The organism is Brevibacterium linens, from assembly GCF_003999335.1.
GTDB lineage: Bacteria > Actinomycetota > Actinomycetes > Actinomycetales > Brevibacteriaceae > Brevibacterium > Brevibacterium linens.
Genome location: NZ_CP026734.1, coordinates 1719646 through 1950331, shown reverse-complemented (window position 1 = coordinate 1950331; position 230686 = coordinate 1719646). Strand labels below are relative to the sequence as shown.

Annotated in this window: 219 protein-coding genes, 9 tRNA genes, 1 other RNA gene, 7 pseudogenes and 1 other annotated feature (1 of these 237 cut by a window edge); of the genes and pseudogenes, 101 read left to right on the top strand and 135 right to left on the bottom strand. The window is 64.8% G+C overall.

The features are described from left to right. A protein-coding gene (locus CXR29_RS08895; protein ID WP_101555199.1) for a DEAD/DEAH box helicase crosses the window boundary here: on the top strand, positions 1–1192 show its 3' portion. 1529 nt of this gene lie to the left of the window's left edge; 1192 of the gene's 2721 nt are visible here — the last part of the coding sequence; the start codon falls outside the window, past its left edge; it ends in the stop codon at positions 1190–1192. An 11-nt stretch (positions 1193–1203) separates the two neighbouring features. Here CXR29_RS08895 and secA2 read toward each other — a convergent pair whose 3' ends face one another. Continuing rightward, positions 1204–3465 carry an accessory Sec system translocase SecA2 gene (gene secA2 / locus CXR29_RS08890; protein WP_127364348.1) on the bottom strand — a complete coding sequence of 754 codons (2262 nt, stop codon included), beginning with the start codon at positions 3463–3465 and terminating at the stop codon, positions 1204–1206. 42 nt (positions 3466–3507) lie between these two features. Continuing rightward, the gene (locus CXR29_RS08885; RefSeq protein WP_241241388.1) at positions 3508–5217 is read right to left on the bottom strand and encodes a 5'-3' exonuclease H3TH domain-containing protein; all 1710 of its coding nucleotides are present in this window, start codon (positions 5215–5217) and stop codon (positions 3508–3510) included. 76 nt (positions 5218–5293) lie between these two features. On the opposite strand from CXR29_RS08885, the gene CXR29_RS08880 reads away from it, so the two are divergent. Further along, positions 5294–6220: an amidohydrolase family protein gene (locus CXR29_RS08880; RefSeq protein ID WP_101555202.1), complete on the top strand. Its 927-nt coding sequence runs from the start codon at positions 5294–5296 to the stop codon at positions 6218–6220. A gap of 308 nt (positions 6221–6528) precedes the next feature. Further along, a complete protein-coding gene (locus tag CXR29_RS08875; protein ID WP_241241387.1) occupies positions 6529–7278 on the top strand; it encodes a polyprenol monophosphomannose synthase in 750 nt (249 codons plus the stop codon). Positions 7279–7404: 126 nt separating this feature from the next. Here the strand turns inward: CXR29_RS08875 and CXR29_RS08870 are convergent, their stop codons facing one another. Together CXR29_RS08870 and CXR29_RS08865 are read right to left on the bottom strand one after the other, a co-directional pair. Then, positions 7405–7746, bottom strand: coding sequence for an RNA polymerase-binding protein RbpA (locus CXR29_RS08870; protein WP_025778355.1), 342 nt, complete (start codon positions 7744–7746; stop codon positions 7405–7407). A gap of 122 nt (positions 7747–7868) precedes the next feature. Next, positions 7869–8633 (bottom strand): glycerophosphodiester phosphodiesterase family protein, encoded by a 765-nt coding sequence (locus CXR29_RS08865; RefSeq protein ID WP_127364346.1) that lies wholly within the window; start codon positions 8631–8633, stop codon positions 7869–7871. A gap of 56 nt (positions 8634–8689) precedes the next feature. Between CXR29_RS08865 and CXR29_RS08860 the strand changes: the two genes are divergently transcribed. From CXR29_RS08860 to CXR29_RS08815, 10 genes and pseudogenes are all read left to right on the top strand, one after another. Then, positions 8690–9019, top strand: coding sequence for a hypothetical protein (locus CXR29_RS08860; RefSeq protein ID WP_025778353.1), 330 nt, complete (start codon positions 8690–8692; stop codon positions 9017–9019). Between the two features lie 238 nt (positions 9020–9257). Then, positions 9258–9740, top strand: coding sequence for a hypothetical protein (locus CXR29_RS17660; RefSeq protein WP_127364345.1), 483 nt, complete (start codon positions 9258–9260; stop codon positions 9738–9740). Between the two features lie 81 nt (positions 9741–9821). Further along, positions 9822–10097, top strand: coding sequence for a septal ring lytic transglycosylase RlpA family protein (locus tag CXR29_RS17655; RefSeq protein WP_127364344.1), 276 nt, complete (start codon positions 9822–9824; stop codon positions 10095–10097). Between the two features lie 200 nt (positions 10098–10297). Then, positions 10298–11683, top strand: a complete 1386-nt coding sequence (locus CXR29_RS08845) for a flavin monoamine oxidase family protein (RefSeq protein ID WP_338142544.1) — start codon at positions 10298–10300, stop codon at positions 11681–11683. A 2-nt stretch (positions 11684–11685) separates the two neighbouring features. Beyond that, on the top strand, positions 11686–13209 hold the full coding sequence (locus CXR29_RS08840) for an APC family permease (RefSeq protein ID WP_101555207.1): 1524 nt from the start codon (positions 11686–11688) through the stop codon (positions 13207–13209). After that, entirely contained in the window at positions 13206–13613 is a 408-nt protein-coding gene (locus CXR29_RS08835) for a helix-turn-helix transcriptional regulator (protein ID WP_101555208.1), read from the top strand. Before CXR29_RS08840 ends, CXR29_RS08835 begins: the two co-directional genes overlap by 4 nt. Before the next feature lie 19 nt (positions 13614–13632). After that, positions 13633–14043 carry a VOC family protein gene (locus CXR29_RS08830; RefSeq protein ID WP_127364342.1) on the top strand — a complete coding sequence of 137 codons (411 nt, stop codon included), beginning with the start codon at positions 13633–13635 and terminating at the stop codon, positions 14041–14043. Next, positions 14040–16416 (top strand): annotated as a pseudogene (locus CXR29_RS08825) (ATP-binding cassette domain-containing protein). Before CXR29_RS08830 ends, CXR29_RS08825 begins: the two are co-directional and overlap by 4 nt. A 179-nt stretch (positions 16417–16595) precedes the next feature. Further along, entirely contained in the window at positions 16596–17048 is a 453-nt protein-coding gene (locus tag CXR29_RS08820; protein WP_276608158.1) for a transglycosylase family protein, read from the top strand. A gap of 592 nt (positions 17049–17640) precedes the next feature. Beyond that, positions 17641–18159 carry a hotdog fold domain-containing protein gene (locus tag CXR29_RS08815; protein ID WP_101555211.1) on the top strand — a complete coding sequence of 173 codons (519 nt, stop codon included), beginning with the start codon at positions 17641–17643 and terminating at the stop codon, positions 18157–18159. A 37-nt stretch (positions 18160–18196) separates the two neighbouring features. On the opposite strand, the gene CXR29_RS08810 is transcribed toward CXR29_RS08815, so the two are convergent. After that, complete coding sequence (locus CXR29_RS08810; protein ID WP_127364341.1) at positions 18197–18712, bottom strand: DinB family protein; 516 nt, start codon at positions 18710–18712, stop codon at positions 18197–18199. 133 nt (positions 18713–18845) lie between these two features. On the opposite strand from CXR29_RS08810, the gene CXR29_RS08805 reads away from it, so the two are divergent. The 5 genes from CXR29_RS08805 (at position 18846) to CXR29_RS08785 (ending at position 23790) form a co-directional block, all read left to right on the top strand. Next, positions 18846–19592, top strand: a complete 747-nt coding sequence (locus CXR29_RS08805) for a DUF5058 family protein (protein ID WP_025778344.1) — start codon at positions 18846–18848, stop codon at positions 19590–19592. 9 nt (positions 19593–19601) lie between these two features. Continuing rightward, positions 19602–20339, top strand: coding sequence for a hypothetical protein (locus CXR29_RS08800; RefSeq protein WP_101555213.1), 738 nt, complete (start codon positions 19602–19604; stop codon positions 20337–20339). 94 nt (positions 20340–20433) lie between these two features. After that, positions 20434–21675 carry an amidohydrolase gene (locus CXR29_RS08795; RefSeq protein ID WP_127364340.1) on the top strand — a complete coding sequence of 414 codons (1242 nt, stop codon included), beginning with the start codon at positions 20434–20436 and terminating at the stop codon, positions 21673–21675. Beyond that, entirely contained in the window at positions 21672–23105 is a 1434-nt protein-coding gene (locus CXR29_RS08790; RefSeq protein ID WP_025778341.1) for an amidase, read from the top strand. The genes CXR29_RS08795 and CXR29_RS08790 overlap by 4 nt, the downstream gene beginning before the upstream one ends. A 169-nt stretch (positions 23106–23274) precedes the next feature. Next, positions 23275–23790: a ferritin gene (locus CXR29_RS08785; RefSeq protein ID WP_025778340.1), complete on the top strand. Its 516-nt coding sequence runs from the start codon at positions 23275–23277 to the stop codon at positions 23788–23790. A 149-nt stretch (positions 23791–23939) separates the two neighbouring features. Here the strand turns inward: CXR29_RS08785 and CXR29_RS08780 are convergent, their stop codons facing one another. Next, positions 23940–24872, bottom strand: coding sequence for an AEC family transporter (locus tag CXR29_RS08780; protein WP_025778339.1), 933 nt, complete (start codon positions 24870–24872; stop codon positions 23940–23942). Positions 24873–24954: 82 nt separating this feature from the next. Between CXR29_RS08780 and CXR29_RS08775 the strand changes: the two genes are divergently transcribed. Continuing rightward, the gene (locus CXR29_RS08775; protein WP_025778338.1) at positions 24955–25425 is read left to right on the top strand and encodes an Hsp20/alpha crystallin family protein; all 471 of its coding nucleotides are present in this window, start codon (positions 24955–24957) and stop codon (positions 25423–25425) included. Between the two features lie 51 nt (positions 25426–25476). Here the strand turns inward: CXR29_RS08775 and CXR29_RS08770 are convergent, their stop codons facing one another. Then, a complete protein-coding gene (locus tag CXR29_RS08770; RefSeq protein WP_025778337.1) occupies positions 25477–26211 on the bottom strand; it encodes a class I SAM-dependent methyltransferase in 735 nt (244 codons plus the stop codon). Positions 26212–26340: 129 nt separating this feature from the next. On the opposite strand from CXR29_RS08770, the gene CXR29_RS08765 reads away from it, so the two are divergent. Next, complete coding sequence (locus tag CXR29_RS08765; protein WP_101555216.1) at positions 26341–27600, top strand: aspartate aminotransferase type Ic; 1260 nt, start codon at positions 26341–26343, stop codon at positions 27598–27600. 86 nt (positions 27601–27686) lie between these two features. Here CXR29_RS08765 and CXR29_RS08760 read toward each other — a convergent pair whose 3' ends face one another. From CXR29_RS08760 to CXR29_RS08750, 3 genes are read right to left on the bottom strand one after another with little or no spacing between them, the layout of a single operon-like run. Further along, entirely contained in the window at positions 27687–28541 is an 855-nt protein-coding gene (locus CXR29_RS08760; protein ID WP_101555217.1) for a 3-hydroxybutyryl-CoA dehydrogenase, read from the bottom strand. A gap of 51 nt (positions 28542–28592) precedes the next feature. After that, the gene (locus tag CXR29_RS08755) at positions 28593–29099 is read right to left on the bottom strand and encodes a peptide deformylase (RefSeq protein ID WP_101555218.1); all 507 of its coding nucleotides are present in this window, start codon (positions 29097–29099) and stop codon (positions 28593–28595) included. Further along, complete coding sequence (locus CXR29_RS08750) at positions 29092–32493, bottom strand: pyruvate carboxylase (RefSeq protein ID WP_127364339.1); 3402 nt, start codon at positions 32491–32493, stop codon at positions 29092–29094. Before CXR29_RS08750 ends, CXR29_RS08755 begins: the two co-directional genes overlap by 8 nt. 175 nt (positions 32494–32668) lie before the next feature. On the opposite strand from CXR29_RS08750, the gene CXR29_RS08745 reads away from it, so the two are divergent. Beyond that, positions 32669–33514, top strand: coding sequence for a ParA family protein (locus CXR29_RS08745; RefSeq protein ID WP_025778332.1), 846 nt, complete (start codon positions 32669–32671; stop codon positions 33512–33514). 198 nt (positions 33515–33712) lie between these two features. Here the strand turns inward: CXR29_RS08745 and CXR29_RS08740 are convergent, their stop codons facing one another. Then, entirely contained in the window at positions 33713–34294 is a 582-nt protein-coding gene (locus CXR29_RS08740; protein ID WP_101593527.1) for a MerR family transcriptional regulator, read from the bottom strand. A 249-nt stretch (positions 34295–34543) separates the two neighbouring features. Then, on the bottom strand, positions 34544–35380 hold the full coding sequence (locus CXR29_RS08735) for a lysophospholipid acyltransferase family protein (RefSeq protein ID WP_240812062.1): 837 nt from the start codon (positions 35378–35380) through the stop codon (positions 34544–34546). Positions 35381–35485: 105 nt separating this feature from the next. On the opposite strand from CXR29_RS08735, the gene CXR29_RS08730 reads away from it, so the two are divergent. The 3 genes from CXR29_RS08730 to CXR29_RS08720 are packed head-to-tail and all read left to right on the top strand — an operon-like array spanning position 35486 to position 38560. Further along, positions 35486–36274 (top strand): alpha/beta hydrolase, encoded by a 789-nt coding sequence (locus tag CXR29_RS08730; protein WP_101555220.1) that lies wholly within the window; start codon positions 35486–35488, stop codon positions 36272–36274. A 28-nt stretch (positions 36275–36302) separates the two neighbouring features. After that, positions 36303–36755, top strand: coding sequence for a YiaA/YiaB family inner membrane protein (locus tag CXR29_RS08725; protein ID WP_101593529.1), 453 nt, complete (start codon positions 36303–36305; stop codon positions 36753–36755). Positions 36756–36802: 47 nt separating this feature from the next. After that, a complete protein-coding gene (locus tag CXR29_RS08720; protein WP_127364338.1) occupies positions 36803–38560 on the top strand; it encodes a DEDD exonuclease domain-containing protein in 1758 nt (585 codons plus the stop codon). Here the strand turns inward: CXR29_RS08720 and trpD are convergent. Continuing rightward, positions 38528–39649, bottom strand: a complete 1122-nt coding sequence (trpD, locus tag CXR29_RS08715) for an anthranilate phosphoribosyltransferase (RefSeq protein ID WP_101555223.1) — start codon at positions 39647–39649, stop codon at positions 38528–38530. The genes CXR29_RS08720 and trpD overlap by 33 nt on opposite strands. A gap of 215 nt (positions 39650–39864) precedes the next feature. Here trpD and ctaE point away from each other — a divergent pair, with 215 nt between their 5' ends. From ctaE to qcrB, 4 genes are read left to right on the top strand one after another with little or no spacing between them, the layout of a single operon-like run. Continuing rightward, positions 39865–40503, top strand: a complete 639-nt coding sequence (gene ctaE / locus CXR29_RS08710) for an aa3-type cytochrome oxidase subunit III (RefSeq protein ID WP_432791662.1) — start codon at positions 39865–39867, stop codon at positions 40501–40503. 57 nt (positions 40504–40560) lie between these two features. Beyond that, on the top strand, positions 40561–41346 hold the full coding sequence (gene qcrC, locus CXR29_RS08705; protein ID WP_025778324.1) for a cytochrome bc1 complex diheme cytochrome c subunit: 786 nt from the start codon (positions 40561–40563) through the stop codon (positions 41344–41346). 49 nt (positions 41347–41395) lie between these two features. Next, entirely contained in the window at positions 41396–42439 is a 1044-nt protein-coding gene (qcrA, locus tag CXR29_RS08700) for a cytochrome bc1 complex Rieske iron-sulfur subunit (RefSeq protein ID WP_127364337.1), read from the top strand. Then, a complete protein-coding gene (qcrB, locus tag CXR29_RS08695; protein WP_127364336.1) occupies positions 42436–44061 on the top strand; it encodes a cytochrome bc1 complex cytochrome b subunit in 1626 nt (541 codons plus the stop codon). The genes qcrA and qcrB overlap by 4 nt, the downstream gene beginning before the upstream one ends. Positions 44062–45236: 1175 nt before the next feature. On the opposite strand, the gene CXR29_RS08690 is transcribed toward qcrB, so the two are convergent. The 6 genes from CXR29_RS08690 to CXR29_RS08665 form a co-directional block, all read right to left on the bottom strand. After that, on the bottom strand, positions 45237–45638 hold the full coding sequence (locus CXR29_RS08690; RefSeq protein WP_127364335.1) for a cytochrome c oxidase subunit 4: 402 nt from the start codon (positions 45636–45638) through the stop codon (positions 45237–45239). Further along, positions 45635–47332: an aa3-type cytochrome oxidase subunit I gene (gene ctaD / locus CXR29_RS08685; RefSeq protein WP_101555229.1), complete on the bottom strand. Its 1698-nt coding sequence runs from the start codon at positions 47330–47332 to the stop codon at positions 45635–45637. Before ctaD ends, CXR29_RS08690 begins: the two co-directional genes overlap by 4 nt. Then, a complete protein-coding gene (gene ctaC / locus CXR29_RS08680) occupies positions 47329–48201 on the bottom strand; it encodes an aa3-type cytochrome oxidase subunit II (protein ID WP_101555230.1) in 873 nt (290 codons plus the stop codon). Before ctaC ends, ctaD begins: the two co-directional genes overlap by 4 nt. A gap of 110 nt (positions 48202–48311) precedes the next feature. Continuing rightward, a complete protein-coding gene (gene aat / locus CXR29_RS08675; protein WP_127364334.1) occupies positions 48312–48989 on the bottom strand; it encodes a leucyl/phenylalanyl-tRNA--protein transferase in 678 nt (225 codons plus the stop codon). A gap of 29 nt (positions 48990–49018) precedes the next feature. Further along, the gene (locus CXR29_RS08670) at positions 49019–49372 is read right to left on the bottom strand and encodes a HesB/IscA family protein (protein ID WP_127364333.1); all 354 of its coding nucleotides are present in this window, start codon (positions 49370–49372) and stop codon (positions 49019–49021) included. Positions 49373–49451: 79 nt separating this feature from the next. After that, the gene (locus CXR29_RS08665; protein WP_127364332.1) at positions 49452–50828 is read right to left on the bottom strand and encodes a dipeptidase; all 1377 of its coding nucleotides are present in this window, start codon (positions 50826–50828) and stop codon (positions 49452–49454) included. Between the two features lie 23 nt (positions 50829–50851). Here CXR29_RS08665 and CXR29_RS08660 point away from each other — a divergent pair, with 23 nt between their 5' ends. After that, positions 50852–51463: a DUF3043 domain-containing protein gene (locus tag CXR29_RS08660; RefSeq protein ID WP_127364331.1), complete on the top strand. Its 612-nt coding sequence runs from the start codon at positions 50852–50854 to the stop codon at positions 51461–51463. Here the strand turns inward: CXR29_RS08660 and CXR29_RS08655 are convergent. Beyond that, complete coding sequence (locus CXR29_RS08655) at positions 51438–52544, bottom strand: quinone-dependent dihydroorotate dehydrogenase (RefSeq protein WP_101593539.1); 1107 nt, start codon at positions 52542–52544, stop codon at positions 51438–51440. The genes CXR29_RS08660 and CXR29_RS08655 overlap by 26 nt on opposite strands. Positions 52545–52666: 122 nt before the next feature. On the opposite strand from CXR29_RS08655, the gene CXR29_RS08650 reads away from it, so the two are divergent. From CXR29_RS08650 to sucB, 3 genes are all read left to right on the top strand, one after another. Further along, the gene (locus tag CXR29_RS08650; protein WP_101555234.1) at positions 52667–54142 is read left to right on the top strand and encodes a leucyl aminopeptidase; all 1476 of its coding nucleotides are present in this window, start codon (positions 52667–52669) and stop codon (positions 54140–54142) included. A gap of 153 nt (positions 54143–54295) precedes the next feature. After that, a complete protein-coding gene (gene lpdA, locus CXR29_RS08645; RefSeq protein ID WP_101555235.1) occupies positions 54296–55684 on the top strand; it encodes a dihydrolipoyl dehydrogenase in 1389 nt (462 codons plus the stop codon). 21 nt (positions 55685–55705) lie between these two features. Next, positions 55706–57514 carry a 2-oxoglutarate dehydrogenase, E2 component, dihydrolipoamide succinyltransferase gene (sucB, locus tag CXR29_RS08640; RefSeq protein ID WP_127364330.1) on the top strand — a complete coding sequence of 603 codons (1809 nt, stop codon included), beginning with the start codon at positions 55706–55708 and terminating at the stop codon, positions 57512–57514. A gap of 61 nt (positions 57515–57575) precedes the next feature. Here the strand turns inward: sucB and CXR29_RS08635 are convergent, their stop codons facing one another. Then, positions 57576–58985: a hypothetical protein gene (locus tag CXR29_RS08635; RefSeq protein ID WP_101555237.1), complete on the bottom strand. Its 1410-nt coding sequence runs from the start codon at positions 58983–58985 to the stop codon at positions 57576–57578. A 158-nt stretch (positions 58986–59143) separates the two neighbouring features. On the opposite strand from CXR29_RS08635, the gene lipB reads away from it, so the two are divergent. The 3 genes from lipB to CXR29_RS08620 all read left to right on the top strand — a co-directional run bounded on the left by lipB (position 59144) and on the right by CXR29_RS08620 (position 61646). Beyond that, positions 59144–59782 carry a lipoyl(octanoyl) transferase LipB gene (lipB, locus tag CXR29_RS08630; protein WP_127364329.1) on the top strand — a complete coding sequence of 213 codons (639 nt, stop codon included), beginning with the start codon at positions 59144–59146 and terminating at the stop codon, positions 59780–59782. A gap of 10 nt (positions 59783–59792) precedes the next feature. Beyond that, positions 59793–60845: a lipoyl synthase gene (gene lipA, locus CXR29_RS08625; RefSeq protein WP_101555239.1), complete on the top strand. Its 1053-nt coding sequence runs from the start codon at positions 59793–59795 to the stop codon at positions 60843–60845. Between the two features lie 63 nt (positions 60846–60908). Next, positions 60909–61646 (top strand): DUF4191 domain-containing protein, encoded by a 738-nt coding sequence (locus CXR29_RS08620; RefSeq protein ID WP_101555240.1) that lies wholly within the window; start codon positions 60909–60911, stop codon positions 61644–61646. 149 nt (positions 61647–61795) lie between these two features. Here CXR29_RS08620 and CXR29_RS08615 read toward each other — a convergent pair whose 3' ends face one another. After that, entirely contained in the window at positions 61796–62236 is a 441-nt protein-coding gene (locus tag CXR29_RS08615; protein ID WP_101555241.1) for an RDD family protein, read from the bottom strand. Positions 62237–62379: 143 nt separating this feature from the next. On the opposite strand from CXR29_RS08615, the gene glnA (CXR29_RS08610) reads away from it, so the two are divergent. Beyond that, complete coding sequence (gene glnA, locus CXR29_RS08610) at positions 62380–63804, top strand: type I glutamate--ammonia ligase (RefSeq protein ID WP_101555242.1); 1425 nt, start codon at positions 62380–62382, stop codon at positions 63802–63804. A gap of 150 nt (positions 63805–63954) precedes the next feature. After that, positions 63955–65421, top strand: coding sequence for a mycothione reductase (locus CXR29_RS08605; protein ID WP_101593544.1), 1467 nt, complete (start codon positions 63955–63957; stop codon positions 65419–65421). A gap of 93 nt (positions 65422–65514) precedes the next feature. Here the strand turns inward: CXR29_RS08605 and CXR29_RS08600 are convergent, their stop codons facing one another. From CXR29_RS08600 to CXR29_RS08590, 3 genes are read right to left on the bottom strand one after another with little or no spacing between them, the layout of a single operon-like run. Beyond that, positions 65515–68556, bottom strand: coding sequence for a bifunctional [glutamine synthetase] adenylyltransferase/[glutamine synthetase]-adenylyl-L-tyrosine phosphorylase (locus tag CXR29_RS08600; protein ID WP_101593546.1), 3042 nt, complete (start codon positions 68554–68556; stop codon positions 65515–65517). Further along, the gene (gene glnA / locus CXR29_RS08595; RefSeq protein WP_025778301.1) at positions 68556–69914 is read right to left on the bottom strand and encodes a type I glutamate--ammonia ligase; all 1359 of its coding nucleotides are present in this window, start codon (positions 69912–69914) and stop codon (positions 68556–68558) included. The genes CXR29_RS08600 and glnA (CXR29_RS08595) overlap by 1 nt, the downstream gene beginning before the upstream one ends. A gap of 4 nt (positions 69915–69918) precedes the next feature. Further along, positions 69919–70122 carry a hypothetical protein gene (locus CXR29_RS08590; RefSeq protein ID WP_035320335.1) on the bottom strand — a complete coding sequence of 68 codons (204 nt, stop codon included), beginning with the start codon at positions 70120–70122 and terminating at the stop codon, positions 69919–69921. 320 nt (positions 70123–70442) lie between these two features. Here CXR29_RS08590 and ald point away from each other — a divergent pair, with 320 nt between their 5' ends. Then, positions 70443–71561, top strand: a complete 1119-nt coding sequence (gene ald / locus CXR29_RS08585) for an alanine dehydrogenase (protein ID WP_101555245.1) — start codon at positions 70443–70445, stop codon at positions 71559–71561. Positions 71562–71642: 81 nt separating this feature from the next. Here the strand turns inward: ald and CXR29_RS08580 are convergent, their stop codons facing one another. Next, positions 71643–72368 (bottom strand): FadR/GntR family transcriptional regulator, encoded by a 726-nt coding sequence (locus CXR29_RS08580; protein WP_101554032.1) that lies wholly within the window; start codon positions 72366–72368, stop codon positions 71643–71645. A 125-nt stretch (positions 72369–72493) separates the two neighbouring features. On the opposite strand from CXR29_RS08580, the gene map reads away from it, so the two are divergent. Together map and ppgK are read left to right on the top strand one after the other, a co-directional pair. Next, positions 72494–73402 (top strand): type I methionyl aminopeptidase, encoded by a 909-nt coding sequence (gene map, locus CXR29_RS08575; protein ID WP_127364328.1) that lies wholly within the window; start codon positions 72494–72496, stop codon positions 73400–73402. Position 73403: 1 nt separating this feature from the next. Further along, positions 73404–74237 (top strand): polyphosphate--glucose phosphotransferase, encoded by an 834-nt coding sequence (ppgK, locus tag CXR29_RS08570; protein WP_127364327.1) that lies wholly within the window; start codon positions 73404–73406, stop codon positions 74235–74237. A 28-nt stretch (positions 74238–74265) separates the two neighbouring features. Here the strand turns inward: ppgK and rnpB are convergent. After that, positions 74266–74634, bottom strand: an RNA gene (gene rnpB / locus CXR29_RS08565) — RNase P RNA component class A. Between the two features lie 141 nt (positions 74635–74775). On the opposite strand from rnpB, the gene CXR29_RS08560 reads away from it, so the two are divergent. Next, the gene (locus tag CXR29_RS08560; protein WP_101554029.1) at positions 74776–75552 is read left to right on the top strand and encodes a YaaA family protein; all 777 of its coding nucleotides are present in this window, start codon (positions 74776–74778) and stop codon (positions 75550–75552) included. Positions 75553–75609: 57 nt separating this feature from the next. On the opposite strand, the gene CXR29_RS08555 is transcribed toward CXR29_RS08560, so the two are convergent. Then, a complete protein-coding gene (locus CXR29_RS08555) occupies positions 75610–76338 on the bottom strand; it encodes a zinc ribbon domain-containing protein (RefSeq protein WP_025780320.1) in 729 nt (242 codons plus the stop codon). A 14-nt stretch (positions 76339–76352) separates the two neighbouring features. Next, a complete protein-coding gene (locus tag CXR29_RS08550; protein ID WP_101554028.1) occupies positions 76353–77207 on the bottom strand; it encodes a Nif3-like dinuclear metal center hexameric protein in 855 nt (284 codons plus the stop codon). Positions 77208–77335: 128 nt separating this feature from the next. On the opposite strand from CXR29_RS08550, the gene CXR29_RS08545 reads away from it, so the two are divergent. Beyond that, positions 77336–78877 carry a fatty acyl-CoA synthetase gene (locus CXR29_RS08545; RefSeq protein ID WP_127364326.1) on the top strand — a complete coding sequence of 514 codons (1542 nt, stop codon included), beginning with the start codon at positions 77336–77338 and terminating at the stop codon, positions 78875–78877. A 14-nt stretch (positions 78878–78891) separates the two neighbouring features. Here CXR29_RS08545 and bioB read toward each other — a convergent pair whose 3' ends face one another. Then, positions 78892–80109, bottom strand: a complete 1218-nt coding sequence (gene bioB / locus CXR29_RS08540; RefSeq protein WP_127364325.1) for a biotin synthase BioB — start codon at positions 80107–80109, stop codon at positions 78892–78894. Positions 80110–80314: 205 nt separating this feature from the next. Between bioB and CXR29_RS08535 the strand changes: the two genes are divergently transcribed. After that, the gene (locus tag CXR29_RS08535; RefSeq protein ID WP_241241651.1) at positions 80315–81772 is read left to right on the top strand and encodes a uracil-xanthine permease family protein; all 1458 of its coding nucleotides are present in this window, start codon (positions 80315–80317) and stop codon (positions 81770–81772) included. A gap of 166 nt (positions 81773–81938) precedes the next feature. Here the strand turns inward: CXR29_RS08535 and CXR29_RS08530 are convergent. Beyond that, positions 81939–82015 (bottom strand) — tRNA-Pro (locus CXR29_RS08530). A gap of 82 nt (positions 82016–82097) precedes the next feature. Here CXR29_RS08530 and CXR29_RS08525 point away from each other — a divergent pair. Both CXR29_RS08525 and CXR29_RS08520 read left to right on the top strand, forming a co-directional pair. Then, the gene (locus tag CXR29_RS08525; protein WP_025780313.1) at positions 82098–82586 is read left to right on the top strand and encodes a TetR family transcriptional regulator; all 489 of its coding nucleotides are present in this window, start codon (positions 82098–82100) and stop codon (positions 82584–82586) included. A gap of 103 nt (positions 82587–82689) precedes the next feature. Next, positions 82690–82763: transfer RNA gene (locus CXR29_RS08520), tRNA-Val, on the top strand. Between the two features lie 133 nt (positions 82764–82896). Here CXR29_RS08520 and CXR29_RS08515 read toward each other — a convergent pair. Continuing rightward, positions 82897–83244 (bottom strand): cupin domain-containing protein, encoded by a 348-nt coding sequence (locus CXR29_RS08515; RefSeq protein ID WP_127364324.1) that lies wholly within the window; start codon positions 83242–83244, stop codon positions 82897–82899. A 123-nt stretch (positions 83245–83367) separates the two neighbouring features. Between CXR29_RS08515 and CXR29_RS08510 the strand changes: the two genes are divergently transcribed. After that, positions 83368–83958, top strand: coding sequence for a DUF2249 domain-containing protein (locus CXR29_RS08510; RefSeq protein WP_241241650.1), 591 nt, complete (start codon positions 83368–83370; stop codon positions 83956–83958). Between the two features lie 59 nt (positions 83959–84017). Here CXR29_RS08510 and CXR29_RS08505 read toward each other — a convergent pair whose 3' ends face one another. Together CXR29_RS08505 and CXR29_RS08500 are read right to left on the bottom strand one after the other, a co-directional pair. Continuing rightward, a complete protein-coding gene (locus CXR29_RS08505) occupies positions 84018–84446 on the bottom strand; it encodes a DUF1801 domain-containing protein (RefSeq protein ID WP_127364323.1) in 429 nt (142 codons plus the stop codon). Between the two features lie 17 nt (positions 84447–84463). Continuing rightward, entirely contained in the window at positions 84464–84940 is a 477-nt protein-coding gene (locus CXR29_RS08500) for an Lrp/AsnC family transcriptional regulator (RefSeq protein ID WP_127364322.1), read from the bottom strand. Positions 84941–85050: 110 nt separating this feature from the next. Here CXR29_RS08500 and CXR29_RS08495 point away from each other — a divergent pair, with 110 nt between their 5' ends. Both CXR29_RS08495 and CXR29_RS08490 read left to right on the top strand, forming a co-directional pair. Beyond that, positions 85051–86232, top strand: coding sequence for a trans-sulfuration enzyme family protein (locus CXR29_RS08495; protein ID WP_101593561.1), 1182 nt, complete (start codon positions 85051–85053; stop codon positions 86230–86232). Between the two features lie 71 nt (positions 86233–86303). Further along, positions 86304–87065 (top strand): MerR family transcriptional regulator, encoded by a 762-nt coding sequence (locus CXR29_RS08490; RefSeq protein WP_127364321.1) that lies wholly within the window; start codon positions 86304–86306, stop codon positions 87063–87065. A 26-nt stretch (positions 87066–87091) separates the two neighbouring features. Here CXR29_RS08490 and CXR29_RS08485 read toward each other — a convergent pair whose 3' ends face one another. The 3 genes from CXR29_RS08485 to CXR29_RS08475 form a co-directional block, all read right to left on the bottom strand. Then, positions 87092–87496: an HIT family protein gene (locus CXR29_RS08485; protein ID WP_127364320.1), complete on the bottom strand. Its 405-nt coding sequence runs from the start codon at positions 87494–87496 to the stop codon at positions 87092–87094. A 64-nt stretch (positions 87497–87560) separates the two neighbouring features. Beyond that, entirely contained in the window at positions 87561–88028 is a 468-nt protein-coding gene (locus tag CXR29_RS08480) for a redoxin domain-containing protein (protein ID WP_127364319.1), read from the bottom strand. Continuing rightward, positions 88025–88468, bottom strand: coding sequence for a DUF3052 domain-containing protein (locus CXR29_RS08475; RefSeq protein ID WP_127364318.1), 444 nt, complete (start codon positions 88466–88468; stop codon positions 88025–88027). Before CXR29_RS08475 ends, CXR29_RS08480 begins: the two co-directional genes overlap by 4 nt. A gap of 293 nt (positions 88469–88761) precedes the next feature. Between CXR29_RS08475 and aceE the strand changes: the two genes are divergently transcribed. The 6 genes from aceE (at position 88762) to CXR29_RS08445 (ending at position 96514) form a co-directional block, all read left to right on the top strand. Further along, the gene (aceE, locus tag CXR29_RS08470) at positions 88762–91524 is read left to right on the top strand and encodes a pyruvate dehydrogenase (acetyl-transferring), homodimeric type (protein ID WP_127364317.1); all 2763 of its coding nucleotides are present in this window, start codon (positions 88762–88764) and stop codon (positions 91522–91524) included. 126 nt (positions 91525–91650) lie between these two features. Beyond that, complete coding sequence (locus CXR29_RS08465) at positions 91651–92850, top strand: PucR family transcriptional regulator (protein WP_035319603.1); 1200 nt, start codon at positions 91651–91653, stop codon at positions 92848–92850. A gap of 55 nt (positions 92851–92905) precedes the next feature. After that, positions 92906–93811 carry an ACP S-malonyltransferase gene (locus CXR29_RS08460; RefSeq protein WP_101593566.1) on the top strand — a complete coding sequence of 302 codons (906 nt, stop codon included), beginning with the start codon at positions 92906–92908 and terminating at the stop codon, positions 93809–93811. Between the two features lie 18 nt (positions 93812–93829). Further along, on the top strand, positions 93830–94831 hold the full coding sequence (locus CXR29_RS08455; protein WP_101593568.1) for a beta-ketoacyl-ACP synthase III: 1002 nt from the start codon (positions 93830–93832) through the stop codon (positions 94829–94831). Between the two features lie 119 nt (positions 94832–94950). Then, entirely contained in the window at positions 94951–95202 is a 252-nt protein-coding gene (locus tag CXR29_RS08450) for an acyl carrier protein (protein ID WP_025776743.1), read from the top strand. 67 nt (positions 95203–95269) lie between these two features. Then, positions 95270–96514 carry a beta-ketoacyl-[acyl-carrier-protein] synthase family protein gene (locus CXR29_RS08445; RefSeq protein WP_101593569.1) on the top strand — a complete coding sequence of 415 codons (1245 nt, stop codon included), beginning with the start codon at positions 95270–95272 and terminating at the stop codon, positions 96512–96514. 331 nt (positions 96515–96845) lie between these two features. Here the strand turns inward: CXR29_RS08445 and CXR29_RS08440 are convergent, their stop codons facing one another. Beyond that, positions 96846–97337 (bottom strand): DUF3145 domain-containing protein, encoded by a 492-nt coding sequence (locus CXR29_RS08440; RefSeq protein WP_039211244.1) that lies wholly within the window; start codon positions 97335–97337, stop codon positions 96846–96848. Between the two features lie 158 nt (positions 97338–97495). Between CXR29_RS08440 and CXR29_RS08435 the strand changes: the two genes are divergently transcribed. Further along, positions 97496–98029, top strand: a complete 534-nt coding sequence (locus tag CXR29_RS08435) for a hypothetical protein (RefSeq protein ID WP_127364316.1) — start codon at positions 97496–97498, stop codon at positions 98027–98029. 56 nt (positions 98030–98085) lie between these two features. On the opposite strand, the gene CXR29_RS08430 is transcribed toward CXR29_RS08435, so the two are convergent. The 5 genes from CXR29_RS08430 to CXR29_RS08410 form a co-directional block, all read right to left on the bottom strand. Further along, positions 98086–98162 (bottom strand) — tRNA-Ile (locus CXR29_RS08430). 92 nt (positions 98163–98254) lie between these two features. Further along, positions 98255–99523 carry an EAL domain-containing protein gene (locus CXR29_RS08425; RefSeq protein WP_241241649.1) on the bottom strand — a complete coding sequence of 423 codons (1269 nt, stop codon included), beginning with the start codon at positions 99521–99523 and terminating at the stop codon, positions 98255–98257. Between the two features lie 135 nt (positions 99524–99658). After that, positions 99659–101098 carry an MFS transporter gene (locus CXR29_RS08420; RefSeq protein ID WP_241241648.1) on the bottom strand — a complete coding sequence of 480 codons (1440 nt, stop codon included), beginning with the start codon at positions 101096–101098 and terminating at the stop codon, positions 99659–99661. Between the two features lie 92 nt (positions 101099–101190). Further along, positions 101191–101979, bottom strand: coding sequence for an LLM class flavin-dependent oxidoreductase (locus tag CXR29_RS08415; RefSeq protein ID WP_101593572.1), 789 nt, complete (start codon positions 101977–101979; stop codon positions 101191–101193). Positions 101980–102017: 38 nt separating this feature from the next. Beyond that, entirely contained in the window at positions 102018–102407 is a 390-nt protein-coding gene (locus CXR29_RS08410; RefSeq protein ID WP_006215441.1) for a heavy metal-responsive transcriptional regulator, read from the bottom strand. A gap of 105 nt (positions 102408–102512) precedes the next feature. On the opposite strand from CXR29_RS08410, the gene merA reads away from it, so the two are divergent. Continuing rightward, positions 102513–103934 carry a mercury(II) reductase gene (gene merA, locus CXR29_RS08405; RefSeq protein WP_127364315.1) on the top strand — a complete coding sequence of 474 codons (1422 nt, stop codon included), beginning with the start codon at positions 102513–102515 and terminating at the stop codon, positions 103932–103934. Positions 103935–103983: 49 nt separating this feature from the next. Then, positions 103984–104286 (top strand): hypothetical protein, encoded by a 303-nt coding sequence (locus CXR29_RS08400; protein WP_206516268.1) that lies wholly within the window; start codon positions 103984–103986, stop codon positions 104284–104286. An 18-nt stretch (positions 104287–104304) separates the two neighbouring features. On the opposite strand, the gene CXR29_RS17920 is transcribed toward CXR29_RS08400, so the two are convergent. The 3 genes and pseudogenes from CXR29_RS17920 to CXR29_RS08385 form a co-directional block, all read right to left on the bottom strand. Beyond that, complete coding sequence (locus CXR29_RS17920; protein ID WP_306609693.1) at positions 104305–105204, bottom strand: hypothetical protein; 900 nt, start codon at positions 105202–105204, stop codon at positions 104305–104307. 412 nt (positions 105205–105616) lie between these two features. Beyond that, positions 105617–106078, bottom strand: a pseudogene (locus CXR29_RS17915) (relaxase/mobilization nuclease domain-containing protein); the annotation flags it as partial. Beyond that, positions 106075–106302 carry a hypothetical protein gene (locus CXR29_RS08385; RefSeq protein WP_241241646.1) on the bottom strand — a complete coding sequence of 76 codons (228 nt, stop codon included), beginning with the start codon at positions 106300–106302 and terminating at the stop codon, positions 106075–106077. The pseudogene CXR29_RS17915 and the gene CXR29_RS08385, both read right to left, overlap by 4 nt. 117 nt (positions 106303–106419) lie before the next feature. Between CXR29_RS08385 and CXR29_RS08380 the strand changes: the two genes are divergently transcribed. The 6 genes and pseudogenes from CXR29_RS08380 (at position 106420) to CXR29_RS08355 (ending at position 111171) form a co-directional block, all read left to right on the top strand. Beyond that, positions 106420–106749, top strand: coding sequence for a plasmid mobilization protein (locus CXR29_RS08380; protein ID WP_206516267.1), 330 nt, complete (start codon positions 106420–106422; stop codon positions 106747–106749). Next, positions 106746–107213 (top strand): annotated as a pseudogene (locus CXR29_RS18105) (relaxase/mobilization nuclease domain-containing protein); the annotation flags it as partial. The gene CXR29_RS08380 and the pseudogene CXR29_RS18105, both read left to right, overlap by 4 nt. Positions 107214–107565: 352 nt before the next feature. Continuing rightward, complete coding sequence (locus CXR29_RS18100; RefSeq protein ID WP_476695661.1) at positions 107566–108438, top strand: AAA family ATPase; 873 nt, start codon at positions 107566–107568, stop codon at positions 108436–108438. Positions 108439–108526: 88 nt separating this feature from the next. Next, on the top strand, positions 108527–108895 hold the full coding sequence (gene cmtR / locus CXR29_RS08365; RefSeq protein ID WP_094454062.1) for a Cd(II)/Pb(II)-sensing metalloregulatory transcriptional regulator CmtR: 369 nt from the start codon (positions 108527–108529) through the stop codon (positions 108893–108895). Next, complete coding sequence (locus tag CXR29_RS08360) at positions 108892–110856, top strand: heavy metal translocating P-type ATPase (protein ID WP_127362084.1); 1965 nt, start codon at positions 108892–108894, stop codon at positions 110854–110856. Before cmtR ends, CXR29_RS08360 begins: the two co-directional genes overlap by 4 nt. A 12-nt stretch (positions 110857–110868) precedes the next feature. Next, positions 110869–111171 carry a thioredoxin family protein gene (locus CXR29_RS08355; RefSeq protein WP_127364313.1) on the top strand — a complete coding sequence of 101 codons (303 nt, stop codon included), beginning with the start codon at positions 110869–110871 and terminating at the stop codon, positions 111169–111171. Between the two features lie 148 nt (positions 111172–111319). Here CXR29_RS08355 and CXR29_RS08350 read toward each other — a convergent pair whose 3' ends face one another. Then, positions 111320–111562: an LLM class flavin-dependent oxidoreductase gene (locus CXR29_RS08350; RefSeq protein WP_127364312.1), complete on the bottom strand. Its 243-nt coding sequence runs from the start codon at positions 111560–111562 to the stop codon at positions 111320–111322. A gap of 198 nt (positions 111563–111760) precedes the next feature. Here CXR29_RS08350 and CXR29_RS08345 point away from each other — a divergent pair, with 198 nt between their 5' ends. Together CXR29_RS08345 and CXR29_RS08340 are read left to right on the top strand one after the other, a co-directional pair. Then, complete coding sequence (locus tag CXR29_RS08345) at positions 111761–112207, top strand: hypothetical protein (RefSeq protein WP_101596966.1); 447 nt, start codon at positions 111761–111763, stop codon at positions 112205–112207. Positions 112208–112209: 2 nt separating this feature from the next. Then, positions 112210–113226 carry a DDE-type integrase/transposase/recombinase gene (locus CXR29_RS08340; protein WP_127364311.1) on the top strand — a complete coding sequence of 339 codons (1017 nt, stop codon included), beginning with the start codon at positions 112210–112212 and terminating at the stop codon, positions 113224–113226. Between the two features lie 131 nt (positions 113227–113357). On the opposite strand, the gene CXR29_RS08335 is transcribed toward CXR29_RS08340, so the two are convergent. Further along, positions 113358–113430, bottom strand: a tRNA-Asn gene (locus tag CXR29_RS08335). Positions 113431–113686: 256 nt separating this feature from the next. On the opposite strand from CXR29_RS08335, the gene CXR29_RS08330 reads away from it, so the two are divergent. Further along, complete coding sequence (locus CXR29_RS08330; protein ID WP_240812193.1) at positions 113687–114598, top strand: DMT family transporter; 912 nt, start codon at positions 113687–113689, stop codon at positions 114596–114598. Beyond that, positions 114599–115810 (top strand): glycosyltransferase, encoded by a 1212-nt coding sequence (locus CXR29_RS08325; RefSeq protein ID WP_338142543.1) that lies wholly within the window; start codon positions 114599–114601, stop codon positions 115808–115810. Between the two features lie 43 nt (positions 115811–115853). Here CXR29_RS08325 and gluQRS read toward each other — a convergent pair whose 3' ends face one another. The 9 genes from gluQRS to CXR29_RS08280 all read right to left on the bottom strand — a co-directional run bounded on the left by gluQRS (position 115854) and on the right by CXR29_RS08280 (position 124004). After that, complete coding sequence (gluQRS, locus tag CXR29_RS08320) at positions 115854–116792, bottom strand: tRNA glutamyl-Q(34) synthetase GluQRS (protein ID WP_101554008.1); 939 nt, start codon at positions 116790–116792, stop codon at positions 115854–115856. Continuing rightward, positions 116789–117109 (bottom strand): GNAT family N-acetyltransferase, encoded by a 321-nt coding sequence (locus CXR29_RS08315; RefSeq protein WP_101554007.1) that lies wholly within the window; start codon positions 117107–117109, stop codon positions 116789–116791. The genes gluQRS and CXR29_RS08315 overlap by 4 nt, the downstream gene beginning before the upstream one ends. A 99-nt stretch (positions 117110–117208) precedes the next feature. After that, a complete protein-coding gene (locus tag CXR29_RS08310) occupies positions 117209–118900 on the bottom strand; it encodes an AMP-binding protein (RefSeq protein ID WP_127364310.1) in 1692 nt (563 codons plus the stop codon). Between the two features lie 28 nt (positions 118901–118928). Further along, positions 118929–120626 carry an ABC transporter permease gene (locus tag CXR29_RS08305; RefSeq protein ID WP_127364309.1) on the bottom strand — a complete coding sequence of 566 codons (1698 nt, stop codon included), beginning with the start codon at positions 120624–120626 and terminating at the stop codon, positions 118929–118931. 20 nt (positions 120627–120646) lie between these two features. Next, complete coding sequence (gene modA / locus CXR29_RS08300) at positions 120647–121411, bottom strand: molybdate ABC transporter substrate-binding protein (RefSeq protein ID WP_206516266.1); 765 nt, start codon at positions 121409–121411, stop codon at positions 120647–120649. 91 nt (positions 121412–121502) lie between these two features. Further along, complete coding sequence (locus CXR29_RS08295) at positions 121503–121904, bottom strand: TOBE domain-containing protein (RefSeq protein WP_101554004.1); 402 nt, start codon at positions 121902–121904, stop codon at positions 121503–121505. After that, positions 121901–122332: a molybdenum cofactor biosynthesis protein MoaE gene (locus tag CXR29_RS08290; RefSeq protein WP_101554003.1), complete on the bottom strand. Its 432-nt coding sequence runs from the start codon at positions 122330–122332 to the stop codon at positions 121901–121903. The genes CXR29_RS08295 and CXR29_RS08290 overlap by 4 nt, the downstream gene beginning before the upstream one ends. After that, positions 122329–122799, bottom strand: a complete 471-nt coding sequence (gene moaC, locus CXR29_RS08285; protein WP_101554002.1) for a cyclic pyranopterin monophosphate synthase MoaC — start codon at positions 122797–122799, stop codon at positions 122329–122331. The genes CXR29_RS08290 and moaC overlap by 4 nt, the downstream gene beginning before the upstream one ends. Continuing rightward, positions 122796–124004, bottom strand: a complete 1209-nt coding sequence (locus CXR29_RS08280; protein WP_241241644.1) for a molybdopterin molybdotransferase MoeA — start codon at positions 124002–124004, stop codon at positions 122796–122798. The genes moaC and CXR29_RS08280 overlap by 4 nt, the downstream gene beginning before the upstream one ends. Positions 124005–124045: 41 nt before the next feature. On the opposite strand from CXR29_RS08280, the gene moaA (CXR29_RS08275) reads away from it, so the two are divergent. Together moaA (CXR29_RS08275) and CXR29_RS08270 are read left to right on the top strand one after the other, a co-directional pair. Further along, complete coding sequence (gene moaA, locus CXR29_RS08275) at positions 124046–125134, top strand: GTP 3',8-cyclase MoaA (RefSeq protein WP_101554000.1); 1089 nt, start codon at positions 124046–124048, stop codon at positions 125132–125134. Next, positions 125135–125380 carry a MoaD/ThiS family protein gene (locus CXR29_RS08270; protein WP_127364305.1) on the top strand — a complete coding sequence of 82 codons (246 nt, stop codon included), beginning with the start codon at positions 125135–125137 and terminating at the stop codon, positions 125378–125380. A gap of 32 nt (positions 125381–125412) precedes the next feature. Here CXR29_RS08270 and CXR29_RS08265 read toward each other — a convergent pair whose 3' ends face one another. Together CXR29_RS08265 and CXR29_RS08260 are read right to left on the bottom strand one after the other, a co-directional pair. Next, on the bottom strand, positions 125413–126585 hold the full coding sequence (locus CXR29_RS08265; protein ID WP_101553998.1) for a ThiF family adenylyltransferase: 1173 nt from the start codon (positions 126583–126585) through the stop codon (positions 125413–125415). Between the two features lie 55 nt (positions 126586–126640). Next, entirely contained in the window at positions 126641–127858 is a 1218-nt protein-coding gene (locus CXR29_RS08260) for a molybdopterin molybdotransferase MoeA (RefSeq protein WP_101553997.1), read from the bottom strand. 145 nt (positions 127859–128003) lie between these two features. Here CXR29_RS08260 and CXR29_RS08255 point away from each other — a divergent pair, with 145 nt between their 5' ends. Beyond that, on the top strand, positions 128004–128852 hold the full coding sequence (locus CXR29_RS08255) for a CPBP family intramembrane glutamic endopeptidase (RefSeq protein ID WP_240811980.1): 849 nt from the start codon (positions 128004–128006) through the stop codon (positions 128850–128852). 169 nt (positions 128853–129021) lie between these two features. On the opposite strand, the gene CXR29_RS08250 is transcribed toward CXR29_RS08255, so the two are convergent. Beyond that, positions 129022–130491: a peptide MFS transporter gene (locus tag CXR29_RS08250; RefSeq protein ID WP_127364302.1), complete on the bottom strand. Its 1470-nt coding sequence runs from the start codon at positions 130489–130491 to the stop codon at positions 129022–129024. A gap of 138 nt (positions 130492–130629) precedes the next feature. Further along, the gene (locus CXR29_RS08245) at positions 130630–131940 is read right to left on the bottom strand and encodes an MFS transporter (protein WP_101593592.1); all 1311 of its coding nucleotides are present in this window, start codon (positions 131938–131940) and stop codon (positions 130630–130632) included. Positions 131941–132200: 260 nt separating this feature from the next. Here CXR29_RS08245 and CXR29_RS08240 point away from each other — a divergent pair, with 260 nt between their 5' ends. Next, the gene (locus tag CXR29_RS08240; RefSeq protein ID WP_025780928.1) at positions 132201–132620 is read left to right on the top strand and encodes a phage holin family protein; all 420 of its coding nucleotides are present in this window, start codon (positions 132201–132203) and stop codon (positions 132618–132620) included. Between the two features lie 72 nt (positions 132621–132692). Beyond that, positions 132693–132923: a hypothetical protein gene (locus CXR29_RS08235; protein WP_127364301.1), complete on the top strand. Its 231-nt coding sequence runs from the start codon at positions 132693–132695 to the stop codon at positions 132921–132923. A 92-nt stretch (positions 132924–133015) separates the two neighbouring features. Here the strand turns inward: CXR29_RS08235 and CXR29_RS08230 are convergent, their stop codons facing one another. Both CXR29_RS08230 and CXR29_RS08225 read right to left on the bottom strand, forming a co-directional pair. Further along, complete coding sequence (locus tag CXR29_RS08230; protein ID WP_241241640.1) at positions 133016–133759, bottom strand: alpha/beta fold hydrolase; 744 nt, start codon at positions 133757–133759, stop codon at positions 133016–133018. Between the two features lie 133 nt (positions 133760–133892). Beyond that, positions 133893–134798, bottom strand: a complete 906-nt coding sequence (locus CXR29_RS08225; RefSeq protein ID WP_101593594.1) for a universal stress protein — start codon at positions 134796–134798, stop codon at positions 133893–133895. Positions 134799–135656: 858 nt separating this feature from the next. On the opposite strand from CXR29_RS08225, the gene CXR29_RS08220 reads away from it, so the two are divergent. From CXR29_RS08220 to CXR29_RS08210, 3 genes are all read left to right on the top strand, one after another. Then, positions 135657–136958 (top strand): ISL3 family transposase, encoded by a 1302-nt coding sequence (locus CXR29_RS08220; protein ID WP_009881950.1) that lies wholly within the window; start codon positions 135657–135659, stop codon positions 136956–136958. Positions 136959–137093: 135 nt separating this feature from the next. Beyond that, a complete protein-coding gene (locus tag CXR29_RS08215; RefSeq protein WP_101553991.1) occupies positions 137094–137321 on the top strand; it encodes a hypothetical protein in 228 nt (75 codons plus the stop codon). Positions 137322–137530: 209 nt separating this feature from the next. Next, positions 137531–137603, top strand: a tRNA-Ala gene (locus CXR29_RS08210). Positions 137604–137717: 114 nt separating this feature from the next. On the opposite strand, the gene CXR29_RS08205 is transcribed toward CXR29_RS08210, so the two are convergent. The 9 genes and pseudogenes from CXR29_RS08205 to CXR29_RS17630 form a co-directional block, all read right to left on the bottom strand. Next, a complete protein-coding gene (locus tag CXR29_RS08205; protein ID WP_101593596.1) occupies positions 137718–138296 on the bottom strand; it encodes a methylated-DNA--[protein]-cysteine S-methyltransferase in 579 nt (192 codons plus the stop codon). A gap of 1 nt (position 138297) precedes the next feature. Then, positions 138298–138705: a DNA-3-methyladenine glycosylase family protein gene (locus CXR29_RS17650; protein ID WP_241241643.1), complete on the bottom strand. Its 408-nt coding sequence runs from the start codon at positions 138703–138705 to the stop codon at positions 138298–138300. 44 nt (positions 138706–138749) lie between these two features. Beyond that, complete coding sequence (locus CXR29_RS17645; protein ID WP_241241669.1) at positions 138750–139508, bottom strand: AlkA N-terminal domain-containing protein; 759 nt, start codon at positions 139506–139508, stop codon at positions 138750–138752. 102 nt (positions 139509–139610) lie between these two features. Beyond that, positions 139611–139699 (bottom strand): annotated as a pseudogene (locus CXR29_RS17640) (Ada metal-binding domain-containing protein); the annotation flags it as partial. Positions 139700–139791: 92 nt separating this feature from the next. Further along, positions 139792–140421: a hypothetical protein gene (locus CXR29_RS08195; protein ID WP_127364308.1), complete on the bottom strand. Its 630-nt coding sequence runs from the start codon at positions 140419–140421 to the stop codon at positions 139792–139794. Beyond that, positions 140378–140752, bottom strand: coding sequence for a bile acid:sodium symporter (locus CXR29_RS08190; protein ID WP_127364307.1), 375 nt, complete (start codon positions 140750–140752; stop codon positions 140378–140380). Before CXR29_RS08190 ends, CXR29_RS08195 begins: the two co-directional genes overlap by 44 nt. A 260-nt stretch (positions 140753–141012) precedes the next feature. Next, positions 141013–141225 carry a hypothetical protein gene (locus CXR29_RS17465; RefSeq protein ID WP_206516265.1) on the bottom strand — a complete coding sequence of 71 codons (213 nt, stop codon included), beginning with the start codon at positions 141223–141225 and terminating at the stop codon, positions 141013–141015. Positions 141226–141810: 585 nt separating this feature from the next. After that, positions 141811–142113, bottom strand: coding sequence for an extracellular solute-binding protein (locus CXR29_RS17635; protein WP_241241642.1), 303 nt, complete (start codon positions 142111–142113; stop codon positions 141811–141813). A 182-nt stretch (positions 142114–142295) separates the two neighbouring features. Next, a complete protein-coding gene (locus CXR29_RS17630; RefSeq protein WP_241241641.1) occupies positions 142296–142559 on the bottom strand; it encodes a molybdate ABC transporter substrate-binding protein in 264 nt (87 codons plus the stop codon). Positions 142560–142620: 61 nt separating this feature from the next. On the opposite strand from CXR29_RS17630, the gene CXR29_RS17910 reads away from it, so the two are divergent. Continuing rightward, on the top strand, positions 142621–142866 hold the full coding sequence (locus CXR29_RS17910; protein ID WP_164742799.1) for a hypothetical protein: 246 nt from the start codon (positions 142621–142623) through the stop codon (positions 142864–142866). Positions 142867–143055: 189 nt separating this feature from the next. Here CXR29_RS17910 and CXR29_RS08165 read toward each other — a convergent pair. From CXR29_RS08165 to CXR29_RS17290, 3 genes and pseudogenes are all read right to left on the bottom strand, one after another. Beyond that, positions 143056–143464, bottom strand: a pseudogene (locus tag CXR29_RS08165) (molybdenum cofactor biosynthesis protein MoaE). 85 nt (positions 143465–143549) lie between these two features. Further along, positions 143550–143740: pseudogene (locus CXR29_RS17905) on the bottom strand (cyclic pyranopterin monophosphate synthase MoaC). Between the two features lie 175 nt (positions 143741–143915). Beyond that, the gene (locus tag CXR29_RS17290) at positions 143916–144092 is read right to left on the bottom strand and encodes a hypothetical protein (RefSeq protein ID WP_164742798.1); all 177 of its coding nucleotides are present in this window, start codon (positions 144090–144092) and stop codon (positions 143916–143918) included. Between the two features lie 74 nt (positions 144093–144166). Between CXR29_RS17290 and CXR29_RS17285 the strand changes: the two genes are divergently transcribed. Then, positions 144167–144676, top strand: a complete 510-nt coding sequence (locus CXR29_RS17285) for a hypothetical protein (RefSeq protein ID WP_164742797.1) — start codon at positions 144167–144169, stop codon at positions 144674–144676. Here CXR29_RS17285 and CXR29_RS08150 read toward each other — a convergent pair. Next, complete coding sequence (locus CXR29_RS08150; protein ID WP_164742796.1) at positions 144663–145055, bottom strand: MoeA family protein; 393 nt, start codon at positions 145053–145055, stop codon at positions 144663–144665. The two genes, CXR29_RS17285 and CXR29_RS08150, sit on opposite strands and share 14 nt — an antisense overlap. 103 nt (positions 145056–145158) lie before the next feature. Between CXR29_RS08150 and moaA (CXR29_RS08145) the strand changes: the two are divergent. Next, positions 145159–146243 (top strand): annotated as a pseudogene (gene moaA, locus CXR29_RS08145) (GTP 3',8-cyclase MoaA). After that, positions 146244–146489: a MoaD/ThiS family protein gene (locus CXR29_RS08140; protein ID WP_127364305.1), complete on the top strand. Its 246-nt coding sequence runs from the start codon at positions 146244–146246 to the stop codon at positions 146487–146489. Positions 146490–146521: 32 nt separating this feature from the next. On the opposite strand, the gene CXR29_RS08135 is transcribed toward CXR29_RS08140, so the two are convergent. From CXR29_RS08135 to CXR29_RS08125, 3 genes are read right to left on the bottom strand one after another with little or no spacing between them, the layout of a single operon-like run. Continuing rightward, a complete protein-coding gene (locus CXR29_RS08135) occupies positions 146522–147694 on the bottom strand; it encodes a ThiF family adenylyltransferase (RefSeq protein ID WP_101553998.1) in 1173 nt (390 codons plus the stop codon). A gap of 55 nt (positions 147695–147749) precedes the next feature. Beyond that, positions 147750–148466, bottom strand: coding sequence for a molybdopterin-binding protein (locus tag CXR29_RS08130; RefSeq protein ID WP_127364304.1), 717 nt, complete (start codon positions 148464–148466; stop codon positions 147750–147752). A gap of 44 nt (positions 148467–148510) precedes the next feature. Then, entirely contained in the window at positions 148511–148966 is a 456-nt protein-coding gene (locus CXR29_RS08125) for a molybdopterin-binding domain-containing protein (RefSeq protein WP_127364303.1), read from the bottom strand. A 145-nt stretch (positions 148967–149111) separates the two neighbouring features. Here CXR29_RS08125 and CXR29_RS08120 point away from each other — a divergent pair, with 145 nt between their 5' ends. Beyond that, a complete protein-coding gene (locus tag CXR29_RS08120) occupies positions 149112–149960 on the top strand; it encodes a CPBP family intramembrane glutamic endopeptidase (protein WP_240811980.1) in 849 nt (282 codons plus the stop codon). Positions 149961–150129: 169 nt separating this feature from the next. On the opposite strand, the gene CXR29_RS08115 is transcribed toward CXR29_RS08120, so the two are convergent. After that, positions 150130–151599 carry a peptide MFS transporter gene (locus CXR29_RS08115; protein WP_127364302.1) on the bottom strand — a complete coding sequence of 490 codons (1470 nt, stop codon included), beginning with the start codon at positions 151597–151599 and terminating at the stop codon, positions 150130–150132. Positions 151600–151737: 138 nt separating this feature from the next. After that, positions 151738–153048 carry an MFS transporter gene (locus tag CXR29_RS08110; protein WP_101593592.1) on the bottom strand — a complete coding sequence of 437 codons (1311 nt, stop codon included), beginning with the start codon at positions 153046–153048 and terminating at the stop codon, positions 151738–151740. 260 nt (positions 153049–153308) lie between these two features. On the opposite strand from CXR29_RS08110, the gene CXR29_RS08105 reads away from it, so the two are divergent. After that, complete coding sequence (locus CXR29_RS08105; protein WP_025780928.1) at positions 153309–153728, top strand: phage holin family protein; 420 nt, start codon at positions 153309–153311, stop codon at positions 153726–153728. 72 nt (positions 153729–153800) lie between these two features. Further along, positions 153801–154031: a hypothetical protein gene (locus CXR29_RS08100; protein WP_127364301.1), complete on the top strand. Its 231-nt coding sequence runs from the start codon at positions 153801–153803 to the stop codon at positions 154029–154031. A gap of 92 nt (positions 154032–154123) precedes the next feature. On the opposite strand, the gene CXR29_RS08095 is transcribed toward CXR29_RS08100, so the two are convergent. Together CXR29_RS08095 and CXR29_RS08090 are read right to left on the bottom strand one after the other, a co-directional pair. Next, a complete protein-coding gene (locus CXR29_RS08095) occupies positions 154124–154867 on the bottom strand; it encodes an alpha/beta fold hydrolase (protein WP_241241640.1) in 744 nt (247 codons plus the stop codon). A 133-nt stretch (positions 154868–155000) separates the two neighbouring features. Beyond that, positions 155001–155906, bottom strand: a complete 906-nt coding sequence (locus tag CXR29_RS08090) for a universal stress protein (protein WP_101593594.1) — start codon at positions 155904–155906, stop codon at positions 155001–155003. 865 nt (positions 155907–156771) lie between these two features. Between CXR29_RS08090 and CXR29_RS08085 the strand changes: the two genes are divergently transcribed. Together CXR29_RS08085 and CXR29_RS08080 are read left to right on the top strand one after the other, a co-directional pair. Then, positions 156772–156999, top strand: a complete 228-nt coding sequence (locus CXR29_RS08085) for a hypothetical protein (protein WP_101553991.1) — start codon at positions 156772–156774, stop codon at positions 156997–156999. A gap of 209 nt (positions 157000–157208) precedes the next feature. After that, positions 157209–157281, top strand: a tRNA-Ala gene (locus CXR29_RS08080). A 114-nt stretch (positions 157282–157395) separates the two neighbouring features. On the opposite strand, the gene CXR29_RS08075 is transcribed toward CXR29_RS08080, so the two are convergent. The 5 genes from CXR29_RS08075 to yczR are packed head-to-tail and all read right to left on the bottom strand — an operon-like array spanning position 157396 to position 162759. Continuing rightward, a complete protein-coding gene (locus tag CXR29_RS08075; RefSeq protein WP_101593596.1) occupies positions 157396–157974 on the bottom strand; it encodes a methylated-DNA--[protein]-cysteine S-methyltransferase in 579 nt (192 codons plus the stop codon). A 1-nt stretch (position 157975) separates the two neighbouring features. Beyond that, positions 157976–159439, bottom strand: a complete 1464-nt coding sequence (locus CXR29_RS08070; protein ID WP_101593597.1) for an AlkA N-terminal domain-containing protein — start codon at positions 159437–159439, stop codon at positions 157976–157978. Positions 159440–159471: 32 nt separating this feature from the next. After that, positions 159472–160434: an arsenic resistance protein gene (locus CXR29_RS08065; RefSeq protein ID WP_127364299.1), complete on the bottom strand. Its 963-nt coding sequence runs from the start codon at positions 160432–160434 to the stop codon at positions 159472–159474. Positions 160435–160451: 17 nt separating this feature from the next. Then, positions 160452–161231 (bottom strand): YggS family pyridoxal phosphate-dependent enzyme, encoded by a 780-nt coding sequence (locus tag CXR29_RS08060; protein WP_127364298.1) that lies wholly within the window; start codon positions 161229–161231, stop codon positions 160452–160454. A 37-nt stretch (positions 161232–161268) separates the two neighbouring features. After that, on the bottom strand, positions 161269–162759 hold the full coding sequence (gene yczR, locus CXR29_RS08055; RefSeq protein WP_240811978.1) for a MocR-like transcription factor YczR: 1491 nt from the start codon (positions 162757–162759) through the stop codon (positions 161269–161271). A gap of 105 nt (positions 162760–162864) precedes the next feature. Between yczR and yczE the strand changes: the two genes are divergently transcribed. Next, positions 162865–163560, top strand: a complete 696-nt coding sequence (gene yczE, locus CXR29_RS08050) for a membrane protein YczE (RefSeq protein WP_101593600.1) — start codon at positions 162865–162867, stop codon at positions 163558–163560. Positions 163561–163618: 58 nt separating this feature from the next. Here yczE and CXR29_RS08045 read toward each other — a convergent pair whose 3' ends face one another. After that, positions 163619–164992 (bottom strand): pyridoxal phosphate-dependent decarboxylase family protein, encoded by a 1374-nt coding sequence (locus CXR29_RS08045; protein WP_127364297.1) that lies wholly within the window; start codon positions 164990–164992, stop codon positions 163619–163621. A 193-nt stretch (positions 164993–165185) separates the two neighbouring features. Here CXR29_RS08045 and CXR29_RS08040 point away from each other — a divergent pair, with 193 nt between their 5' ends. From CXR29_RS08040 to CXR29_RS08025, 4 genes are all read left to right on the top strand, one after another. After that, a complete protein-coding gene (locus CXR29_RS08040; RefSeq protein ID WP_101553984.1) occupies positions 165186–166199 on the top strand; it encodes a TetR family transcriptional regulator C-terminal domain-containing protein in 1014 nt (337 codons plus the stop codon). After that, positions 166196–167107 carry a beta-keto acid cleavage family enzyme gene (locus tag CXR29_RS08035; protein ID WP_127364296.1) on the top strand — a complete coding sequence of 304 codons (912 nt, stop codon included), beginning with the start codon at positions 166196–166198 and terminating at the stop codon, positions 167105–167107. Before CXR29_RS08040 ends, CXR29_RS08035 begins: the two co-directional genes overlap by 4 nt. Beyond that, a complete protein-coding gene (locus tag CXR29_RS08030; RefSeq protein WP_127364295.1) occupies positions 167104–168639 on the top strand; it encodes a 3-hydroxyacyl-CoA dehydrogenase NAD-binding domain-containing protein in 1536 nt (511 codons plus the stop codon). The genes CXR29_RS08035 and CXR29_RS08030 overlap by 4 nt, the downstream gene beginning before the upstream one ends. Before the next feature lie 108 nt (positions 168640–168747). Then, the gene (locus CXR29_RS08025) at positions 168748–169290 is read left to right on the top strand and encodes a YdeI/OmpD-associated family protein (protein WP_101545638.1); all 543 of its coding nucleotides are present in this window, start codon (positions 168748–168750) and stop codon (positions 169288–169290) included. Between the two features lie 54 nt (positions 169291–169344). Here the strand turns inward: CXR29_RS08025 and CXR29_RS08020 are convergent, their stop codons facing one another. Then, entirely contained in the window at positions 169345–169701 is a 357-nt protein-coding gene (locus tag CXR29_RS08020) for a DoxX family protein (protein WP_308297784.1), read from the bottom strand. Positions 169702–169717: 16 nt separating this feature from the next. Then, positions 169718–169790: transfer RNA gene (locus CXR29_RS08015), tRNA-Ala, on the bottom strand. 163 nt (positions 169791–169953) lie between these two features. Here CXR29_RS08015 and CXR29_RS08010 point away from each other — a divergent pair. Then, positions 169954–171165 carry an NAD(P)/FAD-dependent oxidoreductase gene (locus CXR29_RS08010; protein WP_101545635.1) on the top strand — a complete coding sequence of 404 codons (1212 nt, stop codon included), beginning with the start codon at positions 169954–169956 and terminating at the stop codon, positions 171163–171165. Positions 171166–171295: 130 nt separating this feature from the next. Beyond that, a complete protein-coding gene (locus tag CXR29_RS08005; RefSeq protein ID WP_101553980.1) occupies positions 171296–172018 on the top strand; it encodes an alpha-ketoglutarate-dependent dioxygenase AlkB family protein in 723 nt (240 codons plus the stop codon). Positions 172019–172055: 37 nt separating this feature from the next. Here the strand turns inward: CXR29_RS08005 and CXR29_RS08000 are convergent, their stop codons facing one another. The 6 genes from CXR29_RS08000 to CXR29_RS07975 are packed head-to-tail and all read right to left on the bottom strand — an operon-like array spanning position 172056 to position 177957. Further along, a complete protein-coding gene (locus CXR29_RS08000; protein ID WP_101553979.1) occupies positions 172056–172445 on the bottom strand; it encodes a cation:proton antiporter in 390 nt (129 codons plus the stop codon). Next, positions 172445–172705 carry a monovalent cation/H+ antiporter complex subunit F gene (locus tag CXR29_RS07995; protein WP_101593609.1) on the bottom strand — a complete coding sequence of 87 codons (261 nt, stop codon included), beginning with the start codon at positions 172703–172705 and terminating at the stop codon, positions 172445–172447. Before CXR29_RS07995 ends, CXR29_RS08000 begins: the two co-directional genes overlap by 1 nt. Continuing rightward, on the bottom strand, positions 172702–173076 hold the full coding sequence (locus CXR29_RS07990; protein WP_101553977.1) for a Na+/H+ antiporter subunit E: 375 nt from the start codon (positions 173074–173076) through the stop codon (positions 172702–172704). Before CXR29_RS07990 ends, CXR29_RS07995 begins: the two co-directional genes overlap by 4 nt. After that, positions 173076–174593, bottom strand: coding sequence for a monovalent cation/H+ antiporter subunit D family protein (locus tag CXR29_RS07985; RefSeq protein ID WP_101553976.1), 1518 nt, complete (start codon positions 174591–174593; stop codon positions 173076–173078). Before CXR29_RS07985 ends, CXR29_RS07990 begins: the two co-directional genes overlap by 1 nt. Further along, entirely contained in the window at positions 174590–174922 is a 333-nt protein-coding gene (locus CXR29_RS07980) for a sodium:proton antiporter (protein WP_025776778.1), read from the bottom strand. Before CXR29_RS07980 ends, CXR29_RS07985 begins: the two co-directional genes overlap by 4 nt. Then, complete coding sequence (locus CXR29_RS07975; RefSeq protein WP_127364294.1) at positions 174919–177957, bottom strand: DUF4040 family protein; 3039 nt, start codon at positions 177955–177957, stop codon at positions 174919–174921. The genes CXR29_RS07980 and CXR29_RS07975 overlap by 4 nt, the downstream gene beginning before the upstream one ends. Before the next feature lie 122 nt (positions 177958–178079). Here CXR29_RS07975 and CXR29_RS07970 point away from each other — a divergent pair, with 122 nt between their 5' ends. Continuing rightward, positions 178080–179219 carry a glycosyltransferase family 4 protein gene (locus CXR29_RS07970; protein ID WP_206516264.1) on the top strand — a complete coding sequence of 380 codons (1140 nt, stop codon included), beginning with the start codon at positions 178080–178082 and terminating at the stop codon, positions 179217–179219. 65 nt (positions 179220–179284) lie between these two features. On the opposite strand, the gene CXR29_RS07965 is transcribed toward CXR29_RS07970, so the two are convergent. The 12 genes from CXR29_RS07965 to CXR29_RS07915 form a co-directional block, all read right to left on the bottom strand. Further along, complete coding sequence (locus CXR29_RS07965; protein WP_101553974.1) at positions 179285–179881, bottom strand: histidine phosphatase family protein; 597 nt, start codon at positions 179879–179881, stop codon at positions 179285–179287. Beyond that, positions 179878–180255: a ribosome silencing factor gene (gene rsfS / locus CXR29_RS07960; RefSeq protein WP_025776782.1), complete on the bottom strand. Its 378-nt coding sequence runs from the start codon at positions 180253–180255 to the stop codon at positions 179878–179880. Before rsfS ends, CXR29_RS07965 begins: the two co-directional genes overlap by 4 nt. A gap of 53 nt (positions 180256–180308) precedes the next feature. Further along, positions 180309–181796 carry a hypothetical protein gene (locus tag CXR29_RS07955; protein WP_127364293.1) on the bottom strand — a complete coding sequence of 496 codons (1488 nt, stop codon included), beginning with the start codon at positions 181794–181796 and terminating at the stop codon, positions 180309–180311. Next, a complete protein-coding gene (gene nadD / locus CXR29_RS07950) occupies positions 181789–182394 on the bottom strand; it encodes a nicotinate-nucleotide adenylyltransferase (protein WP_035319614.1) in 606 nt (201 codons plus the stop codon). The genes CXR29_RS07955 and nadD overlap by 8 nt, the downstream gene beginning before the upstream one ends. Position 182395: 1 nt before the next feature. Beyond that, positions 182396–182557 carry a hypothetical protein gene (locus CXR29_RS17280; RefSeq protein WP_155807341.1) on the bottom strand — a complete coding sequence of 54 codons (162 nt, stop codon included), beginning with the start codon at positions 182555–182557 and terminating at the stop codon, positions 182396–182398. A 173-nt stretch (positions 182558–182730) separates the two neighbouring features. Further along, complete coding sequence (locus CXR29_RS07945) at positions 182731–184020, bottom strand: glutamate-5-semialdehyde dehydrogenase (protein ID WP_127364292.1); 1290 nt, start codon at positions 184018–184020, stop codon at positions 182731–182733. A gap of 3 nt (positions 184021–184023) precedes the next feature. Continuing rightward, entirely contained in the window at positions 184024–185187 is a 1164-nt protein-coding gene (proB, locus tag CXR29_RS07940) for a glutamate 5-kinase (RefSeq protein WP_127364291.1), read from the bottom strand. Next, positions 185184–186749 carry a GTPase ObgE gene (obgE, locus tag CXR29_RS07935; protein WP_101553970.1) on the bottom strand — a complete coding sequence of 522 codons (1566 nt, stop codon included), beginning with the start codon at positions 186747–186749 and terminating at the stop codon, positions 185184–185186. The genes proB and obgE overlap by 4 nt, the downstream gene beginning before the upstream one ends. A gap of 102 nt (positions 186750–186851) precedes the next feature. Further along, a complete protein-coding gene (gene rpmA, locus CXR29_RS07930; protein ID WP_025776788.1) occupies positions 186852–187103 on the bottom strand; it encodes a 50S ribosomal protein L27 in 252 nt (83 codons plus the stop codon). Between the two features lie 15 nt (positions 187104–187118). Continuing rightward, on the bottom strand, positions 187119–187427 hold the full coding sequence (gene rplU / locus CXR29_RS07925) for a 50S ribosomal protein L21 (RefSeq protein ID WP_025776790.1): 309 nt from the start codon (positions 187425–187427) through the stop codon (positions 187119–187121). Between the two features lie 247 nt (positions 187428–187674). Beyond that, positions 187675–187992: a chorismate mutase gene (locus CXR29_RS07920; protein ID WP_025776791.1), complete on the bottom strand. Its 318-nt coding sequence runs from the start codon at positions 187990–187992 to the stop codon at positions 187675–187677. A 125-nt stretch (positions 187993–188117) separates the two neighbouring features. Beyond that, entirely contained in the window at positions 188118–189647 is a 1530-nt protein-coding gene (locus CXR29_RS07915) for an alanine/glycine:cation symporter family protein (protein ID WP_127364290.1), read from the bottom strand. Positions 189648–189933: 286 nt separating this feature from the next. On the opposite strand from CXR29_RS07915, the gene CXR29_RS07910 reads away from it, so the two are divergent. Further along, on the top strand, positions 189934–191184 hold the full coding sequence (locus tag CXR29_RS07910; RefSeq protein ID WP_241241639.1) for an SPFH domain-containing protein: 1251 nt from the start codon (positions 189934–189936) through the stop codon (positions 191182–191184). 89 nt (positions 191185–191273) lie between these two features. Here CXR29_RS07910 and CXR29_RS07905 read toward each other — a convergent pair whose 3' ends face one another. Continuing rightward, positions 191274–194246, bottom strand: a complete 2973-nt coding sequence (locus CXR29_RS07905) for an Rne/Rng family ribonuclease (RefSeq protein ID WP_241241638.1) — start codon at positions 194244–194246, stop codon at positions 191274–191276. 301 nt (positions 194247–194547) lie between these two features. Here CXR29_RS07905 and CXR29_RS07900 point away from each other — a divergent pair, with 301 nt between their 5' ends. Next, a complete protein-coding gene (locus CXR29_RS07900) occupies positions 194548–195195 on the top strand; it encodes a vitamin K epoxide reductase family protein (protein WP_101593623.1) in 648 nt (215 codons plus the stop codon). Positions 195196–195348: 153 nt separating this feature from the next. Here CXR29_RS07900 and ndk read toward each other — a convergent pair whose 3' ends face one another. From ndk to CXR29_RS07870, 6 genes are all read right to left on the bottom strand, one after another. Beyond that, complete coding sequence (gene ndk, locus CXR29_RS07895) at positions 195349–195768, bottom strand: nucleoside-diphosphate kinase (protein WP_101553966.1); 420 nt, start codon at positions 195766–195768, stop codon at positions 195349–195351. Between the two features lie 83 nt (positions 195769–195851). Beyond that, positions 195852–196217: a DUF4233 domain-containing protein gene (locus CXR29_RS07890; protein ID WP_025776799.1), complete on the bottom strand. Its 366-nt coding sequence runs from the start codon at positions 196215–196217 to the stop codon at positions 195852–195854. Continuing rightward, entirely contained in the window at positions 196214–197713 is a 1500-nt protein-coding gene (locus tag CXR29_RS07885) for a bifunctional folylpolyglutamate synthase/dihydrofolate synthase (protein WP_127364288.1), read from the bottom strand. Before CXR29_RS07885 ends, CXR29_RS07890 begins: the two co-directional genes overlap by 4 nt. Beyond that, positions 197710–200973, bottom strand: coding sequence for an isoleucine--tRNA ligase (ileS, locus tag CXR29_RS07880; RefSeq protein ID WP_101593626.1), 3264 nt, complete (start codon positions 200971–200973; stop codon positions 197710–197712). Before ileS ends, CXR29_RS07885 begins: the two co-directional genes overlap by 4 nt. 313 nt (positions 200974–201286) lie before the next feature. Beyond that, positions 201287–202042, bottom strand: coding sequence for an SDR family oxidoreductase (locus tag CXR29_RS07875; RefSeq protein WP_025776802.1), 756 nt, complete (start codon positions 202040–202042; stop codon positions 201287–201289). 79 nt (positions 202043–202121) lie between these two features. After that, positions 202122–203255, bottom strand: coding sequence for an acyltransferase (locus tag CXR29_RS07870; RefSeq protein WP_241241637.1), 1134 nt, complete (start codon positions 203253–203255; stop codon positions 202122–202124). 244 nt (positions 203256–203499) lie between these two features. Here CXR29_RS07870 and valS point away from each other — a divergent pair, with 244 nt between their 5' ends. After that, positions 203500–206145 (top strand): valine--tRNA ligase, encoded by a 2646-nt coding sequence (gene valS, locus CXR29_RS07865; RefSeq protein WP_127364286.1) that lies wholly within the window; start codon positions 203500–203502, stop codon positions 206143–206145. Between the two features lie 228 nt (positions 206146–206373). Continuing rightward, positions 206374–207066, top strand: a complete 693-nt coding sequence (locus tag CXR29_RS07860) for an AIM24 family protein (protein ID WP_127364285.1) — start codon at positions 206374–206376, stop codon at positions 207064–207066. 297 nt (positions 207067–207363) lie between these two features. Here CXR29_RS07860 and CXR29_RS07855 read toward each other — a convergent pair whose 3' ends face one another. The 9 genes from CXR29_RS07855 to CXR29_RS07815 form a co-directional block, all read right to left on the bottom strand. Then, a complete protein-coding gene (locus CXR29_RS07855) occupies positions 207364–208650 on the bottom strand; it encodes an MFS transporter (RefSeq protein ID WP_127364284.1) in 1287 nt (428 codons plus the stop codon). Positions 208651–208661: 11 nt separating this feature from the next. Beyond that, positions 208662–209945 carry an ATP-dependent Clp protease ATP-binding subunit ClpX gene (clpX, locus tag CXR29_RS07850; RefSeq protein WP_025776808.1) on the bottom strand — a complete coding sequence of 428 codons (1284 nt, stop codon included), beginning with the start codon at positions 209943–209945 and terminating at the stop codon, positions 208662–208664. A gap of 196 nt (positions 209946–210141) precedes the next feature. Next, positions 210142–210786 (bottom strand): ATP-dependent Clp protease proteolytic subunit, encoded by a 645-nt coding sequence (locus CXR29_RS07845; RefSeq protein WP_025776809.1) that lies wholly within the window; start codon positions 210784–210786, stop codon positions 210142–210144. Between the two features lie 26 nt (positions 210787–210812). Further along, positions 210813–211373, bottom strand: coding sequence for an ATP-dependent Clp protease proteolytic subunit (locus CXR29_RS07840; protein WP_051504969.1), 561 nt, complete (start codon positions 211371–211373; stop codon positions 210813–210815). A gap of 238 nt (positions 211374–211611) precedes the next feature. Then, positions 211612–212988 (bottom strand): trigger factor, encoded by a 1377-nt coding sequence (gene tig, locus CXR29_RS07835; protein ID WP_127364283.1) that lies wholly within the window; start codon positions 212986–212988, stop codon positions 211612–211614. A gap of 212 nt (positions 212989–213200) precedes the next feature. After that, entirely contained in the window at positions 213201–214607 is a 1407-nt protein-coding gene (locus tag CXR29_RS07830) for a glycoside hydrolase family 15 protein (protein ID WP_127364282.1), read from the bottom strand. Positions 214608–214856: 249 nt separating this feature from the next. Next, complete coding sequence (locus tag CXR29_RS07825) at positions 214857–215174, bottom strand: hypothetical protein (RefSeq protein ID WP_127364281.1); 318 nt, start codon at positions 215172–215174, stop codon at positions 214857–214859. 27 nt (positions 215175–215201) lie between these two features. After that, positions 215202–215501, bottom strand: coding sequence for a hypothetical protein (locus CXR29_RS07820; protein WP_127364280.1), 300 nt, complete (start codon positions 215499–215501; stop codon positions 215202–215204). A 37-nt stretch (positions 215502–215538) separates the two neighbouring features. Next, complete coding sequence (locus tag CXR29_RS07815; protein ID WP_241241636.1) at positions 215539–217005, bottom strand: tyrosine-type recombinase/integrase; 1467 nt, start codon at positions 217003–217005, stop codon at positions 215539–215541. Between the two features lie 762 nt (positions 217006–217767). Here CXR29_RS07815 and CXR29_RS07810 point away from each other — a divergent pair. Together CXR29_RS07810 and CXR29_RS07805 are read left to right on the top strand one after the other, a co-directional pair. Next, a complete protein-coding gene (locus CXR29_RS07810) occupies positions 217768–218073 on the top strand; it encodes a transposase (RefSeq protein ID WP_164742795.1) in 306 nt (101 codons plus the stop codon). Continuing rightward, positions 218034–218162 (top strand) — a sequence feature (AL1L pseudoknot). It overlaps the preceding gene by 40 nt. Continuing rightward, positions 218070–218993, top strand: coding sequence for an IS3 family transposase (locus tag CXR29_RS07805; protein WP_164742794.1), 924 nt, complete (start codon positions 218070–218072; stop codon positions 218991–218993). (Overlaps the previous feature by 93 nt.) Before CXR29_RS07810 ends, CXR29_RS07805 begins: the two co-directional genes overlap by 4 nt. Positions 218994–219146: 153 nt before the next feature. On the opposite strand, the gene CXR29_RS07800 is transcribed toward CXR29_RS07805, so the two are convergent. From CXR29_RS07800 to CXR29_RS07770, 7 genes are all read right to left on the bottom strand, one after another. Beyond that, on the bottom strand, positions 219147–219563 hold the full coding sequence (locus CXR29_RS07800) for a hypothetical protein (protein WP_127364277.1): 417 nt from the start codon (positions 219561–219563) through the stop codon (positions 219147–219149). Positions 219564–219594: 31 nt separating this feature from the next. Beyond that, positions 219595–220056: a helix-turn-helix domain-containing protein gene (locus tag CXR29_RS07795; protein WP_127364276.1), complete on the bottom strand. Its 462-nt coding sequence runs from the start codon at positions 220054–220056 to the stop codon at positions 219595–219597. Positions 220057–220137: 81 nt separating this feature from the next. Then, on the bottom strand, positions 220138–220908 hold the full coding sequence (locus CXR29_RS07790; RefSeq protein ID WP_127364275.1) for a hypothetical protein: 771 nt from the start codon (positions 220906–220908) through the stop codon (positions 220138–220140). A gap of 188 nt (positions 220909–221096) precedes the next feature. After that, positions 221097–221822 carry a DUF3558 domain-containing protein gene (locus CXR29_RS07785; RefSeq protein ID WP_127364274.1) on the bottom strand — a complete coding sequence of 242 codons (726 nt, stop codon included), beginning with the start codon at positions 221820–221822 and terminating at the stop codon, positions 221097–221099. A gap of 54 nt (positions 221823–221876) precedes the next feature. Further along, positions 221877–223307 (bottom strand): tyrosine-type recombinase/integrase, encoded by a 1431-nt coding sequence (locus CXR29_RS07780; RefSeq protein WP_241241635.1) that lies wholly within the window; start codon positions 223305–223307, stop codon positions 221877–221879. 11 nt (positions 223308–223318) lie between these two features. Further along, positions 223319–223567: a hypothetical protein gene (locus CXR29_RS07775; protein WP_127364272.1), complete on the bottom strand. Its 249-nt coding sequence runs from the start codon at positions 223565–223567 to the stop codon at positions 223319–223321. A gap of 123 nt (positions 223568–223690) precedes the next feature. Next, positions 223691–223764 (bottom strand) — tRNA-Gly (locus CXR29_RS07770). Positions 223765–223929: 165 nt separating this feature from the next. Here CXR29_RS07770 and CXR29_RS07765 point away from each other — a divergent pair. Together CXR29_RS07765 and CXR29_RS07760 are read left to right on the top strand one after the other, a co-directional pair. Continuing rightward, positions 223930–224003, top strand: a tRNA-Pro gene (locus tag CXR29_RS07765). A gap of 210 nt (positions 224004–224213) precedes the next feature. After that, positions 224214–225431: a hypothetical protein gene (locus tag CXR29_RS07760; protein WP_127364271.1), complete on the top strand. Its 1218-nt coding sequence runs from the start codon at positions 224214–224216 to the stop codon at positions 225429–225431. Positions 225432–225514: 83 nt separating this feature from the next. On the opposite strand, the gene CXR29_RS07755 is transcribed toward CXR29_RS07760, so the two are convergent. From CXR29_RS07755 to CXR29_RS07745, 3 genes are all read right to left on the bottom strand, one after another. Then, the gene (locus CXR29_RS07755) at positions 225515–226627 is read right to left on the bottom strand and encodes an alcohol dehydrogenase catalytic domain-containing protein (RefSeq protein ID WP_127364270.1); all 1113 of its coding nucleotides are present in this window, start codon (positions 226625–226627) and stop codon (positions 225515–225517) included. A gap of 13 nt (positions 226628–226640) precedes the next feature. Continuing rightward, positions 226641–227114, bottom strand: coding sequence for a ribose-5-phosphate isomerase (locus tag CXR29_RS07750; protein WP_127364269.1), 474 nt, complete (start codon positions 227112–227114; stop codon positions 226641–226643). A gap of 90 nt (positions 227115–227204) precedes the next feature. Next, positions 227205–227810, bottom strand: a complete 606-nt coding sequence (locus CXR29_RS07745; RefSeq protein WP_127364268.1) for a mycothiol-dependent nitroreductase Rv2466c family protein — start codon at positions 227808–227810, stop codon at positions 227205–227207. Between the two features lie 193 nt (positions 227811–228003). Here CXR29_RS07745 and pepN point away from each other — a divergent pair, with 193 nt between their 5' ends. After that, positions 228004–230682, top strand: a complete 2679-nt coding sequence (pepN, locus tag CXR29_RS07740; protein ID WP_127364267.1) for an aminopeptidase N — start codon at positions 228004–228006, stop codon at positions 230680–230682. Positions 230683–230686 lie beyond the last annotated feature (4 nt).

Genomic DNA, 230686 nt, shown 5'->3' with positions numbered 1-230686 from the left:
AAAGGTGCGCAAGAACGAAGCCACGATCGAGGCGTATGAGAAGTCGATGCACTGCGACCTGGGTGACTTCTCGGAATACGCCGGGCTGCGTCGGGCGATCTCGGACACGCAGAAGCAGGAGACCAGGACGAAATCGCGGAACAGGCAGCGCGATATCGTCGAGTCCCTCACCGCGCTCAAGATCGGCGATGTGGTGACGATGCCGGCCAAGCGGGTCGGTGGTCGCGCGGTCATCATCGCTCCGATGAGCAACAAAGACGGTGTCTCCCGACTTCCCACCGTCCTCACCGAACAGGGCAAGGTGTGGCACCTGCGCCCGCACGAGGTGACCGAACCCGTCGCCTCGCAGGGGCGAGTCCGGGTGCCGAAGAAATTCAACCATCGGCAGGCAGGCGACCGCAGGCAGCTGCTGTCCATCCTCGAGGCCGCCATTCACGATGGCCGAGTGGATTCCGAAGCCCACTGGGAATCGAGCCGACAGCATCAGGGCGAGAGCACCACAGTGGCCGAGCTCCAGGCGCAGATGCGGGCACACCCGTGCCACGACTGCCCGGATCGGGAGCTCCACGCCCGTTGGGCCAACCGCGCGGACAAGCTCATCCGGGAGAACGAATCGCTCATCGCCCGCATCGAAGGACGCACCACCTCGATCGCTCTGGTCTTCGACCGGGTCCAGGACGTGCTGCGGGGACTCGGGTTCGACCCCGAGCATTCGACGATGCTGCGTCGGATCTACGGCGAACGGGATCTTCTGGTGGCGCTGACGATCCGGGCCGGGCTGTGGGACAGACTCAATGAGCCGGAGCTCGCAGCGTTCGCATCGATCTTCGTCTTCCAATCGCGCAGAGACACCCTGACCGCGCATCGGGCGCCGAGCGCCGATCTCAAGGCCGTCTGCGATGAGTCCGAGACGATCTGGCGTCGACTCTTCCACCTGGAAGAGCAGCACGCACTGAATACGACGGACGAACCGGATCGCGGGCTGATCAGACCGATGTACCGGTGGACCGAAGGCAAAACGCTGTCGGAGTCACTGCGGGGCAGCGATATCGCCGCCGGAGACTTCGTCAGATGGGCCAAGCAGAGTCTCGATCTCCTCGGTCAGGTCGCTGAGGTCATCGACCCGCAGACCGCGGTGCGCGTGCGTCGTACGGTCGAAGCGATCCGGCGCGGAGTCGTCGCCGACTCCTGAGCGTCATCGTCTCAGCGACGGACCTTCTTGACGATGTTCTCGATATCGGAGCCGAAGGCGTTCTCCGTCGTCAGGTAGGTCCACGTCGACGACGGACGCTTCAGCCCGTGCGATTCGAGGTCGATTCCCTCCTCGGTGATCGTCGCCTCCTTGATCGTCGCCGTCGAATCGTCGATGACATCGGACCAGAAGGATGAGAAGACGCGGATCGATTCGGTGTTGAACGCTTCGTGCGGCTTCTCTCTGGCGAAGGTGCGCAGGTGGATGCCCTCTCGCAGGTCGTTGAGGAAGGCGAGGTGATCGACCCAGCGTGCGTCGAGGTGGAAGAGCATGACCTCGCGGAGAACCGAGTCGAGCAGCTCCTCCGAGTGCTCCTGCGCGATCTCATCGGCACGGTCGCCGAGTTCCTTGCGCAGCTGTTCGACGGGTTCGTCGGCCTTGCGGATCTCGGCTCGGCGTTCGAGGACGAGCTCACGCTGTTTGGCCATGAGCTCATTGAAGCGCCAGGTGTCACGATGCAGAGCGGTGTTCTGGCCTTCGGCGATGCGCTGAGCGTGTTCGACGAGGCCGAGTGCGCGCTTGGATTCGATGAGCCCGGTCTCATCACCCTCGGAGACGAAGCGTTGGATCTCGGGAACCCTGGTGACCAGTTCGTCTTCGAGGCTGGTGAAGAACACAGACGTGCCGGGATCGCCCTGACGACCCGCGCGTCCGCGCAGCTGGTCATCGAGTCGGGATGACGGATAGCGACCGGCACCGATGACGAGGAGGCCCCCGGCCTCGGCGACGTCGTCATCGGCCAGTCGGATATCCGTGCCGCGACCGGCCATCTGCGTCGACACCGTCACGGCGCCCGGCGCGCCGGCCTTCGCGATGATCTCGGCTTCCCGGGAATCGTCCTTCGCATTGAGGACGGCGACGTCGATTCCGCGTTCGGTGAGCCGTTCGGCCAGGGACTCGCTCTCTGCCACCGATGAGGTGCCGATGAGTACGGGACGTCTGCGGGCGTGATTGTCGACGACTTCCTCGACGATCGCGCGTTCCTTCGACTCCTGATAAGTGAACAGGCGATCGGGTTCGTCGCTGCGGATCACTGGCAGATGTGTGTCGATGGGGACGATCTCCAGCCCATAGAATTCGCGCAGATCGTCACCGACGGCCAGCGCGGTGCCGGTCATACCGCACACGGTCTCATAGCCGTGGATGAGCTCTTCGACCGTCATCTGGTCGAGGATCTCCCCGCTGTCGGTGGCGTCGAGGCTCTCCTTGGCTTCGACTGCGGCCTGGAGCCCGTCGGGCCAGCGCTGGAGTTCGGCCACGCGGCCTCGGGAGGAGGAGATGAGTTTGACGCGTCCGTCGACGACGAGGTAATCGACATCGCGTTTGACCAGCGCCCGGGCGTGGAGAGCGAGATTGACGGCGGCGAGCGTCTCGGAATCCTCTTTGAAGAGTTCGACGTCGAGTTCGTCCTCGACCCTGTCGACTCCGGCATCGGTGAGTGAGACGGCATGTCGGTCGGCACTGACTTCGAAGTCGGTGTCCGGACTGAGTCGGGACACGAGCGCTGCGATCGCGGTATCGGTGTCCTGGACGCTGGCCGAACCGGCGAGGACCAGCGGCACACGTGCCTCATCGATGAGCACGGAATCGGCCTCGTCGACGATGACGACGTCGCGTTCGGGCACCCGCTGATCGGCATCCTCGGTGACGAACCGGTCGCGGAGGACATCGAAACCGACCTCGGTCACCGACGCATAGACGACTTCGGCACGGTAGGCCCCACGTCGTTCATCGTCGGCCTGTGCGCCCGAGATCGAAGCGGATTTCACACCGAGGAGGTCGAACAGCGGTTTCATCCAATTGCGGTCTCGAACGGCGAGGTAGTCGTTGACGCTGACGACGTGCACGCGTCGTCCCTGCAGTGCGTAGCCGGCTGCCGCCAGCGCGCCGACGAGGGTCTTGCCCTCACCGGTGGCCATCTGCACGATGCTGCCCTGCAGGAGTCCGACGAGCCCTCGCAGCTGAGTGTCGTAGGCTCGTTCGTCGAGGACCCGCTTACCGGCTTCGCGTGCCAGAGCACAGTAGCGGATGAGCGTCTGCTGCTGGCTGCCCGATGCGAAGACCTCACCGGCGGCCTCCGTGAGTTCGGAATCGCTGAGTTCGGAGAATTCGCGCCCGGCCGCGTCCAGATCGTCGGCGGCGCGCTCGAACCAACCTGTCGTCTTCTCCGCATGAGAGCCGGGTCGGTTGAGCAGGCGAGAAAAGAATCCCATTGTCGTCCTTCGTCGTTGGTGCGTCGGTGTCGAGTCTAGCGTTCAGGACATGGGCCACGAACCGTCGACGACGGCCTCGGCGTTGCCCTTCTTCCGCAGCCAGGCCTGCAGTCCTGCCGCCTGTGAGCGCTTCCAATCGGCCTGTGCGGCCATGATCTCATCGTTGCTCAGCGCGGAGATTTCCGTGGACTTTTCGGCCAATGCTCGGGAAATGTCCAGAGCGGCCAGGGCGTCGGCGGCGGCATCGTGGGCGTCGAGGAGTTCGATGCGGTAGGTCTTCGCCGTCTCGATGAGCGTTCGTTTTCCCCTGCGATAGGGGTCGATCTGTTTGTCGACGACGAATGTGTCGACGATCGTCGGGATGATCGAGGCGAAATCGATGTCCGGTCGATGGCGGGCGACTTCCGCTGCCATCACACTGAGGTCGTAGACGACGTTGTGCCCGACGACGACGGCGCCTTCTTCTCGGAGTGCGGCGAATTCTGCGCACAGTTCACTGACGACCTGGGCGGCGGCCGAACCGTTGGCGCGTGCGAATTCGGTGGTGATGCCGTGGACGGCACGCGCCGATTCCGGGATCTCGATGCCCGGATCCGCCAGCCATGTGCGCACCTGAGCAGGCGAGTCGACGAAGGCGGCGGTGACGATGCGGGCGGTGGCCGGTTCGACTCCGGTGGTCTCGAGGTCGAAGCCGACGAGCCGTGACTGCACCCATGAATCGGCCCCGGCCGACCGCGGCGCCGATTCGGCGGACTCGGTCGACTTGGGCTGCGCGACCGCGTCGGACTGTGCGGCCGCCTGGGAGGCGGCCACGTGCGAGGCTGCGGCAGCGTCGGCTCCCGACACGGATTCGAGCGCACTGGTGAGGTTGTCGACGGAACGGCGGATGTTCTGCCCGTCAGCGGCGTCCTCGACCGCGGCGCGGTCAAGGCCGTTCGGGACGCTGTCGAGGTCGATGCCGTGGTCGACGTCGGTCAGACAGCGCATCACCTCGAGCGTCTTGTGCAGGGTCTCTTCGACCTCAATGATCGTTGCGGCCCGCTTCGGGCTGAGGCCACCGGTCTTCACGCCGGCTTTGGCGGCCTTGATGATCGATTCGATGGAACCGAAGTTCTCCAGTAGGGTCGCCGCAGTCTTCTCCCCGATCCCGGGGGCTCCGGGCAGCCCGTCGGACGGGTCGCCGCGCAGAGCTGCCAGCTCACGGTAGCGGGTGCCGTCGGGCACTCCGTAGGCGTTCGGCAGATCCGCCTGGGTCAGGGCCTCCCACTCGCCGCCCTTGCGGGGGCGCAGAACACTGACATCGGCGGACGAGTCGAGCAGCGCCAGCAGGTCCCGATCGGGGGAGACGATGATCACGGGGGTCGTCGATTGTGCGGCCATCGTGGCGATGACGTCATCGGCTTCGGTTCCGGCCACCTCGGCGATGGGGATTCCGGCAGCGCTGAGGACGCGATTCATGATCGGCAGCTGCACTGCCAGCTCGGGAGGGATCTCCGTGCCGGCCTCCTCATCTTTGACGCGTGCGGCCTTGTATTCGGGCATGATCGCGGTACGGAAGGCCGGACGCCAATCGGCGTCCATCGTCGCAATGACACGATCGGTGTCGAAGCGGCGCACCATCTGGGCAACGGTGTCGAGCACCCCGCGCACGGCGTTGACCGGATGACCGTCGGCATTGACGATCGAATCCGGCACCGAATAGAAGGCGCGATAGTACAGAGCTGGCGTATCGAGCAGAACCAAGGGCTTCACATCAGGTGACGATACCCGACCCTCCTGACACAGGTGTAGCCGCCACGGCCGACGGTGTAGCCTGTCGGCTGTGACTATGTACTTTGGTGGAGATGTTTACAGCAGTGCCGACCCTTTCGCGACGGCACTGGGGCATGCGGACGGAAAGGTCTCGTTCATCGGTTCCGATGAAGCGGCCAAGGCCCTGGACCCGGAGGCGATCGACCTCGGTGAGGACTTCCTCACACCCGGATTCGTTCACGCCGGTCTGATCGTCGACGAATCAGTCCCGACGGCGGCCGATCTGTTCGCGCAGGGGTTCACGCATGTGCACGCGATCGGCAGCGCCGAGCAGATTGCGCAGTTCGCTGCCGACGCCCCGGACGGTCTGTCGATCGTCGACTACCCGCAGCTGGGCTCCGGTTCCGTCGAAGCCGGACGTGCTTCGATCTCCGCGGCCGATCTCCTCACGCTCGAGGATCTTCCGGCGCTGAGCCTGTTCATCCTCGTCGATTCGAACGACCAGCTCACCGCCGTGCTCGAGGTCCTGCGTGCCGATGCCGCTCATGCCCAGCGTCACGGTTACCGTCTGCGGTTGGATTTCGCCGTTTCGGACGAGCAGGTGCAGTCCCTCGGCCGCAGCGGAATCGCCATCACGCTCGACCCCGCGCAGCCGCAGCCCCTGGCTCAGCTGCTCTCGGCCGGGGCACAGGTGTCCTTCAGCCATTCCGAGACCTCACCCTGGGCAGGAGTGCGCAGCGCCGTCGTCGGCGACGGGGGCATCGGTGCCCGCGCTGCGTTCAACGCGGCGACCCGCTTCGCTCATCGCGCGGCCGGACACCCGGAAGGGGGAGTGCTCGCGCCCGGAGCCGATGCCGATATCGTGCGGTGGAAGGTCGACCGTCTCGTCGTCCAGGTCGCCGACCCGCGCGTCGCCGCCTGGAGCACCGATCCGCGGTCCGGGACTCCGGGACTGCCCGAGCTGTCTCCGGACGTGGCTCTGCCCACCCGGGTGGAACTCTGATCCGGACCTGCAGATGCGGGAGGGCCCGCTGACGCCTCAGCCGGGTCAGGCGTGTCCAGCCGACACGCCGATAACTCGAAATTTTCGTTCTTCCGGTTGGGCCTGTGACCTGCGGTTTCAGGTATCAGCCCAGGTCACGGCGATTTTGCGAAGTCTCGATGGGCCACTAGATTCGACGTGAGCATTCCGCTTGATGCGGGATGGAGTCGGCACTCCCGTCAATAGATAACTCGCTGCCACGGCAGCGTGGTCCGAAGGCGGGGGTGTCGACTCATTGTCTGAGGCGACGACCGCGTATCGTGGAGTGCGTGCTTTCCAAGATTCTTGTCGTCATCCCCACCTTCAACGAACGTCTCGCCCTCCCCGCGACTCTGGCCGGACTGTTCGATCAGCAGCCTGATATCGACGTTCTCATCGTCGATGACAGCTCCCCGGACGGAACGGGGGAGTGGGCCGATGAGCAGGCTGCGGCAGATCCCCGGATCAACGTCCTCCACCGCACCGAGAAGTCCGGACTCGGCATGGCCTATATCGCCGGATTCCAATGGGCGCTGGAACGCGACTACGAGATCATCTGCGAGTTCGACGCCGACGGCTCGCACCGTTCCCTCGACCTGGGGCAGCTGCTCGACGCTGCCGCGGAGGGGCGAGGAGACCTCATCATCGGATCCCGGTGGGTTCCGGGCGGAGAGATCGTCGACTGGCCCAGATCCCGGTTCTTCCTCTCCCGCGGGGCGAACGTCTATGTCAACGCGGTCATGGGATTGGGAGTCAAGGACGCAACGGCAGGATTCCGTGCCTACAGACGTCCCGTGCTCGAGGCGCTCGATCTCTCCGACGTCCAGTCGCAGGGATACTGCTTCCAGATCGACATGACCTACCGCACCGTCGAGGCCGGGTTCCGGGTCGCCGAGGTGCCCATCGTCTTCGTCGAACGCGAGCTCGGCGAATCGAAGATGAGCGGCTCGATCATCACCGAAGCGTTCACGAAGGTCGCCGGTTGGGGCCTGACTCGCCGTCGCAATCAGCTGCGTCGTCTCCTCACCCGCACCCCCTAACCCCCTCAATTACTACCTGACGGCGGCCTAGCAACCTCGCGCGAGGTTGCTAGGCCGCCGTCAGGTAGTAAGAAGGGGTGCAGGTCCGTTGACCTGCACCCCTTATGGCTCCCTGTTGCGGCTGGTTCAGCTTTGGGCCGGTACCTCACCGCGACGGATCGCGAGGCGTTCGTCGAGGAGCACCTGGAGTTCGTCGAAAGACCGGCGTTCCAGAAGCATGTCCCAGTGGGAACGCACATGCTTGACGGGATCGCCGTCGGGCTCGTTGACTCCGACGCGGACGCCGATGCCGTGCATTCCGGAATCCCAGGTCGAAGGGACTTCGGCTTCGATCGAGAACGGCACCTTGAAACGGGTCCCGTCTTCGCATTCGAATTCGACCATCTGGCGGGGTGCCGGCTCGACGCCCTCTTCGGTTTCGAGGCTGCGCGAGCCCAACTGTGTTCCGCGGAGACTGCGTTCGCTCATATCTAAGACCTTCCGACTCGACTGCACACCTTGGACGCAATGCAACAGTCTACCGTGCCCGGATATTCCTCGCCGACAGCCCCGGGGCGGCACGCGCGAATCGACGGGGAGGAAGGGGGCAGTCAACCCCGCCGATGCGCCAGAACCTCGAGGCCGAGTTCGACATCATCGGTGACGATTCCGTCGACTCCGAGGTCGAGCAGCGACTGCATCGTCGGCGCATCATTGATCGTCCAGACATGAACGAGCAGGCCCGTCCGGTGAGCTCGGGCGACGAAATCGGCAGTGACCACGGGAATCTTCTTGAACGACGCCGGCACTTGCAGCGCGTCGACTCCCGGAGGCAGGGCAGCGGCCCCGTGATCGGGGAGACCCGGCAGTCGACCGAGGGCGAACAACGCTGTCTCTGTCGTGCCTGTCGACGTGCGCACCCCAGGCAGGGCGGTGCGCAGCCGTCGCAGGGTTCCCGAGTCGAAGGACGCGAGGCGGATCCTGTCAGCGGCATGGAGATTATGCACCAACCGGATCATCGGACCGATGCTGTGAGCGGCCTTGACATCGATATTCCACTGCACCTCGGGCAGCGCGGCCAACAGAGCCTCGAGACGAGGGAGTCGGCCGCCTGCGAGTAGGTCGACCTCGTCGAGTTCGTCAGCAGGGAGTTCGCAGATGGAACTGGACATCCCGGCGATGCGGTTGAGGTCGGCGTCATGAGCGGCGAAGAGGATGCCGTCCGCGGAGGCGTGGACGTCGGTCTCCATCCACCGCACCCCGGCAGCGGCGGCCGCGGCGAATGCCTCGAGGGTGTTTTCGCTCATCCCGGGCCACAGTCCGCCTCGGTGCGCGATGATCTCTGGGTCTGCGATGACCTCCCGCTGGGAATTCATACTCCAATCTTAGTCAGGGTGTTGATTTCACCGAGGCGCTGTTCAAGGATGGAGTCATGAGCTCACACCGCGAACCCCTCGAACCCGACGATGTCATCGACGCAACCGCGAAGACTCCGACCGAACGCGCACGCCGGGTCGCCGGACGCGCGTACAGTGCAGCGAGCACCGGTGTGAGGAATGTGCGTGAAGCGACATCGACCTCTCGCCTCATCGAAGTCGGCGAGAACGGCGTCAACCGCGCATTGGGAAGTATTTCGCACGCCATCGATGACGCTGTGCGCAGCGGCAAGGTCGAACGGGCCTTCGACCGAGCACAGGAGACCGTGACGACCGGAGCCGACGGTGTCCGGAAACTGGTGACGCGCAAACCTCGTCGTCCCTGATCGGTTCCGTCCGCGAACCGGCTCGACGGATCAGCGAATCGGCAGTGGGCCGACGCTGCCCGTGAACAGAGTCTCAGCAATGTGGCACACCGAAACGGTGTGCCACATTGCTTTTGTAACAGTTCCTTAACTAGAATCTGTGGAGATAACGATCAGATAACTTGGAGCCAATCCTCAAGCGCACGGCTGCGAGAGGTCTTCCCCCTGCATCTCCGAGTTGCCGAGACACTCTGTGACGATGACGAGGAACACGACTGTGGGCAGACACTCAGCTCCGAACACCAAGAAGACCGGCTCGATCTTCTCCGCGCTGTCAGCGAAGAAGAAGACCGGACGCCACGCACCCGCCGACCGGCAGAACACCGCCGGGGGAGTGCTGGCAGCGGTCCGCACCCGCCCGGTGCTCTCCGCGTTCATCGTGCCGACCGCCGCAACGGCAGCCGTCGTCGCCTCGAGCCTCGCAATGGTTCCCAACGACTCTTCCACGAGCGGCCAGGTCGTGGCCGAAGCGCCGGCCGTCGCCGTCTCCGAGCCGACGCAGGCCACCGACGAATTCCTCGCCAAAGCGAAGAAACAGGCCAAGGAGAAGCCGGCAGAGGTCACGATCGACACTCATATCGAGACGCCGAGCCCCAAGCCGTCGAAGACTGCCGAGACGAAGGACGAAGGATCGCCCGGTGGCGGAGAGACGTCCGGCGGCGGAGAATCCTCTGGCGACTAGGGATCGTCCGGCGGAGCCGCGGACGAGAACGACGGACCGTCGAATTCCGGGAAGTCGACCGGCGTATCGGGCAGCTGCCCGATGTCCTACTACGGCGGCGGTGACGGATTCGACGGCAGGCAGACTGCCAACGGCGAGATCTTCGATGCCAATAAGCTCACCGCCGCCCACAAGACTCTGCCGTTCGGCTCCAAGGTGAAGATCACGAACGCCGCCAATGGCAAGTCCGTGACCGTGCGCGTCAATGATCGCGGTCCCTACCACGGCAGCCGCTGCTTCGACCTGTCGAAGGCCGCCATGGAGGCAGTCGGCGGCGTCGGCGCCGGACAGATCAACGGCAAGTACGAAGTGCAGTGACGCCGTCTGCGGCAGCCGCTGATTACGGAATCCGCAGGTTCAGCGACGCAAATGCGAGTTTCGAACTTTTCGACCCTATTGGCAAAGGTAATCAGTCGCTGATTCGAGCCTAGGGCTACGGATTGCTCTGTCGCTGCGAAATTCGTATTCGTCTCTTCGACCTTGGTTTTCGACTGTGGGGTAGCTAACCTGAAGCCACCATCACACAGTCTGTCGAGGAGTTCCACGTGTCCGAAGTAGCTCGTGTCGTCGTCATCATCGGAGCAGGTCCATCGGGCCTGAGCGCGGCCCGTCGGCTGCGGAAGTCCGGACGCAGCGTCATCGTCCTCGAAGCTCGTGATCGTGTGGGCGGACGTACCTGGACCGAACACATCGACGGGCAGATGTTCGAACTCGGCGGACAGTGGGTCTCTCCAGATCAGACCGCGCTGCTGGCTCTCCTCGACGAACTCGGCAAAGAGACCTACCCCCGCTACCGCGACGGCGACAGCGTCTACATCGCACCCGACGGAGCCCGCACCGTCTACTCGGGCGAGATGTTCCCCGTGGGGGAGTCGACCCAGGCCGAGATGGAACGTCTCATCGGCCTCCTCGACGAGCTCGCCGCCCGAATCGGACCGAAGACCCCCTGGGATGCCGAGGACGCTGCCGAACTCGACTCGATCTCCTTCCACCACTGGCTGCGAGAGCAGTCCGAGGACGAACTCGCCTGCGAGAACATCGGACTGTTCGTCGCCGGCGGCATGCTGACCAAGCCCGCCACCACCTTCTCAACGCTCCAGGCCATCCTCATGGCCGCCTCGGCGGGATCATTCTCGAACCTCGTCGACGATCATTTCATCCTCGATCGTCGCGTCGTCGGCGGAATGCAGTCGGTCTCCGTGCAGATGGCCGAGCAACTCGGCGGGGACATCGTGCGCTTGCAGCAGCCGGTCCGCCGGATCGAATGGTCGGAGACCGGAGTCCACGTCTCGACCGACGATCTGAGCGTCAGCGCAGACCAGGCGATCGTCGCCGTTCCGCCGAACCTCTACTCGCGGATCAGCTACGACCCACCTCTGCCGCGGCTCCAGCAGATCTTCCACCAACACCAGTCCATGGGGCTCGTCATCAAGGTCCATGCCACCTACGACACTCCGTTCTGGCGCGAGGACGGACTGTGCGGAACCGGGTTCGGTGCCTTCCGTCTCGTGCAGGAGGTCTACGACAACACGAACCACGGCGAAGAGCAGGGCACCCTCGTCGGGTTCATCTCCGATGTCAACGCCGACGCCATGTGGGCCCTGGACGAGGAGACCCGCCGGGCGACGATCCTCGAGGCGCTGGCCGAATTCCTCGGCCCGAAGGCTCTCGACCCGCGCGTGTTCTACCTCTCCGACTTCGGTGCGGAGGAATGGACCCGCGGTGCTTATGCGACCAGCTACGACCTCGGCGGTCTGCACCGGTGGGGGCCGTTCCAGAACGACCCGGTCGGACCGATCCACTTCGCCAGCTCCGATATCGCCGCCGAAGGCTACCAGCACGTCGACGGAGCCGTGCGCATCGGCACCGCCACCGCCGAGAGGATCCTCGGCGAGATCTCCTGACCATGAGCAGCACACAGCCGTCACCGTCGACGAACACGAGCGGACTGAGCGCCAAGGGACTCTCCGCCGGCAAGATCGGAGCCATCGGGGGAGCCGTCATCGGCATCTCCTGCATCGCCCCGGCCTATACGCTGACCTCCGGATTGGGCCCGACGATCTCCGAAGTCGGGGTGCACACCCCGGCCGTGCTGCTCATCGGCTTCGTGCCGATGCTCCTGGTCGTCTTCGGCTACCGGGAACTGAACACGGCGATGCCGGACTCGGGAACCACCTTCACCTGGGCGACCAGAGCATTCGGGCCCTGGCTCGGATGGATGGGCGGCTGGGGACTCGTCGCTGCCACCGTCCTCGTGCTGTCCAATCTCGCGGCCGTGGCCGTCGACTTCCTCTTCCTCCTCCTGTCGCAGGTGTTCTCCGATCCGTCCATCGCCGAACTCACACGGGTTCTGTGGATCAACATCCCCGTCACGATCATTCTCACCGCCGCCGCAGCCTGGGTGTCGTATCGGGGAGTCGAAGCCACGGAGAAGCTGCAGGTGTGGCTGGTCGCCTTCCAAGTCCTGGCGCTGGGATGGTTCGTCATCGCCGCGATTGTGCAGGTGGCGAACGGCACCGCCTTCGACCCGACCCCGGTCTCACTCGATTGGTTCAACCCGCTGTCGGCCGGCGACTTCTCCACCGTCGCGGCAGCGGTGTCACTGTCGATCTTCCTCTTCTGGGGCTGGGACACGGTGATCACGATGAACGAGGAGGCGAAGGATCCGGAGAAGACCCCGGGCCGGGCCGCCATGCTCACGATCATCGCGATCGTCATCATCTACATCGCCTGCACGATCGCGGTCATCTCGTTCGCCGGCATCGGCACCGAGGGGCTCGGGGCAGGCAATCCGGACAACCAGGAATCGATCTTCGCCTCACTCGCCGGCCCTGTCATGGGTCCCTTCGCGGTTCTCGTATCCATTGCGGTGCTCTCCTCGTCTCTGTCGTCGCTGCAGGCGACGATGGTCTCGCCCTCTCGGACGATCCTGGCGATGGGCCACTACGGAGCGCTGCCGGAGAAGTACGGCCGCGTCTCCCCGCGGTACAAATCGCCGTCCGTGGCCACCGTCACCTCGGCGGGAGCGGCGATCATCTTCTACGTCGTCATGCGTCTGCTGTCGGAGAACGCCCTGTGGGACACGATCACCGCTCTGGGACTCATGGTCTGCTTCTACTACGGCATCACGGGTCTGGCCTGCATCTGGTATTTCCGCCGCAGCCTGTTCGCCTCGACCCGCACGTTCTTCTTCCGGTTCCTGTTCCCGCTCATCGGCGGAGTGACCCTGCTGGTCATCTTCGTCACCACCGCGATCGACTCCCTCGATCCCGACTACGGATCGGGGTCGTCCGTCTTCGGCATCGGACTCGTCTTCGTCCTCGGCATCGGAGTGCTGGCCCTGGGCGTGGTCATCATGATCATCCAATCTCTCCGCCATCCCGACTTCTTCCGCGGACGCACCCTGAAACAGGGAGTCGACGAGGGGTGAATGAGCAACTGGTGGCTCTGCGCCGAGTCCGGGACCGCATCGACCGCGAGTTCGACCAGCCCTTGAGTGTGGAGGCCCTGGCCGCAGGCGTGCACATGTCCGCCGGGCACCTCAGCCGTCAGTTCAGAGCGGCCTTCGGCGAATCGCCGTATTCGTATCTCATGACGCGCAGGATCGAACGCGCCATGGCCCTCATCCGTCGCGGTGATCTCACGATCACCGAGATCTGCTTCACCGTCGGCTTCTCCTCCCTGGGCACCTTCAGCACCCGCTTCAGTGAACTCGTCGGACTCTCACCGACGCGCTACCGCGACGGTGTCGCCGCAGGCGAGCACCGGCTTCCGACGATCGTGGTGAAGAATGCCCTGCGACCGGTCAGGAATCGAGAAGTCCCACCTGACTGAGCAGTCTACGATTGCTGACATGGACATCTCGATCAACGCCAGCTTCCTGCCGCACATCGATGCGGACGAATCCCTGACCTTCTACCGTGACATCCTCGGCTTCGAGCTGCGCCTCGACGTCGGTGCCGGACGCATGCGCTGGCTGACGGTGGGACCGGTCGGCCAGCCCGACACATCGATCGTGCTCACCCCGCCCGTGACCGACCCGACGATCAGCGACACCGAACGGGAGAGCATCGAAGGTCTCATCGCCAAGGGCAGCTATGCCGCGATCGTGCTGGCGAGCCCGAACGTCGATGAGGCCTTCGCCGAGGTGGAGGCCAAGGGTGGCGATATCGTGCAGGAACCGATGGACCAGCCCTATGGTCTGCGCGACTGTGCCCTGCGGGATCCCGCCGGAAACATGATCCGCATCCAGCAGAGAGGCTGAGACCTGTGCACACCGCAGACAGCCATGACCTCATCCGCGTCAGCGGAGCCCGGGAGAACAATCTCAAGAACTTAAGCGTCGAGATCCCCAAACGTCGCCTGACGGTCTTCACCGGCGTTTCCGGTTCCGGCAAGAGTTCGCTGGTCTTCCACACCATCGCCGCCGAGTCCCAGCGGATGATCAATGAGACCTATTCCGCGTTCGTCCAAGGCTTCATGCCTGCGATGGCCCGACCCGAAGTCGATGTCCTCGAAGGACTGACGACGGCCATCCTCGTCGATCAGGAGCGGATCGGAGCGAACCCGCGATCCACCGTGGGTACGGTCTCGGACATCAATGCGAAGCTGCGCACCCTCTTCGCTCGTCTGGCAGAACCGAACCTCGGGTCGACCAACGCCTACTCCTTCAACGTGGCCACGCTGAGCGGGAAAGGCGCGGTGAGTATCGACAAGGGCGAGGGCGAGCAGGTCGAACGCAGGTCCTTCTCCGTCAACGGCGGAATGTGCCCGCAATGCGAGGGAATGGGCACCGCGACGGACATCTCCATCGCCGAGGTGGTCGATGAGTCGAAATCCTTGAACGACGGAGCCATCACGGTCCCCGGGTACAAACCCGGCGGTTGGTCCGTGCGCATGTTCTCCGAATCCGGCTACTTCGACCCGGACAAACCCATCGCCGACTTCGATGAGAAGGAGCGACACTACCTTCTCTACGCCGAAGGCGAGAAGGTCAGGATCAACGGCACGAACATCACCTTCGACGGGCTGATCCCGCGGATCCAACGGTCGTTCCTGTCCAAGGATCGTGACTCGATGCAGAAGCACATCCGGGAATTCGTGAACCGGGCCGTCGTCTTCACCACCTGTCCCGACTGCGAGGGCACTCGTCTCAATGCGGCCGCGCGGTCCTCCCTGATCGCCGGTCGGTCCATCGCCGATGTGTGTGCCCTGCAGATCTCGGACATCACGAAATGGCTCGATCAGATCACGCCGGGGGCCGCCTCGGCGCTGCTGAAGTCACTGCGTGCGGACGTGCGCGCCTTCAACGACATCGGCCTCGGATATCTGTCCCTGGACCGATCGGCGGGATCGCTGTCCGGGGGAGAGGCGCAGCGGATCAAACTGGTCCGCCACCTGGGCTCGTCGCTCACGGACGTCACCTATGTCTTCGACGAACCGACGATCGGCCTGCATCCGCACGACATCCGAGCGATGAACGACCTGCTGCTGGCGCTGCGGGACAAAGGCAACACGGTCCTCGTCGTCGAACACAAGCCCGAGACGATCCTCATCGCCGACCACATCGTCGACCTCGGTCCCGGCGCGGGCAGCACCGGGGGAGAGGTCACCTTCACCGGCACCGTCGACGGTCTCCGGGAATCGGATACTCTCACCGGTCGCCACCTCGGATACCGCACTCAAGGACACGGTGCGGGAGTCGGCGGGGGCACTGGAGATCCGGGGTGCCGGATCGCACAATCTGCGCGACGTCGATGTCGATGTGCCCCTCGGCGTGCTCACCGTCGTCACCGGAGTCGCCGGTTCGGGCAAGAGCAGCCTCATCGAAGGGTCCCTGCGGGGGCGCGATGGAGTCGTGATGATCGATCAGGCGCCGATCAAGGGATCCCGGCGCAGCAACCCGGCCACGTATACGGGGATGCTCGAGCCCATCCGGAAGGCGTTCGCGAAGGCCAATGGGGTCAGACCCGCCCTGTTCAGCGCGAATTCCGAAGGCGCGTGCCCGGTGTGCAACGGCGCCGGGATCATCTATTCGGATATGGCGCTCATGGGCGGTGTGTCGGCACCGTGCGACGAGTGTGAGGGCAAGGGGTTCCAAGCCGAGGTGCTCGAATTCACCTTGGGCGGACTGAATATCCGTGAGGTCCTCGACCTGCCGGTGGATTCGGCTATCGCGCATTTCGGTGCGGGGGAGTCGCGCATTCCGGCGGTCGTGAAGATTCTGAAGATCCTCGCCGAGGTGCGACTCGGCTATGTCAGTCTCGGCCAGCCGCTGACGACGCTGTCCGGGGGAGAGCGTCAGAGACTGAAACTGGCGGTGCACTTGTCGGCGAAGGTCGCCGAGGCGGCGCAGGTGATCATCCTCGATGAACCGACGACCGGACTGCACCTGGCAGATGTCGAGAACCTGCTGCGTCTGCTCGACGGACTTGTCGACTCAGGTCGGACCGTCATCGTCATCGAACACCACCAGGCCGTGATGGCTCATGCCGATCACATCATCGACCTCGGACCCGGTGCCGGACACGACGGAGGTTCCATCGTGTTCGAAGGCAGCCCAGCCGACCTGGTCGCAGGAGAGAAGACGAACGGTTCGCTGACCGCCGAACATCTGGCCGCATATGTGAATGCCTGACCGGCCTGACCGGGGGAGCCGCTGCTTTTCACACTTCGCTCAGAGAGCGCGGAGGCGATTCGGATGCTGATTTCACGGTCTCGGGTTCAAATGCGGCAGTTGATTCGTTACGGTGTATAACGGCTTGGTAACGACCGGGTTACAGAGCCGAAATGCAGTCGTACTTTGGAGAAGACACAGTGAACCTCTACAGCACAAGCCTCCGCAAGGCCGCCCTGCTCGTCGGCGCCGGCGCTGTCGCAGCCGCCGGGCTGACCGGAATGAGCGCAACGCAGCCGGCACAGGCATCTGAGAAGGGCGTCTGGGACAAGGTCGCCGAATGCGAATCCGGCGGTGACTGGCACATCAACACCGGAAACGGATACTACGGCGGACTGCAGTTCTCCAAGCAGACCTGGAATGCCTTCGGCGGTTCGGGCACTGCGGACGAGCACAGCAAGGAGTGGCAGATCCACATCGCTCAGAAGGTGCTCGAGGAACAGGGTCCGGGCGCATGGCCGGTCTGCGGCGAGAAGGCCGGACTGACGAAGTCCAACGGTGCCGCCGATGACGGCGACGGGTCCGGCGACGACGGCGGTTCGAGCGACAGCGGCAAGGTCGGACTCGGCGGAAATGTCATCGTCGGCAGCTGATCCCGCGCAATGATCTGACGATCAACGATCTGCAGGCGCGAACACGTGCGCTGTGATCGTGATCAGAAAATGCCCCTGAGTGACCCACGCGTCGCTCACGGGCATTTTCTGTCGGTGATCCGGCTCTGGATATAACGCCGATAATATACATTATGTTAAGTACAGACATGGAGCCGCTCCCCGGGGTGCCCGGATACAGTTGAATTCGACGGTTCGCGTTGGGATCCGTCAGTCCGACACGAGGAGGCGGAATGGCGACGAGGCAGCCGGCGATGTGACCGACCGGTGAAGGCGTTGGCGAGGTTCTCGACCGTGCCCGCGGTCCCAGGCGCGCCGAGGCCGATCGCCTGTGCGAGATCTTCGCAGGGATCTCCGGCGAAGTGCCTGTGGTGTGGGCTTCGCGCATCATCGGGTTCGGTGAGGTCGAGCATCGCTATGAGTCTGGACATGGCGGCACAGTGCCGGTGCTCGCCTACTCCCCTGTTGCGCGCCAACACGATCTATCTCACCGCGACTATGAAGAGCGCGGGCCGAATGGGGCGAATGCTAGTCTGTACTGAACAGTAACTCAGCTCACAGCAGAGGTGCACCCATGAACGCAGACACTACAGCCGCGCAGATCGCCGACTCGGCACCCACCTTCAAGCTCTGGAAGAAGATGCAGGAGATGCCGCTGGGCGGTCGCGTGGGCTCCTGGCTGTTCTCTCAGGCCATCTCCTTCAAGGCACCCTATTTCCGCACCGTGCGACCGCAGATCAGAGAGCTGCGCCCGGGGCTGTGCCGCGTCACTGCACCGAATCGTCGCGGAATGCACAACCACATCGGCACCTATCATGCGATCGCATCGTGCAATATGGCCGAGGTCGCCGCCGGTGTCATGACCGAAGCGACCGTGCCGCCCACACACCGCTGGATCCCTGCGGGAATGACCGTGGAGTACAACGCCAAGGCCAGCAAGGGAGAGATCACGGCCGTCACCCGCCTTGAGGCGATCCCTGAATTCGGCGACGAGAAGTTCGACATGGTCGTCCCCGTCGACGTCATCGACGCTGAGGGCACCGCATTCGTCACGGCACGCATCACCATGTACATCTCACCGAAGAAGCGCTGAGCCATCCCGTCTCCATCCGGTGACGGGTTTGAACCGGTCACCAACCCGACAGCAGCAGCACCCGCTGAGCGGCCGAGGCGCCCTTGTCGAGCGGGCGCGGCGGCCTGTATCCGCCCTCGGCACCGAGGGCGATGATGAGATCGCCGAGTTCCTCCGCGATGAACGCGGCCAGGCTCTCGTCGACCGGCCAATCGTGACCGGTGCCGCGTGAGAGATCCGCGGCATGGAGGGCTAGCTCGAGGATGCGCATCTGCACCAGCTGCGCGCCGGGAATGCTCCCGATCCGATGTGCGACCGGCACCTGCAGAACGCACTCCTCAGCGAGCGTTCTGAATGCTGTCTCGTGAGCCCAGAATGATTCGAGCCTGTCATTGCCGAGGTGATCGACTCCCCTGGTGGCTTCGACCTTCGCAGTGCTCGCCTGCCCCAGCAGCAGCGTGTAGCGGACTCCCCCGCCGATCAGGTGATTGATGAGCTCGGCATTCGTCCACTCTCCGGCACCGCTCGTTCGATTCAGATCGGAAGCACGGACTCGCCGCAGCGTCTCGGACAACGAGATCTTCCGGCCAAACGGTGGCCCTGACCGTTCGGTCAGTATATGTTGTCCCTGCGTCCCGCGTGATGGTATACCAATGTGACCTGCCATTCGGGCCCCTGCTGCTCGACAATGAAGTGAGGAGCTGACCATGACAGTGGCCAGCGGTTCGGCCGACTACATCGGCCTCGCAAATGCACCGATTCTCTGGATACTCGCGTTGGCGGTGATGGCTGTCGTCGTCGTCCAATCGCTCATCTACATGACCGCCGTGAAGAAGAACGCCGAGTCGGCGGGAATGAGCCAACAGGAGGTCAGGTCGGCCTTCCGCGCCGGTGGTGTCGCCGCAATCGGACCGTCACTGTCGGTGGTCCTCGTCGCCATCGCCCTGCTGCCGCTCTTCGGCACTCCCCCGGTCATCGTCAGGGTCGGGCTCATCGGCTCCGCCGCCACCGAGGTGGCCTCTGCGTCGCTGGCTGCAGGCACCATGGGCGCCAACCTCGGTGATGAGACCTTCACCCGCGGGGTCTTCATCGTGGCTCTCATGGCGATGAGCCTCTCGGGAGCCGGCTGGATGATCTCCACTCTCATCCTCACCCCGATCTTCAAGCGCAGCTCCCACAAACTCGAGAAGGTCAATCCGGCGCTCATGTCGATCATCCCGGGCGCGGCACTGCTCGCGGCCTTCGCGGCCCTGACCTTCCGTGAGCTGCCGAAATCGCCGGCGCACGTCATCGCCGTCATCGTCTCGGCAGTCGTGATGAGCATCTGCCTGCTGCTGGCCAAGACACTCAAACAGAACTGGCTGAAGGAATGGGGACTGGGATTCTCCCTGCTCATCGGCCTCGTCGCCGCGTATTTCGCCCACTATGCCGGTCTCGGACTGCCCGAAGCCTGAGGAGAGAACATGTCATCGATCATCACATCACCCTCGCACGCGGCGTTCGAGCGCACCACCAGCCGGTGGGGCTCGATCACGCTGTTCATCGGATTCCTCATCGCCACCTCGGTGCCGTTCTATCTGATCTTCGTCGCAGACGCGAACATCGACTTCGGTGAGATCCTCACGGGGTTCCTCGCCGTGTTCGCCGTCTACGGCGTCTTCTACATCGTCGAACCTCTCACCTACTTCCCGATCCTCGGACCCGCCGGAATGTACCAGGCCTTCATGATCGGCAACGTCTCGAACAAGCTGCTGCCCTCGGCCATCGTCGCTCAGGACGCGATCGGGGCGAAGCCCGGCACCCGCAAGGGCGAATATGCGGCGACGATGGCCATCTGCGGGGCGGCGATCATCCACGTCACCTCGATGGTCATCTTCGTCGGCATCCTCGGCACGTGGCTCGTCACCCTCATCCCCGAGTCGGCCACCCTCGTCGCGAAGCTCTACATCCTCCCGGCCATCCTCGGCGGTGTCACCGTCCAGCTCATCGCGTCCCTCAAGCAGCTCAAGTCGACGCTCATCGCCCTCGGTATGGCGGCTCTGGTCATCCTCGTCCTCGTCCGACTGGTTCCCGTGCTCGCGCCCGGCGACGTCGCGATCGTCGTGTTCCTGACCATCCTCATCACCTGGTTCACCCGCAACAAATCGGTCACGGACAAGAGGTCGGGCGGCGACGGCACCGATACCGTCGGCATCAACTGACGACACCATGCCCCTGTCGCTCAGTCTCCGAGACTGACCCCCGCATTCGAGAATTCCTGCCAAGATGGCACCACACCACTGCCGAAAGGACATCATGTCGCTCAAGCCCGCTCTCCGCGCGTCGATCAGCGCCGATCTCGACCAGACGATTGCCGACTACAAACACTTCCACCGCACTCCCGAGCTGTCGATGCAGGAGACGAACACCGCCGCCGAGATCGCCTCCCGCCTCCACGCCCTCGGACTGACCACCCGCACCTTCGGCGGAACCGGCGTCGTCGCCGTGATCGACAACGGCGACGGGCCCGTCATCGGCTACCGCGCCGACATCGACGGCCTGCCGATCAGCGAGGACACCGGACTCGACTACGCCTCCGCCGCAGAGGGCACTCTGCCCGACGGGGAGACCACGAAGGTCATGCACGGCTGCGGCCACGACACGCACATCACCGTCGGGCTCTACCTCGCCAAGCACCTCGTCACGCACAGGGATCTGTGGTCGGGGACCGTCGTCATGATCTTCCAACCCGGTGAGGAGACCGGCCAAGGTGCGCGCGCAATGCTCGACGACGGACTGTGGGATCACATCGTGCGTCCCGAGGTCATCTTCGGCCAGCACGTGTGGCCCGGAGCAGCGGGGCACCTCTACGTCAGCAGCGGCACCGCCATGGCGATGTCCGACTGCCTGCGTGTGACCGTCAAGGGCAAACAGGCGCACGGATCCCAACCGGAGAATGCGATCGACCCGATCGTCCTCGGCGCCTATATGATCACCCGGCTCCAGTCGGTCGTGTCCCGTGAGATCTCCGGCCGCGACATGTCCGTCGTCACCGTCGGCACCTTCCACGGCGGGCTCAAGGAGAACATCATCCCGGACTCCGCCGAGTTCAAACTCAATATCCGCACCTTCACCGAGGAGGTCCGCGCAGTCGTCCTCGACCGGGTCCGCCGCATCATTCTCGCCGAGGCGCAGGCTTCCGGCGCCCCGGAACCGGAGATCGAGGAGATGTATCGGTTCCCGCGCTGCTTCAACGACCCCGACGAAACCGAGTCGTTCCTCACTCACGTCGGAGCCGAGCTCGGTGCCGAGCAGGTCCACCTGACCGAGCCTGCCACCGGCAGCGAGGATGTCGGAGCGTTCGGAGATGACATCGGTGTGCCGTACGTCTACTGGTTCTTCGGCGGCTACTCCCCCGCGAAGTTCGCCGACGGGCAGACTCCGCCCGGGAACCACTCCCCGTATTTCGCCCCCGACGATGTTGAGACCACGCTCGAGACCGGCATCAGAGCCGCCCTTTCTGCAGTGCTGAGCAAGGTCGGAAAGGACCGCGCATGAGTGAGGAGATGCTGTGGTGGTCGACCCGTGAACTGGCCGCCCGGATCGCCGCCAAAGAGGTCTCCGCCCGTGAAGCACTGCAGGTCCACCTCGACCGCATCGACGCAGTCAACCCCGTCCTCAATGCCGTCGTCACCCGTGACGACGAGGCCGCGTTCGCCCAGGCCGAGGCGGCGGACTCAGCGACCGCTCGCGGTGAGAGCTTCGGGCCCCTGCACGGGGTGCCGATGACGCACAAGGACACTCACGACACTGCGGGAATGCGCACGACTTGGGGATCGCCGCTCATGGCCGATCGGGTTCCCGAATCGGATGCGCTCATCATCGCCCGACTCAAAGCCGCCGGGATCACGACGACGGGCAAGACGAATGTCCCCGAGTTCGCCGCCGGTTCGCACACCTTCAACGAGGTGTTCGGCACGACGGTGAACCCCTACGACCGAACGAAATCGGCATCGGGGTCCTCCGGCGGAGTGGGGGCGGTGCTCGCGGCCGGGATCCAAGCCTCCGGGGACGGATCGGACATGGGCGGATCACTGCGTTCGCCCGCATCGTTCAACAACGTCGTCGGGCTGCGACCGAGCAACGGCCGCATCCCGCACACTGCCCCGGGCAACCCCTATGCGTGGCTTGGGCAGAGCGGGTTCATGGCACGCACGGTCTCGGATGTCGCACTGCTGATGTCGGTGGCCTCAGGGCCGCACCCCTCGGCGCCGGCATCGATCCTGGAATCGGGCAGAGTCTTCGACCTCCCGGAATTCGCTCGTGCCGCCGACCACTCCCCCGACCTCACCGGTCTTCGGGTCGGATTCAGCCCCGACCTGGACGGACTGCTGCCTGTCGAGGCCGAGGTGAAGGACATCGTCGCCTCCACGGCTCAGGTGTTCAGCGGTCTCGGCGCGCAGGTGGACGCGGAGATTCCGAATCTCACGGACGCCGATGAGGTATTCAATGTGCGCCGTGCCCTCGACTTCGTCGGGTCCTGGGGCGGGCTGTATGAAGCGCACCCGGAGCACATCAAGGAATCGGTCAGGTGGAATATCCGCATGGGCCTCGATCTCACCGGCGCCGAGGTGGTTGCGGCCGAATCCGCACGCACCCGCCTCCACGGTGAGATCGACCGATACTTCGCCGGACACGATGTCCTCGTGCTCACTACCTGCCAGGTCCTGCCGTTCGATGCCGACATCGAATATCCGACGCAGATCAACGGTGTGCAGTTGGAGAACTACCTCGATTGGATGCGGGCCCTGTGCCTGATCTCGGCGACCGGGTGCCCCGCGATCTCGGTGCCGGCAGGATTCTCGGCCTCCGGCCTGCCGGTGGGTGTGCAGATCGTGGCGAAACCGGGCGCTGACGTCGAACTGCTCCGAGTCGCTCATGCCTTCGAATCGGCGACCGGTCACCACCGTCGGCGGCCGGAGCTCTGAGCGGAACGTCGCGCCGGAGTCGGCGCAGCGCGGGACGGACGGGGACAGGTATGGCAAACCTGGGCAGAGTTTGCCGAGCCTTTCCACACTGGAACGGTTCTAGAAAAGGTGTCAGGATATTCTCTAAGCAGGCGGAATGGATCCGCCTCGAACAGCAAAGGAGTAACAGATGCACCTGAGCCCCGCTATGCAGAAGGTCCTCAACGAGCAGGTCACCCTCGAACTCGAAGCCTCGTTGGTCTACCTCCAGCTCTCCATCCAGCTCGACGATCAGGATCTGCCCGGAATGACGCGCTGGATGCGCGCCCAGTCCGAAGAAGAGCAGGTGCACGCCGCGAAGTTCACCCAGCACTGCCTCGACCGCGGATTCGCCCCTCAGATCGGTGATATCGCCGCTCCGAAGGTCTCCGGCTCGCAGCCGATCGACTTCTTCAAGGCCGCTCTGGCGCACGAGGAGAAGGTCTCGGAATCCATCCGCAATCTCTACCGCACCGCCCAGGACGAAGCCGACCTCGACGTGCTGCCGCTGCTCCACTGGTTCATCGACGAGCAGGTCGAGGAGGAGTCGAGCATCTCGGAGATCATCGGTCGCCTCGAGCGTGTCGGCACCGACGGTGCCGGTGTCCTGCGCATCGATTCCGAACTCGGCTCACGCCACCCCGATATCACCGCCGACGGCGAGTGATATCTGCAGACCGACCACTTGAGGCTCAGCGCTCATCTCGAGTCGCGTGAGTCGAGGGTGGACTCGAATCGAGTACTCAGCGGCCGATCCCAGTGCGGGGTCGGCCGCTGTGCTGTCGGCCCCTGTGACGTCGGCACCGGACTCCGTACTCAGCCGAGCACCGACTGGCCGATGAGGAGTACGACCGGCAGAGTGACGAGCATGATGACGGTCTGTCCGGCGATGAGTGCGGCCATGAGCTTCGCGTCTCCCCCGAGCTGCCTCGCCATGACGTAGCCCGAGCTCGCCGTCGCAATCGACTGGAAGACCAATCCGACCAGTGCAGGCACCGTCGGGACGCCGAAGAGGGCCAGGGCTGCCAGCGACAGGCCCGGCAGCAGAAGCAGCTTGATCGCCGTGGAGGCGATGATGGCCCGGGTATGGGAGCGCAGCGAGAATGTCTGCAAGCCGGCACCGACGCACAGCAGACCGATGGGCAGCGAGGCCGACGCCAGGGGATCGAGAACCGTGGACGCCACGTCGGGCAGGCCCAGCCCGCTGACGTTGGCAGCTGCTCCGGCGACGCAGCCGAGCACGAGAGGATTCGTCACGATCGCCCTCAGCAGCGCGAACAGCGAGCTCGGCCCGGTGCGGAGGAACTCGAAACCGAGACTCGAGACGACGTTGACCGTGGGGACGAGGATCGCTGCGACGATCGCGGCAACGGCGCTGCCCTCGGAGCCGAACAGGCTGCCCGCCAAGGACAGCCCGATATAGGTGTTGAAGCGGATGCCTCCCTGCAGAACAGAGGTGAAGGCGGGAAGATCACGAGCGATGACCCGACGGGTCACAATGATGCCCACGGAGACGACCGCGGTGGGAACGACGAGCGCCGCCGCCAACCGCACGAGCGGGACATGGGCCACATCCACCTCGGCGACGGAGGTGAAGAGCAGCACCGGAAGCAGACAGTAGTACGCGAGCTTCTCCGCGCCCGACCAGAACTCGGGACTCCGAAAACCCGGCAGTCTCTTCAGCACCAGGCCGAAGGCGATGAGCACCGTGACGGGAAGGAGGGCGAGGAGTATGGGAACCAGGCTCACAGACTGAGAATTTCATGAGTTCGGAATCAATTCAAAGTTGAGTGTGTTTGACTCAATGTAGGACCCGAACGAAAGGAAGCACATGGCTACACGTTTCGACCCCATCCGCGACCTCGACCGATTCTTCTCCGAGGTCACCCGCACCCCGAATGCCACCACTCTGCCGATGGACCTCTACCGTGACGGCGAAGTCTTCATCGCCCGCATCGACATGCCCGGAGTCGATCCGAGCAGCATCGACGTCGACGTCGAAGACCGCACGCTCACGGTCCGCGCCCGCCGCGAATCCGAGGTCGCCGACAAGGACGTGAAGTGGCTGACCAGGGAACGCACCAACGGCACCTACGCCCGCCAGCTCACGCTCGGCAACCGGGTGGCCCTGGATCGCATCCGCGCCGACTACAGCGACGGCGTCCTCACACTGACGATCCCCGTCGCCGAGGAGGCCCGTCCGCGGAAGATCTCCGTTTCGCACGCTTCCGGACAGACCGCCCCCGAAGTGGTCGAATCGTCCTCGGCGGACGAACCCCGCTCCCCCGGCGCCGGCAGCTGACTCCGTGAGCGCGGGCCCCACCCGAACGCGGGTGGGGCCCGCTTCGTGCATTCAGCGGCGCTGAAGGAGGTAGGCCAGACACATGTACGGCAGCTCCGCCCTGTCCGGGATCGGATGTTCGACACGGAGATATTCGCGCAGATTCGATTCGACTCTGTTCCGGGTCTTCTCGTCCGAGCGCAGCCAATAGGAGCGTGTGCGAGCGAGGTCGACGATTCCATCGACGGAGACCTCCGTTGCGAATTCGACGAGTCTGTTCTCGTTGAGAGTCAGACCGCTGCCGGGCTGAGGCCGGTACTGGGGCCGGTACACGTCTCCTGCGTGCATGATCCGGCTCAGGCGCAGCACCCAGTCGACACGGACATCGAGCTGGTTGATGAGGATGAGCAGTCGGCCTCCCGGACGGAGGATGCGGGCCACCTCGGCGGCGGCTCTCGACTCGTCGAACCAATGCCAGGCCTGTGCGACCGTGACGAGGTCGAAGCTCTCGGCTTCCAGGCCCGTGGCCTCGGCCGTGCCGACCATGGTGGGCGCAGGATTGCGCTCGAGCGCGGCCGTGTCGGGATCGACGGCGATGAGATCGGTGCCGAGGGCAAGCAGCCGACGGCTGAGGATCCCGGTGCCCGCACCGAGGTCGCAGACCTGCAGATCGGACCAACTCCGGTCCCAGCCGGTCAGCGCCAGATCCAGAGCCGTCTGCGGATAGCCGGGGCGCACCTCGTCATAGACTCCGGCCTGAGCACCGAAACGGCGCCCGTGTGCGGCCTGCGCGCGTGGTCGCACCATCTGCCCCTGCCTTTCACCGAACTTATGTCGGTCGTCCTGGCGACCGCTGCAGACCACTCTAGCGTCGTTGTCAGCCAGCGAGTCGATAGGATGGAGTCAACGGCCCGTTCCCAGCCCTGAGGAGTCAGCATGTCCGCACCGTCCGATCTCCAGTCCCGACTGGATGAGGCCTCCGCTGCCTATGAGGAATTCGCCTCACGCGGCCTCGACCTCGACATCACCCGCGGCAAGCCCGCACCCGAGCAGCTCGACCTCGCCGCCGATCTGCTCACCGCGGTCAGCGGTGACGACGTGTTCACCCCAGGTGGTGTCGACGCTCGCAACTACGGTGGGCTCGACGGGCTCATCGAACTGCGTGAGATCTTCGCCCCGCTGCTCAAGGTGCCGGCGAATCAGCTGCTGGCCGGAGGCAATGCGTCGCTGACCTTCATGGCCCAGGCCCTGACCTTCGCGCTCATGCACGGCACAGCAGTCGACGACCGCCCGTGGGGTCGGGGACCGCACAAACTGCTGTGCCCCGTGCCCGGCTACGACCGTCATTTCACCCTGGCCGAATCCCTCGGATTCGAGCTTCTGACCATCCCGATGGACAACGAGGGACCGGTCATCTCCGAGGCGCAGCGTCTGGCCGAGGACCCGGCGGTCAAAGGCATGTGGTTGGTGCCGATGTATTCCAATCCGACCGGAATCACCATTACCGAGGCGCGGGCACGGGAGCTCGCGGCCATGCCGACCGCGGCGGACGATTTCGCTCTGCTGTGGGACAACGCCTATGGGGTGCACCATCTGCGTGAGGACCATCCGGACAATCTCGACATCCTCTCTCTGTGCGCCGAGGCAGGCAATCCCGAACGAGCATGGATCTTCGCTTCGACATCGAAGATCACGCATGCCGGTGCCGGTGTGTCGTTCTTCGCAGGCGGCCCGGCCACGGTCGACTGGATGCGAGCGAACCTCGGGAAGGTCGCGATCGGCCCCGACAAGATCAACCAGCTGCGCCATGTCCGGTTCTTCTCCGAACCCGCCGGGGTCGAAGAGCATATGCGCAGGCATGCCGAAATCGTCGCCCCGAAGTTCGACGCCGTACTTGCGGCGCTGGAAGACGGCCTCGGATCAGATGAACTGGCACAGTGGACCTCACCGGACGGGGGCTACTTCATCACTCTGACGACGATGGAGGGCATCGCGGATCGAGTGGTCAAACTCGCCGGGGAGGCGGGTGTGAAACTGACGCCGGCCGGAGCCACTCACCCGTACGGACTCGACCCGCACAACAACACCATCCGCATCGCCCCGACGATGCCGACACTCGATGAGGTCGAACTCGCGGCCCAGGGTCTCGTAGCATGCGTGCGACTGGCCAGCTATGAGAAGCTGCTGGCCGGCTGAAAGACCTACGCTGCCTGCAGACTTAAAACAGGTCCGCCCCGAACCGAATGGTTCGGGGCGGACCTGTCTGGTCCATGGTCGCCGGCTCAGTAGTCGTAGAAGCCGCGTCCGGACTTCACACCGAGCAGACCGGCATCGACCATACGCGACAGCAGGATCGGCGGTTTCGCGGCCGGATCACCGGTCTCCTCATACATGCTCTGGGCAGCGTAGAGGCAGGTGTCGAGACCGACGAGGTCGGCGAGCTTGATCGGGCCCATCGGGTGGGCACAGCCGCCGACCATGCCTGCGTCGATGTCCTCCTTCGTCGCGAACCCGGATTCGAGCATCCTCACCGCGCTGAGCAGGTATGGGATGAGCAGGGCATTGACGATGAACCCGGGGCGGTCATCAGCCTGGATCGGGTTCTTCCCGAGCACCTCGGCGACGAACGAGGTCACGGTGTCACGGACGTCGTCGGCGGTGAGGACCGAGGAGACGATCTCCACCAGCGGCTGCACGGGTGCCGGGTTGAAGAAGTGGACGCCGAGTACGCGTTCGGGACGCGAGGTCGACTGCGCGAAGCGGATGATCGGCATCGACGAGGTGTTCGACGCGAGAATGGCCTCCGGGTCGGTGACGACCTGGTCGAGTTCGGCGAAGATCGACTTCTTGATGTCTTCGTTCTCGCTGGCTGCTTCGATGACAAGCTGACGGTCGGCGAGATCGCCGATGTCGGTGGTGAACCGCAGGCGGCCGAGGGTCTCGTCGCGGGCAGCGGCATCGAGCTTTCCCTTGTCCACGGCGCGGGCCAGGGACTTCTCGATGCGGGCCCGACCGGCGGCCGATGCCTCCTCGTTGATCTCACGGACGATGACGTCGAGACCGGACTTCGCCAGCACCTCGGCGATTCCGGCTCCCATGAGTCCGCTGCCGATGACGGCTGTGCGCTGAATGCTCAAGAACTTCTCCTTCTCAGGTCATTGTGGTCGATGGTGTGCGTATCGATGTGCTCAGGACATCCGCGCGAGGAACCAGTCGGCCGAGCGGATGGCCTTCATAGCTTCCCGCCGGCGCTCTCCGGGCAGAGTCTGGATGTAGACCTGCCCGTCGAGGTGACCCACCTCGTGCTGGAGCATCTGGGCGAAGACCTCCGTGCCCTCGATCTCGATCGGCTGATTCTGCGCATCCACCCCGCGCACCCGAGCGAACTCGTAGCGCGGGGTGGGGAAGAACAGTCCGGGCACGGACAGGCAGCCTTCTTCGATGTCACGCAGCTGCCCGCCGAGCTCGACGATCTCCGGGTTGATGACATAGCCGGTGCGACCGTCGAGGTCGTAGCCGAAAGCCCGCAGGCCGACCCCGATCTGCGGGGCGGCCACGGCCGCACGGCCCTCGGGCCGTGCGGTGTCGACGAGGTCGGCGGCCAGGGCTTCGACGTGATCGTCGAAGACGGTCACCGTCTCACACCTGCTGCGCAGCACGGGGTCGCCCCATAGCCGGATCTCGCGTTCAGGCATCGATTACCACGACGAGGTCTCCGCCTTCGAGCTGCTGGACATCAGCGATGGCCACGCGGGAGACGGTTCCGGCCGTCTGCGTGGTGATCGTCGCTTCCATCTTCATGGCTTCGATCGTGGCAATGGTGTCTCCGACAGCGACCGTGTCACCCTCGTGGACCTGCATGGTCACGACGCCGGCGAACGGGCTGCCGACATGACCGCGGTTGTTCGGGTCGGCCTTCTCCGCCGTCTTGACTTCGCTTTCGACGGACCGGTCGCGCACCTGCAGCGGACGCAGCTGTCCGTTGAGGGTGAACATGACCGAACGCATTCCGCGTTCGTCGGTTCCGCCGATGGCCTGGACGCCGATGAGCAGGTTCTTGCCCTTCGCCAGTTCGACGGCGTGTTCTTCGCCGCCGGTGAGGCCGTAGAGGTATTCGGAGGTCTCGACGACGGACAGGTCCCCGTAGTTCGAGCGCATCGTCCGGAATTCCTTCGTCGGTCCGGGGAACAGCAGCTCGTTGAGCTTGTCCTTCCGCTCCCGGCCCGGTGACTGCAGGGCTTGGGCATCCGCGGGTTCGAGGTGTTCGACGAGCGGCTTGGCGGAGCGGCCGGCGAGAGCCTTCGTGCGGAACGGCTCGGGCCATCCGCCCGGAGGGTCACCGAGGTCGCCGCTGAGGAAGCCGATCACCGAATCCGGGATATCGAACTTGTCCGGGTTCTCAGCGAATTCCTCCGGTGAGACGCCGGCACCGACGAGATGGAGCGCCAGATCGCCGACGACCTTCGACGACGGGGTGACCTTGACGAGGTGGCCGAGGATAGAATCGGCGGCCGCGTACATGTGTTCGATGTCTTCGAACCGCTCCCCCAGCCCGAGGGCCACGGCCTGCTGCCGCAGGTTCGACAGCTGACCGCCGGGGATCTCGTGGCGGTAGACGCGACCGGTCGGTCCGGCGAGACCGGATTCGAAGGGTGCGTAGAGTTTGCGCACCGACTCCCAGTAGGGCTCGAGATCGCTGACGGCGTCGAGACTGATGCCTGTGTCGCGGTCGGTGTTCTCGAACGCGGCGACGAGGGCGGAGAGACTCGGCTGGCTGGTCGTTCCGGCCATGGCCGCCGAAGCGGCATCGACGGCATCGGCCCCGGCAGCGGCCGCAGCATAGAGGGTGGCCAGCTGGCCACCGGCGGTGTCGTGGGTGTGGACGTGGACGGGCAGATCGAAGTTCTCCCGCAGAGCCGTCACCAGCTTGGCCGTGGCAGCAGGGCGCAGCAGACCGGCCATGTCCTTGATGGCGAGAACATGGGCTCCGGCCTCGACGATCTGCTCGGCGAGGCGCAGGTAGTAGTCGAGCGTGTAGAGCTCTTCGGTCGGGTCGAGGATGTCCGAGGTGTAGCACAGAGCCACCTCGGCCAGCGCCGAGTTCGTTCCGCGCACGGCTTCGATCGCCGGGCGCATCTGCTCGACGTCGTTGAGCGCATCGAAGATGCGGAAGATGTCGATGCCCGTGCGAGCGGCCTCGTCGACGAAGGCGTCGGTGACCTCGGTCGGGTACGGGGTGTAGCCGACGGTGTTGCGGCCGCGCAGCAGCATCTGCAGATTGATGTTGGGCACCGCGGCGCGCAGAGCCTCGAGGCGTTCCCAGGGATCCTCACCGAGGAAGCGCAGAGCCACATCATAGGTGGCACCGCCCCAGGCCTCGATGCTCAGCAGCTCGGGCGTCATCCGGGACACGTGTGAGGCCACGGCCAGCAGATCGCGGGTGCGCACGCGGGTGGCGAGCAGTGACTGGTGAGCGTCACGGAACGTCGTATCGGTGACGCCCAGCGCGGTCTGCTCGCGCAGGGCACGCGCGAAGCCCTCCGGACCGAGCTCGGCGAGGCGGTCGCGGCTGCCGGGGGCGGGAGCCTGCGAGAGGTCGATGTTCGGGAGCTTGTCGCCCGGGCGGATGCGCAGCCCCGGTTCGCCATGGGGCCGATTGACGGTGACGTCGGCGAGGTAGTCGAGCAGCTTCGACCCGCGGTCGGCGCTCACGCGTGCGTCGAAGAGCTGCGGGCGCTCTTCGATGAAGGACGTGGAGAGGTCGCCGGCGACGAATGCGGGATCGTCGAGAACGGCCTGCAGGAAGCCGATGTTCGACGACACCCCGCGGATGCGGAACTCCGCCAGCGCCCGCTTGGCCCGGCCGACGGCCTGAGCGAAGTCCCGGCCGCGGCAGGAGAGCTTCACGAGCATCGAGTCGAAATGGGGGCTGACGGCGGCACCGGCGTGGACGGTTCCACCGTCGAGGCGCACGCCGGCACCGCCGGCCGAGCGGTAGGCAGTGATCGTTCCGGTGTCGGGACGGAACGAGTTGGCAGGATCCTCGGTGGTGATGCGGCACTGGAGGGCGGCACCCTTGATGCGCATCTCGTCCTGTCGCAGGCCGATCTCTTCGAGGCCGGCTCCGGCGGCGATGCGAATCTGAGATGCGACGATGTCGACATCGGTGATCTCTTCGGTCACGGTGTGTTCGACCTGAACGCGCGGGTTCATCTCGATGAACACATGCTTGCCTGCGCGCGGTCCGTCGGTCTCGAGGAGGAACTCCACGGTGCCGGCGTTCTGATAGCCCAGCGCCTTTGCGAACTTCAGGGCATCGGCGTGCAGGGCGGCCGCGATCTCGGGGTCGAGGTTCGGCGCCGGAGCGATCTCGACGACCTTCTGGTGGCGGCGCTGCACGGAGCAGTCGCGTTCGAAGAGGTGGATGGCGTTCGAATCGTTGTCGGCCAGCACCTGGACCTCGATGTGTCGGGGGCGCTGCACGGCCTGCTCGATGAAGACCGTGGGGTCGCCGAAGGCGCCTTCGGCCTCGCGCATGGCGGCCTTCAACGCATCCTCGAGCTCGGTCGCCTGAGCCACGCGACGCATTCCGCGGCCGCCGCCGCCTGCGACGGCCTTGACGAAGAGCGGGTATTCCATCGATTCGGCATCGGCCAGCAGCTGCGCGATATCGGCCGAGGGTCGTGTCGAGTCGAGCACCGGAATGCCCGCATTGCGTGCGGCCGCCAGCGCCTGGACCTTGTTTCCCGCCAGTTCGAGCACATCGGCCTTGGGCCCGATGAAGGTGATGCCCGCGTCAGCGCAGGCACGTGCCAGATCGGGGTTCTCGGAGAGGAATCCGTACCCGGGGTAGATGGCGTCGGCGCCGCTCTCCTTCGCCACCCTCAGCATCTCTTCGACACTGAGGTACGCGCGGACGGGGTGGCCCTCCTCGCCGATCATGTAGGCTTCGTCGGCCTTCATCCGGTGTTCGGAGTTGCGATCCTCATACGGGAAGACTGCGACGGTGGAGGCTCCGAGCTCATAGGCGGCACGGAAAGCGCGGACGGCGATCTCTCCGCGGTTGGCCACGAGGACTTTGGAGAACATAGGTGTCTCTCACTTCTGTATCGGCCGCACTGGGCGACTGGTCGACAAGCTGTCGGAAACACACTCTACAAGTGACCTGGAACACCCCTGCGCCCGGGGGTCGACTTTGGACTGAGACGTGAGTCTCGGCGTGGTCGGCACGGCTCGGCAGCCGCCGATACGTTAACGTAGGAGCGTGCTTGTCCTCAGTATCAGCAGCCTCAAAGGCGGAGTCGGTAAGACATCCGTGACGCTCGGTCTGGCCTCGGCGGCCTACAACAGAGGAATTCCCACTCTGGTCGTCGACATGGACCCGCAGGCGGACTCGTCGACCGGCCTCGATGTGCCGACCTCGACGCGTGTCGACATCGCCGATGTGCTCGCTGCTCCGAAGTCCCAGAAGATCCTGTCCGAGGCGATCATCCCCTCCGGGTGGGTCGGAGACCGGCTCGGCCACCTCGACGTGATCTCCGGTTCTCCGCGCGCTGCGGAATTCGATCGGCCTTCACTGTCCGAGCGCTATCTGCGCCGACTCGAAGACGCCCTGACGCGGATCGCCAAAGGCTACCGGCTCGTCCTCATCGACTGTCCGCCCAGCCTCAACGGCCTGACCCGCACGGCGTGGACGGCGAGCAATCGCGTCGCGGTCGTGACCGAGCCCAGTCTGTTCTCCGTCGCGGCCGCCGATCGGGCCCTGCGCGCGACCGATGAGCTGCGGCAGCGCGGTGCCTCCGACCTGCAGCCTCTCGGACTCGTCGTCAACCGGGTGCGGGCCGGTTCGACCGAACACGACTATCGCATCCAGGAGATGCGTGAGATGTTCGGTCCGCTCGTGCTCAATCCCCCTCTGGCCGAGCGCGCGGTCATGCAGCAGGCTCAGGGTTCGGCGCGACCGATCCACTCCTGGCCCGGCAAACCGGCTGAAGAGGTCGCCGGCTCGTTCGACGCTCTTTTGGAGCGTGCGCTGCGCTCGGAGAACATCCGGGGCCGACGCGGTGCGGCCCCGGCCAAGAACGGCGCTCAGCAGACCGAGAAGAAGTGAACGCTTGAGCCGCTGCTCCCCCAGCAGATCGTCGACTGCCGCCCCGAACCCAGGTTCGCGGCGGCAGTTCTGCAGTTGATGAGAACTCTCAGGTCGCGATCGGAGCGACCGCGTTCGGAACGACCCAGCCAAGAACCGAGACGGCCCGCTCGATCTGAGCGGGCCGCCTCGGTGATGGTGCAGAAACTCTGTCGGCTGTCAGCCGGACTTGCGTGCGCGTCGTGCTGCGAGTTCGTCCATGGCTTCGAGCGCCGCCTCGTCTTCGGGAATGCGTTCGCTCGGGAATTCGGAGAGCGTTCCCTCGACTTCGTTCCAGACGCGCCCCACGGCGATCCCGAAGACACCCTGACCACCCTGGAGGAGGTCGACGACCTCATCGGGTGACGTGCATTCGAAGACGCTCGCGCCGTCGGACATGAGAGTGATCTGGGAAAGATCCTCGACGCCGCGAGAGCGCAGGTGCTCAACCGCCGTGCGGATCGACTGCAGCCCGACGCCGGTGTCGAGGAGTCGCTTGACGATCTTGAGGACGAGGATGTCACGGAAGCTGTAGAGCCGCTGGCTGCCGGATCCGGTCGCATTGCGGATCGACGGGGTCACCAGATCGGTGCGCGCCCAGTAATCGAGACGACGATAGCTGATGCCGACGACCTTGCAGACGGTGGGACCACGGTAGCCGGCCTCTTCATCGAGCACGGGCAGATCATCATCGAACAGCAGGCCCTGGGCCGCTGACGGCATCGGCGTCATGTCGACGCTTTCATGACTTGAGCGGTTCACACCGACTCCTCCTTTAAGTCCCTGGGGGAAGCGAAGGTCGCTTGGAAGGACCGAGAACATAGTCATTCTAGCCCTCTTCCCAGCGAACCTACAGTGGGATTCAACAACTCCAAGTTATTCTGCCGTCCCGGCCAGGACAAACACCCCGAGGTAACAATTTCCGCGTGTCGCTGTTACCGCAGTATTCGAACATGTCACATGGATGTCATTCAGGCGGCTGAGGGTGGGCCGAGGCGAGGAATCAGGGAATCAGGCCGACGGCGACGGCTCGTCGCTGTCGGATTCGGGCGCGCCCCGGCCGGAGGATCCCTGCGTCTTCGCCTCTCCATTGCCTGTCGCGGCATCGCCGTCCTTGGACGCGCCCGTGGCCGCGTCCTTATCGGATTCCGACTTCTTCGGCTTCGCGCTCGTCAGCAGCTTGGTCTTGACCGTCGACGCATAGGTGTCGACGTATTCCTGACCCGACAGGCGCATGATCTCGTACATGATCTCATCGGTGACCGACCGCAGCATGAAACGGTCGACCGGCAGTCCCGCATACTTCGAGAAGTCCATCGGTGTGCCGAAGACGACGCCGACACGCCCGAGCTTGGGGACGAGGCGACCGGCCGGCTGCAGCTTGTCCGTGCCGATGATCGCCACCGGAACCACGGGAGCCCCCGACTCGAGGACGAGGCGTGCGATGCCGGTGCGTCCGCGGTAGAGCTTGCCGTCGGGCGAGCGGGTGCCTTCGGGGTAGATGCCCAGGGAATTGCCTTCGCGGAGGACCTTCAGCCCGGATTCGAGAGAGGCCTGCGATCCCGATCCGCCGCCGCGGTCCATGGGCAGCTGGTTGTTGAGCTTGAAGAACCAGCGCGTCACCGCGCCCTTGATTCCGCGACCGGTGAAGTAGTCCTTCTTCGCCAGGTAGACGACGGGGCGCGGAGCGAGCAGAGGAACGAAGATCGAGTCCATGAAGTGGTTGTGGTTTCCCGCGATGATCGCCGGACCCTCGGCAGGAAGATTGTCCAGGCCGCGCACCCACGGACGGAAGAGAATACGCAGGATGGGTCCGGCGAGAATTCGCTTGAGAAACCAGTAGAACACGCGCACCCTTCCGACTACGACTCTTTGTCGTCCTCGGCAATCATATATCGACACGAACGGTGAACAGCGAAGTCCGCTGCGACACATCCGTGCCATGCTGGGACCATGGAGATCGATTTCACACTCAGAGCGGATCCGACGGCCGCCTACCGCAGCCGCGGCAACGGCTCGTCCACCGCGGTCCTGTTCCTGCACGGACTCACCGGCTCGCCGGTCTCCTGGGTGCCCATCGCCCGTGCGGTCGAGGGTCGGGGCATCGACGTCAGCGTTCCCCTGCTGCCCGGTCACGGCACCTCATGGCAGGACATGGACGCCACCGGGTGGTCCGGCTGGTTCGGCGCGGCGCGCACCGAGCTGGGTCGTCTGCAGGCCGACCATGACAGGGTCATCGTCGCCGGGCTGTCGATGGGCGGGTCCCTGGCATTGGCGCTCGGCGCCGCGGAGGGGCGCCCCGATGAGATCATCGTCGTCAATCCGGCCCTCTTCGTCGACTCCCCCTTCGCTCCCCTGCTGCCGGTCCTCCGGCATGTCGTGCGGACGATTCCGTCGATCGGCGGCGATATCGCCCACCCGGACCGCGACGAGTGCGCTTACGAGCGGACCCCTGTCGCTCCCCTGGCGACGTTCCATCGTGCGCTGAAGACGCTGCGCGACGATCTGTGGAAGGTCGACCGCCCCGTGACCGCAATGATCTCCGGTGAGGACAATGTCGTCGGCCCGCGGACGCTGCGTGTGCTGCGTTCGGACCTTCCGCAGCCGCCGAGGATCGTCGCCCTGCGGCGGTCCCGGCATGTCGCCACCCTCGACTTCGATGCGCACACCATCGCCGAGACGGTCCTGGAGTCAGCTCGCACCGGAGCGGCCGTGCCGTTCCCGTCGGAGACCGGGGAATAGCCGAGCTCACGGAATTGCTGATGCAGATATGAACGACGACGGCAGCGCTTCGACTCCCGACGACGAAGGTCGGGAGGATTGGCGAGGAGACGTTCCCGACCCGGAGAAGATCGGGCACGACCGATCGCGCATCAGCGACGAGGAGTGGGACGACCTCGTCCGGCAGATCGCCGAACCCTCCGCCGCCATGGGCGATATGCCCGCCGAGGATGTTCGCGACGCGCTCGAGGACACCGAGCACTGGGAACCCGAACCGGCGGAGCCCATCGGGTGGCGCACCGCGTCGCCCACTCTCGTGCTGTCCTGGGCCGCCGCCCTCGGAGCAGTCGTGCTCCTGCTCATCGGCGTCATCTTCTTCCGACCGTTGCCGGAATGGTACCTGCTCATCGGACTGGCCGTCGGCATCGGCGGAGCGGTCGGGCTGTTCTTCCACCTGCCGAGCCACCGGTCCGCCGACGACGGCGACGGATCCTCGGTGTGAATGGTGCTGATCGCTTCGCGTCAGCCGCACCTGAGAGACTGAGCGTCATGACCGTCCCCTTCGACCGCGCCCCCGGCGCATTGCACAACTCCCAGCTGTCGTTCGACAGCCTCGGCACTCCTCTGTCCGAGGTCACCTTCGTCATCGTCGACCTCGAGACGACCGGCACCCGGGCGGGGCAGTCGGAGATCACCGAGATCGGTGCGGTCAAGACCCGCGGCGGTGAGGTCATCGGCGAGTTCCAGACGCTGGTCAAGCCGGAACACTCCGTGATCAGCCCCTTCGTCGCCCGGCTCACCGGCATCACCCATGCGATGGTCGATGACGCCCCGCCGATCAGCTCGGTGCTGCCGAGCTTCCTCGAATTCTCCATCGGTGCGGTGCTGGTGGCCCACAACGCTCCCTTCGACATCGGCTTCCTCCGCTCGGCCTGTGAACGTCTCGACTATCACTGGCCGGCTCCGACGGTCCTCGACTCCGTTACGCTGGCCCGCCGCGTCGTCGGTCGTGACGAAGTGCGCAATCACAAGCTCTCGACCCTGGCCGCTCATTTCGGCACCCAGGTCGAACCCGACCACCGTGCGCTCTCCGATGCTCGCGCGACCGGTGAGCTCCTCCACCATCTGTTCGAACGCTTCGGCGGCTACGGTGTGACGACTCTCGAGGAGCTGTCCACCGTCAGGCAGTCGGGGTGGGCGAAGCGTCAGGCCAAATCCCATCTGGCCAAGGGCGTTCCCGCCGAACCCGGCGTGTATATGTTCCTCGACGGCACTCGCCGTGTGCTCTACATCGGCAAGTCCGGGAATATGGCCCGACGGGTCCGCGGGTATTTCAACGCCTCGGAGAACCGCGGACGCATGGCCGAGATGATCACCGCGGCACAGGAGGTCAGCTGCCTGGCCTGCGCGCACGCGCTGGAAGCCGAGGTCCGCGAGATCCGCCTCATCGGCGAGCTGGCGCCTCCGTACAACCGACGATCGAAGAATCCGGACCGCAATTCCTGGATCGTGCTCAGCGATGAGCCCTTCCCGCGATTGTCGGTGGTCCGGGCGAATTCGGCCCTGGAACGCTCCCCCGCGCCGCCGCTGGGACCATTCCGATCGCGGAAGTCCGCACAAGCCGTCAAGGAGCTCCTCGACACCCTCTACCCGGTCAAGAGGTGCACGACGACGATCAGGAAGCGCAGCCTCGGCGAGCATCGTCCGTGCGTGAGCGCCCAGGTCGGTCAGTGCGGCGGCCCATGTGCGGGGATCACGGACGTCGATGACTACCTGAGCTCCATCAGGGAGCTGTTCGAGCTCGTCGCCGGGGATCTGTCGTCTCTGCAGCGATTGGCCGCCGAACGGATGCGGCGACTGGCCGGTGAGGCTCGTTACGAAACGGCGGCCGAGGTCCGTGACGCGCTGCGCACGGCGGTGTCGATCGCTGCTCGGGCCGAGCAGGTGTCGGCTCTGCGCAGGATTCCCGAACTGGTTGCGGCGGCGCCCGGATCCGAGGCCGGCTGGGATCTGGCGATCATCCGGCACGGCAAACTCGCCGGTGCCGGCCATGTGTCGGCCAGACCGGCCATGGCAGATTCGCTGGCGGTGCTGGCCGCGACCGCGGAATGGGTGCCTGCTCCGGGCGCGCTGCCGCAGGAGACGGACTCTCTGCCGGAGGAGACGCGACTGCTGGCCGGCTGGTTGGAGACTGCCGAACTCATCTCCGTGACCCCCACAGACGACCGTGGCTGGTCGCTGCCTCGACAGGGAGCGACCAGCCACGCTCAGTCATCAGGAGCGGTTCGTCTCGGCAACCCGATGTGAGACGTCGATGAGCTGTTGGAGTTTGTCCGCACCGCCGCCGTTGTCGATCGTCTCCACCGCAGTCTCGAGCTTGAGCGCCAGGCGCTCGGTGAACGTGCCCACAGCCGATTCGTCGGCGGCCACGAGAGCCGCCGCGGCATTGATGGCCACGATGTCGCGCACGGCTGATCGCTCACCGTCGAGGACAGCCCGGGTGATGGCGGCATTCTCGTCCGGACCGCCTCCGCGCAGATCGTCCTTCGTCGCCCGCTCGATGCCGAGGTCGAGTGCGTCGAAGGTGGTGTGCTCTATCTCGCCGTGACGGACCTCCCACACATCGTTGACGGCAGTGTTGCTCAGCTCGTCGAGTCCGTCTTGAGACCGGAACACCACGGCCTGGTGACCGCGCTTGGCCAAGGTTCCGACGACGAGCGGGGCCATCTGGGCGTCGGCGACTCCGATGGCCGTATGCCGCGCCCGGGCGGGGTTCGTCAGGGGTCCGAGGATGTTGAACGCTGTGGGAACGTTGATCTGTCGCCGGACTGCCGCGACGAACTGCATCGAGGGATGGAAGACGTTGGCGAAGCAGAAGGCCAGCCCGACCTCTTGGGCGATCTGACCGGTCTGTTCGGGTGTGATGTCGAACCGCACCCCGAGTGCTTCGAGCACATCGGCGGAGCCGGACGCCGAGGACGTCGCACGGTTGCCGTGTTTGACGACGCGCTGCCCGGTCGCGGAGATGATCATGGCCGCGGTCGAGGAGATGTTCGCCGTCTTCGCACGGTCCCCGCCGGTGCCGACGATGTCGACGGAGTCTTCGAGCCCGGGAAGGGGCACAGCGTGGTCCATCATCGCCGCCACCAGCCCGGCGATCTCTTCGACCGTCTCGCCCTTTGTGTGGTGGGCGGCCAAGAATGCGGCCATTGTCACATCGGGGGTCTTGCCCGACATGATCTGGTCCATCGCCCACGCTGCCTGAACTCCGTCGAGGTCCTGCTGATGCATGAGTGCCATCAGCAGGTCGGGCCAGTTCTGAGTGGCTGCCGCGACCTCGCTGCGGGACTCCGACACGTGCGGCGCCGGGGTGGTCAGGGGCGTGGAATCAGTCATCCGTATGAACTCTCACTAGGCGTTCTCACCGTCCCGCAGGAGGGGACGTTCCTTACCTGCGGAATACTATCGCGACTTCGACACGCGGGCAGAAGCTGCCCCCGGAACGAGATTTCGGCACCAGATCGCGGTTTTTGCTACGTCGTGTAGAAATTTCTTTCCCGAAACCTGGGTAAAAGATGAAAACTCACCCCGAGACGGGTAATAATGGGGTTGTGTCAACTGCCACTGCATCTCAAACAGCGCCAGCACATCCGGTTGTCAATCGTCCGAATGTGACCACGGTGGGCTTCATCGTGTTCCTCGCGAGCGACCTGATGTTCTTTGCCGCGCTCTTCGCCATGTACTTCACCATCCGGTCCGTCGTTCCGGAGCTGTGGGAGACGAGGACCGAGATCCTCGACATCCCCTACGCTCTCGGCAACACGTTGATCCTGGTGTCGTCTTCGTTCACCTGCCAGCTCGGTGTGTTCGCAGCCGAGAGGTTCCGCCCCCGGCGGACCGGCTCGTTGTTCAACATCGCCAAATGGGGAATGGTCGAGTGGTTCTACCTCACCTTCGCCCTGGGCGCGATCTTCGTCTCCGGCCAGGTCATGGAGTACGCGACCCTCGTCAGCGAGGGCATCTCGATCAACACCGATGGCTACGGTTCCGTCTTCTACCTGACCACTGGTTTCCACGGCATCCATGTGACCATCGGTCTCATCTGCTTCCTGCTCGTCATCGGACGTGCCTACGGGGCGAAGAAGTTCGGTCACCACGAAGCCACATTCGCAATCTGCGTGTCCTACTACTGGCACTTCGTCGATGTCGTCTGGATCGGTCTGTTCGGCGTCATCTACCTCCTCCAATAGGCGGACTGAGATGCTCGGCCCCCAGGACTCACAACACTTCAAGCAAAGGACGATCAAGTGAAGCTTCTAGCAGATCGCCGCAGACATCCCATGGCGCTGGTCGCGCTGCTTCTGGTGGGACTGCTGCTGACCGGCGGAGCCTATGCACTCTTCACGCAGACTTCGAGCGCCAAGGCGGACACAGCCAGCGCCTCTGACATCGAAGAAGGAAAGAAACTCTTCGCAGCCAACTGCGCCACCTGTCACGGCATGAACGCCGAAGGCTCGAAGGCCGGCCCCGGGCTCATCGGAGTCGGCGCCGCTGCTGTTGACTTCCAGGTCGGCACCGGTCGCATGCCGCTACAGGCCAACGGCCCGCAGGCTCGTGTCAAGGAACCTCAGTTCGATGATGAGCAGACTGCTCAGCTCGCTGCCTATGTTGCTTCGCTCGGCCCAGGACCGGCAATCCCCGAGGACGAGTACCTCGATGCTTCGAAGGGCGACCCCGCTGCCGGCGGCGGTCTGTTCCGCACCAACTGCGCCATGTGCCACAACGTGGTCGGCTCCGGTGGTGCTCTGACCCGCGGCAAGTACGCACCGAACCTGTCCGAGGTCTCCGAGAAGCACCTCTACGAAGCGATGCAGACCGGCCCGCAGAACATGCCGATCTTCAACGACGCGAACCTGACTCCCGACGACAAGCGCGATGTCATCGCCTACGTCAAGGAAGTCTCGGACAATCCCTCCCCCGGCGGATTCAAGCTCGGATCCCTGGGACCAGTGGCTGAGGGTCTGTTCATCTGGTTCTTCGGTCTTGCTGCCGTCATCGGTCTGACAGTGTGGCTGTCTTCGAGGGCCAAGTGAGTCCGACTGTGTCGTTCACCATCAATTACGAGAAAAGACGGGGAATTCAATGACCTCGAAAGAGCACTCCGGCGGCGGCAGCCAGCTCGAGGAGTTGAACGGGTTCACGAACCCAGGTCTGCCCGAGCACAAACCGCGCCTGTCCGACACGGACCCACGCGCCGAGAAAGTCGCCGAACGACAGGTAGCCGCCTGGTTCATCCTCTCGATGATCGGAACCATCTGGTTCATCGTGGCGTACTTCCTGTTCACTCCGGGCGAATCGATGCAGAGCATCCGCCTCCACAACATGTTCGTCGGCCTCGGTGCCGCTGTCGCGATGTTCTCCATCGGCTTCGGCGCTGTGCTCTGGGCCAAGAACCTCATGAGCGACCATGAGGGCATCGACGAACGTCATGACATCGGCGGCAGCGAAGAGGATCAGGCGATCGCGCTCGAGATCCTCCACCAGGCCAAGGAAGAGTCGGGCATCGCCCGTCGTCCCCTGCTTCGCAACACTCTCATCGCCGCACTGGCGATCGCACCGCTGCCTGCAGTCCTCGTCTTCCGCGACCTCGGACCGCTGCCGGGCGACAAGCTGTTCCACACGCTGTGGGAGAAGGGCACTCGCCTCATCCGCGATCCGGGCGGAATCCCCTCGGTGGATTCCGAGCGTCCGATCAAGGCCGACGAGGTCACGATCGGCTCGGCTTACCACGTCCTGCCTTCGGGCATCGGCGATCACGAGGCCAGCGACCACCCGATCAACGAGAAGGCCAAAGCGGCCGTGCTCCTCATGCGCATCGATCCCAAGGAACTCAAAGAGGATCCGGACCGCAAGGACTGGTCACACGACGGAATCGTCGCCTACTCCAAGATCTGCACGCACGTCGGCTGCCCCGTGGCGCTGTACGAGCACCAGACGCATCACCTGCTGTGCCCCTGCCACCAGTCGACCTTCGACGTGACGGAACACTGCAAGGTCATCTTCGGCCCGGCCAAACGACCGCTTCCTCAGCTGCCCATCACCGTGGACAGCGAAGGCTACCTGGTTGCCCAGTCGGACTTCCCTGAGCCTGTCGGACCTACGTTCTGGGAGATCAACCACCCATGAGTACTACACAGCCAACCACCACCATCGGGAAGGCGGCGAACTTCGCCGAAACCCGCGCGGGGGCGTCCGTCCTCGTCCGCGAGTTCGGTCGCAAGATCTTCCCTTCGCACTGGTCGTTCATGCTCGGCGAGGTTGCTCTCTACAGCTTCATCATCGTCGTCCTGTCCGGAACATTCCTCACGTTCTTCTTCCAGCCCGCCATGGGCGAACTGCACTACGACGGACCGTGGCTGCCCCTGCGCGGCGTCGAGATCTCCGAGGCGTACGACTCCACCCTGGCGATCTCGCTGGAGATCCGCGGCGGACTGTTCATCCGACAGATGCACCACTGGGGCGCCCTGCTCTTCGTCGCCGCACTGAGCGTTCACATGCTGCGCGTGTTCTTCACCGGAGCATTCCGCCGCCCTCGTGAACTCAACTGGATCGTCGGCGTTCTGCTCGTCATCATGGGCATGGCCGCCGGCTTCACCGGCTACTCCCTGCCTGACGATCTGCTCTCCGGCAACGGACTGCGAATCATCGACGGCATCCTGAAGTCGCTGCCGCTCGTCGGAACCTACATCTCGTTCTTCCTCTTCGGAGGCGAGTTCCCGGGCATCGACATCGTCGCCCGCCTGTACACACTGCACATCATGATCGTGCCTGCACTGCTCATCGCGCTCATCGGCATCCACCTGATGTTCGTCGTCGTGCACAAGCACACCCAGTACCCGGGTGCCGGCAACACCGAGAAGAACGTCGTCGGAGAACCCGTTCTCCCGACCTTCGCGGCCAAGGGCGGAGGCTTCTTCTTCCTCATCTTCGGACTGCTCTCGCTCATCTCGGCGCTGTTCACGATCAACCCGATCTGGAACTACGGTCCGTACGACCCGTCACCCGTCTCGGCTGGTACACAGCCTGACTGGTACATCGGCTGGGCCGACGGATTCCTCCGCATCGTTCCGGGATGGTTCGAGTTCTACATCTTCGGATGGCCGATCTCGTTCAACATCAACAGTGCCGTGCTCGTCATGGGCGGCGTGTTCGCTGTCATGTTCATCTACCCCTTCTTCGAGGCGTGGCTGCAGAAGGACCATCGGGAACACCACATTCTCGACCGCCCCCGCAACAACCCGACTCGGACGGCCATCGGCGTTGCAGGAGTCATCTTCTACTGCAATATGTGGGCGGCTGCATCGGGTGACATCATCGCCGTGTTCTTCCAGATGTCGCTCAACGACATGATCTACATCTTCCGGTTCCTGTTCTTCTTCGGACCGATCATCGGCTACGTCATCACCAAACGCATGTGCCTGGCACTCCAGCGCAAGGACCGCGAGATCGCTCTGCACGGACGGGAGACGGCTCACATCATCCGTCTGCCCCACGGTGAGTTTCTCGAACGCCACGAGGCTCTTCCCCCGCACAAGCTGTGGAAGATCACCGCGTTCGAATCGCCTGCCTACGTGCCGGCTCAGCCGAATGCCGAGGGCAAGATCACGGGCATGGAGAAGCTGCGTGCGCGACTCTCACGCTTCTTCTTCGAAGATCGTGTGGCTCCGGTGTCGAAGCAGGAACTCGAAGCTTCGCACCACGAGCACGACGCGGTCGAGGGCTCGATCAGCAACCAGCTCGGTCACTGATCGATTCGACCGGCCACAGCCGAGGGGCTCAGCAGTTCAACTGCTGGGCCCCTCGGTCTATTCAACCGAGGTGCTCATCGCCTTAGCATCGACTCAGCGCCACTCCCCCTCGCTGTGCTGCTCGGCCGGCAGCAGTCGACTCTCCCTCAACAGTCAGCATCGGCAAGAGGCGTGCCTCACAGCGTCACCAGAGACATGCTGGCTGAACCCCAGCGGACGACCACTGTTGCAGAGAGTCTCGGCAAGCACCTGCAGTCGTCTCCCGGCGCGAGCGTCGGGCGTACGCTGAAGCAGTCCCCTGGCCGGGGCACCTGTCTGAAGGACGAGTCACCGACTCAGCTCTGGTGGACCAGTCACCGACCCAGCGTTCCTGCACGCACATCCGCAGCGTTCGGAGATCCCGGTTCTGCGACTGCGAAATGACACAGATGACCCAATTGCGGTCGCCCCATCTCCTCGCAGGGTCGCAGCGGCACGCAAAAGCTGCCGGCCGCCGCCATGTCAGGCAAGGCAAAAGGACCCACTTGAACCCGTTCACGGCCGTGTGGAGCCCCCGGTTCGGCCTGTGTTGGGCCCCCCGGGCCCGGCCTGTGTGGAGCCCTGGTCTACGGCCTGTGTGGAGCCCGACAAAAACGCCCGAGGCCAAACCAAGGGGCTCAGACGCTGCCGAGTCGAACCGTGGTGGGCCAACGCGGCGCTTCGATAGCCGTCGATCAACACCGGTATCTGCGCCGTCGATCATCGCTTTTGGTACAAAGCATCGACTTTGAACCCGATGATCCGTCCAAAATGCGATCACTCTGCGTCAGCGATGCTCCCACCGACGAATTCCTGCGCCTGCACCAGTGCAACTACACGCCCCTGAAGTCCCGCACGGCCCAGACCCCGGCCCGGAGCTCCGGGGAAGACAGCGCCTATTCGAAAGTGTGGCGTCTGGTGTCTTCACGGATCTCTGGGAACGGGAACCAGGGCGCCAAAAGCAGCGACCGGGCCGGTATGCAGCGTCCAGGCCGGTAAACAGCGACCGGGGCGCCAAGCAGCGACCAGCTCGCTAAGCAGCGACTGATCGCCAAGCAGCGACCGCGTCGGTGCATCGCAACCGGTCCGGTGAATAGCCCTGTGGCCCGGACTCGAAATGAGTCCGGGCCACAGTGGTGGGCGATCAGATCACCGCATCAGTGGGCGAAGTCGCCGCGATCATGTTCGTAGGTGAGACCGACGAGCGCGACGATGCCGAGCACGACACCGAACGGGACGATCCACCAACCCATGGCGATGCCGTAGAACGCGACGGCAGCTGCAGCAGCAGAGGTGATCGGCCACCAGCTCCACGGGCTGAAGAACCCGTAGTCGGCGTCGGCCTCGGAGATCTCGGCGTCGTCGTTGTCCTGAGGCTGGCGCCCGACGCGACGGTCCGTCAACCAGAGGTAGACACCGATCATCAGGGCCATCAGACCGACGAGGAGCAGCGCCGGGAATCCGACGAGCTCGGTGAAGTCGGTGAAGACGCCGTAGAAGATCCCGACCGCGATGAAGAACAGACCGCAGATGTTGAAGACGTAGATCGATGACTTCATTTGGCGTTGTCTCCTGTGAGCTGGGGTTCTGCATGACCGTGCCCGCTGTACTCAAGCAGCTCGGGGTGGTTGAGGTCGAACGCAGGACGTTCGGAACGGATCCGCGGCAGCGACGTGAAGTTGTGACGCGGGGGCGGACAGGAGGTGGCCCATTCGAGCGATCCTCCGTAGCCCCACGGGTCGTCGACCGTGACCTTCGGTGCGGTGCGGTGGGTGATCCACACGTTCCAGAAGAACGGAACCATGGACAGACCCAGCAGCAGCGAACCGACCGTCGACACCTGGTTCATCCAGGTGAAGCCGTCCTGGGGCAGGTAGTCGGCGTAACGACGCGGCATTCCGTCGACACCCAGCCAGTGCTGAACGAGGAAAGTTCCGTGGAAACCGATGAACAGTATCCAGAAGTGGATGTGTCCGAGCTTCTCGTTGAGCATCTTGCCCGTCCATTTCGGCCACCAGAAGTAGAATCCGGCGAACATCGCGAACACGACTGTACCGAAGATGACGTAGTGGAAGTGAGCGACGACGAAGTAGGTGTCGGAAACGTGCTGGTCGAGTGCGGGGCTGGCCAGGATGACTCCGGTCAGACCACCGAAGAGGAACGTGGCGAGGAAGCCGATCGACCACACGATGGGTGTCTCGAACGTGATCGAGCCTCTCCACATCGTGCCGATCCAGTTGAAGAATTTCACACCTGTCGGAATCGCGATGAGCATCGTCATGAAAGCGAAGAACGGCAGTGCGACGACGCCCGTGACGTACATATGGTGGGCCCACACGGTCACCGACAGAGCAGCGATGGCGACCGTCGCGAAGACGAGCTCCTTGTAGCCGAAGACCGGCTTGCGGCTGAACACCGGGAAGATCTCGGTGACGATTCCGAAGAACGGCAACGCAATGACGTAGACCTCCGGGTGACCGAAGAACCAGAACAGGTGCTGCCAGAGTATGGGTCCGCCGTTGCCCGGACTGAACACATGCGAACCGAGGACACGGTCGGAACCGAGGACCAGCAGCGCAGCAGCCAGCGGCTGGAAGGCCATGAGCACGAGGATGCCGGTGACCAGAACGTTCCAGGTGAAGATCGGCATCCGGAACATGGTCATGCCCGGCGCACGCATGGTGATCACAGTGGTGATGAAGTTGACGGAGCCGAGGATGGTTCCGAAGCCCTGCAGAGCGAGTCCGAGGACCCAGAGGTTTCCACCGGCGCCAGGAGTGAACGTCGTATTGCTCAATGGCGCGTAGGCCGTCCAACCGAAGGATGCCGCACCCTGCGGGGTGAGGAATCCGGAGATGGCCACGAGGCTGCCGAAGAGGTACATCCAGAACGCGAAGGCATTGAGGCGCGGGAACGCCACGTCCGGAGCACCGATCTGCAGCGGCATGATGACGTTGGCGAAGCCGGCGAACAGCGGGGTGGCGAACATCAGCAGCATCAAAGTGCCGTGCATGGTGAACAGCTGGTTGTACTGTTCCTTCGTCTCGATGATCTGCATGCCGGGCTCGAAGAGCTCGAGGCGGATGATGAGCGCCATCACGCCGCCGACGCAGAAGAAGAAGAACGAGCCGATGAGGTACATGTACCCGATCGTCTTGTGGTCCGTCGACGTGATCCAGTCGACGATGATCTTGCCCTTGCTCCGTGGAACTACTGGAGCGTCAAGAGCCGCCTGATCCATCGTGGCGGTCATTTCTCAGCACCTTCTTTCGGGTACCAGTTGCGATCGTACTCCGGTCCCAGCTGGCCTGTGTTGCCCTGATCGGCAAGCGACTGCGTGTAATCCTGGAATTCTTCCTTGGACACGACCTTGACGTTGAACAGCATCTCCGAGTGGTATTCGCCGCACAGCTCGGCACACTTGCCCACGTACTCGCCTTCCTTCTCGGCACGCAGATGCAGGCTCTGGTCATGCCCGGGGATCATGTCGCGCTTCTCGAGGAAGGCGGGGACCCAGAAGGAGTGGATGACGTCACGGGCGTGCAACCGGATCTCCAGGTCGGTGTCGACGGGGAGGTAGAGGACGGGAGCGGTCTTCTCGGGCTCCGGGGTGCCGTCGAGCGCGACCTGAGTCCCGGAGTAGTAGACGTCTTCGGTCTCGTAGTTGAAGTCCCAGGCCCACTGCTTGGCAGCGACCTCGATGACCTGCTCACCGGGGGTCGTGTCGTCAATCGTCTTCTCCATGACCTGGACGTTCTGGAAGAAGAACCCGAGGACGAGGACGACCGGAGTCACGGTGAAGAGGATTTCGATCGGCATGCTGTAGCGCATCTGCACCGGCAGTCCGCGATCGTTCTTGCGGCGGCGGTAGGCGACCATGGCCCACAGGATGAGGCCCCACACGATGAGGCCGACAATGAGAAGGGCGATCCAGCCGCCGTTCCACAGCGCTGTATAGGCATCCGTGTGGTTCGTCGCGCCCTGCGATTCGACGGGAAAAAATCCTGTGGCGATCTGCTCTTTCGTGCAACCCGTTAGCAACGCCGGTATCAACACGGCGCTCAGAATGCCGAGCCGCTTCGCCCAGGACCGCTGCGGTCCTGACTGATTCGGAGAATCCACGTGCAGCCTTTCACAACGTTCTGCGTCTCCAGGTCAGGCCGAGAGACGTGTACTTACTCTGTCAGTCATAAGACTACCGCTACAAGCGGTAGAAATTCACCTGCAGATGTTCATTTGTTGAGAATATCCTGACAGAGACTGCCCGTGAGCGCGGAATCTAGGTGCGCGGAGTACTCGAGGCCGCTGACCTCCGACACGCCGAGGCTCGCGAGATGTGATGTCTGCCACTGGGTGTCGATGAGCCAGTCCCCCTGTCCCGCTTCCTCATCCGCCGAGGTGACCGGACCTGTCCCGGTGACGTCGGCGACGCCGTCGAAAAGCCCGACGAGGTGGGCCAACGCCGCCTTCGATGCATCCCGCTGAGTGTGGAACATCGATTCGCCGGCGAAGAATGAGCCGATGGCGACTCCGTAGAGCCCGCCCACGAGCTCATCGTCCTTCCAGACCTCGACGGAATGGGCCCAGCCGTCCTCGTGGAGACCCGTGTAGAGCTCGATCATCTCCTCGGTGATCCAGCTTCCCGTCCGTCGCGGGTCGGCACAGGAGCGCATGACGTGGATGAATGCGCGGTCGGTGGTGAAGGTGAAGTGCTTCATCGACTTGCGCAGGCTCTTCGTCACGCGCAGGTCACCGGGAAACAGGACACCGCGGCGTCGCGGCGCCCACCATCCCATCCGACCGGCACCGCCGTGGCCGACTCCCATCGGGAAGAGTCCGGCCCGATACGACAAAAGGACCTGGGACTGCGTGGCCGTGAACGACACGGCACGCAGATCTTCCAGGTCCATGAGAAGCGGTCCTCCTCAGCCGAGGCTGATCAGTGGAACGAGTCTCCGCAGGCGCAGGATCCGCCGGCGTTGGGATTGTCGATGGTGAAGCCCTGCTTCTCGATGGTGTCGGAGAAGCCGATGGTCGACCCGCTCAGGTAGGGAACACTCATCCGGTCGACGATGACCTCGACGCCGTCGAAGTCGCGGACGGCGTCCCCGTCGAGGAAGCGCTCATCGAAGTAGAGCTGGTAGATCAGTCCGGAGCATCCGCCGGGCTGGACAGCCACGCGCAGGCGCAGGTCGTCCCGACCTTCCTGCTCCAGCAGGCTGCGGACCTTGTCGGCAGCGGTCGACGACAGCTCCACCTCGTGGGTGGCTTCGGCTTTTTCGGTCACAGTCATGGTTTCTCCTTCTCGCGTTCCTGACCCCAGGCTACACTGCTCACAACATCGGTGCCCGGCAAGCTATTCCCCGTTCGTGTCATCGAATGTCGCCGAGGCGCTGCAGCAGCAGGGCTTCGGCGACGATCGCGGCCTTGAAATCGGGCAGGTAGAGCGATTCGTTGGCGCTGTGTGCCCGGGCGTCGGGGTCCTCGACACCCGTGACGAGGATCGACGCATTGGGGAAGACGTCGAGCAGATCGGCGATGAAGGGGATTGATCCGCCGATGCCCATCGTCACCGACTCGGTTCCCCAAGCATCGGTGAGTGCCTGCCGAGCGGTCTGGACCACAGGATCGCTCTCATCGGCCTGCCAGGGGCTGCCGCCCTCGGTCTCCCCGATGCTCAGCTGCGCGCCGAAAGGCAGATTCACCCGCAGATGCTCTTCGACGGCCCTGACCGCAGAGGCGGGGGTGTCCCCGGGCGCGAGTCGGATCGAGAGCTTGGCCTTGAGCGAGGACTGCAGGGTGTTCGACGAGACCGCCACATCCGGGATGTCGAGGCCGATGACGGTGATCGACGGCTGGGTCCACAGCCGGGAGGCCAGGGTGCCCGTGCCGATGAGATCGGTGTCCGGGAGCACTCCGGAGTCGGTGCGCAGGGTCGCCTCGTCGTAGTCGATGTCGGTCTCCGCGCTCGAATGCAGGCCGGGGACCGCAACGGAGCCGTTGGCATCGTGGAGAGTGGCCAGCAACTTCGTCATCGCGAGCATCGCATCCGGTGCCACTCCCCCGTACATTCCCGAGTGCACGGCGTGGTCGAGAGTGGAGACTTCGAATTCGACGGCGCACATTCCGCGCAGGCTCGTCGTCAGGGCCGGGGTGCCCGCAGCCCAGTTGCCGGAGTCCGCGACGACGATGACATCGGCGCGCAGACGATCCCGGTAGGTCTCGAGGAAGTTGCGGAAGCTCGGGCTGCCGGCCTCTTCCTCGCCTTCGAAGAACAGTGTCACACCCACACCGAGGCGGTCGGCCAACAGCCGCAGAGCCGTGAGATGGACCATGATCCCGGCTTTGTCGTCGGCGGCTCCGCGTCCGAAGAGACGATCGCCCCGGCGAGTGGCGACGAACGGTTCGGTGTCCCAATCGTCGGCGCGTCCGGGCGGCTGCACGTCGTGATGGGCATACAGAAGAACCGTCGGGGCACCCGCGGGGGCCGGCACCGAGGCGACGACTGCCGGGTAGCCCGGCGTTCCGTCGGGCTGATCGGCGCTGAGGATGTCCACGTCGAGGCCGAGCTCGCGCGCCAAGTTCGCGACCGCCTCGGCGCTCGCGGTGACATTCGCGGCGTCGAAGCTCGGCCAGGCGACCGAGGGAATGGCGACGAGATCCGTGAGATTGCCGAGGACCTCCTCGAAAATGGTGTCCAGTTCGGCATGCAATTGTGCACTGTCAAGTGCTGAAGTCGATTCGCTCATTCTCCAAAGGTAGTATTCATCTCGTGTTCGGAAGCAAAAAATCTCGCGCGGAGGACGAAACCTCCGCCTCTCAGCCAGTCCATGACGACCTCTCCGCAGAAGCCGACGCCCGTCGCGAAGCGGAAGCGAAGAAGGGACGGCCCACGCCCAAACGCAGCCAACAGGAGTCTGCACGCCGCCAGCCATTGGTGAACAAGGATCGCAAGGTTGCGAACCGACGAGCCAAGGAGCAGCAGAGGCAGGAGCGTGATCGCGCGCGCATCGGAATGATGAACGGTGAGGAGAAGTATCTCACCCGCCGCGACAAGGGACCTCAGCGCCGGTACATCCGTGACTACATCGATGCCCGCTTCTCGGTCGGGGAGATCTTCATCCCCGCCGCGATCCTCATCCTCGTCATCGCGTTCACGCTGCCGGTGCAGATTCAGCAGTACTTCGCGTATGCCGTCTGGGGCCTCATCGCACTGATCATCCTCGACGGGTTCGTGCTCAACTACATCCTCAAGAACCGACTGCGCAACAAGTTCGGAGAAGTCGAACGGGGAATCACCTTCTATGCGGTCATGCGCAGCATCCAGCTGCGTCCGCTGCGCATGCCCAAACCGCAGGTCAAGCGCCGTCAGTACCCCGAGTGAGCAGTCTGCTCGGCTCGAGGCCGCGGACGATGCGGCCGGGGAAGAACGGACCGGAGTAGATCATCTCCGAATAGACCTGAACCAGATCGGCGCCCGCGGCCAGTCGTGCCCGGGCGTCTTTCGCATCCGCGACTCCCCCGACGGAGATGACGGTGAGCTCATCGCCCACATGCCTCTTCACCAGACGCAGCACCTCGAGTGAGCGTGCGGCCACCGGACGTCCGGAGATGCCGCCGGCCTGACCTTCGGCGAATTCCGCCTCGGCACCGGTCAGCACGGACCGGTCGATCGTCGTATTCGTCGTGATGAGCCCGTCGACGCCGGTGCGCAGGGCGAGGTCGCAGATCTCAGCGACATCCTCATCGGCGAGATCCGGGGCGATCTTGACCAGCAGCGGCACATGACCCAGCGATGAGCGCGGACTGCCCACCACCTCGGCGGCGGTGTCTCGGACGGCGGTGATGATCGGCTCCAGGCTGCCCACGGACTGCAGGTCGCGCAGACCTGGGGTGTTCGGCGAACTGACATTGATCACGAGGTAGTCGGCCAATGGAGCCAGCGCCCGGGTCGAAGCGGCGTAGTCGGACACCGCGTCGGCCGCCTCGACGACCTTCGTCTTGCCGATGTTGATGCCCACGATGGGACGCAGGCGCTGCGGGAGGGATTCGATCTTCGCCCGTTCGGCGGCGATGTTGAACGATGCCTGACGGGCTCCGTCGTTGTTGAACCCCATCCGATTGAGCAGGGCGAGGTTCTGCCGCAGACGGAACAGCCGCGGACGATCATTGCCCGGCTGAGCATGTGCGGTGATCGTTCCCACCTCGATATGGCCGAAGCCCAACGCCGACAGCGCGCGGACTCCCACACCGTTCTTGTCGAAACCGGCGGCCAGGCCGACGCGGTTGGCGAAGGGCAGTCCCATCACCTCGATGGGCCGGACGGTGCCGCGGGCGCAGACGAACCGGAGCAGACGCCCGAGCAGAGGAACGGAGTCCAGGAGCCGCAGAGCGGAGAACGAGAGGTGATGGGCCCGTTCGGCATCCATCGGGACGAAGAGGAGTCTGAAGATCAATGAGTACACGCACTCCAGAATATGTCAGAGTCCCTCACGGCATCAGCAGGCGCGTGCCGCACCGCTTCAGCAAGTCGGCGTGTTAGGCATTAGGATCGAACCAACGTTCGACGACGACTGAAAGGGAACTCATGGCTGGTGCATCCACCCTCAGCAGCTACTCCACGACCTCACCGGCGAAGGCCACCGCCTCCGTACTGGTGCTGGCGGCAGCAGATTCGACGGTCCTCGGGCTCGCAGGCGCGAAGGCGGCAAAGACCGCTCTCGACGACGCCGCGCGGGCCATCGGGTTCAGCGGAAAGGCCGGATCCACCGCTCGGGTTCCCGCTCCGAAGGGTATCGCCGCGGACTCCGTGCTGCTCGTGGGACTCGGCGATTACGATGCCGACGACTCCGATGTCGCCGCCACGGCCGAATCGCTGCGCCGAGGCGCGGGTGCCGCACTGCGCGCGCTGGATGGAGCCGAGTCGATCGCGCTGGCCCTGCCCGCCGCCACTCCGGCCGAAGTCGAAGCGGTCACAGTCGGCGCCGGACTCGGCGCCTACCGCTTCCTCGACTACCGCAGCGAAGACAGGACGCCGGGAGTCATCACCGTCATCGGCCCGAAGGGCAAGACCTTCGCGGCGGCCCATGGCGCCGGCGAAGTCATCGCCGCAGCGACGAACAGGGCACGCGACCTCGTCAACACTCCCCCGCTGGATCTCTACCCCGAGTCCTACGCAGAGATCGTCAAGGACCAGGCCAAGGACCGCAAGCTCAAGGTCACCGTCCTCGGTGAGAAGGAACTCAGGGCCGGAGGCTACGGCGGAATCATCGGCGTCGGCCAGGGTTCGACCCGCGGGCCTCGACTCGTCAAGGTCGAATACGCCCCGCGTGGGGCGAAGCGCCATCTCAGCTTCGTCGGCAAGGGCATCACCTTCGACTCCGGTGGAATCTCGCTCAAGCCCGCGAAGAGCATGGAGGACATGAAGTCCGATATGGCCGGTTCCGCGGCCGTCGTGCAGGCGCTCTTCGGCATCGCCGACCTCAAACTGCCCGTGCGGGTCACCGCGTGGCTGCCGCTGGCCGAGAACATGCCCGGATCCTCGGCGCAGCGTCCCAGCGATGTGCTGAAGATGCGCAGCGGCAAGACCGTCGAGGTCACGAACACCGATGCCGAGGGCCGACTCGTCCTCGCCGATGCACTCACCGACGCCGGGGAGGAGAACCCGGACCTGCTCATCGACGTGGCCACCCTCACCGGTGCGCAGATCGTCGCACTCGGCGAACGCACCTCCGGCGTCATGGGCTCCGAAACCGCACGGGCGGAGGTCATCGCCTCGGCGTCCGTGGCCGGTGAGCAGATGTGGGCGATGCCGATCCCCGAGGAGATGCTCTCCGGGTTCGACTCCACCGCCGCCGATCTCACGAACTCCGGACCGCGCCCCGGCGGCATGCTCGCCGCAGCCGCGTTCCTGCGGGAGTTCGTCGGTGAGGATGCGAACTGGGCGCATATCGATATCGCCGGACCGAGCTTCAACGGGTCCGCACCCTTCGGCTACACGCCGAAGGCCGCAACCGGAGCCGCGGTGCGCACCCTCATCGAAATCGCGAAGGCACAGGCCTGAGCACAATGGTTCTACACGCTGTCGAGGGCAACGTGATGATGCCCACCTGTGTCCAATCAGACAGCGTTTTTCTTCGCCCCGGCAAAGAAAAGTGGAAAGATATGACTGAAAGCTGCGTACTGCAGGCTTATTCACAGCTACGAGGAGAAATCCGTGAGTGACGAATTGACCTACGACCTTGTCGTTCTGGGCGGCGGAACCGGTGGCTATGCCGCTGCTCTGCGAGCCGCGGAGCTCGACATGAAGGTCGCTTTGATCGAACGCGACAAGGTGGGAGGCACCTGCCTGCACCGCGGCTGCGTGCCGACGAAGGCTCTTCTGCACGCCGCAGAAGTCGCCGACTCCGCCAAGCACTCCGAGACCTTCGGCATCGAAGCCGAGTTCAAGGGGATCGACATCGCCAAGGTGCTCGAGTACAAAGACGGCGTCATCACCCGCAACTACAAGGGTCTGCAGGGTCTGGTCAAGGCTCGCGGAATCGACACGTACTTCGGCACCGGCAAGCTCGTCGGCAAGGACACCGTCGAGGTTACCGGCGAAGACGGCAGCCACACCGTCAAGGGAACGAATGTTCTGCTCTCGACCGGTTCGACGTCGAAGACCATCGGACTCGAGATCACCGACCGCGTGATCACGAGCACCGAGGCGCTCGAACTCGACAAGGTCCCGAACTCCGCCATCGTGCTCGGCGGCGGCGTCATCGGCGTCGAGTTCGCCAGCGTCTGGAACTCCTTCGGAGCCGACGTCACAATCGTCGAAGGACTCAAGCACCTCGTCGCCAACGAGGACGAGACCATCTCGAAGAACCTCGAGCGCGCCTTCAAGAAGCGCAAGATCAAGTTCAAGCTCGGAGTCATGTTCAAGGGCGTCGAAGAGACCGCTGACGGTGTCAAGGTCACCCTCGAAGACGGTTCGACGCTCGAAGCCGAGTACCTCCTCGTGGCCGTCGGCCGCGGTCCGGTCACCGAGGGCTTCGGCTTCGAAGAGCAGGGCATCCCGATGGATCGCGGATTCGTCCTGGCCAACGAACGTCTCCACACCGGCGTCGGGAACATCTACGCCTGCGGCGATATCGTCCCCGGACTCCAACTGGCCCACCGTGCCTTCGGCCAGGGCATCTTCATCGCCGAGGAGATCGCCGGACTCAACCCGGCACCGGTCGTCGAATCCGGCATCCCCCGCGTGACCTACTGCGAACCCGAGATCTTCTCCGTCGGGCTCTCGTCGGCTCAGGCCGAAGAGAAGTACGGCAAGGATCAGGTCGAAGCCCTCGAGTACAACCTCGGCGGCAACGGCAAGTCCGTGATCCTGAATACGACAGGTCTGATCAAGGTCATCCGGGAAAAGGACGGTCCGGTCGTGGGCGTGCACGGCATCGGCGCGCGCCTGTCCGAGCAGGCCGGTGAAGCTCAGCTCATCGTCAATTGGGAAGCATTCCCCGAGGAAGTCGCGCAGCTCATCCACGCGCACCCCACGCAGAACGAAGCACTCGGCGAGGCCCACCTGGCTCTGGCCGGCAAACCCCTGCACTTCCACTCATAAGATCCGAGGAGACGAATACTCATGTCGAATTCCGTTCAGATGCCGGCTCTCGGAGAGTCGGTCACCGAGGGCACTGTCACTCGCTGGCTCAAGGAAGTGGGCGAAGAGGTCGAGGTAGACGAGCCGTTGCTCGAGGTGTCGACCGACAAGGTCGACACGGAGATCCCCAGCCCGTATGCCGGCACCCTCGAGAAGATCCTCGCCGAAGAAGATGACGTGGTCGAGGTCGGCGGCGACCTCGCCTATATCGGCGACGGCGGCGGCGCGTCCTCCGACGAGGAAGCACCGGCCGAGGAACCCGCCGAGGAGCCTGCTGAGGCACCTGCCGAAGAAGCCCCTGCTGAAGAGGCTCCCGCTGACGAAGCACCGGCAGCCGATGAGGCACCGGCGGCGGAATCCGCTCCTGCCGCTTCTGATTCCGGTTCCTCCGAAGGCACCGAGATCACGATGCCCGCGCTCGGCGAGTCCGTCACCGAAGGCACTGTGACCCGTTGGCTCAAGGAAGTCGGCGAAGAGGTCGAGGTCGACGAACCTCTGCTCGAGGTCTCCACCGACAAGGTCGACACCGAGGTCCCCTCCCCCGTCGCCGGAGTCGTCCAGGCTCACCTCGCGGACGAGGACGACACCGTCGAGGTCGGCGCGCCTCTGGCTCGCATCGGTTCCGGTGCCCCGTCCGAATCCGCGCCGGCCGAGGAAGCCCCCAAGGACGAAGCTCCCGCCGAGGCTGCCCCGAAGCAGGAAGCCCCCAAGGAGGAGGCCCCGAAGCAGGAGTCGGCTCCCAAGCCGGCCGCAGCCGCATCGGCGCAGTCGGCTTCCGCCGCTCAGGCCGAAGAGCCTGTCGACGCCGCGGCTCAGGCCCCTGCCGCCGCCGACACCGTGGGCGAGAACGCCGCCTACGTCACACCGCTCGTGCGCCGCCTGGCCCGCGAGAAGGGTGTCGACCTCTCGCAGGTCACCGGCACCGGAGTGGGCGGACGCATCCGCAAGCAGGATGTCGAGGCGGCCGCGAAGAGCGCTCCCGCCGCGGCCCCCGCTGCACAGTCCGGCGCACCGGCCGCCGCGTCCAAGGCTCCGTTCAAGGTCGAGATCCCCGAGGAGGTCGCGAAGCTGCGCGGCACCACGGAGAAGGCTTCGCGCATCCGCCAGACCATCGCCAAGCGCATGAGCGAGTCCCTCGATGTCTCTGCTCAGCTCACGCAGGTCATCGAAGTGGATATGTCTCGCGTCGTGAAGCTGCGCAAGGCCAACAAGGAGGCATTCCAGGCCAAGCACGGTTCGAAGCTGACCTATCTGCCGTTCTTCGCGAAGGCCATCGTCGAGGCGCTTCAGGTGCACCCGAAGGTCAACGCGCAGTACGATCTCGAGTCGCAGCAGATCACCTACTTCGATCACGAGCACCTGGCCGTCGCGGTCGACACTCCGCGCGGACTGCTCGTTCCCGTGATCAAGGATGCCGGTGACCTCAGCGTGGCGGGCCTGTCCAAGGCCATCGACGATGTCGCTGACCGGACCCGCAACAACAAGATCATGCCGGATGAGCTCTCGGGCGGAACGTTCACGGTGACCAACATCGGTTCCGTCGGCGCGCTGTTCGACACGCCGATCATCAACCAGCCGCAGATGGGCATCATCGGCACGGGTGCGATCGTGCGTCGCCCCATCGCCGTGAAGACGGCCGACGGCGACGAGGCAATCGCCATCCGTGACATGGTGTACCTGCCGTTGACCTACAACCACCAGCTGGTCGACGGTGCGGATGCGGGACGTTTCCTGCAGACGATCAAGGCACGTCTGGAAGAAGGCAATTTCGAGGCCGATCTCGACCTCTGAACCTGACTCTTCCACACACCTTTCGAGGGGCCGACCACGCATGGTCGGCCCCTCGGGGCATTCACGGCTCGGCGATCTCGCGGACCTCTGCAACGAGCCATCTTCCCTCGACCTTCGCCAGCTCGAATTCGACCGACTGGGCGGCGAACTCCTGCAGAGCGTCACCGCTGCCCGCGCTCGAACGCATGAGCGCCGAGGCGACCACCCGGTCATCGTCGGCGGCAACGATCGTCACGTCCTCGATATCGATCGAATAGTCCGAGTCGGCATATGCCGATGGATCGATGAGCTCATCTGCCGCCGCGGCAGCGGACTCGGGGACCGTCAGCGCCTGCAGAGCCTCGCTATCGCCGTCGCTGAGCGCCGTTGCTCGAGACTCACACAGATCCGTGAGAACACCGGTGACCTCGTCGACGCCGAGAGACGACGCCTGCTCGGGTGACGGGCCGGACCCCTGGCCGGACGACGTTTCCTCCCGGATCGAGGACGCGCTGGACGACCATGATGACCAGACGACGATTCCGCCGAGCAGCGTCAGAGACACGGCGAGGCCGATGAACAGCGTGCTGCGTCCCAGCACTCGCGACAGGGCCATGGCCCTCAGCCGTGACCGCAGTGAATCCAGAGCACCCAGGATCTGAGTCAGCAGTCTTCTTCGTGCCTCCGCTCGCTTCCGCCTCGAACGCCGCGAGCTCTTCGCCCCAGCACGCAGCGGTGAGACTCCTCCGCCGCGCAGAGGCGGAGCCGGAGACCCGAGGTTCGACTCGATATCCCCCGTCGAACCCCGACTCGGCCTGAGTCCAGAGGCCACACGCAGACGCGCCGTGAGCGCCGATTCGGGTGCCGTTGCACTCTCGGCGGGAACCAGCGGCAGCGCAGCGGGTCGGTCGAGGCTCCGCAGCGACTCGGCCGCCTCGGCGAGGGCGGTTTCCAACCCGACATCGGACGCCGCGTCGTCGAGGAGACCGGCGACGAGCGAACGCAGGGCCGACGATGATTCGGCCAGTGCCAGGTCCACCGGCAGCAGAGCCTCGGCCCATGGCCTCCCGAAGACGGCATGGTAGATCATCTCCCCCACGGCCCGCCGCGGCGTCGTCGTTCTCGGCGCGCAGACGCCGGGAATGATCACCGGCCGGCCTTCGGCATCGAGGGCGAAGGACGACAGAGCCAGACGCTCCTCCGGGCGCGTGCAGACCCGCAGTTGTTCGACTATGCCGAGGAACAGCGTGCACAGCTCGGGCTCGGTCAGACCCTGATAGGCGCGGACGACGTCGAGGACGAGCCCACCGGGTGAAGCGGGGACGATGAGAAGGGAACGGGGGCCGTTCGGAAGTGCCACCTCGGCGAGGGCGAGAACACGGGGATGATCGGCATCGAATTCTCTGTGCACGACGCCCCACGCACTGCGACCGTCGGAATCGCGGACACGATGGATATCGTCCGCGATCGTTGCTTGGAACTCCCATGTCATCGTTCGTCATCTCCGTTGATTAAGCTGGATGCCGTTTATTGTCGTTTAATGATGCTCGGTGCAGTCGTCCTGTGTCAAGAGCCACAGCCTCGGTGACGGCCTGCAGATGCGAGTGGGAACAAATTGAACACCGACGGCAAGAGTCATAGTGTGGAGCCATGCCCCTGGCCACAGAAACGCTCGGGTTCGCCCCAGTCCTCTCGGACTATCGGCAGACTTGGGAATTGCAGAAGAAGTACCACGACGACGTGCTCGCAGGTGACCGTCCTTCGACGATCCTGCTCCTCGAGCATTCACCGGTCTACACGGCCGGCAAGCGCACCGACGACTTCGAACGGCCCACCGACGGCACCGATGTCATCGACGTCGACCGCGGCGGGAAGATCACCTGGCACGGACCCGGACAGCTGGTCGCCTACTGCATCTACAAGCTCAACGATCCCAAAGAAGTCCGACTCTTCGTGTCCCAGCTCGAGGACGCGATGATCCGACTGCTCTGCGAGTACGGGATCGAAGCGACCACGATCGAGGGACGTGCCGGCGTCTGGCTGCCGGCCGACGGTCTCCGGCGCGACCGCAAGATCGGCGCCATCGGCATCCGCATCCACGAAGGCGTGACGATGCACGGTCTGGCGCTCAACTGCAGCAACGACCTCGGCGCCTACGAATCCATCATCCCCTGCGGGATCACCGACGCAGACACCACGACCATCAGTGCCGAGCTCGGCCGCACCGTCACTCCCGAGGACGTGGCATCGCGACTCGACGAGATCCTGCACGAGACCATCACCGCATAGGAGAACTCAGATGACGATCGCACCAGAGGGCCGCCGCATGCTCCGCGTCGAGGCCCGCAACTCCGAGACTCCCATCGAGGACAAGCCGGCCTGGATCAAGGCGAAGGCCCATATCGGCCCCGAATACACCGCGCTGAAATCGCTCGTGCGCAAGCAGGAGCTGCACACGGTCTGTGAAGAGGCCGGCTGCCCGAACATCTTCGAATGCTGGGAAGATCGCGAAGCGACCTTCCTCATCGGCGGCGAACAGTGCACCCGACGCTGTGACTTCTGCCAGATCGACACCGGCCGACCGGCCGAATTCGACGCCGACGAGCCGCGCCGTGTGGCCGCCTCGGTGGCGGAGATGGGCCTGCGCTACTCGACGATCACCGGTGTGGCCCGTGACGACCTCGACGACGGCGGTGCCTGGCTCTACGCGGAGACCGTGCGCCAGATCCACGACCTGTCCTACGTCGACGGTCGCGGCACCGGCGTCGAACTGCTCATCCCCGATTTCAATGCCAAACCGGATCAGCTCGCCGAGGTGTTCTCCTCGCGTCCCGAGGTGCTCGCGCACAATGTCGAAACGGTGCCGCGCATCTTCAAGCGGATCCGCCCCGCGTTCCGCTACGAGCGTTCCCTGTCGGTGATCACGCAAGCCCGCGAAGCCGGTCTGGTGACGAAGTCGAACCTCATCCTCGGGATGGGTGAGACGAACGACGAGATCATCTCCGCGCTTAAGGACCTGCACGATGCCGGATGCGACCTCATCACGATCACGCAGTACCTGCGTCCCTCCCCGCGCCACCACCCCGTCACCCGGTGGGTCAAGCCTGCCGACTTCGTGATGCTGCGCGACGCGGCCGAGGAGATCGGCTTCCTCGGTGTCATGTCGGGTCCGCTCGTGCGTTCGTCCTACCGTGCCGGTCGCCTGTGGGCCACCGCCATGCGTCGCCGCGGCGAGGAGATCCCGTCGCATCTGGCGCACCTGGACAAGCACACGCCTGCCAAACAGGAGGCGCAGGCGGTTGTGGATACCTTCGGCCCCGGCGAAGAGGTAGACTTGACTGCTGAGCAATGAGCGTCAGCCTCCCCCTGATTTCGGGAGGCGACGCCGCAACGCCCCTCAAGAGCAAGTGAGAGAATGAGCGAAGAACCGCGTAAGGGACTCTTCCGGCGCAAGCCCAAAGATCCGAACAAGAAGCCCGGCCGTCTGGCGCAGATGCGTCAGGTCTATGAGCTGTCCGCCAAACACAACAAAGCGACTCCGTGGCTGTTGGCTGCGGCGATCCTCGGGTGCACGCTCATCGGTCTCATGATCGGTCTGCTCATCGGCGGCACCACCGCGATCTTCACGACGATCCTCGGCTTCATGATCGGTCTGCTGTTGGGCATGTTCATGCTCGGGCGCTTCGCCGAGACCGCCGCATTCGCTCAGATGGACGGACAGCCGGGAGCCTTCGGGGCCGTCCTCAACACCGCTCGTCGCGGCTACCTCATGGACGAGAAGCCCATCGCTGTCGACCCGAAGAGCCGCGATCTCGTGTTCCGCTCGACCGGCCGTGCCGGCGTCGTGCTGCTGAGCGAAGGGCCGAAGGGTCGCAGTGCGAAGCTGCTGGCCAAGGAGAAGAAGCGTCACGAGCGCATCCTCCCCAACGTCCCGGTCCACACCTTCCAGGGTGGCAAGGAAGACGGCCAGCTGACGATGAAGCAGGTCGTTCCGGCCGTGCAGAAGCTGCCGCGCAAACTCAACCGCGCCGAGGTGCTGGCCGTGCGCAACCGTCTTGCCGCACTCGGCACTCAGGGTTCGCGCCCGCCGATCCCGAAGGGAATCGACCCGAACAAGGCCCGCCCGAACCACAAGGCCATGCGCGGACGCTGATCCGCAGACACCCAGCAAAGACGAAGCAGCGGCGCCGACTCGATCCGAGTCGGCGCCGCTCTCATCCCACCACCCCTTGTTGCTACCTGACGGCGGCCCAGCAACCTCGCGCGAGGTTGCTGGGCCGCCGTCAGGTAGCAACAAGGAGGTCAGCGGCGGAGGATGACGGTTCCGGCAGCGAGGTCGTGGACTCCGCGGTTGTCCCGGTTGAAGATGAGGGCGGGGATGACGAGCACAACGAGGAGCGCGCGGATGAGCGACTTGAGCAATCCCGGCACATGGCCGTCGAGACGGCGGACCTCGATGCCGAAGAGGCGATGCCCCACCGAGTAGCCGAGAGTTCCCACGAGCACAAAATTCTCGAGTGCGAAGATGGCTGGAGCCAGGACCGGATTCGCCGGATCGATGAGATTGGCGATCGCCAGACACATCAGCCAGTCGACGAGCAGGGCGAAGATGCGCTTCCACGCCGGGGCCAGAGAATGCGAGCCGCTGACAGGCAGACCGAGCCGCTTCCCGGGCCAGTCGTCGTCATCCCTGTCGAACCGGGGTCCTTCGAGCCAGGAACCAAGGTCGTCACGATTGATCACTCCCCCAGCCTACGGAATCCGAGCTGAATGGATCCTCAGGAAACATGCCCGAAACATGACTGACATCACCACTTCACTCTTCTGCGACTAGAATCGACTGCGGTCAGGACAAACGGCCACCGTACACGAACTAGGAGACCTAAGTGTTCTCGTCTGCTGAAGAACTCGTCAATTTCATTTCGGACAACGACGTCAAATTCGTCGATGTCCGGTTCTGCGACCTGCCCGGTGTGGTCCAGCACTTCAACCTCCCCGCCGCCTCATACGGCACGGAGGAGATCACCGAAGGTCTGCTCTTCGACGGGTCCTCCATCACAGGCTTCCAGGGCATCCACGAGTCCGACATGAAACTGCTCGCCGATGTCACCTCCGCCTACATCGATCCATTCCGTGAGGCGAAGACTCTGGTCGTCACGCATTCGATCGTCGACCCCTTCACCGACGAGCCGTACTCCCGCGATCCCCGCCAGGTCGCGGCCAAAGCCGAGGCTTACCTGCAGAGCACCGGCATCGCCGACACGGCTTTCTACGGCGCCGAGGCGGAGTTCTACCTCTTCGACTCCATCCAGTACGAGAACACTCCCGGCAACAGCTTCTACCGCATCGACTCCGAGGAAGCAGTGTGGAACACCGGCGCCGATGAGGCCGGCGGCAATCTCGGCTACAAGACCCCGCACAAGAGCGGGTACTTCCCCGTCTCTCCACAGGACCACTTCGCTGATATTCGTGACGAGATGTCGCTGACGCTCGAGCAGATCGGGTTCGAGATGGAACGGGCCCACCACGAGGTCGGCACCGCGGGTCAGCAGGAGATCAACTACAAGTTCAACACCCTCCAGCACGCCGCCGACCAGCTGCTCGACTTCAAGTACGTCATCAAGAACACTGCGTTCGCCAACGGCAAGTCTGCGACGTTCATGCCCAAGCCGATGTTCGACGACAACGGTTCGGGAATGCACTGCCACCAGTCGCTGTGGAAGAACGGCGAGCCCCTGTTCTATGACGAGAACGGCTACGGCGGGCTCTCCGACCTCGCCCGCTGGTACATCGGCGGCCTCATCGAGCACGCCGGCGCCGTGCTCGCCTTCACGAACCCGACTATCAACTCCTACCGTCGACTCGTGCCCGGCTATGAGGCTCCGGTCAACCTCGTCTACTCGGCACGTAACCGTTCGGCCGCTATCCGCATTCCTGTGACCGGTTCCTCGCCGAAGGCCAAGCGCCTCGAGTTCCGCGTACCCGACCCCTCGTCGAACCCCTACCTCGCGTTCTCGGCGCAGCTCATGGCCGGACTCGACGGCATCCGCAACCGCATCGAGCCCCCGGAGCCCATCGACAAGGACCTCTACGAGCTCCCGCCGGAGGAGGCCAAGGACATCAAGCTCGTCCCCGGCACCCTCGACGAGGCTCTCATCGAGCTCGAGAAGGACCACGACTTCCTCACCGCCGGGGACGTATTCACCCCCGACCTCATCGAGACATGGATCCGCATCAAGCGTGAGAACGAACTCGATGTCGCTCGCCTGCGTCCGACACCGACGGAGTTCGAGCTCTACTACGCACTCTGATCTCGGCCGGCGGCCGACCTCAGCCGAGCTGAGACCCCGCAGCCGAGTGGAATAGAGTGAGGGCGTCACGGGTTTTCACCCGTGGCGCCCTTTCGGCTCTGCGGCCGCCCACGCGGCCGGTCGGATCACGCACCATCGGAGGGATGGACTTTGACGCATTATGACCTGCTGCTCATCGGCACCGGTTCGGGAAATATGTTCCTCGACAAGCGATTCGCGGGTCTGAAGACCGCCATCGCCGAGGAATGGCACTTTGGCGGCACCTGCCTCAACGTCGGGTGCATCCCGACGAAGATGTTCGTCTACCCCGCCACTCTGGCCGAGCAGGCCGCCCACGCCGATCGCTACAATCTGACCTCCACCCACCCCGAAGTCGATTGGGCAGGCCTCCAGGAACGCATCTTCTCCCGCATCGACGCCATCGAGTCCGGAGGACGCGAATACCGCAGCAGCGACCGCCAACCCAACGTCACAGTCGTGCCCGAACACGTTCATTTCACCGGGGCGAAGACCGTGCGCACTGCTTCCGGCGAGGAGATCACCGCCGATCGCATCGTCATCGCCGCCGGCGCCCACCCGTTCATCCCCGACATCGCCGGGATCGACATCGCCCGCATCGACACCGACGACTACCCGGTGTTCACCTCGAACACGGTGATGCGCCGCGCCGAACAGCCGCGTCGCCTGGTCATCATCGGCTCCGGGATCGTGGCCATGGAGTTCGCCCACGTCTTCGCCGCTCTCGGCACCGAGGTGACCGTCCTGGCCCGCGGCCCCCGCCTCCTGAGCAATATCGACGAGGAGGCCGCCGACGAGTTCACCCGGATCTTCGACTCCTCCCACACCGTCCTCCACGGGGCCCAGGCGAAGCAGATCGACGTCGCCGACGGCGAGGTCACGCTGACCCTCGAACCCAGCGGGCGCCTCGCCGAGGTGGACCTGTCCGAGACGATCACCGCCGACGGCGTGCTCGTGGCCACGGGACGGGTCCCCAACACCGCCGAGCTCGACGTCGAGACCGCCGGTTTCGACGTCACCGATGGGAAGCGCCTGTCCGTGGACGAATACCAACGAGTCCTCTCCGCCGGACAGCCGGTGCCGGGAATGTTCGCTCTCGGGGACATCTCCTCACCGCACCAGCTCAAGCACGTCGCCAACCACGAGGCGAAGGTCGTCGGCCGCAACCTGGATGCAGATGTCGCGGCAGGAGCGCCGGGCAGTGCACGGACCGCTGACCTCACTGCCGTCAACCATCATGCCGTGCCCGGCGCCGTCTTCTCCTCCCCTCAGGTCGCCTTTGTGGGCATGACCGAGGACCAGGCGACGGAGGCCGGGCACGAGGTCACGATCAAGGTTCAGAAGTTCTCCGACGTCGCCTACGGCTGGGCGATGGCCGATGATCCGGGAATCGTGAAGATCATCGCCGATCGCCACACCCGGCACATCCTCGGCGCGCATATCGTCGGGCATGAAGCCTCGATTCTCATCCAACCGCTCATCCAGGCGATGGCCTTCGGTCAGAAGGCCGACGAGGTGGCCACCGGGCAGTACTGGATCCACCCGGCCCTGCCCGAGGTGGTCGAGAACGCTCTGCTCGGGCTCGAATTCGCCGACTGACTCGTCGACCGTCCTCTGACCCGTCGACCCGAAGTCTGATTCGGCGGTCTCATGCGGGGAACCCGATGACGGCAGCCTGCCGCAGCCAGTGCCTCAGAATTCGTAGAAGCGGTGCTCCATCACGGACCGAGCGTGCCGGGTCGTACGCAGATAGTCGTCTTCGAGATCATGGCCCGCCCCTGCCGGATAGCCGAGCAGGCGGGCCGTGGCCTCGAGCTCGGTGTGATCGGCAGGCAGCGATTCCGCCGTGCGACCGCGGAAGAGCATGACCGCGGAACGCACATCGGTGGCCAGCTGCCAGGCCGCGGCCAGCTGTTCGGCATCGTCGGCCGGAAGCAGACCTTCCTCAGTGGCCACGTCGAGAGCCGACAGAGTAGAGGTCGTACGCAGCCCGTCCACCCGATGCCCATGCCGAAGCTGCAGGAGCTGGACGGTCCATTCGACATCGGAGAGGCTACCTCGACCGAGTTTGAGATGTCGACGCTTATCGGCACTGCGCGGCAGACGTTCATCTTCCATCCGGGCCTTGAGCGTGCGCACCTGCGTCAGCGCCTTCTGCGGCATCTCCACGGGATAGCGCAGCGGATCGATGAGTGCCCGAAAATCGGCGATGAGACCGTCGTCGCCGGCGACCGGACGTGCCCGGAGCAGCGCCTGCGCCTCCCACGGCTGAGACCACTTCGCGTAGTAAGCCTGGTAGGACGCGAAGCTGCGTACCAACGGCCCGTTCTTGCCTTCCGGTCGCAGATCCGCATCGAGGTCGACCCCCTGGGCGCCTTCGCTGGCCTTGAGCCGGGAGGTGAGCTGGAGGGCCACTTTCGTCACATGCTTGCTCAGCTTTCCCCGAGCCTCGGCGTCGAGATCGTCGCTCAAGGGCCGGTAGACGAACATCGCATCGGCGTCGGAGAAGTAGCCGATCTCCCGTCCGCCCCAGCGGCCCATCGAGATGATCCCGAATTCGTAGTCCGGAGTCTCTGGCCCGTCCAAGTCGGTTCGGACCGCCTCCAGGGCACCGCGGACCGCCAGGTCCATGAGATCGGAGAGATCGCCGGGTATCTCGGCCCGATCTCCGACATCGAGGACGTCGCGCAGAGCGATGCGCAGCAGCTCACGGCTGTAGGTCTCACGAATCGGAGTGACCGCGTCGGCCCCGTGGCGTTTGAGCAGTCCGTCGACTTCGGCGTTGAGGATCGCAAGGTCACGGGCGTCGAGGTTCTCGTAGCGATCCAGCCAGGCGACAGCAGCAGGCTGGCGCTGCAGAAGTTCCGTCGCATACCCGGACAGGGAAAGCACCTCGGCCACCGATTTGGCGGCGAGACCGGAGTCACGAAGCATCTTGAGGAACCACCCCGACGATGCCAGCGACTCGCTCAGCCGTCGGAAGGCCAGCAGAGCTCGGTCGGGTTCGACCCCATCGGAGAACCAGTCGAGCAGGGCCGGAAGCACCTGTTTGATGACCAATGCCGTACGCGACATGCCTGTGGTCAGGGCCTTGATGTGGCCCAATGCTCCCTGCGGGTCAACATAGCCGAAAGCCTGGAGGCGATCGGCGGCCGCCTGCAGACTCGTTCCTCGCTTCTGCGCGTCCACGACGGCACCGTGGACTCCCACGGCCGCCTCGAGGATGGGCCGATAGAAGATCTGCTCGTGGAGCCGGGTGACCTGTTTCGCATAGTCGCGGCGGACCTCTTCGAGGCGGTCCCCGGTCCGTGACCCGGAGCGGAAGACGGAGCGGGCCAGCATCCGCAGCTTGGTCTCGTCGTCGGGGATGAGTGCGTTGCGCATCATCCTCGGGATCTGGACTCGGTGTTCGACGACCCGCATGAACCGGTACGCGGTCGAGAAGACCGATGCGTCCTGTTGACCGATGTATCCGTGCTCTCCGAGCTCTTCGAGGGCGACGAGGGTGTTCGGGGTGCGGATGTCCTCATCATTGCGTCCGTGGACGAGCTGGAGCATCTGGGCGGAGAATTCGACGTCTCGCAGACCCCCGCGTCCCAGTTTGATCTGGCGTGGGGCTTCGACTGCCGGGATGAGGTCGACGACGCGCCGACGCATCGCGCGGATCCCATCGATGAAGTCTGGACGGCTGGCCGCCTGCCACACCAGGGGCAGAAGCGTTGCGGAGAACGCCTCCCCCACCTCCACGTCGCCGGCCACGGGTCGGGCCTTGAGCAGGGCCTGGAATTCCCAGTTCTCGGCGATCTCGGCGTAATAGTGTTCGAACTCCGACAGCGTCCGCACGAGTGCTCCGGCTTTGCCTTCGGGGCGCAGCGCCGTGTCGACCTCCCACAGGGCGGGCTCTCCTCCGGCGTCCGAGAGGATGCTGCGCATGCGTTGGGCGAGATCGGTGGCCAGGTTCCTGGCCCCCTCGGTCTCAGCGGAGTCGAGGACGAAGACGACGTCGACATCGGAGACGTAGTTGAGTTCTCGGGCCCCGGTCTTGCCCAGGGCGATGACGGCAAGACGGATGTGGGCCGCCTCATCGAGCTCGGCACGCGCGATGGCCAGGGCCGCGTCGAGTGCGGCCGCCGCCAGATCCGACAGGACGGCCATGACCTGGTCGACGATCTCGCCCGGGGACTCCGCCGACAGGTCGTCGGCGACGAGGCGAAGCACAGCATCACGGTAGTTTCGTCGCAGTGCCTTGATTCCTTCGTCTCCGGTCACCTTCGCACGCGGAGCCGGATCGTCGGGGTCAGCGCCGAGGGCCGAGAGCATCTCGGCGCGCAGGGACACCGCCGAGGCGGCAGGCGTGGAGATCAGCAGGAACGGGTCCGGGACGAGCAGCAACGGCAGGGAGTCGGGATGTCGGACGAGGTGATCGACCATCGCCTCCGACGTGCCGACGACCGCGAGCAGTCGAGCCAGGAGCGGACGATTGAGTTCATCCTCGGCCAGGTCGCTCTTCGTCCCCGACCTCACCGCGTCCAGCAGCGCCCCGGAATCCTCTCCTGCGGCCTCGACCACGCGGAGCAGACCGAGCGCCGCCCCGTGCGGATCCGGTGCGGCCATGAGCAGATCGACGAACCTCGAGTCAGTGCCCAGGGCCTCACCGAGCAGCTCATCGAGCTCGCGGAGGAAGCGGGCAGTGGCATCCGGGATGCTGGTGGTGCGAGATGTGACTGCGGCCATCACATCGAGGTGAAGTGCTTGGCGATTTCGTACGGAGTCACCTGTGCACGGTAGTCGGTCCATTCCTGCCGTTTGTTGCGCAGGAAGAAGTCGAACACTTCCTCGCCCAGCGTCTCTGCGACGAGGTCCGAGCCTTCCATCAGCTCCAGGGCGTGGGAGAGGCTGCGCGGCAGCGCTTCGATGCCCATCGCTCGACGTTCAGTGGATGAGAGCAGCCAGACGTTGTCCTCGGCCTCGTCAGGCAGTTCGTACCCTTCCTCGATTCCCTTGAGGCCCGCTGCGAGCATAAGCGCATAGGACAGGTATGGGTTGGCCGAGGAGTCGAGAGCACGGTATTCGACCCGTGCGGATGAGGACTTCCCTGAGTTGTACTGCGGGACTCGCACGAGCGCCGAACGGTTGCGATGGCCCCACGAGATGTACGACGGGGCTTCGTGCCCGGTCCACAGGCGTTTGTACGAGTTCACGTGCTGGTTGGTCACCGCGGAGATCTCAGCGGCGTGGGTGAGCAGTCCGGCGATGAACTGGCGACCGGTCTTCGACAGCTGGTACTCAGCACCCGGTTCGAAGAAGGCATTGTTCTCGCCCTCGAACAGGGAGACATGCGTGTGCATCCCATTGCCCGGGTGCTCGGCCATCGGCTTGGGCATGAATGAGGCGTAGACACCCTGAGAGATCGCGACCTCTTTGATCACAGACCGGAACGTCATGACGTTGTCGGCCATCGTCAGCGCGTCGGCATAGCGCAGATCGATCTCGTTCTGACCGGGTCCGGCCTCATGGTGGGAGAATTCCACCGACAGGCCCATGGCTTCGAGCATGGTGACGGCTTCCCGCCGGAAGTCGTTGGCCGTTCCGCCGTTGACATGGTCGAAGTAGCCTGCCGTGTCGACGGGCTTCGGCGCGGTGCCATCGCTGATCCCGGAGACGGGATCGAGGTTGTCGGTCTTGAACAGATAGAACTCGATCTCCGGATGCACGTAGAAGGTGAAGCCGCGTTCGGCGGCTTTGGCCAAGGTGCGCTTGAGGACGTTGCGCGGGTCAGCCGGCGCCGGTTCTCCCCCGGGGACGTGGACGTCGCAGAACATTCTCCCGGTCGGCTCGATCTCCCCGCGCCAGGGCAGCAGAGAGAACGTCGAAGGATCGGGCTTGAGGACCATATCGGCCTCGAATACCCGTGACAGTCCCTCGACTGCCGAACCGTCGAACCCGATGCCTTCGGAGAAGGCGCCTTCGAGTTCGGCGGGAACGATGGCCACGGACTTCAGCTGTCCGAGGACATCGGTGAACCAGAGTCGGATGAATCGCACTTCACGATCCTCGACTGTCCTGAGAACGAATTCCTCCTGACGCGACATCGGTTCAGCCGTTCCACTTCTCGTCGTCTTCGTCCCACTTCTGATTGCGCTCACGTGCCTTCTCCAGCGCGGCGCGGGCGACTTCCTCGGTCTCGTATGGCCCCATGCGGTGGGTCCAATCGCTGACCAGGCCCTTTTCGACGGTGTTCGTCTCGAGGTTGAAGTAGTACTTCGAGTTCGGGTCGTCGATATCTTCGTAGAGTCCCATGGCGAGCCCTCTCTCCTCGGCGGGGTTCTGTATTGACACTTTCAGCTTACCGGTTCACGAGGAGAACTGGCGGCACCTGCCGCTCAATGCCAGGAACTGCGGCTCCTGATACCTCCGGTGCACTCCTGCACCGTCTGGAACCATGGTTTCCGCGGCATCTGGCACTCACACACACTGATTTCGCAATTGGGAAGACGGAAACAGACTTAAAGGTTTGCTCTCCAAACCTTCAAAGGAATAGAGTTGGCACCATCGACGGTCGACGGAGTGGTCGGCCGCCTCCGCCGTTGCGGCTCATCACCAGGAGAGAAGGACACACAATGCGCATTTCAGTGCCCACCGAGGTCAAGAACAACGAATTCCGAGTCGCCATCACCGCTGCCGGTGTCAACGAGCTCGTCGCCCACGGCCATGAGGTCACCGTCCAGGCGGGAGCCGGCGAAGGCTCCTTCATCATCGACGCCGAATACGAGGCAGCCGGAGCGACGATCGCCCCCGACGCGGCCTCCACCTGGGCCGCCGGCGATCTCGTGCTCAAGGTCAAGGAGCCGATCGCCCAGGAATACGGGTTCCTGCGCAAGGATCTCATCCTCTTCACCTACCTCCACCTCGCTGCCGATGAGGCACTCACGAAGGCTCTGATGGAGGCCGGGACCACGGCCATCGCCTACGAGACCGTCCAGCCCGACGGCGGCGGTCTTCCGCTGCTGGCTCCGATGAGTGAGATCGCCGGACGCCTGTCGACTCAGGTCGGCGCGCACAGCCTGCTCAAAGCCAATGGTGGTCGCGGCATCCTGCTCTCCGGGGTCCCCGGCGTCGAGCGGGCGAATGTCGTCGTCATCGGTGCCGGTGTGGCCGGGACGAACGCCGCCCGCATGGCCCTCGGTCTCGGAGCGACCGTTGAAGTCATCGACATCAACATTCCGCGTCTGCGGCAGATCGATGAGACCTTCGCCGGTGCCATCGGCACGAAGGTGTCGAACAAGTACGAGATCACGAAGTCTCTGGCCTCGGCTGATCTCGTGATCGGTTCGGTGCTCATCCCGGGCAAGAAGGCGCCCAAGCTCGTCACCGATGACATGGTCTCCGGGATGAAGCCGGGCTCGGTGCTCGTCGACATCGCCATCGATCAGGGCGGCTGCTTCGAGAACTCACGACCGACGACGCACGATGATCCGACGTTCACCGTGCACAACTCGGTCTACTACTGCGTGGCGAACATGCCCGGTGCCGTGCCGAACACGGCCACGGCGGCACTGACGAATGCGACTCTGCCGTTTGCCGTGAAGATCGCCGATCAGGGGTGGCATAAGGCGCTGTCGAACGATGCGGCCCTGGCTCGCGGCCTCAACATCCACAATGGGCATGTCACGAACGGCTTCGTCGCCGAGGCGTTCGGCTACGAAGCCGTGTCCGTGGCCCACGCCCTGGCCAACTGACCCCTCCCCTTTTATTACTACCTGACGGCGGCTCAGCAACCTCGCGCGAGGTTGCTGAGCCGCCGTCAGGTAGTAAGTGGGTCAGGGGCGGGGGACGATGGTCGTGTATCTGAAGTGCTCCTCGCACAGTCGTCCGGCCTCTGCTGCGTCTCCCGCGGCGATCGCCTCGACGATTGCGCCGTGATCGTCCACGGCGTGGTCGAAGAGCTCGGCAGAGAACGGGTCGTGACGGAAACCGGCGTTGATCTTCGTATCGAGGTCGATGGCCATGCGCACGAGTTCCGGGTTGTGCCCGGCCCGGGCGATGGCGAAGTGGAACTGCGCGTCCGCCGTGCGGGCGGCGGCCGCCTCGGCGCGTCGGGAATAGACTTCGGCCAACTCTCGGAGCTCGCTCAGCTCATCCTCGGTGCGTCTGCGCGCAGCGGTCGCGGCCAGGGAATTCTGGAAGACGGCGCGGGCATCGAGGAGGTTGCGACGTTCGGCGTGGAATTCGTCGATCCTGCCGGCCATGGGGGCCAGCGCCTCGGGGCGCGCGGTCTTGACGAACGTCCCTCCCCCGCGGCCGCGGCGGCGTTCGACGACACCGAGACGCTCCAACCGCAGCAGGGCAGCGCGCACGCTCGAGCGGGAGACCTGCAGATCCGCGGCCAGGGCCCGCTCTCCCGGCAGCAGTGTGCCTTCCGGCAGCGCTCCCACGGCGATGCCGGAGAGGATGTGGTCGGCGATCTGCTGCGGTGCGCTCGTCAGGCTCACCACTTCGCCCAGGCCTGCGAACTCGTGGCCCGCCGATGTCGTGTCGTCGCTCAATCTGCCTCCCGTCTCCTTGGCACGGCTGCTTCCGATTCTAGACTCCACGCGCCCTTCGCACCCTCATCGACAGGCGGGCGGCCGGCGGGACAAAGCCGCGTTTCCAGCATAGGATCGACACCATCATGACTGTTCACACTCGCCTGCTCACGCCCGGCACCGTCTCGCCCGAACGCGGTGTGCCGAAGAACATCCCCCGCCCGGAGTACGTCGGTCGCGCCGACGCCGACGAAGGCCGGGGAAACAATTTCTACAGCCCCGAGGAGGTCGAGGCGGTGCGGGAGGCCGGTCGGATCGCGGCCAACGCCCTGGCCGCCGTCGGCGAAATGATCGTCCCCGGCATCACCACCGATGACATCGACCGGGTCGCGCACGAGTTCATGTGCGATCACGGAGCGTACCCGTCAACTCTGGGCTATCGCGGTTTCCCGAAATCCGTATGCACCTCCGTCAACGAGGTGATCTGCCACGGCATCCCCGATTCGACCGTCATCGCAGACGGCGACATCGTCAACGTCGACATCACGGCCTACTACCAGGGCATGCACGGGGATACGAACTACACATTCACCGCCGGAGACGTCGACGAGGAGTCTCGCCTGCTCATCGAACGCACCTACGAGTCGATGATGCGCGGAATCAAAGCGGTCCGACCGGGGCGGCAGATCAACGTCATCGGACGGGTGATCGAGAAATATGCGAAGCGCTTCGACTACGGCGTCGTGCGCGACTACAGCGGCCACGGGGTCGGACGCGAATTCCATTCGGGGCTCATCATCCCGCACTATGATGCCGCTCCCGCCCACGCCGAGACGATGGAGCCGGGAATGATCTTCACGATCGAGCCGATGCTCAACCTCGGCACCATCGACTGGGACGTCTGGGACGATTCCTGGACCGTGGTGACGAAGGATCGCAGGCGTTCCGCCCAGTTCGAGCACACGCTGGCGGTGACCGAGTCCGGCGCCGAGATCCTGACCCTGCCCGACGCCGACACCGCGATCGCCGCGGGACCCGCACACGAGGAGAGATGAGATGAGCACAGAGGCCTCCCCCCGCTTTGCGATCGGCATCGACATCGGCGGGACCGGGATTAAGGCGGCCCTCGTCGACACAGTGACCGGCAAGCTGCCGTTCAAGCGGCTGCGCGAGCTCACCCCGAAGCCGAGCACCCCGGATGCCGTGGCTGCGACGATCACCACGCTGCTCCATGCGCTCAGTGAGCGTGCCGTGGAGCTCGAACTCGTCGCCGACCGTGCCGCTCTCGATTCCCTGCCGGTCGGCTGCGGATTCCCCGGCGTCATCCGCGAAGGACGCGTCGAATACACGGCGAACCTCGACCAGAGTTGGATCGGTTCGCCCATCGCCGAGATCATCGCGGAGAGCACGGGCCGTACCGTGTACTTCCTCAACGACGCCGATGCCGCGGGCCTGGCCGAGATGATCTTCGGCGCCGGACGCAAGCATCGGAAGAAGACGGTGCTGCTGACGACTCTGGGCACGGGGATCGGAACTGCGCTGTTCACTCAGGGCCGGATGGTGCCCTACACCGAACTCGGTCATATCGAGATGAACGGGGCCGACGCCGAAACGCAGGCCGCGGAATCGGTCCGGACCCGGCTGGGACTTTCCTATCCGGAATGGGCGGCCCGGCTGCAGCAGTACTATTCGCAGATCGAACTGCTGGTTGCCCCGGACGTCATCATCGTCGGCGGCGGAGTCTCGAAGTCCCATGACCAGTATCTGCCGCTCATCAAGACGCAAGCGAAGCTCAAGCCGGCGAAGCTGTACAACAACGCCGGAATCGTCGGGGCTGCGATGGTCGCGGTCCAAGACGGGAAGGCGAAGATCCGTCGCAGCACGTCGTGATTGGGGCGCCGCAGCTGACCATGAGGGCGAGGACAGGCCACCGATAAGCCGGGTTCTGTCGACGAGTCGGTCGCCCTTCTCGCCTGACGGTCATCTATCTGGGACCGATGTTGCCACCGGCCTCAAGCAATCCACCCGACGACTCGGCGAGCAGCCTCGAACGTCGTCTGTCTGATCTTGCTCCGGATGGGGTTTACCCAGCGGCGACGGTCACCCGCCGCCCTGGTGGTCTCTTACACCACCGTTTCACCCTTACCCAGTCGGAACTGGGCGGTCTGCTTTCTGTTGCACTGGCCCGCGGGTCGCCCCGGGTGGGTGTTACCCACCATCCCTGCTCTGTGGAGCCCGGACGTTCCTCAGCCCTCGTGAAGAGAGCCGCGACCGTCTGGTGACCTGTCCTCAAGCATCCCAGTGTAGTCGCTCGGCAAGGCCCCCACGCACACGGCACCCACATGCAGCGGATGCCGGACATCGAACGTGATCAACCTCATCCGCACCCGGCCTCAGCCGCGACAGTGCGTGATCATACGATGGGGTGGTGAAGATCCTGCTGCCGCCCTCCGAGGGCAAGACCCCGTCGTCATCCGGCCCCACGCTCGACCTCGACAGTCTCTCGGCTCCGGAGCTCACCACGAAGCGCAAACGCGTGCTCGCTGCGCTGAAGAAGGTGTCGAAGCGTCGAGATGCCCTCGAGAAACTCGGCGTCGGCGCGTCGCTGACCGCGGACGTCGAACGCAACACGATTCTCGACGAGATCCCCTGTGCTCCCGCACTGCTCACCTATTCCGGAGTGCTCTACGAGGCGATGGGCGCGAGAGAACTGGTGGCGCGGTCGGATGATGACGAGACGCTGCGGCACCGCCTCCACGACGTCCACGTCTTCTCTGCCCTGTTCGGCCGAGTGCACGGACTCGACGCGATCCCCGCTTACCGACTGGCGATGAAGACCGATCTGGGAACCCTGGGAAAGCTGACATCCTATTGGAAGCCGATTCTGGCGAAGTCCTGTTCCCTCGATCCCGCCGAGGTGGCCCTCGACTGCCGTTCGAGCGATTACCGTACCGTGTGGCCGGGTCCCGCTGATCAGGTCGTCACCATGGGCGCTGTGTCCGTCAGTGGTGGGAAGCGTCGCGTCGTCTCCCACTGGGCGAAGTTCTACCGAGGCGAGTTCGCCGGTCGACTGCTCTCCGACGATCGAGCCCTGCCGGAGACCATTGATGACCTTGTGTCTCGGGCTGAGGAACTCTATGAGGTCGAATTCACCGCATCGACGAAATCAAAGCCGGCGAATCTCATGATCGCCCTCCGCGACTGAGACGCGTGGCAAAGACGATCCCGTCCTTCAGGGGTGACGAGATCGGTCGAGACAGGATCAGCTGCGACGCAGCAGCACCGCTTCGCACTCTTCGCATTCATAGGTTTCGTTGACGTCGGCGCCGAGCATCTCATGCCAGACAGCTCCGCCGATCTCCTGACCGCACGCCTGACAGTTGGGTCCATTCAGCAGTGCGGCTCCGGGACCGCCTTGCCGGACATTGTCATCGAACGCCGACAGCAGCTGCTGCGGCATTTCGCTCCTCGCGCCCGACGCTGCGGATTCGTTCTCGGCGATGAGTTCCCGCAGTTCGGCTTTCCTGTCCTTCACCGCGGTCTGCACCTCTTTGCCGGAGGCCGTGACCTCGGCGATCCGGTCATCGACTGCCGCGAGTTCGTCTTCAGCGGCTTCGAGCTTCTCCATCTCCTCCAGCTGCGATTCTTCGAGCTCGGCGACCCGAGCTTCGTGACCAGCGATCTCCTCTTGCAGATTCACCATGTCTCTGCTGGTCAGACCGGTGCCGTCGTTGAGCTCGGCGGTCTTCTTCTCGACCTTCGATCGTTGTGCCTCGATGAGACGGGTGGCTTCGGCGATGGCCTCCTGGTGGCCGTCGACGACCGCAGCGGCCTCGGTCCGCTTCTCGCCGAGCTCCTTGTGACGGGAGATGAGCTCCTGGAGTTCCTCAGCCCGTCTCGGATTGTCGTGTTCGAACTGCAGGGCGCGCCCGTGGGCGGTGAGCTCGATGAGGGTCTGCAGCGCAGTTCTCTGGCTGTCGGTGATGAGCATCGTCGGTCTCCTTGTCAGTACCGTTCGACCCAGGGGTCGGTGTTGACCGCCGAGTGCTGCAGCGAGACAGCGAAGCCCCGCCGGGCGAATTCGGTCTCGAGCGCCTCGGCCGCCGCATTCAGCCAGACTGTCTCAGACGCCCAGTGGGAGACGTCGATGAGCGAGAGTCCACGCGCGCGACGATTCGCCGTGTCAAGAGCCTCGGTGGCCGGATGATGGCGGAGGTCTGCGGTCACGTAGACGTCGGCGCCGCTGGCTCGGACCTCGGCGAACAGCGAGTCGCCGGCGCCGCCGCAGACCGCGACACGGGTCGCTGTCGCAGCCGGGTCGCCGGCGATGCGCACACCTGTCGTGGTGCGCGGCAGCTGCGTCGCCAGTCGCCTGGCGAGGTCGCGAACCGGTGTGGGCCGGTCGAGATCGCCGACGCGTCCGATTCCTGTCGCCGGCGAGCCGCGTTCCGAATCGTCAGCGCCGGAGTGTGCGGCCAAGGGCCGCGCATCCTCGATGCCCAGAAGCGAGATGAGCACATCTGAGACTCCGCCACGAGCCGAATCGGCGTTCGTGTGCGCATTGAACAGAGCAATGTCGTTGCTGATGAGAGTGTGGACGGCTCCGCCCTTGAGCGTTGCGGCGTTGACCGACTTCACGGGTTTGAGCATGAGCGGGTGATGGTTGAACACGAGGTCCGCACCGAGGACGACAGCCTCGGCGATCACGGCGTCCATCGGATCAAGAGCCAGCAGGATCGACCGGACCTCGGAATCCGGGTCGCCGACAGCCAGTCCTACGGAGTCCCAGGGCTCGGCCAGAGCCGGCGGCCACAGCGAGTCGAAGACCTCAACGCAGTCACTCACCTTCGGATGTCTCATGCCCCCACACTATTACATCGGGGTCGGTGATCATGGCCCGGAATCCGGCAATTGGGAACACCCCGAGGATGACGAAGAGATCGGCGGACGATTTTCCGGGAACGTGATTCAGATCATATATTGGGGCCATGACAACTACAGGCACCTCCTCCGAATCACCCGTCATCAGAAACTCGTCCACGGTCTCGGACCTCATCCGACGCAGCGCTGGTCGTGTCCCCACCGACACCGCCATCGAGTTCGGCGACCGGACCTGGACCTATGCTGAGCTCGACGCCGCCGTGACCGCGGTGGCCCGCGAACTCGTCCGTCACGGCGTGACGAAGGGCGACCGGGTCGCCGCCTATGGGAAGAACTCCGATCTCTTCGTCCTCCTCTATCTCGGCTGCGCCCGTGCCGGGTTCATCCATGTGCCGGTCAACTATCAGCTGAAGAACGACGAACTCGACTACATCCTCAGCAATTCCGGTGCCGAGATCGTCTTCGCCGACGCCGATCTCATGTCCGCTGTCACCGCAACACCGACCGGGGCCGAGGCGCAGGTGATCGACTTCGCCGATCTCGTTCCGGTCGCCACCGCGGAGGAGATCGCTCCTGCCGACAGTGCCGAGTTCACCGTCGATGACGCGGACGTGGCTCAGCTGCTCTACACCTCCGGTACCACCTCGGCGCCGAAAGGGGCGGTGATGACCCATCGTGCCCTTCTGCACGAGTACCTGTCGTCCCTCATGTCCCTTGACTTCGCAGCGAAGGATCGTGCCGTCCATGCCCTGCCGCTCTATCACTCTGCGCAGATGCACGTCTTCCTGCTGCCGCTGCTGTCGATCGGCGCGCACAACATCATCGTCCCTGCACCCGTGCCCGAGCAGCTGCTCGCCATCTTCGAGGAACGCCAGATCAATTCGTTCTTCGCCGCTCCCACCGTCTGGGTAGCGCTGGCCAACAGCCCCGACCTCGAAACCCGCAACCTCGACAGCCTCCACAAGGCCTACTACGGTGCGTCGATCATGCCCGGGCCGATCCTTCAGCGCCTGCGCCGGCGGCTTCCGCAGCTGGGCTTCTACAACTGCTTCGGCCAGTCCGAGCTCGGGCCCCTGTGCACTGTGCTGCGACCCGAAGAGCACGACGATCATCCGGGTTCGGCCGGTCGCCCGGTCATGTTCATCGAGACCCGTGTCGTCGACGCCGGCGGTCACGACGTCGGCCCCGGCGAGGAGGGCGAGATCCTCTACCGGTCGCCGCAGCTGTGCGAAGGCTATTGGAACCGCCCGGAAGCCACCGCCGAGGCGTTCGACAACGGCTGGTTCCATTCCGGGGACCTCGTCAAGGTCGACGAGGAGGGTTTCGTCGAGGTCGTCGACCGGGTCAAGGACGTGATCAACACGGGCGGCGTGCTGGTCGCCAGCCGCCAGGTCGAGGACGCGATCTTCGAACTGCCCCAGGTCGCCGAGGTGGCTGTGGTCGGGATCGCCGATGAGAAGTGGATCGAGGCGGTCGCCGCCTTCGTCGTCCTCAAGGACGGCCAGCCGTCACTGTCGGCCGAGGAAGTCACCGGCCACGTCAAGTCGCGTTTGGCCGGATTCAAGGTGCCCAAGCGGGTGGAGTTCGTCGCCGAACTGCCGAAGAACTCGGCGGGGAAGATCCTCAAGCGCAGCCTGCGCCAAGCCTGAGGGCATGCGGCCCCTCAGGCGTTGGCGACTTCAGCGGTGCCTGCACCGCGCCTGCGGATGACGGGATCGGTGTGGGTGGCCGCCTCGGCGGTGGTCTGCGAATAGGAACAGCAGCCGGCTGCCCCACCGCATCCTCCAGCGGATTCGTCCGTTCGGGCATCCCCTCCTTCCCCGGTCTCCTGTCCGAGGATGGTGAAACCGTTGTCGCGGATCATCGCGAGGTCGTCGGCGGCGGCTTGGCCCTCGGCGGTGAGGTAGTCGCCGAGGAAGATCGAATTGGCCAGCTGCAGTGCCATCGGCTGCAGCGACCTGAGGTGGATCTCGCGGCCGCCGGCCAGACGGATCTCTCGGTCGGGGCAGACGAATCGTGCCGTCGCGACGATCTTCATGCACTGCATCGGGGTGAGGTTCCACTGCCCCTCGAGCGGGGTGCCGTCGAAGGGGACGAGGAAGTTGATCGGGATCGAGTCGGAGCCGAGGGCCTTGGGCGCGAAGAGCGCTTCGATGATCTGCTCGTCGCTTTCGCCGAGTCCGACGATGAGGCCGCTGCAGGGTGAGAGTCCGGCGGTCTTGGCCAGCTCGACGGTGTTCGCCGGGTCCTCATAGGTGTGGGTCTTGACGATGGTGTCGTGGAAGGACTCGGCGGTGTTGATGTTGTGGTTGTAGGCGTCGGCTCCGGCTTCCTTGAGCGATTCGGCCTGCCCTTCTCTGAGGATGCCCAGGCAGGCGCAGACTTCGACGTCCGGATTCTCGTCCTTGAGCCGTTCGACGATCTCTCCGACTCGGTTGACGTCGCGACGGCTGGGGCCACGACCGCTGGCGACGAGGCAGACTCGGGAGGCTCCCCCGCCGATGCCCGGGCTCGCCTGATCCATGGCCTCGTCGGTGCTCAGCCTCGAGTACTTGAGGATCTCCGCCGTCGAGCCCAGCGACTGAGAGCAGTAGGTGCGGCTTTCCGGGCACATTCCCGATCTGAGGTTGACGAGGTAGTTGAGTTTGATCGTCATCCCGAAGTGCTCCCGGCGCAGTCGTGACCCCGCGTGGACGAGGCCGAAGACGTCCTCATCCGGCGTCGACAGAAGCGCAAGTGCCTCGGCTTCGGTGATCTCTCCCCGTTGAGGATGGACTCGGCGAGCTGGTCTGGGTTCACAAGCTGGTCGGTGCTCACAGGCGTCATCGTTTGGTCCTTCGCCTCCGTGCGATTGAAGTGGTTCCCCGTCAGTCCAGGTCACGCCCCCTGAGCACCCCTCAATGCGTTATCAGAACCGTGATCGCTGTCTCTGCAACAGGTTCCGGCGGCACCGTCCTGAAGTGCGTTCAGCGGCCGTCGACTCGGCGAGACAGTGACCGGGCGCATAGACTTCTCTCGCCGGCACGGACCGCTGTCCGCCGGCCGGCCCACGGCCCAGAAGCAGCACGATCGGAACGAGGAGCACAATGGCGGATACGGCACAGACGGACACTCGCAACGGGACAGGCAGTCGCCGCGGCTGGCGTCTGCACGGTGATGGGCGGACGATCGCTCCCGGTGAGAGGGTTCTGCCCGAGGAGCGTCTGAGCTGGCCGCGGACCATCGGCATCGGGGCCCAGCACGTCGTGGCGATGTTCGGTGCGACATTCCTCGTTCCGCTGCTCACTGGCTTCCCGCCGTCGACGACGCTGTTCTTCACCGCCATCGGCACTCTGCTCTTCCTGCTCATCACGAAGGGCATGATGCCCTCCTACCTCGGGTCGTCGTTCGGACTGCTCGCCCCGATCGGTGCGGTCACGGGGTTCTCGGCGACGTCGGGAGACGACCTCGAGCCTCATGCCATGGCCCTGGCTCAGGGTGGAATCATCTCCGTCGGAGTGACTCTGGCGTTGGTCGGACTCGTCGTCCATGTCGTCGGCGTCCGGTGGATCGAGGTGACGATGCCTCCCGTGGTCACCGGCGCCATCGTCGCGCTCATCGGCCTCAACCTGGCACCGGCCGCCTGGGACTGGGTCAAGGCCGCTCCCCTGACGGCTGTGATCACGATCATCGCAATTCTGCTGACCACGGTGGCATTCCGCGGCATGCTCGGACGGCTGTCCATCCTCATCGGCGTGCTCGTCGGCTACGGCGCGGCATGGCTGCAGGGCGAGCTCGACTTCTCCACCGTCACGAAAGCCGACTGGGTGGGACTGCCCGCATTCCATGCCCCTGCCTTCGACCTGGGCTACCTGGGTCTCTTCCTGCCCGTCGTCCTCGTCCTCATCGCAGAGAACATCGGTCATGTGAAGTCGGTCGCCGCAATGACCGGCCGCGACCTCGACCGACTGACCGGTCGCACGCTCTTCGCCGATGGGTTCTCGACCATCCTCGCCGGATCCGGCGGCGGTTCGGGAACGACGACCTATGCCGAGAACATCGGAGTCATGGCCGCCACGCGCATCTACTCCACCGCCGCCTACCTGTGCGCAGCGATCATCGCCCTCGTCCTCAGCATGCTGCCGAAGTTCGGCGAGATCATCGCCACCATCCCACCCGGCGTCCTCGGCGGAGCGGCGACGGTCCTCTACGGAATGATCGGCATGCTGGGAGTGCGCATCTGGGTGGAGAACAAGGTCGATTTCTCCAATCCGATCAACCTCAACACCGCCGCGGTCTCACTCATCGTCGCCATCGCGAACTTCACCTGGACCCCGGGCGGACTCCAGTTCGAAGGCATAGCCTTGGGCACCGCCTCGGCGATCATCGTCTATCAGGTGATGAAGGCCATCGCCCGGTGGCGGGGCACGGATCTCGACCGCGTCGCGGAGAATTTCGCCGAGGCGGCCGACCGCTCGAACTCACCCCGCCGCACGAAGCCGGTCGACTCAATCGATGCGGATGCGGGCACCGAGGACCCGCAGACTCCGCGGGAATCGGACTGAACATCGAGTTCTGGACCAGTCATCGGGTTCAAACTCGAGTACCTGTTCAGAACCCGGCTGAACCGGCCCCACGTCAACGCTCGGGCCGACCGGGGTCAGGCACTCAACGGGCCGGGAATGCAGAAGTGCCGCAACCTCGCCTGAGCGATGCTGCGGCACTTTCCCATGGTCGGGATAGCGGGATTCGAACCCACGACCTCCTCGTCCCGAACGAGGCGCGCTACCAAGCTGCGCTATATCCCGTGACCAGGAACTACTATAGCGATGGGAACGCGATCTGAAAAATCGGGACGGTCCACTTCGGAAGAATGAAAGGTATGTCTCATTGGCACTGACAGCCGAAAGCATCACCACCACTGCTCTGACCATCCTGTCGCACTACGGTCTCGGCGACCTGTCCATGCGCCGACTCGCCCGTGAACTCGAGGTTCAGCCCTCGGCGCTGTACTGGCACGTCAAGGACAAACAGTCCCTTCTCATCCTCATCTCCCGCCGCCTCAAGGCCGAAGTCGATGCCCTCAGTCCCGCCGTCACGGATCCACTCGCCGCGGCCATGTCGCTGCGCGAGGTGCTGCTGAAATACCGCGACGGAGCCGAGATCGTGCTGCTCGGCTATTCCATCGCACCGGCAGACGTCACGCCTGAAGCTTTGGCAGCCGATCGGCTGGGTGCCGAACTCTCTCACGGAATCCTCACGCTCACGCTCGGCGCCGTGGCCGTCGAACAGAACCGCAGGCTCTTCGCGATCGACCCCGCCGCTGCGGCAGAGAATTTCGCCGCCAATGCCTCACTCCTGCTGCGATCTTCCCGGTGACCGCCTTGACCGGCACACTCATCGCCGTCGATCCCGTTTCGCCGCTCACCTCCGGATGTGGCATACTGATCAAGCGCTGTCGCAGTCGACGACGACGCAGGTGGGGCCTATAGCTCAGTTGGCTAGAGCATCTCGTTTACACCGAGAGGGTCGGGGGTTCGAGTCCCTCTGGGCCCACCGTCAAGGCATCCCGTGTTCACGGGGTGCCTTTTCCATATTCCGACCCAACTCACCAGCCCAGATCGGCACGTCCGATCCACGCAGGTCCGACCCCGCCGCCCGAACCTCGCCGAGGCGACCACGGGGTCGATCACCCCCTGTCGATCTCCGTGCGGATCGTGAGCAGGAACGCCGCATCGGTCAACGCCTCCACCGAGTGCTTCTGCGCGGGAACGGCGATGAGTTCTCCCGCACCCAGTTCCCATGATTCGTCGGCAGTCACCACCCGCACCCGGCCCGTGACGACGTGCAACGTCGCTTCCGGTGGAGAATCATGTTCTGCGAGTTCTGCACCCGCTCGCAGAGTGAGCAGGGCCTGCCGAAGATAGGTTCCGACGAAGACACCCTTGGCGGCCCTTCCGCTGCGTGCCCCTCGCGCCTTCTCCAACAGCTCTGCGCTGAGGGTCTCCAGGTTCTGTGCGGACGCTTGTTCGGTCATCGTGAATTCCTTCCTCAGTGGTGTACAGCTCGGAGGCTTGCTTCCTTCCTCAGCGTAATCTCGATTTCCTACTGTGGTGATAGTTTCGATGCGGAATCATCGAAGCGACTGAGAGGTATTGCTGTGGCAGACGAACCCGTCATCGACGTCCGGAACATACCGAAGCCGGAGCGGCATCCGCTCATCATCAAGGCGTATGAGGAACTCGAGATCGGCACCGGCCTGATCCTCATCAATGATCACCCACCCGAGGGTCTGCGTGCGGAGTTGGTCCGCGAGTTCGCCGGTGCGGTCGGTTGGGAGCCGTTGGAGAGCACAGAGGGTGAAGCTCGGGTGCGCATCGTCCGTCGCGCCGGCACACCGGCCCCTCGCGTCGTCCTCGACGTCACCGAACTCAGCGATACCGCCGAGGACTCCGGATCCGTCTGGCAGCTGCCGGCACAGCGCCGTGACCTCGACGCGAATGTCATCGTGCTGGCCCCGGGTGGTGAGATCCGCGAACATACCGGTCCGTCTCTCGACGTCCTCATCCACATCCTCGCCGGTGCGGGCACTCTTGAGACCGAAACGGGAACGATCGACCTGTCCCCCGGTCAGATCGTATGGCTGCCCCGTAAGTCCCGCCGTCGATTCCTGGCCGACGCCGAGGCGGGACTGCAGTACTTCTCGGTCCATCAGCGCAAACCGGGGCTGAGCATCACCTCCCGCCGCTGATCACGGGCCCGTGATCAGCGATTCGGAGACTCTGAACGACTTCGAACGGGTGCCTGTGATCAGCTGCCCGGTGCGGGGTCGTCGGGACGGGCAGCGGCGATCGCGATGAGTCTGCGCAGCACCGCCTCGTCGATGTTCTCCAAACGGCGCACGTAGACGCACCCGGCCCCCTCGGTGTATTTTCCGAGCTGCGGGAGCAGCTTCGCCCCTTCGGGAAGGTCCTTGAGCCCGTACAGCGAGAGCTGGCTCTTGCGCGGGGAGAAACCCGTCGCCGGCCACTCACCGTGACTGCGCGGGTTCACGGGCGACCGATAGCGGTATCGCCCGTAGCCGACGATCGAGGGTCCGCACATGACGGGTTCCTCGCCGGTGACATCACGGAAGATCGCGTCGAGGGCGATTCCGTCCTCCCTGCGCTTCCCCGGAGTCACGGCATCGAGGTACGCGGCGACATCGGCATCGGTCGGCTGGGTCTTGTTCTCTGCCATGGGGACAGTATGGGAGTTCAGGGCTCCTCGGGGATCCATGCCGAGCCGTCCTCGACCCGATAGATGAGGTTCGTGCGCGTATGCGCGACAGCGGGATACCGGGTGAGATAGTCGAGCACGAAGGACTGCACAGCGGCAGCATCGGTGGCGACGATATGCAGCAGATAGTCGTCAGCTCCGGCCATATGGTACATCCGCACCAGTCCCGGAAACTTCGGGGCGGCCGCAGTGAACGCATCGATCTCGGCGCGATCATGCTTGGCCAGCCGAATCGACACGAGCGCCTGCAGGCCCATGCCCAGTGCTGTCGGATCGACATCGATATGGAATCCACGGATGACACCGAGAGATCTCAGTCGTTTGAGGCGCAGGGAGACCGTCGATTCGGAGATCCCGACGGCCGCGGCCAGGACTGCGCCCGAGGCCCGCGCATCGGCGTTGAGCTCCTGCAGGAGGCGACGATCGGTGACATCGAGTGAGACATTCTGCGACATGAGTCACAGTCTTCCACATCTCGTCGCAGAATCTCCCGCCAGAACCAAGGATCCTCACAGGAGATTGCAGGATCATTGCGTCTGACGGGAGAAGTGTATTGAATGCGGTTATGACATCGATGCACCCCGAGACCCGCATGGTCCACGGCGGAATGGACGGCCTCGCGGCCGCAGGCGTCCACGTCCCCGCGATCGACCTCTCCACCACCAATCCGGTCAATGACGTCCGCACGGGCGGAGATTCCTACGAAAGCCTTGCCGGCGGAAACTCCTTGAAAGAGGGCGATTCCCCTGTCTACCAACGGCTGTGGCAGCCCGGTGTGGCACGGTTCGAATCCGCGCTCGCCGAATTGGAGAACGCCGAATCGGCCGTGGCCTTCGCCACGGGAATGGCTGCCATGACTGCCGCACTCCTCGCCGCGGTCGAGGCCGGAACGCCCCACATCGTCGCCGTCCGTCCCCTCTATGGGGGCAGCGACCACCTGCTCGAGTCCGGCCTGCTCGGCACCTCGGTGACCTGGGCGGAAGAAGACCGGATCGCCGAGTCGATTCGTGAGGACACCGGGCTCGTCATCGTCGAGACGCCGGCGAACCCCAGCCTCGACCTCGTCGACATCGACGCCGTCGTCGCGGCGGCAGGAGACGTGCCGGTACTGGTCGACAACACGTTCTGCACCCCGGTGCTCCAACGCCCGATCGATCACGGGGCCGCTCTCGTCCTCCACAGCGCCACGAAATACCTCGGCGGTCACGGAGACGCGATGGGCGGGATCATCGCGACGAACACCGCCTGGGCCATACGACTGCGTCAGGTGCGCGCCATCACCGGGGCCCTCCTGCACCCGATGGGCGCCTATCTCCTCCACCGCGGACTGCGGACTCTGGCCGTGCGGATGCGCGCGGCCCAGGACACCGCAGGCGAACTCGCGCGCCGACTCCAGACGCGCCCGGAGGTCGCCCGCGTCCACTACCCCGGCCTCGCCGACTCAGATCCGCGTGGGCTCGTCGGTTCGCAGATGCGCGGCGGCGGGGCGATGATCGCCATCGAACTCGCCGGAGGATTCGACGCGGCCCGGACCTTCGTCGAACACTGCGACCTCATCGTCCACGCGGTCTCCCTCGGCGGTGCCGATACGCTCATCCAGCACCCGGCCTCACTCACCCACCGGCCCGTGGCGGCCACCGCAAAGCCCGGTGACGGCCTCGTCCGCCTGTCGGTCGGGCTCGAATACGTCGACGACCTCGCACGAGACCTCTTCACGGCCCTCGACGCCATTCGCGAAGCGGCCTGACAGAGCTCACTGCGCGACCGCCTCAATCGGCTCTTGACCTTGACGCTGCGTCAACTTCTAGGCTGTCAGACATGGACTGGTCCATTCAGGAAATCGCACGGCTGACGGGCACGACGAGCCGAACACTGCGTCACTATGACGCCATCGGTCTGCTGCCGCCGACCTCCATCGCCGCCAATGGATATCGCTGCTACGACGAAGCGGCTCTGGTGCGCCTCCAGCGCATCCTGCTGCTCAAGGAGCTGGGTCTGCCGTTGACGACGATCGCCGAGGTCCTCGACCGGAAAGATGATCCGGTCGAGGCGCTGTCGCAGCATCTGGTCTCCCTCGGACGCGAGAGAGACCGACTCGACCGACAGCTCGCCGCCGTCGCCGTCACCATCACTCGACTGAAAGCAGGTGAGCCGCTCATGGCTGACGAGATGTTCGATGGCTTCGACCATCGCGAATACGAAGAGGAAGTGACGAGGCGCTGGGGTACCGATGCCTACCGGCGATCAGACGAATGGTGGTCCCGCAGATCCCCGGAGGAGCAGCGGGAGTGGAAGGCCCGCGTCTCGGCTCTGTCCGAGGATTGGATCGCCGCCGCCGAGGCGGGGGCCGGGCCCGAATCGGATCGCTGCCAGGACCTCGCTCGACGTCATGTCGAATGGCTGCGAGCAGTTCCGGGCACACCCGCGAACGATCCCGACGGAGACCTCGCAGGCTACGTGCGCGGCCTCGGACAGATGTACGTCGACGACCCCCGGTTCGGTGCCAACTACGGCGGAGCCGTCGGCGCCGAGCTCGTGAGAGACTCGCTCGACCGCTGGCTCGAGGCCCACGGTCTCTGACCCGGCCGAATCCGGCGCCGACTGGCTCAGGGCAGTTCGGACAGTGCCTGCCGGATCTTCTCGGCGGGCACCTCCAGCTGCTCCGGAGTCTGCATCGGGGCGCGCTCGGAGATGTCGAAGTCATCCATCGAATTCGTCGGCAGGACGTGGATGTGCAGGTGGGGCACTTCGTAGCCGACGATGAGGAGACCGATGCGCTCGCAGTCGAAGGCCCGCTTCTGGGCTTCGCCGATCCTCTTCGCCACCGCGGTGAGGTGAGAGAGAAGTTCTCCATCGGCGTCGATCCAGTGGGAGATCTCCTCCCGCGGAACGACCATGACGTGACCTTCCGTCATCGGAGCGACGTCGAGGAATGCGACGCACGTGTCATCCTGATGGACGAACGTGCCGGGGATCTCTCCGTTGATGATCTTCGTGAACAGCGTGGCCATAAGGTGTCCTTTTCAACAGTCGCCGAAGGTGCCGGAGATCGGCGCTTCGGTGGTGGCTCGTTTCTCAGAGGCTGGAAAGCGCCGCGGCGAAGTCCTCGGAGAAGTCCCGAGTCTCGGTGCGGGCAACCTGCCTGCCACTGACGATCGTACCCGCAGGTGAGATGACGAAGACGCCTCGTTCGGCGACTCCGTGGAACTCATCGAAGACGCCGAACGCCCGCGCCGCATCACCATGAGGCCAGAAATCCGAGGCCAAGGTGACGTCGGCTGCAGTCTGACGGGCCCATGCCGCCAAAGTGTATTTGGAGTCCGCGGACACGACGACCACGTCAACGGCATGGGAGTCCTGCCGCATCCTCTTCTGCCACCGGTCGAGGGCGGCGAGTTCGTCTCCGCAGATCGGAGAGAAGGCGAACGGGACGAATGCGAGCACGACCGCGGAACGCGGGGCCGCCTCGGCGAGGGAGATGACCGATCCGAGGTGATCGGGGAGGGTGAGATCCGGGGCCCGGTCACCGGGCCGCAGGATCATGAATAGTTCTTCTTGCCCACGAGCCGGAATCCGGCCCAGTCATCGGCGGCACTGACCGTGGAGGTCACGTGCATTCCGGCGGTGGGCGCCGCTTCGGAGATGTCTGCGGGGCTGATGTGTCCCGGACGGTTCGCCTTCGGGCTGAGCAGCCACACGACTCCGCCCTCCTTCAATGTGGTCTGGGCGTCGACGAGGCCGTCGATGAGATCATCGTCGTCCGACCGCCACCACATGAGGATCACGTCGTAGACGTCATCCTCTTCACCATCGGCGATCTTGTCTCCGATGATGTTCTCGATCGCCTCGCAGAGCGCCTGATCGACGTCGTCGTCATAGCCGACCTCTTGCACGTAGTCGCCCTTGTTCAAACCGAGGTTGTGGCCCAGCTCGTTTACGAGGGTCGAAGTGGAGGATGTCCTTTCAGAAGCGGAGTTGCTCATGCCTGTATTCTTCCGCCAACAGTGGTCAAGGTGCAAATATCGGCGCGCCCGCGCGCGGCAAGCGCACCCAAACAGCACTCAACCAGCACACCGGACGGTGACCATGTCTGCCGGGCGGGCAGATGCGTCAGAGAGATCACAACATCGCGGGAGCGCGAAGTTCAGCTCGGAGTACTAGGCTGACAGATGTATTGGGTGGCCCCTGGGCTCGGACAACCTGCGGAGCACACACCATCCGATGGACATGATCTCTACACCAAAGAAGATCGTGGAGCTGAAGAGAGGACCACATCGTGGACAATCGGAATCAGGGCGGACCCATCCTCAACGGGCTGCCCAGCCAGGTGCCCGACATCGACCCGGAGGAGACCGCCGAATGGCTGGCCTCCCTCGACGGCCTCATCGACGAGGGCGGTCGGACGCGAGCTCGCTATGTCATGCTGCGCATGCTCGAGCGCTCGCGCCAGAAGCAGATCGGCGTGCCCAGCCTCACCGCCACCGACTACGTCAACACCATCGGCCCGGAGAACGAACCCTGGTTCCCCGGTGATGAAGAGGTCGAGCGCCGCTACCGTCGCTGGAACCGCTGGAATGCCGCCATGCTCGTCCACCGCGCCCAGCGCCCCGGCGTCGAGGTCGGCGGACACATCTCCACCTACGCCTCGTCGGCGACCCTCTACGAGGTCGGCCTCAACCACTTCTTCCGGGGCAAGGACCATCCCGGCGGCGGCGACCACATCTTCTACCAGGGACACGCCTCCCCCGGCATGTACGCCCGCGCCTACCTCGAAGGCCGGATGAGTGCCGAGCAGCTCGACGGGTTCCGTCAGCAGCAGTCGCACTTCATCGACGGCAAGCCGCAGGGGCTGCCGTCCTACCCGCACCCGCACCAGCTGCCGGACTTCTGGGAGCACCCGACGGTGTCGATGGGGTTGGGACCGATGAACGCGATCGCGCAGGCACAGTTCGACAAGTACCTGCACAACCGCGGGATCAAGGACACGTCGCAGCAGCAGACCTGGGCCTTCCTCGGCGACGGCGAGCTCGACGAGCCCGAGAGCCGCGGCATGTTGCACGTCGCCGCCTTCGAAGAGCTCGACAACCTCAACTTCGTCATCAACTGCAACCTGCAGCGCCTCGACGGACCCGTCCGCGGCAACGGCAAGATCATGCAGGAGCTCGAGTCGTACTTCCGCGGTGCCGGCTGGCACGTCATCAAGGTCGTCTGGGGACGCGAATGGGACGCACTGCTGGCCAAGGACCGCGACGGTGCCCTCGTCAACCTGATGAACGCCACCCCCGACGGCGACTACCAGACTTACAAGGGTGAGTCCGGCGGGTTCGTGCGCGACAACTTCTTCGGCCGGGACCCGCGGACGAAGGCGATGGTCGAGGACTACAGCGATGAGCAGATCTGGAACCTCAAGCGCGGCGGCCACGACTACCGCAAGGTCTTCGCCGCCTACAAGGCCGCGATAGAGCACACCGGTCAGCCCACCGTCATTCTCGTCAAGACGGTCAAGGGCTACTCGCTCGGACCGCACTTCGAGGCCCGCAACGCCACACACCAGATGAAGAAGCTCACGGTCGACGACCTCAAGCTCGCCCGTGACCACTTCCAGATCCCGATCTCGGACAAAGAGCTCGAGGACAACCCGAAGCTGCCCCCGTACTATCACCCGGGAGCCGACGCTCCCGAGATCAAGTACATGCAGGAGCGTCGTGCGGAGCTCGGCGGCTACTCGCCCGAGCGACGCTCGACCCATATCGATCTCAAGCTGCCCTCCGACAAGGCCTACCAGGCCGGTCGCCGCGGTTCCGGCAAGCAGGAGATCGCCACCACGATGGGCTTCGTGCGTGTGCTCAAGGATCTCATGCGGGAGAAGGAATTCGGTCACCGCATCGTCCCGATCATCCCCGATGAGGCTCGCACCTTCGGCATGGACTCGTTCTTCCCGACGGCCAAGATCTACAACCCGCACGGGCAGAACTACATCTCCGTCGACCGCGACCTGTTCCTCGCCTACAAGGAGGCCACGGACGGTCAGCTGCTCCACGTCGGCATCAACGAAGCAGGAGCGACCGCGGCGCTGACCGCCGTCGGCACCTCGTACGCCACGCACGGCGAGCCGATGATCCCGTTCTACATCTTCTACTCGATGTTCGGCTTCCAGCGCACCGGTGACTTCTTCTGGGCCGCCGGTGATCAGATGGCCCGCGGCTTCGTTCTCGGCGCCACCGCGGGACGCACCACCCTCGTGGCAGAAGGTCTGCAGCACGGCGACGGGCACTCCCATGTGCTCGCCTCGACGTACCCGTCCGTGGTCTCGTACGACCCGGCCTACAGCTACGAGATCGCCCATATCGTCAAGGACGGCATCCACCGGATGTACGATCCCGCCGACGAGCGCGACCCCGACGTGCTCTACTACATCACGATGTACAACGAGCCGATGGTCCAGCCCGCCGAACCGGAGGACCTCGACGTCGACGGCGTGCTCAAGGGCCTCTACCTGCTGAAGAAGGGACCCGACAACGGCGGCCCGAAGGTTCAGCTCATGGCCTCCGGCGTCGGTGTGCCGTGGGTGCTCGAAGCGCAGGAGCTGCTCGATCGGGACTGGGGCGTCTCGGCCGATGTGTGGTCGGTCACCTCGTGGACGGAGCTGCGCCGCGACGGACTCGACGCCGAGAACGAGCGGCTGAAGAACCCGCAGTCCGAACCACGCATCCCGTACGTGACTGAGAAGATGGCTGAGACCGAAGGCCCGGTCATCGCGACCTCGGACTATATGCGCGCGGTTCCCGACCAGATCCGTCAGTACGTGCCCAGCCACTTCACCTCGCTCGGCACCGACGGATACGGAATCTCGGACACCCGTCCCGCGGCACGTCGCTACTACCTCGTCGACGGTCCGTCCGTGGTCACGCAGGCGCTCATCTCGCTGGCCGACACCGGAAAGATCTCGATCGACAAGGCCGCCGAGGCGGCTGAGAAGTACCAGCTCCACGATGTCCGTGCCGGCAGCTCGGGTTCGACCGAGGGGGCTGGCGCCTGATCTCGTCGGTCGCCTGAGCGCTGATATGGCCGGAGTCTCCAAGACTCCGGCCATATTTGTCGCCTTTTCCGAATGTTTGTATGTCGCTGACAACCCGATTGTTCTCTTTCGTCTAAACTCGTGCCCATGATGTCTGATGCCGAGACCCTGCGACGCCGCGCCGAAACCGCTCGCAGGCTGCGTGCCGGAGTGGGTGTCCTGTCGTCGGTGACTCTGCAGCGACTGGAGGCGCAGCTGCCCTGGTACCGCTCGATGTCGTCGTCCGACCGTTCCTGGGTCGGCCTGCTGGCCCAGTCCGGCATCTCATCGTTCGTCGACTGGTACCGCAAACCCGATACGAACCTGCGCGTGGTCTCCGACATCTTCAAGACAGCACCACGCGATCTCATCCGCGCCATCAGCCTGCAGCAGACCCTGCAGCTGCTCAAGATCGTCGTCGAGGTCGTCGAGGAGCGCGTCCCGGACATCGCTCGCCCGGTCGAACAGCCGGCCCTGCGCGAGGCCGTGCTCGTCTATTCCCGTGAGATCGCGTTCGCCGCCGCCGACGTCTATGCCCGTGCCGCCGAGGCTCGCGGCAGCTGGGATGCCCGCCTCGAAGCGATGGTCGTCGACGCCCTCGTCCGCGGAGACTCCGTCGATGAGCTCGCCAGCCGCACGGCGGCCTTCGGCTGGCAGTCCGAAGGCCCCGTCTGCGTCATCGTCGGCCGCGCCCCGCAGCGCTCGGCGAAGAAGGGATTGGACGGGATCCGCCGCAAGGCCAGTCGGTGGGCCGATGATGCCCTCGTCGGCATCCATGACAATCGACTGCTCATCGTCTTGGGCGGAGTCACGGAACTCGACGATGCCGTCGAGGACCTCTCCGACTGCTTCGGGCCCTCCGAGGTCATCGTGGGGCCAGCAGTGCCGGGCCTCGCCGAGGCTGCCACCTCGGCGAAGGCAGCGATCCGGGCACTCAAGGCCGCGACCGCCCGCCCGGATTCCCCTCGCCCCGTCAAAGCCGATGACCTCCTGCCCGAACGCGCCCTGTCCGGAGACCGGATCGCCCTGAGCGAACTCATCGAGCGCTATTACGAACCACTGACCTCGGGCACCGGACAGCTGCTGAAGACCGTGAGCGCCTATGTCGAATTCGGGTCGTCGCTCGAGGCCACGGCCAAGGCACTGTCAGTGCACCCGAACACCGTGCGCTACCGGCTGCGCAAGATCACCGACGCGATCGGACTCGACCCGACATCGTCACGTGACGCCTTCGTCATCCACATCGCCTTGGTGTATGGGCGACTGTCCGAGGACGGCGTATTGTCGACCAGCGACAAATCGCAGTGATTTCGGCTCCGAGTCCATTAGATTGATCAACGGAACCCAACGAAAAGAGAACTGAGTGCTTGCAATCACCTGTCCGGGCCAGGGAGCCCAGAAGACCGGTTTCCTGAGTTCATTCCTCGAACTCGACGCTTTCTCGGCACAGATCGACGAACTCTCGACCGCCTCGGGGATCGACCTGCGTCTGCACGGAACCGAATCCGACGACGAGACGATCAAGGACACCGCGGTGGCACAGCCTCTGCTCGTCGCTTCCGCCATCGCCTGCGCTGCCGAGCTCGGTGTCAGTCCTGCCGTCGTCGCCGGACACTCCGTGGGAGAGATCGCCGCCGCGCAGATCGCCGGCATCTTCTCCCCCGCCGACGCCATGCGCTTCGTCAAGGTCCGTGCCGATGGAATGGCCGCCGCTGCCGCCGCCACTCCGACCGGGATGTCCGCGGTGGTCGGCGGCCAACCCGACGACGTTCTCACCGCGATCGAGGCCGCCGGGGCGAGCCCTGCCAATGTCAACGGCGGGGGCCAGACCGTGGCCGCCGGATCTCTCGACGCGCTCGAGGCACTGGCAGAGAATCCGCCCGAGCGCGCTCGAGTCATTCCGCTGGCCGTGGCCGGTGCCTTCCATACCGAGTTCATGGCTGCGGCCACCGCAGAACTCGCTGCCGCCGCCTCGGCGATGGAGGTCTCCGATCCCGCTGCATCGATCCTCAGCAACTCCGACGGAACTGCCGTCGAAACCGGGCGCGAGTACGTCGACCGCCTGGTCAGACAGGTCACGAACCCGGTTCGCTGGGACCTGTGCCAGGAGACGCTGCTGGGTGCCGGGGTCACCGGAATGATCGAACTCGTCCCCGGTGGCACCCTGACCGGAATCGCTCGACGCGCCATGAAGGGCGTCGAGACCTTCGCAATCAAATCGGCCGCCGACCTCGACGGCGCGCGTGAGTTCGCGGCAGCCCACGCCTGAGAATCGAAAGAAGACGTCATGCCAACACTCAAGACTGCCGAGCTCGGCACCTTCTCCCGCATTTCCGGAATCGGTGCCTACCGCGCGGAGAACCTCGTCAGCAATGACGATATCGCCGGCCCCATCAATTCGTCCGACGAATGGATCCGTCAGCGCACCGGCATCGTCACCCGCCGTCGCGCCAGCAAAGATGTCGGCGTCCTCGACATGTCCGAGGAGGCCGCGCTCGAGGCCATCGCCTCCGCCGGGCTCAAGCCCGAGGAGATCGGGGCGATCATCATCTCCACGGTCACCTTCGAGTACTTCACGCCCTCAGCCGCCGCGGCACTGACCGCGCGCTTGGGCACCGGGCCGATCCCGGCGTGGGACATCAGTGCGGCCTGCGCCGGCTACTGCTACGGCATCTCACAGGCCGACGCCCTGGTGCGGGCAGGCACGCTCGACAATGTCCTCGTCATCGGTGCGGAGAAGCTCTCCGAGGTCATCGATCCCGAGGACCGCTCGATTTCGTTCATCCTCGGCGATGGAGCCGGTGCAGTCGTCGTGTCCTCCTCCGACGAACCCGGCATCTCGAAGACGGTGTGGGGTTCGAAGGGCGAGAACTGGTCGACCATCCGGATGACGGATTCGCTCTACGACATCCGCGACGACCGTGAACTGCCCTTCCCGACCCTGCGCCAGGACGGGCCGACCGTCTTCCGCTGGGCCGTGTGGGACGGCGCCGAGGTGGCCAAGGAGGCTCTCGCCGCTTCCGGGATCGAAGCCGAGGATCTCGCTGCCTTCATCCCGCACCAGGCGAATATGCGCATCATCGATGAACTCGCCAAGCAGCTGAAGCTTCCCGAGTCCGTCGTGATCGCACGTGATATCGCCGACAACGGGAACACCTCAGCGGCGTCGATCCCGCTGGCCACCGAGCGGCTCCTGCGCGAACAGCCCGAGCTCAGCGGCGGTCTCGCCCTGCAGATGGGCTTCGGCGCCGGACTCGTCTACGGTGCTCAGGTCGTGCGCCTGCCCTGAGACACACCCATTCACGGAAAACTCTCCGTGAATGTCCTAAGATATTCGGCGGGACACTCGTCGAAAAGTTCCTCACACGGTCGACAAACCCTCGACCGAAATCAGAAAGTAGGAAAGAAATGGCATTCACCGAAGCTGAAGTCCTCGCTGGGCTGGCAGAGATCGTCAACGAAGAGACCGGCCTGGCTGTCGAAGCAGTCGAAGCCGACAAGTCGTTCACCGATGACCTCGACATCGACTCCATCTCGATGATGACCATCGTCGTCAACGCTGAGAAGAAGTTCGGCGTGAAGATCCCGGATGACGACGTCAAGGATCTCGTCACCGTTCAGGACGCTGTCGACTACATCAACAAGGCTCAGGAAGCCTGAGACACAGCAGCCGAACACGGCCCGTCCACAGACGGGCCGTGTCCACACTATCGACGAGGTTTGTACCATGACATCTAAAGTTGTCGTCACCGGAATCGGTGCGGTAACCCCCTTGGGCGCGACTGTCGATGCCACTTGGGAAGCCATTCTGGCCGGTCAGTCCGGCGTCCACACAATGGACAACGATTGGTCGGAGAAGTACGGCCTCGCCGTGGACTTCGCCGCGCAGGTCGACCCACAGGTCGTGCCGGACAATCTCAAAAGGGTCCAGGCCAAACGCCTCGATCCGTCGAGCCAGTTCGCCCTCATCTCTGCTCGTGAAGCCATGGCCGACGCCGGCCTCGAGGAGACCGACCCGGAACGCACCGCCGTCTCCTGGGCCACTGGGATCGGCGGAGTGTGGACTCTGCTCGACGCCTGGGACACGCTTCAGGAGGAGGGCCCGCGTCGGGTCATGCCCCTGACCGTGCCCATGCTCATGCCCAACGGCCCCGCGGCCGCCATCGGGATGGAATTCAAGGCTCGCGCCGGAGTGCAGACCTTGGTCTCCGCCTGCGCCTCATCGACCGAGAGCCTCGGTCACGCCTATGACGTCCTCGCTTCGGGCAAGGCCGACATCATCATCGCCGGTGGTTCCGAAGCCGCAATCCATCCGATCACGCTCGCCTCCTTCAATTCGATGCAGGCGCTGTCACGTCGCACCGATTCTCCCGAGACCGCTTCGCGTCCCTACGACGTCGACCGTGACGGATTCGTCATGGGCGAAGGTGCGGGCACGCTCATCCTCGAGACCGAGGAGCATGCGAAGGCTCGTGGTGCGAAGATCTACGCCGAGGTGGCCAGCTGGGGAATCTCGAACGATGCCTATCACATCACCGGCGGAGAGCCCGAGGGCAAGCACGCCCTGGCCGCCATGCAGCAGGCGCTTGATGCCGGTGGGCTGACCGCTTCCGAGATCAAGCATGTCAACGCACACGCCACGTCGACTCCGGTCGGAGACATCCCCGAATCGCTGGCCATCAGCGAACTCCTCGGCGACAACGTCTCCGACGCCCTCGTCTCGGCCACGAAGTCGATGACCGGCCACCTGCTCGGCGGTACCGGTGCCGTCGAGGCGATCCTCACTGTCAAGGCACTGCAGACTCGCACCGCTCCCCCGACCATCAACATCGATGAGGTCGACCCGAAGGTCAAGGGGATCAACATCGTCCGTGACACTCCTGCGGATCTGCCTTCCGGCGATATCGCGGCGATCACGAACTCGTTCGGCTTCGGCGGTCACAACGCCGTCGTCGCATTCCGCTCCGTCTGAGGTTCTGCGCGAACTCAGACAGCGCTACGGCCCACTCTGAGTCGGAGAGCACGGTTTTGAAACTGTGCTTTCCGACTCAGAGTGGGCCGTTTCCATTAGGGCGCAGATCGCGGTCTGTACTTGGGAAGGTGGTTTGTGCGGAGCAATCTCCTTAAGGCAACCAGGAAGGTGGTCTGTGCAGAGCCTCCTGCATAAGGCGCGCAGGCACGAGGGCTTGCGAAATGGGCACACCCGAGGTAGGAGGGTGTGCCCATTGAGCAGAATCGAGCGACAGAATCAGGCGAACGGAATCAGCGCGTGTGCCGGCAGTCCCGGCGCGGTGAAGAGAGGCTCAGCCGACCTTGGTCAGCCAGCGCACCGGTGCGCCCTCTCCTGCGTGGCGGAATGCGTCGAGTTCTTCGTCCCACGCTTCGCCGAGGGCGATCGCCATCTCCGAGGAAAACTTCGCGGGATCGCCTGCCGCGCGTTCCATCACGGAGCGGATGCGGTCTTCAGGGACGAGGATGTTTCCGGCCGTGTCGGTGACAGCGTGGTAGATTCCCAGATCGGGTGTGTGGCTCCACCGACCGCCGTCGACTCCGGCCGAGGGCTCCTCGGTGACTTCGTACCGGAGCGAGTCCCAGCCGCGCAGTGCGGATGCGATACGGGCTCCCGAGCCTGCCGGCGCGCGCCAGCAGACTTCTGCGCGCACGAGACCGGGCGCTGCCGGCTGGGGAGTCCAGTCGAAGCGTGCCTGTGCGCCGATTGCCCCGCCCGCTGCCCATTCGATGTGAGGGCACAGCGCACGAGGTGCTGAGTGGACGAAGAGTACGCCCTGTGTCATATCCATTTCTGCCTCCTACCTCGGATACGTCTTCCCCTACGATCCGAAAGGAGGTGCTGACCACATGATAGTCGATGTCCGACCCATAGCCAAGCATCAAATGTGCTGGTGGCGTCGGGTGTCTGCAGGTGGCCGACAATCGGCGTTACGGTGGGAACATGACCGACGTTCACAGTGCCGACGATGCATCGCTCCGGACCATCCGCATGTTCCCCGACTATGCAGATACGGTGCTGTGGATCAGTATGCCGATCGACTACGAGGACACGGGACTGTCCGAGTGGCTGGTCGCGGAGCTGGAGGCATGGGAACAGTCCTACTATGACTCGCTCGATTCCGATTTCGAATGGGTGACGGCGACAGCTGAACGCACGTACACCGAGGAAGGCGTCCGGCTCGCCCGATTTGTCGCTGCCGAAGTCGGCCCGCAGTTCGTCGTGGAGTTCTCTTCACATGAGGTCAGCGCGGAGACTGTGCATATGCGGTCGGAGCATTCCGCCGAGAACCCGAAGGCGGAAGCAGCCTTCACACGGCTGTTCGACGAGGCAGAGGCCGAAACGCGCGAGGCCGAAGAGCGCAGGAGGAACAATCCCGGCGGAAGTTGGATCGCCTACGCTCCCCTGTCCGGGACAGTCTTCGACCCGAATCAAGGCCTGGGGGCCCAGCAAGAGCACGAAGAGGATAGGTCCTGAGTGCGATGACAACTGAGGGTTCGACCCCAGTGCTTAGACGACTGTCGAGTCCTGCATGGTGCCCCCGGTCGGACTTGAACCGACGGCCAAGGAATTATGAGTTCCCTGCTCTAACCAGCTGAGCTACGGGGGCCAGCCGAGACAACATTAGCACCATCGGAGTCCGCTCCCCCATTCGGATCACACGTGCGTTCTGCAAAGCCGGGACACCCGGACTCGCGCTGCTCAGGCCCGCAGCCTCGCTGTTGCGGTGAGAGGTGCGACGCGAGTGAGAACGCTGCGTGCGGCGTCGACGCATGTGTACCGGTCGGTCGTGATGTAGACATCGAAGACGGTCTGCCCGTCGCTGCCCGGATCACTGCGTTTCGACGCCGCAACCATGCCCGACCAGTCCGGTCCGACGACCACGACACCGTGTTCGTTGCGAATGGGATCGGACGCATCGACGAGCCCGGTGCGCACTCCGGGAATCGGTGGACCGTCGAACCCGCCGGAAAACATCGCGGTCAGCCCCACGGTGTCACGGATCTTCTCGTACCGCAGCCGTGTCGCCTCGGAGAACTCGGCGTCCTCCCCGAACACGCCGAGAGTGATGGTCGCAGTTCCCGACGCCAGAGCGCGCTCTTCCAGGGCGGCGATCTGGGCGACGAGGAGCTCGCGGTTCATCACCAGCGGCTCACGCCGGAGCCCCTGAGAGATCGAATACGGTGTGCCCAATGCCGGAAGGTTGCGCGAGTAGTGGGAGACGAGAGCGTCCTCGTTCGGTTCGGAGAACGGCTGCGGCTGTTTCGTGGCCTCACCGAAATAGCTCCCCGACATGAATCGTGCCCCCAGGGCACGCACCCGGTCGAGATCGTCTTCGGTCTCGACGCCGTCGGCGAGGATGACCGCGCCGGTGCGTTCGAGATGGGCGTGGAGGAGGCGGTTGAGTTCAGCCAGATGGGAGTCGCAGGCGATGCGCAGGACGTCCGGGTGGAGTCCGACAACGGAGGGATTGACCAGCGGGACGAAGGAGGTGCTGCGCAGGTCGGCACCGACCGATGACATGCCCACGCCCCATCCCATGGCGCGTGCCGAGCGCACCGAACGCAGCACCGAGGCCGGGGACGAGGCAACGCGGTTGGCGTCGAGCTGGAGGATCACCGACCGGTCGGGTTCCCCGGCACGGTCCTCGAGGGTGGCGAAGGATTCGGCTTCGGCGTGGAGGAACAGGCGGTTGGACTTCGGCAGTCCTGCGCCTTCGGCCGTGCGCAGCGCCGAATCCCGCAGGGAGGCGTCGATATCACCGGTGATCGTCGAGGCGCGCATGGCGTGGCGCAGGTTCTCCGATTCGGCACGTCCCAGTTCAGGATCACCCGTGGGGGCCTGCAGAATCTGATGGCCGACCCGTTGGAAAGTCAATACATCGACGACGGGGGCGAAATAGGTTTCGATCCCGCCCGAGCGCACGAGCTCTTCGAGCGCTAGCTCGTCTTCGGGTACGGCCTCGACCACTGTGTTTCCTTCCATGGGCTGATGTGCGTTCACAGTCTTCCACATTCGGACACAGCGGATTGTCTAAAATCCGTAACATTATTGCGCTGACAGCTGATGCTGGCCGTACCGACCGGGTGTGCCGCGAACGGTTCCTCACGCTCGGCGGGGGCCGCCCCGGCGAACTTCGATGAGACCGACGACTCCGGCGAGGATGACGATGACGGCGATCGCGACGAACGCTCCCATCATTGCCCAATGCCAATTGCTCACCGCAGTGATCGAGAAGGCCAGAGCGGTCATGATCGCCAGCCCCATCGAGGTGCCGATGCGCTGCCCTGTCTGCAGCACGCCCCCGGAGGATCCGGCGTATCGCAGGGGAACCTCCTGCAGAGTCAGAGTCTGATTGGGGCTGATGACCATGCCCTGAGCGGTGCCGATGAAAGTTAGGGTGAGCAGCATCCACCATTCGCTGCCGATGCCACGGGACAGCAGTGCGACGACCCCGATGGTGGCCAGGAGACCGAGGAGGCACAGCGCGATCCCCCAGACGACGAGGCGGCGCCCGATCTGGAAGACGTACCGTCCGGACACATCCGCCGAGACCGCCGAACACAGCGCGGCCGGCAGACCGATCATTCCCGCAGCCAGGGCCGTATGCCCCAGACCCTGCTGCATGTAGATGGCGACGAGGACCCAGACGCTGGTCACGCCGAGGAAGTAGAGGGCGATGATGATCGCCCCGTTGCTGAAGCTGCGGATGCGGAAGAGATCGAGGTCGACCATCGGAGGGCGACCCTGACGCGCATAGCGACGTTCCCACCATGCCCACAGCCAGATCACGCCGATTCCTGCCGGCAGGGACAGCCAGATGAACCAGCCCAGCGATGATTCGACGAAGGGCAGGAGGATGAGCAGGACGCCGACACCGAGGAGGATGACTCCCACGGGGTCGAGATCCCTGCCGCCTTCGACGCTCTTCGCGTCCTCATCGACGGCAGGTCGCCATGCTCCGGCAGGCAGCCAGACCCGGGCGAGGACGAGAGAGGCGATCGCGAAGGGCACATTGACCAGGAAGGTCGCCCTCCACCCGAGTTCGCTGCCGAACAGTGCGATGAGGGCGCCGCCGAGCACCGGGCCGATGGCCACCGACAGGCCCACGGTGGTGCCCATCAGCCCGAAGGCACGACCGCGCGGCGGACCCTGGAAATACTGCTGCAGCAGGCCCACGACCTGCGGGTTGAGGAACCCCGAGCCCAGCCCCATGGACACGCGGGAGATATTGAGCGTCAGCGGATCCGGGGCGCTTCCTGCGACCAGCGAGGAGAGCCCGAAGAGACCGACGCCGATGACGAACAGCTGGCCGCGCCCGAAGACATCGCCGGCCCGTCCGGCAGCGACGAGGACGACGCCGAAGGACAGCGCATACCCGGTGAGCACCCATTGCAGGGCCGAGGTGGAGGCATCGATGCCGGCGGCGATGGAGGGCAGGACGACATTGATGCTCGAGACCGACAGCAGGGACATGAAGAGGGGGACGAGGCCGATGATGAGGATGCGCTTCTGCGTCTGCGTCATCGTCGTGCGCTCGCTCACTCAGTCTCCCCTGATGGTGAAATGTCCCTTATGGTGATTCATCTCCGATTGGTCTCATCATACGTTCGGAGATGGTCCTACGACGGTACCCTTCAGTGCGCACCGGCAGGCACCCATCCGAGAGCCGGTGCGACATTCTCTGCGAAGGACTCGAGGAGGTGCAGGTTGTAGTCGACGCCGAGCTGGCTGGGGATCGTGAGCATGAGGGTGTCGGCAGCTTGGATGGCCGCATCGGACTGGAGCTCCTCGATCAGCTTGTCCGGTTCGCCCGCGTAGGTACGGCCGAACGTCGAGCGTGTGTCGTCGATGATGCCGATCTGATCACCCTGGCCGGTCCCACGCCGACCGAAATAGAGGTCGTCGAGATCGGTGGTGATCGGGAAGATGCTGCGACTGACGGACACTCTCGGAGTCCATTCGTGCCCCGCGGCGCTCCATGCCTGACGGTACCTGGCGATCTGCTCGGCCTGCAGGTCCCCGAATGCGGCACCGGTCGCCTCGGTGAGCAGAGTCGAACTCATCAGGTTCACACCCTGCTGTGCCGCCCATTCGGCGGTGGAAGCAGATCCAGCACCCCACCAGATGCGGCGTTCAAGGCCAGGGGAATGCGGTTCGATGCGCAGAGGCTTCCCCGGACCGAACTGCTGCGGATCGGCCGGGGCAAGTTCCTCGCCGCGGATGGCGCGGAGGAACCGATCGAACTTCTCCCTGGCCATGTTCGCGGCTTTGGGTTCGGTGTGATCCTCGTAGCCGAAGGCCTCCCATCCGCGCAGGGCCGGCTCCGGGGAGCCGCGGCTGATGCCCAGCGCCACCCGCTGGTCGGAGAGCAGATCGAGGGCGGCGGCCTCCTCGGCGAGGTGAAGCGGGTTCTCATAGCGCATATCGGGGTTGTAGCGTTGGAGTCATTGGCTACCGTCGTCTACAAGTACCTACACACTTGATCGGTGCTGCACGTTTCAGGGTCCGGGTGCGCGGCGTCCTGTCTGAGGTCCGCGATAGTGTCGCGCAGCACGGAGAGCTGCGCGATCTGCTGCTCGATCTCAGCGAGGCGCACGTCAAGCAGGTCGCGCACGTGCTCGCAGGGCGCATGGCCGCCGTCGCGGATGTCGAGGATCTGGCGGATCTGGGCGAGGGTGAGGCCCGCGGCCTGGCCGCGGTGGACGAAGTCGATCCGGGCGACCGTCTCGGGTGCGTAGTCGCGATAGCCGGACTGCGTGCGCTCGGCCGGCGGAAGCAGCCCCTGCCCCTCGTAGAAGCGGAGCGTCTTCGCCGTGGTGCCCGCGCGTTCGGCGAGTTCTCCGATGCGCATCGCGGCCTCCGATCGTTCGGCAGGAGCCGGCTTGACCTTCCCCTGCACTGGAAGGTCCAGTATGGCTGAGACAGAGCAGAAAGCCAAGGACTGACAGGAGCAGCGATGCCTACCAAGTACGACCTCGCCATCATCGGATCCGGAGGCGGAGCATTCGCCGCCGCCATCCGTGCGACCACGCTCGGCAAGTCGGTGGTGATGATCGAGCGCGGGACGCTCGGCGGCACCTGCGTGAACACCGGCTGCGTGCCGTCGAAGGCCCTCATCGCCGCTGCCGACGCCCGTCACGTCGCCGCCGACGCTTCAGGCCGGTTCCCGGGGATCGCGGCGACGGCTGAGACAGTGGACATGCCTGCGCTGATCGCCGGGAAGCAGGCGCTGGTCGAGTCGCTGCGCGGCGAGAAGTACGCCGACGTCGCCGACTCCTACGGCTGGCAGGTCCGCCGCGGCGATGCATCGTTCGCCGGCGGCCCAGACGCCCCGGTACTGGAGATCATCGCCGGCGACGGGACGGTCGAGACCATCGAGGCCGACCACTTCCTGGTCGCGACTGGTTCTCGCCCGTGGGCTCCGCCGATCGACGGCCTGGAGGAGACCGGGTACCTGACCTCGACCACGGCAATGGAACTCGCTGAGGTTCCTGAGTCGTTGCTGGTGCTCGGCGGCGGCTACGTCGCCCTGGAGCAGGCGCAGCTGTTCGCTCGCCTCGGCTCGCAGGTCACGCTGCTGGTGCGGTCCCGGCTCGCCTCGAAGGAGGAGCCGGATGTGTCCAAGGCGCTTCAGGAGGCGTTCGCCGACGAAGGCATCCGCGTCGTCCGCCGCGTGGTGCCCACCCGGGTCTCCCGCGGCACGGGAGGCGAGGCCGTCGTGACCGCCGACGTGTCCGGCGACTCGCAGGAGTTCCGCGCCGAGCAGGTGCTCGTCGCCCTCGGACGCCGTCCCGTCACCGATGGCCTGAACCTCGATGCGGTCGGGGTGAAGACCGGGGACTCCGGCGAGGTGGTCGTCTCCGACCGGCTGCGGTCCTCGAACCCGCGGATCTGGGCCGCGGGCGACGTGACCGGGCACCCCGAGTTCGTCTACGTCGCCGCCCACCACGGCACCCTCGTCGCCGAGAACGCGTTCGCCGACGCCGATCGTGCCGTCGACTATTCCCGCCTGCCGCGGGTGACGTTCACCGGGCCCGCGATCGGAGCGGTCGGGATGACCGAGAAGGAAGTGCTTGCTGCGGGGATCCGCTGCGATTGCCGCGTCCTGCCGCTGCACCACGTGCCCCGCGCGCTGGTCAACCGCGACACCCGCGGGTTCATCAAGATCGTCGTGAACGCCGACACGAACGAGATCCTCGGCCTGACCGCCGTCGCCAAGGACGCCGGAGAGCTCGCCGCCGCCGGTGTCCACGTGCTCGGCAAGACCGTCGCCGAGATCGCCGACGCCTGGGCTCCCTACCTGACAATGGCCGAGGGCATCCGGATCGCCGCGAAGGCCTTCACCACCGACCCGTCGCTGCTGTCGTGCTGCGCATGACCGGCAACGCAGGCAATCGGGGAGATCTCATCCTGAAGAGGTGCAGACGATGGGCGCCGATCAGGACCGCGACGAACGGCGCGCCGGTCCCGTCGTCGCTGCTGGGACCGGACTGCTCTTGCTGGCATGCTGCGCGCTTCCGTTGCTGCTCTGTTGCGGCCTGCCGCTCATCGCGGCGGGCGGAGCACTCGCGGGCGTCGGTGGGCTCCTCGGTAACCCCTGGATCATCGGTGCCGGGATCGCCGTCGTGATGGCCGTCACGGCGGGGATGCTCGTCAGGTTAGGGCGGCGGCACCGAGGCCGCAGGACCGGCTGCTGCGAAAATCCTTCGACCGCTGATCGGAACCGGTAGCTCGAGCGGATCCAGCCATCATCGCCACCTCGGCCACTTCGGCACCCCGCGACCCTTCCACGTCTCCGCGAGACCGGCGGCCGAGCGGACGGACGCGAAGAGCCCGTAGCCGGCCCCGGCGAGACCCACGGAGACCACGAGCCAGCGCCCGATGCCGAGCCAGATGCGCCCGTCCACGTCGAGCGCCCACTGAGCGCCCGTGATGAGACCGGCGATGCCCATCCAGAGCCCGGCGACGACCACGACCACCGGCAGCAGGGCGAGGCACATCGCAGCGGCGGCCGACCAGAGCTGACGCGCTTCGAGCTTCGCCGTCGCCGCCATGATCCGCTCGGCGCGCTCGTTCGAGGCGTCGAGGTTCGCGGTCATCGTGGCCGAGGCCTCCCCGGCGACCTGCTCGACGGCCTTCTCGACCCGCTCCTCAGTACGCTTCTCGATCCGCTGCACCACGCCGCCGACCTGGCTCACAAGCTTCTGGTTCGTTGTGGCCTGCACCTTCAGACCCTCAATCGCCGAGGCCGTAGCCGCGCGATTCTTCTGCGCCTCCGCGACCAAGGTTCGCGACGCGGCGTTCAAGCTCTCGCCGTTGAGACTCTGCGCGAACTTGCCGAGCGTGCTCGCGATCTCGTTCTGCCTGCTCTCGATACTCGCGATCCTCGCGGACACGTCGCTGGAGGGCGAGGAGGTCGACGCCGGGGTCGTGATCCGCTCCAGCCGCCTCGTCGTCTCCTCGTCCATGACCTTCACGAACCCCGCGAGCTTCTTCTGCTGCTCGGTCAGCGTGGCAATCCTCGTATTCTGCGCCTCGACGGCGGCGAGGATCGAGGTCAACAGCTCCATCGTCTCCGGACTGCCGAGCGGCTGCGGCGACTGCACGGGCCCGTTCTGCTGCTTCAGCCTGTCGAGCGCTGCGCTCATGTTCCTGCTCCTTCTGCTGCTGGTGGTAGTCGAAGAACGCCTGCGCGCCCTCCGGGGTGAAGTCCGCCGAGAGCGCGCTCGCGCGTTTGCGGCGATCGGCGCGGCCGGACTCGCCGCGGCGGTCCTCGATGTAGAGCGTCCAGGTCTCCTGCCCGGCGCGCTTGCCCTTCTTGCTGACGGGGCTGTGCAGCCGCATCCTCGGCACACGTTCCCCGGCGTCGTCGAGCTGCTGGTTCTGCTCCTCGATCACCGCTTCGAGACCGGCCTTGTCCACCACGCGGGGGTCGGCCAGTGCGGCGCTCATCCGGTCACCCATCTCGCGGTCGAGCCCGCCCTCCGCGAAGTCCTCGCGGCGCAGCTCCCAGTCCTTCGGCGCGTGCTCCAGCCGCTTCACGACCGAGAGCCCGTGCTCTCGCATCAGCTCGTCGTTCGCCGACTGCACGCCCCGCTGGTTCCCGGCCTTGCGATCGTGGAACGTCCGGTAGTCCGAGAGCGCCTTTCCGGTCCGGTTGCTGTGATTGATGACCAAGATGTGGTTATGCGGCTTTCTGCCCCGGCCATCCACGTGACTGACCACGAGGCAGTCCGAGTCGGGGTGCATCCTCTTCGCGAGCTGATAGCCGAGATCGTTCACCCGCTGCACGTGCTCCGGGTTCTTCGGGTCGAACTCCTCGTCGCTGAAAGACTGCCGGTAATGCAGCGCCTCGACCTCGCGCGTGGTGTTCTGCGTGAGCGCCCGTGCGCGCGCCGAGAATGCGCCAGGGCCTCCCGGCACTTCGCACGTGATCGCGACGCCCCGCTCGTCCTCCTTCCCGCGGATATAGCGCTCGGTGTCGGCGGCGCTGGTGCTCGGGCTGTAGTGGGTGGTGCTCATGCGGCCGTCCGATCCCCGAGCAAGGCGCGGACCTCGCGCAGCAGCTCGATCAGCTCGGGCACCTCCGACGACAGCGCCACCGCCTCACCGGCGCGCGCGCGGTGATCCAAGTCGTTGACGTTGATCGCCAGCGGGCGCACCTGGGCAGCCAGCTCACGAGCGTCCGCCGACGCCTGCACACGCGCCTCGACCCCGAGCAGGTGCGCCGCCACGGCGGCGTCCAACTCCTCCGAGCGGGAGGCGTGGAGGGCATCGCGTACAAGTACCCTGCTGGCCCTGACCGTACGGCTCCCAACACCAATGATGGTCATGGAGTCGATGAGCCCCAGGCGAATCGCGACGTGAGCATCGACGTGCGGGTCACGAATGCGGAGGGCGAAGCGGTTCGGCGACGTGCTCGCAGGCTCGGCGTGAAGCCGAGCAAATGGGTACGCACGGTCATTCTCGACGCCCTGGACTCCCGCCGGGACGGTCTCGGGCATCTAGAGGTCGCGGCGGCCTCCACGCCGTCGCCGGAGCTGGGTCAGGCGGTCGAGCAGGTGCGCCGAATCGGGATCAACCTGAACCAGGCGGTGCGTCGCGGTGGTGCCCTCGACGACGATCTGCTGCGCGAGGTCATGGAATCGATGGATGCCGTGCGGGCACAGCTCGGGGATCGGACGGCGCTATGAGTACGGTCAACGTGAAGCCGTCGCGGTCCGCCAGCGACTCGGTCGGGTACGCGCTGTACGGCAACGACAAGGACAAGCGCACAGGCCACGTCCAGACCGGCACCGATCGTGCCGCAGCGATGTCGTGCTCGGTGGAGTCGCCGTGGGCCTTCGTCGCCCGCGCAGAGGCTCTGGCGAGGGCCCACGGGCGGAAGAACGAGCTGTACTCGTACACGCAGAATTTCTCGCCGGACGAGTTCGGCAAGAACGACCGGGGGCACGTGCAGCGGGTCAATGAGCTGGGCGTGAAGCTCGCGGAGCGGATGCACTCGGCCGATCACCTCGTGGTCACCCACGCCGACTCGGCCGGCGGGCACCTGCACAACCACATCTACGTCATCAACCACGACAACCTCACCGGGAAGTCGCTGCAGCGGAACACGTCGTGGAAGAACGGCCTGCGCCAGGCCAACGACGAACTGATGCAAGACGAGGGGTGCCAGGTCCTCCCGTCGCCGGAGCAAGCAAAGCCGGACTGGTCGCAGCGCCGGGAGGACTTCGCGTCAGGCGGATTCGAGCGCATCCTCGGGGACAAGGTCGCCGCCTCGCTGCGGGACAAGCGGTCAGTGGACCGGGCGGGATTCACCGAGGTACTCGACGAGCATGGCGTCGCCCTCGCAGAGACCCAGCGTGACGGCTGGACGTACAAGATGCGCCGGGCCGACAACGGCAAGCTCGGCCGGAAGAAAGCATCCGGGCTGACGCCCGAGTTCACCGCCGAGGGCGCACAGCAAATCTTCGAGTTCCACGAGAACAACCGACCGAAGGAGCAGAGCAATGAGCATTCTCGACGAGATGAGGAACGAGCAGCAGGAGACCGAGCCGAGCTCGACGGCGTCGAATCTGTCGGAGCCTACGAACGCCGACGTCATCGCAGCGGTCAACAGGCAGACGAAGGCCGTGAACGGACTGAAGTCGTATCTGCGGATCGCGATCGAGGAAACCGTCAAGGAGGAGCTGAAGGGCCTGCCGTCGACCTTGCAGCCGTCCGTCAACAAGTCGCCGCAGATCGAGAGCGTCGAGAGCAGACTGAGCGAGATCGAGAGCACGCTCAGAGAGTTCGCGCAGAGTCTCGACGGGAAGCAGCTGCAGAGCGCCTCGCAGAGCTTGATCGCCGAAGCGCAAATGAATCGAGCAGCTACGGCCTCGGCGGCTGAGAAGCTCCAGTCCCTGGCCGAGGACAACCAGAAGCTCGTGAGCCAGGTCGGCGGTGCCGTGCAGCGGATCGAGAAGCGCACCGAGGAGCGGGTCGAGAAGGCGGTCGAGCAGGTCGCCGGGGAGGCCTCGGCCACGATGACGGCGAACATCGACGCGTCGAACGAGCGCGCCGAGCGGATCATCGCCGCCACGGCGACGCTGGGGGCCCGTCAGCTCTGGTCGGTCGCCGCGGCGATGTGCCTCGCCCTCCTGCCGGTGGTCGTGGTCGTCGCCGGGCTCTGGATGGGCATCGCCGGGCTCATCACGGGCGCTCAGTGGGCGGTGGACGTGGACGGGAGCGTGTGGCTCGGGATCGGGCGCTGGCTCGCGGTCGGCGCTGGCCTCGCCGGGGCCGGTTACGCCCTCTTCGCGTCCGTGCGTTGGGTCGCCGGCTTGGTGGAGACGTGGAAGGGCCGCGGGATGCCGACGTGGCCGAGCTGGCGCAAGAGGTGACCGCGATTCCCGAGGGCAAGCGCGCGGAGCGCGTGCGGCAGCCCCTGCATCTGGACGATTGGTCAGCGTGCACTGTATAGTTCAGTGCATGCTGACTATTGCTTCGCGCCTCGACGTCATGAACCGGCTTGGCCGGGCCATGGCCGACCCGACGCGCTCCAAGATCCTGATGTCCCTGCTCGACGGCCCGAGCCACCCTGCCGTGCTGTCGCGCGAGCTGGGGCTGACGCGCTCGAACGTGTCCAACCACCTGACGTGCCTGCGCGACTGCGGGATCGTGGTCGCCGAGCCCGAGGGCCGCCAGACCCGCTACGAGATCGCCGACCCGCACCTGGCCGGGGCGCTGACGGCGCTGGTGGACGTCACGCTCGCGGTGGACGAGAGCGCGCCGTGCATCGACCCGCACTGTTCGGTGCCCGGCTGCTGCGCCGCGACCGGTTCAGGGGACGCCTCGTGAGCGCCGCCTGCGGCTGCGACGAGCCGACCACCAGTGCCGCCGAAGAGGCCGAGGAGGCCGAGCGCCCGTGGTGGCGCGATCCGGGTCTGGTGGTGCCGATCCTCTCCGGCGTCGCGTTCGGCACCGGCCTGGTGCTGGAGTGGTCGGGACTGCACGTCGCGGCGCTGGTCGCGTTCTGGGCGGGCCTGCTGCTGGGCGCGTACACGTTCGTGCCCGGCGCTCTGCGGAACCTGTTCGTCAAGCGGAAGCTGGGGATCGCGCTGCTGATGACGATCAGCGCCGTCGGCGCAGTGATCCTCGGCTACGCCGAGGAGGCCGCCGCACTGGCGTTCCTCTACTCGATCGCCGAGGCCCTGGAGGACAAGGCGATGGACCGCGCCCGCGGGGGCCTGCGCGCGCTGCTGAAGCTTGTGCCGGAGACCGCGACCGTGCTGCGCGACGATGCCTCGGTCGAAGTCCCGGCCAAGGAGATCGCCGTCGGCGACGTGCTGCTGGTCCGCCCCGGCGAGCGGGTCGCGACCGACGGGACTGTCCGGTCCGGTCGCTCCAGCTTGGACACCTCGGCGATCACCGGCGAGTCGATCCCGGTCGAGGTCGCCCCCGATGACGCAGTGTCGGCGGGCGCGATCAACACCGCCGGGGTCCTGGAGGTCGAGGCGACCGCGGCGGGCACCGACAACTCGCTGACCACCATCGTGGAGCTGGTCGAGCAGGCCCAGACCGAGAAGGGCGAACGCGCGCGCATCGCCGACCGGATCGCCCGTCCGCTGGTGCCCGGCGTGATGGTCCTCGCCGTCCTGGTCGGCGTGCTCGGCTCGCTGCTCGGCGACCCGGAGACCTGGATCACCCGCGCCCTGGTCGTGCTCGTCGCGGCCAGCCCGTGCGCGCTGGCGATCGCGGTGCCCGTCACGGTGGTGTCCGCGATCGGGGCTGCGACGAAGTTCGGCGTCGTCATCAAGAGCGGTGCCGCCTTCGAGCGCCTCGGCGGCATCCGCCACCTCGCCGTGGACAAGACCGGCACCCTGACCCGCAACCGGCCCGAGGTCACCGCCGTCGTCGCCGCCGACTGCTTCGACGACGCGCAGGTGCTCGCCTGGGCCGCGGCGGTGGAGCAGCACTCGACGCACCCTCTCGCCGCCGCCATCGCCGCCGCGGGCCAGGGAGCCCCCGCCGCGCAAGAGGTGACGGAGGAGGCCGGCCACGGCATCGGCGGCACCGTCGACGGCCTCCGGGTGAGCGTGGGCAGCCCCCGCTGGATCGACGCCGGACCGCTCAAGGCCCGGGTCGAGGACCTGGAGGCCGAGGGCCAGACCTGCGTGCTCGTCACCGTCGACGGCCGCCTGGCCGGGGCGATCGGGGTCCGCGACGAGCTGCGCCCCGAGGTCCCCGACGTCGTGCGCACGCTGAAGAGCCAGGGCGTCGAGGTGAGCATGCTCACCGGAGACAACGCCCGCACCGCCCACGCCCTGGCGCAGATCGCCGGGATCGGCGACGTGCACGCCGAGCTGCGGCCGGAGGGCAAGGCCCGCATCGTGGCCCAGCTCTCCGAGCAGTCACCCACCGCGATGATCGGCGACGGCATCAACGACGCCCCCGCCCTGGCCGGTGCGACCGTGGGCATCGCGATGGGCGCGACCGGCTCCGACGCCGCGATAGAGTCCGCCGACGTCGCCTTCACCGGACACGACCTCGGCCTGATCCCGCAGGCGCTGCGGCACGCCCGCCGCGGCCGGGCGATCATGAACCAGAACATCGTGTTGTCCCTGGCGATCATCACCGTGCTGCTGCCGCTGGCCATCACCGGCGTGCTCGGCCTGGCCGCAGTCGTGCTCGTCCACGAGGTCGCCGAGGTCGTCGTCATCGCCAACGGGCTGCGCGCCGCGCGTGCCCGCAAGAGCCAAGCGGCGGCCGCGTCGCCTGAGACGGCGTCACCGGCCGCGGTCCGCGCGGACAGAGCCTGAGAGGAGTGGATCATGGAGATCACGTTGCAGTACTTCGACGGGTGCCCGAACTGGGAGGTGCTCGACCGGCGGCTCACCGAGGCCCTCGACGGCCGATCGGCCGTCCGCGTCGTGCATCAACGAGTCGAGACTGCCGAGGACGCCGCCCGCCTCGGGTTCCACGGGTCCCCGACCGTCCTCATTGACGGTTCCGACCCCTTCGCCGACGAGCACACGCCGGTGGAGCTCGCCTGTCGAGTGTTCCGCACTCCTGCCGGGCTGGCTGGTTCGCCCACCGTCGATCAGCTGCGCGAAGTACTTGATGCGCCTCTATGAGGGTGGAGCACCGCCGGGTTGCGCGATCATCGCACCGACGCTCAGCGCAGGAAGAGCCGCCTTCATCGAAAACCAGCCAGGATTGCCGTCAGCGTTGTGCTGTAAAGCGCGCCGACGCTGACAACGGGTGCTACAACCCGGGCATGCGCTACCTCATATCGATGACTCCGGTACCGACCTCGATCCTGCTGGTCTTCCCTGCAATCGTCGACAGCAGCGGAATGGGCGAGGCTGCCTGGGTCGCGAAATGATGGACCCGGAAGTAGGCGCCGTTGACGCCGAGCTCGTCGGCGCCCTCTGAGATCTCAACCGCATCGCGCAGCATCTGCCCGGCGTCGAGGTCGCCGCCGTTGTCATAGTGACCGAAACTGAGGAATCCGAAAAACTTCATGCCAGATGAACCCCCTTCAAGAGGCACATATTCCTCTTCGTCTCGACGCGTGCCGAGGTCCGCTGCTTCCGTATGGTTCACACTCAAATTGTCGGCATCAGCGACCTCAAAATGCCTACGTGGTGTTCTTGAACAGTGCGCCCTCTCTGTCAGGCTGGTTGTGAGTCACTCAGTCTGACACTGAGAGGAACACTATCCATGACCATCACTACTGGATACAGCGTGGCAGAGATCCGGTCTTTCCTGGTTCAGTACGACCAGATCCCCTTCGGACAGAAGGGCAAATGGGTCGATGCTCAACCGTTCACGCGAAAGCAGCTGTACACGTGGATACGAGCTCTCGTTACCGGCGACCTCGACCGCGGACTCGTCCCGCGGAACAATGACCCTATGACCTATGCGGCACGGCGGAAGAAGATGACCGAGGAATTGACCTCGGACCGTGAGAAAGCCCTGATGAAGGAACTCGCGGCCAAGGAGGCGGCTCTGGCCGCGAAGGAGAAGGAACTGGCGTCCCAAGGTGAGGAGATCCGCAGGCTGGAAGAGACGGCGAACAGCTTGGGAAAAGCTATCGGGCTCTTGCACAGCAGGAACGTGTCAGAGCCCGACGCGGACGAGGAACATTCGAGTCCGAAGAATTCCTGACCATGGAGAACACCCTCGTGTTCGACCTCGTCGAGTCTGGCCTGTCACAGCGCCGAGTTCTTGACGTCGTGGGCCTGTCACGGTCTACGTGGCATTACCGGCTCAACCCGCGCCAGACTACGGCTGAGCCGGTGGCGCATCGGGACCGGGCCTATCCGAACCGCATCGATGCTGAAGCGAAACAGCAGATTAAGACACTCATCGAAGCAGGGTGGGCCGATGATCACTCGGTTGATCATGCATTCGCGCGGGCCTGGGACGACGGGATCATGGTCGCGTCCCAACGCACATGGTGGCGCATCGCTGCCGATCTGGAGGATCAGACCAAACGGCCGCAGGTCGCCACGCGCAAGGGCACAAGGCAGCCCCGTGAGATACCGGTGCTGGTGGCGACCAAGCCGGGGCAAGTGTGGTCATGGGACATCACTGATGTGAAGTCGGTCTGGGCACACGTCGTGTTCAAGGTGTACTCGATCATTGATATCTTCTCCCGCAAGATCGTGGGATATCGGGTCGAGCACCGCGAGTCCGATGACCTTGCAGTGGAGATGTTCGAAGACGCTATCACGAGATATGGTGCCCCGGAGTTCGTGCATGCCGATTCTGGAGCGGCGATGAAGTCCGCGGTGTTGAAAGAAGTCATGGCCGTTCATGGCACTGAGACAACGCATAACCGACCGTATGTGTCTAATGACAACCCGTATTCGGAGTCAGCGTTTCGCACGATGAAGTATCGGCCGGCGTATCCCGTCGTGTTTGATGACCTTGATGATGCTCGAGACTATGTCGGTGCGCATGTGCAGTGGTACAACACTGAGCATCGTCACTCCGGGATCGCTCACTTCACCCCGGACCAGGTCCAAGACGGGTCCTGGAACACAGTATGGGAGAAACGACAGGACACTCTGGCCAAGTATTACGCGCAGCATCCGGAACGGTTCGCGAAACCACCGACGACCCCGGCACCAGCCGAGGTCGTCGGGATCAACCATCGAGAGATAGACACGCTAGCAGCGTGAGTGACTCCAAACAGCTTGACAGGGCGCGGCGTATGAATTTTGAACCCGCGGGGGCTGGCGCACCGGAGTCGGCTCCGGGGACCCTCCGGCAACGACGAAGGCCCCGTCCATGATGGACGGGGCCTTTGCTGCTCCCCCGGCTGGGCTCGAACCAGCGACCCTTCGATTAACAGTCGAATGCTCTGCCAACTGAGCTACGGAGGAATACCGCAGTTTCCTGCGGACGTGTGTTCCAGCTTAGCAAACCTCCCGGCCGACGAACAAAACCAAGACAAGTGCTTTAGCTCACAGCGTTGAGGGTGCTTCGGCCACAGCATTGAGGGTTTCCCCACCCGTTGCCGCAGGGTTGCCTTACAGTCAGGACAAACACAGTCCGCGGCCATCTTCACCGCCGTCCTGCGCGATAGACTCAAAGCGATCCCCACCCCAGAACTGCACCGTCGAAACCGGAAGACTCATCGTGACCATAGCGGCAATCGCCCTCGCCGTCCTCGCGGCCGTGGCACTGGCCTATGGCGCCTTGTATCAGCACGAAGCCGTTGCCGGGCAGGATGACTCCCACAACGGACTGAGCTGGGCACATTTCACCGACCTGCTCCGCAACCGCCGTTGGCTGCTCGGGCTGACCATCCTCGGCGTGGGAACGGCGGGCAATTTCGTCGCCCTGGCCCTGGCCCCGGTGATGGTCGTCCAGCCGATCGGGGCATTCTCACTCATCGTCTCCGTGCTGCTCGGCGTCCGTCACCGCGGCCTCAAGGTCAACAGACGACTCGTCCAGTCCGTCGTCTGGTGCACCGCCGGGGTGACGGCCTTCGTCGCGCTCTCGGCCACGACCGCACAGTCGGAGGTCCACCTCGGCGCCGATGCCATGCCCCTGTTCTGGATCACCGCCATCGCCGTCGCGATCGGCCTGGTGATCGTCCTCGTCTTCCGTCATGCCCCGCAGCTGGTTCTCATCATCGCGGCCGGACTGCTCTTCGCCTGTGTGGCGACGAACGCCCACCTGGTCAGCGTCCAGTTCCTCCGGGCCGGCATCGACCAGGTCACCTGGATCAACGTCGCAGCACTGGTGGCGGCGGTTGCCCTCGGTTCCCTGTTCGTCCAGAACTCCTATGCGGCGGGCCCTCCGGAGATGGTCATCGCCGGGCTGACAGTCATCGACCCGATCGGTGCCGTCATCCTGGGCACCATCGTCCTCGGCGAGGCGGCCCACTCCCCCATCTGGCTGATCCTGACCATCACGCTCACCGGATTGGTCGCCTGCGCAGCCGTCGTTGTATTGTCGCGGTATCATCCCGATGTCAGAGATCGAGAAGCTCAGCGCAGGAACGCCCGCCGTTCCGACACCATGACCGACACCGAGGAGAGCTGAATCCTGTCTGCGCACCGTCCCACTCCGAAACGCCGAATCCTCATTCCGGCAGAGACGTACGCCCCCGAAGTCAACGGTGCCGCGAAGTTCGCCGAACGGCTCGCCGCAGGCCTCGCCGCCCGCGGCAACGATGTCCATGTCGCCTGCCCTTCGGCGACAGGCAAACCCTCGGTCAGCGTCGAGAACGGGGTCACCGTTCACCGACTCACCGCTCACCGCTGGCCGTTGCACCCGACGTGGATGATCTGCATGCCGTGGGAGACGAAGCCCGAACTCTCCCGACTCCTCGACAGCATCCGTCCCGATGTCGTGCATACACAGGCTCACTTCGTCATCGGCCGCTTTGCCTTCTCCGAATCGATCAGGCGGGCTATCCCCGTCGTGGCCACGAACCATTTCATGCCCGACAACGTCCGTCCCTACCTCAGAGCTCCGAAGCCCGTTCTCGACGGCGGCACCGCCATCGCCTGGTGGGATCTGCGCCGGAAGTTCCAGTCCGCTGACTTCATCACGGTGCCCACACAGTTGGCGGCCGATCTGCTCACCGAGAACGGCTTCTCCTCTCCCATCCGAGCGGTCTCGTGCGGGATCGATCTGGAACGCTTCGCTCATCTGCGCGAACTCGACTGCGCCCAGTCACGGGCCGTTCCCCCGCGCGTCCTCTTCGTCGGTCGCCTCTCCTCGGAGAAGCATGCCGCAGACATCGTCGAGGCAGTGGCGAAGACCGATCCGGAGTTGGGGCTCGAAGCCGATATCGTCGGCGGCGGTGACCAGGAGGAACCGCTGAAGCACCTGGCGGAGGAACTCGGCATCGCCGACCGAGTGCATGTGCTCGGAAAGATCAGCGACAAGGCGCTCATGGACGCCTACCAGCGCTGCACCTTCTTCTGTATGCCCTCGACCGCTGAGCTGCAGTCCATCGCCACGCTGGAGGCGCTGGCCTCGCGCAAACCCGTGGTCGTTGCCGATGCGGTGGCCCTGCCGCACCTCGTCCGCGACGGAGTCAACGGGTATCTGTTCCCGCCGCGCGACACCGACGCCCTGGCCGATCGCTTCACCCGCATCTGCCGGATGCCCGAAGCCGATCTCGATGACATGTCGAAAGCGTCGCTCGACGTCGTGGCCAAACACGATATCGAATACACGCTCGACACCTTCGAATCCATCTACGACGGAGTCATCCGAGACGCCGCCGACTCGTCCGCGGCCTGACGGCCACGCGAGCTGACGAACAGGCGGCCTGACGAACGCGGGCCTAACCACCCACAGGTGGGACGAAGACCGTCGGGGCGGTCGGCATCCCGGTGAAGTCGACACTCCTGATCATGTCATCGACGGACCTCCACCGGGAGCCGGTACCGTCGAACCCGAGTGACTGCTGCATCCAGGCGAAGACGTCCTCGACGCTCCACCCGAGGCTGCGCAGCTGCTGATAGGTCACCGCGCCGTCGCGTTTGGCCAGCCGCTGGCCGCTGTCGTTGAGCACCAGGGGCACATGGACCCAGCCCGGTGCGGGCAGACCCAACAGCTGTGCCAGATATGCCTGCCGCGGTGCAGAAGAGGCCAGATCGTCCCCGCGCAGGATCTCGTCGATTCCGCTCGCTGCATCATCGACGACAACGGTGAGGTTGTAGGCGTAGACGCCGTCGCCTCGCCGCAGCACGAGATCGTCGACAAGGGCCTCCACTCGGCCCAGCAGCACATCGGTGATGCTGTGCTCTCGGTTGTCCGTGCGCAGACGCAGCGCCGGCTGCCGGTTGTTCGCCTCGAGTCTCCGTCGGGCCGATTCCCGCTCTCCCTCGCCGAGACTGCGACAGGTCCCGGGATACGCCCCGGGTGGTGCATGGGGCGCGCTCGGGGCCTGGGCGATGTCCTTGCGTGAGCAATAGCATTCGTAGACGAGACCGTCGGCTGCCAGCCTCGCAATCGCGTCCGAGTATTCCGCGGTGCGTGCGGACTGGACAAGGGGACGCTCGTCGGGAACGACTCCGAGGTCGGCGAAGACCTCGAGCTGCGAGTCGGCCGCGCCGGTCTTCACCCGATCGAGGTCTTCGACCCGCCACAGGAACCGGCGGCCCGTCTGCCGGGCACGCACATAGCTGAGCAGTCCGGTGCGGATATTGCCGATGTGGAGGTCACCGCTCGGGCTCGGAGCGAAACGCCCGGCTCCGCCGACTGAGTGTGTGCCGGTCACTGATCGGCTGCGAGGTCGCCGTACTGCGGGAACCGTTCGAGGTAGTCCTGCACATAGGAACAGGTGGGCACAATGGACGTCCCATCCGCACGGAGGAGGTCGAGCACCCGGGTGACGAGAGTGCGGGCGAAACCGCGGCGGGAGTAGCCTTCGGAGATGATCGTGTGCTGCAGCTCCAGGGTGTGCTCATCGATGACCTGGTAGGCGAGGAACCCGATGAACTCCCCCGGGGTCTCTTCGGAGAAGAGTTCGAACCGTTCGCGATCGACGTTCTTCACGACTCGGACCGGTGTGGGGCTGAGTTGAGGCTGTGGCATTGGTGCGCTCCTTCATGGCCGTCTCCTCTGTGAACGATACATGGTCGCGGCAGGGTCTGTTCGCGACCCCAGCCCCTGCCGGGACCGCGCCCGTTGCCCTCAGGCTCCGGCCGAGTGAGTGAGCTCTTCGCCTTCTCGGCGCAGCTCGACTTTGCGGATCTTGCCCGACACCGTCATCGGGAACGATTCGCGAACCTCGACATAGCGTGGGATCTTGAAGTGGGCGAGCTTGCCGGAGCAGAACTCACGGACCTCGTCGGCGGTGAGCGAGTCGAAGCCGTCCTTCAGGATCACCCACGCCATGAGTTCTTCGCCGTACTTCTCGTCGGAGATGCCGACGACCTGGACGTCGCGGATCGCTGGATGGTGGTAGAGGAACTCCTCGACCTCGCGCGGATAGATGTTCTCGCCTCCGCGGATGACCATGTCCTTGATCCGTCCGGAGATGTCGACGTAGCCGTCATCGTCCATGATGGCCAGGTCGCCGGTGTGGATCCACCGGGCAGCGTCGATCGTCTCGGCCGTCTTGTCCGGCTGATTCCAGTAGCCGAGCATCACCGCGTAGCCGCGAGTGCAGAATTCGCCTTTCTGGCCGCGCGGAACGGTCTGCCCGGTGACGGGGTCGGCGATCTTGATCTCCAGGTGCGGCATGACCCGGCCGACGGTCTCGGTGCGCTTCTGCAGGGAGTCGTCGACACGCGTCATCATCGACACCGGCGAGGTCTCGGTCATGCCGTAGCAGATAGCGACCTCGGACATGTTCATATCGTCGATGACTCGGCGCATCGTGTTCACCGGGCACGGCGATCCTGCCATCACGCCGGTGCGCAGAGTCGAGAAGTCGAATTCTGCGAACTGCGGGTGCTCGAGTTCGGCGATGAACATCGTCGGCACACCATAGAGCGATGTGGCTTTCTCCTCGGTGACCGCCGACATCGTCGCCACCGGGTCGAAGGCCGGTGACGGCAGCACGACCGCCGAGCCGTGGCTCAGCGCGGCGAGGTTGCCGATGACCATACCGAAGCAGTGGTAGTACGGCACGGGAACGACCACGGTGTCGGCGGGGGTGTACGAGAGCATCTCGCCGATGAAGAAGCCGTTGTTGAGGATGTTGTGGTGACTGAGGGTCACACCCTTGGGGAACCCGGTCGTGCCGGAGGTGTACTGGATGTTGATCGGATCATCGGCCGAGAGGTCGTCGATGACCTGCTGCAGCCGCACCGCGTACTTCGCCCGTTCGTCGTCGAGCATCTCGCGGCCCTGCCCGATGAGGTGAGCGAAGGATTCGCGCTCGCCGACCGTGACACCGCCGACGAGGTCTGCGGAGACCGTGTCGAGGAAGACGAGATCGAGGCTGGGGACCTTGGCGGCCACCTCGGTGGCGATGGCGTGGAAGTCCGAGTGCGGGGGTGCGACGATCTGCGAGATCATCAGGCTCATTCCGGACTGTTCGACGACGAACTCGAGTTCGTGGCTGCGGTAGGCGGGATTGACGTTGACCAGGATCGCTCCGATCTTCGCCGTGGCATACTGCACGAGCGCCCATTCGCCGACGTTCTGCGCCCAGATGCCGACCCTGTCGCCCTTCTTCACTCCACGTTCGAGAAGGCCGATGGCCAGTGCGTCGGTGTCACGATCGAAGTCGGAGTACGTCCACCTCCGATTCGAATGCCGGTCGACCAATGCCAGCGCTTCAGGATTCCTCGCGGCGGTGCGTTTGATGTGCTCGGCGATGGTGATCCCGAGCAGCGGTTCCGTCGATGTTCCCGACGAGTAGGACAATTCGGACACTGCGGTGTGCTCCCTTGCATGCCAATTTTCACTGTGACTGATTGCACACTATTCCGTCACGGTCCCGCATGCAAAAGCTGGCGAGGAATTCGGCGCCCTCACCTGCGGCTCCGGGGTCGACCTGTCCGACGGGAGCCGAGTGGACGACGATGCCGCTCTCCACCAGGACCAGCGACTCGGCCAGAGCGGTGACGTCATCGACGTCGTGGGTGACCAGCAGTGCGCTGCGCCTGCTCAGCAGCCGGGACAGCACCCGACGGGTCTCGACAGCGACATCCACGTCGAGTGCGGCCAGCGGTTCGTCGAGCAGCAGCAGCTTCGGTTCGACGACGAGCGCACGGGCAAGCGCGATGCGGGCGGCCTGTCCCCCGGAGACGGCGTCGGGTCTGCGGTGCGCGCACTGTCCCACGCCGAGGCGGTCGAGCATCGCCTGCGCCTGTTCACGTGCGACGCGGCGAGTCGCACCGTGAGCCCGCAGACCGAATCCGACGTTGTCGATGACGCTCAGGTGGGGGAACAGGAGGGGGCTCTGTGCGAGATGGACGATTCCGCGGTCGTGGACCGGCGGCCACAGTCCGGCAGCGATGTCGAAGACCGTGTCGTCCCCGAGACGCAGCCGTCCCGAATCAGGCACCAGGGCGCCGGTGAGCACCTGGAACAGGGTGGATTTTCCGGCCCCGTTGCGGCCGATGATCGCAGTGGTCCCCGGCAGCGCGGAAGTCAGATCCAGATCGATTCCGCGGGCAGTCAGCTGGACTTCGGCCCTGATGCTCTGTGCAGGTCTCGCAGGTCCCACGGACCGCGGCTTCGGTTCGGTCGCTCCCCCGCGTTTCGGGGCGTCGTCGAGGGCGGATGGGACCGCCTCGGCGGGGTTGGGGGTCGGGGCGGTGTTAAGGGATCTCAGCCGGGGAGCGTGCGGGGACCGGTAGGCGACGATGATGATGAGCACGGCGATGACGATGAGCAGGAGCGAGAGGCCGATGGCCGCCTGCGGGTCGGATTCGCGGACGAGGTAGATCTGCAGGGGCATCGTCCGGGTGACGCCGGACAGCGATCCGGCGAAGGTCAGTGTGGCCCCGAACTCGCCGAGTGAGCGGGCGAAGCACAGCACGGCGCCCGTGACGATTCCGTGTCGGAGCAGCGGCAGAGTGACCGTGAAGAACACACGATTGGGTTTCGCACCGAGCTCGGCCGCGGTGAGTTCATAGCGGCGTCCGAGGCCCGCGGTGGCGGTCTCGACGGACATGACCATGAACGGCAGGGACACGAAGACCTGCGCCATGATCACCGCCGAGGTGGTGTAGGCGAGACTGAGGCCCGCCGCTTCGAGCCCTCCGCCGAGGATGGCCGACCGACCCCAGGTGTAGAGCAGCGCGAGACCGCTGACCACCGGCGGCAGCACGAGAGGCAGCAGGATGAGGGTGCGCACGATGCGCTGGCCGGGGAACCGCCGAGTGGCGAGCAGGTACCCGAGGGGGAAGCCGATGAGGACGCTGATGAGTGCCGAGGTCACCGAGGTCAGCAGGGACAGCCTCATCGCCAGGCGGGATTCCTCGGCCGTGATCACGGCGAGCAGACTCTGGGCATCGACCCGAGTGAGCATGCCGATGATCGGCAGGAGCAGGAAGACGATGCCGATGACGGCGGGCAGCCACAGCCAGCCGGGGACGAGCGATTCCGATCTGGGTCGCCGCGGGGGGCGGACCGGGGACGTCTCGCGACGCATCGGAGCAGGCGCAGGCATGGTCAGCCCGCAGCGAATCCGGCGTCGCGCAGCAGCTTCTGGGCCGTGTCGGAACCGAGGAACTTCACGAAGTCGTCGGCTTGGTCCTGGTTCTCGCTGGCCCTGACAGCGGCGGCCGGGTACTTGTTGATGACCTGGTCGGCGCCGTCGAGCTCGACCTGTTCGACCTTGCCGCCTCCACGGGCGATATCAGTGACGTAGACGATTCCGGCGTCGGCCTGGCCGGCGCTGACCTTGCCGAGCACATCGGTGACCGAGTTCTCTTCGCTGACCGGATCGAGTGCGACGTCGTTGAGGTCGGCCCACTTCTGAGTTGCGGCCCCGCAGGGCACCTGAGGTGCGCAGACGACGAGGTCGGTCCCGGAAAAGTCCTTGGAGCTCGTGATCGCCTGCGGATTTCCCTCGGCCACGGCCAGGGTGAGCGTGTTCGAAGCGAACATCTCAGGCTCGCCGGCAAGCAGATCGTCGGAGGCGAGTGTGTCCATCGTCTTCTCATCGGCGGTGGCGATGACGTCGGCGGGGGCGCCTTCGGAGATCTGCGAGACGAGGTCGGAGGAACCGGCGAAAGAGAACTTCACGTCTGGTGCGTTCGGATCGGCGGCGGTGTACTCATCGGCGATGTCGTCGAAGACTTCGGTGAGCGAAGCGGCGGCGAAGACGGTGATCTCCTCCGGTTCGTCCGCCTCGGCGTGCGGATCCGATCCCGATGAACAGGCGGTCAGGGTCAGGGCTGCGACGGTGCAGAGCCCCAGCAAGGTTTTCTTCATACTCCTATTGAACCCGCAAATGCGACTCCGTGTCGACTTCAGCTCCGATTATGAGACTCTACGCTCGCGTGCTGCCAGGCACGGCCGGTCCTCATGAACTCGGAACGGTGTCGATCGACACCATCGTCGCCTTCACCGAGGCGGTCGCAAGTCTGCCCGGCTCGAGCCCGAGTTCGCGGCAGGCTTCGGCCGACATCAGCGACACCACGCGGAAGGGACCGCACTGCATGCTGACCTGGGCCATCACTCCGTCGATGCTGACGTCCGTGACGAGACCGGCGAAGCGGTTGCGTGAGGAGCTGACGACTCCGCTGGGGTCCGGCAGAGCCTCGGAGGACGATTGAGCGAGAGCGGCGAGCTCACTGCCGTCGACGACCGCCCGATTCGAGGCGTCCTTGTGCTGGGACAGTCGACCGTCGGCGACCCACCGGCGCACGGTGTCATCGCTGACGCCGAGGAACCGTGCCGCTTCGCTGATCCGCAGTCGGGTCATTCGAGGGCTCCTACCCATTCGTCACTGCCATCGCTGAAGTGCTGATGCTTCCAGATCGCCACCCGAGCCTTGACCTCGTCGATGAGTTCGCAGCAGGCGAGGAAGGAGTCCTTCCGATGGGCTGAGGCGACGACTGCGGCCAGTGCCACATCGCCGATCTCGAGGTCGCCGACGCGGTGGACGACGGAGAGCCTGACCGCAGGGTGCCGGGCGGCGATGTCCGCAGCCACCTCGGCGATCTGGGTGGAGGCCAGGGGGTGGGATTCGTAGTGCAGACGAGCGACTCCCCGACCCTCGTCGTGGTCGCGGATGACTCCGGAGAAGCTGACGACGGCACCGCAGGTCTCCGTGAGGACCTGGGGTTCGAGTTCCTGGGTCGAAATCGGGGACTCGATGACTCCCGTGGTCACGACTGTGCCGGTGCTCATGACTCTCGCGTCCAATCTCCGCTCTTTCCGCCGGTCTTCTCGACGACCTTGATGTCGCTGATGACGGCCTGGTTGTCGACGGCCTTGATCATGTCGAAGATCGCCAGCGCGGCCGTGGTCACAGCCGTCAGGGCTTCCATTTCGACGCCTGTCTTCGACACGGTCTTCACCGCGGCGGTGATGGCCACCGCGTCCTCGCGGAGTTCGAACTCCACGTCGATTCCCGTCAGGGGCAGCGGATGGCACAGCGGGATGAGGTCGCTGGTGCGCTTGGCGCCCATGACGGCGGCGATGCGGGCCACGGGCAGAGCATCGCCCTTGGGAAGCCCCGCCTCGGCGATGAGGTCGATGACCTCGGCACGAGTGGTGATGAGGCCGGAGGCAACGGCTCGGCGCTTCGTGACGTCCTTGTCGCCGACATCGACCATCTGGGCGGTTCCGGATGCGTCGACGTGGCTGAGTTTCATGCGATCTTCCACGTCAACAGCCTATCTCCCACAGCTGAGAACGGATCGTCTGCTCCCGCGTCCTCGGGTGAGACGAAGACGAGGTGCGTGGCTTCGGCATAGCTGTGGAGCAGGTGGGACCGGGAGTCGCCGACGAATTCGAGACCGGCGTCGGTGAGTCTGGCGCGGCGCACCTGCAGCTTTCCGGCCGGAGGGGCTTCGTCGAATCCGTGTGCCAGTCGGTGGAGGCCGGCCTCGCGGGGCGGTTCGTGGTCGGCCAGTCCGAGCAGGGCGGGCCGGATGAAGAGTTCGAAGCTGATGAGTGTGCTCACCGGGTTGCCCGGCAGCGCGACCCACGCATGATCGGCCAGGCGTCCGCAGCCCTGCGGTCCCCCGGGCTGCATGGCGATCGGTTCGAAGGTCATCGAAGAATCCGCATCGAGGTCGGCCGCGAGCTTGACGACTTCGTGCGCTCCCTTCGAGATGCCCCCGGTGGAGATGACGAGCTCCGCATCGCTGTCGCGGACTCGGTCGAGCAGCTGCTGTGGGTCGTCGGGGACGAACGCCGCCTCGGTATCGACGCCGAGGCGACGCAGCCCGGCGTTCAGCGTCACGGAGTTCGCGTCGTTGATCCCGGCGGCCGCGTCAGCGGCGATCTCATCACCCGTGCTCACGACGAGCACGCGCGGGAGACCGAGCACCGGAAGTTGGTTCACCCCACACGCGGCGGCCACGCCGAGGTGGGCCGGTGTCAGCAAGGTGCCCGCACTCAGCACGGTCTGACCGGTGCGGACGTCGGATCCGCGGCGTCGGACGAAGGTTCCCGGGCGTGGTTCTGCACGAGCGTCGAGGGTGATGGCATCGGCTCCGAAGCGTCCCGGGGAGGTGTCCTCGATCTTGACGACCATATCGGTGCCCGCAGGCAGCGGCGCCCCGGTCATGATCTCCACTGCAGTGCCCGGCAGCACCGGCTGACCGTGTGCACCGGCAGCGACACGCCCGTGCACGGGAATCGGGCGGTCGCGCATCTCGTCGACGGTGGCGGCGGCCAGGGCGTAGCCGTCCATGCTCGAGTTGTCGAAGCCGGGGACATCGATCGGCGATTCCACATCGGCGGTCAGCCGCCTCGGCGTCTCCAGCAGAGAACTCAGCGGCAGGCTCACCGGACCGGTCAGGGGCGCGATCATCTCGGATATCCGCTCACGGTGCATCTTCGCAGTAGTCATGGGACGATGATATCGACACGCTTTTCAAGGAGGATGACGCAATGGAGAAGATCGGCCTGCCCATGCCGGTGCTCAGAACTCCGACGGTCGACCCGGGCGAGGAGTTCACCGGCCACACCGAGGACGCACTGCTCGACACCTTCGATCGCCGCGCTCGCGACCTCCGCATCTCCCTCACGGACTTCTGCAACCTGCGCTGCACCTACTGCATGCCGGAGGAAGGCGTCGAGTTCATGTCCCGCGATTCCGCGATGACCGGCGACGAGATCGTCCGCTTCGTCCGCATCGCGGTAGAGAAGTTCGGCGTCGACCAGGTCCGGTTCACCGGCGGCGAACCCCTGACACGCAAGGACATCAACGAGATCATCGCCGGCGTTGCGGCACTGGAGCCGCGACCGAACATCGCACTGACGACGAACGCGATCGGGCTCGACAAACGCGCCGCACGGCTGAAGGACGCGGGACTCGATCGCATCAACGTCTCTCTCGACACGATCGATCCGGAAACCTTCGAGTCCATGACCCGACGTCCGTTCCTCAAACGGGTGCTCGAGGGCATCGACGGGGCGAAGGCCGCCGGCCTCGAGCCCGTGAAGATCAATGCCGTGCTGCTGCCCGGCGTCAACGATGCACAGGCTCCGGATCTGCTGCAGTGGTGCCTCGAGCAGGATCTGAGTCTGCGGTTCATCGAGCAGATGCCCCTGGATGCCGGACATTCCTGGGATCGAACGTCGATGATCACCGCCGCGGACATCTTCGCCCTCCTCGAGCCCCGCTTCGTACTCACCCCGGATTCGGCTCCGCGCAACGGCGCCCCGGCGGAGAAGTTCCTCGTCGCCGATCGACGCCGTCCCGATACGATCCTCGGCACCGTCGGAATCATCGCTTCTGTCACGCGTCCGTTCTGTGCGGACTGCACCCGCACGCGGCTGACCGCAGAGGGTCGTGTGCGCACCTGCCTGTTCTCCCACACCGAGGTCGATCTGCTCACCGCGATGCGCGAGGGGGCCTCGGACGATTCGATTGCGAACCTGTGGAAGGGTGCGCATTGGAAGAAGCTCGCCGGTCACGGGATGGACACGGATTCGTTCGAGCAGCCACAGCGTCCCATGAGCGCCATCGGAGGATAAGTGCCCACCATCACCGTTCGGTTCTTCGCCGCAGCCCGCGAGGCCTTCGGCGCCCGCGAATCACAGATGAATGCCGAGACCGTCGATGAGCTCGTCACGACCCTCGCCGAGGCGGCCGCCCCCCAAGCCGCGACCGTGCTGTCGCGCTCGAGCTTCCTCGTCAATTCCGTGGCCGCGACCGATAAGTCGGTGCACTTGGCCGATGGTGACACCGTCGATGTCCTCCCGCCGTTCGCCGGCGGGTGAGGTTCTGAGCAGACCGGCCGGTGGTCGCCTCGTCAGCGCTGCTGCGGGGTCGGCTGTGACAGAAAGGCGAGGTATCCGCCGTTGACCGAGGTCACCGCGGTGCCCTGTGAGCGCAGCTGTGCTGCGGTCTTCGCCGAGCGCACCCCCGACCGGCAGTACAGTGCGATCCCTGACTGCTGCATGGGATCCGACCCGACGGGCAGCCTGCCGGGGTCGGCGAGGAGCTCGTCCATCGGAATGTGAATGGCGCCGGGGACCATCCCCGAGGCGACCTCGTCGTCCTCGCGGATGTCGACGAGGACGGAGGTCTCGTCGAGCTCCGACCAGGTGACGGCGGCCGGCCCCAGAGGACTCTCTCCGGTGTTCGTGCCGGCTGCGCCCTCGGTGCCGTCGTCGGTGCCGAGCAAGTCGAACGTGTGCTGGGTGTAATCGCTGCGATGCATCTCGAGGTCGGTGACCGGAGTTCGACCGGGGATCGGCTGCACCGGGACGGTCTCCCAGCCGGCATCGAGACTGCTGTGGATCGCCACGCTGTTGTACAGCGGTGTGCCGATTCCGGTGAGCACCTTGATGGCTTCCATCGCCATGGCGGATCCGATGCTTCCGCACAGGGGGCCGAGGACTCCGGCGACCGAGCAGTCGGGCACGCTGCCGGGGGCGGGGACCTCGGGATAGAGGTCGCGCAGGGTAGCGCCGTGTTCGACGTCGAAGACGGCGACCTGTCCGTCGAAGCCGAGGATCGTCCCCCACACGAGTGGGACCCTGCGAATCTCACAGGCATCGTTGGCAAGGTAGCGGGTGGCGAAGTTGTCGCTGCCGTCGACGACGATGTCGACGCCGTCGAAGAGGTCGAGAGCGTTGTCCACAGTGAGCAGCTGGGCAATCGTTCGGACCTCGATCGACGAGTTGATCCCGTTCATCCGCTGCCGGGCGGAATCGATCTTACGAGAGCCGACGGCCGCCTCGGTGTGGATGACCTGTCGGTGCAGATTGCTCAGCTCGACGATATCGGGATCGACCACGGTGATCGTGCCGATGCCGACGGCCGCGAGGTAGCTGAGGATCGGAGCGCCGAGCCCCCCGGCGCCGATGACGAGGACATGCGAGTCGAGCAGCGCCGCCTGCGCGCTCTCACCGAACCCGGACAGTCGAAGCTGCCGAGCATACCGGGCCCGGTCGGCGGGTGCGAGGCGTGACGTGGACATGCTTCCATCCTAATCGGCTGTGCTGTTCGCGGACTGTCTGCACCGGTGTCGGGCATCAGCACTCGAGGTAGTCGATGACCGTACCCGCGATCAGCTCCTCAGGGCTGTGCGGGGAATCGGTGCGGCGCGGGATTCTGATGATCACATCGGCGGCGGCGAAATTCGGGAGTCTCGCCCGTTCGGCGGCACGGATCTCCCCCGATTCCGTGAAACTGCCGGGGCGGACGGTGACGGCGTTTGCGTGTGGCCTCAGGCCGGGTCCGGCGAGAATGCCCTTCCGCCATCTCTGCCGCAGGCTCTTCCTTGTCAGCACCGAGCCGACGAAGAGGTGGAACGCGACGAAGGCGCCCTGAGGTGTGCCGGGCAGATGGATGAGCGGCAGTGTGCCGAATCGCCCGCAGCCCTGCGGGGATCCGGGTCGCATGTCCAAGCGGCGGAAGGTCGAGTGGTCGGGTTCCAGAGTCTGGCGAACGACTTCGAAGGCACCTGCGCTGATCCCGCCGGTCGTCACGACGAGGTCGGCCTCAGTCCGCATCGACATAAGTCTGTGGCGCAGCTCGTCGACATCATCGCTGCTCGTGGCTTCGATGGGTTCGGCGCCGAAGCCGCGGACGGCAGAGGCGAGCATCGGCAGGTTCGAGTTGAACACCGAGGCGGCGGCCGCCTCGGTGAGGGTCCCATCCGACCGATCAGCACCCTGGATTTCGTCACCAGTGACGATCAGGCCGATGCGGGGCCTGCGGACGACGCCGATCTCGGTGATGCCGAGCATCGCGAGCGTGCCGACCCCGGCCGAGGTGATCCGCTCCCCCGCGGTCAGGACGATGTCCCCCCGGCTCATGTCCTCGCCGATTGCACGGATGTTCCAGCCAGGAGGCACTGACTCGGGAAGAGAATCGATCCGGATGGCCTCGGGGGCCGGACCGGCCTGCTGAGCGTCGGTGAGCTCGACGGGAACGACCGCCTCGGTGTCGGTGGGCACGGGAGCTCCCGTCATCACCCGCACCGCGCATCCCGGTTGCAAGGCGACGGGGCCGTGACCGGCGGGAATGTCGCCGACGACTCGAATGGACGTGCCGTCGCGGGCGGCGTTCAGGGCAGCGCCGTCGAGGGCGAACCCATCCATTGCCGAGGCGGCGAAGCCGGGCACCGATCGCGGGGCTGTGATGTCCGTCACCGTGGTGCGTCCGGCGGCGGTGCGCAGCGGCGTCGTTTCGGTGTGCAGACTCGGCGCCAGATCGGCGATGAGCTCGGAGTAGTCCTCTGGGTCCAATGATGTCCTTCCTTCGGTTCGATCCTACTTGCGATTCGATACGGCCGGGCCCGATGGTCCGGTGCGGCCGGGACCGGACCATACGGCGCGAGTCGCGTCGGGTCATCCAGTGCGGGGCGGGCCGGGTTCGTCTACAGTGTGGAGCGTGGACACTGACCGAGCAGTAACCGTCGAGTCCTCACAGCTGAAATTGGTCAGCTGGGAGGCTGCCGCGGCTGCCCTGTTGGCAGTCTCGGCAGTTGTGCTCTTCGGTGTGGGAACGACGTTTCCGCAGGTCCGCGCCTTCGGGTACGTTCCGATGCTCGCTGCTCTGGTCACCGCGTGGAGTGTCAATCGGCGCTTCGCCAGAGACCTCAGCATCATCGCCGCCTGTCTCGCACTCATCTCGGCGATTTCGGTCGAGGCCGATATCTCCTGGACGAACATCGCCCGCATGGGTGTGGTGCTCTCCGCCGTCGTCATCGGCCCGTGGCTGGTGACCCGGTACGTCTTCCAGGACCGGACGATCCAATTCCCGCTGCGGCGCGGCCAACCCTGGTCGCGGCTGGAGTGGGCATGGCTGGTCTTCGTCGTCGTGGTCGCGTGGGCGGTGCTGCCGCAGTACTTCATGCGCACCGGGGTCTACCTCAACTGGCCGCCGCTGACGAACTGGTCGGAGATCGTCCGACTGTTCTTCGGGGTCAATGCCGTGGGCATCTGGGATGAGCTGTTCTTCATCTGCACGGTCTTCGCCCTGCTGCGCACACACTTCTCGTTCTGGACGGCGAACGTCTTCACCACGATCATCTTCGTCTCGTTCCTCTGGGAGCTCGGCTACCGGTCGATCGGGCCGCTGCTGACGATCCCCTTCGCACTCGTGCAGGCCTTCATCTTCACTCGCACGAAGTCACTGCCCTATACGGTCACGGTGCATCTGCTCTTCGACGCGCTCGTGTTCCTCACGATCGTCCACGCCCACCACCCTGACGCGCTGCCCATCTTCATCGGCGTCTGACACCGTCATCAGAGTCCGAGTCGCGGCGGGCAGCCTCTCGACGCCCGGCGGCAACGCGCTGAAGAGACACTTTCGGTCAGCGATGGTCGCCCGGGATGACGCAGGTCCCTCCGAGTCGGTGACTCGGAGGGACCTGCGTACGGTGGTGACTGTTCGCGCGGCAGCGGACTCAGCGGATTCCGCGCAGCAGCTTCAGCATCGGCTTCGTCAGGGTGAGCGCGAGCAGGCCGAGCACGACCGTCGAACCGCCGACAGAGAGCCAGTACGGTGTCTGATTGGAAGTGTCGAAATACCCGCCGAGCACACCGGACAGTGCCGTTCCCACACCCGAGGCGAGGAAGAACACGGCGATCATCTGCGACTGGAAGACCTTCGGTGCGACCTTCGTCGAGAACGACAGTCCCACCGGCGAGATGAGCAGCTCACCGAAGACGAACACGGCCAGGGTCAGAGCAACCCACAGCAGCGGCGTCTCATTGGGACCGGCCTCAGCGAAAGGCAGGAACATGAGGAAGCCGATGCCGATGAGCACGAGAGACAGTCCGGCCTTGACCGGTGTCGAGATCTGCTTGGGTCCGAGCTTCATCCACACCGTGGCGAACAGCGGGGCGAAGACGATGACGAAGAACGCAGGGATCAGCTGGATCCAGTTGATCGGCATCTCCCACCCGAAGATCGAGCGGTTGAGCTGCGTATCCGAGTAAACGGTCAGAACACCGAAGATCTGCTGGTACATCGACCAGAAGATGACGACGGTGATGAAGAACGGGATATAGGCAAGGACGCGGGAGCGCTCGTCGCCATTCGTCTGCGGCGAGGTGTACATGACGATGAAGTAGCAGGCGGCCGCACCGGCAGAGACTCCGGCGATCCACCAATCGAGATTTTCAGGGTTGACGATCGTCGTCATCCACAGAATGACGGAGAGGAGAACGACGACCACGACGGCCACGAAGAAGAGGTAGAGCTTGTTCTTCGGCAGCGGATTGACCGCGACACGGGACTCCGGCGGCAGGCTGCTGCGACCGGTGAGGTAGATGATGAGGCCCAGGGCCATGCCGATTGCGGCGGCCCCGAACCCGTAGTGGAAGCCGATGTTCTTCTGCAGCAGGCCGGTGAGCAGCGGGCCGAGGAGGGCGCCGATGTTCACGCCCATATAGAAGATGGTGAAGCCGGCGTCACGGCGCGGGTCCTTCTCTTCGTAGAGTTCACCGACCAGTGCCGAGGCGTTCGCCTTAAGACCGCCGGAGCCGAGTGCGACGAGGATGAGGCCGATCGCCACTCCCCCGTAGCCGGGGATGAATGCCAAGCAGATGTGGCCGATCATGATGATGATGGCCGAGTAGAAGAGGACCTTCTCCGCTCCGGCCAGCCGGTCGGCGAGCCAGGCGCCGAGGATGGTGGCGAGGAAGACGGCACCGCCGTAGGCACCGACGATCCCCACGGCCGTGCCCTGCTCCATCCCCATGCCGCCGTCGGTGACGCTGAAGTAGAGGTAGATGGCGAGGATGCCGTTCATCCCGTAGTAGGAGAATCGCTCCCACAGTTCCAGGCTGAACAGCTGCATGAGCGGCAGAGGGTGTCCGAAGAAGCGGGTATCGCTGCGGACGGCCTCGGTCGTCGAGGTGCTTGAAGACATTCCGTAGTGGTGTGAGAGGCCACGATCCGTGGCGCACTTCACGATGGACCAGCGGACATCCTACTCCTCGGTTTTGCCGTGGTCACACCTGGCAATGCCCGGGACACGCCGTCCCAAAAAGCGGAAAATCAGAGTGATTCAGATCTCTTCATCGGCCTCTGTTACGCGCCTGCGTGACGGCTTGTCGCCTCGTCGATCGCCGCGTCTGTCGACGAACAGATTGAGCACACCGGCACACAGGACGATCGCCGAGGCGGCCACCGGAACAGCCATCGCCACGGCCGTTCCCAGATCCTCGGCGAGGATGCCGTTGACCGCTGAGGACACCGATTGGCCGACGATGATCGCCGACCCCGCCATCGACATCACGGTCGCCGACCGCCCGAGCGGGGCGCGTTCGGCAGCGAGGCTGAACAGGGTCACCAGGCTCGGCCCGATTCCCATGCCCATGAGCAGCAGTGCCACGACGATGACCGGCATCGACTCCGTCGACGCGAGGATGATCGACCCGGTGACCATTATCGGCGCGAAGCACAGCAGCCGGGCCCACAGCGCGAACGATGCGGGGAAGAGCGCCACAGAGATCGCCAGCACCGCCGAGCCGATGCCCATGACCCCGTAGATGAGACCGGCCTCCTCCGGTCGTCCGATGTCGTTGGTCAGCGCGGTCAGGGCGGTCAGCGTCGAGCCGAACACCATTCCGACGCCGAAGACGCCGAGGATGATGACGAAGACACCTGGGGTGAACATGTCCTTGGCCGGGGCACGCTCGCCGAGGCTGCTCGACCTCCCGGTCGGCCGCGCCCTCCCCGTCGGGTGCAGTGCGAAGGCGGAGACGAAGATCAGCGTCATCACGATCGCGCCGATGATGGGGGCAACCGGGGTGAAGAAGGTCGCCAAGAGTCCGACGAGGAAGGGCCCGAAGACGAAGATGACCTCATCGGCGGCGGATTCGTAGGCCATCGTGGCATTGAGCACTTTCGGCCGCCTCGGCGACGGCAGCACCGACATGACGATGTCGACGATGCGTGACCGCGACATCGGGGCGACCTGGGGCGAGGTGGCGCCGATCGCGAAGGCGGCGATGAAGACGACGACATCCGGCAGCGGGCTGAAGACGACCCACGCCATGAAGGTCAGTGCCGCACAGTTGAGGATGCCGGCGATGAGCAGCACGTAGCGCTGCCCCCAACGATCGGCGGCCGCCCCGATGAAGGAACCGAACAGGGCCGTGCCGAGTCCGACCATGGCGGAGTTGATTCCGCCCAGGCTCAGGGATCCGCGGCCGGCCACAACGAGGGTGAGGACACCGACGACGATCATGGCGAACGGCATGCGGGCGACGAAGGCGATCGGGAAATAGCTGCGTCCGACGGCCGAGAACAGAGTCGGAGAGGACTGCTGCGCGGTCGTGTCCCGAGTCGAGGCGGGTATGTCGCTGTCTGTCATATCAATCCAGTTTCTGCTCCCGCTCGTCCGGGAGATCGTGCCGCCGTGGTGACCTGGATCAAATCACTCGGTAGATGCACGCAGTTGGTCTGATGGTCTGAGAAAGTCGAACCGGAAGGTTCGTCTTCAGGCTACTGCGTTTGTCCGCGCGATTCGAGCGGCAGCGGACCCGGCGGCGTTGAGTTTCATCACCATGGCACAGACCCCGTTCCCATCGGCGACTCAGAAAGAACGCAGATCGGTCTGCGAGGATGACGACTATGAACTTCTTGTCTCGCGTCATCGTCAACGCATGTGCGATCTGGGTGGCCGCCTGGATTCTGCCGGGTGTGACGATCACAGGGAACCGGGTCGTCGAGGAGCAGGCCGGGGCCATTCCGGCGATGATCATCTCCTACCTTGTCATCGGCCTCATCTTCGGGTTGGCGAACGCCTTCATCAAACCGATCCTCAGCTTCGTCTCCGCCCCCATCACCTGTCTGACGCTGGGGCTGTTCTCCATCGTCATCAACGCGATCATGTTGGCGCTGACGAGTTGGCTCAGCGGGTTCACTCCTTTCGTCTTCACCATCGATTCGTTCTTCTTCTCCGCCATCCTCGCCGCGATCATCGTCTCGATCGTCTCCGCGCTGCTCGGATGGCTGGTCCCGGAGCGAAGCGCCGACCACGACCGGAGATGAGCAAAGTCCTCTACGCGATGTAGACTGTTGCTGAGAGTCAGCTGACCACCAGAAACTGTGCCGGAGGAGACCATGTCCGATATCGCCGCCCCGAAGAGAACCCGCAATTCCGCATCGTTTGCCGATGTCGTCGTCTTCATCGTCGCCTTCGTGCTCTTCCTGTTCGGGCTCTACCTCTTCGGAGCCGCGTTCTCCTCACCCGAGGGAACCGAGTTCTGGGTGTTCTGGGGCGGTCTGCTCGCATCGAGCTTCGCGTTCCTCGTCCCGATCGTCTACCGCTGGGCTCGCGACTCCCGACGCTGATCTCAGAATCGACGAGAAGGGCCGCTGCGCTGATGCGCAGCGGCCCTTCTCGTCGAATCACCGGCTGTCTCGTCGCCCTGTCACATGCCGAATCACCCGACGATTCGCCGGTGACAGAAATCCATGATCGCCGAGGCGGCTTCGACCGAGCGCTCATAGTGCACCAGATGGCCTACCCCGCCCAATTCCACGAAATCGACATCGGAGAGTTCGGCGACGAATGCGCGGGTAGGCTCGATCGGTGCGATCGCATCCCTGTCGCCGGCGATGACGAGCGTGGGCATGAACAGGTGGTCGGCCACCTCGGTGACGGTATGTGCGACGGATGTCGCGAACGCCTCCGACAGGGACCGCCGGTCGGCGAACGACGAGAAGTGCCGCGCGTGCTGATCGTGGATGTAGCGACGCAGCCCGGGATCGCGGGTCGTGGCCATGGCCACGCTCATGGCCCGGACGATCGCGGGGCTGCTCAGCAGGGACCGGCCGGCCTGCTCGGGCAGCCGCGCACCGAGGGCGTAGTAGGCGCGGGTGACCGCGGTGAGGAACCGCGCGGAGCCTTCCAGTGCGGGGCTGGTGATCGGGTTGATGAGCACGAGCTCGTCGACGTCGTCCTTGTACGATGCCGCGAGATGGCTGACCAGGATCGACCCGAAGGAGTGCCCCACGAGGATCGGCTTCACGCCCCGCTGTCTGCCGACCTCGGTGCGCAGTGCTGTGAGGTAGTCGACGAAGGCCGACAGCGACGAGCCTGAGTTCAGCGGACCAGTGAGCCCGAATCCGGGCAGATCGGGCACGATCACCTCACGGTCGGTGATGCTGCCGGCGATCAGCTCCATTCCATGATGGTCGCCGCGGAATCCATGCACCATCAGCAGAGGACGCCGACGCCGGTCACCCGGGTAGAGCCACGCGGCCGTGCTGTGCGAGCCCAGCCGGATGTCCGTCCGCTGTGATTGTCGTGTCCGCACCTCAGTCGGTTTCAGCGGTTCGCGGGCGACTCACTGCCCGGCGAGGGACGACCACGACGGGGACGGGAAGCACACGCAGCAGACGGCGGGCTCGCGCACCGACCGCGACCTTTCCGCCGCGGCCCAGGCGACTCGAGCCGATGAACGCGAGGTCTCCGGGCTGCCAGTCGATGGTCTCGGCCGCCTCTTCGATGTCGGCACCGGCCTTGGTTCTCACCGTGGCTCGGCCCGAGGTCAGCATCTCTGATGCTCGATCTGCCAGCACCGCTCCCCCGTACTGTTCGGCGAATTCGGTGATCTCGGCGACCTCGTCGTCATAGAGTCCGTCGTTCTCGACCAGGGACAGCAGTCTGAGGTCGACGCCGAGGCCGACAGCCGATTCGATGGCGGCACCGATGAGTGCCGAGGCCCCGGGGCGAGCACCGTAGAGTGCGGTCACTCGCGAGATCGGTCCGATATCCGACCGCCCCGACGGGGCGAGCACGACGGGCACCGGTGACGAGTGCAGAAGAGACGAGGCGACCGTGCCGATGCGCAGCTGTCGCATCAAGGTGGTGGCACGCGCACCGATGACGATGCCCACTGCGCCTTCCTTCTCTGCGACCTCTATGAGGCCCTTGGCCTCGTTCGAGGCGATGTGGATCGACCCTCTGGCGTGGATGTCATCGGGGATGAGGGCCAGGGCTTCGTCAAGCCAGTCGTCGATCTGCTGAGCCACGATCCCGGCACCGTCCTTCGGCACTGCGCTGCCGGCGAGAATCGTCGATGATTCCGGTCGGACGATGGTGACCACGAGTTCGACATCGATGGACCGCGCGATCGAAATGGCCAGTGAGATCGCGTCCCGGCCCCTATCCGTGGCGATGTATCCGACGACCAGACGTCTGGTGGTGGCGGTCTCTGACATTCTCAACTCCTGTAGCTGCGCGTCCGACTGATGCTCGTCTCTCCCGATTCTACGTCGGCGCAAACAGAGCATCGACCTGACGATTTCGAGAGTCCCTTTTCAAGCACGTACAGACGAAGTGAAATTGTTTGGGAAAATAATGAACAAAACTCCCACGGCCTTGAAAGCTGTGCTAAATTCGACAGTGCAATTACGGATTCGCAGACATCAACCTGATTGCAACCTGACAATAGCGGACGTTGACGCCGTCCCCACGAGATCCACGACCATGAAAGGAGAGCAGTGACGATGATGAACTTTCTTGCAGGCCCCGACCTTCGACCGGCTTGGCATGAAAATGCTGCCTGCCCGATTGGCGGACAAGGACTCGTCGGCTGACACAGCCGTCTCTCACGTCTTTTCCACCGGTTGGCTTCCGGCCACCGTTGTCCTCTGAGCCACCGGTTGCCTGATACCCGGCATTCTTCACGTCTGGCACGTGTCCAGATCATTCCAGCATGCTCTTCGGCGCTGTAGCGCCGCCAGCAGCCAGTCCTGATCCGGTCACATCACGCCGACATCTTTGAGCTCGGTCGCTGACCGGCGGTCATCGCGTCCGCGCACGGTTCGATCGTGTGCCTTCTGCCTGACCTCCGGCCATACCGGCTTCAAAGCTCTTCCGGATTCCGTTGCCGTTTCAATGAGTCAGTCATCTCATTGGCCCATTGCGACAATGGCAATTATCCGCCTTTGCTAATTGCACCCTTTTTCGGCTCTTCGCAGTTGAGGGTGTAGAACCGGTGCGCGTCGCTACACAGAAATAGGTCGAGGCCTTTCGAAGATGGAATTTCCTAGACAAACCATCCGAAAGACCTCGACGTGCACCACCTTACGTTCTCCACCCCTGACCTCACCACGTTCTGCCACCTCGACACACTCGGCCTGCACTGCACGGGCCAACACGTCACCGATTCAGAAACAGTTCTCCTGTGCACCCCAACCACTGACGATGAGTGGTGCCACCGATGCGGCGGACATGGCCGGCCCCGCGATACTGTGACCCGGAAATTGGCTCACGAACCCTTCGGGCACCGTCCCACCACCCTGCTCATCCGACTCCGTCGCTACAAGTGCGAACTCTGTGGGCGCGTGTGGCGCCATGACACCGACCAAGCAGCCCCAGCCAGGGCCAAGATCTCGCGCACCGGACTCGCATGGGCTTTGAAAGCACTCGTTGTCGATCACGCCACGATCTCCGTCATCGCGGCCAAGCTCGCTGTATCCTGGCACACCGCTAATGACGCGATCCTGGCCGAAGGACATCGGGCTCTCATCGACGATCCTTCCCGGTTCGATAACGTGAGCGTCATCGGCGTCGACGAACATGTCTGGCGGCACACCAGACGGGGTGACAAGTACGTGACCGTGATCATCGATCTCACCCCGATCCGCGATCAGACAGGACCAGCGAGATTGCTGGACATGGTTGAGGGACGATCGAAGGCCGTGTTCAAATCGTGGCTGGCCCGGCAGTCGAAGGCCTTCCGCGATGGAATCGAGGTCGTGGCGATGGATGGGTTCACCGGGTTCAAGACCGCTGCTGTCGAAGAGCTGCCGGCCGCGGTGGAAGTGATGGATCCCTTCCATGTCGTCAAGCTCGCCGGGGACAGTCTGGACGAGGTCCGCAGGCGTGTTCAGCAGGAAACGACCGGGCACCGCGGGAAGAAGGGCGACCCGTTGTATCAGGCCCGGCGGACTCTGCACACCGGGTGTCAGTTACTCACCGAGCGGCAGCAGCAACGGATCGTCGCTCTCTTTGCTGATGAGAATCATGCTGATGTGGAGGTGACCTGGAGCGTGTTCCAAGACATCATCACCGCCTACCGCAACCCGGACCGAACCGCGGGGAAGAAGTCGCTGCAGTCGATCATCGACTCCATCTCGTCCGGGGTGCCTGCTGGTCTTGTTGAGCTGCGCCGGCTGGGGCGGACGTTGAAGAAGCGGGCTATGGATGTGTTGGCGTATTTCGATCGGCCGGGGACGTCGAACGGTCCGACGGAAGCATTGAACGGCAGGCTGGAACACCTACGTGGATCGGCGCTGGGGTTCCGGAACCTCACCCACTACATCGCCCGAAGCTTGCTCGAGACGGGAGGATTCAGACCCCGATTACACCCCTAACTGCGAAGAGCCCCTTTTTCGGGTGATTCATTGCCATTAGACGGCATTTTCGGAATCTGTTTATCTCACCATCATTCCGGGATACCTCCTGCCCTTTTGCGGATATCCCCTGCCCGAAAACCACGAGGAAGAATTGTGTCGACCACGTTCCCATTCACCTATCCACGCCGCTGGGCCCTGACCACCGGGATGAAGCTCATCCGGTGGGCTCGCCGCCCGGCCCCGACCGCGGAAACCCGTCGCCTCAAGGCAGCCCGTCGCCAACAGGCTCGCCTGCGCGAACACGCTCGCGAACAGCGTGTGCGCGAACTGCGCGAACGGGACATCGTGCGCTACCTCAGCCAGGTCCGGCCGTTCATCTGAGCCGCCGTGGAGAATCCTCCTCGAGCAGTCGACTCGTCACGGCCCGGGTTCACGGGACTCGGGTCGTGGAGCGACCATTGGCGGGGGTGTAGCGACCCTAGATGAGCACTTCACCAACAGATTTTCAGCAGCGTCATGCCATGTGGCGAGCGTCACTCTCCGCCGATTTGGTCTCCCACCCGCACCTGGGTAGTATTGTTCAGGCAAGCGGGGGTATGGCGCAGTTGGTAGCGCGTCTCCATGGCATGGAGAAGGTCAGGGGTTCGAATCCCCTTACCTCCACCGCAGAAGGGCCGGGAATCCGAAAAGGTTCCCGGCCCTTCCTCTTCCCCAATTGCTACCTGACGGCGGCCCAGCAACCTCGCGCGAGGTTGCTGGGCCGCCGTCAGGTAGTAATTAGAGGGAGTTTTCTAGGGTGAGCAGGTGTCGCTTGTTGGCCTCGCCCCAGGCGTAGCCGGTCATGGAGCCGTCCGCGCCGATGACACGGTGACAGGGGACGATGATGCTGATCGGATTCTTGCCGTTCGCCGCGCCCACTGCTCGCGCAGCGCCGGGTCGGCCCAGCATTTCGGCGAGTTCTCCGTAGCCGGCGGTGCTGCCATAGGGGATCTGAGTCAGTGCCTGCCACACCTGCCGCTGGAATTCGGTGCCCTTTGCCGCCAACGGCAGATCGAACCGGGTGCGCTCACCGGCGAAGTACTCCCCCAGCTGGGCCTTCGTGCGCTCGAAGATTTCGAGGTCGTCGGCCGGTGTCGGATCGACGCCGAACGTCTTGTGCAGGCGCGCATCGATCGCCTCGGAGACGTCGAGGTAGAGACCGGTAAGGTGGGTTCCGTCCGAGTTGAGGAGGACCGGTCCGATCTCCGTGTCGATGATGGTCGAATACACCGGCGCCGAGGCGACCGGCAGTCCGATGGTTCCGCTCGGTTCCGTTGTCGGATCAGTGTGAGACGAGGTGTTCGTCGAGGTGGTCATATCAGGGTGTCCTTTCGACACGGCGGGCGTGATGGGCCCACAGCAGATGGGTGAGGTACGAACGCCACGGGCTGGAGTTCTTCGAGAGCTCTTTCCAGTCCCCGATGAAAGCTGAGGTCTCATTGAGTTCGGCGATCGCCTTCTTGACGCCGAGGTCGGAGTCCACGAAGACATCGGGGTCGCCAAGTGCGCGCATCCGGATATAGCCGTTGCTCCAGGGGCCGATCCCCGGCAGTGCCAACAGATTCCGGCTTGCTTCATCCCGGTCGGCCCCAGCCCCCAAGTCCACGCTTCCATCTGCCAAAGCCGACGACAGAGCTGCAATTGTGCGGATCCTGCTCTCTGGCAGAGCCCAGTCCGATGCGGGGACAGCAGCGATCGCCTCGGCGGTGGGGAACAGTCTGTCCACGCCGTTGACTACAAGTTCCGGCGGCAGCGGTTCTCTGGCTCCTGCTACGAGTCGCCCCAAGTGAGTACTCGCCGCGGCCAACGAAATCTGCTGCCCGAGTACGGTGCGCAGGGCCAGTTCGACAGGGTCGCTGTGCCCTGGCGAACGGATTCCGGGCCAGTCGTCGACGAGGCGGGCCAAGCCTGCGGATCGCAGAGTCTCTGCCACCGCCGCGGGTCGGCATCGAGGTCGAAGGTTCGGCGAGTCCGGGCTACGGCGCTACCGAGGTCTCTGGTATCGGCCAGGCGGAGGCGACAATCGACGAAATCTCCGGCTCCTTGTCGCACGGTGATCACTGCCGGGCCATGGGGCAGTCGCAGCGAACGGGTGTACGCCCCGTCCGCGACCGTTTCGATCCCGGGCACGGCTCGGACAGCGAAGTACTCGAGCAGATGTGAGAAGTCGGACGGCGGACGATAGGCCAGTCTCAGGTTGAGCTCATCGGCCACGGGTTGGTCGGTTCCGGGGCTGCGCAGCTGACGGGGACTGATCGAGTACATTTCGCGGAAAGTGTCGTTGAACTGTCGGATGCTGGAGAATCCGGCGGCGAAGGCGATGTCGCTCATCGGCATCGATGTGACTTCGATAAGTGTTCGGGCAGTCCGAACGCGTTCAGTGCGGGCCAAAGCCAAAGGCCCTGCGCCGAGTTCGGCATGGATGAGGCGTCCGAGCTGACGTGTGCTGTATCCGAGTTCGGCGGCCAGTGTTTCGACTCCCCCTCGGTCGACGGCACCGTCACGGATGAGCCTTACGGCCCGAGCCACAATGTCACCTCGAGTGTCCCACTGTGGAGAATTCGGGCTGGCGTCCGGGCGGCACCGCCGGCAGGCTCGGAATCCGGCATCGGCGGCCGCAGCTGCTGTGACGAAGAAGTCGACGTTCTCCCGCTTCGGTGTCTTCGCCGGGCACGAGGGACGGCAGAAGATCCGGTGGTGCGCACCGCGGTGAAGAACATGCCATCGAACCGGCGGTCACGCGAGGTGACTGCCTGATAGCACTGGTCGGACGTGAACATAGTCCCATTCTCCGCCGTGAAGCGCAGGAATACTAGCGGTTTTCGGACACGGCAGTCGCGGGAACCAGCCGAGGCAGAATGCGGACAAGGATGAGCAGAACGATCAGTTCCGTGAGGGTCTGGGTCACGACTGCGGCGGGGCCGCTCCTCTCTCCGGTGATCGCCCGAACGAGGGGAAGCATGACGAGTGAATTGCGAGTCACCCCGGACAGGATCACGGCTCGGGATTGGTCTGCAGCCATCTGCGTCGCGCGTGTGAGGATCCACCCGGCGACCGCCATCACGACCGCGAAGACTGCGAAGACCAACGCCGCAGTGCCCAAATGCCCAGCAGAACCAGCGATCACCGGAATGACCGAGGCAGTGATGACTAGCAGAGTCAGGGCCATCACCGGGTCCATCAGCTTTGCGGCCGATTCGACGACGCGATCCACCCGGGGCTGTCTGCGGGCTAGGGTGCGAACCAGGACGGCGGCGATGAGCGGAATGACGATGAACAGCAGCAGCGCTTCGCCAGGGGCCGAATCGGCAGATCGATGCTCGTTCGCCCGCCGGTGATCGCCCACAGCAGGACCGGCAGCAACAGCAGCTGAGCGATCATCAGCATCGGGGTGAGCATCAGCAGCTGGTCGGCGCACCTCCGGCAGCTCGCGTGAACGCAATGACGTAGTCGATGCACGGGCACAGCAGAACGATGAGCACTGCGGGCACGATCGGATCAGCAATGTCGAAGACCGCGATGAGACCAGCGACGACCGCGGGAACGACGACGAAGTTCATCCCGGCCACAAGTGCGAGGAAACGACGATCACGAAGAGCACGCAGACCCGAGTCGAACGGAAGCTCCAAGAACGTGAGGAAGAGCAGTGCGATGAGGCACGGGGTCAGTGCCGCTTCGGCGAGGCCGGCGAAGCCAGCGATCCCAACACCGAGGATGCCTCCGAGCACCGCTCCGCCGAACCACACCAGCACCTGCAGGGTCGAACTGTGCACCTATCGGCCCCTGAGAGTCAGTGTGTGTCGGGCCAGTAGTAGGAATCCGGCAGGGAGCGCTTGCCGAAGATCGCTTGGCCGACGCGCACACAGTCGCGCCCTCTTCGATGGCGACTTCGAAGTCACCGGACATGCCCATCGACAGACGCCCGGGGCCCAGCAGCTCAGCATCGGTGTCGCGGACCTGGTCACGCAGTGTGCGCAGCGTCTGAAAACAGGGCCGGACGCGGTCGATGTCGGCTGAGAGATCGCCAGGGTCATCAGACCCTGCACCTTGAGCGTCTCGAAGGCCTGGACCTCTTGAGGAATGCGGGCAGCTCTTCCGGCGGCATTCCGAATTTCGAGTCCTCCGTAGAGGTGTTGACCTGCACGTACACGTCGAGGCTGCGTCCCTTCGGCTTCGAGTCTGCGGTCGAGTGCTTGGCGACCTTGAGCCGGTCGAGGGCTTGGAATTCGCTGGCGAACTGCGCCACGAACTTGCTTGTTCGACTGCAGGTGGCCGATCACTGCCCAGTCGATGTCGAGATCGGCCATCTCCTCGGATTTCCGGTGAGCCTCTTGGACCTTGTTCTCTCCCAATCTCGCACACCCAGCGGCGACGGCGAGTCGGATGCGCTCTTCGGGCACGGTCGGCCCGCCGCTTCGAGCCCTCCGCCGAGGATGGCCGACCGACCCCAGGTGTAGAGCAGCGCGAGACCGCTGACCACCGGCGGCAGCACGAGAGGCAGCAGGATGAGGGTGCGCACGATGCGCTGGCCGGGAACCGCCGAGTGGCGAGCAGGTACCGAGGGGGAAGCCGATGAGGACGCTGATGAGTGCCGAGGTCACCGAGGTCAGCAGGGACAGCCTCATCGCCAGGCGGGATTCCTCGGCCGTGATCACGGCGAGCAGACTCTGGGCATCGACCCGAGTGAGCATGCCGATGATCGGCAGGAGCAGGAAGACGATGCCGATGACGGCGGGCAGCCACAGCCAGCCGGGGACGAGCGATTCCGATCTGGTCGCCGCGGGGGCGGACCGGGACGTCTCGCGACGCATCGGAGCAGGCGCAGGCATGGTCAGCCCGCAGCGAATCCGGCGTCGCGCAGCAGCTTCTGGGCCGTGTCGGAACCGAGGAACTTCACGAAGTCGTCGGCTTGGTCCTGGTTCTCGCTGGCCCTGACAGCGGCGGCCGGGTACTTGTTGATGACCTGGTCGGCGCCGTCGAGCTCGACCTGTTCGACCTTGCCGCCTCCACGGGCGATATCAGTGACGTAGACGATTCCGGCGTCGGCCTGGCCGGCGCTGACCTTGCCGAGCACATCGGTGACCGAGTTCTCTTCGCTGACCGGATCGAGTGCGACGTCGTTGAGGTCGCCCACTTCTGAGTGCGGCCCGCAGGGCACCTGAGTGCGCAGACGACGAGGTCGGTCCCGGAAAAGTCCTTGGAGCTCGTGATCGCCTGCGGATTTCCTCGGCCACGGCCAGGGTGAGCGTGTTCGAAGCGAACATCTCAGGCTCGCCGGCAAGCAGATCGTCGGAGGCGAGTGTGTCCATCGTCTTCTCATCGGGCGGTGGCGATGACGTCGGCGGGGGCGCCTTCGGAGATCTGCGAGACGAGGTCGGAGGAACCGGCGAAAGAGAACTTCACGTCTGGTGCGTTCGGATCGGCGGCGGTGTACTCATCGGCGATGTCGTCGAAGACTTCGGTGAGCGAAGCGGCGGCGAAGACGGTGATCTCCTCCGGTTCGTCCGCCTCGGCGTGCGGATCCGATCCCGATGAACAGGCGGTCAGGGTCAGGGCTGCGACGGTGCAGAGCCCCAGCAAGGTTTCTTCATACTCCTATTGAACCCGCAAATGCGACTCCGTGTCGACTTCAGCTCCGATTATGAGACTCTACGCTCGCGTGCTGCCAGGCACGGCCGGTCCTCATGAACTCGGAACGGTGTCGATCGACACCATCGTCGCCTTCACCGAGGCGGTCGCAAGTCTGCCGCTCGAGCCCGAGTCGCGGCAGGCTTCGGCCGACATCAGCGACACCACCGGAAGGACCGCACTGCATGCTGACCTGGGCCATCACTCCGTCGATGCTGACGTCCGTGACGAGACCGGCGAAGCGTTGCGTGAGGACTGACGACTCCGCGGGGTCCGGCAGAGCCTCGAGCGATTGAGCGAGAGCGGCGAGCTCACTGCCGTCGACACCGCCCGATTCGAGCGTCCTTTGCTGGACAGTCGACCGTCGGCGACCCACCGGCGCACGGTGTCATCGCTGACGCCGAGAACCGTGCCGCTCGCTGATCCGCAGTCGGTCATTCGAGGGCTCCTACCCATTCGTCACTGCCATCGCTGAAGTGCTGATGCTTCCAGATCGCCACCCGAGCCTTGACCTCGTCGATGAGTTCGCAGCAGCGAGGAAGGAGTCCTTCCGATGGGCTGAGGCGACGACTGCGGCCAGTGCCACATCGCCGATCTCGAGGTCGCCGACGCGGTGGACGACGGAGAGCCTGACCGCAGGGTGCCGGCGCATGTCCGCAGCCACCTCGGCGATCTGGTGGAGCCAGGGGGTGGGATTCGTAGTGCAGACGAGCGACTCCCCGACCCTCGTCGTGGTCGCGGATGACTCCGGAGAAGCTGACGACGGCACCGCAGTCTCCGTGAGACCTGGGGTTCGAGTTCCTGGGTCGAAATCGGGACTCGATGACTCCCGTGGTCACGACTGTGCCGGTGCTCATGACTCCGCGTCCAATCTCCGCTCTTCCGCCGGTCTTCTCGACGACCTTGATGTCGCTGATGACGCCTGGTTGTCGACGGCCTTGATCATGTCAAGATCGCCAGCGCGGCCGTGGTCACAGCCGTCAGGGCTTCCATTTCGACGCCTGTCTTCGACACGGTCTTCACCGCGGCGGTGATGGCCACCGCGTCCTCGCGGAGTTCGAACTCCACGTCGATTCCCGTCAGGGCAGCGGATGGCACAGCGGGATGAGGTCGCTGGTGCGCTTGGCGCCCATGACGGCGGCGATGCGGGCCACGGCAGAGCATCGCCCTTGGGAAGCCCCGCCTCGGCGATGAGTCGATGACCTCGGCACGATGGTGATGAGCCGGAGGCAACGGCTCGGCGCTTCGTGACGTCCTTGTCGCCACATCGACCATCTGGCGGTTCCGGATGCTCGACGTGGCTGAGTTTCATGCGATCTTCCACGTCAACAGCCTATCTCCCACAGCTGAGAACGGATCGTCTGCTCCCGCGTCCTCGGGTGAGACGAAGACGAGGTGCGTGGCTTCGGCATAGCTGTGGAGCAGGTGGGACCGGGAGTCGCCGACGAATTCGAGACCGGCGTCGGTGAGTCTGGCGCGGCGCACCTGCAGCTTTCCGGCCGGAGGGGCTTCGTCGAATCCGTGTGCCAGTCGGTGGAGGCCGGCCTCGCGGGGCGGTCGTGGTCGGCCAGTCCGAGCAGGGCGGGCCGGATGAAGAGTTCGAAGCTGATGAGTGTGCTCACCGGGTTGCCCGGCAGCGCGACCCACGCATGATCGGCCAGGCGTCCGCAGCCCTGCGGTCCCCCGGCTGCATGGCGATCGGTTCGAAGGTCATCGAAGAATCCGCATCGAGGTCGGCCGCGAGCTTGACGACTTCGTGCGCTCCCTTCGAGATGCCCCCGGTGGAGATGACGAGCTCCGCATCGCTGTCGCGGACTCGGTCGAGCAGCTGCTGTGGTCGTCGGGACGAACGCCGCCTCGGTATCGACGCCGAGGCGACGCAGCCCGGCGTTCAGCGTCACGGAGTTCGCGTCGTTGATCCCGGCGGCCGCGTCAGCGGCGATCTCATCACCCGTGCTCACGACGAGCACGCGCGGGAGACCGAGCACCGGAAGTTGGTTCACCCCACACGCGGCGGCCACGCCGAGTGGGCCGGTGTCAGCAAGGTGCCCGCACTCAGCACGGTCTGACCGGTGCGGACGTCGGATCCGCGGCGTCGGACGAAGGTTCCGGGCGTGGTTCTGCACGAGCGTCGAGGGTGATGGCATCGGCTCCGAAGCGTCCCGGGGAGGTGTCCTCGATCTTGACGACCATATCGGTGCCCGCAGGCAGCGGCGCCCCGGTCATGATCTCCACTGCAGTGCCCGGCAGCACCGGCTGACCGTGTGCACCGGCAGCGACACGCCCGTGCACGGGAATCGGGCGGTCGCGCATCTCGTCGACGGTGGCGGCGGCCAGGGCGTAGCCGTCCATGCTCGAGTTGTCGAAGCCGGGGACATCGATCGGCGATTCCACATCGGCGGTCAGCCGCCTCGGCGTCTCCAGCAGAGAACTCAGCGGCAGGCTCACCGACCGGTCAGGGGCGCGATCATCTCGGATATCCGCTCACGGTGCATCTTCGCAGTAGTCATGGGACGATGATATCGACACGCTTTTCAAGGAGGATGACGCAATGGAGAAGATCGGCCTGCCCATGCCGGTGCTCAGAACTCCGACGGTCGACCCGGCGAGGAGTTCACCGGCCACACCGAGGACGCACTGCTCGACACCTTCGATCGCCGCGCTCGCGACCTCCGCATCTCCCTCACGGACTTCTGCAACCTGCGCTGCACCTACTGCATGCCGGAGGAAGGCGTCGAGTTCATGTCCCGCGATTCCGCGATGACCGGCGACGAGATCGTCCGCTTCGTCCGCATCGCGGTAGAGAAGTTCGGCGTCGACCAGGTCCGGTTCACCGGCGGCGAACCCCTGACACGCAAGGACATCAACGAGATCATCGCCGGCGTTGCGGCACTGGAGCCGCGACCGAACATCGCACTGACGACGAACGCGATCGGGCTCGACAAACGCGCCGCACGGCTGAAGGACGCGGGACTCGATCGCATCAACGTCTCTCTCGACACGATCGATCCGGAAACCTTCGAGTCCATGACCCGACGTCCGTTCCTCAAACGGGTGCTCGAGGGCATCGACGGGCGAAGGCCGCCGGCCTCGAGCCCGTGAAGATCAATGCCGTGCTGCTGCCCGGCGTCAACGATGCACAGGCTCCGGATCTGCTGCAGTGGTGCCTCGAGCAGGATCTGAGTCTGCGGTTCATCGAGCAGATGCCCCTGGATGCCGGACATTCCTGGGATCGAACGTCGATGATCACCGCCGCGGACATCTTCGCCCTCCTCGAGCCCCGCTTCGTACTCACCCCGGATTCGGCTCCGCGCAACGGCGCCCCGGCGGAGAAGTTCCTCGTCGCCGATCGACGCCGTCCCGATACGATCCTCGCACCGTCGGAATCATCGCTTCTGTCACGCGTCCGTTCTGTGCGGACTGCACCCGCACGCGGCTGACCGCAGAGGGTCGTGTGCGCACCTGCCTGTTCTCCACACCGAGGTCGATCTGCTCACCGCGATGCGCGAGGGGGCCTCGGACGATTCGATTGCGAACCTGTGGAAGGGTGCGCATTGGAAGAAGCTCGCCGGTCACGGGATGGACACGGATTCGTTCGAGCAGCCACAGCGTCCCATGAGCGCCATCGGAGGATAAGTGCCCACCATCACCGTTCGGTTCTTCGCCGCAGCCCGCGAGGCCTTCGGCGCCCGCGAATCACAGATGAATGCCGAGACCGTCGATGAGCTCGTCACGACCCTCGCCGAGGCGGCCGCCCCCCAAGCCGCGACCGTGCTGTCGCGCTCGAGCTTCCTCGTCAATTCCGTGGCCGCGACCGATAAGTCGGTGCACTTGGCCGATGGTGACACCGTCGATGTCCTCCCGCCGTTCGCCGGCGGGTGAGGTTCTGAGCAGACCGGCCGGTGGTCGCCTCGTCAGCGCTGCTGCGGGGTCGGCTGTGACAGAAAGGCGAGGTATCCGCCGTTGACCGAGGTCACCGCGGTGCCCTGTGAGCGCAGCTGTGCTGCGGTCTTCGCCGAGCGCACCCCCGACCGGCAGTACAGTGCGATCCCTGACTGCTGCATGGGATCCGACCCGACGGGCAGCCTGCCGGGGTCGGCGAGGAGCTCGTCCATCGGAATGTGAATGGCGCCGGGGACCATCCCCGAGGCGACCTCGTCGTCCTCGCGGATGTCGACGAGGACGGAGGTCTCGTCGAGCTCCGACCAGGTGACGGCGGCCGGCCCCAGAGGACTCTCTCCGGTGTTCGTGCCGGCTGCGCCCTCGGTGCCGTCGTCGGTGCCGAGCAAGTCGAACGTGTGCTGGGTGTAATCGCTGCGATGCATCTCGAGGTCGGTGACCGGAGTTCGACCGGGGATCGGCTGCACCGGGACGGTCTCCCAGCCGGCATCGAGACTGCTGTGGATCGCCACGCTGTTGTACAGCGGTGTGCCGATTCCGGTGAGCACCTTGATGGCTTCCATCGCCATGGCGGATCCGATGCTTCCGCACAGGGGGCCGAGGACTCCGGCGACCGAGCAGTCGGGCACGCTGCCGGGGGCGGGGACCTCGGGATAGAGGTCGCGCAGGGTAGCGCCGTGTTCGACGTCGAAGACGGCGACCTGTCCGTCGAAGCCGAGGATCGTCCCCCACACGAGTGGGACCCTGCGAATCTCACAGGCATCGTTGGCAAGGTAGCGGGTGGCGAAGTTGTCGCTGCCGTCGACGACGATGTCGACGCCGTCGAAGAGGTCGAGAGCGTTGTCCACAGTGAGCAGCTGGGCAATCGTTCGGACCTCGATCGACGAGTTGATCCCGTTCATCCGCTGCCGGGCGGAATCGATCTTACGAGAGCCGACGGCCGCCTCGGTGTGGATGACCTGTCGGTGCAGATTGCTCAGCTCGACGATATCGGGATCGACCACGGTGATCGTGCCGATGCCGACGGCCGCGAGGTAGCTGAGGATCGGAGCGCCGAGCCCCCCGGCGCCGATGACGAGGACATGCGAGTCGAGCAGCGCCGCCTGCGCGCTCTCACCGAACCCGGACAGTCGAAGCTGCCGAGCATACCGGGCCCGGTCGGCGGGTGCGAGGCGTGACGTGGACATGCTTCCATCCTAATCGGCTGTGCTGTTCGCGGACTGTCTGCACCGGTGTCGGGCATCAGCACTCGAGGTAGTCGATGACCGTACCCGCGATCAGCTCCTCAGGGCTGTGCGGGGAATCGGTGCGGCGCGGGATTCTGATGATCACATCGGCGGCGGCGAAATTCGGGAGTCTCGCCCGTTCGGCGGCACGGATCTCCCCCGATTCCGTGAAACTGCCGGGGCGGACGGTGACGGCGTTTGCGTGTGGCCTCAGGCCGGGTCCGGCGAGAATGCCCTTCCGCCATCTCTGCCGCAGGCTCTTCCTTGTCAGCACCGAGCCGACGAAGAGGTGGAACGCGACGAAGGCGCCCTGAGGTGTGCCGGGCAGATGGATGAGCGGCAGTGTGCCGAATCGCCCGCAGCCCTGCGGGGATCCGGGTCGCATGTCCAAGCGGCGGAAGGTCGAGTGGTCGGGTTCCAGAGTCTGGCGAACGACTTCGAAGGCACCTGCGCTGATCCCGCCGGTCGTCACGACGAGGTCGGCCTCAGTCCGCATCGACATAAGTCTGTGGCGCAGCTCGTCGACATCATCGCTGCTCGTGGCTTCGATGGGTTCGGCGCCGAAGCCGCGGACGGCAGAGGCGAGCATCGGCAGGTTCGAGTTGAACACCGAGGCGGCGGCCGCCTCGGTGAGGGTCCCATCCGACCGATCAGCACCCTGGATTTCGTCACCAGTGACGATCAGGCCGATGCGGGGCCTGCGGACGACGCCGATCTCGGTGATGCCGAGCATCGCGAGCGTGCCGACCCCGGCCGAGGTGATCCGCTCCCCCGCGGTCAGGACGATGTCCCCCGGCTCATGTCCTCGCCGATTGCACGGATGTTCCAGCCAGGAGGCACTGACTCGGGAAGAGAATCGATCCGGATGGCCTCGGGGGCCGGACCGGCCTGCTGAGCGTCGGTGAGCTCGACGGGAACGACCGCCTCGGTGTCGGTGGGCACGGGAGCTCCCGTCATCACCCGCACCGCGCATCCCGGTTGCAAGGCGACGGGGCCGTGACCGGCGGGAATGTCGCCGACGACTCGAATGGACGTGCCGTCGCGGGCGGCGTTCAGGGCAGCGCCGTCGAGGGCGAACCCATCCATTGCCGAGGCGGCGAAGCCGGGCACCGATCGCGGGGCTGTGATGTCCGTCACCGTGGTGCGTCCGGCGGCGGTGCGCAGCGGCGTCGTTTCGGTGTGCAGACTCGGCGCCAGATCGGCGATGAGCTCGGAGTAGTCCTCTGGGTCCAATGATGTCCTTCCTTCGGTTCGATCCTACTTGCGATTCGATACGGCCGGGCCCGATGGTCCGGTGCGGCCGGGACCGGACCATACGGCGCGAGTCGCGTCGGGTCATCCAGTGCGGGGCGGGCCGGGTTCGTCTACAGTGTGGAGCGTGGACACTGACCGAGCAGTAACCGTCGAGTCCTCACAGCTGAAATTGGTCAGCTGGGAGGCTGCCGCGGCTGCCCTGTTGGCAGTCTCGGCAGTTGTGCTCTTCGGTGTGGGAACGACGTTTCCGCAGGTCCGCGCCTTCGGGTACGTTCCGATGCTCGCTGCTCTGGTCACCGCGTGGAGTGTCAATCGGCGCTTCGCCAGAGACCTCAGCATCATCGCCGCCTGTCTCGCACTCATCTCGGCGATTTCGGTCGAGGCCGATATCTCCTGGACGAACATCGCCCGCATGGGTGTGGTGCTCTCCGCCGTCGTCATCGGCCCGTGGCTGGTGACCCGGTACGTCTTCCAGGACCGGACGATCCAATTCCCGCTGCGGCGCGGCCAACCCTGGTCGCGGCTGGAGTGGGCATGGCTGGTCTTCGTCGTCGTGGTCGCGTGGGCGGTGCTGCCGCAGTACTTCATGCGCACCGGGGTCTACCTCAACTGGCCGCCGCTGACGAACTGGTCGGAGATCGTCCGACTGTTCTTCGGGGTCAATGCCGTGGGCATCTGGGATGAGCTGTTCTTCATCTGCACGGTCTTCGCCCTGCTGCGCACACACTTCTCGTTCTGGACGGCGAACGTCTTCACCACGATCATCTTCGTCTCGTTCCTCTGGGAGCTCGGCTACCGGTCGATCGGGCCGCTGCTGACGATCCCCTTCGCACTCGTGCAGGCCTTCATCTTCACTCGCACGAAGTCACTGCCCTATACGGTCACGGTGCATCTGCTCTTCGACGCGCTCGTGTTCCTCACGATCGTCCACGCCCACCACCCTGACGCGCTGCCCATCTTCATCGGCGTCTGACACCGTCATCAGAGTCCGAGTCGCGGCGGGCAGCCTCTCGACGCCCGGCGGCAACGCGCTGAAGAGACACTTTCGGTCAGCGATGGTCGCCCGGGATGACGCAGGTCCCTCCGAGTCGGTGACTCGGAGGGACCTGCGTACGGTGGTGACTGTTCGCGCGGCAGCGGACTCAGCGGATTCCGCGCAGCAGCTTCAGCATCGGCTTCGTCAGGGTGAGCGCGAGCAGGCCGAGCACGACCGTCGAACCGCCGACAGAGAGCCAGTACGGTGTCTGATTGGAAGTGTCGAAATACCCGCCGAGCACACCGGACAGTGCCGTTCCCACACCCGAGGCGAGGAAGAACACGGCGATCATCTGCGACTGGAAGACCTTCGGTGCGACCTTCGTCGAGAACGACAGTCCCACCGGCGAGATGAGCAGCTCACCGAAGACGAACACGGCCAGGGTCAGAGCAACCCACAGCAGCGGCGTCTCATTGGGACCGGCCTCAGCGAAAGGCAGGAACATGAGGAAGCCGATGCCGATGAGCACGAGAGACAGTCCGGCCTTGACCGGTGTCGAGATCTGCTTGGGTCCGAGCTTCATCCACACCGTGGCGAACAGCGGGGCGAAGACGATGACGAAGAACGCAGGGATCAGCTGGATCCAGTTGATCGGCATCTCCCACCCGAAGATCGAGCGGTTGAGCTGCGTATCCGAGTAAACGGTCAGAACACCGAAGATCTGCTGGTACATCGACCAGAAGATGACGACGGTGATGAAGAACGGGATATAGGCAAGGACGCGGGAGCGCTCGTCGCCATTCGTCTGCGGCGAGGTGTACATGACGATGAAGTAGCAGGCGGCCGCACCGGCAGAGACTCCGGCGATCCACCAATCGAGATTTTCAGGGTTGACGATCGTCGTCATCCACAGAATGACGGAGAGGAGAACGACGACCACGACGGCCACGAAGAAGAGGTAGAGCTTGTTCTTCGGCAGCGGATTGACCGCGACACGGGACTCCGGCGGCAGGCTGCTGCGACCGGTGAGGTAGATGATGAGGCCCAGGGCCATGCCGATTGCGGCGGCCCCGAACCCGTAGTGGAAGCCGATGTTCTTCTGCAGCAGGCCGGTGAGCAGCGGGCCGAGGAGGGCGCCGATGTTCACGCCCATATAGAAGATGGTGAAGCCGGCGTCACGGCGCGGGTCCTTCTCTTCGTAGAGTTCACCGACCAGTGCCGAGGCGTTCGCCTTAAGACCGCCGGAGCCGAGTGCGACGAGGATGAGGCCGATCGCCACTCCCCCGTAGCCGGGGATGAATGCCAAGCAGATGTGGCCGATCATGATGATGATGGCCGAGTAGAAGAGGACCTTCTCCGCTCCGGCCAGCCGGTCGGCGAGCCAGGCGCCGAGGATGGTGGCGAGGAAGACGGCACCGCCGTAGGCACCGACGATCCCCACGGCCGTGCCCTGCTCCATCCCCATGCCGCCGTCGGTGACGCTGAAGTAGAGGTAGATGGCGAGGATGCCGTTCATCCCGTAGTAGGAGAATCGCTCCCACAGTTCCAGGCTGAACAGCTGCATGAGCGGCAGAGGGTGTCCGAAGAAGCGGGTATCGCTGCGGACGGCCTCGGTCGTCGAGGTGCTTGAAGACATTCCGTAGTGGTGTGAGAGGCCACGATCCGTGGCGCACTTCACGATGGACCAGCGGACATCCTACTCCTCGGTTTTGCCGTGGTCACACCTGGCAATGCCCGGGACACGCCGTCCCAAAAAGCGGAAAATCAGAGTGATTCAGATCTCTTCATCGGCCTCTGTTACGCGCCTGCGTGACGGCTTGTCGCCTCGTCGATCGCCGCGTCTGTCGACGAACAGATTGAGCACACCGGCACACAGGACGATCGCCGAGGCGGCCACCGGAACAGCCATCGCCACGGCCGTTCCCAGATCCTCGGCGAGGATGCCGTTGACCGCTGAGGACACCGATTGGCCGACGATGATCGCCGACCCCGCCATCGACATCACGGTCGCCGACCGCCCGAGCGGGGCGCGTTCGGCAGCGAGGCTGAACAGGGTCACCAGGCTCGGCCCGATTCCCATGCCCATGAGCAGCAGTGCCACGACGATGACCGGCATCGACTCCGTCGACGCGAGGATGATCGACCCGGTGACCATTATCGGCGCGAAGCACAGCAGCCGGGCCCACAGCGCGAACGATGCGGGGAAGAGCGCCACAGAGATCGCCAGCACCGCCGAGCCGATGCCCATGACCCCGTAGATGAGACCGGCCTCCTCCGGTCGTCCGATGTCGTTGGTCAGCGCGGTCAGGGCGGTCAGCGTCGAGCCGAACACCATTCCGACGCCGAAGACGCCGAGGATGATGACGAAGACACCTGGGGTGAACATGTCCTTGGCCGGGGCACGCTCGCCGAGGCTGCTCGACCTCCCGGTCGGCCGCGCCCTCCCCGTCGGGTGCAGTGCGAAGGCGGAGACGAAGATCAGCGTCATCACGATCGCGCCGATGATGGGGGCAACCGGGGTGAAGAAGGTCGCCAAGAGTCCGACGAGGAAGGGCCCGAAGACGAAGATGACCTCATCGGCGGCGGATTCGTAGGCCATCGTGGCATTGAGCACTTTCGGCCGCCTCGGCGACGGCAGCACCGACATGACGATGTCGACGATGCGTGACCGCGACATCGGGGCGACCTGGGGCGAGGTGGCGCCGATCGCGAAGGCGGCGATGAAGACGACGACATCCGGCAGCGGGCTGAAGACGACCCACGCCATGAAGGTCAGTGCCGCACAGTTGAGGATGCCGGCGATGAGCAGCACGTAGCGCTGCCCCCAACGATCGGCGGCCGCCCCGATGAAGGAACCGAACAGGGCCGTGCCGAGTCCGACCATGGCGGAGTTGATTCCGCCCAGGCTCAGGGATCCGCGGCCGGCCACAACGAGGGTGAGGACACCGACGACGATCATGGCGAACGGCATGCGGGCGACGAAGGCGATCGGGAAATAGCTGCGTCCGACGGCCGAGAACAGAGTCGGAGAGGACTGCTGCGCGGTCGTGTCCCGAGTCGAGGCGGGTATGTCGCTGTCTGTCATATCAATCCAGTTTCTGCTCCCGCTCGTCCGGGAGATCGTGCCGCCGTGGTGACCTGGATCAAATCACTCGGTAGATGCACGCAGTTGGTCTGATGGTCTGAGAAAGTCGAACCGGAAGGTTCGTCTTCAGGCTACTGCGTTTGTCCGCGCGATTCGAGCGGCAGCGGACCCGGCGGCGTTGAGTTTCATCACCATGGCACAGACCCCGTTCCCATCGGCGACTCAGAAAGAACGCAGATCGGTCTGCGAGGATGACGACTATGAACTTCTTGTCTCGCGTCATCGTCAACGCATGTGCGATCTGGGTGGCCGCCTGGATTCTGCCGGGTGTGACGATCACAGGGAACCGGGTCGTCGAGGAGCAGGCCGGGGCCATTCCGGCGATGATCATCTCCTACCTTGTCATCGGCCTCATCTTCGGGTTGGCGAACGCCTTCATCAAACCGATCCTCAGCTTCGTCTCCGCCCCCATCACCTGTCTGACGCTGGGGCTGTTCTCCATCGTCATCAACGCGATCATGTTGGCGCTGACGAGTTGGCTCAGCGGGTTCACTCCTTTCGTCTTCACCATCGATTCGTTCTTCTTCTCCGCCATCCTCGCCGCGATCATCGTCTCGATCGTCTCCGCGCTGCTCGGATGGCTGGTCCCGGAGCGAAGCGCCGACCACGACCGGAGATGAGCAAAGTCCTCTACGCGATGTAGACTGTTGCTGAGAGTCAGCTGACCACCAGAAACTGTGCCGGAGGAGACCATGTCCGATATCGCCGCCCCGAAGAGAACCCGCAATTCCGCATCGTTTGCCGATGTCGTCGTCTTCATCGTCGCCTTCGTGCTCTTCCTGTTCGGGCTCTACCTCTTCGGAGCCGCGTTCTCCTCACCCGAGGGAACCGAGTTCTGGGTGTTCTGGGGCGGTCTGCTCGCATCGAGCTTCGCGTTCCTCGTCCCGATCGTCTACCGCTGGGCTCGCGACTCCCGACGCTGATCTCAGAATCGACGAGAAGGGCCGCTGCGCTGATGCGCAGCGGCCCTTCTCGTCGAATCACCGGCTGTCTCGTCGCCCTGTCACATGCCGAATCACCCGACGATTCGCCGGTGACAGAAATCCATGATCGCCGAGGCGGCTTCGACCGAGCGCTCATAGTGCACCAGATGGCCTACCCCGCCCAATTCCACGAAATCGACATCGGAGAGTTCGGCGACGAATGCGCGGGTAGGCTCGATCGGTGCGATCGCATCCCTGTCGCCGGCGATGACGAGCGTGGGCATGAACAGGTGGTCGGCCACCTCGGTGACGGTATGTGCGACGGATGTCGCGAACGCCTCCGACAGGGACCGCCGGTCGGCGAACGACGAGAAGTGCCGCGCGTGCTGATCGTGGATGTAGCGACGCAGCCCGGGATCGCGGGTCGTGGCCATGGCCACGCTCATGGCCCGGACGATCGCGGGGCTGCTCAGCAGGGACCGGCCGGCCTGCTCGGGCAGCCGCGCACCGAGGGCGTAGTAGGCGCGGGTGACCGCGGTGAGGAACCGCGCGGAGCCTTCCAGTGCGGGGCTGGTGATCGGGTTGATGAGCACGAGCTCGTCGACGTCGTCCTTGTACGATGCCGCGAGATGGCTGACCAGGATCGACCCGAAGGAGTGCCCCACGAGGATCGGCTTCACGCCCCGCTGTCTGCCGACCTCGGTGCGCAGTGCTGTGAGGTAGTCGACGAAGGCCGACAGCGACGAGCCTGAGTTCAGCGGACCAGTGAGCCCGAATCCGGGCAGATCGGGCACGATCACCTCACGGTCGGTGATGCTGCCGGCGATCAGCTCCATTCCATGATGGTCGCCGCGGAATCCATGCACCATCAGCAGAGGACGCCGACGCCGGTCACCCGGGTAGAGCCACGCGGCCGTGCTGTGCGAGCCCAGCCGGATGTCCGTCCGCTGTGATTGTCGTGTCCGCACCTCAGTCGGTTTCAGCGGTTCGCGGGCGACTCACTGCCCGGCGAGGGACGACCACGACGGGGACGGGAAGCACACGCAGCAGACGGCGGGCTCGCGCACCGACCGCGACCTTTCCGCCGCGGCCCAGGCGACTCGAGCCGATGAACGCGAGGTCTCCGGGCTGCCAGTCGATGGTCTCGGCCGCCTCTTCGATGTCGGCACCGGCCTTGGTTCTCACCGTGGCTCGGCCCGAGGTCAGCATCTCTGATGCTCGATCTGCCAGCACCGCTCCCCCGTACTGTTCGGCGAATTCGGTGATCTCGGCGACCTCGTCGTCATAGAGTCCGTCGTTCTCGACCAGGGACAGCAGTCTGAGGTCGACGCCGAGGCCGACAGCCGATTCGATGGCGGCACCGATGAGTGCCGAGGCCCCGGGGCGAGCACCGTAGAGTGCGGTCACTCGCGAGATCGGTCCGATATCCGACCGCCCCGACGGGGCGAGCACGACGGGCACCGGTGACGAGTGCAGAAGAGACGAGGCGACCGTGCCGATGCGCAGCTGTCGCATCAAGGTGGTGGCACGCGCACCGATGACGATGCCCACTGCGCCTTCCTTCTCTGCGACCTCTATGAGGCCCTTGGCCTCGTTCGAGGCGATGTGGATCGACCCTCTGGCGTGGATGTCATCGGGGATGAGGGCCAGGGCTTCGTCAAGCCAGTCGTCGATCTGCTGAGCCACGATCCCGGCACCGTCCTTCGGCACTGCGCTGCCGGCGAGAATCGTCGATGATTCCGGTCGGACGATGGTGACCACGAGTTCGACATCGATGGACCGCGCGATCGAAATGGCCAGTGAGATCGCGTCCCGGCCCCTATCCGTGGCGATGTATCCGACGACCAGACGTCTGGTGGTGGCGGTCTCTGACATTCTCAACTCCTGTAGCTGCGCGTCCGACTGATGCTCGTCTCTCCCGATTCTACGTCGGCGCAAACAGAGCATCGACCTGACGATTTCGAGAGTCCCTTTTCAAGCACGTACAGACGAAGTGAAATTGTTTGGGAAAATAATGAACAAAACTCCCACGGCCTTGAAAGCTGTGCTAAATTCGACAGTGCAATTACGGATTCGCAGACATCAACCTGATTGCAACCTGACAATAGCGGACGTTGACGCCGTCCCCACGAGATCCACGACCATGAAAGGAGAGCAGTGACGATGATGAACTTTCTTGCAGGCCCCGACCTTCGACCGGCTTGGCATGAAAATGCTGCCTGCCCGATTGGCGGACAAGGACTCGTCGGCTGACACAGCCGTCTCTCACGTCTTTTCCACCGGTTGGCTTCCGGCCACCGTTGTCCTCTGAGCCACCGGTTGCCTGATACCCGGCATTCTTCACGTCTGGCACGTGTCCAGATCATTCCAGCATGCTCTTCGGCGCTGTAGCGCCGCCAGCAGCCAGTCCTGATCCGGTCACATCACGCCGACATCTTTGAGCTCGGTCGCTGACCGGCGGTCATCGCGTCCGCGCACGGTTCGATCGTGTGCCTTCTGCCTGACCTCCGGCCATACCGGCTTCAAAGCTCTTCCGGATTCCGTTGCCGTTTCAATGAGTCAGTCATCTCATTGGCCCATTGCGACAATGGCAATTATCCGCCTTTGCTAATTGCACCCTTTTTCGGGTGATTCATTGCCATTAGACGGCATTTTCGGAATCTGTTTATCTCACCATCATTCCGGGATACCTCCTGCCCTTTTGCGGATATCCCCTGCCCGAAAACCACGAGGAAGAATTGTGTCGACCACGTTCCCATTCACCTATCCACGCCGCTGGGCCCTGACCACCGGGATGAAGCTCATCCGGTGGGCTCGCCGCCCGGCCCCGACCGCGGAAACCCGTCGCCTCAAGGCAGCCCGTCGCCAACAGGCTCGCCTGCGCGAACACGCTCGCGAACAGCGTGTGCGCGAACTGCGCGAACGGGACATCGTGCGCTACCTCAGCCAGGTCCGGCCGTTCATCTGAGCCGCCGTGGAGAATCCTCCTCGAGCAGTCGACTCGTCACGGCCCGGGTTCACGGGACTCGGGTCGTGGAGCGACCATTGGCGGGGGTGTAGCGACCCTAGATGAGCACTTCACCAACAGATTTTCAGCAGCGTCATGCCATGTGGCGAGCGTCACTCTCCGCCGATTTGGTCTCCCACCCGCACCTGGGTAGTATTGTTCAGGCAAGCGGGGGTATGGCGCAGTTGGTAGCGCGTCTCCATGGCATGGAGAAGGTCAGGGGTTCGAATCCCCTTACCTCCACCGCAGAAGGGCCGGGAATCCGAAAAGGTTCCCGGCCCTTCCTCTTCCCCAATTGCTACCTGACGGCGGCCCAGCAACCTCGCGCGAGGTTGCTGGGCCGCCGTCAGGTAGTAATTAGAGGGAGTTTTCTAGGGTGAGCAGGTGTCGCTTGTTGGCCTCGCCCCAGGCGTAGCCGGTCATGGAGCCGTCCGCGCCGATGACACGGTGACAGGGGACGATGATGCTGATCGGATTCTTGCCGTTCGCCGCGCCCACTGCTCGCGCAGCGCCGGGTCGGCCCAGCATTTCGGCGAGTTCTCCGTAGCCGGCGGTGCTGCCATAGGGGATCTGAGTCAGTGCCTGCCACACCTGCCGCTGGAATTCGGTGCCCTTTGCCGCCAACGGCAGATCGAACCGGGTGCGCTCACCGGCGAAGTACTCCCCCAGCTGGGCCTTCGTGCGCTCGAAGATTTCGAGGTCGTCGGCCGGTGTCGGATCGACGCCGAACGTCTTGTGCAGGCGCGCATCGATCGCCTCGGAGACGTCGAGGTAGAGACCGGTAAGGTGGGTTCCGTCCGAGTTGAGGAGGACCGGTCCGATCTCCGTGTCGATGATGGTCGAATACACCGGCGCCGAGGCGACCGGCAGTCCGATGGTTCCGCTCGGTTCCGTTGTCGGATCAGTGTGAGACGAGGTGTTCGTCGAGGTGGTCATATCAGGGTGTCCTTTCGACACGGCGGGCGTGATGGGCCCACAGCAGATGGGTGAGGTACGAACGCCACGGGCTGGAGTTCTTCGAGAGCTCTTTCCAGTCCCCGATGAAAGCTGAGGTCTCATTGAGTTCGGCGATCGCCTTCTTGACGCCGAGGTCGGAGTCCACGAAGACATCGGGGTCGCCAAGTGCGCGCATCCGGATATAGCCGTTGCTCCAGGGGCCGATCCCCGGCAGTGCCAACAGATTCCGGCTTGCTTCATCCCGGTCGGCCCCAGCCCCCAAGTCCACGCTTCCATCTGCCAAAGCCGACGACAGAGCTGCAATTGTGCGGATCCTGCTCTCTGGCAGAGCCCAGTCCGATGCGGGGACAGCAGCGATCGCCTCGGCGGTGGGGAACAGTCTGTCCACGCCGTTGACTACAAGTTCCGGCGGCAGCGGTTCTCTGGCTCCTGCTACGAGTCGCCCCAAGTGAGTACTCGCCGCGGCCAACGAAATCTGCTGCCCGAGTACGGTGCGCAGGGCCAGTTCGACAGGGTCGCTGTGCCCTGGCGAACGGATTCCGGGCCAGTCGTCGACGAGGCGGGCCAAGCCTGCGGATCGCAGAGTCTCTGCCACCGCCGCGGGGTCGGCATCGAGGTCGAAGGTTCGGCGAGTCCGGGCTACGGCGCTACCGAGGTCTCTGGTATCGGCCAGGCGGAGGCGACAATCGACGAAATCTCCGGCTCCTTGTCGCACGGTGATCACTGCCGGGCCATGGGGCAGTCGCAGCGAACGGGTGTACGCCCCGTCCGCGACCGTTTCGATCCCGGGCACGGCTCGGACAGCGAAGTACTCGAGCAGATGTGAGAAGTCGGACGGCGGACGATAGGCCAGTCTCAGGTTGAGCTCATCGGCCACGGGTTGGTCGGTTCCGGGGCTGCGCAGCTGACGGGGACTGATCGAGTACATTTCGCGGAAAGTGTCGTTGAACTGTCGGATGCTGGAGAATCCGGCGGCGAAGGCGATGTCGCTCATCGGCATCGATGTGACTTCGATAAGTGTTCGGGCAGTCCGAACGCGTTCAGTGCGGGCCAAAGCCAAAGGCCCTGCGCCGAGTTCGGCATGGATGAGGCGTCCGAGCTGACGTGTGCTGTATCCGAGTTCGGCGGCCAGTGTTTCGACTCCCCCTCGGTCGACGGCACCGTCACGGATGAGCCTTACGGCCCGAGCCACAATGTCACCTCGAGTGTCCCACTGTGGAGAATTCGGGCTGGCGTCCGGGCGGCACCGCCGGCAGGCTCGGAATCCGGCATCGGCGGCCGCAGCTGCTGTGACGAAGAAGTCGACGTTCTCCCGCTTCGGTGTCTTCGCCGGGCACGAGGGACGGCAGAAGATCCCGGTGGTGCGCACCGCGGTGAAGAACATGCCATCGAACCGGCGGTCACGCGAGGTGACTGCCTGATAGCACTGGTCGGACGTGAACATAGTCCCATTCTCCGCCGTGAAGCGCAGGAATACTAGCGGTTTTCGGACACGGCAGTCGCGGGAACCAGCCGAGGCAGAATGCGGACAAGGATGAGCAGAACGATCAGTTCCGTGAGGGTCTGGGTCACGACTGCGGCGGGGCCGCTCCTCTCTCCGGTGATCGCCCGAACGAGGGGAAGCATGACGAGTGAATTGCGAGTCACCCCGGACAGGATCACGGCTCGGGATTGGTCTGCAGCCATCTGCGTCGCGCGTGTGAGGATCCACCCGGCGACCGCCATCACGACCGCGAAGACTGCGAAGACCAACGCCGCAGTGCCCAAATGCCCAGCAGAACCAGCGATCACCGGAATGACCGAGGCAGTGATGACTAGCAGAGTCAGGGCCATCACCGGGTCCATCAGCTTTGCGGCCGATTCGACGACGCGATCCACCCGGGGCTGTCTGCGGGCTAGGGTGCGAACCAGGACGGCGGCGATGAGCGGAATGACGATGAACAGCAGCAGCGCTTCGCCCAGGGGCCGAATCGGCAGATCGATGCTCGTTCGCCCGCCGGTGATCGCCCACAGCAGGACCGGCAGCAACAGCAGCTGAGCGATCATCAGCATCGGGGTGAGCATCAGCAGCTGGTCGGCGGCACCTCCGGCAGCTCGCGTGAACGCAATGACGTAGTCGATGCACGGGCACAGCAGAACGATGAGCACTGCGGGCACGATCGGATCAGCAATGTCGAAGACCGCGATGAGACCAGCGACGACCGCGGGAACGACGACGAAGTTCATCCCGGCCACAAGTGCGAGGAAACGACGATCACGAAGAGCACGCAGACCCGAGTCGAACGGAAGCTCCAAGAACGTGAGGAAGAGCAGTGCGATGAGGCACGGGGTCAGTGCCGCTTCGGCGAGGCCGGCGAAGCCAGCGATCCCAACACCGAGGATGCCTCCGAGCACCGCTCCGCCGAACCACACCAGCACCTGCAGGGTCGAACTGTGCACCTATCGGCCCCTGAGAGTCAGTGTGTGTCGGGCCAGTAGTAGGAATCCGGCAGGGAGCGCTTGCCGAAGATCGCTTGGCCGACGCGCACACAGTTCGCGCCCTCTTCGATGGCGACTTCGAAGTCACCGGACATGCCCATCGACAGACGCCCGGGGCCCAGCAGCTCAGCATCGGTGTCGCGGACCTGGTCACGCAGTGTGCGCAGCGTCTGAAAACAGGGCCGGACGCGGTCGATGTCGGCTGAGAAGATCGCCAGGGTCATCAGACCCTGCACCTTGAGCGTCTCGAAGGCCTGGACCTCTTTGAGGAATGCGGGCAGCTCTTCCGGCGGCATTCCGAATTTCGAGTCCTCGGTAGAGGTGTTGACCTGCACGTACACGTCGAGGCTGCGTCCTTCGGCTTCGAGTCTGCGGTCGAGTGCTCTGGCGACCTTGAGCCGGTCGAGGGCTTGGAATTCGCTGGCGAACTGCGCCACGAACTTGGCTTTGTTCGACTGCAGGTGGCCGATCACTGCCCAGTCGATGTCGAGATCGGCCATCTCCTCGGATTTCCGGTGAGCCTCTTGGACCTTGTTCTCTCCCAATCTCGCACACCCAGCGGCGACGGCGAGTCGGATGCGCTCTTCGGGCACGGTCTTGCTCACGGGCAGCAGTTCGATCTCGGCGCGGTCCCGACCGGAGCGTTCCGCCGCGGCAGCGATACGGCGCTCCACCTCGGCGATATTGGTCCGGAAGTCCTCGACGGTCATCGCCGTCGCATACTGTTCATCGTGATTGAGTCCGCTGTTGTCTGCCATAGTGCCATCTCAGCAGCAGATTTCCTGCAGGACATGCTCACGCGACGATGCGAGCCCGCCCCAACGGTCCCCGTCCGGCCATCGACTTCGCATCGTTCCACGCAGCAGCCAGCCGCGGACCGACCTGGTCGAGTTCAGCATCCGGAACCGTATACGGCAGGCGGATCCACCGATCGAGTCCGCCCGCCGGGGCGAAGTTCGGCCCCGCGACCAGACCGAGTCCGTGGTTCCTCGCAGCGATCGAGAGCACCCCGGACCGTGCCTCGGGAAGTTCGGCCCACAACGCCATACCGCCTGGTGGGATCACGAGCTTCCAGTCCGGCAGCCACTCTCTGACCTGCGCGGCCAGACTGTCCCGCGCAGCCCGCAGGCGGGACCGCGCCTCTGCGACGATGGCCTCGTGGCTGCCCATGAGTTCGACAGTCACCAGCTGTTCGAGGACCGGGGCGCCGAGGTCGAGTCCGAGGCGGGAAGAGGCGAAGTGATCGACGCGGTGCCGGGGAATGCGCATCCAGCCGATGCGCAGTCCGCCCCAGCAGATCTTGCTCACGCTGCCCACCGTCACCGAATCGGGAACGAGCGACGCCATCGGCGTCGGAGGCGAATCCTCCTCCAGCCCGAGGTCGATGAGCGATTCGTCGAAGACAGGGACCACGCGGTGCCGACTGAGCGCATCGGCCAGCTGCGGGCGCTGGTCCTCAGGCAGCAGTGAGCCTGTCGGATTGTGGAAGTCGGGGATGAGGTAGGCGCTGCGCGGCCGGGTCTGGCGGATCAGCTGCTCCAATGCGTCGACATCCCAATGATGGCCGTTGGCACCGAATTCGAGTGGGTACGTCACCAGAGAGGCCCCGGCGCCTTCCAAGGTGGCGATCGCATTCGGGTAGGTCGGGCTTTCGATGAGCACCCGCGATGTCGACCGCGCCGCACCGCGATTCCTGACCTCATGCGGTTCGACGTCGAGGAGCGCGCGCACAGCGATGGCGGCCGCCCCGAAGGCACCGGAGGTGATGAGGATCTGGTCGGGATCCGTCGGTGCACCGCGACTGGTGTAGCGCTCGGCGATGAGTTCACGCAGCACCGGCAGTCCGGACGGATAGTAGCCGGTCCCGGGCAGGTAGGCGCCCAGACGCGAGAGTGCGCGTTCATAGGCGTCGAGGATCTCAGGGGCTGCGACGGGCGCTGTGCAGGTGAGGTCGATCTCGGTCTCATCGGCACCGGATGGTGAGAGCAGGTGGTCGATGCGGCCGCCGGGGACACTGGGCAGCTGGACGATGCTGCCGGAACCGCGTCGGGTGACGATGAATTCCTGTTCTCGCAGGTGGGCATAGGCCCGGCCCGTCGTCGTCCGGGACACGCCCACGGCCACGGCAAGCTCCCGTTCGCTCGGCAGTCTGGCACCGACCGGCAGACGTCCGTCCGTGATCGCTGCGGCCACGGCCGCCGCCAGGGATTCGAAGGCCGGTGTCTTCCACGGGCCGTCCCCGATGACACTGGCCAGACGTTTCGCTCCGAGGGCCACTGTGCTCATGATCCGACCTCCATAGGACCACTTTCCTGCAAGTGGCTATTTCACGCAAGACCAATTTCGGTCAGAATGAGAGGATCACTACCTCAGAGCACAGAAAGCCACCGGATGACCACGATGAGAGCACCGAAACGTCAGCTGGCCAATGTCGGCCCCATCGCGCAGCTGCGCGGCGGACGACTCTGGATACGCCTCCCCCAGCTGCTCCTCGGCCTCTACCTCTTCGGTGCCTCGATGGCGATGATGGTCAATGCCGGTTTGGGCATGATGCCGTGGGACGTCCTCCACTCCGGCATCCAGAATCATGTGCCGCTGACCTTCGGGACCATCGTCACCATTCTGGCGTTCCTCGTGCTGCTCATCTGGATCCCCCTGCGCCAGCAGCCGGGTATCGGCACGATCCTCAACGCGCTCCTCGTCGGCCCCGCGCTCGACCTCACCCGCCTGTTCCTGCCCCGACCGGAGGAACTCGGATGGAACGTCGCGCTCATGGTCACAGGCGTCGTCCTCAATGGGGCCGCCTCGGCGATGTACATCGGAACCCAATTCGGGCCGGGCCCGCGCGATGGACTGATGACAGGCCTCTCCCGCGTGACCGGTCGGTCGATCCGGCTGGTGCGCACCCTCATCGAAGTCAGCGTCGTCGCCATCGGCTGGCTGCTCGGCGGAGTCGTCGGCGTCGGCACGGTCCTCTATGCGCTGGGGATCGGTCCGATCACCCAAGCGCTCCTTCCGGCCTTCATCGTCGAACTCCGCCCCCGATCGAAGCCGACGACCACCACCGAGGATGCCCCCGAAGACTGAGCGACCGTCACCCCTGCGCGGCCGTCAGGTCAGAGAAACCCAACGTCGACCGCGACACTCACTCCATCGAATCGAGGATGTCGGTGAGATCGTCGAACGTCGTCAGCGGATTGACGATGGCGAACCTGGCATTCGGTCGCCCCTGGTGCGAGCTCGGCACCACGAAGGCCCGCTGATCCTCGAGCAGGCGATCCGACCACGCGTCATAGTCCGACCTCTGCCACCCGTCACGTTCGAACACGACGACAGAGAGTTCGGGTTCGCGCACGAGTCGCAGATGCTCACGGTGCTTGATCTCCGTGGCGATCTCACGGGCCAGATCGATCGAATGGCCGATCGCCTCCCGGTAGGTTTCGGCACCATAGCTGGCCAGCGAATACCACAGCGGCAGACCGCGCGGCCGACGCGTCAGCTGGATGGCGAAGTCCGACGGACTCCAGTCCTGAGCATCGGTGAGCGTGTCGAGGTACTCGGCCTTCTGCGTGTGCGCTCGCCGTCCCGAATTCGGGTCGCGATAGATGAGCGCACAGGCGTCGAAGGGGGCGAAGAGCCATTTGTGGGGGTCGACGATGAGCGAATCGGCCATCTCCACTCCGGCGAACTTGTGACGTGCCTGAGGTGAGAGCATCGCGGCCAGACCGTAGGCGCCGTCGATGTGGAGCCAGAAGTCGAACTCGTGCTTGAGTGCGGCGATGCCGGCGATGTCGTCGATGGTGCCGAAGTTCGTCGTCCCCGAGGTGGCCACCACCGCAATCACGGCATCCCCGTGTTCGACCAGAGCCTCACGCACCCCCTCCGGGCGCAGGATCCCGTGGTCGCCCGTGGCCACGGGTGCGATATCGACATCCATGACCTCGGCCGCAGAGGCGACTGAGGAGTGCGCCTCGGCGCTGCACACAATCACCCAACGTCCCGGCCGAGTCTCACCGAGCTTCTCCTTCTGTGCGTTGCGGGCGGCGACGAGGGCAGACAGGTTGCCGATCGTCCCGCCCTGGACGAACACCCCTCCGGCGCCTGCAGGCAGCCCGAACTCTCCGGCCAGCCAGCGCAGGACCTCGTTCTCGGCGTGAACGACTCCGGCACCTTCGAGCCACGAACCACCGTAGAGGGCACTGGCGGACACGACGAGGTCGAAGGCCACCGCCGCCTTCGTCGGGGCGCTGGGGATGAACGACAGATACTTCGGATGGTCGGTGGAGATGCAGGCGGGGGCGAAGATGTGCTCGAAGATCGCCAGCGCTCGAGCCGACCCCAGCCCCTCCTCGGTGACGGTGGGCCCGGCCAGTCGACGCAGCTCGGTCTCTGAAGTCGGATGGTCGAGCGGGGTGTCCTCGGCCAGAGTCCGACGGCGCGAGTACTCGAGCACGAGATTCACGAGGTTTCGGGTCTCATCGGAGACGACGTGCATGCGGGAATGAAGACTGTCGGTCATGGGTGCTCCTCGGGGCGGTCGATGGGGGTGGGGATCGCCCACCGATAACGAGACTATCCGCAGAGAACCGGTTTGTGATGGGTCGGACGGTGCGGATCAACACGAATTCCTCGCCCGGACCGCAAATCGCAAGTTCTGACTATTATTCATATTTCCTTGCGACAGGTCTCGATGCTGAGGTAGGTTCGACCTCATGAATGGTGCGCAGACGTCCGACACCGAGGATAATCCCCATCGCGAGGACGACCAGAGCTCCGAGCACAGCCGGAGCTCCGAGGCCACCGGACTCCGTGTCCGGGAGGCCATCCGGCGATCGGGGCTCAAACAGCGCAAGATCGCCGCGGCCATCGGCATCGATGAGACGAAACTGTCCAAGGCCTTGTCCGGTCGCCGCCGATTCACCGCCGATGAGCTCCTCGGCGTCGCCACCGCCACCGGCGTGACCGTCCGGTGGCTGCTCGGCGACGAGTCACAGGTCTCCGCTCCTCCCCCGAACACGGCGACCGTTCCAGACAGCGACGAGGATGCGAATCCTAAACGCAGCATCGCCGAAGCGGCATGGACGCTGTTCGGCCGGCACGGCTTCGACGCCGTGCGCATCGCCGATATCGCGGCCGCCTCCGGAGTCTCAGCCCCGAGCATCCACTACTACTTCGCGAACAAATCCGACCTCTTCGACGCCGCTCTCGACTATTCGGTCAAACTCGCATTCGACCGCCAGATCGCGTGGCTCGATGAAATTGCGGACCCGGCACAGAGGCTCGAACGCCTGCTGAAGCTGCAGTCCCCGCTGGGGCGAACGGAACGCGGCGAATGGTCGATCTGGCTGCAGACCTGGGCTCGGCTGTCGCTCGAGGATTCGACGTTGTCGAACTATCCGCTCAGCTATGAACGCTGGTCGAAGACCGTGCAGACGACGATCGAGGAGGGGCAGCGCACCGGCCGCTTCCGCTCCGGCGACCCGCGGGCCATGGCCGATGAACTCACCTCTCTGCTCGACGGCCTCGGCATCAAGGTGCTCACCGGAGTGATGGACACGGACACCTTCGCACAGCGACTGCGCACGTACCTCGACCGCTCGATCAGGCATCCGTCGCCCGCACCGGCCACACCGACCACAACAGCCTCGTCGACCACCCCAGAACGACCGACCGAGACCACCTCGATGCCAGCCACCAACACCGATCAATCCAAGGAGTCATCATGAACCGCAAGGTCATCCTCACCTGTGCCGTCACCGGTGCCGGAGACACCACCGGCAAGAGCGAGCACGTTCCCGTCACACCCGAAGAGATCGCCGACGACGCGATCGCAGCAGCCCGCGCCGGCGCCTCGGTCGTCCACATCCATGTCCGCGATCTCGAGACCAGACAGGGCTCACGCGAGGTCGCCTACTACCGCGAGGTCGTCCGCCGCATCCGCGCCTCCGACGTCGACCCCGTCATCAACCTCACCGCCGGAATGGGCGGCGACCTCGTCATCGACCCCCAGGACCCCCTGACCACGATGCCGGGCACCGACCTCATCAACGCCCTCGACCGACTCCCCCATGTCGAGGAGCTGCTGCCCGAGATCTGCACGATCGACTGCGGCAGCCTCAACTTCGGCGAAGGGTCGAACCTCTACGTCTCGACCCCTGACATGCTGCGCGAAGGGTCGAAGCGGATCCAGACGTTGGGCGTGCGTCCGGAGATGGAGATCTTCGACACCGGCAATCTGTGGTTCGCCAACGTCCTCGTCGAGGAGGGTCTCATCGATGCCCCGCCGCTGTACCAGCTGTGCATGGGCATCCCCTACGGCGCTCCCGCCGATCCGGGCCTGCTGGGGGCAATGGTGAATATGCTGCCCAAGGGCGCCCAATTCACGTCGTTCGCCATCGGCGCCAATCAGCTGCCGTGGGTCGCCCACTCCGTGCTCGCCGGCGGGCACGCTCGCGTCGGACTCGAGGACAACCTCTACATGTCCAAGGGCGTCAAGGCCACGAACGCCGACCTCACCGCGCGCGCCGTCGAGATCATCGAAAGCCTCGGGGCGGCCGTGGCCACCCCGGACGAGGCCCGCGAGATCCTCGACCTGCGCGTGCAGACCCCGACTATCACCGGAGGTGACCTGTGACCGATTCCACCCCCGCAGACCCCGGTCCCGACTCGCCTGCCTTCCCCGACTTCGCCGCGATCGACACCGTCACCTGCGTCGGCGCGGGAACCATCGGCGGCGGTTGGGCCGCGTACTTCCTCGCTCAGGGCTTCCGGGTGAAGATCTGGGACCCGGCCCCGGACGCCGGCGACAAGTTCACACGACTTCTCGACGCGGCATGGCCGGCCCTGGCCGAGCTCGACATGCTCGAGGGAGCCGACCGGACCGCGTGGTCGATCCACACCGACCTCGCCGAAGCGGTCGCGGGCACCGGTTTCGTCCAGGAGTCCGCTCCCGAAGATCTCGCGCTCAAGCGCGGACTGCTGGCCCAGATCGATGGGCTCTGCCCGCCGAATATCGTCATCAGCTCGTCGACCTCGGGATATTCCATGACCGAGATGGCCACCGAGGCGGCCCACCCCGAACGGCTCGTCGTCGGCCATCCGTTCAATCCGCCCTACCTCCTCCCTTTGGTCGAGGTCGTCGGCGGACAGTCCACGTCGGCCGCCGCTGTCGACTGGGCCGCAGACTTCTTCACCCACATCGGCAAGTCCGTCATCCGCATGGACCGCGAAGTCCCCGGCTTCATCGCCAACCGACTGCAGGAGGCACAGTGGCGGGAGGCCCTGTACATGGTCGAGCAGGGCGAGGCCACGGTCGAGCAGATCGACCGCTCGATCACCGATGGTCCGGGTCTCCGTTGGCCGTTCCAGGGGCCGATGCTCACGTTCCACCTCGCCGGCGGTGAGGGCGGTATGGCGCATATGCTCGACCATTTCGGTCCGTCGCTGAAGTCCCCGTGGACGCGCCTGACCGCTCCCGAGCTCAGCCAGCAGCTGCGAGATGATGTCGTGGCCGGCTGCGATATCGAAGCCGGTGAACGCTCCATTGCCGACCTCGTGGCTCATCGTGATGCCGGAATCATCGCCCTGCGTCGACTCACGGCGCAGTTGGACGCCACGCCGGACTCCAGCAAAGCCCAGTCGGCGGACGGCACTTCGGGGCACCCGGCATCCCCCGCCGCGGTTTCTGCTCCCCCGTCCTCCGCACCGACGGCGGCGACCGCCTCGGCGTCGAAGCTGAGCACGTACAGCACTGAGGTCGTGCCCAAGTGGATCGATTACAACGGTCACATGTCAGAGGCCTTCTACGTCCTCGTCTTCGGATTCGCGACCGACCAGGTGATGGATCAGCTCGGCCTCGATGCCGCCTACCGAGAATCCCAGAAGGCGTCCCTATATACGGTCGAATCCCATATCCGCTACCTCGACGAGGCGGCTCTCGGCGACCGACTCACCGTCGTCCCGCGCCTCGTCAGTGCCGCAGAGAAGAAGCTGCACCTGGCCTATGAGATGTATGTCGGGGACCGGCTCGTGTCCACCGAGGAGATCATGGCCCTCCACGTCGATCAGACCACGGATCGCGTCGTGCCCTTCCCGGACACCGTGGCCGAGCGGATCTCTCAGGTCGTCGAGGAGCGTCCGGAGTGGGTAGGTCGCTCGATCGACTGACTCGTCAGGAATCGAGCAGTCAGCCCGGACTCGGGCCGCTATTCTTAAAGTCATCGCTTCAGTCGAAGCCGACTATCCGGACCCGAATCCGTTCCATGAGGAGTCATCATGACCACCACGACTGCCGACGTCACGTTCACTGCGACCGCCGAGCTGCTGGCCGACCGTCCGATTCTGCGCCTGCCCCAGGACGCCAGCGATCAGCTGCCCTCCCGCGGGCAGGTGGCCGTCACCGGCACCCTCGACGGCACGGAATTCAGCACTGTCGTCGAACCCGATGGCCTTCGCGGCCATTGGATCAGTCTTGATGAGGACCAATGGAAGAAGCTCGGTGCGAAAGAGGGAACGGCGGTCGAGGTCGGCCTGACGCCGACGAAGGACTGGCCGGAGGTGACGGTGCCCGCGGACCTCCGCACCGCGCTCGATTCTGCCGGCGGTCTCGACGATGTGTGGTCCGGCCTGACTCCGATGGCACGGTGGGAATGGGTGCGCTGGATCAAGGCGACGAAGAACGCGGATACGCGTGCTCGTCGTGTCGACGTCGCGATCTCGAAGCTCGAGTCGGGCAAACGCCGTCCCTGCTGCTTCGACCTGTCATCGTGCACGGATCCGGAGCTGTCGAAGAGCGGAAAGCTTCTCGGTCTGTCCTGACCCGGCACGCGCCTCATCGGCATGCGTAGCAGGCATCTGATCGCGGTGCAGGATTCAGTCGGTGTCTGCGGCAATCGCGGCCGAAGCCCAGATGAGCGGGATCTGCAGCGGCAGTCTCGCCAAAGCAATGGCCCGGCCCCTGGGATCGTCCCAGTGTTTGACCGCAGTGTAGATGTTGGCAGGGAAGACGCCGACCATGAGCGCCGCGGATGCCGCGCCGCCGAGGCGACGTGTCCCCGCGTTCGCCATCAGTCCCGCGCAGCCGAGTTCAGCGATGCCGCTGGCATAGGTCCAGAAGCGCGGGTTGCCCAACTGAGGCGGCACGATGGAGTCGAAAAGGGCGGGCCGGGAGAAGTGGGCAACGCCGGCCAGGCCGAGGATGCCGGTCATGATCGTCGTCTTCATCGTCATTCCGAATCCGTTTTTGTGGAGCTTAGGGGAATCGAACCCCTGACCTTTTCATTGCGAACGAAACGCTCTACCAACTGAGCTAAAGCCCCTCTTCCGGTTTCAGTTTACGCCTGCTCCCGGCGTTCGACCAAAATCGCGCGGCCCCAAACGGGGATCGACCGGCACGGCCTGTCACCTGGGGCGGATCCGGTGGAGCCCCTTGATCCCGGCGAGTAGAGTCGAAAGAGAGTCCCCTCTACGAAAGGACCGACAATGGCAGAAGAATTCGGAACAGTCGTCATCGGCGCAGGCCTAGCAGGAGGCACCGTGGTCGAATCACTGCGCGACGCCGGCTACACGGCGCAGATCGCTCTCGTCGGCGCCGATCCTGCGGCTCCGTACTACCGGCCGGACCTGTCGAAGAAGGTGATGATCGAAGGGTCGGATCCTGCCGATTCGGCGCTCCGAGGCGAAGACTGGTATCCCGCTCACAACGTGTCGACGTTCTTCGGCACCTCGGCGACCTCCATCGACACGGATGCCCAGACGGTCGACCTCGAGGACGGACGAGAACTGTCCTATGGTCAGGTGATCCTCGCGACCGGAGCGGTGCCCCGCACACTCGACGTCCCGGGCGTCCAGCTGGGCAATATCCACACTCTCCGCGATGCCGGGGATGCAGTGGCCATCCGCTCGCAGTTCGGCGACGGCAAGAAGGTCGCGGTCATCGGCGGCGGCTGGATCGGCCTGGAAGTCGCGGCAGCGGCGAAGTCCCACGGCAGCGATGTCACGGTCGTCCTCCGTACCGACGCTCCCCCGCTCTCCTCCGTCCTCGGACAGGAGCTTGGAGAATACTTCGAGGACCTGCACCGGAAGAACGGAGTCAACTTCCTCAAGAACGCGGATACGACCGCGTTCACCGGTGACTCCGCGGTCGAGGCCGTCGAAACGTCCGCCGGAAGCGTCCCGGCCGATCTCGTGGTGGTCGGAATCGGCGCCGATCCCGCCATCGACCTGGCATCCTCGGCAGGGTTGTCGACCGAGAACGGAGTGATCGTCGACGAACAGATGCGCACGTCGGACGGCAACGTGCTGGCGATCGGCGATATTGCGAATGCGCAGAACACTCTGCGCGGTGAACGTCTGCGCGTCGAGCACTGGGACAACGCGGTGCGCCAGGCCGAGGTCGCAGCCTCGACGATCAGCGGAGGGACCAAGTCCTACGACTGGCAGCCGTACTTCTACACCGACCAGTTCGACCTCGGTATGGAATACGTCGGCCGCGGCGCCACCGAGGACGACGTCGTCATCCGCGGCGACAAGTCCAGCGGCGAGTTCATCGTCTTCTGGCACCGTGACGGAACGGTCACCGCAGCCATGAACGTCAATGTCTGGGACTATGGCGACGAACTCCGCGCACTCATCGGCAACAACGTCACCGCCGATCGACTCGCCGACGAACAGGTGCCCGTCGGCGAACTCTGAATCGGTCTGCCTCTGAGTCCGACCGCCACTGAGTCGGACCGCTCAGCTCTCGCTTGATGACTCCGCGGGGTCGGTGACAGACAGTCCCCGACCCCGCGGTTTCCTTGCCGTCTCTGGCATCCTGGTAGACATGGATTCCCTCTTCGCCGATGAGGCTTTCGACCGCCGACCGGCAGTCGTCGCACCCGGTGCGGTCTGGGTGCCGGGCTTCCTCACCGCCGAGGCACAGCAGTGGATCATCGCCCGCTATGCCGAATGGCAATCCGGTCCGGTTCCCCCTCATGCCGCAACGATCGCGGGCTATCCGATGAGCGTGACGACGATCGGTCTGGGCTGGCATTGGCAACCCGGGCGGTACGACCGCCGTGCCGTCGACGTCAACGACAAACTCGTGCTGCCCTTCCCCGATTGGATGACCCGCCTGGGCCGTCAGGTTCTGCAGACGGCGGTCACGGTCGTCGAGGACTCCTGGGAATTCGCTGCAGGAACGGCCGCCGCATGGGGTTTCGACCCTGCCGGCTACCATCCGGATGTAGCGCTCGTGAACTACTACGACGAACACGCGAAGATGGGTATGCACCAGGACAAGGACGAATTCGACCCCGCTCCTGTCGTCTCACTGTCACTGGGCGATACATGCCTCTTCCGATTCGGCAATACCGACAATCGCAACCGTCCCTTCGAGGACCTGCGGTTGGCCTCGGGTGACGCCTTCGTCTTCGGCGGCCCTGCCCGCTTCGCCTACCACGGGGTCAGATCGATCCAACCGGGTACTGCACCGGATGCGGGACGGCTGGACCACCTCGGCGGGGGCAGGATCAACATCACGATACGCACGACCGGACGGAACTGAGTTCGAGTCACCGGCGGTCCCGGTGCGGGGCGGCGGCTCAGGAGTCCTTGACGTCGGGGTCGACGTCGACGACGCCCTCCGGCGGCGCTGCCAGCCGATTGGGTGAGGTCTTGCGGAACACCGGCTGTCCTGACAGCACCGTCGACCTGGCCAGGGTATTGCTCGCGACCGAGGACACGATGATCAGGCACAACACTGCGATGACGGCCATGATCAGCGAGAACCAGGAGAACCCGGACGAATAGAGGTCGAAGATGAAGGCCGCAATGACGATGAAGGGCATGCCCAGGCCCGTAGCCGGCGAGAACACGTTGATCCGCGACAGGGCGTCGCGAACACGGAACATCGCCAGCGCGGAGCTGAGCAGCAGCAGGGATCCGGTGATGCCGAAGATCCCGACGAGGGTCGTGGCCAGTGTTTCATTCATCAGCGGTGCCCCCTCGTGAGGATGCGCGACAGAGCGATCGTGGCGAGGATCCCCACCATGGAGGACAGGAAGACCACGTCGAGGACGATCGACGAGGCCACCATGATGCCGAGCATCGTGACGATCGCGATGGCCGAGAAGTAGATGAGGTCCGAAACCACTGCACGTGAACCCTGATCCCGGGCCGTGAGCACGCGGATGAGGCCGATGATGATAGCGGCGGCGAGGATGACCGAGCAGATGCCGGCGATGACGATCATGGATGCCCTCCCTGCAGATCGGTGTGTGGACCCGGCGCACGTCCACGGGTCATCGACAGCAGCCGCGACTCCATGTCGATGAGCCCGTCGAGGGCGGATTCCTCCGACTCCTCGAATAGGGCGTGGACGAAGATCACCGGCGGGGTCGTCGCCGTGCCGGCCGCGATCGCTGTGACCAGCGTGCCGGGCGTGATGGTGATCGACGACGCGAACAGCGTGACTTCGAGGTCGGTGGCGCAGCGCATCGGCAGCTCGACGATCATCGGCTGGGCATAGTCGCTGCAAAAGAGTCGGGCGACGACGGTCGCCGACCCCGTGATGATCGCCCGGACGATGAAGCCGACGTAGGAGATGCCGTGGATAAGACGCATCACGGTGCCATCACCGCCTCAATATAGTCGCTATGGTCGAGCAGACCCTCGGCTCCCCGGAGTGTGAGGTCGAGCAGAGGCTCCGGGAAGCAGAAGAGCGCAACGGAGAGACCGATCATGATCGTCGCCGGCACCAGCAGACGGGCGGGGATGCGCACGCTGCGCATGATCGGTTCGGCCGGGGCACGTCCGGTCTCTGCCGAGTCCGGACGGTACGTCTGCATCGGCGGTCCCCAGAAGGTGTTGCGCCAGGTGCGCTGAAGCGCCAACAGGCTGATCGCTGCGCCCGCGACGATGGCTGAGACAAGGACCCATCCGAAGCCGCCGCCGGTGTCCGTGGAGGCCCGGATGAGTCCGACCTTGCCCCACAGCCCCGAGGTCGGCGGAAGACCGACCAAGGAGAAGACCCCGAGGATCATGAGGATGGTCGCCCATCGCTCGCGGGAGGCGAGCCCGGACAGCTTGCGGAAGGATCCGGTGCCGTAGGTCTGTTCGACCGCGCCCATGATGAGCAGCAGGCCGGCCATCGTGATCATATGGTGCATCATGTAGAACGCACCGGCGCCGAGGGCTGCCGAGGTCAGCAGGGTGACGCCGACGAGGATGTGGCCGACGCCGGCAGTCATCTCGAATCCGAGCACATTGCGCACCCGCACCTGTCCGAAGCCGGACACCGCACCGATGAGGATGCTCGCCACCGCGACGATGACCAGGACCGTCGCCCACGGGGCGGGTTCACCGTAGACAGTGGTGTAGATGCGGTAGATCGCGTAGAGCCCGACCTTAGAATGCAGCCCGGAGAACAGCGACATCATGCCCGCCGAGGTGTTCGGATAGCTGCGGACGAGCCAGCCGTGGAAGGGCGCGCCGCCGGCCTTGATGAACAGCGACAGCAGCACCACGCCCAGCGCGATCCCTGCCTGGCCGGTCGGCTGTCCCTGACCTGCCAGAACCGCGAGGTTGACCGTGCCGGTGGCACCATAGACGAATCCGACGCCGATGAGCAGCATCGTCGAGGTCAGCAGGTTGACCATCACATAGAGTCGTCCGATCCCGAGCCTGCGCCAGGTGCCGGTGACGGCGATGAGCGCGTAGGCGGGCAGCATCATCACTTCGACGAAGACGAAGAGGTTGAACAGATCACCGGTCAGCAGCGCACCATAGACTCCGGTGAGCATCATCATGATGAGCGCCGGAACGAACCGGTACTGATCCTCTCCGGTGGAGATGAGGAACAGGCTGCTGACGAACGCGACGAGTGAGGTGAGCACGAGCATGAGCGCAGTGAACGTGTCCGAGACGAACACGATCGCCAGACCGGGCACATAGTCGCCGACAGAATGGGCGATCACCGGGGTCGAACCGTGCAGCCCGAGGAGCCCGATCCCGCTGCCGCCGACGAACACGGGAACAGCGAGCAGGAGCAGTCGGTCGAAGGTGCGTGAGGTGATGAGCACGCTCAGGGCGGAGGCCAGGAGCGGGAGGCCGATGAGCAGTAGGAGCAGGGCTGAGTTCATGAGTCGCGCTCCTCCCCCGTCTCGGGGCTGCGTTTCTGGTCGTCGTCATGGCCGAGCACGGCCAGAGCGAGCATGAAGATCGTCACCGCCAAAGTGATGACGATGGCGGTGAGGACGAATGCCTGAGGCAGCGGGTCGGCCGCGTCGGCAAGGGAACCGCGCCCGGCCAGCGGTTCGCCTCTCCAGGCGCCGACCCCGGCCGAGAGCAGGATGAAGTTCGCGGCGTGGGAGATGAGGGTGAGTCCGAAGACTCCCCGAACCATGGAGCGCTGCATCATGAGGTAGACGCCTCCGGCGGTGAGGACGCCGATCGTCAGTGCCAGGATCATGCTTCCTCCCCATCTCCGCCGGCCGGTGAGTCCCCGCGGAGGATATGCGTCGAGTTCGCCCGCACCTTCGCTTCCTCGGAATCCTCAGCGCCGCGGCGGCGGCTGCGTTCGGGGCGTTCCCCGCGGATCGCCTCCATCGGACCGCTCAACTCCCCGTAGAGCAGCTCATCGGCACGTTCGCGGGTGCGTTCGACGTCGCGTCGGATGATGCCGTTGGTGAGCACATCGTCACCGGCCGGAGTCGCCGCGGAGTCCGAGACGCCGAGGAGGTTGAACGAGAGCAGCATGAGTCCGAGCACCGCCAGGTAGACGCCGACATCGAAGAGCATCGACGTCGTCCAATGCTGACCGGCGAACTCGGCGTGCATCGGGTGGAGGAACGAACCGGCGAACAGGAGACCGATGATGCCGGTGACCACTGCCGTGGCCACGCCGGAGCCGATGAGGTACAGGGGTGCCCGCGGCGGACCGATCGCACGATCCTTCGGCGTCGACAGGTAGGCCAAGCCGATGACGGCTGAACCGACGAGCGCGGCGATGAATCCGCCGCCCGGGGAATTGTGACCACGCCAGAAGATCAGCAGTGAGCTCACCGCCAGCAGCGGACCGAGGACCTTCAGCGTCAGCTGCAGCGGGATGACGTTCGGCCACGCCTCGTGGACGCCGCGGTACGCAGTGGTGCCCTTGGGGCGGATGGACACCCACGGAGGCCGCGGCGGTTCCGGGATGTTCTCGGCCGGCGGGTCGATGAACTTGTCCTTGACCGTCGACATCACAGCGACGATCGCGATTCCGGCCATGCCGAGGACGGTCAGCTCACCAAGGGTATCGAGGGCACGGAATTCGACGAGGATCGTGTTGACGATGTTGTCTCCGCCGCTGATCTCCGGAGCCTTGTCGAGATAGTACAGACCGAGGTCGGAACGTTCCCGCCGGCCGTTGAGCACCAGGGTGAGTCCGGCCGCGCTGGCACCGACGATGACCGCAAAGAGAAGGCGCGGAGTCTGTTTGCGCTTCGGGTACTTCCAGAACGAACGGGGAAGTTTCTGGAGCACGAGCATGATGACGATGATCGTCATCGCTTCGACGAGCAGCTGCGTCAGGGTGACGTCGGGGGCGCCGAGAGCCAGGATCTGCACGGTGGCGAGGATGCCGATGGCAGACAGCGCCACAACGGTCGTCAGACGCGAATGCGAGGTGCACAGGACGAGGACTGCCACGGTGATGAGGACGAGCAGGATGACGTCCACCGGACGGCTGAGATTCTGCTGCAGCGGCGGCAAGTCGGCGAAGACGACGGGAATCGAGCCGATGGCGAGCACGCTCAGCCCGCCCAACGACATCGCCAGATAGGGTCCGGAGTTCATCGGGCGGACGAAGGCGGCAAGACCGTGTCCCAGACGTTCGAGGCCCGTCGTCAGCGAGTCGATGACATCGGATCCGTCGAACGGCAGCGTGGCCTTGTGGAAGAAGACGAAGACGCGTGAGCGACGCAGGATGAGGACGACGCCGATGGCGATGATGAGTCCAGAGGCGAGCAGTTCGATGTTGAATCCGTGCCACAGCGCCAGATGGACGTGTTCGGTGGCGTTCGGCACCGCCGCGCGCACCACGTGGTCGAGCGGAGTGTCGAGGAGGAAGAGGACGAAGCTCAGCGGAAACGAGGCCAGGATCGGCAGGGCCGCCGCGATGAGCATGACGGGAGAACCGCGGTGGATGTCACCCGTCTCGGGTTCGCGCCCGTCGATGAAGCTGCCCCAGACGGTCTTCGCACAATAGGCGAAGGTGAGCACGGAGGCACCGACCGCGACGAGCAGAGCCACCCACCCGGCCCAGGGACCGCCCGGCGTCTCTCCCAGGGCCGTGAACAGGGCTTCCTTCGACACGAAGCCCAACAGCGGCGGAATCCCAGCCATGGATGCACAGCCGATGATCATCACCGTGAACGCCGCCGGAGCGGACCGCATGAGTTTCGGGATCCGTGCGAGGTCGCGGGTGCCGGCGAGGTGGTCGACGACTCCGACCATCATGAACAGGCCGGACTTGAACAGAGCGTGAGCGATGACGTGGAGAGTGGCGGCAGCGATGGCCGCCTCGGTGCCGACGCCGATGACGGCGGTGATGAGGCCCAGCTGGGACACCGTCGAATAGGCCATGAGCTTCTTCACGTCATGTTGGTTGAGTGCGAACCAGCCGCCCAGACACGCAGTGAGAAGTCCCGCCGTCACGAGCAGAACGTTCCAGGCCGGCGTGGCGTGGAAGGTCGGTGAGAACCGCAGCATGAGGAAGATGCCGGCTTTGACGACGGCAGCGGCATGCAGATAGGCCGAGACCGGGGTGGCAGCGGCCATCGCATCGGGCAGCCACGGGTGGAAGGGGAACTGCGCGGACTTCGTCATGGCGGCGACGCCGACGAGCAGAGCCACCAGCGTCGTGACCTCGGGCTGGCCCGTCCACACCGGGGAGCTGATCGCCTCGGCGAGGTTCGTCGTCCCGGTCACCGCGATGATCACACCGGTGGCCACCAGCAGGCTGAGGCCTCCGATGAAGGTGAAGAACATCGTCCGCAGGGCCGGTGCCTGTCCGGGTGATCCGGACCGGGCGATGAGGAAGAAGGACGCCAGCGACGTCAGCTCCCAGCACACGAACAGCACGAGCACATCGTTGGTGAGCACGAGCGCGACCATGGAGAACGTGAAGATCACCATCAGCCAGTAGAAGCTCGTGTTCCGGCCCGGGCTGAGGTAGCGGGTCGAATAGATGAACACGACTGCCCCGATGATCAGGGCGATATAGGTGAAGACGACGCCGATGCCGTCGGCTCGCAGAGCCAGGTCGACGCCGAGACTGGGAATCCACGGATAGGACGTCTCGGGATTGTTCCCGGCCATCACCTCGGCGGCAGTGGGGGTGAACAGCGCAGCCACGCCCAGGTAGGCGGCGGCGAGCGGCCAGCCGCTCTCCCGGCCGGCGAAACGAGTGAGGACCGGGGTGAGCACGACCAGTCCCGCCAGAGCGATCAGCGTTAGGATCATGAACGGGCCTCAACGGCCGCGGGCACAGGTGATGATTCCTTCACTCACTGATCCTTCGTCGCAGAATACGCATTCGGACAGACACAGACTTTCGAAGAATCAGACTATCGACTCGGAGTTCCATGAGCAAAAGCACACAGAGCCGTCAACCCTCTTCGAGGCTGTCGGTCTTCTTCGACGCGCGCTTCACCCGCACCGATCACCACGACGGGATCTCCCGGTACGGTTCGTGTCTGCTCTCGGCCCTGCTCAGGGCCGTCGAGGGCACGGAGATCGACGTCACCGTCATCATCAGCGACCGGGCCCAGCTGGCGCTGCTGCCCGATTGCGCATGGGTCGAGTTGTCAGACCCCACCTCCCCCGCTGAGGTGGCCATCGCCGGGAAGCTCAATGCCCTGGGAGCCGATGTCGTGTTCTCCACGATGCAGACGATGGGCTCCTTCGGTCGCCGGTACGGGCTCATTCTGACCATCCACGACCTCATCTACTACTCCCACCCCAAGCCGCCCGGCGATCTGCCGTTGCCGGTCCGGCTGCTGTGGCGGGCGTACCATCTGAGTTTCTTCCCGCAACGGCTGCTCCTCAATCGGGCCGACGCGGTGGCGGCAGTGTCCGAGACGACGAAGGATCTCATCGCCGCTCATCACCTGACTCGCAGGCCGGTGCAGGTGGTGTCCAATGCCGCCGAGGTGGCCGCCACCTCCACGCGGACGGTGAACCGACACGATGCGAAGACACTCCTGTACATGGGCGCGTTCCTGCCGTACAAGAACGTCGAGGCCCTCATCCGCGCCCTCGAGTACCTGCCCGGGTGGACCTTGCACATCGCCAGCCGCATCGACGGACGTCGGGAAGCTCAGCTGCGTGCCTTCATCCCCGACCGCGCGAAGGTCGTCTTCCACCGAGGAGTCAGCGAAGAGGAGTACGCGCGCCTGCTCGACGAGTCGACAGCTCTGGTCACGGCCTCGCGCGAAGAGGGATTCGGGCTGCCAGTGATCGAGGCGATGGCTCAGGGCGTGCCCGTGGCCGTCTCGGACATTCCGATCTTTCGGGAGATCGCCGCCGAGGCGGCCGAATACTTCGACCCCGAGGACCCGCAGTCGATCGCCGAGGCGATCACCCGGCTCACGGACGCCGAAAGATGGGCGGGGAAGTCCGCGGCCGGACAGGTGCAGGCACTGGCCTTCGATTGGGCGAGGTCGGCGGACTCGCTGGTCGAGCTCATCAGATCCGTCGCACCGGCCCGGACGGCCGACAGCTGAGTCCGGCGCGGCCCGGACGGCCCGGACGGCGGAGAACCGAACCGGCAGTGCCGCTGACCCTCGCCTCAGCGGGAGAACGCGCCCCAGCTGCGCAGCACCCAGCTGTCGCCGGTGAATCCGAACTCTCCGTGACCGCAGTTGCCGAGGACGCCGAGCCGACCGGTCCCGTTCATCTCCAACAGGATTTCGGCGGCTGCCCGCAGGACCGCACCGTGAGCGACGATGGCGATCGGCTCGGCGTCGGTCGACCGTACGATCTCGGAGATGGCAGCTGCGACGCGGTGACCGGACTGGGAACGGGACTCGCCCCCGGGCGGATTGACATCGGCACCGGAGGCCCATTCGGCGAGTTCGTTCGGCCAGATCTCGGCCACCTCGGCGCGCGTGCGCCCTTCCCACTCACCGAATGCGGTCTCGCGCAGACGCTCGTCGCGCAGGGGTTCGCGACCGACGAGCGTCGCCAGGCTGTCGGAGGTCGCCGCTGCACGGGAGAGGTCGGAGGAGACGATGAGTTCCGGATCGAACTCGGCGAGGAGTCGAGCGGTTTCTTCGGCCTGAGCTCGGCCCGTGTCGTTGAGGGGGACGTCGGACTGTCCCTGGAAGCGACCGGCGACGTTGAAGTCCGTCTGTCCGTGACGCCAGAACAGCACCGTCTTCGTCATTCGTCCGAGCCGGGTTCGGGCAGCTGCAGGTCGATAGCCGGTACGTCTTTCCACAGCCGTTCGAGCGCATAGTACTCGCGCTGCTCGGCAGAGAAGACATGGACGACGATCTCTCCGAAGTCGAGCAGCACCCAGTCCCCTCCCCGACCCTCGCGGCGCAGCGGGGTGAGGTCGTGCACGAGCTGCAGCTCTTGTTCGATCGCGTCGATGATCGCACCGATCTGGCGTTCGTTGTCGGCCGAGACGATGAGGAACGCGTCGGTGATGTAGAGCGTGGAGCTCACATCGAGGCCGATGATGTCGGTTCCGAGCTTCTCGTCCGCCGCTTTGGCGGCGGTTCGAAGCAGCTGGGTGGATTCGGCGATCTCGCTCACAAGATCCTTTCGCATGGATGCGGTGGTGGAGGTGGTGTGTCCCCGTGTGATGTTCAGAGGAACATGACGAGGGCGATGACGATGAGGGCCAAGGCGAAGAACGCGGCGACGCCGAGGACGATATAGGGCATCTTCGAGGGCTCTTCGCCCATGAGGATCTGACCGTCCTGCCCGGTGACCGAGCTGGCTCGGATGCGTGAGCCGGGAGGGTTCTCGGTCTCTTCGTCTTCGTAGTCGGCATTCGGCAGCGACCAGGCTTCGGGCACTGCGTCCATCGGGCGGGTCTCCGGGTTGGCGGCCAATGCGCGCGCCGCGTCATCGGAGCCGGCGTCACCCGGCGACTGATCTGCACCGTCGGACGCCGTGCCGGTCTGCGACTCTTCGCCGCGGACAGAGTCCGGGGTCTGCTGTCGCTGAGTTTCGCTCCCGCGCGCATCATCGACTTCGGGGATCTGAGCCGACGCGGCGGTGACGACGCGCACTCCGGACGTCGAGGGAGGCTGCACGATCGGCATCCGCCGCGAACGGGACGCGGGCTCGGGCTCGCTTGCGGCATCTGCCTCGGGCGTCGCAGCCGGCTCGTCCGCGGAAGCAGGTTCGTCCGCGGGAGCAGGTTCGCCTGCGGGAACGGCACCAGCGGCAGCTTCCGAGTCTGCTTTGTCGGCCGAGCCGCTCTGATCCGCCGATTCGGTCTGGTCCGCGGCATCGGCCGGCTTCTCGTTCTCGGACTCGTCTCCGAGCGCCGGAGCATCTGCGTCGAGGGCCGAGTACGGCATCGACAGCGCGTCGTAGGGCTCGCTGTCCACGGTCGTCGGCCGCGGTGCCGAGTCAGCAGTGACGGGGGCCTCGAAATCACGGGCGGCGACCTCTTCGGTATCTCCCCCGAAACCGGCGGTGTCATAGGATTCGTGCTCGGTGCCCGCGGCATTCGCATCCGGGCTCGACACGGACGAGGCATCTGCAGGGTCGGCTGCGGCGTCCGTGTCGGATGCGTCTGACTCGACGGCATCCGAGCCGGTGGCTTCCGACTGTGTGGCCTCCGATTCCGGGACCTCCGGGATCGGACCGGTCAAGCGACCCTCGGCAGCGGCCTGGCGTTCGGCCAGTTCCTGCTCGTCGGCCACAACCGGCATCGCGCCGGTGGACAGATCGCCGTTCAGCGAGAGTCCGTGTTCGCGCAGGTACCGCTTCTTCTCTGCTCGGGTCTGGAAGTGCGGCAGCGGAGTCCGAGTCGGGTCGAGACGGTCCTCGGCATGGACCGGGGGCCGCGACTCCTGCGGGTGGTCAGATGCCAGGGCACCGCGTTCGTGGCTGGTCCGTGGCGAAGGATCGGGGTCGATACGTGAGGCGGTGTCATCGCTGGTCTCGGCAGCGGGTTTCGCATCGGGCTTCTTCGGCGGCAGCGGATTGAGGAGCCCCGCGCGAGAGTTCGGAGCCTCCTTCGGCTGCTCAGGAACCTCTCGTGCTTCGAACGCCTGTTCCGCCGCCAGCCTCTCGGCTTCCCGCCGTGCTCGACGTGACGTGAACTGCTCCTCAGCCATTCTCACTCCTGTACAACTCGTACTTCGCGATGTACTGCACTACGCCGTCCGGCACGAGGTACCAGACAGGTGCACCATCCATCACCCGTTGTCTGCAATCCGTGGACGATATCGCCAGTGCAGGGATCTGCACGAGACTCAGCCGATCGACCGGCAGTCCTTCACCATGGAGTTCGTGCCCGGGCCGACTGACGCCGACGAAGTGAGCCAGGGAAAACAGCTCATCCACATTCTTCCACGTCAGGATCTGAGCCAAAGCGTCCGCGCCGGTGATGAAGAACAACTCGGTATCGGGACCATAGCTGCGGGCGAGGTCCCGCAGCGTATCGATCGTATACGTCGGGCCCGGTCGGTCGACATCGGCTCGAGAGACGGTGAACCGGGGATTCGATGCCGTCGCGATGACCGTCATCAGATACCGGTGCTCGGCGCTGCTGACCTCTTCGACGTCCTTCTGATACGGCCGTCCTGTGGGGACGAAGACCACCTCGTCGAGGTCGAAGGTCGCCTGAACCTCACTGGCCGCGACGAGGTGGCCGTTGTGGACGGGGTCGAAGGTGCCGCCCATGACACCGACTCTGCGTCTGTGCTCTGCCATATCAGTGGCGGTGCGAGATGCCCTTCCACGACCGAGACACCAGGCCCATCGTGATGAAGATCGCCAGGGTGATGAGTCCGTACCAGATCGGATCCATCGGCAGCTCGACGTGGGCGGCGTGCTCCCCACCTTCGGCTGCGGCGGCCATAATGGCTGCGTTCACGTCTTTTCTCCTTACTCAGTGTCCGACGCGCACAAGCGCGTCGGCGTCATTACCTTCTCAGTTTCTCATGAACGACCCAGGAATCCGGCATCGACATGACATCTTCCTCTTCCGACGGCTCCCCCGATCGGGGGTCCCCAACCGATCGGGCGGGTGTCGGAATCGCCGGCGGCTCAGGAACGGACCTGTCCGTTGCCCATCATCACCCACTTCGTCGTCGTCAGCTGCTCGAGTCCCATGGGACCGCGTGCATGCAGCTTCTGCGTGGAAATTCCCACTTCTGCGCCGAAGCCCAGCTCTCCCCCGTCGGTGAATCGGGTGGAGACGTTGACCCCCACCGCTGCGGCATCGATGGCTGTGACGAAGGTGTCGGCGTTGTCGAGGTCCTTCGTCACGATCACTTCGGTGTGGCCGGAGCTGTAGGCGCGGATGTGGTCGATGGCCTCTTCGATTCCGGAGACGAGTTTGATGGCGATCTCCAGCCCCAGATACTCCTTGGCCCAGTCACGTCGTGACACCCGGCGAATCTTCATCCCCGCAGGTGCCAGTGCTGAGACGTCCGAGTCGGCGTGGACGATGACTCCAGCGCCGTCGAGCCGTTCGAGGATCTTCGGCAGCACACGCTTCGCGGCTTTCTCGTGGACGAGGAGGGTCTCCAACGAGTTGCACACGCTGGGACGATGCGTCTTCGAATTCAGCACGAGATCGACGGAGGTCTTCACGGTGGCGGTGGAGTCGATGAACATGTGCACATTGCCCACCCCGGTTTCGATGACGGGCACGATCGATTCCTGCACGACCATGTTGATCAGATCGGCGCCGCCTCGGGGAATGAGCAGATCGACGTAGTCGCGGGCGTTCATGAGCACGTGCGCACCCTCGCGTCCGTACTGGTCGATGCCGCTGATCGAGTCGGCCGGAAGTCCCGCCGATTCGACTGCGCGGCGGAGGATGGAGATGATCTCCGTGTTCGAGTTCTGGGCCGCCGACCCGCCGCGCAGGACCGAGGCGTTGCCGGACTTCAGGGCGAGGACGGCGATGTCGACGGTGACGTTCGGACGGGCTTCGTAGATCGCGCCGATGACACCCATGGGCACGCGATTCTGGGTCAGCCGGATGCCGTTGGGCAGAGTCCGGCCGACGACGACATCGCCGACGGGATCGGCCAGGTCGATGACGTCCTCGACGGAATCGGCGATCGCGGCGATGCGATCGGCGTCGAGGCGCAGACGATCGAGCAGAGCGTCGCTCATCCCGTTCTCGGTGCCGGCTGCGATATCGGCATCGTTGGCTTTGACGATGCGGTCGGTGCTGCTGCGCAGAGCGTCGGCGATGGCGCCGAGCGCTGCATTCTTCTCCGCGGTCGAGGTCGTCGCCAACAGACTCGACGCGGCCTTGGCATTGCGGACGATGCGGGTGACTCCGCGCGCGGTCTTCGGGTGGATCTCGGCTGCTGCTGTCATGGGCTATCTCCCCCCGCTCACGTGTGTGAGAACGAGATCGTTTCGATGGATGACCTCTTTACGGTAATCATTTCCCAGACGGGTGCCAAGTTCCTCGGTCGTGGACCGGAACATCAGCGGCAGCTCCGCCGAGGAGAAGTTCGACATACCGCGAGCGATGACATCACCGGCGGGGTTGCGGATCTCGACAGGATCACCGGCCTCGAACTCTCCGCTGCAGGCGGTGACACCGGCCGCGAGCAGGGAGGTTCCACGGGAGAGCACAGCGGCCTCGGCTCCGTGGTCGATCGTGATCGAGCCGAAGGTGCGAGCGAGATGGCGCAGCCACAGCAGACGGGTGCCCCGCCGTTTGTGTGTGACCGCGAAATAGGTGCCCACATTCTCGCCGGTCAGCGCCCAGGCCGCCTGCGGTGCCGAGGTCAGCACGGCCGGAATGCCGGAATCGGCGACCATGATCGCGGCATCGACCTTCGTGGCCATTCCGCCGGTGCCCGTGCCTGCGGTCCCGACGCCGCCGATGGTGAGTTCGTCGAGGTCGCGTGGACCGTGGACGCGGTCGATCAGCCGAGAGTCGGGCTGATCCGGAGGACCCGAGTAGAGCGCGTCGACATCGGACAGCAGCACCAGCGCATCGGCGTGGGAGAGGTGGGCGACCAGCGCGGCCAGGCGGTCGTTGTCGCCGAAGCGGATCTCTTCGGTCGCCACAGCGTCGTTCTCATTGACGATGGGCAGCGTGCCCAGGGCCAGGAGTTTGTCGATGGCACGTTGGGCGTTCTTGTACTGGGTGCGGCGGATGAGGTCGTCGGCGCTCAGCAGCACCTGGCCGGGAACGAGGTCGTAGCGCCCCAGAGCCCGCGTATAGGCGGCCATGAGCAGTCCCTGGCCGACCCCGGCGGCCGCCTGTTGGCTGGCCAGATCCCTCGGACGCTTCTTCAGTCCCATCGGTTCCAGCCCCGCCGCGATCGCACCTGAGGAGACGAGGATGACTTCGTGACCGGCCGACCGGTGGGCACCGATGACATCGGTCAAGGCGATGAGTTTGGCTTCGTCGAGTCCGCCGTCGATCGTCGTCAGCGAGGAGGAGCCGACCTTGACGACGACACGACGGGCGCGGGCGATGTCATCACGGACGGACGCTGCGGAGGAGTCCGCCTGCACTGCGCTCACTCTTCGCCGGCTCCCTCGGCAGACTCCGTCGCAGGTGCACCGTCAGCGCTGTCACGGTGTGTACGTTCGGCCAGGCGCTCCTGTTCGAACTCCGCCCGAGTCGCGGCCTTCGCGTCCATCTTCTCGTGATAGGCGGCTTTGCGCTCCTTGCGAGTGGCTCGCGATTCCTCGTCGAGCCGGGCATCCGATCCGCGGGAGCCCAGCAGCTCGGCACCGCCGACGGTCGTGGGATCCCAGTCGAAGACGACTCCATCGTCTCCGCCCACGACGATCGTGTCACCAGGTTTGGCACCGGCCTTGAACAGGGCCTCCTCGACTCCGAGGTGGTCGAGCCGGTCGGCGAGGTAGCCGACGGCCTCGTCGTTGCCGAAATCCGTCTGCTGCACCCATCGCCGAGGCTTGTCGCCGAGGACACGGAACAGCGGACCGTCGGCGCTGCGTTCAGAACGGACTTCGAATCCGCGATCGTCGACGGCCTTCGGACGGATGACCACGCGCTGCGGAGTCGCCTCCAGCTCGGCGCGGCGCTCCCGCTCGGCGAGCACGAGTTCGGCCATGGCGAACGAGAGTTCCCGCAGACCCGCATGGCTGACAGCGGAGATCTCGAAGACACGGTAGCCGGCGGCCTCGAGGTCGGGTCGGACGATATCGGCGAGGTCACGTCCGTCGGGGATGTCGACTTTGTTCAGCGCCACGAGTTTCGGCCGTTCGGACAGCGGGAGGAGTCCGCTGCCATCGTCGAGGTCGACGGCATAGGCGGCGAGTTCGGATTCGATGATCGTGAGGTCGGAGACGGGATCGCGTCCGGGCTCCCACGTGGCCATGTCGATGACGTGAACGAGTCCCGCGCAGCGTTCGACGTGGCGGAGGAACTCGAGACCGAGTCCCTTGCCCTCCGATGCTCCGGGGATGAGCCCCGGAACGTCGGCGACCGTGTAACGCGTGTCGCCGGCCTGAACGACGCCGAGGTTGGGCACGAGCGTGGTGAACGGGTAGTCGGCGATCTTCGGCTTCGCGGCCGAGAGAGCCGCGATGAGACTCGACTTGCCCGCCGATGGGTAGCCCACCAGTGCGATATCGGCGATCGTCTTCAGTTCGAGCACCAGGCTCAGCGTCTGTCCGGGCTCGCCGAGGAGCGCGAAGCCGGGGGCCTTGCGCTTCGCCGATGCCAGCGCAGCATTGCCGAGACCGCCGCGACCTCCGGCGGCAGCGGTGAATTCGGTTCCGTCATCGACGAGGTCGGCGATGACATCGCCGTTGGTGTTCTTCACGACCGTGCCTTCGGGAACGTCGACGATGAGGTCTCTTCCGTCGGCGCCGTGCTTCAGGTCGCCCTTGCCGATCCCGCCGTCATCGGCACGGACGTGCGGACGGTGGTGGAGGGGAAGCAGGGTCGTGGTCTGGCGGTCGACGCGGAAGATGATGTTCCCGCCGTTGCCGCCGTCGGCGCCGTCGGGTCCGCCGAGCGGTTTGAACTTCTCACGCCTGATCGAGGCACACCCGTTCCCACCTGCGCCTGCGGCGAGATGAACGGTGACACGGTCTACGAACTCGGTGGCCATAATGTCCTTATATCAGATGAAGGGTGAGTCGTTCGACTCACCCTTCATGCTCCCTTGACTCAGGGAGAGATCATATTGACGACGGAACGGATCCGGGGAGGATCAGGCTCCGACGATGTTGACGATCTTGCGACCGTTGCGGGTGCCGAATTCCACGGCTCCGGCAGTCAGAGCGAAGAGGGTATCGTCTCCTCCACGGCCGACATTGGCTCCGGGGTGGAACTTGGTTCCGCGCTGGCGGACAATGATCTCGCCGGCCTTGACGGCCTGGCCGCCGAAGCGCTTCACGCCGAGGTACTGTGGGTTCGAGTCGCGACCGTTGCGGGTCGAGCTGACTCCCTTTTTGCTTGCCATGTGAGAAGTCTCCTCTTACTTGATGTTCGTGATCTTCAGGCGGGTGAGGTCCTGGCGGTGGCCCTGACGCTTCTTGTACCCGGTCTTGTTCTTGTACTTCTGGATCACAATCTTGGGACCGCGGAGTTCACCGGCGACCTCAGCGCTGACCGAGACCTTCGCCAGAGCGTCGGGATCGGTCGTGACCGTCTCACCGTCGACAAGAAGTACGGCATCGAGTTCGACGCTGTCTCCAGCCTTCGCCTTCATACGGTTGACTGTGATGATATCGCCGACGCTCACCTTTTCCTGGTGGCCCCCGGCACGGACGATGGCATAGACCATGCTCGAACCCTCTTTCTGCTAAAACACAAACGAACGGCGGTTGTCCCTTGGCTGCCGCGGGACGAACCCGCAGACATCCCATTGAGAGGAATCACCAGCCGTGGCGCGTCACGCGCACCGACGGTCAAGTCTAATCGAGAGCACACAGCATCGGCAAACCCACGCCCCATCGGCATGCGGACGATCTGCGTATTGTGAGCCATCTCTCGTTCGTCCGCAGAAAGGGCGCGATCCTCGCTTCTGCGACTCAGCTCTCGCGTGCCTCTGCGATGCGTTCGTGCCGGCGGATGACCTCGGCGACGATGAACGCCAGGAACTTCTCCGCGAACTCTGGATCCAGGTGGGACTCCTCGGCGAGCTCCCGCAGCCGGGCGACCTGCCTGGCCTCCCGGGACTCGTCGGCCGGAGGCAGACCGTGGTCGGCTTTGAGTTCGCCGACGCGCTCGGTGAGTTTGAAGCGCTCGGCGAGGAGATGAACGAGGGAGGCATCGATATTGTCGATGCTGCCCCGCAGCTCCTGCAGCCGTTCGACCGCGCGTGTTCTGTCGTCTCTGTTCTCATCCACGCGCCCAGTCTATCGATGGCCGGACATGCCTGTGCGCCGCGTCCGAATGGGCGCGGCGCACAGGCATCCTTGATCGAGGAGGTCCCCTCCGGTTGAGTTGCCTTTCCGGTCGAGGAGGCTCGGATTCAGGCGGGCTGGTCGACCGGGACCGCGTCGGTCGTGTCCGGGTCGTTCAATGTTCCGGCCTTGCGGTCGGCGAGGTACTTCTTCATCTCCTTCTTGACCACCGGCATGAGCATGTAGAGGCCGAGGATGTTGATGAAGGCACACATGAAGAGTGCGGCGTCCGCGAACTCGACGACCTTCGAGAAGGTCGCCACACAGCCGACGACGACGAAGAGGCAGACCAGTGTGCGGAAGACGGTGACGCTGGCCTTCGCATTGCCGAACAGGTAGCTCCATGCCCGCTCTCCGTAGTACGCCCAGGTGATGAGGGTCGAGAAGGCGAACAGCGCGACAGCGATGGCCAGCAGGACCGGGTACCACGAGGCGACGGTCGAGAAGGCGTCCGAAGTCAGGGCCACGCCCCCGATCTCACCGGCGCCGAGGTCCTCTCGGTAGGAGGCCTGATTGGCGACGATGATCGTCAGCGCCGTCATGGTGCAGACGACGACCGTATCGATGAAGGGCTCGAGGAGTCCTACGAATCCCTCGGAGATCGGACGGCGGGTCTTGACCGCCGAGTGGGCGATCGGTGCCGATCCGATGCCGGCCTCGTTGGAGAACGCCGAACGCTGGAAGCCGATGATCATGACTCCGACAATGCCGCCGGCCACACCCTGCGGGTTGAACGCCCCGGCGAAGATCTCACCGATAGCGGCCGGGATGTTCGAGAAGTTGAGCCCGAGCACGAGGAGACATGAGATGACGTAGAAGATGGCCATACCGGGAACGAGCTTGTCGGTGACCTTCGCGATCGAACGGATCCCGCCGAGGATGACCAGGGCGACGAGCGCTGCGAAGATGATTCCGAAGATGAGCGAGGCGAAGGGCCCGGCGAGGATCCCGTCGTCGCCGCCCGTGGCCGTGCGGACCTGGGCAAAGGTCTGATTGGCCTGGAACATGCCGCCGCCGACGATGCCGAAGATGAGGATGGCGATGGCGAACAGTCCGGTGAGCACCGTGGCCACCGGCTTGGAGAAGCGGCGGAAGGCCACAGGGAGATACTTGAATGGTCCGCCGTGGACCACCCCGTTCTCGTCGATCTCACGGTATTTCACTCCGAGGGTGCATTCGACGAACTTCGTGCACATGCCCAAGAGACCGGCGATGATCATCCAGAAGGTCGCACCTGGACCGCCGAGGGCGATAGCCACACCGACACCGGCGATATTGCCGAGACCGACGGTACCCGACAGCGCGGAGGCGAGAGCCTGGAAGTGAGTGACCTCACCGGGGTCGGACTTCGACGAGTATTTGCCACGGATGATCTCGAGCGACAGTTTCGCCCCTCGAGCTTGGATGAAGCCGAAGTAGACGGTGAAGACCCCGGCCGCGAAGATCAGCCACAGGACGACGAAGGGAAACGAGATCGATCCGATGGTGATCGGAAAGAAGATGACGCTGCCGAACCACGTCGCGATCGGATCGAACCATGAGTTGATGGCATCGTCGACCGGAGAGGCCGTCGCTGCTGAAATGAAGAAATTGTTCATAGTGTGACAATCTACTGAGACCTGCGTCACATTCAAGCGTTCCACCTAATGGGACGCGTTCAGTTATCGAACTGTTACGAAACAGGCGGCTCTGCGGCCATTTGAGATTCGTGTCTCATCAGCTGGCTAGACTGGGACCATGACTCAGAACCCTCAGCAACCAGGCCAGCGGCCGCCGCGGTCTCCCAACTCATCCGCCGATCGCGGGCCGATTCCCAGCGGAGATCCGAGCACGCACATCCAAGCCGGGCACAGTCAGCCTGCGGCATACCCCGGTGCGGAGGCAGTGACGAATCCCAACGGGCACTATGGATCCCAGGGAGCACAATCCGCGTCGATCGGTGGTTCGGAGGCGACGGCACAGTATGGTCCGCCCGCCGGAGCTCAGGCGAACACCGGTGCCCCGCCGCACCACGGTGAAGGCTCACCCCTGCCGCCGACACGGCGGAGTCGTCGTCACCTCGAACAGGGTCCCGGTTCAGGCCCGGGGTCCGGTTCCGGCGCTGGACCCACCGCACCGCAGACACCGGACCGCGGACCCCGACGCTCATCTGTGCAGGCGCCGAACGCCGGCCGGCCTCCCGCGGGGCCGGGGCAGCCCGACTCGGCCCCCACGCGCATCGTCTCCCCCGACGGTGAACGCGTGCGCGAGAAGCCGGCCGGCGGGGTCTCGGGCTATTTCGCTATCGTCGGTGCCATCGCCCTGCTCCTCGCCGCTGTGCTCATGGGCATCATCGGCTTCGTCATGAGCTTCGCCCAGGTCGCCGTCGGCGTCGTCCTCTTCGTCATCGCCGTGCTGTGCTTCATCGCCTCGATGTTCCTGTTCAGGGGATGCACCTCGGTCGCGCCCGGACATGCCGTCGTCCTCCAGCTCTACGGCAAGTACGTCGGCACGGTCAGACGTTCGGGACTGCGATTCGTCAATCCCTTCTACACGAAGGACCAGATCTCGACGCGCATCCGCAATCATGAGACCTCGACCCTGAAAGTCAACGATCTCGACGGCAATCCCATCGAGATCGGCGCCGTCGTCGTCTGGCAGGTCAGGGACACCGCGCAGGCGATGTTCGAGGTCGATGACTTCGAGGAGTTCGTCGCCATCCAGGCGGAGACCGCCGTTCGGCACATCGCAAACTCCTATGCCTACGATTCCTCGGATCCTCGCCGTATGTCTCTGCGCGACAACGCCGACGAGATCACCTCGCGACTCTCCGATGAGGTCGCCGCCAGAGTGATGGCCGCGGGCGTGACCGTCATCGAATCGCGCATCACCCAATTGGCCTATGCTCCGGAGATCGCCCGTGCCATGCTCCAGCGCCAACAGGCCACAGCCGTCGTTGCGGCTCGTCAGCTCATCGTCGAAGGCGCCGTCGGCATGGTGGAGACGGCGATCGAAGAGATCGAAGGACGTCAGATCGTCAGACTCGGGCAGTCCGAACGCAGCGATCTCGTGTCGAACCTGATGATCGTTCTCTGCGGTGATCAGGCGGCGCAGCCGACGATCAGCACCACCCGCAATCAGCAGTCGGCAGACTGACCGGCCCGAGCCGCGCCTGCCGAAGACGACAGCGCCCCGTCGACGGATGACGTCGACGGGGCGTCTGCTGTCTCAACGACGCAGTGGTGTCAGTCCTGACCGATGATGACGAACGAACTCGGCAGCTGTTCCTGCTTGGGGGCAGGAGACTTCTTCACCGGTTCGCTCTTCTTCGCCGGAGCGCTCTTGACCGGTGCGGCGGCAGCGACCTTCGTCTCGCTGTCCGCGCCGATCATCAACGGCAGGTCCTTCGGCTCTTCGGAGGCCGGTTCGGATTCGGCTGCAGGCTTCCGTTCGGCAGCCGGCGTCGGTTCGCCGGTGCTCTGTTCCCCGCTGCTCGACTTCTCTGCGCTCGACTTCTCGTCGGTCGCCGTCTCCTGTGCTTCGTCGCTGCGGTTCGAGCGGGAACGGCGGCGACCGCTGCGTGAACGCGAGCGGGACTTGCCGGTCTCGTCGCCGTTCGTCGAGTCAGCAGTCTGAGCGTTCGACGTCGACTCGGTCGCTTCGGTGTCGTCCTTCTTCAGGGTGGCCTTCGCGATCGCGGCGACGGCCGACCGGGACGCATCCGATGACACGGTCTCCTCGGTCGACTCGGACTCGCCGTGTTTGGTCTTCGAACCCGAGTCGCTCCGACGCTTCCGATCACGACGGTTGTCGTGGTTGGACCGGTTGCCGCGATGAGCCTTCGAGCCGTCTTCTTCCGATCCGGGCAGCAGCAGTCCCCGACCGGTGAGGTCCTCACCGGCGCTGACCAGGGATTCGGCGAGTCCGGTGCCGATGCGCTTGCGCGTCATCTGCACGAGACCCAGCGATGTCACCTCGGCGACCTGATGCTTCGTCCGGTCGCGACCGAGACACTCGACGAGCCGGCGGACCACGAGATCCCGGTTGGATTCGAGCACCATGTCGATGAAGTCGACGACGATGATGCCGCCGATGTCACGCAGACGGACCTGTCGAATGACCTCCTCGGCGGCTTCGAGGTTGTTGCGGGTCACCGTCTCCTCGAGGTTGCCTCCGGATCCGGTGAACTTGCCGGTGTTGACGTCGACGACCGTCATCGCTTCTGTGCGGTCGATGACGAGCGACCCTCCCGAGGGCAGATTCACCGTCCGCTGGAGAGCCTTCTGGATCTGCTCTTCGATCCGGTAGTGGTCGAAGATGTCCTTGTCCTCGTTGTAGCTGTGGACGCGTTCGAGCAGGTCCGGGGCCACCGATTCGACGTATTCGTGGATCGTGTTCCATGCACTGTCGCCGTCGATGACGAGCGAGCTGAAGTCCTCGTTGAAGACATCACGGATGATGCGCACGATCATGTCGGGCTCACTGTAGAGCAGCTGCGGCGCCAGCACCTTCGTCGACTTCGACTTCTTCTCGATCGTCTCCCATCGCTTGGCGAGACGATCGACGTCACGTGAGAGATCGGTGTCCGTGGCGCCTTCGGCGGCGGTGCGCACGATGACGCCGTTCGCATCGCCGACGAGCTGTTTGAGCAGCTTCTTCAGGCGTGCCCGCTCATTGTCGGGCAGCTTCCGTGAGATTCCCGTCATCGAGTTGCCGGGCACGTAGACGAGGAAACGCCCGGGCAGTGAGATCTGACCGGTCAGTCGGGCGCCCTTGTGCCCGACCGGATCCTTCGTCACCTGCACGAGCACGGCATCACCGGGACTCAGCGCGGTTTCGATGCGGCGGGCCTTGCCGTCCATGCCGAGTGCGTCCCAGTTGACTTCGCCGGCATAGAGCACGGCGTTGCGGCCCTTGCCGATGTCGATGAAAGCCGCTTCCATGCTCGGCAGCACGTTCTGCACCTTGCCCAGGTAGACGTTGCCGATCAGCGATGACTGTTGCCGGTTCTCCTTGAGGTAGTGCTCGACCGCGATCCCGTCTTCGACGACGACGAGCTGTGTCTGGTCGCCGTTCTCCCGCACCAGCATGGTGCGGTCGACGGACTCACGCCGGGCGAGGAACTCGGCCTCGGTGATGATGGGACGACGACGTCCGGCTTCGCGTCCTTCCTTGCGCCGCTGGCGCTTGGCCTCGAGCCGGGTCGATCCCTTGAGCGAGGTGACCTCGTCGCGGTCGGTGCTGCGTGTGCGGGAGCGACGACGGCGGCGCCGGCGTGAACCGGAGTCGGAGTCATCGTCGTCGTCGTCCGAATGGGAATCGTCGGAGGCTTTGTGGTCGGAGTCCTTGTGATCCGACTTCGACGGCGAGTCATCGCCGTCCGCATCGGAGCTCTGCTTCGAACCGCGTCTGTTCGACCGTGCTCCTCGCTTCGACGACTTCGAACTCTGCCCGTCGGCGGCATCCGAGGTCTCGTCCGCGGAGTCCTTCGCGTCGTCGGCGGAGTCCGCGGAATCGTCGTGTGAGTCATCGCGATTGCGCGAGCGACGTCCGCGCCCGCCTCGGCGCCTGCGCGGTCCGGCTGCGGACTCGTCCTCGTCGTTGTCGTTCTGCCTGTTCTCCTGCGAGGACGACGCGTCGTCATCGGAGTCGCGGGAATCGTCCCAGTCGTCGGAGTCGTCCTCGATCGTGACGACCTCAGCGTGTTCGGCCTTCGGCACCTGAAAGATCAGACCGCCGTCGTAGGGTGCCGCAGGGGGGGTGCGGGGTTCGGGTGCGGCAGCCGGCGGCGCAGGTGCCGCGAAGGGATTGCGCGGGTCGAAGCTCGGCGCCGCCTGAGCAGTCTCCGGTGCGCGGTCGGAGTTCCCGTTGTCAAAGCCTGCGCTGTCATCGGAATCGTGATCGGAATCGTCGTCGCTGTCGTCGTCCGAGTCACCTCGGACGAATTCCTCGAAGACGAGCCCCCGATTGGCCACCGCGTCACGTGCTGACTTCGGGCTGCCTCGGCGGGGGGCGGGCTCGTCCTCATCGGCGTCGTCGGCATCGCCGATGCGTAGCGATTCGGCCGCCTCGGCGATGTCATCGAGGCGTGCGCGCACGGTGTCGTCGACATCCTCGTGCTCGGCGTTCTTGGCACTGACCGTCTGCTGCAGATTCGCGAGGTCCGCGAGAATGCTTTCGGTCGGATCTGTCGACTCTGTACCGTCGGTATCGTTCATCGTATCTCCCAGTCCGAAGACGCCGTCCACACCGTACGGATCTTCGGATCCTTGCATGGTCCGCAATGGACCGAAACCTGTGGATGGCACATCAGGCTCGCGCTCAGCGCGTAGGCCTTCCGTGCTGCCTCATCTTGTTGTCGACCTGCGAGGTCGTACCCTCGACTCGGTGGAGGCACTTCTCCTGTTCGGTGTGAGAACAGGTATCCGTCTCCCCATTATGTCACAGAAGTGCCTTGTCTCTGGGGTTTCATGTGGTGCGGGGTTTGCCGCGCGGGACGCGGCCAGGCATTCTTGAGGAGTGAACACCGCACTGACTCGCTCCGATGACCTCGAAACCGCCGATACCGCCTCGTCGTGGGTGCTCAGATCCGCTCCGTTCGGGATCTTCCTCATCATCGCCTCCGTCATCGGCTTCCTCGCCTCGTTCTCTCTGTCGGCGGAGAAGTACGAGAAGCTGGCGAATCCGAACGTCGTGCTCTCCTGCGATCTCAACCCGTTCTTCTCCTGCGGTTCGGTCATGGAGCACGCCGAAGCAGAGCTCCTGGGCTTTCCCAATCAGCTCATGGGCATCGCGGCCTTCGTCTTCCCGTTGCTGCTCGGTGTGCTCATCCTGTCCGGAACCCGCCTGCCCCGTTGGGTGATGGTCGGCCTGAACATCGGTTTGGCCTGCGGCGTCGCGTTGGTGATGTTCCTGTTCTACATCTCGATCTACAAGATCGGCGTCGGCTGCCCGTGGTGCATCATCGTGTGGACCGTGACGATTCCGATGTTCATGGCCGTCACCGCCCGCAATCTGCTCACCGGAGCCTTCGGCCGTCGAGCCGCCGACAATGCCGTGCTGAGAGTTCTGGCCAAGGAGAACATCGCCCTGTCCGTGCTGTGGATGCTCATCATCTTCGCGTGCATCGTCGTGCAGTTCTGGGCGTTCTTCTCCAATCTGCTCTGATACCGCGAACGTGATCGTGATCCGAGCCGGCAGTCGCCGTCCTGTTCTCGAGCTGCGGAATCAGCGAAGGCGCCCCACCAAGTGGTGGGGCGCCCTCACCGCATCCGACCGGTGCGGGCCGGACTGCGGCCGTGTGCGATGTGCTGCGAACCGTCAGACTTCGGCCGGGTACCAGATCCCGATCTCGCGTTCGGCCGATTCGGTGGAATCTGATCCATGGACGAGATTCTTCTGCACCTTCTCACCCCAGTCGCGGCCGAGGTCGCCGCGGATCGTGCCGGGAGCCGCAGCCGTCGGGTCGGTGGCGCCCGCCAGCGACCGGAAGCCGGGGATGACGCCCTGTCCGGAGGCGATGATCGAGACGATCGGGCCCTCGGACATGAAGTCGACGAGCGGCTGGTAGAAGGGCTTGCCTTCGTGCTCGGCATAGTGTGCTGCCAGTTCGGCGGCAGTGGCCGAACGGAGATCCAAGGCGTCGATCGCATAGCCCTTGGCTTCGATTCGGGTCACGATCTGTCCGACGAGACCGCGAGCGACTCCGTCGGGCTTGATGAGGATGAGCGTACGTTCCATTCCGGTCCTTCCGATTGCGTGTGGACGTCGGTGCACAGTCTACCCGGGCGCCCCGGCGGTGCTCGCCTCGGCGCCCTGACAGGTCAGCCCCGCGCTGCGACCTCACGATCGATGCGCGCCGACCAGTAGACGGCCACCGCCCACAGTGCGATGAACAGCGCTGCGACGAAGAACATCGAGGTGAGCACGAAGCCGGAGGCCAACAGCAGTCCCTGGACGACCCAGCCGATGATCACGCCGGGGCGTCTCTCACCGATCCGCCGGGGGAGCAGGATGACGGCGATGATCGCCAGCACGGCGACGATCGAGGCTCCGATGAGCAGCTGAGCCAGGGTCAGGGTCTGCGCAGACTTCACCGACAGGCCGAATGTCGTGAGCACGGCGAAGTAGACGACGACGAGTTCGCAGATGAGGATCGATCCGCACAGGACGGGGTACTTCGATTTCACTGCTCCTCCCCTCGTCCGAGGAGCACACGAGCCTCGGCCACGGTGTAGATGGAACCGGTGACGACGATCCCCGGGCTCTTCGCATCGACGCTGTTGGCCAGGTCGATGGCCTTCATCAGGGCGGCATTGAGATCGGCGGCGACGATGACGGAATCCTCGTCGACCCATTCCCTGACCGCCTCGGCGAGGTCGCCTGCCGGCAGCGAACGGGAGTTGAGATTCTCACTGACGACGAACACATCGGCGCTGCGGTGAAGCTCTTCGATGACACCGTCGCTGTCCTTGTCGGCCAGCATCGCCAGCACCATGACGACGTAGTCGAAGTCGAACGCCTCGGTGAGGGTCTCGGCGAGCACATGCGCGGCATCCGGGTTGTGGGCGCCGTCGACGACGACGCTGGGCCCGGTGCGCACGAGTTCGGCACGGCCCGGTGAGGTCACCCGGGCCAGCCCCTCGGCCACGGTGACCGGGTCGAGCGGCTTGTCTTCGGCGCCGAGGAAGGCTTCGGCCGCGACGATCGCGACCGCGGCATTGTGAGCTTGATGGATGCCGTGCAGGGGCAGGAACAGGTCGGAGTAGACGTCCCTGCGGCCCTGCACGGTGATGAGCTGACCGTCGACGGCTCGCTGCCGCTCGAGGAGGCGGAAGTCCCGGTCCTCGGTGACCAACGGAACCCCGCGACGGGCGGCCTCCTCATCGAGGACGGCCTGGGCGGATTCGTCCTGGTCGGCAGACACGGCGATGGGGTCCGGGGCCGGGCCGTCTGCGACGCTGCGATCGAGGATGCCGGCCTTGGTTGCGGCGATCTCCTCGATGGTGTCGCCGAGGAACGCCTGATGATCGAGTCCGATCTTCGTGAAGACGCATACCTGAGCATCGGCGACGTTCGTCGAATCCCAGGCTCCGCCCATGCCGACCTCGGTGACGACGACATCCACGGGGGCATCGGCGAAGACGGCGAAGGCCAGCACGGTCAGTGCCTCGAAGTAGGTCAGCCTCGCACGGCCTTCGGCCTCGAGCTGAGCATCGACGATCTCGAGATACGGGGCGATCTCGTCGTAGATGCGCACGAAGGTGTGAACGGACACGGGGGCACCGTCCACGGAGATCCGTTCCGTCACCGAATGCAGGTGAGGGCTGGTGAACCGGCCGACGCGGAGCTCGTGTGCGGTGACCAGCGAATCGATCATCCGCGCCGTCGAGGTCTTCCCGTTGGTTCCCGTGATCGTGATCGTCGGGGCCGCGGTGTGGATATCGCCGAGGATCTCACACGCCCGCCGGGTCGCGTCGAGGCGAAGTTCGACCTGGGTCTCCCCCGCCCGGGCCAACAGCAGAGCGTAGACCCGGGCGAGTTCCGCGCGAGTGGCCTCATCGACGACCGGTTCGGGCAGAGGTTCCGGATCCGTTTCGTCCCCGTACTGCGGACCTTCGACAGCGGCCAGCAGCTCCTCGGCTGCAGCCAGCGGATCCTCGGCTGAGGTGTCGTCGTCGCTCATGCGCGCTTCACCGCCAGACGGGTGCCGCCGGGAAGCTCTTCGGGACTGAATACCTCGGCGTCGGACTCGACCGGACCGAAGGTCAGCGAAGTCGTCAGTGTCTCACCGGCGATGAGGTCCGCGTGGGGTTCGAGGGCGGCGACCGCCTCGGAGCCCGCTTCGACGGTGACGGCGATCCGGTCGGAGATGTCGAGGTCGAGCTGCTTGCGGATGCCCTGGATGGCACGCACGGCGTCCCGGGCCATGCCTTCGGCCTCGAGCTCCGGGGTGACCCGGGTGTCGAGGGCGAGGAAGCCGGAGTCGAGAGCTGCGAGTTCCATGCCTTCGGTGCCGGATTCGGCGACGGATTCGAGGGTGTACTCGCCGTCGACGAGTTCGATTCCGCCGCTGACCACGGTGCCGTCGGCAACGGACCAATCGCCGGTCTTCGAGGCCCTGATGACCTGCTGGACCTGCTTGCCCAGACGGGGTCCCGCGGCACGGGCGTTGACGACGAGATTCTGCGACAGGGAGAATCCGGCGGCTTCCGCCTCGGCGACGTCGAGGACCTCGACGGTGCGCACATTGAGCTCATCGGCGATGATCTCGGTGAAGTCGGAGTTCAGGTCCGAGTCGGTGGCGACGGTCAGCTGCGACAGCGGCAGGCGCACGCGCAGCTGATTGGCCTTGCGCACCGAGGAAGCCGTTGAGCAGATATCGCGGGTGAGATCCATGGCCGCGACGAGGTCGGCGTCGGCGGGGAAGACATCGGCGTCGGGATAGTCGGCCAAGTGCACCGACCGCTGACCGGTCAGTCCGCGGTAGATCTCTTCGACCGTGAACGGCAGCAGGGGTGCAGCGACCCGGCAGAATGCCTCCAGGCAGGTGTAGAACACGTCGAAGGACTCATGCGTGTCGGCACCGCCGTCCCAGAACCGGCGGCGCGAACGGCGCACATACCAGTTCGTGAGCATGTCGAGGTAGCTGCGGACGAGTTCGCATGCCGCCCAGATGTCCAGGCCGTCCATCGCCTCGGCGAATTCGGTGATGAGGTCGTGCGTCTTGGCCAGCAGATACCGGTCGAGGACCTGGCTGGAGTCATAGCGCGTCTGTGCCTGGTAGCCGGTCTTCTCCCCCGCCGGGCCGTCGGCGGCGTTGGAGTAGGTGGCGAAGAACTGCCACGTGTTCCACAGCGGCAGCACGACCTGGCGGACACCGTCGCGGATGCCCTGCTCGGTGACGACGAGATTGCCGCCGCGCAGGATCGACGAGGCCATGAGGAACCAGCGCATGGCATCCGAGCCGTCGCGATTGAAGACTTCGTTGACATCGGGGTAGTTGCGCAGAGACTTCGACATCTTCTGCCCGTCGGAGCCCAAGACGATGCCGTGGGAGATGCAGTTCGTGAAGGCGGGACGGTCGAAGATCGCTGTGGCCAGCACGTGCAGCAGGTAGAACCAGCCGCGCGTCTGCCCCACGTATTCGACGATGAAGTCGGCCGGGAAATGGTTGTCGAACCATTCGGAGTTCTCGAACGGGTAGTGCACCTGGGCGTAGCTCATCGATCCGGAGTCGAACCACACGTCGAAGATCTCCGGGATGCGCTGCATCACAGACTTGCCCGTGGGGTCGTCCGGGTTCGGGCGGGTGAGGTCGTCGACCCACGGGCGGTGAAGGTCGACCTCGCCGGAATCGTTGCGCGGCAGTCGGCCGAAGTCCGCTTCGATCTCGGCCAGAGATCCGTAGACGTCGGTGCGTGGGTAGGCCGGGTCGGAGGAGATCCACACGGGGATCGGCGAACCCCAGAAGCGGTTGCGCGAGATCGACCAGTCGCGGGCGTTTTCGAGCCATTTGCCGAACTGTCCGTGCTTGACGTTGTCGGGCACCCAGTTGATCTGTTCGTTGAGTTCGACCATGCGGTCCTTGAACTCGGTGACGCGGACGAACCAGGACGACACGGCACGGTAGATCAGCGGGTTCCGGCAGCGCCAGCAGTGCGGGTAGGAGTGCTCATAGGACTCGTGGCGGACCAACAGCGCATTCCGCGATTCCATCGGCCCGGTGTGGTTGCGCAGGTCCTTGATGATCGCCTTGTTCGCGTCGAAGACCTGCTGCCCGGCGTAGTCAGCGACGGTCGTGTCGAAGCGACCGGCGTCGTCGACGGGGCGGGCGGCGGTGATTCCGTAGGAGTCGGTGAGCTCTTTGTCCTCTTCACCGAAGGCCGGCGACTGGTGGACGATTCCGGTGCCGTCGTCGACGGTGACGAAGTCCGCAGCAAGGATCGTATGCATCTTCTCGCCGAATTCGTCCTGTCGGCCCTCGAAGTAGGGGAAGGCAGGTTCATAGGCGGCGCCGACGAGTTCGCTGCCGGGGAAGGTGCGCAGGACCTGCGGTTCGGCACCGAGCTCACGGGCATAGGCGCCGAGCCGCGCCTCGGCGAGGATGAGCGTCTTGCCCTGGAGCTCTTCTGCTCCGTCTTCTCCGGGCACGACCGCGACGAGCGGGATCTCCGGGTTGACGGCCACTGCCTGGTTCGACGGAACGGTCCATGGCGTCGTGGTCCAGATGAGGACCCATTCGTCGGAGTCCTTGAGCTTGTAGCCGATGGTCACGGCCGGATCCTGACGCATCTTGTACACGTCATCGTCCATGCGCAGCTCATGGTTCGACAGCGGCGTCTCGTCCTTCCAGCAGTAGGGAAGCACGCGATAGCCCTCGTAGACGAGGCCCTTGTCCCACAGCTGCTTGAACGCCCAGATGACGCTTTCCATGTATTCGACATTGAGCGTCTTGTAGTCGTTGTCGAAGTCGACCCACCGACCTTGCCGGGTCACGTACTCTTCCCATTCCTGGGTGTAGCGCAGCACTGAGGACCGGCAGGCGTCATTGAAGGCGGCCAGACCCATGCGGCCGATCTCGGACTTATCGGTGATGCCCAGCTGACGTTCGGCTTCGAGCTCGGCAGGCAGGCCGTGAGTGTCCCAGCCGAACCGACGGTCGACTTTCTTGCCCCGCATCGTCTGGAAGCGCGGGACGACGTCTTTGACGTATCCGGTGAGCAGGTGACCGTAGTGCGGCAGACCGTTGGCGAAGGGAGGTCCGTCGTAGAAGACGAATTCGTTCTCGCCGTTGACACCGGCGTCGCGCTGGGCGATCGATGCCTTGAAGGTGTCGTCCTCCTGCCAATAGCGCAGCACGGCGTCTTCGATGGCAGGGAAGTTCGGGGAGCTGGAGAGTCCGAACGTCGAGGTCGAAACCTTGGGATAGAGAGGCTGGGTCATGAGCGTCCTTCGGGGTCACTGCGGTCACTGTCACGAGGACGACAGTCTGCCGCGGTACCACCTCGCTTATCCGCGCTCCGACCGGTTCGGGTCGATCCGCGGATCGCTCATTGACTCAGACGATGACGGGTCCACCCGTCCGGTTCTACTGAGAACGCAGCGATCAGGACGCTCGTTCCGTTCTTCCGGATGCTCCCCGGTGATGGCCGGATCGACACAAGACAATCGTATACCGTCGACTCCGCCCGAGACCACCCGGCGGGTTCAGCCGAAACCCATCCCCGAGGCGGCCGCGGGCAGCAGCCGTGAGCACTCACAGTCCGCGGTTGCGGGCGACCTTGTGCTGAGCGGCTTGTGCGATGGGCCGGATGACCATGAGATCGACGTTGAAGTGGTGAGGCCGGGTGAGCGTGTACACGATGGCATCGGCGACGTCGTCCGCGGTGAGCGGATTCTCGACTCCTTCATAGACCTTCGCGGCTTTCGCTTCGTCACCGCCGACCCGTTTGTAGGTGAACTCATCGGTGGCGACCATTCCCGGGGCGATCTCGATGACGCGCACGGGTTCGCCGGCGAGTTCGAGGCGCAGGGTCGCCGCAACGGAGTGGGTGCCGTGCTTCGCAGCGACATAGCCTCCACCGCCTTCATAGGCCTGATGACCTGCGGTCGAGGACATGACCACGATGTCTCCGCGGCCGGAGTCGATGAGAGCCGGAAGCAGAGCCTTGACGACGCGCAGGACACCGAGGACGTTGATATCGAACATGTCCCGCCACCCGTCGACCGACGCCTCGGCGACGGTGTCCGTTCCGAAGGCGGCCCCGGCATTGGCGACGAGGGAATGGACGACTCCCCCGGCGAGCACCTGCTCGGCCATGGACGCCACGGCGGCGTCATCGGTGAGGTCGGCGACGATGTAGTCGGCTCCGGTCTCCTCGGCGAGGGCCTTGAGCTTGTCCTCACGGCGGGCTACCGCCACGACGTCCCAGCCCTGGTCTCGCAGCTGTCTGACCGCGGCGGCACCGATTCCGGAACTGGCTCCTGTGACGACTGCTCTGAGAGTTTCCATCTGAGTTCTCCTCTGTCAGGTCTGTCGGTGGGTCATGAGTCGGGATTCCGGTCGCGGGATCTCCTGTCCGCTTCTCAGTCTACGGAGTCGGCTCTCGGCCGGCAGCGGTGTCTTCTGAGTCGGGATCGCTGTCATTCGGTCGGCTCCGGGCAGGATAGGGTGAGTCGGGTGGGACAGGGTTCGTCGGCGTGCTCGATCGGGAGTGCGGATTGCGCGGGCCGCCCTCGCCGAAGACGGCGCGGACACCCGGGATCTTCACGGCCAGCCAGGTGATCGCGGCGCAGACGAGCGCGTAGGCGATCGGCATGATCACGGCGTGGAGGAGGACTCCCGGCACGGTGTTCGGCAGGCCCATGGCGTTGCGCACCGGGTAGAGCAGGAGCGGATGGAGGAGGAACACTCCGAAGGAATACGGGTAGAACCGGTGCAGCAGTCCGAATCCTTCGCGCATATGGAAATGCAGAAGGAGGTACGCAGCGATGGAGGCGACGACGACTCCGGGGGCGAGATATTCGTAGGGGAACATCCACGGCTTCTCCCCCGGCCCCAGGCCGGCCCAGACTGCGGTTGCGGCGGACGCGATGATGAAGCTCGCCCAGGCCACGACGGCGCCCCTGGCGGAGAGGACGATATCGCGCAGCACCCACCCGAGGATGTAGAAACCGGCCATCGGCAGGAACCGAGTGGCGATATTGGCTTCGCCGACGTCGAAGATCATCGACACCCACTGGTCGGTCATGCCGATGCCGAGGAAGATCAGCCCGGTCCCCCACTGCAGACGGCGGGAGCCGTGGACGCTCAGCAGTCGGAAGAACGGGGTGAGCAGGGCCAATCCGGCGAGGACGTAGAGGAAATAGAGCTGGACGAAGGGTGAACCGGTGAGGATCGCGATGCCCGGGTTCCACGCCTGGTCATCAGGTTGGAGGTAGAAGCGGCGGAACAGAACATAGACGATCGTCCAGAACACGAGGGGGATGCCGATCCGCCGGACCCGCTTGGACAGGAAGGTGCGCGGCTTGCCGCCCCGGTCGGGGTCGAGGGCCAACGCGCCGGAGATCATGATGAACACCGGCACCGACCACCGGCAGGCGGAGTCGACGGCGTTGGCCAGCCACCAATCGGGACCCATTCCAGCGAAGTTCTCTTCGACGACGGTTCCCAGGGAATGGATGGCCACGACGGCGATGATCGCGATCGCACGTGCCGGATTCATCCACGCGGTCGACGTGGGCGGCGGATTCTCTGTCGGAATTCGGTCCAGGGGCGCCATGCATCCATGATGTCATTGCCCGCGGCGCAGCCGACTCACTGCGCTTTCAGGGTGTGAGCTCTCCCATGCCGTCGACCGAGCCCCTGGGGAGGCGCGAGTGCCGCGCATGTGTTCCGGTGAGGCTTCGCCCGGCTGCAGGCGCGAACCGGTTTGGCCGATCGCGAACCGGGTGAGAAAATCAGCAATTATGAACACACCTGCCTTTTCGGACTCGACGCACGAGTCAGTGAACCTGCCTGACAAGCAGGCCCTCGAGGGCCTGCGGGACAAATGGGACGCCGCGTGGAGCGAGCAGAACGTCTACGCCTTCGACGTCGACACCGATCGCGAGCAGGTCTACTCGATCGACACTCCCCCGCCGACCGCCTCGGGGTCGCTGCACGTCGGTCACGTGTTCTCATACACGCAGACCGACATCATCGCCCGCTATCAGCGGATGACCGGCAAGAACGTGTTCTATCCGCTGGGATGGGATGACAATGGCCTGCCGACCGAACGGCGGGTGCAGAACTACTACGGAGTCACCTGCGACCCCAGTCGGCATTACGACCCGGACTTCCAGCCGCCGGAGAAGGCACCGAAGAATTCGCGCGACTTCGTCAAGGTCTCGCGCCAGAACTTCATCGAGCTGTGCGAGCAGCTCTCGGCCGAGGACGAGAAGGTGTTCGAGGACCTCTTCCGCTCCACCGGTCTGTCGGTGGATTGGAAGTTCACGTACCGCACGATCGACGACGATTCGCGTGCGGTGAGCCAGCGGGCCTTCCTCACCGACCTGCAGAACGGCCATGCCTATTCGCAGGATGCCCCGACGATGTGGGACGTGACCTTCGGCACCGCTGTCGCTCAGGCCGAACTCGAAGATCGAGAACGCGAGGGCGCCTATCACAAGGTGAAGTTCTTCCCCGAAGGCGCCGACGGCCTGGCCGACACCACGGCGGAGCCGATCATCATCCTCACCTCCCGCCCGGAGCTGATTCCCGCTGTCGTGGCGCTCGTCGCCCACCCCGACGACGAACGCTATGCCTCGCTGTTCGGCACCAATGTCGTCTCACCGCTCTTCGGCGTCAGCGTCGAGATCCGTGCCCATGAACTCGCGAAGTCCGATAAGGGCACGGGCATCGCCATGGTCTGCACCTTCGGCGATCTCACCGACGTGACCTGGTGGCGAGAGCTGGATCTGCCGACCCGCGCGGTCATCAACCGCGGCGGCCGCCTCAACCTCGAGGTGCCCGAGTGGATCGCGAGCTCGCCGAAGTCCGATGCTGTGGCCAACTATGAGGCTCTGGCCGGAAAGACCACCTTCTCCGCCCGCAAGGACATTGCGCAGATGCTCATCGACTCCGGTGACCTCATCGGTGAGATCGAGCCGATCACGCATCCGGTCCCGTTCTACGAGAAGGGCGATAAGCCGCTCGAGGTCGTCACCAGTCGTCAGTGGTACATCCGCAACGGCGGTCGTTCGGCCGAACTGCGGGGTGCGCTCATTGCTCGTGGGCGCGAGATCGAATGGCACCCGGCGTACATGCGCTCCCGCTACGAGAACTGGGTGGAGAATCTCAACGGTGACTGGCTGGTCTCCCGGCAGCGATTCTTCGGTGTCCCGATCCCGCTGTGGTATCGCCTCGATGCCGAAGGACAGCCCGATTACGAGAATCCGATCGTTCCTCAATCGCTGCCCTGTGACCCCATCGCCGAGGCTCCTGCCGGCTTCACGGAAGACCAGCGCGATGTGCCCGGCGGGTTCACCGCCGATCCGGACGTGCTCGACACCTGGGCGACGTCGTCGCTGACCCCGCAGCTGCTCGGCGGCTGGTCGCGGGACGAGGAGTTCTTCGACAAGGTCTTCCCGTTCGACCTGCGCCCGCAGGGCCACGACATCATCCGCACCTGGCTGTTCTCGACCGTCGTCCGGGCGAACTCGCTCAACGATTCGGCGCCGTGGAGACACGCCGGACTCTCGGGCTGGATCCTCGACCCGGATCGGAAGAAGATGTCGAAGTCGAAGGGCAATGTGGTCGTGCCCTCGGACATCCTCGGCGAGGCGAAGCCCGGATTCGGTCCGGATGCCGTGCGCTACTGGGCCGCCAGTGCGAAGCTCGGTGCCGATACCGCCTATGACGTCACACAGATGCAGATCGGACGCCGTCTGGCCATGAAGCTGCTCAATGCGTCGAAGTTCGCTCTCGCGCAGGGCGTGCACGCCGGTCTCATCGGTCAGCTCGGGGCCGTCACCCACGACCTCGATCGGGCCCTGCTGGCGAAGCTGGCCGACGTCGTCGCACAGGCGGGAACGCATATGGCCGCCTACGACTACTCTCACGCTCTGCGGGTGACCGAGAGCTTCTTCTGGGAGTTCACCGACGACTATGTCGAGCTCGTCAAGGATCGCTCCTACGGTTCTGTCGGGTCCGACGATCAGCTGTCGGCCCACGTCACCCTGGCTACGGCCCTGGACGTGCTGCTGCGTCTCTTCGCACCGTTCACACCGTTCGTCACCGAAGAGGTCTGGTCCTGGTGGCGCACCGGTTCGGTCCACCGTGCACAGTGGCCTGCCGATGAGGCACTGAGCCACCCGGGTTCGACCGTCGATCCCGAGCTTCTGGCTGCGGTGGCTGCGGCACTGACCGAGATCCGCCGCACGAAGACCGAGGCCAAGGTCTCGCAGAAGACCGAGGTCGCCTCGGTGACCATCCAGGCACCGGCCTCCGTCATCTCCGCGATCACGGCGGCAGCAGGTGACCTCAGAGCAGCGGGCCGCATCAGGTCGCTGACGACCGAGGAAGCCGGTGAGGACATCACCATCGCCGCGATCGAGTTCGTCGAACAGAGCTGAGCCGAGGACGCGCCGGACCTCCGATTCGGCCCGCGTCCCGATCAGCTCCACCGGAGCCCCACGGCACCCGTTCCTCCGCAGAGACGGAGCAGCGAGTGCCGTGGGGCTCGTCGCATGTTCCGGAACGGATACACGAGCGGAAGGGGTTCTGCGGCCTCTGCCCCGTAATATGGTTCTCGACCACCGAAGCACCACGAAGTCCTCGTTGAACGAAAGGCTCCCAGAACCGTGAGAAGCGAACTGTTTTCCCAGCGCAACGCCGAGATCCAGAACCAGGAGCGATGGACGCTCCAGTCGAACAAGATGCTGCGTTCGGTGGTCACGCCGAACGCTCCGATGATCGCCACCAAGGGCGCCATGGTCGCCTACCAGGGAGATGTCCACTTCACCCACCAGGGATCGAAGTCGGTCGGCCAGTTCATGAAGAAGGCGGCCACCGGCGAAGGCGGCAATGTCATGCGCGTCGAGGGACACGGTGAAGTGTTCTTCGCGCGGGAAGCGTCGAACATCTTCATGATGGCACTCGAAGGTCCACAGGACGCGCTGACCGTCAACACCGCGAATCTGCTCGCCTTCGATGACGCTCTCAACTGGGAGATCAAGCGCATCAAGGGCGGAGTCGGTGCCATGGTCAGCGGGTCGGGACTGTTCAACCTCGAACTTGCCGGACAGGGCACCGCCGCCATCTGCTGCAAGGGTGAGCCCATGGTCCTCGACTGCTCGCAGCAGCCGACATTCGTCGACCCGCAGGCCGCCGTGTGCTGGTCCTCGGCCCTGGCTCCGCAGATCAAGACCGACGTCAGCGTCGGCACCTTCTTCGGTCGCGGTTCCGGTGAGTCCGTGCAGCTGGCCTTCCACGGCCCCGGCTTCGTCGTCGTCCAGCCTGCGGAGAACGCCGTCTACTCGGCCACGACCAGCTGACACGCCGGCGGCCGTCCACTGCCTCACCACGCACCCCCGACCTGCTGCTTCGGCAGCGAGTCGGGGGTGTCGTCATCTGCACTCACGCTTCCTCATCGCGCATCCCTCCCCCGAGTTCGCGAAGTCGTCTGCTGCATCCCTCGTCCGTAGTGCCATGCCGCCACGCTGCATCGATGTGCTTTGCGGAGAACGCTGAGGGATACGACGGTACCGGGAGGTTCTGCCGCTGGCAGGGTGGGTGACGCTGTGGGTGATGCTGTGGCAGATGTGTTCCCGCCCGGACATCACGACAGAAGATCAGGCGGTGGGGACCGTGTGTTCGCGGCCGCCGCGTTCGACCCGGTATTTCCGGAAGGTCGGGAAGATCGCCGCACAGACCAGCACAAGGACGATGACGGCAATGCCGCCGCCCGCCGAGGCGACCGTGGTGTCGGTGACGGCTGCGACGGAGCCGTGGAGGACGTCCGCGATCCGCGGTCCGCCGGCCACCACGACGATGAACACGCCCTGCATCCGACCGCGCATCGCATCGGTGGCACCCTCCTGGAGCATCGTCTGCCGAAAAGCACCGGACACGACATCGGCTCCTCCGCCGACCGCCATCGCAGCCAATGCGACGACGAGCGCGGTCAGCCAGAACCCTGCCGCCAGCTCAAGCGACAGCCCGAACACTGTCATGGCCGCACCCCAGACGACGATGGCGACGATGACGGCGAGCCCCTGACGCTGCACGCGTGAGACCCATCCGGAGAAGATCCCGGCCAAGGCGCTGCCGCCGGCCAGGGCGGCGAAGAGCAGCGAGAATACGATGCCGCCTTCGGGTGGGCCGTCGAAGGTCTCGACGGCGATTTGCGGGAACAGTGCCCGCGGCATTCCGAAGACCATCGCAATGATGTCGACCAGCAGAGAGACCATGACGACGGTGTTCGTCCGCAGATACCGGAACCCATCGACGATCCCTTTGAATCCCGACCGGGTATCGGGCTGTTTCTGCGGCAGCAGCGACGGCAGTCGGACCACTGCATAGAGCGTGGCGAAGAGGAACACGGCATCGATGACGTAGAGCAGCTGGTACCCGAACAGCGGAATCAGCGCTCCGCCGACGACAGGGCCGACGACGGCGCCCACCGTCATCACGGTCATATTCAGAGAATTCGCCGCAGGCAGCAGATCGAGCGGGATGATCGAGGGCAGCAGGGCGCCCCTCGCCGGCTGGTTGAGTGCGAAGAATGCCTGCTGCATGGAGAACACCGACAGCAGCAGCCAGACATTGTCGACGCTGAGCACTGCGATGAGTGCGAGTATCGCGGACGTGACGATCAGCCCGACGGTCGAGATGACGAGCAGCCTGCGACGATCGATGACATCGGCCAAGGATCCGCCCCACAGCCCGAAGACGATGAGCGGAACCAGACCGAACGCACCGGCGAGACCGACGTAGCCGGACGACCCTGTGAGGTGGAAGATCTGTGCGGGAATCGCCACGACGGTCATCTGCGCACCGATGACGGTGACGATGTTGGCCGTCCACGGCCGCCGGAAGGAGGCGTACCGCAGCGGACGTGTGTCAGCCAGGAGTCTCATGCGTGAGAGACTCAGGCAGATTTCTTATTCGTCCTGTTCCGTGACTTCGGCACAAGGGTCGGGGCGACGTTCGATTCGACGACCTCCTTGGTCACGACCACCTCGGCGATGTCCTCGCGTGAGGGCACGTCGAACATGACCGGCTGCAGGACCTCTTCCATGATGGACCGCAGTCCGCGCGCACCGGTACCACGCAGAAGAGCGAGGTCGGCGATGGCCTCGAGCGCCTCGGTCTCGAAGGTCAGGGAGACACTGTCGAACTCGAACATCCGCTGATACTGCTTGACCAGTGCGTTCTTCGGCTCAGTGAGGATCGACATCAGCGCGGCACGGTCGAGATTCGACACGGTGGCCAGCACCGGGAGGCGACCGATGAATTCGGGGATGAGTCCGAACTTGAGCAGATCTTCCGGGAGGATGTCCGCGTAGAGGTCCTCTTCGTCGTTCTTCGACTGCAGAAGGGCGCCGAAGCCGATTCCGTGCTTGCCCTTGCGGCCAGCCACGATCTCTTCCATTCCGGCGAACGCGCCCGCAACGATGAAGAGCACGTTCGTCGTGTCGATCTGCAGGAAGTCCTGGTGCGGGTGTTTGCGTCCGCCCTGCGGCGGAACCGAGGCCTGTGTGCCTTCGAGGATCTTCAGCAGTGCCTGCTGCACGCCCTCACCGGATACGTCACGGGTGATCGACGGGTTCTCCGACTTGCGGGCGATCTTATCGATCTCGTCGATGTAGATGATGCCGTGCTCGGCACGCTGGATGTCGAAGTCCGCGGCCTGGATGAGCTTGAGCAGGATGTTCTCGACGTCCTCACCCACATAGCCGGCTTCGGTCAGCGCGGTGGCATCGGCGACCGCGAAGGGGACGTTGAGACGTTTGGCCAGCGACTGTGCGAGGTAGGTCTTTCCCGAACCGGTGGGTCCGACGAGCAGAATGTTCGACTTCGCGATCTCGACGTCGGAATCGCTGGTGCCCAAGGTCTTCTCGTCGCCCGACTGCAAGGACCGGATGCGCTTGTAGTGATTGTAGACGGCTACGGACAGCGCCTTCTTCGCCGGTTCCTGACCGACGACGTATTCTTGGAGGAAGTCGAAGATTTCGCGGGGTTTGGGCAGTTCGAGCTCGGCCTGCTCCGGACTGGATTCGCTGAGTTCCTCTTCGATGATCTCATTGCACAATCCGATGCATTCATCGCAGATGTAAACACCCGGTCCGGCGATGAGTTTCCGAACCTGCTTCTGAGACTTCCCACAGAAGTTGCATTTGAGCAGGTCTGCTCCGTCCGCACTGCGAGCCACTGTCACAACCTTTCGCCGGGACGCTTGGTCCCAACTCTACCGCTCGTGTTTCCTGTACCTCAATAGCTTCCCATACGCGGCGGACACGAGCCCCCAGCCACGTCTCGGTGTGTCGGCGGGCAGAACCGAGAACAGGTTCGTACGATCGCAATCGTACGAACCCGTTCTCAGCGCTTGCCAGTGCTCAGCACGATGATCAGTTCGCGTCCTTGCGCGACGAGAGCACCTGATCGACGAGACCGTAGTCCTTGGCCTGAGCGGCCGTGAGGAAGAGATCGCGTTCGATGTCGTTCGAGATCTGCGAGGCTTCCTTGTTCGAGTGCTTGGCCAGAGTTGCCTCGAGCCATTCGCGCATCCGCAGCACCTCAGCGGCCTGGATCTCGAGGTCGGAGGCCTGGCCCTGCCCCTGGCCCTGCATCGCGGGCTGGTGGATGAGCACACGTGCATTCGGCAGAGCGAGACGCTTGCCGGGTGTGCCCGCGGCCAGCAGAACGGCGGCAGCGGAGGCGGCCTGACCGAGGCAGACAGTCTGGATCTCCGGCTTGACGTACTGCATGGTGTCGTAGATGGCCGTCATCGCGGTGAACGAACCACCGGGCGAGTTGATGTAGAGAGTGATGTCACGGTCAGGATCCTGCGATTCGAGAACCAGCAGCTGAGCCATGACATCGTCGGCTGACGTGTCGTCGACCTGGGCACCCAAGAACACCACACGATCGTCGAAGAGCTTGGTGTAGGGATCCTGGCGTTTGAAGCCATAGGGTGTGCGCTCTTCGAACTGCGGCATGACGTAGCGCGACTGCGGCATATTCGACGCCGTCGACCCCGGCATAAAGTTCATTGCATTCATACTTCCCTCACTCCTGCTCAGTTGTTCTCGACGTCGGACGCGCTGGTGACCATCTTGTCGATGAATCCGTATTCGAGCGCTTCCTCAGCGGTGAACCAGTGGTCGCGGTCGTTGTCCTTGAGGATCTGCTCGAGCGACTTGCCGGTCTGCTGAGCGGTCAGTTCCGCCATCTGCTTCTTCATGTGCAGGATCAGTTCGGCCTGGATCTTGATGTCAGTGGCCGTTCCGCCGATGCCGCCCAGCGGCTGGTGCATGAGGATTCGGGCGTGCGGGGTGGCATAGCGCTTTCCCGGCGCACCCGAGGACAGCAGGAACTGTCCCATCGAGGCGGCCATGCCCATGGCCACGGTGGAGACATCGGGCTTGATGTACTGCATCGTGTCGTAGATGGCCATACCGGCGGTGACGGATCCGCCGGGCGAGTTGATGTAGAGCGAGATGTCCGCGTCAGGATCTTCGGCTGCGAGCAGCATCATCTGCGCACAGATGGCGTTGGCGTTGTCGTCACGCACCTCCGAACCGAGCCAGATGATGCGCTCCTTGAGAAGACGATTGAAGATGTGGTCGTCCAGACCCATTCCCCCACCGGCGTCGAGGCCGACGGGAGCTGTCGTGTCGTATGCGCTCACGTTTCACTCCTGTGTTCTGTGGATGGCTTGATATGGACTCTAACCGCTCTCCCCCGGGTTTTAGTCCGCGGCGAGGCCTGTGTTCGCCCTCAGCGTGATCGGGACCTGAAGATGCAGAGACGGTGGGCACGGATCGCAATCCGCACCCACCGTCTCATCAGGATTCCACCGCCGAGGCGGCTGACCCTCAGTTCTCTTCGGCGGCCTCTGCAGGGGCTTCGGCGTCAGCGTCCGCGCTCTGCGCGTCAGCGCTGGCGGCCTCGGCGTCTGCATCCTCGGCGTCGTCGCCGGCGGAGGTGAAGGCCTCCATGTCGACGACGTTTCCGGCCGTGTCCTTGACCGTGGCACCGGCGAGGACGGCGGCCAGAGCCTTACGGCGCGAGACCTCGCCGACGAGGGCGTTGACCTGGCCGGAGCTGTCGAGCATCTGGGCGAACTCGTTCGGGTTCATTCCGTACTGCTGCGACGCGGAGATCAGGTACTCGATGAGTTCGGGCTGGCTGACCTCGACGTTCTCGGCTTCGGAGACGGCGTCGAGGATGAACTGGGTGCGCAGGTTGCGCTCGGTCTCCTCGGTGACCTCCTTGCGGTGCTCGTCATCGTCCGAACGGTTCTCGGATTCGAGGTGACGCTCGACCTCGTCGGTGACGATCTTGGCCGGGACCGGGACCTCGAGGGTCTCGATGAGGTGTTCGAGGACCCTGTCGCGTGCCTGCACGCCCTGCTCGGTCTCCTTGGACTTGCCGGCCTGGACGCGCAGATCCTCACGCAGTTCGGCGATCGTGTCGAACTCGCTGGCCAGCTGAGCGAAGTCGTCGTCGGCCTCGGGCAGTTCCCGTTCCTTCACGGCACCCAGGGTGATCTTCACGGTGCCCTGTTCGCCGGCGTGCTCGCCGCCGGCGAAGGTGGTCTCGAAGGTCGTGGTCTCTCCGGCGGAGAGGCCGTCGAGAGCCTCGTCCATGCCTTCGAGCATCGTTCCGGCGCCGACCTGGTAGGAGATGTCGGAGGCGGTGTCGATCTCTTCGTCGCCGATGGTGGCGACGAGGTCGAGGGTGACGAAGTCGTCCTTGGCCGCGGGGCGATCCACGGCGACGAGGGTGCCGAAGCGGGTGCGCAGCTGCTCGAGCTCGGCATCGACATCGGCGTCGGTGACGTCGATCGGGTCGACCTCGATGGTGATCGAGTCGTAGGCAGGCAGTTCGACCTCGGGACGCACGTCGACCTCGACCGTGAAGCCGAGCTCGCCGTCTTCGGTTCCGTCGAGGCCGGGAACCTCGGAGATCTCGACCTCGGGCTGGCCCATCGGCTTGAGGTCATGCTCGTCGACCGCGTTGCGGTAGAACTCGTCCAGACCGTTGTTGATCGCTTCCTGGATCACAGCAGGACGACCGATGCGCTGATCGATGATGCGCGCGGGGACCTTGCCCTTGCGGAAGCCCGGGACGGTGACCTGAGCACCGATGGTCTTGTATGCCTCGTCGACGCTCGGTTTGAGTTCGGCGTATGGGACTTCCACGCTGATCTTGACCCGGGTGGGGTCGAGTTGCTCGACGGAGCTCTTCACAGTGTGACCTTTCAGATTCGACAGTCATGCATTTTCGGTCATCTCCGACCTGATCATCCGGGTTCGTGACCGCAAACGGCCATCTCACAGCCTGATCGGTCATCTCGTGACCTTGGAGGGAGCGAAAGTCCACGAATAGTTCGCGCACGTCCGCAAGACGCAATCACCTATGTTACGCGAAACACCCGCCGTTACGCGAAACCGGGGTGTTGTCACGAGGCCGCTCCGCCTCGGTGCCCGTAGAGCTCGTCGAGGGTGATGATGACGTTGGCCGCCGTCCATGACAGCGGGGCTGCAGAGACCGGATCGCCGTCCGCGCTGATCTTCTCCGGAAGAGACCCGGCACTCGTGCGGTGTTCCGTCAGCCAGTCGAGGACCGATTCGGCCCTGGCGCTGAGTCCGAGGCGTGCGAAGCCGAGCCCCATGAGCGCCGTCGACGGCGTCCAACTTGAGCGGTCGAGGATCCACCCATGCCCGGGCTTGATCCCGCCGGCCGGCTGTTCGAGACGGTCCCAGACTCCGGCGAGGAGCTCGGGGTCGAGCGCGTAGATTCCGTCCTCCGCGTTCGGCACGAGTCCGGCGGCGGGCAGGTAGGCGATGGCCGAATCGGATCCGCCCGAGGTGGGATACCGCTGCATCCCATTGGCCCCGAAGGTCCGGCTGAAGGTCTGACGATAGTCATCGGCTCCCCGCAGAACCTCATCGGCTTCCTCGCCGAGGCGGCTCCACAGCCCCGGATCCGCTTTCGTCAGCGCGGTGAGCGAGTTCATCCCGACCAGAGTCGGTCCGGCCAAGCCGAGCGTGACCTGTGATTCTCCGACCTCCCAATAGTCCGGTCCGACCGGAGGCAGACGGCGGCCGCGGGACGTGAGATCGAACAGCCGCGAACTGGTCCGTCGCAGCAGATCGTCGAGTCCCCCGAGATCGGAGCCTCCGGTTGTCGCCGTGGAGACGGCGTGCACTTCGGCAACCGCCCAGAGGACGAGGCCGAGTGAGTCGAACTGCGACGCACGATCGTCCGGCGCCAGACCGGTTTCGGGGTCGACGCGGGCGGCGAACGCCCCGTCGGGCGCCTGTACGGACTGCAGATAGCGCAGATGACCCCAGGCCAGGCCCGAGAGCCCGACCCGCGCCAGAGCCACCGCGCAGAAGGCGGTATCCCGCGGCCAGACATAGCGCCACGCACCCGCCCGTCCGGCGACCGGAGCGGGCAGCCCGTCGCTGAGCACCCACAGGTCGAGCAGAGCTGCGACCGCGAGCTCTCGACGGTGGGCGGGCAGCGTTGTCAGCCATGACTCGCAGCCGTCGAGGAACTCCTGCTGCCCGAGCGCCGGACCCGGATCGGCAAGGTCCGGCATGACTCTCGACTGTGCGGGCAGGATCTGCACGGATTCGGCATCCACAACCTCGCGCAGGCCCGAACGAGTGTAGGCGGCGGTGACCGAACGGACCGGGTCCGGTCGGGCTGCCTCGGCGAGGGCCGTCGTGATCGCTGAACCGAGACCGATCGCGCCGATTCCGATAGCGGCACCGGTGAGAACCGCCCGCCGACTGGGCCGGGCGGTGTCACGCTCATCGCGCGGGAGCGTGCCGCGTGGCGGCCGAACGGCAGTGGTCATGAGAAGGATCCTACCCGTCCGGGCATAAGAAAACCGGCCTGACCATCTGGTCAGACCGGCTTGTGGAGGGGATGACGGGAATCGAACCCGCACCATCAGTTTGGAAGATTCCTGTTGCCCTCTGTGTCGCCCCAGGTCAGGCCGGGTCCTGTGTTTGTATTCGGACCAAACGTGACCTTATATGACCTAACTATACACACTGAGTTCTAGAGGGTTCGGTCATGTTAGGTCACGCCGTGTCGGCTGCGGTCACGAATCGGGGTCCGGCAACGATGACGAGTCCGCTGGGCGCGGTGGTTCGGTGTCGAGGGCAGCAGCCAAGCGGATGGATTCGGGATCGAGTGGCGAGGAACCGGGCACGCTGTGGCGGGGGCGAGCGTCGAGGTCGGCCCGGTGGCGGCGGGCGAGTTCGTCAGCGACGATGCGGGTCTCTCTGGCGCGGCGGTGGTATCCGGCGGGGAAGTCGGCGGCGGTGAGTCGTTGCAGGTGCGCGAGCAGTGCGGTGGTCGTGGCGGTGCGCAGCACCTGTGCGGACAGTCCTCGGGGGTGGGGTCTGCGGTGTGTCATGGGTTGTGTTCTTTTCGGTGGTTGTGGTCAGTGCGGCAGGTTGCGATTGAACCGGCGACGGAGTTTGCGTCCGCGCCGGGGGCGATGTTCAGACGGTTGGTAGTCGTCGGGGTGGAAGCATTCGGCCCTTTGGGCGCGTTCGATCTCGGTGGTGCGGTAGCGGCGGCGGATTTCTGCGGCGGTGGCGCGGTACTCGGCGGCCAGTGCGGTGTAATCGTCGCCGGTGATGTAGTCGAGTCGGTGGGCGAGATAGTCCCTGTGGGATTCGAGCCGGTCGAGCGGGACTCGACGCAGCTCAAGTCTCCAGGGATAGCGGTTGTTCGGCATGGTTGGTTTCCGTTCGTTCGGTCGGTTGGTGGTGGGGTTAGCTGATTGCGGCGAGGTGGCCGCGTCGGGTGCCGAATGCCAGCGGAGCCGATGCCCGGCGATGATGAGCACGAGCGGTGTCCGTGTCGGCTCGGTCATTCGGCAGCGGCTTGGCAGCGGCCGCCGGGGTGCTCGGCCCGGTCGGGGTCGGGTCCGTCGGACTCGGATTCGGGGTCCTGGTCGTGTTCGTGAGTTGGTCGAGTCGGTCGGCTAATGCACGGTCGCGGTCGTTTCCGGCGTGTTGATAGATCGCAGCCGCCCGGGCCGTGGAGTGACCAATCCGGGCTTGCAGCTCAGCCTGAGTCGCCCCGGCTTGCGCAGCCAGCGTCGCCCCGGTGTGGCGCAGGTGATGCCAGGCGATATCGGGCCGGTCAATGGCCAGTCGTGCCCGACGCATCACCCCGGACCGGGTGGACGCGGTGACGGGGTTGCCGTGGCCGGTGGTGAACATCAGCGCATCGGGGTCGGTGCCGGTGTGCTGGTCGAGGTGGTCGGCCAGGACCGGCAGGATTGAACGCGGCAGGTTCACGGTGCGTCGGCCAGCGGCGGACTTCGGCGGACCATAGGCGACGGGTTCGCCCGGGACTTCGACCAGGGTGCGGGCCACGGTGACGGTCGCGGCGTGCAGGTCGAGGTCGCCCCGGCGCAGGGCGAATGCTTCGCCGGGGCGCAGTCCCGACCAGGCGGCGATGAGCACGGCGGCACGGTAGCGGTCGGGCATCGCATCGGCCAGGGCCACCACTTCGGTCGCGGTCAGGGGTCGGCGTTCGGGGTGCGGTGCCGTGCCCGCCCCTTTGACGTGGACCGGGTTCGCGGTGATCAGACCATCGCGCACGGCTTGCATGAGCACGGTCCGCAGGAGTCGGTAGGCACCGGCAGCAGCGGTCCGGCCCGGGTACTCCCCCGCCGTGGTCGGCACCGTCGGGGCCGGTGAACCGGCGGCAGTCCATGCGTCGAGCACATCGGTCGGCAGCTTGCCGGTCGGGGCCACGTCGAATCCGTGGCTCATCGCCCAGGCCCGGGCCGGATGCGGGCCGCGTCGGGATGTAGCCGACTGTTCGAGGGCAGCAGCGCGGGTGCCGTCGAGCAGCGCGACATACCACGTGCGGACGAATCCCGGGGTCAGGGCTTGGACGGTCACCGTCGAGATATCGACCGGGGTCGTCGTCCCGACCGGGCACAGAATCCATGACTGAGCGGTACGCCGGTACAGATCGAGGGTGCGGGGACGCAGCGTCGCCTGAGCGTGGTCGAGGTAGTCGGCCAAGTACTGACCGACGGTGATTGCCGACGGCTTCGCGATGACGGGGTTGTTGCCCAGCACTTCGGCGTGGACCCGCACGCGCACGGCTTCGGCCTCGGCCCGGGTGCCGAACGTGCCCGGCACTTTATGGCGGGTGCCGTCGGGAGCGGTGTAGCGGACCCGGAACCGCCCCGACGGCAACCGATCAATCGCCCCGAACACCGCCCGCGCCGTCACAACACACCCCCACAAACGCGGCGCACCCCGAATCCGGTCGAAGCGACGCAGCGGGACGACGTTCGGACACGCTCAGATTTAGCCCAGCACGGACTCAGCGGACCCCGTTCGATGGTCTCGGGCATATTGGACTGTCTTGGCCGCACATCGGGAGTTTCGGCGCAGTTCGGGTCCGTTACGAATTCTTCGGGCGAATATTGACCAAATCTGAAGATGCCGTGGGGCATCGGGAGTGACCGCAATTCTGACGTGACCTGAGAGATTGAGGTTGCAGATTTTTTGTTTGGCGAGTTGGGAGAAAAAGAAAGTGGGGAGCGGGGCTTCAGGGCGCATCCGAGTTTAAAAAAACGGGCCGCGCAATCGGTGAGGCTGTCATGTTGTCCGCTCCGCTGGCGTTGGAATATTCTTTCCGGCCTCGGCGATAGTCCGGCTGTCAGACTTCGCGGGCGCGTACTGTTCTCTCTACTGTTCATTACTGTTCTACTCCTGTTCTTTATAGGTCCAATAGGAGTTGGACCTGAGTCCAGTCAGCGTTGGACCTCAGGTCCAATGGACGTTGGACCTGAGAATGATTGGGTTAAGAGTTATCCCCAGCTTTGTCCACAGTCTCTTGCGCTCCGTCTATGGATGCCGTGGACAGTCCGTCGAGAGTGAGAGTGGCGGCATCAGCGAGGGTGGGGGTGGGTGTGAATCGCCCCGGGGATAATAGAGGCAGGGAGATTGGAAGAAGGAGATTCTCTCTTGCCAGTGAAATACACCGACGAACTCAAGGCTCGTGCCGTCGAGCTCGTCATCCATGCCCAGGCCGACCCCGACACCGCGAACGGAGCGATCACCCGTGTTGCGAACGAACTCGGTCTGAGTAAAGAAACCCTGCGAGTCTGGGTGCGAAAGCACAAGGACTCCGGCAAAGCCACACCGGCCGAGTCGGTCGACCTGGAAGCGGAGAACCGTCGGCTCCGGGCTGAGCTGGCCGAAGCGAAGCGGGCCAACGAGATTTTGAAGAGAGCGTCGGCTTTCTTCGCGGCGGAGCTCGACCGCCCATCGAAGTGATCGTCGCTTTCATCGACGATCATCGTCACGAGTTCGGAGTCGAGCCAATCGTGCGCGCCCTGTCCGGGACTGCTGCACGGATTGCTGTGAGCTCGTATTACGCCTACAAGAAGCGTCAACCATCAGCCAGGGCCCGTCGGGACCAAGCACTGATGGTGGTCATCCAGGATGTCTATGAGGCGAACTATTCCTGCTATGGAGTGCGGAAGATGTGGAAGGCGATCAACCGCGACTACGCCGACCAGTTCGGTCCGGTGGCCCGCTGCACAGTGGAGCGGTTGATGCGCCAGTTGGGCATTGACGGGATCCGGCGGAAGCGGAAGCGGCCGAAGACGGCCTCAGCACGTGCTGAGGAGTGTCCGGATGATCTCGTCGAACGTGAGTTCGCAGCACCGGCACCCAACTGTTTGTGGGTTGCGGACATCACGTATGTTCCGACGTCTGCTGGGTGGGTGTACACGACGTTCATCCTTGATGTCTTCCACCGGGAGATCGTCGGCTGGCAGGTGACGAACCATATGCGGGAGTCGCTGGCCAGGGACGCACTCACGATGGCTCTCGCTGCGAAGTATCGGGCCGGCGAAGACGTCTCCGGGCTGGTGCATCACTCGGATCGCGGGGTGCAATTCCGGTCGATTCGCTATGGCGAGACCCTGGCGGAGTCCGAAATTGTGGCATCTGTGGGGTCGCGTGGGGACTCGTATGACAACGCGATGGCGGAGGCGCTGAACTCGGTATACAAGGCCGAGCTTATCGACCGGAAAGTGTGGTCGGGGTTGATTGAGGTGATGGCGGAGACGTCGAAGTGGGTGGCTTGGTACAACCAGGAACGGCTGCATTCAGCGACCGGGTACCGACCACCGTTCGAGGTCCATTCCGAATGGATCAACCAGTCTGCGACAGAGTCCGCGGCTGCTTAGGAAACCAAGAAAAGGAGCCTCTACGAAACCCGGGGCTTGACACTCTCTCCCCCGCGTGCTCGGCGATGCAATTGAATACGCACGTGCGGACAGTGCCGGGGTTGAGGTCGAGATAGGCGTTGGTCGAGGTGTTGAGCTGCGGTATGTGCTTGGTCATGGCTGAGTCCTTTGCTCGGTATCGAGGGTGAAGTCAGTAGCTTCAATCTCGGCTTGCAGGTCGGTGATGTGGGGCAGTACCTCGAATGCGGCGGTACTGCCGTTGACGGCCTTACTGATCTGACGGATAATTCCTGCGTCTTTGAGCACGCGGATGCCCTCATTGACCAACTTTGTGATCTTGCGATTGTGATGCAGTTGGTCTGGGGTGGTCGGCTCGGGAATCCACTCTTTGCCGATTGCGTCGGCAAGCTTGCGCGAACTACCGAAATAGGTGCGCGGCGGTATTCCCTCGGGTCGGTTTCGCGCATCGTCGTCAAACGTGCGCGCGGCCAGGGCGAATCCGATCTTTGCCGCGTTGCCGGGCAGGTGGGAGACCGCCGGAATCATCAGCTGTACATTCTTGAGTCCCACGGTGTCTGTTGGGTTCGTCGCGGGCGGACGATCACACCGGCAGACCGGCAAGGGGGCCGGTCGTCGCGGGTGTGGTGCAGCTGTCGATGAGGTCGGTCAGTGCTCGGACTGGCACGTATCGGTTTCTGCCGAACGGCACGCTGGCGAGACCGCCGTCACGGATGAGCAGCGAGACTGTGTTGCGGTGGATGCCCAGCAGCTCGGCGGTGCCGTTGATCGTCAGGTATCTGTCGATGACGGTGGCGAGGTTGTCTGGCTCGGGCTGGGCAGTGTGTGGGTTGAGCGCGTCGAGATAGTCCCGGAATGTCGACAGGCGTATCTGGACACGACGACCGATGCGCACGACAGGCAGTCGCCCGTCTCCAATCCATGCTGACAGGGTGCTTTGTGAGCGTTGGAAAAGCTGTGCGGCTTCGGCTCGGGTGAGCAGTCGGTACTGGTCGGGCAGGTCGGCTGCGGTGATGATGTGTGAGGTTGTGAACCGGCGGTTCATGGTGAGTTCTCCAATGATCCGCTGACTTGAGCGTGTTGGAGTCGTCTACCTGTGCGGGTTCGGGTGTCGCTGGTCTGGCAGTCAGCGGGTCATGGGCAGCGCAGCAGAGCACTCGGCACAGGTGGTGTCGAGTGCGGGCGGTGCCGATGTGAGCACGCAGGTGGTGAGGATGTGGAGTATCGGCGGCGGAGGTTGCCGGTCGATTCGCTCGGTGGGGTGCTCAGTGGCTGTCGCGGTCGTCTCGGCGATGAGTTCGACGGCGGTGGCGAGCATGACAATGATGATGAGAGTCAGATAGTCGTTGTGTTCGGCGGCGGTGCCGGTAGCGCGGTCGGTGAGCAGTGAGCAGATGAGCGCGGCAAGATACTCGACCGAATCCGATGCCAGCGAGGTTGCGTCAACATTGAGCGTGTCGAGGGCTTCGGCAAGGGTGCGGTCGAGTTGCGGACCGCTGAGAGCATCCGCCGGTAGGGCTGCGGTAATTTGTTCGACCAGCTGGGCGGGGTCGTTAGTGGCCCGGGCGAGTACGGCGGCGCGGGCAGCGCGGAATATGACCGATTCGGCCCCGGTGCGTGAGAGCAGTCGAGCAGGGTGGTCCGGCGGTAGGTCGTCTCGACTGTTATCGGCTGCGTCGGCGCGGCGTTGGGCACGGTTCTTGCGGGCTTCGATCCCGTCGAGTTCGGTCAAGCAGTCGAGCACAGTGTTCGCGGCTGCGAGTTCTTCGGCAGTTGCGTCGGGGTCGAGCAGATCATCTCTCAGATCGGCCAGGACCGGCGGCAGCACATGATCTCTGGGCGCATCGAGCACAATTGTCGCCGGGTTCGGCGGTGTGTGCGTCGAGAGTGCGGCCATGCACACAGTTATATCAGACAAACGACACCGATGTAGTTAACGAGCGACCTCTATCGGTTTGGTCATGAATATGCAGCATCCCGGAGCACCGGTCCAGTGTGCCGGACCGCCCCTCCGGAATGCTGGGGGGTGTGGGTAGTTCGCAGTGCGCTTGCGTGTCATGCGCCCCACAGCCGTTGGCTCAGTGGTCAGCGGTTGTCGTAATAGAACTCAAGGTCGTCGAATGCAGGAATTCTTCGCGGCCCCCTGGGGCCATCGTTTTCCACGCGCTCTTGACGCTTGACAAACCTGTCCGGCCACGATTCGATGTGGGCCTGGCGAACGTCGAGGGTGACTTTCGCGAGATCGGAATTGTCATAGAACGGCTCGTCGGACGAGATTTCCCATATCGCTGCCGATTCGTCATCACCTGCGTCGCGGGTGCCGATGTAACGGACATCAGTCTCAAGTGGATCGTCGCAGGTTTTGTAAGTTGACTCTACGTCGGCTCGCTGAAATTCGAAATCGGTGAGGTCGTCGGCCTTGAGGGGAAGATTGGATTGTTTGAGAACGACAACGATCAAACGTTTGGGGTCAAATTCTTCTGAGTAGTTGTCGTAACTGTCTGCGCGGGTGTCGTCATAGGACACGTCGTCCATGTTCGGGTCGCCCGCGAATACGGGTGAGAGGTTGACGTTCACGTCGCCGCTGTCCGTCCAGACTGGCTGGCGCAGACCGTCGCCTGAAACAGAGCAAGCATTGGCTGGTGTGGCTGGTAGTGCCGGTGGCTCTGGGGTGGGTTTGGAGTATGTCCGCTTCTCTGTGGACTCTGAACCCTCGATTGGCGGACCGTTCGATTCCGGTGTGCAGCCCGCCAGGAGCACTGTCACACATGCGAGTGTGGTGAAGCCAAGTGTAGTTTTTTTGTGCAGCATATGAACCTATTCTAGTTTGTTCGTCGGCATGGAGGTTTCTGCCTGGTGATAAGGCTAGTTAGTAGCGGCCAGTCGGCGGGCGGTGAAGATGGATACGACTTCGGCTCCAGTCGTGGCCGATGTGCTCGGTTCGGGACCAGCCGCCGGGGTGCTCGGCCCGGTCGGGGTCGGGTCCGTCGGACTCGGATTCGGGGTCCTGGTCGTGTTCGTGAGTTGGTCGAGTCGGTCGGCTAATGCACGGTCGCGGTCGTTTCCGGCGTGTTGATAGATCGCAGCCGCCCGGGCCGTGGAGTGACCAATCCGGGCTTGCAGCTCAGCCTGAGTCGCCCCGGCTTGCGCAGCCAGCGTCGCCCCGGTGTGGCGCAGGTGATGCCAGGCGATATCGGGCCGGTCAATGGCCAGTCGTGCCCGACGCATCACCCCGGACCGGGTGGACGCGGTGACGGGGTTGCCGTGGCCGGTGGTGAACATCAGCGCATCGGGGTCGGTGCCGGTGTGCTGGTCGAGGTGGTCGGCCAGGACCGGCAGGATTGAACGCGGCAGGTTCACGGTGCGTCGGCCAGCGGCGGACTTCGGCGGACCATAGGCGACGGGTTCGCCCGGGACTTCGACCAGGGTGCGGGCCACGGTGACGGTCGCGGCGTGCAGGTCGAGGTCGCCCCGGCGCAGGGCGAATGCTTCGCCGGGGCGCAGTCCCGACCAGGCGGCGATGAGCACGGCGGCACGGTAGCGGTCGGGCATCGCATCGGCCAGGGCCACCACTTCGGTCGCGGTCAGGGGTCGGCGTTCGGGGTGCGGTGCCGTGCCCGCCCCTTTGACGTGGACCGGGTTCGCGGTGATCAGACCATCGCGCACGGCTTGCATGAGCACGGTCCGCAGGAGTCGGTAGGCACCGGCAGCAGCGGTCCGGCCCGGGTACTCCCCCGCCGTGGTCGGCACCGTCGGGGCCGGTGAACCGGCGGCAGTCCATGCGTCGAGCACATCGGTCGGCAGCTTGCCGGTCGGGGCCACGTCGAATCCGTGGCTCATCGCCCAGGCCCGGGCCGGATGCGGGCCGCGTCGGGATGTAGCCGACTGTTCGAGGGCAGCAGCGCGGGTGCCGTCGAGCAGCGCGACATACCACGTGCGGACGAATCCCGGGGTCAGGGCTTGGACGGTCACCGTCGAGATATCGACCGGGGTCGTCGTCCCGACCGGGCACAGAATCCATGACTGAGCGGTACGCCGGTACAGATCGAGGGTGCGGGGACGCAGCGTCGCCTGAGCGTGGTCGAGGTAGTCGGCCAAGTACTGACCGACGGTGATTGCCGACGGCTTCGCGATGACGGGGTTGTTGCCCAGCACTTCGGCGTGGACCCGCACGCGCACGGCTTCGGCCTCGGCCCGGGTGCCGAACGTGCCCGGCACTTTATGGCGGGTGCCGTCGGGAGCGGTGTAGCGGACCCGGAACCGCCCCGACGGCAACCGATCAATCGCCCCGAACACCGCCCGCGCCGTCACAACACACCCCCACAAACGTCGGTGTCATCTTCGGGGGTGATGACCAGTGTGAGGAATGCCAGTGTGTCGGTGTCGGGCAGGTATCCGGCATCGAGTGCGTCGGTGACGGTTTCGAGCGCGTAGAGGGTGTTGTCGGTGGCTTCGGGATACTGAGCGGTCAGACAGGGGCCGTCGCCGGGGACGTAGGTGAATGACCGTCCGGTGTAGAGGTTGGTGACGTTGAACGCTGTGTGCGCGGTGGACATGGCGTGTTCTTTCCGAACCCGGCCAGTCGAGTTAGGTCATTTTAGGTCACGCTGGGGTGATTGAGGGTGCTGGTTTCTTCCCCCGAAATGACAATGTCGCCGCTGTGACCAGCGGCGACACGTTGGAGGGGATGACGGGAATCGAACCCGCACCATCAGTTTGGAAGACTGAGGCTCTACCATTGAGCTACATCCCCGTGTTGCGAGTTCGACTATAGTCGAGAACTTCCTCGACCGCCAAATCGACATTCGGTGACCTGCGTCACTTGCTCGCTGGAACTGTGAGGTGTGTCGCATTGGCGGGTTTGCCTGATTCGCAAGGTGCGAGTCGCGACCCGCCTGTGGTTAGATAGGAGCCGTCGCGGGATGTGGCGCAGCTTGGTAGCGCATCTGTTTTGGGAACAGAGGGTCGCAGGTTCAAATCCTGTCATCCCGACAGACTCCAGCCGCCCGGACCAATCGATCCGGGCGGCTTCTCTCTATGTGCGTCCGATCTGCTCAGCCACCTTTCGGCTCGACCGCCACTCGCGGCTCCCTCTTATGCCCGCTCATCTGCGAGCATGACTCGATCCCCCGATTGTGAACAGTCATCAGATGTGCCGTATGGTGGCTCCGTTTGTCGCAACGGCTTCAGAAAGGGTCAGAAATGGCGATGACGATGGGGGCCCGCTGCGCGGCAGTGTTCGCTGCGGTCGGACTGGTGGTCACCGGATGTTCAGAAGGCGCCGACCGCAAAGCGAATTCCGCTCCGCCGACGGAAGGATCCGACGAGGTCGACGTGCTGTATCCCTCCACGGCATTCGGCGAGCCCGAGTGGCAGGAAGGTCCATTGACGAATGACTTCGAAGATCAGGTGCAGGTCTTCGACGACCGTGTCGTCCGGTGGGGCGGATCGAAGCTCGAATCCCGCAATCCAGACGGCACGATCGCGTGGCAGCTGGATCTGGCGGAGCACTTCTCCGACGACGATGAAGAGATTTCAGACGTACGCCGGATGGCCGGCGGCAAGCTGGGACTGAACACCGAGATCTTGGCCAGCCATTCTCAGACCTTCCTCCTTGATGCCGAGTCCGGGGACAACCTCGAGAAGGTCGAAATCCCCGACGGATGGAGGTTTCACTTCATGCCGACGAGGGAAAGCACGTGGGGGCTGAGTTTCCAGTACAAAGACGACGACCAGAAGAATCTTGTGGTGAATTCCGATGGTTCGACAGACACGTTCGAACACCTCCAGTACGCGACCGGAAAGTCCGCAGTGACGCTGGAGGAGGAATTCGGAAATGAGCTCATCTGGCATCCGACCGGTGGCCGATCCGGCACGACCACGACGTACCGGGACTTCGCCGGCAGCACCGAACGAGCGGGCAGCATCAAGCCACGTGTCGTCGTCGACGAAGACATCGCCATCATCCGTTCCGGAGAAGTGGGAGAGAGCGCGACGGAGATGATCGACCTCAGCAAGGGTGAGCGCCTCGCGGTCATCAAGGACTGCTACCCCGATGAGATTCTCCGGCTCGACCACAGCTTCTCCAGCCCCAACGGAGAGTTCGTCGCTGCAGGCAACGCTGTGTGGAAGGGATCAGACCCCACCTGTCTCAGCGACGACGGCGGGACCACTGCCATGGCTCAGGCTGTATACGACGACGGCACCGTGATCGCCATTGATTACTCAGGGCACGAGGACACGGCGACTTTCAACCCGGCGAAGCAGCCGGGGATGCTGATCAGGGATGGTCAGAGAATCTCCGAGTTCGAGATCCCCGAAGGGGAGAAGAAGGAGGTCGCCCCGACGGGCACGTTGTCCAATGGGCTCGCCGTCTACGCAGGCCCCGGCGGATCGGTTGTGGCCGTGCCCCGGAAGTAGACGCGGTCGGCCGTGAGCAGATGCCCGTGCCGCAGGTGGTGTGGAGAGATTCGGATCTCCTGCGACCGCGGGCGTCGCGCGGCTCAGGCCCCGAAGTCGATGATCTGTCGCACGACGGATCCGGCGGCCAACGCGTCGAATGCGGAGTTGAGATCGTCGAGACCGATGGTGTCGGAGATGAGCTCCTCGACCGGCAGCTTGCCCTCTCTCCACAGCTGGGCGTAGACGGGGATATCGCGGCTCGGCACCGCCGACCCCAGATAGGAGCCGATCACGGTCCGGGCCTCCGCCGTCAGGGTCACCGGGGTGATGTGTGCCTGCGCATCCGGGGCAGGCAGACCCACTGTCACGGTCGTCCCGCCGACTGCAGTGGCGGAGAGCGCGGTCTCGAAGGCCCGAGCATGCCCGACGCATTCGATGACGATCGGAGCCTTCCTCTCCCCGAGCTGTTCGGGGGTGAAGACCTCGATCGCTCCGAGTTCCTTCGCCCGCACAAGCTTGTCCGGATTCGCGTCGACGCCGATGACTCCAGCGGTCTCGATGGACAGCGCCGTGATGAGCGCGGCCATCCCGACGCCGCCGAGACCGACGATCATCACTTCATCGTCCGGCCCCGGCTTGCCGGCATTGAGGACCGCTCCCCCGCCGGTGAGCACCGCGCAGCCGAGCACAGCGGCGATGGACGCGGGAACATCATCGCCGACGGGAACGACGGAAGCGCGGTTGACCACCGCGTGGGTGGCGAACACGGACGCGCCGAGGTGGTGGAGCACCTCGGCGCCGGTGTCATCGTGGAGACGCACCTTGTGTCCGTCGAACGGCAGGGTCCCCGCACCGTTCGTCGCACTGCCGGGGGTGCAGGGAAGTTTGCCGTCGGTGCGGCAGTTCGCGCATTCCCCGCAGCGCGGCAGGAACACTGTGACGACCTGTTGGCCGACCTCGAGATCATCGACGCCGTCGCCGAGTTTCTCGACGATTCCCGCGCCTTCGTGACCGAGCAGCATCGGCAGCGGGCGGGGACGGTTGCCGTCGACGACGGACAGATCCGAGTGGCAGACCCCGGCGGCCGTCATCCGGATGCGAATCTCCCCGGGACCCGGCTCATCGAGTTCGAGCGTCTCAATCGTCATCGGCTGCGACTGGGTGAATGGTCGAGGTCGCTTCATCTCGCGCAGCACGGCGCCGTGGATCTTCACAGTGTTCTCCCTCTCACAGAGCCTGCGGGCCCTGCTCCTCATACTTCGCCATGATGTCGATGCGACGTTCGTGACGCTCATCGCCGGAGAACGGCTCGGCCAGGAACGCGTCGACGATCGCAATGGCTTCGTCTTCGGGGTGCTGGCGGGCACCGACGGCGACGATCTGAGCATTGTTGTGCTGCCGGGCCAGCTTCGAGATCTCCGGGTTCCACGCCAGAGCGGTGCGTGCACCCTTGACGAGGTTCGCGGCCATCTGTTCGCCGTTGCCCGATCCGCCGATCACGACTCCGAGAGCGTCGACGCCGGCTGCCTGGTCATCGACGACGCCCTGTGCCGCGGCGATGCAGAACGCCGGGTAGTCATCGAGAGCGTCATATTCGTGGGCGCCGTGGTCGACGACGTCGCGCCCGGCTGACTCGAGGTGCGCCTTGAGCACCTCCTTGAATTCGAATCCGGCGTGGTCGGTGCCGAGGTGAACCTTCATATAACTGCCTTTCGGTGGGATCTCTTGATCGATCGAGTCCGCTGAGTGAACGGGCTGTCGAGTCGCGGCCGCTGGTTCGGCCCAAATGACTCAGTCGAAGTTCGGGCCCTGGTCACGTGTGCGCTTGAGTTCGAAGAATCCCGGCGTCGAGGCGACCGCGAGGACTCCGTCGAAGAGCCGGCCGGCGTCTTCTCCCTTCGGAGCGGGGGTGACGACAGGGCCGAAGAACGCGGTTCCGGCGACACGGCAGATCGGTGTGCCGACATCGTCTCCGACCAAGCTCAGCGCCTCATCGTGGGAAGCCTGGAGCCGAGCATCATAGTCCTCGGTCTCGCCGTACTTCATGAGATCGGCCGGCAGCTCGAGCTCGGCCAGCGCCTCGGACACGGCCTTGTCGAAGTCCTTCTCCCCACCCGGGTGGATACGATTGCCGATCGCGGTGTAGAGCGGTTCGGCGATCTCGTCTCCGTGTTCGGCGATCGCGGCGGTGACGATGCGCATCGGGGCCAGGGCCCGGTTCATCAGTGCCCGGTAGTCGTCCGGAATGTCCTTGTCACGATTGAGGAAGTTCAGGCTCATCGGGTGGAACTTCACGTCCACGTCGCGGACCTTCGCCACTTCGAGCCCCCACCGTGAGGTCATCCATGCCCACGGGCAGGCCGTGTCGAACCACAGATCGAGTGTTTCTCTGCTCACTGTCTCTCCTCTGTCATACGTGTGCGGGCCCCATGCCGGGTACCCATCGTGTCGGTGCTCAATCTATCAAGGCCGACCGAATGCGGGGACAGCGGTCGAATCATGATCAGTGCCGCCGAGATCGCACGAGGAGTGAATGTCCATGAAAGAATGTCCGAGTACACCCGGTTCCCGAAGCAAAGGTCACCTCACAGTGCCGCAACACAACCTCACCCGCGACGAGGCACGCGAACGCTCCGCCATCGTGGACGTCTCGAGCTACGAGCACACCCTGATCCTCACAGGAGTTGGTGAGAGCTTCCGCGTCCGCTCACGTATCCGCTTCACTGCAGCACCGGATTCGACGACGTTCATCGATGCGATCACCGCCAGTGTCGAGCGCGTCCGCCTCAACGGCACCGACCTCGACCTCGCCGAGGTGGTCGCGCCGGCCCGCATCACCCTTCCCGGCCTCGCCGCTGAGAACGAACTCATCGTCGACGCCCACTTCACCTATATGAACACCGGAGAGGGCCTGCACCGATTCGTCGACCCGATCGATGACGAGGTCTACCTCTACTCCCAGTTCGAGGTCCCCGACGCCCGTCGTGTCTTCCCGGTCTTCGAACAGCCCGATATCAAGTCTCCGTTCTCCTTCACCGTCGTCGCACCGGAGAAGTGGACCGTCGTCTCGAACTCGCCCACCCCGACACCCGGCGACCCGAAGGAGACCTTCGCCGAGCTCGGAGCTGCTCCGCAGGACGGCATGGCGGTGTGGCAGTTCGCCCCCACCACACCGATCTCGTCGTACATCACCGCGATCATCGCCGGCCCGTATGAGTCCGTGCATTCGCAGCTGACATCCTCCGACGGCTCGATTGTGCCCCTGGGCCTGTACTGCCGTGCATCCCTGCTCGAACACCTCGATGCGACGAAGCTGTTCCGGATCACGAAGGCCGGCTTCGAGTTCTTCGAACGAGAATTCGGTGTGTCCTACCCGTTCGAGAAGTACGATCAGCTCTTCGTTCCCGAGTTCAATGCCGGAGCCATGGAGAACGCCGGTGCCGTGACGATCCTCGAGAACTATGTGTTCCGCTCCCGCCCTACCGAGGCGCTGGTCGAACGCCGCACGGTCACGATCCTCCACGAACTCGCGCACATGTGGTTCGGCGACCTGGTGACCATGCGCTGGTGGAACGATCTGTGGCTGAACGAATCCTTCGCCGAGTTCATGTCGACCCTGGCCACGGCCGAGGCCACCGAGTTCGCCGATGCGTGGACGACCTTCGCCACGATCGAGAAGTCCTGGGCGTACCGACAGGATCAGCTGCCGAGCACGCATCCCATCGTCGCCCCGATCGAGGACCTCGCCGACGTCGAGGTCAACTTCGACGGGATCACCTATGCCAAGGGAGCATCGGTGCTCAAGCAGCTCGTGGCCTGGGTCGGTCGGGACGAATTCTTCGCCGGGCTGAGGAGCTACTTCGACAAGCATGCGTGGTCGAACACCGAGCTCTCCGATCTCCTCACCGAGCTCGAGGCCACCTCTGGTCGGGATCTGGAGAGCTGGTCGAAGCTGTGGCTCGAAGAGTCCGGGGTCAACCTCCTCGAGGCCGTGATCACCACCGAGGACGGTCAGCCGGCAGCAGAGGAATCGGGGGCGGACGAACAGACGATCGCGACCCTGCAGGTGACCCAGCGCCCCTGGTCGATTCCGGGGCAGCCCACCCCGTCCCTGCGACCTCACCGGCTGGCCGTCGGCTTCTATTCGGACAACGGGCAGGGACGTCTCGAGCGCACCCATTCGTTCCCCCTCGACATCGACGGGGAATCCGCCGAGGTGGACGAGGCCCGAGGCCTGCCCCGGCCGGATGTCATCGTCGTCAACGACGCCGACCTCAGCTATGCGAAGGTCCGCTTCGACTCCCGCAGCATGGAGACGGCGGCGCGCCGGCTGGGTGACTTCGACGATTCGCTCACCCAGCTGCTCGTTCTGGCCACCCTGTGGGATGAGGTCCGTGACGGTGAACGTCCTGTTCACGATTACATCGACACGGTGCTCACCCACCTGCAAGCCATCACCCATTCGTCCGGACTGCTCACGCAGATGCGACAGCTCGACACCGCGGTCGCCTCCTATCTTCCGCCGCAGGAGCGGGAGACGATGCACGCCGAGGTGGCCGACCGTTTCATCGAGCTGCTCGAAACGGGCGAGGAGGGAACCGATCAGGCCTTCCAGTTCGTGCGCGGGTTCATCCGCCATGCAACCACGCCCGGTCAATTGGACCGGCTGAAGTCCTGGCTGCGGCCGGAGATGGAAAGCGTCTGTGGGATCACTCTGGACACCGACCTGACGTGGGAGATCATCATCGGGCTGTGCTCGAACGACGCAGTCGAGGATTCCGCAGTCGAAGAGATGAGCCGGAAGGACCCCAGCGCCACCGGTGTTCGCCACGCCGCGACCGCACGGTCCAGTCGCCCCACCTCGGCGTCGAAATCGCGGACCTTCACCCGCATCGTCGACGATGCCGACCTGCCGAACTCCGAACTCGGGGCACTCGCACTCGGCTTCGGAACCGGCCTGCAGACGGCCTCCGGCGAGCTCATCGCCGCCGAGGCACCGCTGAGGACCTTCACCGAGGAGTACTTCGCCCGGGTGGCCGGCTGGTGGGAGACGCGCACGCTGGAGATGGCGCAGACGATGACTCTGCGGCTGTACCCGCCGGTGAGTTCAGCCACAGTCGACGCCACTTCCCGGTGGCTCGACGATCATCCTTCCGCGCCGAAAGGCCTGGTGCGGCTGATGCGGGAGAACCTCGCCGACGCGCAGCGCGCACTGGAAGTTCAGCGTGTGTCCAGCACTTCCAAGCGATCATTGAACCTTCACAGCTAGTCTC

Excerpts from the sequence above, each read along its gene's own strand:
- CXR29_RS08075 (WP_101593596.1), bottom strand. The coding sequence starts at position 157,974 with ATGACCACCTCGACGAACACCTCGTCTCACACTGATCCGACAACGGAA.
- CXR29_RS08415 (WP_101593572.1), bottom strand. The coding sequence starts at position 101,979 with ATGCGCTATGAGAACCCGCTTCACCTCGCCGAGGAGGCCGCCGCCCTC.
- CXR29_RS08535 (WP_241241651.1), top strand. The coding sequence starts at position 80,315 with ATGGCGGATACGGCACAGACGGACACTCGCAACGGGACAGGCAGTCGC.
- CXR29_RS08445 (WP_101593569.1), top strand. The coding sequence starts at position 95,270 with ATGACATCTAAAGTTGTCGTCACCGGAATCGGTGCGGTAACCCCCTTG.
- CXR29_RS08295 (WP_101554004.1), bottom strand. The coding sequence starts at position 121,904 with ATGACCCGACTGCGGATCAGCGAAGCGGCACGGTTCCTCGGCGTCAGC.
- CXR29_RS08290 (WP_101554003.1), bottom strand. The coding sequence starts at position 122,332 with ATGAGCACCGGCACAGTCGTGACCACGGGAGTCATCGAGTCCCCGATT.
- CXR29_RS08865 (WP_127364346.1), bottom strand. The coding sequence starts at position 8,633 with ATGAATTCCCAGCGGGAGGTCATCGCAGACCCAGAGATCATCGCGCAC.
- CXR29_RS17910 (WP_164742799.1), top strand. The coding sequence starts at position 142,621 with ATGAGACTCTACGCTCGCGTGCTGCCAGGCACGGCCGGTCCTCATGAA.
- CXR29_RS08550 (WP_101554028.1), bottom strand. The coding sequence starts at position 77,207 with ATGAGACATCCGAAGGTGAGTGACTGCGTTGAGGTCTTCGACTCGCTG.
- CXR29_RS08315 (WP_101554007.1), bottom strand. The coding sequence starts at position 117,109 with ATGCCACAGCCTCAACTCAGCCCCACACCGGTCCGAGTCGTGAAGAAC.
- CXR29_RS08795 (WP_127364340.1), top strand. The coding sequence starts at position 20,434 with ATGTCGCTCAAGCCCGCTCTCCGCGCGTCGATCAGCGCCGATCTCGAC.
- CXR29_RS08870 (WP_025778355.1), bottom strand. The coding sequence starts at position 7,746 with ATGAGCGAACGCAGTCTCCGCGGAACACAGTTGGGCTCGCGCAGCCTC.
- CXR29_RS08035 (WP_127364296.1), top strand. The coding sequence starts at position 166,196 with ATGAACCGCAAGGTCATCCTCACCTGTGCCGTCACCGGTGCCGGAGAC.
- modA (WP_206516266.1), bottom strand. The coding sequence starts at position 121,411 with ATGAAGAAAACCTTGCTGGGGCTCTGCACCGTCGCAGCCCTGACCCTG.
- CXR29_RS08545 (WP_127364326.1), top strand. The coding sequence starts at position 77,336 with ATGACAACTACAGGCACCTCCTCCGAATCACCCGTCATCAGAAACTCG.
- CXR29_RS08450 (WP_025776743.1), top strand. The coding sequence starts at position 94,951 with ATGGCATTCACCGAAGCTGAAGTCCTCGCTGGGCTGGCAGAGATCGTC.
- qcrB (WP_127364336.1), top strand. The coding sequence starts at position 42,436 with ATGAGTACTACACAGCCAACCACCACCATCGGGAAGGCGGCGAACTTC.
- CXR29_RS08500 (WP_127364322.1), bottom strand. The coding sequence starts at position 84,940 with ATGTCGCAGAATGTCTCACTCGATGTCACCGATCGTCGCCTCCTGCAG.
- CXR29_RS08635 (WP_101555237.1), bottom strand. The coding sequence starts at position 58,985 with ATGACATGGGAGTTCCAAGCAACGATCGCGGACGATATCCATCGTGTC.
- CXR29_RS07840 (WP_051504969.1), bottom strand. The coding sequence starts at position 211,373 with ATGGGTCTGGACGACCACATCTTCAATCGTCTTCTCAAGGAGCGCATC.
- CXR29_RS08345 (WP_101596966.1), top strand. The coding sequence starts at position 111,761 with ATGACCATCACTACTGGATACAGCGTGGCAGAGATCCGGTCTTTCCTG.
- CXR29_RS07825 (WP_127364281.1), bottom strand. The coding sequence starts at position 215,174 with ATGACACACCGCAGACCCCACCCCCGAGGACTGTCCGCACAGGTGCTG.
- CXR29_RS08755 (WP_101555218.1), bottom strand. The coding sequence starts at position 29,099 with ATGCCTGAACGCGAGATCCGGCTATGGGGCGACCCCGTGCTGCGCAGC.
- CXR29_RS08505 (WP_127364323.1), bottom strand. The coding sequence starts at position 84,446 with ATGGCAGAGAACAAGACCCAGCCGACCGATGCCGATGTCGCCGCGTAC.
- glnA (WP_025778301.1), bottom strand. The coding sequence starts at position 69,914 with ATGTCGCGTCAGGAGGAATTCGTTCTCAGGACAGTCGAGGATCGTGAA.
- CXR29_RS08265 (WP_101553998.1), bottom strand. The coding sequence starts at position 126,585 with ATGTCCACGTCACGCCTCGCACCCGCCGACCGGGCCCGGTATGCTCGG.
- yczR (WP_240811978.1), bottom strand. The coding sequence starts at position 162,759 with ATGAGCACAGTGGCCCTCGGAGCGAAACGTCTGGCCAGTGTCATCGGG.
- ileS (WP_101593626.1), bottom strand. The coding sequence starts at position 200,973 with ATGACCCAGCCTCTCTATCCCAAGGTTTCGACCTCGACGTTCGGACTC.
- rplU (WP_025776790.1), bottom strand. The coding sequence starts at position 187,427 with ATGGTCTATGCCATCGTCCGTGCCGGGGGCCACCAGGAAAAGGTGAGC.
- CXR29_RS08785 (WP_025778340.1), top strand. The coding sequence starts at position 23,275 with ATGCACCTGAGCCCCGCTATGCAGAAGGTCCTCAACGAGCAGGTCACC.
- CXR29_RS08400 (WP_206516268.1), top strand. The coding sequence starts at position 103,984 with ATGGGCGCCGATCAGGACCGCGACGAACGGCGCGCCGGTCCCGTCGTC.
- CXR29_RS08800 (WP_101555213.1), top strand. The coding sequence starts at position 19,602 with ATGTCATCGATCATCACATCACCCTCGCACGCGGCGTTCGAGCGCACC.
- CXR29_RS08665 (WP_127364332.1), bottom strand. The coding sequence starts at position 50,828 with ATGAGCGAATCGACTTCAGCACTTGACAGTGCACAATTGCATGCCGAA.
- CXR29_RS08135 (WP_101553998.1), bottom strand. The coding sequence starts at position 147,694 with ATGTCCACGTCACGCCTCGCACCCGCCGACCGGGCCCGGTATGCTCGG.
- CXR29_RS07760 (WP_127364271.1), top strand. The coding sequence starts at position 224,214 with ATGGCGATGACGATGGGGGCCCGCTGCGCGGCAGTGTTCGCTGCGGTC.
- CXR29_RS08790 (WP_025778341.1), top strand. The coding sequence starts at position 21,672 with ATGAGTGAGGAGATGCTGTGGTGGTCGACCCGTGAACTGGCCGCCCGG.
- CXR29_RS08670 (WP_127364333.1), bottom strand. The coding sequence starts at position 49,372 with ATGACTGTGACCGAAAAAGCCGAAGCCACCCACGAGGTGGAGCTGTCG.
- valS (WP_127364286.1), top strand. The coding sequence starts at position 203,500 with ATGAACACACCTGCCTTTTCGGACTCGACGCACGAGTCAGTGAACCTG.
- CXR29_RS08765 (WP_101555216.1), top strand. The coding sequence starts at position 26,341 with ATGTCCGCACCGTCCGATCTCCAGTCCCGACTGGATGAGGCCTCCGCT.
- CXR29_RS07820 (WP_127364280.1), bottom strand. The coding sequence starts at position 215,501 with ATGCCGAACAACCGCTATCCCTGGAGACTTGAGCTGCGTCGAGTCCCG.
- CXR29_RS07845 (WP_025776809.1), bottom strand. The coding sequence starts at position 210,786 with ATGAACTTTATGCCGGGGTCGACGGCGTCGAATATGCCGCAGTCGCGC.
- moaC (WP_101554002.1), bottom strand. The coding sequence starts at position 122,799 with ATGAAACTCAGCCACGTCGACGCATCCGGAACCGCCCAGATGGTCGAT.
- CXR29_RS08060 (WP_127364298.1), bottom strand. The coding sequence starts at position 161,231 with ATGGCAGACAACAGCGGACTCAATCACGATGAACAGTATGCGACGGCG.
- CXR29_RS08620 (WP_101555240.1), top strand. The coding sequence starts at position 60,909 with ATGAGCGAAGAACCGCGTAAGGGACTCTTCCGGCGCAAGCCCAAAGAT.
- CXR29_RS08340 (WP_127364311.1), top strand. The coding sequence starts at position 112,210 with ATGGAGAACACCCTCGTGTTCGACCTCGTCGAGTCTGGCCTGTCACAG.
- CXR29_RS07775 (WP_127364272.1), bottom strand. The coding sequence starts at position 223,567 with ATGTCCACCGCGCACACAGCGTTCAACGTCACCAACCTCTACACCGGA.
- CXR29_RS08770 (WP_025778337.1), bottom strand. The coding sequence starts at position 26,211 with ATGGTGCGACCACGCGCGCAGGCCGCACACGGGCGCCGTTTCGGTGCT.
- CXR29_RS08230 (WP_241241640.1), bottom strand. The coding sequence starts at position 133,759 with ATGGAGCTGATCGCCGGCAGCATCACCGACCGTGAGGTGATCGTGCCC.
- CXR29_RS08495 (WP_101593561.1), top strand. The coding sequence starts at position 85,051 with ATGACATCGATGCACCCCGAGACCCGCATGGTCCACGGCGGAATGGAC.
- CXR29_RS08555 (WP_025780320.1), bottom strand. The coding sequence starts at position 76,338 with ATGCTCATCACCGACAGCCAGAGAACTGCGCTGCAGACCCTCATCGAG.
- rpmA (WP_025776788.1), bottom strand. The coding sequence starts at position 187,103 with ATGGCAAGCAAAAAGGGAGTCAGCTCGACCCGCAACGGTCGCGACTCG.
- aat (WP_127364334.1), bottom strand. The coding sequence starts at position 48,989 with ATGGACCTGGAAGATCTGCGTGCCGTGTCGTTCACGGCCACGCAGTCC.
- CXR29_RS08830 (WP_127364342.1), top strand. The coding sequence starts at position 13,633 with ATGGACATCTCGATCAACGCCAGCTTCCTGCCGCACATCGATGCGGAC.
- CXR29_RS08350 (WP_127364312.1), bottom strand. The coding sequence starts at position 111,562 with ATGAAGTTTTTCGGATTCCTCAGTTTCGGTCACTATGACAACGGCGGC.
- nadD (WP_035319614.1), bottom strand. The coding sequence starts at position 182,394 with ATGGCAGAGCACAGACGCAGAGTCGGTGTCATGGGCGGCACCTTCGAC.
- CXR29_RS17655 (WP_127364344.1), top strand. The coding sequence starts at position 9,822 with ATGTCCTACTACGGCGGCGGTGACGGATTCGACGGCAGGCAGACTGCC.
- CXR29_RS08455 (WP_101593568.1), top strand. The coding sequence starts at position 93,830 with ATGCCAACACTCAAGACTGCCGAGCTCGGCACCTTCTCCCGCATTTCC.
- CXR29_RS08305 (WP_127364309.1), bottom strand. The coding sequence starts at position 120,626 with ATGCGTCGCGAGACGTCCCCGGTCCGCCCCCCGCGGCGACCCAGATCG.
- CXR29_RS07995 (WP_101593609.1), bottom strand. The coding sequence starts at position 172,705 with ATGATCGTCATCGCCGGCATCTGCTCGGTCATCCTCGCCGCCGCTATC.
- CXR29_RS08440 (WP_039211244.1), bottom strand. The coding sequence starts at position 97,337 with ATGACACAGGGCGTACTCTTCGTCCACTCAGCACCTCGTGCGCTGTGC.
- merA (WP_127364315.1), top strand. The coding sequence starts at position 102,513 with ATGCCTACCAAGTACGACCTCGCCATCATCGGATCCGGAGGCGGAGCA.
- CXR29_RS08040 (WP_101553984.1), top strand. The coding sequence starts at position 165,186 with ATGAATGGTGCGCAGACGTCCGACACCGAGGATAATCCCCATCGCGAG.
- CXR29_RS07965 (WP_101553974.1), bottom strand. The coding sequence starts at position 179,881 with ATGACGAAGACGGTGCTGTTCTGGCGTCACGGACAGACGGACTTCAAC.
- obgE (WP_101553970.1), bottom strand. The coding sequence starts at position 186,749 with ATGGCCACCGAGTTCGTAGACCGTGTCACCGTTCATCTCGCCGCAGGC.
- trpD (WP_101555223.1), bottom strand. The coding sequence starts at position 39,649 with ATGACTGATTCCACGCCCCTGACCACCCCGGCGCCGCACGTGTCGGAG.
- CXR29_RS07975 (WP_127364294.1), bottom strand. The coding sequence starts at position 177,957 with ATGATCCTAACGCTGATCGCTCTGGCGGGACTGGTCGTGCTCACCCCG.
- CXR29_RS08485 (WP_127364320.1), bottom strand. The coding sequence starts at position 87,496 with ATGGCCACGCTGTTCACGAAGATCATCAACGGAGAGATCCCCGGCACG.
- CXR29_RS08280 (WP_241241644.1), bottom strand. The coding sequence starts at position 124,004 with ATGACTACTGCGAAGATGCACCGTGAGCGGATATCCGAGATGATCGCG.
- CXR29_RS07830 (WP_127364282.1), bottom strand. The coding sequence starts at position 214,607 with ATGACCACTGCCGTTCGGCCGCCACGCGGCACGCTCCCGCGCGATGAG.
- CXR29_RS07970 (WP_206516264.1), top strand. The coding sequence starts at position 178,080 with ATGAGCAAAAGCACACAGAGCCGTCAACCCTCTTCGAGGCTGTCGGTC.
- CXR29_RS08720 (WP_127364338.1), top strand. The coding sequence starts at position 36,803 with ATGACCGTCCCCTTCGACCGCGCCCCCGGCGCATTGCACAACTCCCAG.
- ctaD (WP_101555229.1), bottom strand. The coding sequence starts at position 47,332 with ATGACCGCCACGATGGATCAGGCGGCTCTTGACGCTCCAGTAGTTCCA.
- CXR29_RS07790 (WP_127364275.1), bottom strand. The coding sequence starts at position 220,908 with ATGGCCGCACTCTCGACGCACACACCGCCGAACCCGGCGACAATTGTG.
- CXR29_RS08465 (WP_035319603.1), top strand. The coding sequence starts at position 91,651 with ATGATGTCTGATGCCGAGACCCTGCGACGCCGCGCCGAAACCGCTCGC.
- CXR29_RS07870 (WP_241241637.1), bottom strand. The coding sequence starts at position 203,255 with ATGAATCCGGCACGTGCGATCGCGATCATCGCCGTCGTGGCCATCCAT.
- CXR29_RS08090 (WP_101593594.1), bottom strand. The coding sequence starts at position 155,906 with ATGTCAGAGACCGCCACCACCAGACGTCTGGTCGTCGGATACATCGCC.
- CXR29_RS08805 (WP_025778344.1), top strand. The coding sequence starts at position 18,846 with ATGACAGTGGCCAGCGGTTCGGCCGACTACATCGGCCTCGCAAATGCA.
- CXR29_RS07905 (WP_241241638.1), bottom strand. The coding sequence starts at position 194,246 with ATGAACGATACCGACGGTACAGAGTCGACAGATCCGACCGAAAGCATT.
- CXR29_RS08010 (WP_101545635.1), top strand. The coding sequence starts at position 169,954 with ATGGCAGAAGAATTCGGAACAGTCGTCATCGGCGCAGGCCTAGCAGGA.
- CXR29_RS07945 (WP_127364292.1), bottom strand. The coding sequence starts at position 184,020 with ATGACAGCAGCAGCCGAGATCCACCCGAAGACCGCGCGCGGAGTCACC.
- CXR29_RS08725 (WP_101593529.1), top strand. The coding sequence starts at position 36,303 with ATGAACGACGACGGCAGCGCTTCGACTCCCGACGACGAAGGTCGGGAG.
- CXR29_RS07855 (WP_127364284.1), bottom strand. The coding sequence starts at position 208,650 with ATGAGACTCCTGGCTGACACACGTCCGCTGCGGTACGCCTCCTTCCGG.
- CXR29_RS08240 (WP_025780928.1), top strand. The coding sequence starts at position 132,201 with ATGAACTTCTTGTCTCGCGTCATCGTCAACGCATGTGCGATCTGGGTG.
- CXR29_RS08880 (WP_101555202.1), top strand. The coding sequence starts at position 5,294 with ATGTACTTTGGTGGAGATGTTTACAGCAGTGCCGACCCTTTCGCGACG.
- CXR29_RS08690 (WP_127364335.1), bottom strand. The coding sequence starts at position 45,638 with ATGAAGTCATCGATCTACGTCTTCAACATCTGCGGTCTGTTCTTCATC.
- CXR29_RS08020 (WP_308297784.1), bottom strand. The coding sequence starts at position 169,701 with ATGACGATGAAGACGACGATCATGACCGGCATCCTCGGCCTGGCCGGC.
- CXR29_RS08110 (WP_101593592.1), bottom strand. The coding sequence starts at position 153,048 with ATGACAGACAGCGACATACCCGCCTCGACTCGGGACACGACCGCGCAG.
- cmtR (WP_094454062.1), top strand. The coding sequence starts at position 108,527 with ATGCTGACTATTGCTTCGCGCCTCGACGTCATGAACCGGCTTGGCCGG.
- CXR29_RS08355 (WP_127364313.1), top strand. The coding sequence starts at position 110,869 with ATGGAGATCACGTTGCAGTACTTCGACGGGTGCCCGAACTGGGAGGTG.
- CXR29_RS17920 (WP_306609693.1), bottom strand. The coding sequence starts at position 105,204 with ATGAGCGCAGCGCTCGACAGGCTGAAGCAGCAGAACGGGCCCGTGCAG.
- CXR29_RS07990 (WP_101553977.1), bottom strand. The coding sequence starts at position 173,076 with ATGCGTCTTATCCACGGCATCTCCTACGTCGGCTTCATCGTCCGGGCG.
- sucB (WP_127364330.1), top strand. The coding sequence starts at position 55,706 with ATGTCGAATTCCGTTCAGATGCCGGCTCTCGGAGAGTCGGTCACCGAG.
- CXR29_RS07915 (WP_127364290.1), bottom strand. The coding sequence starts at position 189,647 with ATGAACAATTTCTTCATTTCAGCAGCGACGGCCTCTCCGGTCGACGAT.
- CXR29_RS08250 (WP_127364302.1), bottom strand. The coding sequence starts at position 130,491 with ATGTCTTCAAGCACCTCGACGACCGAGGCCGTCCGCAGCGATACCCGC.
- lipB (WP_127364329.1), top strand. The coding sequence starts at position 59,144 with ATGCCCCTGGCCACAGAAACGCTCGGGTTCGCCCCAGTCCTCTCGGAC.
- CXR29_RS08205 (WP_101593596.1), bottom strand. The coding sequence starts at position 138,296 with ATGACCACCTCGACGAACACCTCGTCTCACACTGATCCGACAACGGAA.
- CXR29_RS07980 (WP_025776778.1), bottom strand. The coding sequence starts at position 174,922 with ATGATCCTGGCACTGACGATCGGCGTCCTCACCGCCGGAGGCGTCTAC.
- ndk (WP_101553966.1), bottom strand. The coding sequence starts at position 195,768 with ATGGAACGTACGCTCATCCTCATCAAGCCCGACGGAGTCGCTCGCGGT.
- CXR29_RS08730 (WP_101555220.1), top strand. The coding sequence starts at position 35,486 with ATGGAGATCGATTTCACACTCAGAGCGGATCCGACGGCCGCCTACCGC.
- CXR29_RS08105 (WP_025780928.1), top strand. The coding sequence starts at position 153,309 with ATGAACTTCTTGTCTCGCGTCATCGTCAACGCATGTGCGATCTGGGTG.
- CXR29_RS07750 (WP_127364269.1), bottom strand. The coding sequence starts at position 227,114 with ATGAAGGTTCACCTCGGCACCGACCACGCCGGATTCGAATTCAAGGAG.
- CXR29_RS08005 (WP_101553980.1), top strand. The coding sequence starts at position 171,296 with ATGGATTCCCTCTTCGCCGATGAGGCTTTCGACCGCCGACCGGCAGTC.
- CXR29_RS08650 (WP_101555234.1), top strand. The coding sequence starts at position 52,667 with ATGGCTGGTGCATCCACCCTCAGCAGCTACTCCACGACCTCACCGGCG.
- CXR29_RS07955 (WP_127364293.1), bottom strand. The coding sequence starts at position 181,796 with ATGGCTGAGGAGCAGTTCACGTCACGTCGAGCACGGCGGGAAGCCGAG.
- CXR29_RS08815 (WP_101555211.1), top strand. The coding sequence starts at position 17,641 with ATGAACGCAGACACTACAGCCGCGCAGATCGCCGACTCGGCACCCACC.
- CXR29_RS08860 (WP_025778353.1), top strand. The coding sequence starts at position 8,690 with ATGAGCTCACACCGCGAACCCCTCGAACCCGACGATGTCATCGACGCA.
- CXR29_RS08235 (WP_127364301.1), top strand. The coding sequence starts at position 132,693 with ATGTCCGATATCGCCGCCCCGAAGAGAACCCGCAATTCCGCATCGTTT.
- yczE (WP_101593600.1), top strand. The coding sequence starts at position 162,865 with ATGACCACGATGAGAGCACCGAAACGTCAGCTGGCCAATGTCGGCCCC.
- CXR29_RS08515 (WP_127364324.1), bottom strand. The coding sequence starts at position 83,244 with ATGACCGAACAAGCGTCCGCACAGAACCTGGAGACCCTCAGCGCAGAG.
- lipA (WP_101555239.1), top strand. The coding sequence starts at position 59,793 with ATGACGATCGCACCAGAGGGCCGCCGCATGCTCCGCGTCGAGGCCCGC.
- CXR29_RS08000 (WP_101553979.1), bottom strand. The coding sequence starts at position 172,445 with ATGAATGAAACACTGGCCACGACCCTCGTCGGGATCTTCGGCATCACC.
- CXR29_RS07795 (WP_127364276.1), bottom strand. The coding sequence starts at position 220,056 with ATGAACCGCCGGTTCACAACCTCACACATCATCACCGCAGCCGACCTG.
- CXR29_RS08070 (WP_101593597.1), bottom strand. The coding sequence starts at position 159,439 with ATGTTCACGTCCGACCAGTGCTATCAGGCAGTCACCTCGCGTGACCGC.
- qcrA (WP_127364337.1), top strand. The coding sequence starts at position 41,396 with ATGACCTCGAAAGAGCACTCCGGCGGCGGCAGCCAGCTCGAGGAGTTG.
- CXR29_RS07985 (WP_101553976.1), bottom strand. The coding sequence starts at position 174,593 with ATGAACTCAGCCCTGCTCCTACTGCTCATCGGCCTCCCGCTCCTGGCC.
- CXR29_RS08100 (WP_127364301.1), top strand. The coding sequence starts at position 153,801 with ATGTCCGATATCGCCGCCCCGAAGAGAACCCGCAATTCCGCATCGTTT.
- ppgK (WP_127364327.1), top strand. The coding sequence starts at position 73,404 with ATGAGCACAGAGGCCTCCCCCCGCTTTGCGATCGGCATCGACATCGGC.
- secA2 (WP_127364348.1), bottom strand. The coding sequence starts at position 3,465 with ATGGGATTCTTTTCTCGCCTGCTCAACCGACCCGGCTCTCATGCGGAG.
- CXR29_RS08490 (WP_127364321.1), top strand. The coding sequence starts at position 86,304 with ATGGACTGGTCCATTCAGGAAATCGCACGGCTGACGGGCACGACGAGC.
- CXR29_RS08480 (WP_127364319.1), bottom strand. The coding sequence starts at position 88,028 with ATGATCCTGCGGCCCGGTGACCGGGCCCCGGATCTCACCCTCCCCGAT.
- CXR29_RS07875 (WP_025776802.1), bottom strand. The coding sequence starts at position 202,042 with ATGGAAACTCTCAGAGCAGTCGTCACAGGAGCCAGTTCCGGAATCGGT.
- CXR29_RS17660 (WP_127364345.1), top strand. The coding sequence starts at position 9,258 with ATGACGAGGAACACGACTGTGGGCAGACACTCAGCTCCGAACACCAAG.
- CXR29_RS18100 (WP_476695661.1), top strand. The coding sequence starts at position 107,566 with ATGAGCATTCTCGACGAGATGAGGAACGAGCAGCAGGAGACCGAGCCG.
- CXR29_RS08410 (WP_006215441.1), bottom strand. The coding sequence starts at position 102,407 with ATGCGCATCGGAGAACTCGCCGAACGCGCGGGCACCACGGCGAAGACG.
- moaA (WP_101554000.1), top strand. The coding sequence starts at position 124,046 with ATGGAGAAGATCGGCCTGCCCATGCCGGTGCTCAGAACTCCGACGGTC.
- CXR29_RS08600 (WP_101593546.1), bottom strand. The coding sequence starts at position 68,556 with ATGGCCGCAGTCACATCTCGCACCACCAGCATCCCGGATGCCACTGCC.
- CXR29_RS08130 (WP_127364304.1), bottom strand. The coding sequence starts at position 148,466 with ATGCTCGGCATCACCGAGATCGGCGTCGTCCGCAGGCCCCGCATCGGC.
- CXR29_RS08590 (WP_035320335.1), bottom strand. The coding sequence starts at position 70,122 with ATGGGACTCTACGAAGATATCGACGACCCGAACTCGAAGTACTACTTC.
- CXR29_RS08095 (WP_241241640.1), bottom strand. The coding sequence starts at position 154,867 with ATGGAGCTGATCGCCGGCAGCATCACCGACCGTGAGGTGATCGTGCCC.
- ald (WP_101555245.1), top strand. The coding sequence starts at position 70,443 with ATGCGCATTTCAGTGCCCACCGAGGTCAAGAACAACGAATTCCGAGTC.
- CXR29_RS08750 (WP_127364339.1), bottom strand. The coding sequence starts at position 32,493 with ATGTTCTCCAAAGTCCTCGTGGCCAACCGCGGAGAGATCGCCGTCCGC.
- CXR29_RS08025 (WP_101545638.1), top strand. The coding sequence starts at position 168,748 with ATGACCACCACGACTGCCGACGTCACGTTCACTGCGACCGCCGAGCTG.
- CXR29_RS08435 (WP_127364316.1), top strand. The coding sequence starts at position 97,496 with ATGACCGACGTTCACAGTGCCGACGATGCATCGCTCCGGACCATCCGC.
- map (WP_127364328.1), top strand. The coding sequence starts at position 72,494 with ATGACTGTTCACACTCGCCTGCTCACGCCCGGCACCGTCTCGCCCGAA.
- CXR29_RS07785 (WP_127364274.1), bottom strand. The coding sequence starts at position 221,822 with ATGCTGCACAAAAAAACTACACTTGGCTTCACCACACTCGCATGTGTG.
- CXR29_RS08225 (WP_101593594.1), bottom strand. The coding sequence starts at position 134,798 with ATGTCAGAGACCGCCACCACCAGACGTCTGGTCGTCGGATACATCGCC.
- CXR29_RS08840 (WP_101555207.1), top strand. The coding sequence starts at position 11,686 with ATGAGCAGCACACAGCCGTCACCGTCGACGAACACGAGCGGACTGAGC.
- CXR29_RS08475 (WP_127364318.1), bottom strand. The coding sequence starts at position 88,468 with ATGAGCAACTCCGCTTCTGAAAGGACATCCTCCACTTCGACCCTCGTA.
- CXR29_RS08245 (WP_101593592.1), bottom strand. The coding sequence starts at position 131,940 with ATGACAGACAGCGACATACCCGCCTCGACTCGGGACACGACCGCGCAG.
- CXR29_RS08115 (WP_127364302.1), bottom strand. The coding sequence starts at position 151,599 with ATGTCTTCAAGCACCTCGACGACCGAGGCCGTCCGCAGCGATACCCGC.
- CXR29_RS08775 (WP_025778338.1), top strand. The coding sequence starts at position 24,955 with ATGGCTACACGTTTCGACCCCATCCGCGACCTCGACCGATTCTTCTCC.
- CXR29_RS07885 (WP_127364288.1), bottom strand. The coding sequence starts at position 197,713 with ATGAGCGACGACGACACCTCAGCCGAGGATCCGCTGGCTGCAGCCGAG.
- CXR29_RS08045 (WP_127364297.1), bottom strand. The coding sequence starts at position 164,992 with ATGACCGACAGTCTTCATTCCCGCATGCACGTCGTCTCCGATGAGACC.